The organism is Alistipes sp. i18-0019-D1, assembly GCF_042852885.1.
In the GTDB taxonomy this organism is placed as follows: Bacteria; Bacteroidota; Bacteroidia; order Bacteroidales; family Rikenellaceae; genus Alistipes.
On the sequence record NZ_AP031424.1, the window covers coordinates 2,415,824 to 2,640,300 of the forward strand.

The window sequence follows — 224,477 nt, forward strand, 5'->3', positions numbered from 1 at the left end:
CAGTGTGTTTCCTTTGGCGTGCACGACCCGGAGGTTGAGCCGCTCCCCGGTCTTCTTCAGGATCATGACGGTTGCGTTCTCCTCCTTGTAGCCGCCGCCGATCACCACCGGGAAATTGTTCTCCGAAGCCCCTTTTTCGATCAGTTCGTACCGGTGCAGGTGGCCGTTCAGCGAAACGTCGAATCCGGCCGCCGCCAGGTGGGGCTGCCACAGCTCCTTGCAGGGATTGAATTTCGCGACGGCGTTTCCGTAGATGGGAATGTGGTGGATCAGTACCTTCCGCGCCGCGGCGGTGAATTCGGGTCCCGCGAGTTCCGTTTGCAGGAATTGCGCCTGGTCCTTGCGGTATTGCGTGAAGTCGTTCATGCCGTAATACACTTCGGTGCCGTCGGGCTTGTCCTCGCCGCAGTCCAGCAGGACGAAGCGCGTGCCGCCCATCGTGAATGCCGTATAGGAGTGTTCGCCCGCCTTGGAGAGGTAGTCCCACAGCACGACGGAGCAGGCGCCCCGGATCTCGTGGTTGCCGCGCATGAACACCGACGGGATGCAGTCGCTGCCGTACGATTTGCAGTATTCCGTGAGGACCTCGACGATCTCCGACTCCTTTTCCGGATCGTCGAAGCAGTCGCCGTTGAAAATCACGAGGTCGTACGGCTCGTTTCCGACGAGGCTCATCAGATGTCCGAACAGTCCGGTTTTCTTGTGTACGTCGTTGAAGACCAGAACCGTGTAGTCCTGGTCGCGCTCGTCCCACGTCGTGAAGGACGCCAACGGCATCCGGACCGTGTCGCCGAACTCCTTTTTGTAGCTGCCGTAGAGGAGTATCTGCTGCGAGCAGGCCCGGTAGTAGTATTTCGTGCCGGGGCGGAGGTCTTCCAGCCTGATCTTGTTGATCGTCCGGTTGGCGACCATCATGCCCTCGCCGTAACACCTCACGGGCTGCAACCGGTCGGGTTCGGTTCCGACCTCGACCCAGCTGCGGCAGGGGACGTTGGTGATCCACATGACCGTCATGGCGTCGGCGGCGGGGTTTTGCAGGTAGGCCGGCGTGCGGAAGACCTCTCCGGCGGCGGCCGGAGGGGTCGGGGGCATTGCGGATTCTTTTTCGCCGCAGGAGCCGTAGACAAAGCCGGAGAGGCTGAAAAACAGAAATAGGGGGATTGCTTTCATGTGCTTCGTTATTTTTGGAGTTTGGGGCGCGCGGCCTCTTTGCTCCAGACGACCTTATAGGGCGATCCGGGGGCGATTTTCACCTCGCGCCTGTGCATGTTTTCGACGCTGACTGTCCGGCCCAGGACTTCGCCGATGAACTCATTGCCGGAGATCGTCACGTTCCGGCAGGCATCGACCGTGATCCCGGCCTTGCGCGGATGCCACGGGCGGAAGTCGTAGCTCCGCTCGATGGTGTTGCCGCTGAAAGTCAGCCCGTCGACCGAGGTGGCGAACAGGATCGGATAGTCGGCCGAACAGAAATGGTTGTCCTCGATGCGGATGTTGCGGTGGAAGGGGCGTGACGGGTCGGGTTCCGGAATCTCGGGCAGGATCGAAATGACCGCTTCGGTGAACTGGTATCCGGACGATAGACACGAGGCGTCGAACCGGTTGCCGCGGATCAGCACGTCCCGGACGGCGCCGCTCTCGTACCAGTAGTTCGCGTCTCCGGCGATCAGGATGGCCGAACCGCTGGAGGCGAAGAAGTTGTTCTCGACGACGACCTTTCCCGGTGTGGAGATCAGCAGCCCCCGCGCGCGGTTGCTCAAGAAGCGGCAGTTGCGGATCTCCACGTCGGGCGTCCAGGTCCGGTTTTCCAGCGCCATGCCCGCCCGGATCGCGCGGGAGAAGGGTTTCTCGGTTTCGAGGATGAATTCCCGCTCGTTGAGTTTCGTAAACGATTTCGTCGCATTCTCCTCCTCGGTGCACATGGTTTTGTTGTCGATGAATCCGACCTTGTCGCCCGGGACGGCCCACCGCAGGCCGACGCTCATGGACTCCATGAACCGGCACTTCACCTCGGTCGGCGAGAGCACCTCGGTAATGCGCACGCAGGTTCCGTGGATGTTGATCGGGTCGTCCATCAGGTACTGCCATTCGCAGTCGTTCACGCGGATACGGCCTTTGCAGCCCATGGCGTGAATGCCGTCATCATGGCCGCTGAAATAGCGCCCCTTGGCCTTGTTCGGCACGACGTCCACGTTGTCGAAATCGAGGTTTTCCGCATACTGGCAGAGGATTCCGAGTCCGGCCGTGTGGTGGATCGTGATGTCGCTCAGCGAGACGTTCCGGCTTTCGTTGATGAAGATGCCGGCGTGGTCCCGCTCGCCGTGCCGGAGCACCAGGATGTTGCCGACTTTCGGATAGCGTCTGAAACCGCCTTCCCGCCGGACCCTCACGACACCCGGAACCGGTTCCGTTGCCCGGTATTCGTTCCATTTGCTGCCCAGGGCGCGGTCGCCGTTCTGGATGACCCCGGTGTAGACGTCCAGCTCCATCATCCGCGTCACGGGGCTTTTCCAGCCTTCGCCGACGAAGACGAGCTTGCCGTTTTCGAGGATGTAGGGGTATTTGGCAGGGTCGATGCGCAGGTCGAAATAGTCGGTCCCGATTCCGGTGACCTCGCCCTGCCCCATCAGCGGGACGTCCCAGTCCACCGTGAAATTTTTCAGAACCGCATTGCTGCAATTATCGAGTGTGACGGGCTGGATGCGGTCGTGCATGATGAACTCCGACCCGCCGCCGTCGAGTGTGATCCCATCCATTCCCTCGAAAAACACCGCCAGGCGTTTGGGGTTGATGTCCGTGGTGTTCGACTCGTGGTAATCGCGTTCGACGGCATGCTGGGGCCAGAAATCGTAGCGGCCTTCGGGGAAGTAGAGCACGCTTCCGGGCTTTTCCCTGCACCGCTTTACGGCTTCGTTGACGAACGGCGTGGCGTTGATCCGCGAACCGGGCCGAAGCCCCAGCTGCGTGATCCGGATCGTGTCGCCGGCCGGCGGCGCGGCGTTCGCCGACAAGGCCAGAAGCAACGACAGGGATATTGTTCCGATGTACTTCATTGTATTCGGGTTTTGGTTTTCATAAAATCAGGACGAGGGGTGCGCCCCGGGGCGTTGCATCCCCGGCGGACGCACCTCTTGTCTGAAAATCGGGTTTTTACCAGCCCGGATTCTGTACCAGGTTCCTGTTGCTGGAAATATTTTCCGCGTCGATCGGATAAAGATAGTGTTTTTGTTCGAATATCTTGGACGTCTCGATGGACGGCATGATCGTCAGGTAACTGTCGTACGGCTGCACGTTGGTCGTCGTGAAGCCCGTGGGGAAGCAGTTCCAGCGCTTCGACGGCTCGGCGAAAGTCAGGTGGGCGATTTTCCACCGCCGGGCGTCGAAATAGCGGTGTCCCTCGAACATTAGTTCGATCGTCCGCTCTTGGCGGATGATCTCCCGGTAGTCTTTGCCGGGAATGCCCTTCCACGCATCGTCGATGCGCGGCACGCCGACGCGGTCGCGGATGTCGTTCATGTATTGCAGGGCCTGCCCGGCGAGCGTCCCGTGGTATTCGACGTATGCCTCGGCGTAGTTCAGGTAGAGTTCCGTCATCCGGACGAGCGGCCATGCCCAGTCGATGCGTCCGGCGGAGACCGAATTGTTCGGGAAATAGGAGTTCGGATGCACGGTCTTTTTCACCAGATAGCCGTTGATCGTCTGCATGTCCCGGTTCGGGTCGTTGCCCATCGTCAGCTTCGTCGCGGGGTGCTTTTCGCCCATGCGCAGGTAGAGGGTCCAGTTGCCCCGCAGTTCGTAGTCATGCGCCCGGTCGTAGGCGATGTCGGCGTAGAAGCGGGTCTCGCGCCCGAGGTGCATCTTGGCCGTCCACTCCCCGTATTCGTCCTGAACGGGATCGTAGCGGTGCGGATAGTCGAACTCCGGGTCCTTGTCGATCGGAAGCCCGTTTTTGGTCAGGAAGGTCTCGACCATCCGGAACGAGGGCGAAACGCCGCCGTAGGGGACGCTCACGGAGTTGTTCGTAAGCCCGCGGATGGCATACATCTGCTGGCTGTTCACCGGCGAGCGGGAATCGACCCAGATCATGTCCGGATTGTCCGATATTTCGCGGGGAAGCGTCGTGACCATGTTCCGGGCCGTCTGATAGGCGACCTCCTCCGGCGTGAGCGACGTTCCTTCGGACTTGAACCGGAACAGCTTGTATCCCTCCTGCTCCGCGGCGGCTATCGCTTCCGCGGTCGCGTCGAGGGCCGCCTTCCATTTCTCCTTGTCGTAGGTCTGGCTGATGAGCTGCTCCCCGTTCTTGTTCCTAAAATCGGCGTAGTACTCCGAATTGCCGTTGAAAAGCGGACTGGCGGCGTAGAGCAGCATCCGCGACTTGATGGCCAGGGCGGCGACGTAGTTGGCACGGCCCATGTCCAGCGCCGAGTAGGCCCGCGAGGCCTTCAGCTCGCCGGCCGCCTCGTCGAATTTCCTGGCGATCCAGCCTACGCATTCGTCGTAGGGACGCCGGGTCGGGTAGTAGACCTCCTCCGGAGCGTCGTTCGGGATGATCCCCTCGACGAGGCAGATGGGACCGTAGAGCCGCAGGAGCGAGTAGTGGAAATAGGCGACCAGGAATCTCGCCTCGGCTTTCCACCGCGCCTTTTCGCCGTCGCTGGCGTTGGGAACCCCGTCCACCATGTCGATGAAGGTGTAGCACTGGCGGATGCCTCCGTAGAGGTCGTAGGCGGCGCAGCGTGAGGGCTGTTTCTTGCTTTTGTGGTGCGACCAGTAGTTGTAGAGCGGCTCTGCGGCCGAGATCTGTCCCGTGTGGGCGGCTTTGGCCCAATGCCAGTCGGTGCCCCACTGGGACGTGAGGGCCACTTCGTCCCCGGCGCCCCACACCTGCGGCTCGCCGTTGAAGTCGTTCGAGGCGGGCAGGTAGCCGTAGCATCCGTACAGGAACTTCTCGGCGGAGGTCCGGTCCTCGAAAACCTCCTGGAGCGTACCTTTCTTTTCCGGTTCCAGGTCCAGGTAACTGCATCCGGCCAGCACGAGGCAAAGCGATAATAGGATATATTGCGGTTTCATAATTCTTCGGTCGTTAAAAGTTAAACTGCGCTCCGATGTTCACGATCTTCTGGAGCGGGTATCGGAGTCCGTTGCCCCGGTTGGCGCTGGACGACTCTGGCTTGTTGTCGTAACCGCCCAGTTCGGGATCCCAATGTTTGAAGGGCGAGAACGTCAGCAGGTTGGCCCCCGAAAGGTAGACCCGCATCCACTTGAACGAGTAGCCGATTTCGAGGTTTTTCAGGCGCAGGAACGCACCGTCGCGGAGCCAGTAGGAGGAGAGCACCTCCGTGTTGTCGCGGCCGTCGGTGTGCGAGAGGCGCGGATAGGCGGCCGCGGGGTTCGGGTTGCTCTCCGACCAGTAGTCCTTGGCGACGAACCCGAGCACGTTCTTGTGGTAGACGCCGAACGGGTGGATGTCGTTCATGTAGATCGACACCTTCGAGACGCCCTGGAAATAGACCGAGAAGTCCCACCGCTTGTATTTCGCCGAAAGCCCGAAGCCGTAGACGATCTGGGGAATGTACGGGTCGCCGATGTAGGTGCGGTCGTACTGGTCGATCTTCTTGTCGCCGTTCAGGTCCTTGTATTTGATGTCGCCCGGTCTGACGTTGGCCATCACGGCCGACTGGTCGGGGCTGCTGTCGATGTCGTCCTGATCCTTGAAAAGCCCCAGTGCGACGTAAGCCGGCCCGATCCGGTTCATCGGACCGCCGCGCTCGTACTGGTAATCCCATTCGTAGTCGGGTTCGTCGCGGAAGATCAGCGTGTTTTTCGCGTAGGTGAACGTTCCCTTGAAGGTCAGCAGGAAATCGGGATTGAAGACATGGTTATATTCGAGCGAGAGGTCCACGCCCTGGTTCCGCGTCTTGCCCATGTTGGCGAACGGCGTGGCGCTGCCCATGCCGACCGTCGCGGGAACTGTCTGGCGGGTCAGCAGGATGCGTTCGCGGTTTTCGCGGAAGAAGTCTGCGATCAGCAGGAACCGGTTGTCGAACAGACCGATTTCCAGTCCGATATTCTTTTTCAGCGAGGTCTCCCATGTGGCGTAGGGGTTGCCGTAGCGGGTTATCACTGCGCCCTTCATCGAACTGTTGAACGCCGGGCCGAACGAGTAGCTCTTGCCGTCCATGGTCAGGTGCGTGTAGCCCTGGAAGCGTTCGCTGGTGAGCGAGTTGCCCACCAGACCGTAGGAACCGCGCACTTTCAGCAGGCTGACGACTTTGGTCAGCGGCTCGAAGAATTTCTCGTTCGAGAGGATGTAACCCAGGGCGATCGACGGGAAGAATCCGAACTTTTTCCCCTCGACGAAGTTGTCGCTGCCGTTGTAGGCGAAATTGAATTCGGTGTAGTAGCGTCTGTCGAAATTGTAGGTCAGGCGGCCTGCGATACCCTGGTTTCTCTCTCCGAGTGCGGCGTTGTAGTTGTTGCTCGCGGGATTGTTGCGGAAGTAGCCCCGTTGCAGGTAGATGAACTGGGCGTTCACGTCGTGCTTGCCGAATTCACGCTGGTAGTTGAGCATGATGTTGGTGTTGGTGAGGCGGTCGCTGGAGTTCGAGTTCCGCGCCACGGCGGCGTTGCTGCCGTTGGTGTTGATCGAGCGCAGGTCGTAGGTGTAGCTGCCGTCGTCGTTCTTGACCAGCGTGTTGGGGTCGATCTCGAAGTAGAACGGCGAGATGTATTTGCCCGTCGAGGTGCTGTTGAAGACCTTGAGCGAGAATTGCCCCGTGATGGAAAGCCCCTTGGTGATGAAGTCCAGCTTCTGCTCGAAATCGAGCGTTCCCATCGAGGTGGTTCTGAACATCTCGTTGACGCCTTGCGCCAGCGAGGCGTACGGGTTGGCGTACATGTTGGACTGGGGACCGCCCGATTTGTTGCCGAAGGGGATGTAGTTCATCTCCCCGGTCTGCGGGAATTTCACGGGGAACTGCGACGGCGAGGCCCACATCACCCGGCCGAAGAGGTAATTCACGTCGTTGAGCGGCCCGGTGTAATCCTGCACCTGGATATTCAGTTTCACTCCCACCTTGGTGGTTTTGGTGAGCTGGCTGCTGACGTTCGACTGGAACGAATAGCGCAGGTTGTGGATGTTGTTCTTGAAGGGGTTCTCCGGAGCCTGCTTCAGCAGGCCCGATTCGTTGGTGATCGACGCGCTCATGAAGTAGGTCACCCGCTTGGCGATGCCGCCCGAGACGTTCAGGTTGACCGCCTGCGTGTAGGTCTGCCGCTTGAAAAGCTCCTTGTACCAGTTGACGTTGGGGTAGACGTAGGGGTCCAGCTTGTCGATCGTTCCCTGGATCGCCTCCTCCGAGAATTTCGGCTCGGCCCCGGGCGTGCGCGCTTCGATGGCCTCGTTGAACATCCGCATGTACTGTACGCCGTCGGCGAGTTCGGGAATCTGTGTGGGCATCGACATGCGCCCCTCGACGCGCAGGTTGATTTTCGGTTTACCGCCCTGCCCGGTTTTCGTCGTCACGATCATCACGCCGTTTGCGCCGCGCGATCCGTAGAGCGCCGTCGCCGTGGCATCCTTGAGGATCGAGAAATTCTCGATCACCTCGGGGGCGAGGGCGTTCAGGTCGTACGAGGAGCACTCCACGCCGTCGATCAGGATCAGCGGATTCTGCGCGGCCTCGGCAAAGGTGCTTACGCCGCGAATCCAGAAATTCGCTCCGTCGGCGCCCGGCTCTCCGGACTGCTGCACCGAGATCACGCCGGCGATGCGGCCTGCGAAACTGTTCGTGAGGTTGGCGGCGGGCATCTTCATGTCGGAGGTCTTGAACGACTGGATCGCGCCGATGACGCTCTCCTTCTTCTGCTGGCCGAACCCGACCACCACCACCTCTTCCATCACCCGGTTGTCCTCGTCGAGGACGATGTTGCAGATGCTCTCGGCCCCGGGCGTGATCTCCTGGTTCAGATAGCCGATGTAGCTGTAAACGAGCGACGCATGGAGCGGGATGTCGATCACGTACGTACCGTCGATGTTGGACGACACTCCGATCGTCGTCCCCTTCACGATCACGTTCACACCCGCCAGCGGGTTTCCCTTGGCGTCGGTGACCGTGCCGGTGATCCGCTTGGTACCGGGTTGCTGCCGGACGGATTCGTTCTTTTTCGCGGCGCTTTTTTCCGGCTTTACGATGAAGATTTGGCGGTCCTTGATTTCGTAGGAGTTGTCCGTCGATCGGAAAATCTGGTCGAGGACCGTTTCGACGCTCCCGTTTTTCACGTCGACCGAGACGCTGCGGTCGACGTCGACGATGTCGTCGGAATAAAAGAAAATGTATTCGGTTTTTTTCTCGATCTCTGCGAACACCTCCTTTACGGGTTTGTTTTTGGCGTTGATCGATAAAAGAGTGGCTTTCGGAGCGGCTGCGGCGGCATTTGCCGGCCACATTCCGAGCGTCAGAAACAGGAACGCCATCCGTACCACCCACAATTCCCGGCGAAATAATGATTTCTTACAGCATGACTTATTGTTATTATTCATACCTTTGTAGGGATTTAATGGTTAATTTTTAGCAGTTTAACGGTTAGATCGCAGACCGGGCGATAGTACCAGTATCGTCCGGTCGTTTTTTCGGAATTCGGTTTTATCTCATAGGCTCTTCGGTTTTTCGGGGTTTTAAGGTTGGGATTCAGTCGTTTTGAGTACGATGATATACATGTCGTCTCCCACGTGCTCGCAGACTACCGGCAGGCTCAGGCTCAATCCGAGCAACACTTCGTCGAGGTCGCTTTTCAGGTCCAGTTTGCCGGAGCAGGCGAACCCGCCCGTTTTCTCGCTGCAAACGATCGAGACACCGTAATAATCGGACAGAAGCCGGGCGACGTTTTCCAGCCTCTCCCTGTCGAAATAGTACAATCCCTCGATCCACGATGCGTATTTGCGGACGTCGACTTCTTCGACGCGCGTCTCTCCTCCCGCAGCTTCGTACATCTGCTTCGGTTCGAGGACCCTCTTGTTTCCTCCCGTCTTGTCCGCGACCCGTACGGACCCTTCCACCAGGACGATGCGTTCGAGTTCCCCTTTGTCGTATGCGCATACGTTGAAACGGGTTCCCATGACCTCGACGTTCAGTCCTTTGGTCCGCACGATGAACGGACGGTCGTCGTGCACGACGTCGAGGAAAATTTCGCCGTCGACGTAGATTTCCCGCTGCTTGCCGGTGAATTCCGCCGGATAGACGATCCGTGTATTGGCATTGACCCACACTTTGGTTCCGTCGGAGAGGGAGAGGCGCGACATTTTGCCTTTCGGGATGATGAGCTGGTTGTATTTGGCCGATTCTTCCTTGGGTATCTGCGACCGGCTGACCGTGATTTTCGAATCGTCGTAGCGGATTTCGGCCTCCTTGTCCGTGATGACCACGGTTTTGGCGTCCGACAGGATCAGTTTGGCCTCCCTGCTTTCAGTGGAGTCGGCTTTTGCGCAGGCGTATTCGCAGATTTCGACATGCCGCGTCACGTCGTCCGACGGCCACAGGGTGAACAGCATCAGGACCGACGCGGCGACGGCCGCCGGGTAGAGCATGTATTTCCGGCGGGGGCGCCGTTCCGGTTTGTTCAGGCCCGTTTCCGCGACGATGTTGTCCCATAGCAGGGAGATCTCCCGGTCGGTAATGAAAGGCAGGATTTCGTTCGAGGATTCGATATACCTCCGGGCGACGAGATATTCGCTGATATTGGGCGGATCGGACGCTACGAAGTCCTGCCAGAAAGCGGTGCTTTGGCGTACGGGACTTTTCACCGATGCAATGAAAAAATCGTCCGATAGGAAATCTTCGAGGGTAAAGAGTTTATAGTCTTTGTTGTCCATCCGGGCGCAGTTTTATACAGTAAACACCGCGGCTCGGATTTTATAATCACTTTTCCGGAAATTAATTCAAATAATTTGTGCGGATTCGCTTCAAAGCCCGTTGGATGGTGTTCAGGACAGCCTGGTAACTCATATTCATGACGTCGGAAATCTCGCTGATGCTGAGATTGTCGATATACCGATAATGCACGGCCCGCTTTTGCTGCGGCGTGAGGGCCGACATGATTTCGGCGACCCTGTTCTGCATGATCGCCTCCTCTTCCCGGATTTCGATTATGCGGGATGCGTCCTCACAGGCCTGCTCTTTCGCCTTTGCGTCGGTGTCGGAACCCCCCCCCTCCGAATCGGGCTTTGTCGCGTTTCAGGACGTTTATGAGGCTGTTGCGGAGCGCCGCGAACAGGTAGTATTTGATGTTGTCGGTAGGGCGCAGGTTGCTTCGGTTGGAGTATATCTTGACGAAAACATCCTGGATGCAGTCTTTTACCAGTTCCCGGTCGTCGGTGAACTGGGACCCGTACATAAACAGCACACGGACATATCTCTCGAAAATATACGCATAAGCCTCCCGGTCTCCGTCGAGAAACCGATTCCATAAAGACGCATCGTCCTTGTCTCTCTTTATGTCCATGTTTTACACGCCGCGAAGCTTTTTGGGATTGTATTCCGGGGGCTATTTTCCATTTTCAGCGCACAACCTGTTTACAATGTTCGCAAAAATTCCCGTAATAAACAAGCGATTCGGCATGAACATCTGAAATGTCCTCCGATTTTAATGCCGTTCGGACCGTCGTGGACTTGTTGTTTCCTTCGTTTGTACCATGATTCCGAGTCACAAATAGGCACTCGTACGGAGCACCTGAAGCCGTTGCCGATAATACCGGATCGTGGTTTGCGGCAATTATTTGCCGATGCAGAAAGTAGTAATGCTAATATATATAATTGTAAATCAGCTTTATATAATAGTAATATTGATGGTGTGGTGTAAATTTGGTGTGAAATTATACACGATTGATTGTCATCTTTAGAAGAAAGAGTTTTTCGCTTAACGAGCAAACGGCTGTATTGATTTCTGTTTTTCGTTTGTCGCTGTATTCTGCGATCCCATTAGTAACTTTTATTTCAGTTTCTCCATTCTGTTGGATTGGGGTTTCTGTAAGTAGCCGCTTTAATTTTAGGTGCTCAACTTTTATGATTTCATCAAGGTTTTCTCCTGTGTTAGAAATGGTGACAATGTTTAATTCGTTAAGTTCTTTAAATAAATAGTTCCGTGTTACACCAAATCGATGCATAATTGAATTAACCCTGATATATTTTATTGGATCATCACCAATAATCTCATGAATTGATGCTAAACTTTCTTCAATCTCGGCTATTTTCGAACTTATTATATCTTTTTCTATTCTGTCTGTTTGAATCTTTCGTTCTAGAACCGATGTTATATATAGGGCAAGCCCAATTGTTGTGAAAAGATTTAAGGCATCTATGATGCTCAATTCGGTACTAATTATGAAATAATTCCAATTAAATAGCTTTCCTATAGTTATACCAATGCATAGAAATAAAATAGCAACAACTCCATACGGAATTATATTCTTATAATTTCTCATAAGCCTCTTTCATATATTGGTTTATTTCATCTATATATTCTGGATTTTCGTTTGATATAAATTTTAAGGTTCGAATTACATCATTATATTGGATTTTGTCTTCTCTTATTAACCCTCCAAATGATTCTTCTAAAAAAGAAGTCCCTAATCCTGCTGTTCCGTCAAGAGTAATTTCTAATTGTGTATGATTTTCTATACATTCTTTAAGGCGAGGGGCTAAATATTTATCGCGAAAATCTTTACCAGGATATGGCCCTTCATGTTCATATCGTGCACCGGGCGTGGTGCTAAATTCCTTTGCAATGTTTAATGTTTTCATTGTGCTATTCGGAAAAATGTTCATTATTATAATTTAATTCCCATGAAAAGAAAGATCCATTTAACGCTTTGTTAAGCAATTTATATTTGTTATTATTTACATCTGCCATGGCATTGTTCGAAATAATAGTTAAATTGGATATTCTGTTCTGCTTTAGCGCATTTACTATTCCGGGAAGGCCTTTCCCTCGATAATAATCCCCGGTGGCTGTTTTGTGGATTTCTCCCTCTAATAGAAGTTTCAGTAGCTCTGCGTTGTTTCCGTATTTATATATATTTTTAACTTTTTCGATTATTCGATAGAATTTTGAACCACTATTCTTGTTTTCTAGACTTTTAAAAATTCCAACTCCAAAGTCAATAAAAGAAAATTTAGCTTTATTATTTTCTTTATCATAGTCTACTGAAAGCCACCAATGTTTTTCTCCTAAATTATCAAAAGAGGCATGATTGTTTGTATTTTGCATTAATTCTAGGAACACTCTTTGGACTCCAATGCACCTTTGAGGAGTTTCCCATATTAACTTGCTTAAATGTTTTATAATATCACTAGATAATACAGGATTGACATTTCTTTGTCCATGTGTGTATATTTTATTATTTTCATCCCCGATTACATATTCATCCTCGACAGTAAAATCTTTGAACAAATTTTTAATGAATCCAGATTCTTTCAATATTGAGCGAGCGTATCTATTTTTAGGATAATTGCCATTAAAATCAATGTTGCTAGATTTGAATTGTACCATTTTTGATAATAAGACGACAATTGCTCCATTACCTATATGATCTACTGATTCTAAATCAACAAAAACTTTTCTTTTTTTAGCATAACATTCTTCCAATCGGGCAATAAAATTTAATGTTTCTTCTGTGTTACTAATCATAGAGAAGTTCTTGGGGGCTTTAATCCTTACAAATGAGCGTATTGCCTCCCTAGTTTGTCTTTGTTGATATAATTCTTGCTTTTGTTCTTTTGTTAAACAGCATGCAATTTTTCGTCGTAATCTTCTTTTTTCTTTTGAAAAAAGATTTCGACGATATATTTTATATGCCTTGCGGGCTAGATGATTCTGATATATACGATTGCGGGAGGCGATTTAGTTGCCTGATTTACAGAGTATACGCAAAGAGACGACAACATCAAACCTACATGGATGACGGCAAAAAGGGCTTTTTGAGCCCTATTTTTGTATCTGGCCTATACTGATAAGCGTATCATTTAATAAGCCCCTCGTCAGGTCAGCAAGTTCCGTTAGGCCATAGAATACGTGGGACATTTCTGCCGGATTCTTCAACCCCGGCCTACACGGTCGGATTCTTTGCATATTGAGGGGAAAAACATTACTTTTGTTACCGGAGTTCCGTTGATTTATTCCCGGAGGCTCAAATATCGTTCGTATTAGAACGGTGCATGACATATGCAGTGCATAGGCACTGCGGATAGATATAGAGTAGATTTACTCTTTCTGCCAAACCAAAATTCTTGCGAACCGCTCGGTTCATTCCGACGGTGAATTCAAACATGGCAAAAAGTAAGTCGACTCGAAGGCGTGTTGTAGCTAAGCTATAACATCCTTTGGGCGCATAATAACTTTTCCAGATGTTTGAGGGTTCGCAAGCCCTTTGGTTAGGAGCAGTTGTTGTTGCGCCCTTTTCGTACCCGATATTCGCCCGATGTAACGGAGCTCTGAAAAACTTCAGAGAGCTGTTATGTTAAACTTGGTCGAACACCCCGGCAAATCCGTATTGTGCATAGGTCGCATTCCTCAGGACAGATACGAGAATATGGCCCTGACAGAATCTTATCGTGTACGGCTGCGCGCCATATACCGGGAACTCTCATCGGAAAGCTTCAACACCTATGTCCACCTGAATTGGGACTTTTTCGACATCGTTTCCGCCGGACTGCTGCAAACGATCAGAACAGAGCTTATAGCCGACTATCGTCTGCCGTATGTTTATCAGATGGGCGTTTTCGGGAATATGGGAACGTTTTACGAAACACCGCCATACACCCACTATCTTGACGATGTATTGTGCCCTCAAAACGACGACGCCCACCTTACGGCGGGCGCCTTGTTGAGCGATGTACTGGCCAATGTATCCCTGGTGCTATGCGATAATCCGGACGGTGATCCGTTCGTCCGGCGCGTCGTTTCGCACGCCCGGCGACGCAATAAGCGTGTGCTGGATATAGGCTCGGCGGAATAACGTCCGTTTCGGCCCGTTTTCTACCTGTACCTGCCCTCGACGGGCCGAATATGCACTTCCACCCGTCCGTCCTTGAGAATGCTCTCTACGGCCTTAAAAGCGGGATGTTTTTCAATGCCCAGAATCTTCATTGCCCGCAGCACCATGTGGTCGTTCAGAAGTTCCAGATAGTCGTGCTCGCGGAGCGTGACATATCGGGTCTTGTCGGATAGTTTCTTCGCCATGATTCGGGAGCGTTAAAGGTTATGGTCTCCTGCCGGTCGCCGGGACTTCAACCCGAAATCCGCAGGTATTTCACCCCAGCCGTCGTTGTCCCAATGCTCGACACGGATCGTATCGACCATGCGAGCCATGACTTGCAGGAATACCTCGGCCCGTAGCAGCGCCGCCGTCTTCCGCCTCGATGCCGTGCGTTTGCTCTTGAACCATGCCATAGCGGTCATGCTGTCGGTGTATATGATCCTGGGTGAGTAGTCTTGCTCGATGATGTATTTCACCGCAGCGACTACTCCCAGAAATTCACCGACATTGACTGTCTGGTTCCCTAAATCTTCGTGGAATATTTCGGCGCCGGTCTTCAGGTCTATACCTCTGAAGCGAGTACGCCCCTGTTTGATGGAATGGGCCGCATCCGTGGCGATCCCCTCTGTCGGCCGGCTCATCGTCGGATGATGTAACCGTCCTGTTCGATCCGATCGAGCAGGCGTTCTGCTTCGACCCGGAACTTCTCGATAACTTTCTCCGTATCGGCCAGATCCTGCCGCTCTCTCAATGCCTTTTCTACCCCGGGGACAGTGCGGCTCGACGGCGAGTTCCCGTCTTTGGGGTCGAAGTAGATGATTTTGTGCCCGAAAACAATCCTGATCTGATATACCGTCTTCGGAATGACGGTCATTTCGAATGTCGCTTCATATTTGGGCCGTGTGGCCGAGATAACGATGAATCCGTTTCCCTTGCGCATCGGCCTTAGCTCGACTTCGTAAACGACCCCCAGTTTGATCAGCCCCTGGAGGTCTTCTGCCAATACGCAGATCTTCTTGGGACAATCGTCTTTTTCACTTACTCCACGCAACCTCCATGTCGTGGAACTCCGGGTAACGAACCCGATAACCGCCTTGGTCTCTTTCGACTCCTCGAATTTGAGGCGAACCTTCTCAGTTTCCATAATGCTTTGACTCTTTCTGCAATCGATCTCATAGTTCACCAATTTATTAAATCTGTTGTTTGTCAATTAAAGGGAAGCAACCCAGTACAAATATACTTATATCGCGGGTAGAAAACAAGTTTTTATAAGATATTTTATATTTGTAACCATCTATTATAGATAGTGTTATGTCGCGTTTACCTATATTCTTTCGTCTTCGGAGAAATGGCTGAAATGTTCGTCTGTGTGAGAGAGTTGGAACATCCCCCGGCACAGGAAGTACCTATAAACCTTGCGGCGTGTCGAATCCGGACAGTAAATATCTTCAGTCCGTATGTAGAGCAGACCCTGTGCCGTCGCCCTGTCGATCGACCGTGCCGGATTTTTGATCAGAGGGTTGTCTCCAACATACATCTTCTCCTTTTCCAGACCGTAAACGAAGATGTTATGAATCTGAATGTCTGCCGGGTCGAATCTCTTTGCGAAGTCTGAAAAGTCGTAAATATCCAGATTGACCATATCCGGGAATCTCTGCGGCGTCAGTTCTTTGAGCTTTTCCAGCGAGTCTTCGAGGGCTGGCCGGAAGTAAATCTCGTCGAACCGCTCTTTGGTCACACTGTTGATGGTCGCATAGCTGACCCGAAACCCGTTGTTGGTGCTGTCAACGACGTGAATCTCCTTGACGATCCTGCGGTTTTTAATCGCCGAGCGATCCAGCGGGTCGATCTCGGGCGTGAATAGCTCCACCAGCGTCCATATCAGCAGGATAAGTCCCAGAAACAACCACTTGCTGATCCCCAGCAGGGCCAGAGTGCGGTATTGCCGCTGCATTTCCTTGTCGTCATTCATCTTGGTTCTCATTTGTGCCTCCGAGTCCTGTGAAGTCTGCCAACTCGGTAAGCAGTTTGGTCAGTTGTTTGAGTTTCGTAACGGCTATGCTTCGGCCCCACGGTTTTTGGTGTGCAAAAATGGTAAAGTTTATCTGTGCCATCTTGGGTCCGGGGTACGATAGACCGCCGAGCGGAATTTCTCCGAGACACAACAGAAAGTAGGCCCCGGTGCCGATCACTTCTACCGAATCCTTGACCGTGACGGCATATTCGGGCAGCGCATCGCTGAGTGCCTTTGCCAGCGGTGCGATGACTTCTCGGGCATAATTGGGGGTTGTGACCTTGTCAGCACGACCGGTACGGACATGTTCGTCGATCTCCCGGTAGGTCGCGTTAATCTTCTTTTGGTAGTTCCGGGTCAGCTTGGTAATCGGGTCCCAGACGTACTTTTGTCTTACAACGGGTTCTGCATTCATAGCGTTACGGTGTTATGGTTTTCTATTTGAACTGAAATGAGTCGTAGACACTCTCCAGCGTATTGGTCGCGACACCGATGTATCGTTCCGAGGTTTGAATGTCCCGATGATTGAAGGTCTTGTTCACGAGCATCAGCCCGAACTCCGACCGACCGTGGTCTTCGTAGATCTTCTTGCCGAGTGTCTTGCGCAGGGAGTGCGATGAGAAGTGCGTTACGGGCAGCAGATACTTCTGCCGAAAGTTGCGCAGGTGTTGGTTGATGTTCTGGGTGGTGTAGGCCCGTCCGGTTCTTTTGCTGAAGAAGACGAGCTGCTCCAGCGGCGGACGGCCCATGCGGTCGTAGTATTCGAGGTACTTGCGGCGCACCGAGTCGTTGATCTTCACGCGGCGGTTTTTGCCGGTCTTGATTTCGTCTACGAAATGCAGGTTTCCTGCGAGCAGATCTTCCCAGGTGAGGCGCTTGACGTCGCTGACGCGCAGGCCCATCGTGCAGGCGATGACGCAGAACAGGGCCCAGCGGTATTTGCCGTCGCGCTCCAGGTGCTCGATCAGCGCGTAGTAGTCGGAACTTTCGAGCGGCTCCGAGGTCGTGGATACTCCTTTTGCTGCCATGATGATTGTGATTTTGAGGGTAAAATGATTGCTTTTAATCTTTATCCAGGACACACAGACTAATATGCAGGTGTTTGACGTTATATAAATGGATATGTGATTACTGGTGCTATTTTTGTTATAGATGAATCTGTTAACTGTAATGCAATTCCAACTAATGCCGATGGCGGAGGATTTGGTTGTATTGGAGAAAATGCTTAACTTTGTACCGTTACAATTCCGGAAGGAGGTAATACCTATGAAAATGTTAAATAAAAAGAAAGCACAAAAAGAGAAGGTTTTGTTTGCTGTCAGTAAAATGATTGCAGATAAAAATGCTTGGTTGACATGTGTGCAACAGGGAAAGTCTCTTTCGTCTCTTAAAGGTCAGGATGTAGTGCTGTCTAAATTGCGATAGCCCTACACCCTATGTCGTCGCTTGAACAGGACGTTGCTCAATTTTTAGATATAAACAAAATCAACGCTCTTTCTCCTTATGTCGTCACATACGACAAGGACGAAAGAGCGTTTGTATTTGTTACGCATGACGGGCGTAATTGCTATGTTTCTTTCAGTCCGGACGAAGGAGCCTTGCCCGACATTGGAAATGTATATTACCTTCTTGTCGGTGTTCGTCCTAATAATCGCTTTGAGGAAGACCCCTCTATTCAACTTACAATAATAGCTATTATTACTGTTTTCTTCACAGACAGCAATCGCGTTTTGGCGTATTTTTGTGATGCTCACAATCAATTTATAGATCGGCATCCTACGCCGTATCCAATACAGACTTTGCGGCATCGCTTGTTCAATTTTTGGTATATACGAGCGAATGCAGATAATTTGTATGAAAAATTGGATGCTACAATCGAGCGGGATGGAACCCCTAATCATGTAGCGGTAATTTATCGGCGTGACTACTCTCACAGAAAAACCTTGTCAAAGACTTTCTCCAAGTTGGTAGATTATCTTACCTCGGATGCGGACAAAGAGTAAGGGGGGGGCAAATCATCGAAAGCCGGACAGTTTTATCACTGTCCGGCTTTTTTGTTGGATGCCTCGTCGATAGCTTGCTGGGCTTCTTCGATTGAGGAGATAGCTTGGTCAATCTGTTCGATGGCATCGTTCATTTTCTGCCCCCTGTCCGTATCCTGGAAGTTCTCGGGCAGATTGTCGTATGTTTCCTGCTCTTCGTCTTTAATATCGTTGAGCTGGTCGATCACCTCGTCCAGCGCATCGCGGGCTTCTGCGAGCAGTGCTCTGCGTTCGTTGTTCATGGTAAAAATGGGATTGATATGATAGATTTCAGAAAAAGCTGCAAAGAAAGTCCGACGCAGCCAGCCTAAATGACTGAACGGAGTCAAAAAAATTTCATTTCTTTTGGTCTTGCCGATATTATTGTTTTCTTTGTAAAGCATCTGGGCGAACTCCAAGTGCCGAGTTTATAACCGCCTTAATATCCCTGAAAGTATGAGCGACACTCTTTTTGACGATGCGGTAAAGGCTTACAGCCGATATTGCTCAAAACACGGGTTGATCTTTGACCAGCCCAGCGAATTGTACTCCGATTCCGATGAGAAGTATATTTACCTGTCCAATAGCCATGGACTGTTGGCTCAATACGACATCGACACCCGGCAAATCTCGATACCAGAGGACGAATAAAGAGTATTGATTTGGGTCTACGGATGCAAGGTGCGATCAATCGTATCCACGCAGTGACGCACGGTCGCCGCAGAGATGAGGCCGCCGAACATTTCGTACACTTCCCGGTCGCTCTTTTGTGCGATGACTTGTTTGAGGACATCGATAGCCACCGAAAAATAGAGGGCCGCCATCGGCCCCCATTTCAGAATTTCTTTGATACGTTTGTCTATTGTCATTTCTTTTGTCATGGATTTAATTATCAATAAAGGCGGGAACGTGAGTCCCGCCTTTATTCAGGTTTAGAATTCCCATCAACCGGGAAGGTTCCCGTTTGGGTCTATGCTAAAGAACTGCCCCGGTATTCCGCATGATTGAAGGATTCGGGCATTTTCCTCTCCGAAAGCAATAAGGACGCTGCCGCAGCCGGGCGAACCTCCCTGTGTGCCATCGGCCGTGTAAAACTTGATACGGCCACGCAGGAACAGGATCGCAGAAGCATTCGGAAAAATAACGTCGTGAAATAGTTTACTGTCACAGCGATTGAATAGTAGCGCAATGCCATTGCCGTGCTCGGCCAGTTTCCCGACGAAACGGTCGATCAGTGGCCGCGAGTAAGGCGGATTGAGCCATACCCGGCCGAACCATTCGCGGGATAAGCCGTCGTCGAGTTGCGTGTAGTTCGTTCGTGCGATTTTCCAGAGTGGTTTCACCGGAGAACAAGGGTCGAGATCGAACGATCCGAGAGGTTCAAAGATGCAGCGTGGCGTGTACCATTCGTCCGTGCTGTTCTTTGTTTTTTCAAAACTTGTGTTCATTACACTTGGGTTTAAGAGTTCTTAAACCCCGGACTATCCGGTGTAAAAGAGATAGTCCCTACAAGTGTATTCGGATCGCTGTCAGTGAATTAAATTTTACTTGGGTTCGACGATATCTACGATATGGCGCGTTGTCCGGCCGTCCCGCTCCCGTATTTCGACGGCATAGAGACGTCCTTTGACGGTGTGATTTTCGAGGTTTTGAGCCCGGCGCCAGTGAATCGTACTATACCGGTAATGCTCGATTTCACTTTTCTTATCGGTCGGCTGGAGGGTTACATGAAGGCCGCCCTTGCGGTGGCCGGTCTGCTGTCCCGCATCCAAAATGGCGTTGATGTACGCCTTGTCGGTAGCGGTCAAATGAAGACCGGCCACAAGAATGATTCTGCGCTTCATGGTTTATTCCTCCACTTCGATGAAACGGACGTAGCATTGTCCGAACGCGCAGTCGTTGTCGTTGATTTCGGCAGCCAGTTCGTCCGGCGTGAGCTTTTCCACCCCGTCTTCCGTTTCGTAAGCCTCCAGGATTTCTTGGTCGCTGACGTTGCGATCCATCAGATCGCAAGGCCATGAGAAAGCGTAAAGTTCTTTTTTCTCAGTCTGTTTCGTTTCGGGTGCGATAATCATAATCAGAAATCTTCGATTTGTTTGACATTGTAGGTTTCGGCCCAGATGTCGACGGCAGACCACAGCATGTCGGCGTCGACTTCGACCTTTTCGGCGATCTTGTCGATCAGGGCGCCGTCCTTTTCCGTTAGGTCGTAGCCGTGCTCTCGCATCTGGTCGACGGTCAGGGATTCGACCACGTAATACCGGCCGTTCTCCTCGATCTGGGCGTTCAGTTCATCGAGCAGTCTGCGCTGCTCGGGAGTGATTTCGGGCAGGGTTTTCTCCAGTTTTCGGAGGGTCTCCTGCATCAGCATACTCGTGTAGTTCATTGTCCTGTTATATTTGTTTGATCAACTCGCAAAACGCCTCGAAAATCTCTCCGGTGCGCAAGCTCTCGACAGGAACTTCACGAAGTTCCCCCGAGTCATAATCCAGCGAGGCATACAGCTTTCCGTCTTTTGCCGAGAATCCGTAAACGCAACAGGGATCATGATCTTCGTCGCATACCTGCACGGAATACCCCTCGACAGAGAACTCCTCCTCATCGAAACGGGAAACGATGTCCAGCATCAATTTTTCCGCCTCTCTTTCCAGTATGCGGTAATGCTCCTCCAGCTTATCGAGCTGCTGCCTGTCTTCTTCCGACATGGGACAGGTAATCTCCAAGTGCTCAGGCGACAGTTCGAAGGTCTCTTCTCCGTCGCCGATCTGCACGATATTTCGAGTATAGTCTACCGCGAGCACGTCGTATTCGCCGGATTTTTCCTGAACAGGATCGTCCCACCATACTTTTTGCCCTTTTTTGATTGTTGTTGTCATAATTCGATATTTTTTATTCGGTTTCGTCGGGAATTTCCTTTCCCGTATAGGGGTTGTACAGCGGCGTATTGCCGATCGCCTCGGCGTCGATGGCGAAGCTGCCCCGGCCGATGTCGTAAAAGAGTTCAAGCTTCAGGGGCGCCGAAACCACGACTTTCTCGGCCTCAGCTTGCGGCAGGCCAGAAATCATCAGGCATTTGACACGGCGGCGGAACAGTTCGGGATAGGTGTCAGGCGTGGTGATGACGTCGATGACCTCGCACACCTCATCCATAATGGCAAGGCGGTCGGGGTCGAGTGTATCGTCTTCATCGTAATTGTCGGGCACGTTATGACCGATCAGGGAGTGGCTCTGCACCTCCTCAGCGGGATACACCTCGTTGCCTTTGCCGAAGTACGGTTTGCCGGACGCTACGCAGGCATAGTAGATCACATTGCGGACCTTACGGCCGTCTTTGAGTATGATGGTATAGGCCATCCCTTCCTGTAGGACAGGGATGACGATCAGTTTGTGAGACATCAGATTTGGATTTAAGGTTTATTTTTGGCCTGTTGAGTTGCGATCCAGTCGGGATTCTGCACCGAACGCCAGTCGGGATCTCCGTGGCGGAAAGCGATAAGCTGGGCGGCGTAGTCGAAGGGTTCGCGGGCATTCTGCGCCCGGTAGTGGAACATCCATTTCTGTCCGCACCGGGGACACTCCCAGACGACCATGACGCCGGCCGTAGTCTCGGCGATCCCCAGCATGTGGGGCACGACGTTGTAATAAGGCGGTTCGAAACCGCATTCATTGCAGGTGAAGACGCCGCGGTTATAGCGGCCCTGCGGAGGAACCCGCAGGCTCAAAGGAATATTGATCATGACTATTATAAATTTCGGAAGTTTTCAGTCGAACTTCGGTCTTGCCCGCTTCACGACGCGCAAGTCATCGTAACCGATAGCTTTCAGCTCGGCGAGCAGATCGCGGTATTCAGGTTCCCGAGCCGGACGGGTCGCGGCGATCACGCCCGTATAGTCTGCCGCTCCGTGCTGGCCGACGTGCATGTAGGAGGTTGTGGCGGAATCATGCCGATCCCACGGGACATCAGGAAAGAGAGCGATTACGTCGCCCCCTTTCCATTTGCGGAATACGACCTTAGTCATTGCGTCCGCAGATTTCGGTATCGACGATCGTCAGGGAGCTGTTCTCTGACGCATGGAAACTGTAATCCATTTCACTGACAAGGTCGTTTATCTCCTCATCGGAGATGGTATTCGCCGTCGGGTTTTCGACATCGAGGCGGACCGTGATGTAAATCGCTTTCGTCGCCATGATTATAATACCCATTTGAGGAACAGTGCGATGTCATAGAGCTGTTCGTCCTGTATTTGAAATCCGGTTCTCTTATCACCGGTTTCAGTATCGACACCGTCTGCCATGATGTACGTTCGTAGTCCTTCCTCGATGTAGACATCCGTGAGGTCCACGCGGGGAAAGTCTTTGTGACCGTATAGCGACGCGGCAACCGGACGCTCTTCCGGATTTTGAGGTAAGAACGAAATGCGTCCACTGTTCCGGCGGAGCGTCTCTATAATCAGACTGCGGGCTTCACGCTGCCAAGCGTGAGCCTTGTCCACGAGTCGGGCCAACTGCATGGGAAAATCCTCCGGTTCGTCTTCCCTGCGAATGCCGTCGTCGGAGCCGATGTCGAATTTCATCAGGCCGGCAATGCGGTTGTACTCCTCGTCGTAATAGCGGTCGAATTCGTCCTGGAACTCGTCCTTATAATGCGTGCCGCTCTCCGGATCGTCGGGGTCGTCAGGCTCGACGAACGCCTCGAAAGGCCGGCCGTGTGCATTCATCAGCCGACCTGCGGCCAGATCGCTGGCGAGTTCCATAATCGACGAGTTGATGTCGTCTTTGTTGTCCTTGTAATATTGATGCAGGTTTGTCATGTCGTTTTTTAGTTGTCTGGTTTATAGCGTAATGCTATACTGTTCGGTTAATTGTCTTTTGAGTTTGCGGTCGCTGCCTGCGAGCTGCGCGATGAGCCGGCGGATGTGTTTGTTGGCTTTCTCCGTCACGTCGCGGGCCGAAGGTTCCGGGGCCATGAATTTCCGGCACTCCTCCGAGCAGAATTTCTGCCGTCCTTTGAGTATCCTGCCGCAGGCCGGACAGCGGCGCCGACCGTCGCGCTGGAGCACTTCGAGCATGTTGTCGCGGACGCCTCGCAGCCAGTCGATATTCGAGAAAGCGAAGTCGTAGCTGTAAATACGCTCTCTCTGGTAGAACTCGCCGGCTTCCACTTCCAGCGACAGCTCCTCGCCGTCCCAGAATACGCCGGTTACGCGGTCGTCATAGGGATTGCCGTCTTTGTCGTACCACACGACATTCGTCGGTTCCGTCAGTTCATCGGTGTCGCCCAGCGAGAGTTCGCTCAGGCCGTTGTGGATCAGGATCGCCGTGATGGAGGCGATCACATCGTGGATGTTGTTTTTCATTGCAAGGTCTCTTTTTGAATGATTTTACAATCGCTGGAGTTAAAAACCACATAGGTATTTACATTGTTTTCGTCGCAGTACAGAATTCCGTCGTACCCTTTGGCCGAAAGTTCTGCTTTATCGATTACGGTATCATCAGCCATCTGCAGCCACTTTTGTTCCGTCTGCACGACATAAGGGTTACGCAGTGTAATCCGGGTATGGATTACGGTGGCTGTTTCACCGGGAAACAGACCTCCGCGTCCCTCTGCACGGGCAAACTGCTCGGCTTTGGCATGGTCGTCGGTGAAATAAATCACACGGCGGCCATCTGTCGAGAACTCGACGTTCGGATCTGGCGTTCCATGATAGGCCAAAGAGATATCCTCGTAATACGGGACATGATGGCGGTTGGCGGCACATTCGAGTTCCTTCCACCACGTTTCGCTATACCGGTTGTTACCGAAATTGATCGGTCGGTTTGTCGGCAGACGCCAGCAGAGTTTGGTCTCTGCGTCTGTTTCATCGATGATGGCCTGCATCTGCTCATCGGTAACTTCTGCCGTGAAGAACGGACAGGGTAATTCCTCCAGTTCGCCGCGAGTGATCGAACTGTTTCCGCATACGAACTCTTTTTGATAGAACTCTTGCGGCATGTCGGGATACGGCCAATCGCTTTTATCAGGACATTCAGATAGTTCCGGCTCTCTTTCCAAAAAAAGAATCGACAGCCGGCACGCCAATACTGTTTCCCGATATTGCGGGTTGGCTATTACCCAGTCGGAAAAATACGCGATGCCTTGCGGAGCAGAAAGACTGTCGATCAATGTCAGATCTTCGGTCATACGGATATAGTCTTCGTGCAGGATGTCGCATAGATGGCTGCCGTCCGTGTCGCTGATAGCGTATATCTTTCCATCAAGAGCTGCGACCATATCCTCTTTGTTCCGGTAAATGAGCAGGTATTTGAACCCGATATTCTGTTCGTCCAGAATCTTCCGATACAGATGGCGGGGTGTTATCGGCACTGATGTTATTCGTTTTTCAGTCATGTTTTTTTATAAAGATTAGAAACCCGGGAATACAATCGGGTGTGGAATCTGCGATTATTTTTCTTCATCGTACGCCTGTTTAAGGGCATGGATCAGCTTGTAACAACCGTCGAATTGCGGATCGCGTTGGTCGACCCGTTCGCGAAAACGAATGCCTGTTTGATGGGAAAGAGCTGTCACACTGCGATTCAGGGTGCCGTGCGTACGACGCGGAATGGCGATTCTTTTCTGTCGGCACAGGGCGATGAAGTCCTCGGTGGAGATGAACTCACCGACGAAGAACTTCGCTTTTTCGTTCTGCAGGCGTTGGGCTTCGACTATCTTTCGCTTCTGCTCCCGTTGACGAGCTTGTTTTTCATCCTGTTGCCGGATTCGCTCCATACCCTCCTCGCGGCATTTGATTAGCGGAGCCGTATCCCGTCCCAACTCTTCGTAAATTCGGATAAACATAAGCGATATGCCATTGCCTTCCCGTACGATCGCTGCGACCATATCGTGAAAACACTTCAAGTACATCGAAGCCTGTCGGGCAATATCTTCTCCCTGTAAAAAACGGCGGTAATACGCCCCTTCCTGAAAATACACACCGTCGACATTCAGTACAATGGCAATCAGGTCGTCGTCCTCTCGACAGGGATCTTTTTTGAACAGATAGGTATATACGTTGTCACACACCTTTTCCAACTCGGCATAGTGTGTGACGACTTTATTCGTCGAACCGGAGCTGTATCTGAGAATCTTGGTTTTCATAGTAATCGTAATCAATAGTTCAGTTGAATGGTATTGTAGACGCCTTCGATCTCCTCCTGACGAATACCCAGATAGACCATCGTCACCTGCGGCGAGGAGTGCTTGAAAATCATCGACAGCAGAATCAGGGCTTCCATCGTACGCCCCATCAGGTCGTACACATAGCGCCCGAATGTTTTGCGGAACGTATGGCTGGAGATGCGCCGGATCGGAAGACGGTACTTCCAGCGGAACGTCTTCAGCATCTCGTTGATGTACTGCCGGGAATAGGATTTTCCCGTGCGGACATTGCAGACGACGGGTTGTCGCTTGTCCGGCGAGCCGAGCTGCTTGTAAAGGCCGGCGACCCGTTCCTGCACATTGCTGTTCATGGTGATCTGGCGGGTCTTGCCGGTTTTCTGCTCGATTTTACAGAGGACGTCGCGTTCCAGGACATCCCGCCACGTCATCGACAACACGTCGGAGATGCGGCAGGCCGTGCAGAAAGAGATGCAGCAATAGAGTTCCCAGAGGTAGTCGCCGTCCTCGTGCAGTCCGGAGAGCAGACGCACGAAGTCATTATACTCCAACGCCTCCGAAGTAGTGATTTGTCCTTTCTGTGACATAATAGCGGAAATTAAAAAGGCGAAGAACAGTTGCCCTTCGCCTTGAGGTTTGTATTATGCGCTCTTTCCTTCTTGTGCTTCGGGCGGAATATCTGTCGGTGTATCGTCGTGCATAAGCGCCGACAAGGCGGCCCACATCTCGCGCATCTTGATGTAGTCATCATAGCGTTCCTGGTCAATGAAATAGACGTACGGGGGAATGTCGGCCTTTTTATAAAGTACATATTCCTGCTCGTTGAGAAACCGTACGCTGGGCAGTCCCGTGCGGTAGTAGGCTTCGTTGACGATCCATGCCCCCCGGAAGTTATCCATGCGTAGCGTGTCGATGCACACGACTTCGCCCACACAACTGTTGATCAAAAAATTGCAGACACACATCAGGCAGCAGGTGTAGTCGATATCCCATGCGACCAGATAGTTGCGCGGATGCTGGGCTTTGGCCGCCAGAAGCATCCGCCCGCTGCCGGCGGCAGTGTCATAAATGCTCTTGCCGCTCGCATCTTCTCCCATAGCCAGACCTTGGCACAGATCGCAGACATGTGCCGGAGTGAAGAACTGCCCCTTCTGCTGCTGGCCGCGCTGGGAGGTCAGGGCCATGAACAGATCGCCGAAGGCATCGTACCAGCCGTGACGTTTGATCTGGGTGTCCATGATACCGATCCATGCGGAGAACATTTCGGCGAAGACCTTATTCTGTTCCTTCGTGTAGCGCCAGTCGGCGAGCGGCGGCGTGCCGGGGATGGAAAAACCGTGAATGATGTAGCGGAGAAAGTCCTGAAAGACATTCGTTACCTCCAGACCGTTGGCATAGGTAAAGTCGTTGATCAACTTCTCCAGTTCCCGCACTTCGCAGGGGGCTTCATATCCTTTTGCCATAATCGCTAATCTTTAGATTCGGCCAGTTGGCGTTTCACGTCCGCGATCTTCGCTTTGATCTGGTCGAGCTTGGCGAACGAAGGGGTGCATTTGGTGCGGCGCATACCGGCGCCCCAGCCGATGTTGTTGCTCACGCGCGTAAGCCGCTCGTTTTCCTTGCGGCGGCTCTCTTCGAGCCGTTCCAGCCTCTTTTCGAGGGTCTCTTTTTTGTACTTCATGAGTAATGGAATTAAAAAGGCGGGGAGCTTGCGCTCTCCGCCTTGGGTTAATACTTAAAATGTTACGATCCTCAAATGGAACCGTTTTACATGATACAATGTTTCTGGTACTGCAAACAGAACCGGCACAGAGGGTTCTCCCGTTCATCGCCGCTTTGATGAGAAGCCGCGAACGCTTCACACAATGTCGCCTCCTGTTTCGGGTTCTTACGGCCTTGCAGCAACGGGCGCAGTTGTTTATCCGGCAGGCTATCGACCAGTTCGTCGAACAGCTCGTCGTCCGTATGGTACAAGTCCGAGAACATCTCCAGCAGAGCGGCTCCGATCACATAGAACAGGTTGATGTGCATCTGCTCTTTGTAGGCGGTCTGGGAGCAGTCGTCCTCGCGGATAAAAAAGTCCGCCATCGCATCGTAATTGATCCAGTAGCGGATCTCCTTTTCGAAGACGCTGCCGCCTTTGTAAAGCGCGATACAGTCGCTGTTCTGCCGTTCGTCTTCGTCGAAGGCTTCGGCATCGAAGCGTATGTCGAGGCCGAGCGGATCGAGGAACGGTCGGGCCTGCGCTTGCAGCATAGCGTCGTGCCATGCGCTTAATTCCTGAATGATTGCGTTTTTATCCATTTTTACTATTAGTCGTCGTAGTTGAAAATCGGGACATACCGGCCCTCTGCGGTAAAGAGACAGAGGTTGCCGATGATGACCTTTCGGCAGAGTTCGCGGTCTCTTTCCCATTTGCGCTGGTTTTGCAGGCTGTAGAAAATAGACCGCCAGGTAACCGGATACGTGAATTTCCTTTGTTTTTGCCGTTTTTTATAGGTTGCCATATCCCGACAGTGAATCATCCACATCAGTCCCATTTCCTTTACGTCGCACCGCCGCTGCTGTATGCCGGCACGAATAATTTTCATGTTACCCTCAAGAAAAGAGTGCATGGCCCGTTCCTGTATCTCGGCAGGAAGGTCTTCCAACTCGTAGAAAAGGCCGTTGGGAAGCTGCATCATCGGCTCTCCCGTTTTTGACGTTGCTCGTATTTGCAGACCTGCTCGGCGATCATGTCGCAGAAGCGCTGGCCCTCACGAAGGTCGTTTCCGAAGTAGGCCAGCATCCGTCGCAGATCGTGGGCGTAGACATGCGCCCACTTCTCGTAGTAGTGGCGCCCCATGTTGCCGCCGAAGTGACGGATAAACAGCTCTTCGGTAAGAGCCTCGTCCGGTGCGAAATTGTAGTCCCATGTCAGCACGCGGCAGATCTTCTCGTAGTCGATCTCCACGATGCGCCAACTGCCGGAGAGAAGATACCCCTCGTTGGCAGTGTCCGGTTCGTCGTCCGGTATGTCTTCGAACGTGCCGCTTCGGGTGCCGCATTCGATCCGTTCCGAGAAATCGTCCGCAATGGATAACGGAACGAACTGATAGCGTTTGTCACATTCGTCCGGCAGGTTCAGTGTCACCTCGACCTTGTGGCCGAAGAAATGCGTCATCAGTCGTTGTGTTTTCATATCGTCAGTTTTTAAGGTTGCAAAGCGGAACCCATATTGCCTGCTCGCCGAAGTCCGCCCGGCCCTTCTCGTCGTTGATCGGCTCGCAGAGCGCGTCGGTCGATTCGTTCGGCTCGTCGGGGAACAGGTACGGCTGCGATTCGGGCCACCGCATAGGTTTGAAGTATGCGTTGGCCGGCGGATCTTGCTCGAAGTGCTGGATATAGTCGTACTCCAGCACATAGCGAGCGCCGTTGTCCTCGCTCCCGAAACTGGGATAGCCTATGTCGTTCTCTTCGAAATACGTCGCGTCGTCCGGAAACTCGACCAGCACGTATAGGTCTTCTTGCCAGGTCTGGTCGCAGCTTTCACAATACATCATGTCTTTCGTTCCATATAATAATACGGTACTATCGTGCCCGCAAGCCGGGCAGGCAGGATAACGCGGCAACCGAAGGTCATCCGCCGTACCTTCCAGATGGTCCCAATATTCCTCTTTGCAGTAATCCGTTTCCATCTGCAGGGCGAGCTTCCGCATCTGTTCGTCCGTAATACGGCGAAAGTCGAATCCCTTTCGCGCCAAGTCCTCTTGTTGTAGGAAAAGGATCGGGTAAACGTCTGCTTTGAGCCGATCTCGTAGCTCTTGTTCCTGTTCTGTCAGCGAGGATTTGGCTTCGAAATATCCCCGCAGGTCGTCTAATAGTTGCTGTAACATATCGTGTCGTTTTAAGAGGTTCGCTCCAGCCCGAACTCCTGACAGGCGGTGTGCAGGTCGTGACTGAATTGCTGGCTATTGCAGTAACTGTCGCCCATAAGGCCGGCCAACCGGAGCAGCCCTTCGTCCGAAAGGCCGTCCGTCGAATAGCCGTAGCGACGGAGCGTGGCGCGATCCAGGAAGGCGATGTCGCACTCCCGGTCGGGATCGTCTTCGTTGGGATGGGCGTTGAGTTTCTGCTGCGTGAAGTCGTAAATCTCGTCCAGATACTCTTTGTCGATCCAGTCCGTATCCTGATTTTGGCGGGTAAACTCGTCTGCCCAGGCGATGATCGTACGGGTGGTATCGCGGGAGTTGCCGGTCGGGCGAAATCCTCGCACCCCGGCTTCATAGGCGATGTCCACAAGGGCTTCGGCATAGTCGTGCAGGTCGTCCTCCCCAGTGATCGAGACCGGCAGTTTGCCGGTGAAATGGTCGATGGCCTCATGGTATAACCGAAAGAGAATACGGTCGCGCAGGTCTTGTGCTTCCTCACGGGTGATACCTTGTACCGGAGATTCGTGGCCGTCGATGAAAAGCTGGAGTTCCGCCTGGTGCATCACGTCGTCGCGCTCGTGATAATTGGGGACGTTCGCTTCGATGAAGTCCCAGAACCGGTCGGTGATATGTAAATCCGTTCGTTGTTCCATAATTGTTTGAAATATTACAGTTTCGTTTGACAGGTTATTGCATGTCGGGGCTATTTGTCGCCACTGCGTTTATCGTAGGTCAACGCCTTCCAGCAGTCGATCTTCTGCTCGTCGCTCAGGGCGTTCCAGTATGCGGTAACGGCTGCATCGTATGCCTCGGCGGAAGGATAGTCGCATTCGCACAGTCCCGTAATGACTTCCGGATCATCCGGTTCCAGTTCTTCGGCGAACCAGTAGTCGATATCTTCCATAAACTCACGGTGCGGCTTGATGACATGATGTTCTTCGCAGTTCTCGCACCAGCAGTCTTCCTCATCAGGTTCGCCTTCCCACGCATCACCCACATATTCGTTGTTTTTGTTGGTGCGTACCCATGCCTTGTGCTGAACATGAGTCGAACCGCAGTTGGTGCAGCGGTACGGCTCTTCAGGTGTGGTCTCCTTTTGTTCGAAGACCGGTTCGGTCCACTCTCCGCACTGGTGGCAATAACAGGTTTCAGATTCTTCGAGGGTGTTTCCGTCACAGTACATGGAGAAAGAGTTGCCGAGATTGGGGCTGACCAGTGCCCGGATATCGACCTCCGTAGAGCCGCACTCGGAGCATTTGACGACCGTGCGGGTCGGTTGTTCGGATTTCTGTTCGATTGTCATGTCGTCTATTATTTGCTTTCGTCCCAGACTGTGATTTTCTTATTTATGGAAAGCGTTTCCCAATATTCGAGGCAGGCCCCGCGGAAGAGCGTCTCGTCCGCATAATCTTCGGGGCGGTATCCCGAGAGGTAGGCCAACGCATGAGCCGGGGCCGTGTCGAACCAGCGGCGGATGTTTCGCAGCAGTTCGCTCTGGCGGATGAGGTAGACGTTGGCGCAGCAGTCGCTGCAATAGTGTTCGCTGCGGTTTTGGGCAGATGTCATGATCTTGTGCGTATTGGCATCGACCCAGATTTTCGCCTGCACGGCGAGCGAGCCGCACGCCTCGCAGCGCCACGGATCGTCGGCGACGAATCCGTGCTCCACCAGCCACTCGACGATGCGGAGCAGCCCTTCGGTCTGGATGTGTTCGATAGGTTCGTCGAAGTCTTCGCCCGCCTCGCCGTTGAGCGTGCAGCGAAGACGGCTCTGCTTGTCGAAGAAAAGCTCGTACACCGTAGCGGCCTTGTAACCGCCATATGTACCGAAAGAATCGTTATGCGTGACGACGGCGGGCGAAGAATCGTACTCTTTACCTTCGTTATCGAGCCGATAGTGTTCGCCCAGGTTCTGGTAGAAAGTACCGATGACCTTGTGTTCGGCCACGGCATTCATTATCGTGGCGACGGCCTCCTCCCGAATAGTGTCCAGTCGGCATTGGAAGCCCACAATCAGGATAGGCTGTTGTTTTGCTTTACTCATGATTTTGATTTGTGTTTTTCTGTTGATACGGTTATGCAGTATAGCTCCAGATGGAATAGACGTATCCGCTGCCGCCGCGGTATGCGATGGCCCGAGCGGCGGCCTCGAAGGCTTCCCAACTGCACGGCAGCGCATCGAAATGATCCTGAAAATCGGGCTGGTAAAAGCGTGTCAGCATCTCTTTCTCCTTGTCGTCTGCCTCGTCGTGGGTCAGCACATAGCGTTTCCCGTTCTGTACTGTGGATATAAAGCAGAGCCTGGTGCCGTCGCAGCGCAGGATGTCGGGGTCGCCCTCCAGATAGCTCAGGGCGTCGAAGTCGGGATCGTTCGGGTCGTCGCCGAAACTCCGGGCCCACTCGTACAGATCGTTGTAGTAGGTGAACCCTTCGCAGATGGGGGTTACGATCGTTTCCATATCCGGGTCAGTCGTCCAGTTCGAATTCGTCTTCGTAAACTTCGATCTCTTTGCCGCTCTCGCAGATGCGGACACGCCATTTATACCAACACTTTTCGATCAGCTCGATGCGGCGGTAGTCGAGATACGGTTCGTGCAGCGTGGCGATATCGCCCGCTTTAGGTTCTCTTTCATTCATGATAATGATGTTTAAGATTAATGTCTTGTCGCATTATGCCGCTATGCCGAGCTGGCGTGCGGCGTTGTACATCTCTTGGTAGCTGATGCGGTGGCAGCCGGCCGTGAGAATATCGTTCTGGTAGGAGTTGATGCTCCATCGGTTGTTGTTGGCGTCATGCACCATATCGTGGCGGAAGTTTGTCTCATTTTGGTGGAAGCGTTCCACAAGACGCCACAGACGGGCGGCCTCTTCGGCTTCCACACGAATGCCTTTCGATGTCTCGATGCGTCCGTTGCGTACCCTCAGCAACGTATTAAATTCCAGCCCGCAAGGCACGCTGAACCATGCATTGGATAATTCGCCTGAATACCAGAGCCCTTTCTTCTCCTCGAAGGTCATACAGGCCACGCGCTGACGTTCCTCGTTCTCCTTCTGCCATCTTTCCCGTTGCTCGGCTCTGCGGCGTTCCCGTATCTCTTCCCGGCGGCGATTGACCTCTTCCTGTTTCTCCTGGCGCTGCCTGAAGTGCTCCCACAGCAATTCATCGCCGCTGCGGTCGATAAAGAGCTGCGATACTTGTTGCTCGAATTCTCCGGAATCCGAAGCATGAAACAAATTGCGGGCGAGAAGATCGAGAAACAGCTCTTGATACTGCGACTTATCGGTTAAAGAGAAGTTGTAGTTCGATACCGACCCCTCGCCGGTCACATGCCAGTATTGCCTGCGGATTTTACCGTTGGCGCTGGCCAGTTTTTCCAGTACAGGCATCAGCCAACGACCCTTAGTGGATTTCTGCCGTTTGTCAAGGCCCCAGAACTCGACCCAGCAACCGATGTCCAACAAGTGGTCTTTTACTTCGTCCCGGTAATCCTGTGAACGCGATCTTCTCTGGGCATCGAGGCACTCGCCGATACGTTCCACTTGATCAACGATGTAATGGGCCGCCTCCAGATACTTGGACTCAGACAGCCGTCCATTAGAGAAGGATACCTCCCGCCAGGTATTGAAGATTTGCTCCCCGCAGGGAATCGCATTACGCACCATGTGCATGTGCTTGGCCGTTGTTGTGGAATAGGTGCGGGTTGTGACCAGATAGACGCTTTCGCCACGCTGGTTGGTCTCGATCGAGGCACAGCGGAAATGCCGCCCGTAGGAATAGATATCCTTGCCCTCGAAGTAGAAATTACTTCCGTTTCGGGCACTGTCCTGACTTTGATGTGCCCATAGGTGGGCGACCATCGGAGCGCTTATATAACTCATTCTGCTTGATTTTAATCTGTTAAAGAATAGACCGAAACAAAAAAGAGAAGGCTACGACCTTCTCTCTTTTTTCCGAATTATTTGTTTATAGCCTTGCGGCTACCTGTTGCAGGAATTTCCGGCTCAAGACCGTTTTATCGACCGTAATGCCCCTCCAGCCGTTGCGGGGTTTCTGTTCCAGCAGTTCACGAATAAAAACACCCCATTTGCGGATGGGATGTTTGTGCAGCACTTCGAGCAGCAGCTCCGCCTGCCGGGTCCAGTCGTGAAACTGCGGCGACCAGGGAGCGCCGGCCAGTTCCGAGAATGAAATGGTAAACATGTTTTTACCCAGCGGCTTGACGGCAGGGTTCTGACCGACACCATATACCACCTCGGCGATGGCCTGCTCGATGCGCTCCTTCTCCCGCCTGTACTCCTCTTCCAGACGGTCGAGTTCCCGTATTCTCTCTTCTAAAACACCCATCCCACAAACGGTCTTTTCACGCCGAGTTCCTCGCTGGCCTCATCGCTTCCGCATTCGCACTTTCCGACCGGTAGGCCCGAGCCGCACTTGCAGAGGTCGATGCCCCAATGGTTGACGCAGTGGTTGCAGTGATAGAATATCTGCGGGAGGCGTTCGCCCTCGAAACCGAGGTGGTCGAATACCTCACGGCTCATGCTGTTCGTGGCGCCGTTCTCGAACGAGACGGTCATGGCGCCGCACCGGCACTCCTGAATGTATTGTACCGATATCATAATCAGGCGGATTTAAGTTGGAATTCGATGCCCGCAGGCAGTTTGGCATAGTCTACCCGTTTGAGGAAGCGGTCGAACTCGGCTTGCGTGACTTTTTTATAACATGAGCCTTCCATCCAGTTGAATACGCCCGTGTTCCGGTGGTCGTAGTAGATGAAGTTGTCGAGCGGCATTCCGCAACGAAGCACATGGAGCTTGACGGCGAGTTCCTGTTCGATCTTCGCTTTGGCATTTGCCGCATGGGTTTTAAGATCGGCTATCTTCTTGCGTTTGGCAGCAAGGCGGGCTTCGTATTTGCGCTTGCGGATATTCACCGGCAGGTAATAACCTTCGGCAATCCGCGTACGGACCAACTCCCGCTGTTCGGCCGAGAGCGGCGTGAACTGATAGCGTTCGGACTTGTCTTCGAACGTCTCGCCGGTGAGCTGTTCGAGCTGGCGGATGGCGGCCCTTGCCTCCTCCTGCCAGCGGGCGGTAATGCCCATCTCTTCGAGCAGATAGGTCATGTAAAGTTCGTCCTCGGCCTCCCGCTTCAGGCGCATATACTCCTCGTGGCTGATGCGCAGGTACTCCCGCGTAACGGCCTCGCTGCTCTCACGCAGATGATAAAGCCCGTTGCCGGCGGCATATAAGGGCGCTCCTTTCGCGTCGCACAGGTGCAAGTCGATGAAGGGTTTGAACTCCGGGAAGAAATAGAGGATAACCTCATGGATACAGCCGCAGCAGTTACCGCCGTTCTTGTAATCGTGAAAATCACCCGTGATGGCGAAGTCGGCGTGGCCGTTACGGCAGTCGTCCGAAAGCCGGATATCGACCCGCAGGCTGTAATCGTCGGTGCTTTTGTATGCTTTATATTTGAGTGCGTATGCCATATCCTTAACTGTTAGATGGTTGATAATGCAAATTCGGGGAATGGCAGCTCCGGTCCGAAAATGCGGAGAACTTCTTCCTGTTCCTGTTTCTTGCTGTCGGCAACGAGACCGTCGATGGTATCCCGGCACTCCACCTTGAGTTGTTCAATGCCGTTGTCGCCGAAGAATCCCCAGCAACTGTCGAGTACCTCGTCGTCGTGATCTTCCGGCGTGATCCGGTAGCCGTAAATCTCACCGCGCAGATATTGATCGTAGGTGTCGATCTCCCCCTGAAGGTAACTCTCGATTTTTCGGCGGCGGGCTGCGGTGATTTTCTTCCAGCCATACTCCTTTTTGACCTTTTCGATGCTTACGGCGACCATGCCGAACAATCCGCTGTCCCATCGGCAGGCGAAAGGACCGGAAGAGATCGTAAGGCCGCTGTGGTCGTAGAGGTAGATTTTCAGGGCGATGTATTTTTTCTCGAACGAGTCCAGAAAATCACGGTATTCGTCGAAGACCTCCTCCCGTTCGAAATGCCGATAGAAATCCTCTTCGGGGCGATAGTTAGGATGCGAGGTGTAGAATGTACCGAGGTTATCCCACTTGCGGGGACTCTTGGGCTCGGCATCATAATAGATATTGATATGATGCCCTTTGTAGGTGATTTGCTTATAAAGTTCCATGCCGCTCACTTTTAGAATGAAAAGGCACTCTGCATCTCGCTCTCGTAGTTCTCGAAAGCCACAAGGTTCTCTTCGTCCGAGATCTCCTGATCCCAGAACAATTCGACGAAACGTTCGATGATGTCCCACATGGCGCGGGTATGTTTGCGGAGGTAGCTTACGGCCCTCTCGTGCCAGTTATTTTCGTACATGATCGTATGGGTTTAGATTGATGATTTTCGTTAAATGTCATCTCTGTAATCGTGTGGATACTGCTCGAAATGGTTCTCGCAGATGATTTGGTTGCGGTCGGCATCGGAGGTAAAATTCTCCCACGCATAACCGTAGTCCTTGAGCAGCGCTTCCTGCTCCTCGCGGCTGAAGTCCGCCGCATCGATCGTACCCGTGATCCACAGGCGGCGGTCGGTGACGAAAGCCATCACTTCCGTATCCTGACGGGCATCCTGCAACAGTTTGTCCGGATAGCCGCGATATTTGTCGTAGATACGTCTGGCCGGGGTGTCGGCGCCGGGGAACAGGTCGGTATGGTAATGGTTGGGCTCACAATACCAGAACTCCGTGTCCGAGAGGTGCAGGCAGAACTGCAACTGGTCGGGGTCGGTGCATTCTATGGCAGGATTGAGCAGATGGTTCATTTCGGTCGGTTTCGGTTGTTTGAAAAAATGATACGGCCGCCGACGGGGGCATGTCTGTACTCGTCCGATGGAAGGTCTTCCGGAGGGATCCTGAGGCGCGGCGTGTAGCCAGCGCCTCAGGATCCTGTCAAGGAAGACGCACTAAAGTATATCGGCCCGCCGCATCGTGTCTGTCGGACAGCGGGCGGTTTACTTCTTACTGCGCCACTCCTTCATCTTTTTGGCTACGTCGATGCCGTTGTCGTCGAGCATCTTCTTGAGCATGGCCAGCATGCGCCAGCCGTCGCCGTCGCAATACTCTTCCGCTTTGTCCGCGAGGTAAGCCAGCGACTTGTGTTTGTCCAGGCGTCTGCCTCTCTCGTCGACCAGCGTGCAGCCGTGGAAGCGGATCAGGTTCTGCATGGTGTAGAAAGCTCCGGTGCCCTTGTAGGCATCGACCCATGCCTTGCACTGGGGCGCGTCCTGCTTCATCTTCATGCGCAGGTCGTTGAACTTCTTCACGGCGTCGTAGAGCTGGGCGGCGTTTTTGGCGTACCTGATGCGCGGGGCAGCGACATTGAGCGGGTAGAACAACCTCTCATGCAAATCGTGTACGAAGATGTTCTCGCCTCCGACTCGTTTGTAGGGGACGCCTTCGCACTTCTTGACGGGCTGGTCGTCCACGTACCTGTTCAACAGCCCGATATAATCCTGTGCCATCTGTTCGACCACTTTCCTGTTGAACCAGCGGTTACGGTCGGCGAAGTTCTCGGGATCGCGTCCCGCCATCTTCATCTGGGCACGCAGCTCGTCGAGCAGCATCTTCCACTGATACTCGTAGCCCATGCGGTGGATCATCTCCGTCACTCCTACCGGTTCCCGGCACAGATAGTCTTTGTAGGCGAGCATGCGGAACATCTGGGCCATGACCCAGCGGCGGAACAGGCGGCGGTTGTATACGTCGCCCTGCGCCGTAATGAGGCGGAAAAGCGGATCGTCGTCGGCAAGGATCGACAACTTACCGCCTTTGTTCGATACGACGTACTCTCCGCCGCCCGAGCCCTGCATGGCGAACAGGTGGCTCACGTCCACGCCGGCACGGCTCAGCGCCTCGATACGCTCCTGCGCCGTCCCCGGCAGCTTCGTCGGTTTGGCCGGCGTATCGTCGGCCGTTGCGGAGACTTTCCCGCCTGCGATCGTGAGCTTGGTCCCGCACTGCGGGCACATGGCTTTCGTTTCTTTCGTTTTTCTCATCTCGTTTTGGTTTAATTGTTGAATGATTGGTTGTTATAATCAGGCTCTACCCACTGCCGGAGTATCACCAGGTCTCGGTCGTTGTTGCTTTGCCAGAACCAGCGGCCCATGGTTTCCGGGTTCCACACCAGGCCGAGGAGAATCTGGCAGAGGAGGTACAGCTCCAGCTCGATCTGCGCGCGGTCGCGGCGCTGGCCGTAGAGCATCGCCTCGTCGCTGAGCTCCCGCTCGGGCAGGGCCCGGAAGTAGCGCCTCGAACGGCTCTCGCTGCGCTCCGAGGGAACCGAGTGCTTGTAGATTCGGTAGAGCTCCTCCATGCGGGAGAGGAACTCCGTCCCGGTGCAGGGCTCCACCCCGAGGCTCCCCTCGTAGTTCCCGTTTTGAATAATCTGTTTGCCGTCTACTTTCAGGCTGCGCGAGGGGAAGTCGACCGTGAACTTCGCACCCTCCTCGACGGCCTGCACGGCATCTGGGTAGATAGTGTTCATTGCTGTTGTCTTTTAATTGGTTGCACTCGGACCGCCGGCGCATGGCTCTATGGGTTCGATAGGTACAGTGGAAACCAGGATACTGACGGCAAGGATACGCAGTCATCAGTATCCTGGTGGAGACTGTATCGTTGAATCCGGTCCCTCGTGCAGTGTTCGGGGCTGCGCTGCCCCCTGTGGAAAGCCTTGTCCGGAATGGCACATGACTGTATGGTTTCGATGTGTCGCAGCGGAGTTGGGCCGCGTTATCTGCTGGTAATCGTAGCGGTTAGCAACGATTACTTGTGATGACGCTGGCCCGGGATCGACGCTGCGCCGTTGAAACTCCGACCTCGGCTTTTCCTCTGTGTGCTCAGTTTTTTTTACGGTTCTCCGGATGCCGGCATGTAGCTCTAAAATCTCGATGTATGCCGGACTCGGAAGTCCGGGGCGCGACGTCTGTTCCCGATAGTGAATAAAGACGTTCGCAGCCCGGGACTTCTCGAAAGGCGGCATGTTGAAGAGCATCCTCTGAACCGTACCTCTTCGTGCTAAGATTGCGGTGTTCTCATTCAGGTCGGCACATAGCTTTATATCGGTTGATATGCAGCAGCATGGAAGACTGGGGCAGCTCCTCATCTCCAATAGGAGATTGAGGCGCAGCTCCAGTCGCTCGACGCTGCTGTATTGAAATCCTGATCTCGATTTTTTTCCGCATTGTGCTGAGTTTTTTTGCATGAGGCTCGGAATACCGGCACGTCGCTTTATCTGATCGATAGCATGCCGGGCCTGAAAGCCGGACGGGCGCCGGCGGTTGTACGGCAGGGCCCGCCGGCGCCGGAGGGCTGTATTGGCCTCGGCACATTGAATGTATCCCCTTGCTCTCACGCTTTCCGTGCTAAAAAGAAGTTCTCATAACAGCGGCACATAGACTATATATCCTCGATGTTGCCGGCGTCGAGCAAGCTCTTGGAGTCTGAAGGAAAGGTAGTTCCTTCAAGACTCTCAAGAGCTGGATTCGCACGCGGACCTGAATCGGTTGTTCCTCGAACTTCTCCGATGTACTTCGGTATTTTTTTTAGATGGATGTCGAACTGGCGGCACATCTCTGTATCATCGCGATATTTACAGGATAGGACCAGAAGCGGGATGGGTGTCACCGGTTGGTCGACCGGTGACGCCGGGATGGCCTCTGGTGCGTTCCTGTAATGTTGAATTTCCAGCCCCGCATCCATGCCGGCCGTGTGCGCGGCCGTACCTTACAAGGATGCCACCAGCGTATTGTACGCCGGGCGGCTTGTCACGAGCGCCTTCTGCATACATCCGATGGTCAGGTAGCCGTCGATCCGACCTCCGGCCTTTGTCCGGTTGGCCTTCACGTTGCGGCCCCGGCCCCGGACGATGCAGCCGTCGGGTTTGTCGCGGACGTAACCCAGACCGCCGACCTTGCGCCGGCCCGTACTGACGGCCCGCAGGCAGTCCATGACAAATTTGTTCAGCTCGTCGATGTCCTTGCGGACGTTGCACACGCCGAGGATCTGCGTGGCCCAACTGAACTCCCCGTCGCCCTTGTAGAGGTAGCGGTTCACGGCACCCACAGCCTTAGTTAGTGTTGTATCACGTCTTCGGACCGTGCGGCGCTCGACCTCCTTCTGGAACGTCTTGATGCGGCTCGAAGAGAGCGAGATCATGTTGCCCTTGATGCTGAACCCGAGAAATTTGAACCAGCGGTCGGCGGTCAGGTACTCCACCTTCTTGGGATTGAGCTTCATGGACATCGCGTCGAGCTTTTGTTGGAGTACGCACATGGCCTTTTCGTAGTCCTCGCCGATAAAGAGCATGTCGTCCGAGTAGCGGACATAAAAGCCCCTCATGCGGGAGAGCTCCTCGTCCAGGTCGTAGAGCAGCACGTTGGCCAGCCAGCTCGCCACGGCGCACCCTTGTTTGAGGGACTGGTAGCGGCTGCCCAAAACGTTGTGCTCGTCGAAGTAGAGGTCCGAGTGATAGTATTTGCGCAGTACGTCGACGAGGGCGGAATGGCCGTGCTTGGCTTCGACCTTGTCGAACGCCGCATCGACGAAGGCGATCGGCACGCTGTCGAAATACTTCGAGAGGTCGGATTTCCAGCCCAGATAACCACTGCCGGAGGCGTTTGTAATCCTGCTGCTGACTTCGGCGACGACACGGCCGCATCCGATGCCTGTCTGGTAGGACTTGCACGAGGGGTGGATCATCTCGGGCATCAGGTCGAACAGCAGGTCGTTGGCGATGCTCAGCACCACGCGGTCGATGGGCTCGTTGACGTAGACCGTGCGAAACTCTCCGTTATCTTTCGGTATCTGGGCCGTGTGCGGCGGCGTGATCTCGTACCGGCCCTTCATCATGGCGTCGGCCATATTCAGGCGGGTGTTTTCATCGGCCAGCCGGATGAGCTGGTCTTTGCGAATGTCCTTGCCGACGCCTTTCTCGATGGCTTTCGTCCAGCGGTCGAAGTCGAAGAACATTTGTAGAATCTTGTCTGCCATATCGTTATAGTTTTTCGAGAAGTTCCTGTAACGGGAATTCGTCTGTCCAGAATTCGTCGCTGGTATATTTGCCGTATGCCGTGTATTTGAGGTTGCCGTTGAAGTCTATCACCAGCCTGTGGCAATCCAGTCCGCTGTCGAGCGACGCCTCGTCCTCTTCGTTCAGCTCCGCGTCGTCGATCACGACAAATGCCCAGCACTTGTCGCCCAGCAGTTCATCGGCATCGGGCAGGCCGTTCTTTGCCGCCTCATAAAAATTGACGGCCTCGTCGCGGAAGCATAAGGAGCGGAAGTCGCTGTCCTTTGCGAGGGCGTTCGCTATTTCGAGTCTTTCCTGCTGTTGCTTTTTCCACTCCTCCGACAGGTAAATGATGGCCAAATCGCACGAATCGGATTCGCTGTCCGTCCTTGCCCTGACCAGAATATGCGCGGTAGGTTTGTCTGATAATTGCATGATTTTGAATGTTAATGATCGTTCAGAATGTGAATCCCACGTAGACGACCCGCTCCCCTCCGAGCAGCCGCTCGTGGTTCACGTCGTCGAAACGGTGGGTGCTGTACTTCCTGGCCTGGCGGGAATACTCGCCGCGAACCCACACCGGGGCCGTACAGCTGTCCTTGAGGCGGAAAGGCTCGCCCTTTGCGAGCGCGCGGATGGTTGTCGTCTGCATGGCTGGAGGCGGTCGGTTACATGAAAAAAATGTGTACGATGCTGTCCCTCTGGTCGCTCTCGGCGATCATTGCGTCGAGGGCTGCGACCATCCGCTCGTGATCGATGTCTGCCTCGTCGAGGATATCTTCGATGGCCTCTGCGTTTTCTTCGTAGAACTCGTGCTCGCCGGCGACAATGTCGCGCAGGTGTTCCAGCTCGGCGCGCTCGATCTCGTAATAATCGTCTGCATCGTTCTGCTGTACCGTTTCGATGTCGAGCAGGTCGATAAGGCGCGTGAAAGCGGTTATCTCGTTACCGCTCAGACCACTGTACTCCGGTTCGATTTCGTAGATGCGTGCTATATATAATTGTCTGCCCATGGTGTTCGTGTCATTAGCTTTTTTAGACTTGGTTAAGCTGTCTTAATAAGAAATAGTGATGGTTAAGTGGTCATGGTTGCAGCAGGCATGAAAAAAGCACGACTTTGCGGAGTCGTGCTTTGCGAGTTCGCGGATGGTTGTCGTCTGCATGATTCAGGGTTTTTTATATCCCCAGTAAAGGGGAATCAGGGAAAAGTCGAAAAGGGCGGTCATCAGGCGGGGTAGACTGCCTTCGAGCAGATGACGGCTATTGATGCCGCCCACGACTCCATGTTCCTGCTGCATCAACAGTTCGGTACAATTATCGACAAGGCCGTAGGCGGTGTATTTTCGGCCCTTGTCGTCGAGGGCCTCGAATTCGACTCCCTGCACATATCCCCACGAAAGGAGGGACTGCCGGAAGAGAGCCATGAAGTAGAAGTCGTCGGTTTTATCGCCGTTGTAGTCGGGAGCCAGCTCCGGGGATGAGAAGTGCGCAATGCGCAGATAGACGGTTTCCTTCCGGCTGCCGTCCTCGTAGACCATGACGGCTGTCCAGCGGACACACAGGCTGAGGGTATAGCCGCCGAACCCATGATTGGATACCGCCCACATTTCGGTTTTTCCAATCCAGAACCGTCCGTCCTCGGAGTTGTGACGGACGGTTTTGTCACTCCGGTAGTACATATTGCCGTTCTTCATCGGCTTTTTCCCGAAATCACGGAACGGCTCGATGCAATCGCTGAAGATGCCGAACAGGTATCGATGCAGCGCGTGCCGGTCGATTATGGCTTCCTTGACGGGGTCCTCCAGACACCATTGCGTACTGCCGCAGAAAGGACAGGGGGTGTCACTATCTTCTTTAGGCACATACCGGCGACACTGCGGGCAGAAATAGATCCGATACGAACCCATATCCTCCAATATCGACCGCAAGAGGGCCGGGGAATATTCTTTTTTCTCGCTCATAATATTGACTTTATTCCGTCCTATTAAGAAATAGGGCTTGGTGTATAATTCATGGTTGCAGCAGGCATGAAAAAAGCACGACTTTGCGGGTCGTGCTTTGCGGATGTGAAGGGAGCGGCTATTCCTCGATCAGGGTGTATTTCAGATGCGGCTTTCCATTCTGAAGGATCGTGAACGAATTGCCCTCGATTTGCATGTACTTGGCCTTGGGCCACCAGAGCCACGAGAGCCTGCCGTCCGGCTTGAGGAACGCTACGGCATTGGTCTGCACCTTGCCGATCTCCCTTACGCCGAGGTCTTCGTTGTTGTTGAAAATTCGGACGCACTGCCACTTCGAGCCGAGTGTCATCTTGCGTTTTACGTCTGCTAAAGTTTTCATATTCGATAAATTATTTGATTGGTGAATTGTTTAGGTATGTGTTTGCCAGAGGTTTTCCCGGTCGAATGTTACGGCACGGGAACGGTCTGGCGAGCCGTGATACAGTAGTCCGCCGTTCATAATCAGCCGCTCATCGGGGCCGTACAACCTGAAGGCGAAAGAATGAGGGGCAAAATCTGTGTGGAGATGCACCGTGCGGCCGCTATGCTCCCAGCGCTGGAGCTTTTCGAGGCACGCTTGCAGCGAGCGGTCGCCGAGTTCGGCTGCATACTCTCGCGCCTTTTGGAGTTTTTCTTCGCAATGGACGATCATGGCGCTATTCGTTTATGGTGTTGCGTGTCGAGAATACGAACTCGCTGCGGAGCGGGCGGCGGATGCGGGGCCGTCGGCGGGGCGCCATGTGGGGATAGGCCATGTAGAACTCTCGGTTGTACTGGGCGATCTTGGCGGCGGGGATGCCGGCGAACAGGGATACTGCGGTGGTGTCGGTACGGATCATGGTCGATGTGGTTTGTTATGGTTCATAAAAAAGCGCACCGGAGATACTCCGATGCGCCGTGTATGGCTATGGGGGTTACGGGTTGCGGCTTACAGATACTCCGCACGCAGCCCGGTGGCGGTGCGCGTCAGGGCGTTCATGGATTGGTTGGCGATGAATGTGCGCTCGAATCCCCGCTTTGACGGTTTGTGGTATCTGGGCATGGCCTGCATCTGCTCGAAGATTTCCGAGCGGTACGGGCGTGCGGTGTTCGGCTCCGGGCGCGTGTCGCGCTTTCTGGGTACGAAGAGCCGCTCCCAGAGTTTTTTCCAATTCTCCCATGTGAGGAGCTTTACCCAGCCGTTCTGCACGAAAAGAACCGTGCCCCGTTTCATTGCCTGGCCTACGACGCGGCCCAGCAGTCGGGACGGTTCGCGCAGGTACATGACCTCGGCGCGGGCCGGGGAGATGGCGACGAAATAGCGCGTTTGGGAGTAGTCGATCTCGGGCATGGCGATCCCGTAGAGCTGGCAATAGTTGCCGATGATTTTGTGCGGTGTCATGGTCTGTGGTGTTGGAGGTGAAAAATCGGCCCGGATACGGTTTTTCGTCCGGGCGTAATTCTCCCGTATTTTCGGCGGGAAAAATCTTTTTGCACGGGCGTTTTACCTTGTGCGCGTGCAGGTGCGAGTAAGGGCATAAAACAGACCGCACCCGGAAAGGGGCGCGGTCTGCATTGTCGGGATATGTCGGGCCGTTATGCGGCGGCGGTTGCCGGAGCCGTTGCGCCCGCTTGGGTGCGGCGTGCGGGTGCGGGTCGTGCGGGGGCGGTCTTTTCGGCGTCCTTGTCGATCGCTTCGGCCTTTTTGCGGATAAGGCTGAAATACTTGCATTGCGCCATGACCGCCTTTGCGTGCTGGTAGATCGCCGCTTTGCGGTTTTCGGGCTTGCAGAGTACGACGGAGTGCGTTTTTTGAACGCGGAGCGCGGTGCGGTTCAAAGGCACTTCCGATTCAACGAATCCCGCAATTTTACCCGCTGAATCGGTGCGGTAAATCTTATCCCCCGTAAGGAATTGATTAAAGAGTTTACGCTGCGTGATTTTGGTGTCTGCAAAATCCGTTTCGAGTTCCTTGCAGACGAAAAACTCCGCAACGACGTATTTTAACAGATTTTGAATGACGTGGATAGGCTCGGTTTTTTCAATCGGGCACACCTCGATAAATCGGGTCGTGGTCGTTACCTCGCCCGTTGTGGCGTTGGTGCTGGTGGTCTGTTTCAGCAATACAATCGTATTCGGCGAGCAGGCCAGATTTTCGATTGCGGTGTTTTTTGCCACGTTGATAGCTAACTGTTTCATTTTCGTAAAGTTTTAATTGTTAAACATTTGTTTTGCATATCGTTCGCCATAGGGCATAGTTGTCCCCTTGACGGTGTTACACGTTTTTTTGCGGTTAGCGGGAAAACAAATCCCCGCTAACCTGTATTTTGTCAAACATTGCAACGCAGGGACGCGGACGGGGTGCGTCAGACGCTACCCTAATGCGAGTATAACCCGCATAACGTTCGGTGTGCGTTCGCGGAATTACCCGCGACTAAGCAACTATTTTTCAAAGAGCGATTTTTTGCAAACCGTTTTTAGTTTTGAATAACTGATTTTGCGAAACGGTTTTTGTGAACGTGTTTTTGTGTTTGGTTTGTTTGTTGCGTTCGGTGATATGCTAAAACGGATTTTTTGAAATTCCAAATCTTTTTGAAAATTTTCCTTTGTGCCGGTGCTTTTTAAGTGAGGACGCACTCGCGCGTGAGGGAGAGGCTTGTAAATGACTGAATATCAATGAAAAATAAAAAAGTGAAAAATTTTTTATATATCCTTGTTTTTCGGTTTTATTGGATTCTTAACGCATTTCAATTTGCAACTATCAATATACACATCTGTAATATATTGACAATCATATACATACAGAGATTCGTCTATCATCATACCAGACAAGAAAAGGCATTGTTTTCCGAAAATGGCTTTCAAATTGGCAGGCAAACGACCGTACAAGGAGCAAAACTTTCACTTTTCTACAAAGTGAAAGTTTATAAATGACTGATATTTAGTGCATTAATAAAAATAAAAAGACGGGGGAGGGTGTGCCTCGGGGTGCGTATTCAACGTGTTTCCTCGGCCCGAGTTCTCAAGTTTCACTTTACTGGTGTCTTGATTTTTCCGGCAGTGGACCTCGAACTGAGTTCCTTTTTTTCTCGACTCTTTAGGTTTTGCACTCTCCGTGTTTTTTCGGAAGCACGCATTTCGATTCTCGGCCCTGTTCCCGGGGTCGCAATGTTGATAGTGACAGAAGGGTTTAAGTCGCGCGTTCGGTGTCTGTATCTGTCTGTTTTTCAGTGCTTCGAAGTGGGTTCTGAAGGGGTGGCCGCGGAGGTGGCGATGTTGATAATATTTCGCCCGAAAAACAGTTGTCCGTATCGGGGAGGTTTTTTGTCGTTTTCCGAAATGTGTTTTTCCCGAGGGTAAGAAAAACTTAAAACTCGGGCTAAAACTTCGATAAATCAGTTATATTTGCGTTCGTCCGACTCATTCAGAGCTTCGGGGATGATAGATGAAAAAGACAAAGGAGCATATCAAACGCTTTTTATCGACTGTGCGGCCGGCTTCGGAGAAGGACGAGTGCATGATCCGGGTATTCTTCAACAAACGTAAGATCAAACTTTCGGTTGTCCCCAGAGGCGCTGATGCGGAGCGGCTGGATACGATCACTTACGAGCAGCTGGAGTCGTGGTACAATGCCTCTCGCCCGACGGTTGGCGATGTGATCCGCTGCACGAAGCGTCATTGCATCTGCCTGGTGACTCAGGAGCGGTGGGATTCGTTCATCGTAGGGGCTACGCTCACGCCTGGAGGAGAGTTGGCCTTCGAGGAGCGCCGTTTCACGGACTCGGACTGGATCGCGCCTTCGGAGGGCGATATGGTGGCTTTGCAGGAGTCGCTCTCGAGTCACGGCTATGCTTGGAATCCCATGACGGGCCGTATCGAGGGGCGTACGATTCCGACGCTTCCCCGTTTCGTGCGCCTGATGGTCATCGGGCGGCAGGTCGGCGTGGGTGTTTTCCGCGAGGTGCTTCCGGACAATACTCTGGAGATGTTCTGCGTGAAGATGGGTGACGGCAAGATCCGCTATGAGCACAACCTGAATCTGGGCAATGCGAACGGCTTCAGTTTTTTCGATGCCTACGACGAGCATCGTGCCGCGGTGCAGGATGCGCTGGGCGAAGAGGGTTATATCTGGAATGCCAAGCGCCGCCGTATCGAGAAGAACCGGGCCCGCGCCAAGGTGGGAAAGAAGTATTTCTGGATCAACAGTTACCTTGCCATCAAGCAATCCATCGAGAAGGATTCGCAGAGTGACCGGCTCCATTTCCGCCGGGGCAATTACTTCCTGCAGCGGGAGGTGGCCGAAAGGGTCCGCAACCGGATGCTCGACCTCTGCAAGGAAGAGATGCTCGCGGACGACAACTGCTGACCGGGCTGCAAAAATCCCGCCAGGGGTCTTTTCCTTTCTTCTGCCGGATTCTCTCCCGCTTTTCGGCCTCCGCTTCGTCCATTTGTCCGAAAGGGCCTGAAATCGTCCGAAAATCGACGCGCCTCCTCCGGTCTCTTCCCCCGTTACCCCCTTGTAACGGTTCATGACCGTTCCAAGGCTTTTCCAAGGCTTTCGTAAGATCTTTACAATCCTTATCCATTTCCTATTCAAAGAAAAAACAATACGGGAAAAAACCGTCAGGTTTTTTCCACACATACGCCTCTTTTTGGATACTTTTTCTGGCAAGACAGAAAAAGTATCTCTCGAGATTATCCTTCTTTCAAACTTTTTCCAGACTATATAACTATTATTATATAGCTATATAATAGTAAATATATAATATATATAAATAATTATATATCAATAGATTATATATAGAATATATAAGAATATAAAGAAAAACGGAGTAACTTCCGGGGTTTTCCATGCCCTGCATCTTCTTTCGGAACTCTTACGGTCTTCTACTCAGATCTCTTCGTTTCTTTTTTCGTCCTTTTCAGGAACACGAAAGATCCTCTTCCGCTCTCTTTTGGAACTGTAGGGTTCTTCTGGATTCTCTACCGACCCTTTCAGGTCTCTTTCGTTCTTCTTCCGGTTCCGATCGGTTCGTTCCGGAGCACGGCCCTCGCTCCAGTCCAAAAAAATGGGGAGCTGCAGGCTGTGCAGCTCCCCGATGTTCCCTTCTTGTTTGCGGCCGGTCTCCCGTTCCCCGCGGCCGTCTCAGCGTCTGAGGGAACTTATCTCCTCGTCGGTCAGCTCGGGAATGCTTTTCCCCAGCTTGCGGCAGTAAAAATTGAAGAAGTCGATGAGTTTGTCGCTGTTTCGTGTCATGCTTACGATCCGCACCAGCTTGTCGAATACCGGCTCTACGAGCCGGTAATGCACCCGGTTCCGGTTGCTGTCCTCGGTACGTTGGATCAGCCCCAGGTCGCAGAGCGAGCGGGCGCACCTATCGAAGGTGTACTCGCGCAACCCCATCCGACGCATATACTCGCCGCGCGTGAAGTTCACGTTCCACCCGTAGGATCGCATGTGCTCGAACTCGCGCATGTGTTTGATGAACCGCTCCTGATCCGGGGAGAGCAGGTAGGAAAACCCCGGGAAGGACATTCCGCTGGGCGTGCGGCGGTACATGCCGCTATATTTCCTCTTTGTCTCCATCTCCCTTTTCTTTCGTGGTGATCGTGTCGTTGACGTAGAAGAAACACAGCCTCCCGTCGATCATGGGCTTGTAGGTTCGGTATCCCAGCTCGCGGGCATAGCGCCCGACGCTTACGCGGCTTACCGCGCGGTAGGTGTTCTCCTCCATGTGGCGGGCCATCTCCGTGAAGGTCATTTTCTCTTTTAGTTCCATACGCAAATGATTTTAAGTGAACTTAATACAGTCCAAGAAGTATAGAGTCGTATTAACTCGTATGGTTTTGCATCGGTTTCTTCCGGTCTTCGCGCAGGCTCTCCAGGCAGAACAGGGCGGTCTCCATGTTTTGCGGGTCGGCCCAGGCGGAGACGATCCTCAGGATGACCAGGTGCTTCATGTCCCGGTCGAGGATCTCCCCGGCGGCGTTGTGGATGCGTCCCTGTATGGGTGTGAGTCCGGCGTGACGCAGCAGGCACTCGCCGCGCTGGAACATTACGCAGCCCCCGTCGTTGTGGCGGAGCTGCACGATCGGCAGGTGGTGCTGCGCGGAGGCCTTCGTGCCGCGCTCGATGCCGACGACCAGGCTGCGGCACAACATATCGCCGTATCCGGTCCGGATCAGGCGGGCCATATCGTCAGGGGTGCCCAGGCACGGTACCTGGCGGCACAATTCGGGGGTGTGGGAGACTTCGGTGTCCCGGGTCATGCGCCCCAGGATCTCTTCCAGTTTGTCTTTCAGGTCCATATCTCGTTTTTTTGTCGTTGTTATCCGTGTATCTGCCCGCCGAAGAGGTAGCTGTTGCGTTGGCGCCACAGGTCGATGATGAACTTGCGGCCCTCCTTGGTCCAGGCTTCGATCTTATAGCGGTTCAGGTAGTTGGTTTTCCGGTTGAACCACTCGTAGAAATGCACCCCGCGCAGGTGGCGGTATGCGGCCGTGACGCTCCATTTGCCCAGCACCCGCTCCTGCAAGCCCTCTTCGAGCAGGAATATGTTCAGACGCATGGCGCTTACGCCCAGCTCGCAGGCGATCATCGTCGAGGAGAACCAGTCGCGGTCCTCGACGGTCAGCTTGTAGTGCTGGAGCTTGTGGCGGTTACGGCGTATGAACTCCTTCTGGCGGCATATTGCGTCGTGCTGGTCTTCGATCACCGAGAGCGCCTCCTGGTAGGATGCGGGTGCGGGGAGCGGCTCGTGCTCCGTGCAGAACTCCTCGGCGGGGTCCGGGGCGGGCGTCTTCTGCGGCGTGGGGGCCTCGTGCAGCTCGACGTGTCCGTCGCGGAGCAGGTGTACGAGCTTTTTGCTGCACCATGCGGCGAAAGCCGGGGAGAGCCACTGCGCGAACTGTGTCCAAAGGTGTATTTCGAGCCATGTGGCCCCTTGTGCCCCGCGTGTGGTCATCACCTGGCGTGCCAGGTCCTGCGAGATGCCGTCCGCGACGAGCGTCTCGCGCAACTGGGCCGTTTCAACCAGTTTGAGCCATACCGCAGGCCGCTTGTCGAAGGGCCGCGCCATCTCGGTGGCGTTGACCATGTAGCGTCCGTCCTGCATACGTACCGAGAAGCGGTTGCCGGCATATTCGAGTTCGAGGGGCTCGGGTGCGGGCGCCTCCCGGAAGGGGGACGGGTTCGCCGCCGGGCCCGCATTGCGGATGCGTTGGAGCGTCTCCAGGACCTCGCGGCTGCGGGTGCGCAGCAGTTTGCTTCCCGCGCTCATCCACTTGATGAATTCTACGGCCTCGCGGAAGTCGGCATACAGCTCCTTGGGACGTGCCGGGTCCAGTATGGAGAGCGAGGGGCAGCGCCGTTGCGCCGTGCCGTCCCTGACCAAAAGACTGCGGCGCATCAGCCCGCAGAGGTCGTTGATGCACACTCTGTCGACCTGTCCCTGGGCAGACCGCGTGAGCTTGAGTGTGCTCTGCAAAAAGGGAATCTCTTGGATGTCATTCATCTTTATCCTTGTTTTTGAGTTTTTTGCGTTTGTCTGCGCTGAGCTTGCGTCGGGACATCTCCTTGGAATCGTGGTAGCGGCGCACCTCGTCGCACATGCGGTCGTATTCTTCGATGCGCAGGTGTCCGAAGTCCTGATGCGGCACGATCTCGACCTTGTCCGTGTTGTAATGCCGGAAGTAGTAGCCATAGCAGGAGATATGGTACCCCAGGCAGCAAAGGGAGATCGACTGGGCGGGTATATCCATGGTCTGAGAGGCGATATTCAGCGATTTGTGCATGGTGATCAGCACGCGTTCCTTGTTGAACACGAGCACCATTTTAGCTTCCTGAAATATGCTGCTTCCACTCATTTGTGCGCTGTAGATTTTTGCGCAAATATATGTTTTTAGTTTTGGCTAAAAAATAAATTCAACTGTTTTTTTGCAGATACTTTATGCCTGCAATACACTAACATTAAATTGTTTACAAATAAAATATATTTTCACGCTTCGTTATTCGTCTATCAACTTTCGCAATCTGTTTTCGGGCTTGGGAAACTGCGATTGCCGAAAATTCGTCCATCCACACAGCATCTTGGGCCGTAATCCATTTCGGCGCTGTTTTCCTACCCTTTGGGAAAGCGAAAAAATGGCTGAAAAAAATTTCGACGGCGCCTTCTCCCACCAACTGCTCGAGTCGATATTCCGTACCAGCAAGAAGGTCATCCAGGAGTATGTCCGGGAGATAGACCGCAACAACCGCTACCGTTCGGTGCGCTCGAATGCCGCGGGCGGTGTGGTGCTGGACGACCGGGGGCCGTTGATCGACCTCTACGAAGCGTGCCTGCAGCAGGACGCCCATATCCGGGCCGTGCTGGAGACGCTCGTGAGCCAGATCCTCGGGGACCGCTACATGCTGGCCCGCCAGAACGAGAAGGGCAAGTATATCAAGGACGTGGAGCAGACGCGCAAGGTGCAGGGCTCGCAGTTCGACAAGATCATCAGGGGCATCGTCGAGGCGAAGCTCTACGGCTACACGCTGCTGGAGATCATGCCCGGCACGGATCCGCGCACGGGGCGCCTTCGTGAGGTGAATATCGTCGAGCGGCGCAACGTGCTTCCCGACCAGTGCCGCGTGGTCAGGCGCCAGGGCATGTGGTCGCCGGGCTGGGACCTTCGGGACAAGGCCTACCGCCGCAACTACATCCTGGTCAATACGGGCGACCTGGGGCTCTTCTCGGCCACCACGCCCCTGATTCTGGCCAAGAAGTTCACCGTAGCCAACTACGTGAATTTTTCGAGTACCTACGGGCAGCCGATCATCCACGGCAAGACCGTCTCGGAGAGCAATGCCGACCGCAAGCGCCTGGCCTCGGAGATCGTAAACGCCGCGCAGAACAAGGTCATCGTGACGGGCCTCGACGATGAGATCGACATCAAGACCTTCACGATGAGTAACTCCGAGAAGATCTATACGGGCCTTATCGAGTTCGTGAACCGGGAGGTCTCGAACATGATCCTCGGCTCGGAGTCCATGGCCGGGGCCACGCAGTCCTACGTGGGCTCGACGAAGGCCCACCAGGACATCTTCCGCGAGCGGATCGAGGTCTACCGGCGCTTCATCGAGAACGTGATGAACGAGGAGGTACTGCCGTGCCTGGTGGGGATGGGCTATATCGAAGCGGGGCTGGAGTTCAAATACAGCAACCGCATCGAGATGAACAACGAGGACCGCATCAAGCTCTACGGCCTTCTGACCGACAAGTACGAGATCTCGCCCGATGAGGTGGAGAAGGAGTTCGGCATCCACGTCGGCCGCCAGCTCAACACCTTCGCGGCGGCCGGCCCCTTCGCCGGGGGCGGTGCGTGCGACGGTCCCCGGCGGAGCACCCGCGACCGGCATATCATGTCCGACGAGGAGTATTACAAACGCTACGGCCGCTCGCGCGGGGTCTCGTCGGCGGCAAATTTTATCCGGGGAGCGCAGTGACGGCCGCCGCTGCGCTCCCGAAGCCTCCCGTGCCGGACGCCGGGCGGGACGAGGCCGAATATGCCGTGCTGTACGCCGCCTTCAGGCGCCTTGTGGAGCACTGGGCCGACAGCGCCGAGCGGCCCTCGGCCCTGGAGGAGCTCGTCGCGCTGCGTGCCGGCTCGCTCGTCGAGCGGGTGCTCTCGGGACTGGACCTCGACCTGGAGCGGGCGCTGGAGATCCTCGCACGCCGGGACGACTTCCCCTCGCAGCAGGAGCGTGAGCGGCGCGATATTCTGGTGGCCGGGCTGGAGAATATGATCGACTTCGCCGCAGCCGAGGAGTGGTCGATGTGCCGCGAGCTGCCCGAAGAGCTGCACGAGGAGGAGTACGAACTGTGCGACGGAATCTTCGACCGCTACAACGGCCGTCGGGCCGTGCAGGAAAACCTCGACGTGCAGTTCGCCGCGTCGATGGCCGCCTGGTGGATCACGCTCTCCCCGGAGCTCATGCTGACCTTCACCACACAGGGCGACGAGCGGGTGCGCCCGGGGCATGCGGCGCTCGAAGGGGTGAGCTATCCGAAACATGAGTTTCCCGCCGAGCTGATCCCGCCCATCGAGTACGGCTGCCGCTGCTACCTCACGCCTACGGGGGCCGCGGCGGTCGCCGGGGCCATGCCGTCGTCCGCCACCGAGATCGATCCCGTCTTCGGGGAGAGCCTCTGCCGCGGCGGGAGGATCTTCTCCGCCGCGCACCCTTACTTCCGGCATCCGCTGCCGCCGGCGTTGCAGCGCTATGTCGATACCGTCAAACAAAAATTTCACTTGCCATGAACCTCACTCCCGATCAATTCTACAAGCAGTGGCTCCGTCTGGGGCCGGCGGCCGCTACGGTAAGCCACTTCGAGCGCCAGGTCTTCGACTTCACGCACCTGGCGGGGCGCTTCTCGCAGGACCGCTTCAGGCAGTCCTTCCGCCAAGGAGGCTTTTATGGTTCCGGGCAGCCGTGGCCGGCTCGCACCTCGCGCTGGGGGCGGCGCCTCACGCACCCCGTCCTGCGGCATGCAGGAACGCTGGAGCAGAGCATCGACGGAAGCCTTTACAGCGACAACCGAACGGTCAAACCTGCCCCGGGCCGCAAGGCGGCATTCCGGCGCTCGCAGACCTACACGATCACGGCAGCGCCCGAGAGCAGGCCCTGCCAGGGCCTGCGAGGCGTACGCCGCTCGGGCCCCACGACCTACGCCGCCGTGCATAACGCACCCGGCGGCACCTACTGGAGCAACCAGTACCGCAAGAGCCGCGCCGTGCGCCGTCAGTTCATGGGTACGAATTCGAAGCTCGACGCCGAGATCGCACGCCACTATCCCTACATCTTCAACGGCCTTCCGGGCATTCCCAACGCCCCGACGCGATGATCAAGCAGAAGCCCTTAGTCCCGCGGCATGACGCGCCCGGGACGCAGCCCGCCGAGACGCAGCCCGAGCGGGTGGAGGCGAACGCCCTGACGGAGATGTACCTTGCGGTACGGCGGGCGCTGCTCACGATCCGCGGACGGGAGGACGACCCGCTGAGCCCGCCCTTTTTCAAGACCATCGCCATCGACAACGGGCAGTTCACGCGCATCGTCCTGGAGGAGAACCTGGAGGCCGAGGTGGCCTTTCCGGCCGTCTTCGTACACTACACCAACGTCCGCTACCTGGTGCAGCAGCAGCGCATCGGCGAGGGGCGCGCCACGCTGCGCATCCGCTTTATTCTCCATACGCTCAACAACTCCGACCGGGAGCGGGAGTGCGACCCCTTTCAGGTGTTCCAGCGCGTCAACAGGGCGATCCAGGACGCCAAAAACTACGAGCCTGCGCTCAACGAGCGGTGCAACCTGCTCTATTTCGACATGCCGACTTCAAGCAATATGCTTCAGGCATACTGGGTGGACTACGAGGTGTGGTTCCGCGAGACTTCGGCCTGGAAGTACCGCGACTGGGTGCCGCGCTATCTGGTGATGCCACCCTTCACGGACCATAGCGACGCTCCCGAACATGATGCCCAGGGGCACGGCGACCACCGCAGCCCCACGGACCGCGAGGCGATCACCGTTACGGCGCCATCCGGAGCGCCTCCGGCGGATGAATAGGACACACAAGCACGAACGGCAACCTTTGCGGGTTGCCGTTCGTCCGTTTCCGATGGTTCGATCAGAGCGTTATCGACTTCGAGGGGTCGAATCCCTCGTGCTCGCCGGCCCGGACGTATCCCAACTGGTTGGAGAGGCACTGCGTGCGGCCGATGCGGCAGTCGATGCTGCGGTGCGAGTGTCCGTAGATCCAGTATTCCGCAGGGCCGGCCTCGATGAATCCGTCCAAATCCGTGACGAAGGCCCCGTTCAGGGGGCTGCACTTGAACTCCGGGGCCAGGAGCCGGAAGCTGGGCAGGTGGTGCGTGACGACGACGATATGCGCCGCCCGGCTGCTCAGGATACGCTCGTGCAGGAAGTGGAAGCAGCGGTAATGCTCCTCGTTGAAGCGCACCCAATCCAGCGGTTTGTCGCCGCAGCGGATCTGCCTAAAGTCGTTCACGCCCATCTGAACCTGCATGGCCTCGATGATCCCGATGGCGGACCACAGGGGCGTGAGGATCAGCTCCGTGTCGTCTATCACGACGGATGCGTTGTAGTGGCAGACGACGTTCGGCCGGATCGTGAGCCGCCAGCCGTCGTGCATCGTATCCAGGTCGAAGCCGCCGTAGAACTCGTGGTTGCCCGGCAGTACCGCCACCTGACGGTAGTTATCCGCCGCCCAGTCCCAGAAGGGATGTTTCGTGTAGTCCTCACCCAGGTAGGCCACATCGCCGGCCAGTACGAGCACATCGCCCGCAACCTGCAGGGGGTGTTCCTTCAGGTAGCGGGAGTTGTCTGACATCTCCAGATGCAGGTCGCTGGCGTATTGGATGCGGAGCATACGTCGAACCGGATTTAATACAACAACCCGAACATCCAGAGCGGGATCTTGTTGCCGAAACCTATTTCGATGTCGTCGGCGGCAATATAGGCATCCGCAATCCCTTGGATTTGCCGGTCGGTCTTGTTTTGGCCGCCGACCTCGAAGCTGTATTTGCCGTCGATCATAAAATCCGTCTTGTCGGAATAGCTGACGCGGGAAGTCACTTGCATCATCGAGTGGAAGAAGGTTTCGCGCAAGTTGCCCACGTCGGCCTTGCGATCGGCGACAGCATAGGCGTAATTCGGGTTGCCCAGATAGATCTTCTCCGGCTTGACGAGCCGTTTGGTGCCCTGAGCCTCTTTATCGACCATCAGAATAGCCTGCGCCTTGCCCAGGGCTTCCAGATAATTCAACAGGCTGGGCCGCGTCGCACCGACCTGGGCGGCTAACTGCGATATGTTGGGCGTAAAGGGCACGCTGTCGGCAATCACAGAGAACAGCTTTTTAATTTTGGCGATCGTCGGGAACTCTATGTCCATGGTGGCGGGCAGGTCTACTTCCAAAACCGTATTGAGCGTTTCGGACAGGCGGGCGAAATATCCCTCTTTATCCTCCCGGTAATAGGGGAAGTAACCATACCTGAGATACTCCCGGAATACGGCTATCGGCCGGATCTTCCGGCTGATCTCCGACGCCAGGGCGATATGCTCCCTTAGCAGCTCTTCCAGCGTTATGGCCTTTATGTCGATGCCGTGCTCATACTGCAGGAATTCGCGTAGCGACATGCCGTAGAGCGTGTATTTTATCGCCCGGCGGCTCAGGTCGGCGCCGCTGCGGTATATATCCAGCATGGATGAGCCGGTAAAGACGACCTTCAGCTCCGGATAGGAGTCGTAGATGTTTTTGATCTCACGGGCCCACCCGGGATATTTATGTACCTCGTCGAGGAACAGAGTCTGCCCTCCGCTTTTATAGAATTCGTCGGCCAGCTCTAACAGCGAGTGGGTGCTGAACCACAAGTTGTCCAGCGAAGCGTATAGCGCCTTGCCGGAGGCGATGTCGTAATGTTGCCGGATATGTTGCAGCAGCATCGTGGTCTTGCCTGCACCGCGGGACCCGACGATGCCGATCAGGCGGTTGTTCCAGTCGATCTTGGCATACAGATAACGTACGAAATGCAGATCCGTACGCGAAATCAGATGATGAAAAATAGAAAGAAGTTGTTCCATGGCAATATATCTTTTGTGCAAAGATAAGTGTATTTTTCAAAATACAAAAATCATTTAATTTTGTATCTCAGAAAATACAAAATGACTATTGTAGGATTCGGCCCTGCAAAGAGGTGATCTTTATTGCTGCTGTTTGCGTTTCTTGCGCTTGCTTTGCTCGCGCTCGAAAATCTCCTGCGGGCTTACGGGAAGCGCCGGCAGCAACGCCTCCGTCTGCTCCAGCACTTCGAGTGCGCGCATAAGGGCCAGGAGGCTCTGCAGCGACAGCCCCGGATTCTCGCCCCGCTCGAAAGCGCCGATCGTAAACTCGCTGACCCCGGAGCGTTCGGCCAGCGCCTTGCGGGTAAACCCCGACCGTTTGCGGTAGTCGCGCAGGCGGGCCCCCAGTGCCGTGGCAAGTTCGTAATTACTCGATGCGTAGATGTCCTCTTTCATGCAGTATGGTTTTTGGCAAACATACAAAATATTGCATCTTTTGTACCGAACAGGCACAAAAAAGTAGATATTCTGTAAGTTTTTTGCTCCGTGGCCGCTGTTCGTATTTCGCGGTCGCCGTTCCTATTGCAGCCAGATACCCGATGTTTTCGGTTCGTAATCCACAATTATGGCATTTTTAAGGGATCGTAATCCCAAAATATCGGAAATATCGCCCGCAACTCCCCGGATTGTATTTTCAAGAATACAAAAACAGGCATGAATTGCACTTTCAAGAATGCAATCTGCGGGCCGGCATGTCGGGTATGTCATGTACACTTTGCAAAAACAGCCTCTTTTTGTAAGATATAGCTTACAACTGGGCCTCTGAAGCTCCGGTAAACCCTTCCTTTTCGGGGACCCTATCCTTGGGAAAACCCCTATGACAACGACTCCTTTCAAGCATATCGTGGGCGCGGTGCAGGCCGGGGAGCCCGCCTCGCTCCGTTTCTACGGCAAGATCACCGAAGCCTCCGCCGCGCGTTTCAACGAAGAGTTCGACTATGCGGAGAGCTGCTCCCCGTCGCTGATCCGCATTCTGATCAATTCCGAGGGCGGTTCGGTGCTGCACGGCATGAGCGTCTACGCCACGATCCGGAATTCGCGCGTTCCCACCGAGTGCGTCAACGAAGGCATGGCCGCCTCGATGGGTTCGGTACTCTGGGCCGCGGGTGCGCGTTCGCTGATGCGCGACTACGCGATTCTGATGATCCACAATCCCTTTCTTCCTACGGCAGGCAACGATACGGCCGCCGATATGGTCGCGGCCTTCACGCGCCAGATCAGGACCGTCTACCGCAAGCGCTTCGGGCTTCAGGAGGAGCACGTCGCCTCCATTATGGACGGCAAGGCGGGGCGCGAGGGCACCTACTTCGACGCCGAAGCGGCCGTTGCCGCGGGGATCATCCCGCAGGAGAATATTCTTCAGACCTCGGCACAGTTGCGCGAGCGGGTGCTCTCCGAGCTTTCGGCGCTGGAAGATGCGGCCGACATCCGGGAGATGATGTGCCGCGTCAGCGCCGAGGCTGCTGCGGCGGATACGGCTTTCAAACATTCTCCGGGGAGTCATTCTAACCTTAGTCAAATCATAACCGAACAACCCATGAGTAACGAAACGAAACCTTCGGCAGACTATTCGGCCGTAGCCGCCACCTTGGGGCTCAAGGAGGGCTTCCAGCCCAAGGACGTCATGGCCCGCCTCTCGGAGCTGCTTGCTGCGGAAGTCCGCCTGCGCGAACAGGAGAAAGCACTCAACGATGCTACGACCGTTCTGGCCGGCAAGGAGGCCACGATCCAGAACCTGCAGGCCAGTGTCACGGACCTCACGGCCTCGCTCAAGGTCTACCAGGACCGGGAGGCGCAGCAGAAGTCCGAACGTATCGAGGCGATGCTTGCAAAGGCGGCCGACAAGCTCCCTGCCGACGATCTTCCCAAGTGGCGACAGCTTGCCCAGGAGAACCCCGACCTGGTGGAGAGCACCCTGGAGAGCATTCCCGCCGTGGAGCAGATCTCCCGTCAGATCGCCTCCGACCCGGCAGGTGTTCAGGCGGCCGCCGCCGCGGCCAAGAGTGCCGAGGAGAAGATGGCCGAGAAGGTCTCGGCCGTCGTGGGCAAGGACTTCGCCTTCCGCACGCTCGGATAGCGGCCCCGGCACACCCCTCTATCAATTTGATGCGGGCCCGTCCCGCGATGCAGGCGTAAGTGGCTATTACGGTTGTGACAGATCAAGCTCAACGGACAACGAAAACTAATCTGCACAACGATAATGGCTGATACGGCAACATTCTTACAGAACGGCTACAACGGCGAGGTCCTCGAAGACCTGCTGACCTACACGGCCCAAGGCAACGACACCTACCGCGAAGGGCTGATCCACATCAAGAGCGGCATCCAGCATAAATACACGCTTCCCTCGATCCGTCTGGGCGAGGTCATCCAGGACAACGTCCCCACGCCGCAGAGCACGCACGGGGCGAAGGGCGCCGACGGCTTCAACGAGTACCAGTTCACGGAGCGCTACCTCGAACCGCAGGACTTCATGGTCTACCTGGAGTTCGACCCGCGCGACTTCGAGTCCTACTGGCGCTTCGCGCAGCCTACGGGCAACCTTGTCTTCCGCGAACTGGACCCCAAGCTGCAGGCCACGATGCTGCGCCTTCTGATGGACAAGAAGAACGAGTACATCGGCGGCGCGATCTGGACTGCGGCCAAGGGCGGTTCGGCCACGGCCGGCATCACGGCCCCTGCGGGCTGCACGGCCATCGGCGCGGGCAAGGAGAAATACTTCGACGGGGTCATCAAGCGCATTCTGGACAACGTGAACGCCACGGACGCCGAGACCGTCGCCGGCGGGCAGTGCATCCTCTCGGGCAACACGGAGCTGGCGGACGGCGCGGCCATCGAGGCGGCCCTGTACGCCATGTGGACCAAGTGCCCGAAGCAGATCCGCCGCAAGCCGCTCTCGTTCGTGATGAGCTGGGAGATGTGGGATCTCTACGACCGCTACCTCACGGACAAGACGGTCAAATACTCGGAGAACACGGAGGTGAACCGCTACCGCTTCAAGGGCAAGCGCATCATCCCGATCACGGGCGTTCCCGAGCACACGATCGTCCTGGGCAACTTCACCACGGGCATCGACTCGAACCTCTGGATGGGCGTGGACTACGCCAACGACACGGAGGTTCTGAAGGTCGACCGCCTGCAGTCCAACTCGGAGCTCTTCTTCTTCCAGATGCGCATGAAGATGGACGTGAACATCGTCAAGCCTGCCGAGATCGTCGTACACACCGCCTACAAGAAAGCCTAATCCCCATACCGGGGCAACCTGCCCGGGAGGCGGGGTGCAAGTCTCCGCCTCCTCTTTTTTTTCTCTCCAATCCCACACATTATGGCAAAGAAAGTAACAGACAACGATATGGCCGCACCCGCCGCGGCAGCGCCCATGTCGGCGCCCGTGGCTGGTGAGCCGGACGGAGTGCCGGAGACGGAAGAGACGACCCCGGAAGGCACTCCCACGCCTCCGACGTCCCCGGATACCGTCCCGGAGTATGCCGGACGCCTGCTGCAGGTCTTCCGCGGCTATGACAAGCTCTACATCGACCGCCTGGGCGGCACCTACACCGCCGACACGCCTCCGGTGTTCTGCACCGACGCCACGCTCTACACGAACCCTTACCACAAACCTTAAACACGATCGCCCGGATGGCACTTGGAAATGTATTCATCAGCGATGTCGACGGCAATATCCCGTACCAGGCCCCCTCGGATCAGGAGCGGGTCACCGGACTGCTCTTCGACATCTCGCAGCAGCCGAAGCTCTTCAGCGAGGGTTACGGCAAGGTCAACGAAAACAAGCTCAAGGCGGGCGATGTGGTCTACGTCACCAGCCGCAAGTCATCGATCAACGACTTCGGCATCATCGAGTGGACGGACGTCATAGACCCTGACCAGGAGGCGGTCGAGAACTTCATGTACGGGATCCCGGCCTACCACATCCGCGAGTTCTTCCGCATGTCGGGCGGCGTGGACAGCGCCGGCAGGCTCTACGTGATGTTCGCCGACTGCTCGAAGGACTGGGACGCCGTGGACGTGATGCAGCGCGCCGCCGGAGGCATGATCAACCAGTTGGGGGTGTGGACCGAGCAGCCGCTCTGGAGGCAGGGCAGCGAGGAGGAGCCTTACACCCTGAACCTGGTCAGAAGCCTTCAGGACAAGGCCGAGGCGATGGCCGCTCAGAACCAGCCCTTGTCGATCATTCTGTCGGCCAACCCCTCGACGACCGGGGCACAGACTACGGCAGGCCGGCAGATCGACCTTAGAAAGATCCCCACGGCCATCTGCGAGTCGAGCCGCGTGAGCGTCATCTTCGGACAGTCGGCCTCGGAGCAGGTACACCGCATGCAACTGCGCAATATGACTAACGCCCCCGTAGGGTTCCTCGGCGCCGTGATGGGCGCCGTCGCCCGGGCGGGTGTGCAGGAGTCCGTGGCGTGGGTCAAGCAGTTCAACCTCTTCGCCGACGACTTTCAGGACATCGAGCTGGGATTCGGGGACATCAACCTGGATGCCGACGACCAGCTTACGAGCGTCAACGTCTATGAGTCGCTCACTCCGACCTTGCTCGACGAGCTGGACGACAAGGGGTATATGTTTCCCATCAAGTACGCCGGGCGTGAGAACGGGATTTATATCTCGCGCGACCAGACCTGCTCGCACGGCGACTTCCGCACCATCGCCCGCAACCGTACGATCAACAAGAGCCGCCGCCAGGTGCGCAGTGCCTTGCTTCCGTATGTGAACTCCCCGCTGATGGTCAACCCCACGACGGGTTATCTGGCCACCTCCAAGATCACGGCCTTCAGCACCCTGATCGGGGATATCCTTGCCAAGATGCAGGCGGCGCAGGAGATCTCGGGCTATTCGGTGGTGATCGACCCGAACCAGAACGTGCTCCTGAACGACACGCTGCGCATCGGCTACACGATCGTCCCGGTGGGTGTGGCCACGCGCATCTACGTCGAAGAGGGCCTTTCACTAACCGTCAAATAATATCAAGGTATGCCGATAATAAACAACGTAGCATATTCCTGGTCGATGATCACCCTCTCCTCGACGGCGCTGGGCATCGACGAAGGCTCGACGACGCTCGAAGGGGTCTCGGGTATCAAGTGGAGCCGCAAGCGCAAGATCGAAAGCAACTACGGTCTGGGCGGCAAACCCGTGAGCCGCGGCTTCGGAAACATCGTCTACGAAGCCTCGATAACGATGGACTACAACACGCAGCAGACCCTGCGCTCGATTTACGGTTCGCTGTGCGACATCGGCGAGTTCGACCTGATCGTCTCGTTCGCCAACCCGCTGGCGTCGGACGACTGGACGACGACGACAATCACGTTGAAGGGCTGCATTTTCGATGAGGACGCCATGGAGTCGCAGCAGGACGACACGAACATCACGCACGAGTTCCAGTTGCACCCCTTCGACATTCAGATCGGCAATTCGACGCTCTGAACCATCCGTCTTATCTTTACACCGAACAGGGGCATGATGTAAGTCATGCCCCTGTCGTTTTATTGTGCCGGCCGACGATTCGGGGCCCGCAAATTGCCACACCTTCTTCCCATGACGTTTTGGGGTCCCCCGCGTCCGTGCGGTGGGGCCGAGCGCCGAAAAAGCCGGGAATTACCGAATAAAGTCTTTCCGTTTTGATTTAATTCGGCACCGAAAAAGAAAAAATGTTTTTAACGGAGGTGTATTATTATGGGAAACAGGAAAGAACTCGGAGAGAATACTCCGTCGATTTTACTGATGGCGGGCTTTACGGCCGTCATCGAGAACAAGCAACGCAAGGGCTGCGAGCGCACGGCGGCCAATTACCGCGCCGTCCTGCACAAGACGGCCGGCTATCTGGGCGATGATGCCGCGGCATTCCGGCTGCAGGACGTCACGGCACAGTGGGTCGGGGGCTTCGTGGAGTGGCTGCGCGCCCAGCATGCGGGCAAGCCGCAGACCGTGGATTTCTACCTGCGGACCCTGCGTGCGATGTGCAGCCATCTTCTGGTGCTGCGTCGTCTGCGCTGGAAGGGCGGGGCGAGCCCTTTTGCCGGCATACGGATCAAGGGTGTGCGTCATGCCAAACGGGCCCTCACCGAAGGCGAGGTGCGGCGCCTGGTGCACCCGTCGCTGCGGGCGCGTCTGCCGGCACACCTGCACTGCGCTCTGGACGTTCTTTTGTTCATCCTCTACGAGCGTGGCATGGTCTTCCAGGACGTTTACAACCTAAAGTGGGACATGGTCAGCTCCGACGGTCATATCTTCTATCTGCGCAGCAAGACGCACTGTCCGATCGACGTGGAGGTCACGCCCGAAGCGGCGCGGATCATGGAGCGCTACCGGCGCCGCGACACGGCGTGGGTGTTCCCGTTCCTGCACGAGGGCCGCTATGCGGGCCGTCGTGCGTTGAGCGAGGAGTCGGCCCTGCGGCGCATCAATGCCCAGGCCAAGCGTATCGGCGCCGAGGCTGACATTCCGATTCCGCTTACGACCTATGTGATGCGCCATACATGGGCGACGCTGATGCTCGAAGCGGGCAAGAGCGTGGAGCTGATCGGCCAGTGCCTGGGACATACGAGTATCCAGACCACGCAGATCTACCTGTCGAATATCTCCGTCAGCCGCGTGGACCGCGAGGTGGACGATATGGTGAACCGCATGCTGCGCCCGACGTCTGCGCGCCGTGCAAGAAACACGCGCGCCGCACCCCGTTCGAGAAACGCCGGACGCCGGGGCTCTCCTGCCTTGAAAAATGAGGGGGCTACGGAACACAAAACCAGAGCTGTTGCCCGCAAAAAAGAAACGGATTCGGGGATAAGAAGGCGACTCTCGGGAATAATCAGGAAAATTCCGTTTCTTGGTAAGAAAGAGAAAGTACAAAGAAACGGCTCACTCTAGGTCACCTAATTTGGTTGCAAAAGTAACATATTCAAGTTATTCTGCAAAAAAAAGAAACAAGAAATTTGCAACATTTTGCAGATAAAAATACGCCTCGGTAAAGAACGACAGTTGCAACGCGCTGTAATACAGGGTGTTTATTAATTCATCTTTTCTTTTTCTCTTTCTTACCAAGAAACAGAACCTCTCTCTAAGCTGCCGGTAAAACAGGAAAAGCTATATGAAGAGATTCTACTTAGTCGGAGTATTGACTGTCTTTTTGTTGGGTGTGGGCGCCAATCGGCTCTCGGCACAGGATCGGTTCGCTATCAAGACGAACCTGCTTTACGGGGGTCTTGCCCGGACTCCGAATCTCGGTGTTGAGATCGGCATTTCCCCGCGCTGGACGGTGGAGCTTTCGGGTGGTTACAACCCTTTCAACCTGAAAGGTTCGGATGAGGACAACCGCAAGCTGGTCCACTGGATTGCGATGCCGGAGTTCCGTTACTGGACGTGCCAGCGTTTCAACGGTCATTTTCTGGGCGTTCATGCCCTCTATTCCAATTACAATATCGGCAGCCATAACCTGCCTTTGCTCTTCGGGGACGGCTCGGGAGACTCTCGTTTCGAGGGCTGGGCCACGGGCGGCGGCGTGTCGTACGGCTACAGCGTGATTCTGGGCAAGCGGTGGAACCTGGAGTTCACCGTGGGCGTGGGTGTTATGTACCTGAACTACGACCGTTACGAGTGCCTTCGCTGCGGCAAGATCGAGCAGCGGGACGGCAGCCGCCTCTACTTCGGCCCCACGAAAGCGGGTATCACGCTCAGTTTCCTGATCTGGTAGCGTGGCGGACACCTAAATCATATACACACGAAAAAGATACGAGAGACAATCAAAAATCATTCGATATGAAAGGAAAGATTCTCATTCTTATGCTGACGGCTCTGCTCCCTGCGCTCCAGGGTGTCGCGGCCACTCCTTTGCACGAGGGCATTGCGGTGCGCGGGTTGCGCGCGTCGGTGGACGGCGACAGCCTCCGTATCCGCTTCCGCGCGGAGCTGGGACGCCATGTGACGGGCGGTCGCGACTATAAGCTGACGCTTCGTCCGGTGCTGGTGAGCGAGGCTTCGCAGCAGGCGCTTCGCCCGATCGAGGTTTACGGACGGCGTGTCGAGATTCTGGATGCCCGGAGTGCGCGTCCGCGCGTTGCGGACCTCACGGCGAGCGACCTGCGTCATCCGGCTCCGGGTGCGTTGCATGCCGAGGAGGGCTCGACGGTGGAGTACGCCGCCTCGCTTCCTTTGGAGAAGTGGATGGAGGGCTCCCAGTTGCGTCTGGAGCGTTTCCGCTCAGGGTGCTGCCGCACGGAGCGGCTCGGGATCGTCACGCTGGCCTCGGATGTCGTGGCGATACCCTCTGTAGACACGGCTCCGTTGTTGGCCCGCGCAGCCGATCTCGCGCGCACTTCGCAGCGGCTCTCTACGGGCGACAGCCTCGCGCGCGCCTACAGCTTCGTGGAGCCTCTCTCGGCGCTCGAAGCGCGGGAGGCAGCCTCCCAGGGCGGTCTGTTCGACCCGGATATGCCGCTGAAGATGGGCAAGGGCACGGAGTCGGCCCAGCAGGAGGAGCTGGAGAAGTTCATCGCCGCGAACGAGCAGGGGGCCCTGAAGATCTACTTCCCGCAGGGCAAGAGCGTTCTGGAGCGTTATTTCCGCGACAACAACGCCTCGCTTGTGAATCTGGCTTCGAGCATCAGCGCCATCATGGCCTCGAAGAGCTCGCGCGTGGCGCTGGTGGCGGTCGTGGGCAGCGCCTCTCCGGAGGGCACGCTGGCCTTCAACGACCGCCTGGCGTGGAACCGTGCGTTGAGCCTCAAGGAGTTCATCGGGGAGAACACGGCGCTCGCGCGGGATTCCATGCGTCTGTTCAACGGTTCGGAGGACTGGCGCGGCCTGCGCCGGCTGGTGGCCGCGAGCGACATGTACGAGAAGGAGGAGATCCTTCGCATTATCGACAACGTGCCCGTCAAGCAGGGACGTGAGCTGGAGCTGATGAAGCTCGGCAGCGGCCGCCCCTACCTCTATATGCTGGAGCATATGTTCCCCGAGCTGCGTAACGCGGCCTTCATCAAGGTCTACTACGAGAATGTACCCGACGCGGCCGCCGAGGCTTTGGCCGAGGGCGCCGCACAGGTTGCCGCGGGACACTACGCCGAGGCGCTGCGGACGCTCCGCGCGGCGGAGCCGGGCGCAAGGCGCGACCTGCTGCAGGGCATAAGCCTCTATTTCACGGGCCGCGAGGCGGATGCACTGCCGCTGCTGGAGCGTGCCGCCAAGGGCGGAGACCGGACTGCGGCGCAGTTCCTGGACGCGCTTCGGCGCACGGCCGAGCCCCGCACCTTCAAAGATGTGAACATCCCGGCCAAATAGCCCTTTGCGCCCGGGGCGGCGGGGGCTTCCGGCCCCGAACCGTCATACGGACGAACGGGGACAAATACGGATACAGGTTAAACAGAGACAGATAAACGGTATGCTGATAACATACGGACTTATCATCCGATGACACCTTTTTTAATTTCATTTTTCAATCATTTTTTACCAATTTTTAATTTTTTACATTTATGAAAACAAGATCGATTTTTGCAGGCGCTCTGGCGCTTATGGTGGCGCTGTCGTCCTGCAGCAAGGACGCCGAAGGACCCCAGGGCGGAGGCTCGGGCGGTTCGGATGTGGTGGAGGGTCTGAGCACCCTTGCAACGCTTCGCATCTCGCAGTACGGCCGTCCTGCGGGCAGCTATGCCGCCAATGACTATGTGAACAACCCGGATCAGCCTGTTACGGGAGAAACGGAGCTCAAGAGCGTGAAGGTGCTGGTCTTCTCGAACGATGTACTGGCTCAGATCGAGAATTTCGAGGCGGCTGATATCCAGGCCAAGGCCAAGACTTTCGTGACGACCACGGGCGCCAAGAAGTTCTACGCGCTGGCCAACTTCGACGCCGCCAAGCTTCCGGCGGACGACCAGCTTCTGGGCAAGAAGCTCGCCGACGTGCAGAAGACCGTGGTAGAGGTCGCTAACGTTGAAGAGCTCACTAAAAATGCAGAGTTCTGGATGACGAACGTCTATCCGGAAGGCGCCGTGGACGAGCCGCAGAAAATCATCGAGCAGGCTGACGAGACGGCAGTGGCGGGCGGCAAGAACAACGTCACGATCTACATCGGCCGTGCCTCTGTCAAGGTAACCCCGGCGCTGGGCACTACCCAGGCTACGGGCGGTGAGCTGGTGAACGCTAATTACCGCATGCGTCAGAACCCCAAGCGCTTCTACCTGTTCCCCGTATACGAGGCCGGTGTGACGGGCAAGATCGGCACGTACAACCAGCTCCTTACCCCGTACTACAACTCGACCGTGAACTTCGCTTACAATGGTGCTGATAACACGGATAGCTGGGCCTCCACCAACGGCGTTCAGGTCGCCAAGACGGTGGACTACTTCCACAACGGCGCTCCGGCCAATGTCGGCGATGAGCCTACGTTCGTAGCCTTCGGCACGCACTCCTACATTACGGAGAACGCCAACGCCGCCGAAATCCGTCATAAAGGCGCCTACATCTCTGTCAAAGGTACTTTCAACATCAAGATCGACGAGGCGGTGTTCGTCAACCCGGACGGCACCAAGAACGACGCTCACGGCTACACGCAGGGCGCTGACTTCTGGCGTGTCGCCAAGATCAACGCCGAGGGCCAGATCGAATACTACTGCGCCGGTGTCTACACCGAGGATATCGTAGCCCAGGCTCCTGCGAAGGTAATCGACCTGGGCTCAGACGGCTGGCACAAGGCGATCGCGTTCAAGCCCGCTAATGATCCTGTTGCTCCCGGTGTAGCCGAGAACGCCAAGGATTGGGACGCTACCGCTTACAAGGCCGTTTACTACAAGGATGCTACCAGCTACTACGGCCTGCACCTGGCCGACAACCGTCTGGTGGACGTTCCGAACAAGTACTCGGTAAAGCGTAACAACTCCTACAAGGTGAATATCACGAGCATCGCAGGTCCTGGCGACGCCAGCGAGGAGGATGTAACGAACAAACCCGGCGATATCGAGCAGGATGCCCACATGCAGGCCACGATCGAGGTTCTTCCGTGGCGTCTGGTAGAGCAGGAGGGCGGTATCTAAACCACTCAGGAAAGGAAGGGGCCCGGCCGTCCGTGAGGGACTACGGAGCGGAGGGCGGGCTTCTTCCCTTCTTTAACATCAAGACCATGCAGTTATAACGACAAAATTTATTCTATGAGACGTTTACTTTACTCCCTTCTTTTGGCGGCCGCGCTGCTTGGGACGGGCTGCACGAAGGAGGACCTGAGCGATTGCCCCACAGAGGTGCGACTCGATCTGAACTTCACCTACAACAAGGACGGAGTGGATAGGTTCGCGAGCGAAGTAAGCAGCGCCGAGTTCTTCCTCTACGGGCAGAACGGAGAGTTGTTGTGGAGCCGCACGCTCACCGCGGACGAGATTGCCGCGCAGAGCCTATCGCTGAGTGTCGGACCTGGCGCTGCTTCCTATACGGCAGTGCTGTGGGCGAACTACACGCAGGTACACTACGACTTGACGGGCCAGGAGCGTACGGAGGCGATGAACCTCGCGCTCAAGCACGCCGACGGCGTGGTGTCGCAGCGTCCCGGCCACCTGTTGCACGGGACCCTGAACTTCGAGACGGACGCGGAGCGCACTCCGGTGCACCGTCTGATGTCGCTGCGCAAGCTGACCAATACGGTGCATGTGATTTTAGAGGGCGCGATGTCGGGCACGAGGAACGCTTCGGGGACACCCTACAGCGTGCAGCTTTCCGGCAGCAACGGGGCATACAACTACGACGGCAGCAAGGCCGCCAGCCGGTCTCTGACCTATCTTCCCGAGTACACACATTATGTCGAAGGCCACCAGCAGGCGTTGGGCGCGGATTTCACGACCATGCACCTGTGCACGGGCGACGACATGCGGGTCACGGTTTTCAACGGCTCGCAGACCCTTTACGACGAACTGCTCGTCCCGCTGCTGATGCAGAGCGACGAGATCAACACGGACGAAGACCTGTGGCGTTACGACGAGTACACGCTGCTCTTCAACGCGAATATGGTCCTTACGGCCATCAAAGTACTGGACTGGACCATTATAGACACATCCGACGGCGGCATCTGATCCTTCGGGAGGGATGGCAATGAACGGATCACATAAAAAACGGCTATTATGACGACACGACATATACGACATACATTCCGTAACCTGCGCTACGCGGCGGCGGCCCTGCTGCTGTGCGGCGCTCTGGCGGGTTGCTCGAAGGAGATGGACATGGGCCCCGAGGCTCCGCCGGCGGAGCCTCCCGCCGTCACGGGCGGGGAGCTGAGCCTCTCGATCAGCGTGCCGGGCGTTGCGGCGCCCCAGAGCTACGCGCTGGGTGCTACGCAGGAGGGCGCCGTGCAGCGCGAGCTGCTGCACGTGCTCTTCTTCGCCTCGGACGGCGGTACGGCGGATGCGGACTTCCGCTATATCGACCGGCTGACGCCCGACGAGAAACAGTGGGGCGCCTCGCAGGCGGGCACCTCGGGCAACTACCGGCAGAACTTCCGCGTGGGGCTTCCCCTGAAGGCGGACGGCACGAACTACGCGAAGTACCGCGCGATGATCGTAAGCAACATCGACGAGGTGCAGATGGCGCTCTACGACGACCGGCTCGCGGGCAGCACGATCGACAATGCGCGTACGCTGATCCGCTTCGAGCATGCGGACGGCACGGTATGGAACACGGGCACGGGAGAGCCTGCCACGGGCTTCACGCCGCTGCCTCTGTGGGGCGAGTCGAGCCCCTTCACGGCCCAGGCGGCCAGCGTGAAGACGATTCCGCTGCTGCGGGCCGTTGCGCGCATCGATGTGGGTGTGAACCTCACGGGCAAGAATCTGGACCAAAACAATAAGTGGGACGGCACCTACGACCTGGACAACATCAACGGCCAGGACATGGATCTCCCGGGGCACACCTTCGAGATCCGGAGCGTGCGGCTCTACAATGCGGCACGCGGCGGACACCTCGCCCCGGCGGAGGGGAACTACGACAAGGACAAGCACAAGGCGACGGCGGCGACGGTGGACCAGGCGACGCCGATGCACACGACAGAACCTCACTATACGGCCGGCGGCACGGCCAAGAACATGCTGCGCCGGCAGATCTACCTCCCCGAGACGAAGAACAAGGGGGTGGATAACGACGACGACGCCTTCTACATCGTGGTGGGCGGCAGCTACAACGGCGGTGCGGAGAGTTTCTACCGCATCGACTTCTACGACCGCACGGGCGCAAACGGCGGTACGGCGGAGAACGAGCAGGGACAGGTGAAGCCCTCGGGACAGAACCGCTACGACATCCTGCGCAACCACGCCTACGTAATCAACATCCTGCGGGTGCGCGGCGAGGGCTATGCGACGGCGGAGCTGGCGGCGGCCTCGGAGCCGATCAACATGGAGATCGAGATCCGCAGCTGGGACCAGGGCGACAACATGGGCAACGTGGTTACCGACGGGCAGTACCGCCTGAGCGTGAGCGCCACGCAGATGCAATACCATCAGGACGGCACGGCGCAGGAGCTGAAGGTCTTCACGGACTACCTGCTGGCCGGCAACGCGGCGGCTTCGGGCTGGAAGATGAGCATCCCGAACGCTGCGGACAAGGCGGCGCTCATTTTCTACGACCAGACGGGTCAGGTGATCCCCGAGGCCGACTGGGCGAAGATGGAGGTCAGCGAGGGCATCGCCAACAAAACGGGAGTGCTGCGCGTGGGCCTCACGCGCTATACGGAAGATCTGGCCGGCGACCAGATGGAGCGCACGGTGACGCTTCGCTTCACGGCGGGGCGCATGACGCAGGACGTGGAGCTCATGCAGGACGTGCTCTCCACGGTATCCCTTTCTCTCTCCCCGGAGAAGATGTCCTTCACGCGCAATCCCAAGTCGGGGCAGTTCGTGACGGCCAAGCCCTCCCCGGCCGAGAACGTGACGCTCTACGTCTCGTGGGAGGACGCCGCGGGCAATACGGTAAAATACAACATTTCGAATACGAACGACCCCGCGAATGCGGGCATCACGCTCCCGGCGGGCTTTACGGACGATGCGGACGATAAGGACCGCAGGTTCTTCGAGCAGAGCGCCTCGGGCGGCAATATCTTCCAACTGCTGCCCAACAAGTGGGACGCGGAGCAGAACGGCGGTACGGATCCCGCGGCGCCGCGCATGTGGCGCTTCACGGTGACGGCCGAGTGGCCGGGCGGCTCTACAGCCTCCCGGGTGCTGGAGGTCGAGCAGAGCAACTGGCAGCTCACCTGGGAGCTGTGGGACCGGCAAGGCGGATCGCAGATCACCGCGCCCGTCTACCACAGGGTATCCTTCCCTGCCGAGGGCGGCACGCAGACCCCCTACGTCTACACGGGCGGGAACGTGCTGAAGTGGTACTTCGCCAGCCGTGAGATGACCGAGGGCAACTACTCGGGCGTGGAGTGGCTGGAGCAGTGGCGCGAGATGGGCAACAAGGACTATACGGGTAACGCAAGCCTCACGCTGACCGTACCCGCCAATCCGGAGATCGCGGACCGCGTGATGCGGCTCCAGGCGGCCTCGGACCAGGACGGCTTCGACCGCACGACGAGCTACGTGGAGATCCATCAGGCGGGCGGTGCGCTGGTGCTGGAGCCCGAGGGCGGCACGGGAACGAACGTCGCGAGCTTCTACCAGGATCCGAACGACCAGAAACGGTACGTGCTGGACTTCGGGCCCGTGCGTGCTGCGACCTTCAAGGCGGTCAACGTGCGTGCCAACACCGACTGGTGGTGGGAGTTGATCACCGGGGCGAGCGACGACCTGCCCGGGGCAGGCATAGCCTACACCACGCCGCTGCATATCGGCCAGGGACATCCCTACTACAAGGCTTACTTCTCCTCCGAGGACAAGAGCATAATCGCGGCGGGCATCGGCAATGCCACCACGGGCAACAGCGACAAGAACTCCACGACCAAGGTGTGGACTACGGCCTTCTCGTGGCGCAGCCTGCAGCTTCCGTGGCTCTCGACGACGGCCGTGAGCGACGAGGCCCTGACCAAGCTCAACCCCAAGCTGCCCCTGGCGGGCGACTACTATGTGGATCTGAAGCTACGCAATACGCACGACCAGTTGGATCCCACCGGCGATGCGGACCGCATCGATGCGGCGAGCCGCACGGTGCGCGTGCAGCGCACGATACCCTCGCTGTGGCACATCTCCCAATGGCCGCTCAACGGCTGGGACTACATGAACCTGGGCAACTTCCCCGCCTGGGCGACGGAAAACCTGGCGTTCAACACGAACACCGCGCTCAAGTGGGAGATCACGCGCGACGGCAAGGTGGTGGACCAGGGCGAATTCACGCCCCTGCAGGGCTACGAGAGCCACAGCATCGGCAGCATCCTTTCCAAGCAGGCCGTCGTTCCGGCAGCCAACTACGTGGACTTCACCAAGGACAAGGTCACCTGGGTCCTCACGGTGAGCGGCAGCCGGCAGACGGCGCAGGACAAGGAGGACGAGCCCTTCTCCCTGCAACGGACCTACTACACGGGCTATGAGATGAACATCCCCCTGACGACGAACCTCTCGCGCGGCAGCGTCATGAGCTACGAGGGCGGGGAGATCCTGCTGGACTTCTCGAACAGCACCTACCACGATGCACAGCAGGTCCGCATCGTCCGGCAGACGTACGATACGGACGGCAACCCCGTTGCGGGTTCGATCCAGTACGAGACCTACACGCTCGACGGCAGCAAGGGCCAGCGCTACATCAAGGTCACGGTGCCCTTCAACAGTTCCCAGAAGGATCTGTTCGCCTACTGGGCCGAGTACATACCTTACGGCCAGACCGAGTGGAGCCCTGTGTTCCACGACGGCACGATGGGCCCGGATACGAAGAAGTTCCTCTTCATCCAGGATGCGATGATGGGCTCCGCGCAGAAGGTCCTGGGCAAGACGCCCACCGCACTTCCGAACCTCGACCAGCTTAATGCCGGCGGAGGGGCGGTCGGCAGGTTGTATGAAGCGGTCGCGGGGGCCTCGGGCTTTTATTTCAAATTCAGCATATTGGACGGCTATCGTTCCAGGACCTGCAAGCTGACGGGCTACGGCTTCCGCGCGGCAATTCCCATAGACCGCTCGGTAGTCAACGGCCCCAACGACTGGCGGGCCGGCGCGTACGCGGATGAGTACAAGACGCTCTACGGCAAGGACGTTTCGGTCTGCGTAAACCTCATAGGCCGTTTTAACTATAACTGTACGACAGGAGTTACCGGCCAGCAGTGGTATCACCCTGAAACCATAACGAAGAACGTCCTGACGGACGATGGCGGGCGGAACGGCTGGCCAAGCCAATTCGGTTGTAATGGGACGCACGGCGTGACGAATGCATGGAAATACATTACCGGGACATCCGCCCGCTACGTGGATCAGAATGGCAGAGAGTCCGCAGCGATGACCGTGCTTTACGTGCGCGACCCCTCGACGATCAAGCCCGGGAAGGCCGCGACGGTGAACAGCGACTTTATGGGTACGAAGCAGTAACCGCACAAGCGCGTCCCTCCCTGCCGGGTGCGAAGAGCGCCCGGCGGGGAGGCGGGACGAGGGACTCAACATAGGGAAAAACGAGAAAAAATGACGATATGAAGAATCTAAAACAGAGAATGAGATCAACCCTGCTGAAGGTTCTGGCGGCGTGTACGGTGCTGTCCGGCGGCTGCACGAAGGATCTGACGCCGGAGTACGACGGCCCCGGCTCCGGGACAGGTGCCGGGGCGGGCGAGGCGATGCAGCTCACGCTGCGCGTCCCGGGCATTGCGGGCGGCGCGGCCAGCTATGCGGCCAGCGCGGAGCAGGAGTGCACGGTCGACGCCGATGAGCTCTTCGTGCTGCTCTACATGAAGGGCCCGGACGACAAATACATCTTCAAGCGCGTGGCTGTGCCCGAAAACCTGCAGCGCACCGACAACCCCGACCACGACCCCGACCGTCGCTACTACACGATGGACATACCCTTCGTGGAGGGCGAGACGGGCGTCCGCTTCATCGCCACGGTGGTGGCGGGCCTGAGCGGGGCGGAGCTCGAGGCGCTGGGCGGGGGTGCCGGATACCCGGACTTCACGGCCCTGAACGCACAGGTGCAGGATGAGCGGGAGATCGTGACGCTGGTGGAGCAGGAGCTCAGCTATACGGTTCCGGGCAAGACGCAGGGCAAGGCCGTGGCATGGCCCGCGGGCGGCATTACGGGGGCGTTCCAGCCCTTCCCGATGTGGGGCCGCACGGGGGACTTCCAGGTGCGCTCGGGCGCCGACATCGGCACGATCAAGCTCACGCGCGCCACGGCACGCATCGACGTGGGCGTGAACTTCCTCAAGAACGCCGACGGGAGCTACACGCTCTCGGCGATGCAGGCCGAGGGGCTCGGCGGCGACACCTACTTCGCCCTGGAGAACCTGCGCGTATACCGCACGCCCGGGCAGGGGCGCGTGGCCCCCGACAAGGATAACTGGGACGAGGTGAACCAGACGGCACTGAACGCTACGGCCTTCCCTGCGGTGGAGCAGGACCCCGTGCTCTACGGCTCGGAGATGCTCACCCTGCATCCCAACTTCCCCACCGGCGCCGAGGCCGCCACGCACAAGTGCTTCACGCGGACGGTCTACGTCCCCGAGGCCGAAAACCACGGGCTGGAGAGCGATGCGAGCGTGGCCCTGGTGGTGGGCGGCAAGTTCGGCAGCGCGACGGCCGCGCCGACCTACTACCGGGTGGACATCTATCAGCGGAGCGTCGACGCCGACGGCAACCCCCTCAAGCCTACGAAAGACACGCGTCTGGACATCCTGCGCAACCACGCTTACGTGGTGAACATCATCTCGGTCGCGGGCCCCGGCACCGACACCCCGGAGGAGGCGCTCAAGAGCGACCACACGAACATGACCGTCGAGGTGCTCTCGTGGAACCAGGACGATCAACTCGGTGACATCACCACCGACGGAGTCTACGTGCTCAACGTGGACAAGACCTACCAGGAATATTACGCCGACGGCTCGGCCGTGGAGTTCAACGTCGAGACCGACTACGACGGGGAGCTGGGCACGGGATGGACCATGGAGGCGGACGCCACGGCACAGGCTGCCGTGCGCTTCTACGACAACAAGGGCAAGGAGATCAAGTGGGGCGATCCCGAGTGGCCCTCGCAGGGCAAAAACGGCTCCACGCGCCTGCGTATCGGCATGACGGAGTTCTACCAGGCCGCGGGCGAGACCAACGTGAAGACGCGCGAGGCGGTGCTGACCTTCAAGGCCGGGCGCATGAAGGTGCGCGTGCGGCTGCGGCAGTCGAGCCTCGAGGTGGTGAAGATCACCTTCACGCCCGAGGAGCTCAACTACGGCAACACGCCCCAGCAACCCTCGCACGTAGCCATCGACGTCTCGACCAAGCGCGATTACACGATGACCGTACGCTGGCTGGGCCAGGACGGAACGACCACGCACGAGTGGGACATCATACCCGCCGACACGGACCCCTTCCCCGACCCGCGCTTCGCAAAGGAGAACTTCTTCGCCGTGGATCCCGAGGGGGGCTACCTCCTGATGCCCGAACCGCTCACGGACGGCGTGGCGCGTTCGTTCAAGTTCGACTTCGAGGTCACGGTACCCGCGCTGGACAACACCGTGGCCAAGGGCACGCTCTACGCCTACCAAAGCACCGCCGAGGTGAGCTGGTTCGTCGAGAACGGACTGGGACGCTACAAGAACCAGGTCTTCGCGCTCTACAACGGCGCCTGGGAGACGGGGCAGCAGCCCAAGGTGAGCGCCAACTCGACGCTGGTGTGGTGGTTTACACGCGGTGCGGGCATGGGTTCGAACCCGGAATGGATATACAACCTGGCAACGGTCATGGGCAAGAAGCAGACCGGAGGCTGGACGATGCCCACCTCGGTCCAGGTGCAGCCGAAGACCAACATCGGACGGCGCAGCTACCTGCTGCAGGCCAAGAGCGCCGAGGGCGGCTTCGACGAGAGCTCCTCGACCATGGAGATCGTGCAGTACGGACTCCCGCTGGTGCTGCGGCCCCAGACCTCGCCCGATGTGACCATCACCGGAGCGGAGGATCCCGACCGGCTCAAGGGTACGGAGTGGACGCGCGACTTCAAGGGCGAGCTCGCCCCGGCACAGGAGAATATCGACATGACCAGCAACACCGACTGGTACTGGAGCTGGAACAAGGGCACGGACGGATACACGGGCAAGGGCTCCGAGACATGGGACGACGTCTACGCGCAGATGTTCGGAAGCTGGACGTCGAAGACCGCGGAGCGGGTCAAGACCACCGACGGCCCGAAGGACGGCACCGTCGAGAAGACCTGGATGGGACACATGACCGAGCGGGCCACACCCCTGACACTCGGCACGCACGACCAGCTCGCGCCGCAGGGCAGGAACGTGCCCGTCGCGGGCGAGCGGACGCTCCGCATGGAGCTGCGTAACGCCAACCCGCAGCTGGAGGCCGAGGACGTGGAGCAGTACGCTTCGAGCCTCACCTTCAGGCGCGAGATGCCCGCCTACACCAACGAGCTCACATGGCCCTTCGACCCCGAGACCAACCTCGACCAGATGTACGACGAGGGCCGGTGGGCCCCTGCGCTGGTGTCGCTGTGGACCAACGCCACGGGCAAGCTGCAGGTAAAAACGCAGGACCTCGTCACGGCGGGAGCTACCGAGGACATCGCCGCCGAGTGGGACGTGGCCAGCACCAACGACCAGGGATACGCACGCCATACCAAGAAGATGACCGAGCTGCTCTCCCTGGACGAAAACAGCCAGATGGCGCCCAAGACCCGCGTGCGGCTCGCCTACACCGGAGAGCGGAGGCCCGAGACCAACGGGGGCAACGACCTGAACCAAACCGTGGAGATCGGGGCCGTAGACTACTACTACGGCATGCAGATACTTCCGCCGGCCCGCAACATGGCAACCGGACAGATCTGGCTCTCGCCAGCGAGCCACGACCTGAAGTTCGACTTCGCAGACAGCTACTTCCTCCGCCTGAAGGTGCGCCTGAAGGTCGAGAATTACTACAGCGACTACGAAATCATGCCGGAGGCGCAGCGAGAGACGACCTACTATCCCGACACGGACGGCTATACGATCGAATACGCTAAAGGCACGCTCTGGGAGCCGCCCACCGTCGTGGCCAACACTAACGCGAATACACTGAGGAAGATTACCGTCGAATACTTACAGGCAAATCCGGATGACGGGACCAGTACATGGGTTGCTATGGCGAATCCCGAAATATGGCAGGACGGGAGTGGCGTAAACATTGGCGGAGCCTTGCGCATCATCAATCGTCAGACAAGTACTTGGACTTTAAACCACAGATTTACCTCGAATAAACCAGATGACGTGAAAAAGGGAAACGGGTTTTTTGACAACCGGCAGAACTCGTGGATTTATGTGCATATAACTACTGACGCTGCCGCGTTTTCCGATCGATCGACAATCGACGCAGAAGTTACGAAAGGCACCGTGACGACGCGCCTTAACCCGGCTGTAGACTGGCAAGGGACAAAGGAAGGAGCCTGCATTTGGGGACATTTTACGATGCACAATGGAGTACAAACTCACGATATTCACTACTGCCAGAACCTCGGCGGCACTTGGCCGAATATGGTTTCAAACATTGGGTACGAATACGATGGGCCTCGAAGAAGCGGTAGAATGTTCAATGTCTATTGTGAAGGGTGCAAGGCACGTTATGCGCTTAACATCCCAATCCAACTTCGGGACCCGACTCAATACATTATACCTCGATACAAAGTTACCGCTGTCAATGTGAATCAATCACAGAGTACAAACAGCACACGAAGAATGCGTGAGGAGGGGGTAATCGCTGAGCTTAAAAAACAATAAAACGGATTAGATAAGGAGCCTCGAACCGCCCCTTTCGGGGGTCGAACGATCCGACCCTGCGTCCGCCGCCGCGAACCTTCCCGGCTCCGGCGGCGGTTCCGGGGCCCCGGAGGGGGCAAAACCGCCCTTCGGAGGCGTTCGGCAGCAGCCGGAAGAGCCTCAAGATGCTGACAGCTACAAAACTAACATAGTACGACCCATCAGAACGCCTACTGCCATGACACCCGCACCCCTTTCCCGGTACCAGATCCGTCCGCTTCCGTACTACAATACGGAGGCCGGAGCGGGCGAGCGCGCCCTGGCGCGGGCCCTGCGCGGGGAGTTCGTGCCCAAGGTGCGGCGGCTGCTTCCGGGCCATCACTTAGGCGGGTTGCACCACGATACGGCGGTGCGCTTCGTGCGGCGGCACAAGCGGGCGTACCCCTGTTTCGTGAAGGCCGACATCCGGCGCTTCTTCCCCGGCATCCGGCACAAGGACGCCGTGGTGGTGGGGCGAGGGCTTTATGGACACAGGAATATGATACACGCAGGATAGATGACCGGAGAGAAACACCATAGGAGGGGACGCGGAGCGTCCCGCTGGAGCCGTATTGCAAGTACGGTTTCGGGTCTTGCAGGCTGCCTCGTTTGGGGCGGCCTGCTGTTCCGGAGCGTATGGGTAGACTGGCCTTCGGAGCAGCGGCTCCCCGGGGCTCTGCTGCTGGGCCTTTTCCTCCTCTGCCTGCTTGTGGTGGGGCTCTGCGGGGTTCCGCTGCTGGGCGCACGCCGCAGCCCGCACTCTCGGGCGGCGGGTGCGGACCACACTCCCGGGTTCCCGGCCGCCTCGGAGCACGCTCCGATGCCCGATACGGACGGCCCGCCGACACCGTCCCCGCGCACTTCTTCGCGGGGCGTGGGCCGAGGCTCCGCGACGGCGCTGGGTCTCGCACTGCTGGGCGCGATGCTCGGGGGTTGCGAGCGCAAGGAGCTCTGCTACCCCGAGCCGAGCCGCCCGCTCGTGGTCTACCTTGCGCTGGACAACGACCTTTCGGGGGAGTGCGACGCGCGGCTGGCGGCCCTGTGTTCGGGCTGGCGTTCGGATATGGATGTGTGGGTCTATGCGGATACGCCCTCGGGGGCGTCGCTCTCGCACCTGGAGGGCACGGCTTCGGGCGTCGAGCTCCGCACGGTGGAGACGTACGGCGAGGAGAATTCGGCCTCGGGGGCTACGCTGGAGCGCGTTCTTCGGAGCGTGTGGCAACGCAGCCCTTCGGAGGGCTACGGGCTTCTGTTCTTCTCCCACGCTACGGGGTGGCTTCCCGAGGGGGCGTTGGCGCGTCCCCACGCCGAAGCCGCCTCCGTAGCTTCGGGAGCGGGCGGCGGCGCGACGCGCACGCTGGGGCGCGACGGGAGCGCCGAGATGTCTCTGGAAGCGTTCGCCGCGGCCATTCCGGAGGGTATGCCGCTGGATTATATCCTCTTCGAGGCGTGCCTCGTGGCGGGCGCGGAGGTCGCGCTGGAACTTTGCGGGCGCACGGATCTGCTGCTGGTCTCCTCGGCCGAGTTGCTGGTTCCGGGCTTCAGGCCCCTCTACGGGGAGTGCCTCGAGCTGCTGACCTCGCGCCGGCTCGGTACGGAGGAGCTTCTCACGACTTTCGGGCAGCGCTATATGCAATATGTCCGGCAGGAGTGCGCGGGCATCTACCGCTCGGCGACGCTGAGCGTCATCCGCACCTCGTCGCTGCCGGCCCTTGCCTCGGCGGTGCACCGGGCCACGGCGGGCCGCGCCGGGGAGACGGCTTCGGAGGAGCTGCTCTCGCAGCTCCAGCACTTCGACCGCCCGGGTCAGTACGGGGACCGCCCCGCCGCGGCGCGTTTCTTCGATCTGGAGGACTATGTGGAAAGGCTGCACGCCGCAAGCGGCGCTGATATGGCTTCGCTGGCGGCCTTCCATGCTGCACTGGAGGATGCGGTGGTGTGGTCAGACGCTACGGAGCAGTTCATGGGCGGTGCGGGGGCTCCCTACGGGGGCTTCGACATCGCCCGTCACGGGGGTCTTACGACCTACGTTCCGCGCGCGGAGTTCCCGTCCCTGAACGAGGCTTACCGGCAGACGGCCTGGTATCGTGCGATAACAACGAATGCTTTATGACAGGTAATGAAATCAATATCGCGGGGCTGAATGCAGCCCTCGCCGAGATGTCGGCGCTGGAGCGCTGGGCGACGGTCTCCGGGGCCCTGCTGGTCGCGGTGCTCGTGGCGCTCGTCACCGTCGTGCAGCTCCGCATCCGGCACCGGCGAGGAGAGATGCTCTCCTACGGCCGCTTTCTGGAGAATACCTACGGCACGGATTCGGTGCCGATGCTTCTCTACCGCTATTGGGAGCGTGAGGTGGAGCGGTACAACCGCTCCCGGCGGCGCTGGCCCTGGCGTCTTCTGTGGCGTGAGGCCCGGACGGATCGCTTCGTTCTCAAGGTCGCGGCGCCCCCGAAACCGGTGTCGGGGCCTCAGGCTCCGAAGCCCGTCGCCGTTGCCGCTGCCGATGCGAAGAGGCCCGAGACGCGGCCTTGCGATCCGCCGCCCGTTGCTGCTGTCTGTGACGCCGCGTCGGCCCCGCGGGCGCCGCAGCGCGCCGGGACCGAACCTGCCGGGACGAAGGAGCCGGCAGCAGCGCTTACGCCGGAAGAGACGAAGGACGAGGAGATGCGGGCTTTCCGGGGACGGCCCGCCCGCTCCGGAATTACTGAAAAGATAAGTTAAACTGTTTATGAAGGCAATGATTGAACGTTACACGCCGATTTCCCGGTTCCTGTACGAGGACGAGTACCTCTTCCACGACCTCGACCAGTCCGGGAGCGGCTTCGAATTCCTGTTCCTGATAGCGGGAATCATCATCGCCGCCGGCCTGCTGACGGCGGTTGTCTTGGGCTATAAAGCGTGGCGTCGCCGCCGGCTGTGCGACCCTCGCCGGGACCACTATCGCGACGACCGATGATACGGAGTGCGAAATACCTGCTTCGGATGTTTCCGGGCCTGAATGCGTATGGTTATGACGGGCGCTGATACGATGCTCTCTGCCGTGCCGCTGCTTGCTTCGCCGTTGCACCTTGCCGTGCTGTGCGGCGGGGGTGCTGTGGCCGTGCTGCTGGTGTTCTTCGCCCTCCGCCACCTCCGCATCGGATACCTTCGCCGCCGCATGGAGGATAACGGGCGCTTTCTGGAGAACGTCTACCCGCAGCGTGCCCTTCCGGAGCTGATTTACCGCTGCTGGGAGCATGACGTGGCGGCGTACAACCGCGCTCGGCGGCGCTGGCCCTGGCGTCTTCTGTGGCATGAAGCCCGGGCGGAACGCTTCACAGCCAAGCCCCCGCAGCCTCCGCGGGCGTCGTCGCTGCCGCAGGCTGCCAAGCCCGCCGCTTCCCGAGGCGTTCCGCGCGCCGGGCAGCGTCCGCGTGGCGCGCACCGCGGGGCGCGTCCTGCCGACAAGAATGGGGGATGCTAATCGAATATCTATGAAAAAACGAGTCTTACACACCGCTCTTCAGCCTGCGGCTGAAAACGGCCTTCCCGGCGGGGATGCTGTCCATGCCTGTTTTACCTATACGAGGTACGACGCCGGGCGGCGGGAGCGACGCTGCGACTCGCGCCACCACCTGCTGCTGTTTCTGGCGGGGCACGGCACGATTCGCTGCGATGCTTTCCCCGCGCGGACGTTTTGCGGGGGCGAGATGGTCCTGCTCCCGGCAGGCAGGCAGCCGCGCGGAGCTGACCATAAGCGCCGGTCTGCGGCTGCTCGACACGGCTTTCGGGACGCTGAGCATGGGCTGCGGGCAGCTCTTCCCGGCGGAGCCCGGGCCGCTGCTGACGAAGGGGGAGTGCGATTTCCGGTCTTTGGATATCCGGCCCCCGGTGGCCTTTTTCGCCGACACGCTGCGTGGTTACTGCCGGGACGGTTTCCGGAGCTCCGAGCAGCATGAGCTCAAGTGGCGGGAGCTGCAGCTCCTCATGCGGTGGTTCTACACGGACGAGGAGCTGATGGGGTTCTTCCGTCCGCTTCTCTGCCGAACGCCGGAGTCCGGGCCTGCCGGGACGAAAGACGAGGAGAGGCGGGAAGAGGTGCGGGCATCCGCCGCGCCTGCCCGTGCGGAGCCTTCTGCCGATAATACGACGGACTGATCCTCCGGGATGCTATGAAAAACCAAGTATAACGATTGTTAAAAACTAACCACTATGAAACGAAACACATTTATCGGCTGGACGCTCGCGGTTGCCGCGACGCTCGGCCTTTGGTCCTGCTCGGAGCAGGATAATTCCGGTCCCGACCCCGAGAGCGTCTCTGCGGCCGTGCAGGAGGCCTTCGAGGCCCGCTATCCGGGGGCTGCGAACGTCACATGGAGCCTGCGCGGGGAGTACGCCGTGGCCAGCTTCACGCCGGCCGCAGCGACCTACGCCCCGGCTTGGGGCGGCGGCAGCAATGCCTGGTTCGAGAACCGGAACGGGGCGTGGAACATGACCGAAACGGACATCGACTTCGCGTCGCTTCCCGCAGCCGTTCAGGAGGGCTTCAAGGCCAGCAAGTACGGCGACGGGGCCTTGTGGAGCCTCACGGGCGACGTGGACCGTCTCGAACGCCGCGACGTGATGCTCCCCACGGCGGAGGGCAGCGCCGTCGTGGTCTATGTGATCGAGGTGCGTAGCGCAGTTTCGGGGGGAGCTGTTACGACGGTGGAGCTCTACTTCTCCCCGGAGGGCATCCTCGTAGGCGAGGTTGCGGACGCCGAAGACGACGACTACGAGGGGCAGCTTCCGCAGCAGCCCGCCGCCGGCATCTCGGAGTGGCTCCAGAGCCATATCGTGGAGAAGGGCGGCCGCGTGCTCGAGATCGACGCCGAGGCCGGGGGTACGGAGGTGGAAGCCGTACTGGAGGGCCGCAAGCTGGAACTGTGGTTCGACAAGGCGCAGGCGTGGGTCTATACCCGGACCGACTACTACCGCAAGGACCTGACGGGTGCGATCCCTGCGGATATCTACGCCGCGCTGAAGAGCTCGGAGCACTACACCACCGACGAGGCCATCGACGAGATCGAGAAGGTGGAAACCAACGCCGCCAACGGCAGCAGGACGTGGTGGAAGTTCGAGCTGGAGACCCGCTGGGACGAGGTGGACGTGTATGTGGACCAGAGCGGCCTTCTTGCCGGGCGTCCCGAGCTCGACCCGGGACAGGGCGGCAGCGAGCCTTCTCCGGACGAGGTCGCGGCGTTCATCGCGCAGCAATACCCGGGTGCGCGCATCGTCGGGCGCGACTATGACGACGGGCTGCTCGAAGTGGAGATCCTGCACGAGAACATCCTCAAGGAGCTTCTCTTCAACGGCCGCCGGGAGTGGCTCCGCACCGAATGGGAGCTTCCCGCCTCGCAGCTTCCGGCAGCCGTAACGGCGGGCATCGCCGCCGGGGGCTACACTCTGGACGACGACGAGGCGGATTTCGTGCAGAGCCCTTCGCAGAGCTGCTACGAGGTGGAGGTGCGCAAAGACTATACCGAATATAAGCTGCGCATCGACCCGCAGGGCACGATCCTGGAGGCGGTGCGGGACTAAGGCTGCGAGACGGGGCATACGGGAGAGTCCATGCCCCGGCCCGTATCCTGTAACCCTAAAAATGCATACTATGAAAACGAGCATTCCGATACTTGCGGCCCTGCTTCTGCTGGGTCCCTCTGCGGCCCATGCCGGCCGAGACAAGGCCGTCTCCCTCGGGGAACTTCCCCGCCGTGCCCAGCAGTTTATCCGGGAGCATTTCCCCGCGGAAGAGGTCGCCTATGCCGCGCGGAAGGAGCGCGAGGCTTTCGATGCGAAATACGAGGTAGTCTTCGTCGGCGGCATGAAGGTCGAGTTCTACCGCAACGGCACATGGAAAGAGGTGGACTGCCGCGGGCGTTCCATTCCGAAGGGCGTCGTGCCCGTCCCGATCCTGAACAAGGTGCGCGAGCTGTACGGGGATGTGGCCGTGCAGGAGATCGACCACGACCGGCGGGACTTTGAAGTCAGGCTCGCAAACGGCCTGGAGCTCACGTTCGATCTGCGCTACAGGCTTCTGGAGATCGACGATTGACGGGAATAATCCATAGAAATCAAAACTTAAAACGCAACTACTATGAAGAGAATTCTTTTTACAGCCCTCGCGCTCCTTTGGGGTGCGGGTTCGGCCCTCGCCGACGGGCGGGAGCGCATCGTCACGGTGCAGCAGCTTCCCCAGGCGGCGCAGGAGTTCCTCAAACAACATTTCGACTCGCTGACGGTGGCCTACGTGGCGGAGGACGTCAAGCTCTTCGGCTCGGAGTACGAGGTGGTCTACACCGACCGCACGGAGGTGGACTTCAACAAGGACGGACACTGGGAGAGCGTGGAGCGCAAGTACGCTCCCGTACCTGCCGGGATCGTCCCCGACGAGATCGCGGCCTTCGTTGCGGGGAACGACCTTTCGGAGCAGTTCATCCGCAAGATCGACCGCGACCCCTACACCTGGGAGATCGAGCTTTCGGGCGGCCTGGAGATCAAGTTCGACAAACGGTTCAACGTGATCGGCTATGACGATTAAGCCCTCTGCATATCTGAGATGCCGGGCGGGAAAAGGATGGCTGCGCGGCCTCGGGGCGCTTGTCGCTGCCGCGGCGTTGCTTGCCGCCGCCTGGGTCGTGGAGTTCGAGTGCGCCGTATCGCCTCACAAGCTGCCTCTTGCGGCACAGGAGTTCCTTGCCGAGCACTACCCGCAACAGACTCCCGCCCTGGTGGAACGGGCCTACGACGACTTCCGGATCACCTACGAGGTGTTTTTCCATACCGGCGCGCATGTTCGCTTCAGTTGCCGCGGAGCGTTCAGGGCGCTCGACAGCCGGCAGCTGCCCATACCTGCGGCCATCGTTCCCGAAGCCGTCCGCGCCTATGCGGCGAAGCACTACCCGGGAGCCGCTGTGACCAAGCTCGAACACGAGAGGCGCGAGTGGGAGGTGCGGTTGAGCAACGGCATGGAGCTCTCGTTCGACGACCGGGAGTTCTTTCTGACCGGTTACGACGACTGAGCGGAAAAGGGAGTGTGTATTCGAACACCGGAAAGCAGCAACGATGGCGGACAAAGGATACCTGAAGGCGAATATCACCGCAGAGCGACTGCAGCAGCAAATCGCGGACTTGGAGGCGGCGCATATCGCCCATGAGAACATACTGATAGCCCAGACGCCTGCTCCGGCCGTGGAGTCCCTCGCAGCGGGCGACGTGCTCGTCGTCCGGTCGCTGGAGGACTGCGGCTGCGGCAGCATTCACGCTCTGGCGGCCCTGCTGGGGGATGTCGCCCGACGCGGGGCCTACCTCCGCTCGCTCTGCGACCCGGTGCTCGACACCCGTGAGCCGGCCCCCGACTGGAGCTGCGCCGCCGCGACCCTCTCCCGCCTGGAGAGTCTCTTCCGCTCGCAGCGCAGCCGCGAGGGTCTGGACACCGTCAAAAAGCGGGGTCTCAAGCTGGGGCGCCGCACCTTGGAGAAGTCGCGTTCGCAGCTCGGGCAGCTTCTCCGGGCGTACTATCAGAGCGATTCGAGTGTGCGCCGCATCTGCAAGGAGGCCTCGTGCTCGGAGAATCTGCTCTACCGCGTCCTGCGGCAGAACGGGCTGCCCCGGCGTATGCAGGTTGAAGAGGATCCGACGCTGAACCCCTTTTCCGGAGGGCGGGACACGCTCCGCATCCGCGTGGACAACGACTACATGCTGATCACAGCGAAGGCCGGGGATACCGATTCCCCGGCCGAAAGCACTGCCGCAGCCCGGAGGATGGGTGCGACACCTGAAATTTAACGATTACGGATTTTTTGACAATAAGGAATAAACGAACCATGACATCGACAAAAATGTTTTTCTCAAGGCTCCGCTCTCTGGCCCCGATGCTTCTGTGCGGCGCTTTTCTTCTCCTTTCTGCGGGCTGCGACGATGAGAAGCAGATCGGCTATGGCAAGCTGCCCGCTGCGGCCCAGGCTTTTATCGAGCACTATTTCCCCGAGTGCCAGGTGGTCTCCGCCGAACGGGAGAAGGACGACGGGGGCAAGGAGTACCAGGTGACGCTGTGCAACGGCACGCAGATCGAGTTCGACGCCCGGGGCGACTGGACCAGCGTGGACTGCAAGTTCTCGCTCCTGCCCGAGGGGATCATCCCCGAGCCCATCCGTGCGGATCTGGCGACCCGCTACCCGGAGGCCGCTGTCCACAAGATCGAGCGGCAGTTGGGCGGCTACGAACTCTCGCTCAGCAACGCGAAGCAGCTGATCTACGCCTCCGACGGCACCTTCGTCCGGGAGGAGATCGACCTGTAACAAACCACCGCCCTGTCCTGTCGCCCCGCACGGAGAGCCTTTACGGCAGCGTGCGGGGCGGCGTAGCGACTAATCGACACGCGATGACACGAGACGCAAGACCCTATATCGAGCTTGAGATGCCTCCTACCGCGGAACCCGCATCCGGGGAAGGCTCCTCCGCCGCGCATGAGCGATACCGCGCGGCCGTCGAGCTCTATGGTTCGAGCGACCTCTTTCTGAAGGAGATCAGCCGGCGTTGCGGCGTAAGTCTTTCGGGACTGAAGGGGCATATCTGCAAGTACCACCGCCATCTGATGCTGGCACGCTATAACATTTCGTGCAGCAAGGAGAAGGCGTCGGATATCAAGCTCGGCCAGCTTCGCGGGCAACTGCCCGCCACGCGCACCAAATACCGGGAGGCGATCGAGGCGTGCGACAGCATGGACTACATCGAATACAACGTCTCGCAGATCGCCCGGCGCTTCGGACTGGACGGCACGAACCTCGGCAAGCAACTTCGGGCCCATTACCCCGGTGTGATCGAACGGCGCGAGGAGGTACGGCAGCGGCTGGGACTGAGCGACAACCAGCAGCGCGGCACACGCCCATTCTGCAAGGAGCAGTATGCCGGGGCCGTGGAACTGCTGCGTGCGGACCGCTACATCACGGTGCGGGAGGCCGCCCGGCGCTGCGACGTCCCTCCGGCCGGGCTGGAGCAACACCTGCTGTTCTACCATAAAGATCTTGTGCGCAAACGCATCGGGATTCGGGAGAAGGCGGTGCGGCAGCAGCGTAAGGGCGAGATAACAGGTCGCGGAACCGCTCCTGCCCCCAGACCGGCGACGGTGGAGAAGTATGCCGAGGCGCTCCGTCTGTACCGCACGACGCCTCTGTCCGCGATGCAGATCGCCGCACGGACGAAGGTGTCGAAAAAGGGTTTTTACCAATACCTCCAGACGTGGCACAAGGATCTGATATGCCGGCGCAAAGGAATCCCTTACGAGGAGGGCGCCCCCGTGGACTGGTCGAAAGTGAGGAAATACAACCCCGCGACAAAAGCCAAATACGCCGGGGCCATCGAACGGCTGCGTGCGAGCGGGCTGCCTATGGCAGCCGTCGCCGCAGAGTTCGGGCTCTCCCCAGACGCTTTCCGGCAATATCTGAAAGAGCACGAGCCGGAGCTGCATGCCCGCGTGGGTATGACGCGCACCCCGGACGGAGGCCTGGCGTTGCGGCGCAGCGCGGAGAAATACGCCGAGGCGATACGCCTTTATGAGACCACGCCCGAATCCCTGTGGTACATCGCGCGGCGCCTGGGCTTCAAGTATAATGACCTTAGAAACTTCGTGCGCCGCAGCAGGCCCGATGCCATGGCCCGGCACGAGGCGCTCGTCGCGGCGGCGCACGGCAGTGACGAAAAATGAATTTGCTATTTATCAAACGATTTAATATTCCGTCTGTATGACGTTGTTATCTGTGGATCCGATTCTTTCGGCCGAAGACCATACATTACACTTCCTGTGGCTGATGTTTCTTTTTGCTGTGGCATGCTGTGCCGTCGTGGTGGCGGTTCATGTGTACCGGCACTGGCAGCGCCGGCGCTTGCAGAGCCCCCGCAAGGACTACTACCGGCGTTAAGCGTACGGATTCGGGCCTCGGGAACGCCTCGGGGCCTCGACTAATATCGATAGCTGTTATGAATAAATACATGTTGGCCCGTCTGGTCTCCAAAGAGTTGGGTAAGCCCATGTCGGAAGTTCTTCCTGTGGTGGGTACGCTGTTCGAACAGATGGCCGCGACGATTCTCGACGGCGAAAAAGTGACCATTGCCTCTCTGGGTACGTTCAGCCTGAAAGAGCGGCCCCAGCACAGACGTTATGATCCCTATCATAAAGTCCCCATTGTGGTTCCGGCGGGCAAGGCCGTGCGCTTCGCCGTTTCGCCCTCGCTGCAGCGGCAGGTGCACGAGCGCTACGATGCGGTCCTTCAGTCCGATGCGGAAGCTGTGGTTTGCGAGCTGTAAACATTCCTCCACGCCGGTTCTATCCTTCCATACAAAACATAACACACGATGCAAGTATGGAAGAGAAGAGTTTGACCTTGGACGCCCAGTCCGAGATCCGCGAGCGCGCCCGGGAGCTGAAGGCGGAGCGCAAGCTGCGCAAGGTTTACCCGATGGTGGTCTTCGGGGACGAGGAGTGCGGGGAGAAGGAGTATTACGTGGCCTATATGGGCGAGCCTACCCTCCCGCAGTTCAGCAAGTTCATGGCCGCCTCGAAAAAGGATGAAGTGACGGCCATGCGACAGCTTGCCCGCGACTGCTTTCTGGACGGGGACAAGGAGCTGGTGGATACGGATTCGCTGTTCCTGTTCGGTCTTATGGGGCAGCTCTCCGAGATCATCCAGACGCGGCAGACGACGCTGGTAAACTGATCGAGGGGGCCGTAGTGCGGGACGGGCAGCGGATCCGTCAGCGGATGGCCTACATCCGCCACTACTTCCCCGGTGTGGATCTGGAGCGCATGAGCGACGAGGAGTTCGCCTCGCTTTCGGAAGAGGCCCTTTGGTTGCACGACCAGTTCATGGTCCACAACTCCGCCCGTGCCTTCTTCGCGCCTCCGACCTCAGACTGACCCATGTATCGCTTCGCGCCCCTTTGCGGGGCGCGTTTTTTATGCCCTGTACCGATGTAATCACTCGGCGCTGCGGAGTTCTATTCTTACAGGAATAGAAGCGCTATGTCCGATCAGACTTACAACGTCAGGTACAATATCGAGGTGGAGTCCACCGAGGCCACGCGGCAGTTGGGGAACTTCACGGCCGCCGTGGAGTCGCTCTCGAAGTTCAAGGATATGTCGGGCGCCGTGGAGAACGTCAATCGGGCATTGCGGACCATCGACAAGGCTCTCCGCGCGGACAGCTCCGGTAAGGGCCGCCGGTACGAGTATAAGTTCAACCTCGACACGAAAAGCGGCGAGGCGAAGCTCGGCCGCATCCTTACCACCCTTACGACGATCGAAGCCAAGGCCAAGAGCATCCGGCTGGTCGTGAACCCGGGCAAGGCTTTCGACAGCCGTGCGGTGCAGAAAAACGCGCAGCAGATCATCGAGCATTCGCGTTCGATCTTCAGCAACCTCTCGGGCACGACGCAGACGACGCAGATGACGCTCACGCGCTCGATCGGCAAGATCAACTCGGCCCTCTCGCACCTGGAGCGCGCCCGGGAGCTCGACATCCGTACCGACGCCGCAAAGGGACGCCTCGCGGAGATCCTGAGCCTGCTGGGCCAGGTACGCACGGCGGCCGCCGCGGCCATGCCTCTGGGAAGAGCCGCCGCCGCGCCGCGCACGAAGAAGACCGCTGCTGCCGCTACGACGCCCGCCCGTACATTCCTGCTGCCTGCGTCGGTTCAGGAACGGCTTGCCGCCGTGCTGCCTCCTACGCCGCCCGCCGTGCCTGCCGCGGCGGACCCGGCGGCGCAGAAGAAGCTCGCCGCCGAGCAGGAGCGGGCCCGGCGTGCGGCGGCCAAGGCCTTGCAGCAGCAGAACGTGGAGGCCGTGCGCGGCGTCATCCGGCAGCGGAACCTCGCGGAGAATCTATCGGGCAGCCGCCAGCGTGCGGCGATCAACCGCCTGCAATACTCGCGGCCGCCATCGCTTCAGCGGGCCCTTCCGTTCGCCTACATGCTCAACGGCTATATGCTCTACAGCACGATGCGCTCGGAGCTTACCGAGGCCGTGGAGTATGCCAACATCATGGAATCCGCACGCTCGATCCTGCGCGTTGCGGACCGTGACCTTGCGACCTTCGAGCATCGCTTCGCGGCCATGGCCGCCAATGTCCGGCAGGTGGGCATCGACACGAAGTTCACGGCCGTGGAGGTGGGTGGCGCCGTGAAGTACCTGGCCATGGCGGGCCAGGGAATCCAGTCCATCAACGAGTCGATACGCCCGATCACGAACCTGGCGCTGATCGGCGACAACCCGCTGGATCAGGTCGCCGACCTTACGACCAACATCATGGCGGGCTACGACATCTCCCCGAAGAGTATGCCCGTGGTCGCGGACATCATCTCCTCGACGATCTCGCGCTCGAACGTCAACATCATCGAGACGGCCGAGGCGTTCAAGATGGCCGCGGGCTACCTGCGCATGGCGGGCATCGACTTCTCGGAGTCCTCGGCAGCCGTCGGCATGCTCGGGAATATGGGCGTCAAGGGCACGATGGCCGGCACGGCGTTGCGGGCCATGGCCACGCGCCTGGCCTACCAGCCCAAGGAGGCGCGCGATATCCTCGATCTGCTGGGAGTACGGTTCACACACGCGGTAGACGTCTACGGCAAGAAGCTGGAGAAGATCCGTCCTTTGGCCGACATCTTCGAGGAGTTGAACAGCAAGGGCGCCACGCTGGGCGACATGCACAAGATCTTCGGCCGTATCGGTGGCAATGCCGCGATGCTGTTCCTTGCGAACTACGAGCAGTTGCGGGAGCTCACGGCCCATAACCGCACCTCGCACGGCATCTCCTCGCAGTTGGGCCTCATCAAGCAGGAGACGACCAAGGGGTTGTGGTACCAGCTCACCTCGACCTTCTCGGAGATGTTCATGCGCGGGTACGAGATCATGGAGCCTCAGATCCAGCGTACGCTCAAGAAACTTACGGCCTCGATCAATACGGAGAAGTTCGCCCGGGGACTGGCCTCTGTCGCTTCGGCCCTGCTGGACCTGTTCGCGCTCTTCGGCAAGGTGGCCTCGTGGGTGGGTAATAATTTCCATTGGCTGGAGCCGGTGCTCTTCACGGGTTTCGCTGCCACGCGTCTGTTCCGCCTGGCGGGCGCCGTCACGAACCTTGCCGTAGCCTTCGGACTATTGGGCAAGCAGAAGGCTGCGGCGTCGGGTCTGGGACTGCTCGCCTCGATCACGGGGCTGGGCGGAAGCGGCGCTCTGGGCCGCATGACCTTCGGCGATAAGCGCAACCTGGTCACGGCCCTTCGTCAGGCGGGGGTTTCGGGCGGCCGCGGGTCGCTGGTCTCGGCCCTGGCGGGTGCGGGTGTGCAGCGCTCGATGACGGGTCTGGGGATGCGTCGTGCCGCCTCGGGGGTCTTCGCCTCGCAGGTGGTCACCGGCCGCGGCATCGTGGGTGCCGGCGCCGCGCTCGGGGCCCTGGGCACGGGAGCCGTCGCAGCGGCCGGAGCTATAGGCGTGCTGGCGGGGGCTTTGGGCTGGGCGGCCTACAAGGCGTGGAAAGTCAAGGAGGCGACGGATGCCGCCTTCGCCGAGCTGCAGCAGGAGCGCAAGTACAACTATCCTTCGGTCGAGGCGTTGTACGAATCCCTGAAGAAAACCTACGACACGGCCGTGAATGCCAAGGGCGCGGTGGATAAGCTCACCGAGGGCAAGAGCCTGCAGGAAACCACGGGTCTGAAGATCGGGGCCTGGACGGGCAACTGGTTTCGGGCCCTCTTCAACCACATGCCTTCGGGTGGCAGCGCCTATGGCGGCTACACCTATACTATCCCGGCATACACCTTCGATGACGCCTACCGCGACGACCTTACGCGGGCCATCGTCTACCAGGCGGATAAGGACGGGGCTACGCGTATCAAGAGTGTCTATGCCGAGCTGGGGAAGCTGACCTCGCAGGCCGAGATCCAAGCCTATATCGACGCGCTGCCCGCAGTGCAGGGTTATGACTTTTCGACAGTCGACAAGAGCCTGTACAGTCACTATGACGGGCAGTCGCGGACGTTCCGCAAAGGGCTGAAAAAGATCACCGATCTGCAGGCTGCCGCCACCTGGGAGTACCAGAACCGCATCAACGAGAAGTTCATCCCGGAAGCCCTTGTCGTGGCCCGGGAGTACAAGCGCATCCTGGAGAGCCGCGAGAACGCCCAGGGCGCCATCGCCGAGACGGGCTTCAGCTTCGGTGACTTCGAAACGCTCGGCTTCCGCTTCAACGACCGTTCGCAGGCTTGGGAGCAGACGCCCCTGGCCAAAGGTGCCTCCGAGGAGCAGAAGACCGAGCGCCTGAAGAACTTCCGCATCGCCCACGACCGTCTGGTCACGGTGATCTCCACCCTGCGCGACACGTTCCAGAGCGGAGAGATTGCCCAGAACATCTTCAAGCGGGCGGGCATCCCCGTACATCTCTACTCGAACGAGCCGATGAGCCTCGACCAGACGCCGTGGAAGGCTCCGGGCATCTCGGTCACGGGCCTCGACGACGGGGGCTCGGGCGGCAACTACAGCGGCACGGGCCGCCTTTCCTCGGCGGCGCCCAAACAGGTGAACGTCACGATCACTAATCTTCTGAGCATCGAGACCGTGGAGCTGCTGCGCAGCTCGGAGGGCAGCCTGCCCGAGATTCGGGAGCTCAAGGAGCAGATGGCCCAGGCGCTTATCGACGTCGTGCATGACTTCGACGCCAGTTGGCACGGTGCGTAACGCGACACACGAATTATGAGCAGACTGTTGAGTATCGGCATTTCGACCCTTCTTTCGGGCGGCATCCTGGGGCACGGCACCCTGGGCGGTTACATCTCGGATGCGGCGCGCCGGGCGCTGGGCATGGGCCTGGCGCACTTCAAGGCGGGCTCGGTGCACTACCTGGGTAAGGACGTGGACCTGTTGGGGCGCGGCATCGTGCAGACGGTGCATCAGGCGGCCTACGGGGCCCTGCGTTCCTACCCCCGCTACCTGAAATACTGGGAGCAGCAGGTGCGCGACAAGTACCTGCAGGAGCACTCCCAGACGAGCCTGGCCAATAAGACGGGCCAGTATTACCGGCTTATCGAGAACCAGCAGGCCGTGGCGCGGCAGAAGAACTACACGGACTCGATCGTGGGCAACGTCGTGGCGGACTACCTCTTCCTGTCGGCCGCCGTCACGGAGAAGACGGGCGGCGAGGCGGGGCCCCGCGTGGAGTTCGTGGACCTCGGGCCGCGGGTGCAGGTGTCGAGCAAGAACAACATCGTGCTGACGCCCGTGCAGGGGCGCGACTACACGCGCAAGGAGTTCATCTCGGGCGGCGACTACGAGATCTCGATCGAGGGCAGGATCACCAGCAAGTATCCGGACGTCTACCCGGAGGCCGAGGTCTCGAAGTTCCTGCGTCTGATGCAGCACAAGGGGGTTCTCGAGTGCGGCAATACGATCCTTCGGCAGTTCAGGATCACGCGCCTTATCGTGCTGAGCTACGCGCTGGGGGCCAGCGACTGCCGCAACGTACAGCCCTATACGCTGCAATGCGTTGCCGTGGAGCCTTCGGAGGCCATCGAGGTCAGGACCGCCGAGCAGGAGCGCGTGGACGAGGCGATCAAGCATACGAACAAGTGGATCAAGTGGGTGAAGATGGGCGCCGATGTGGTGGACCCCTCGTCGCTTCTTAAAATCAGCCGCCTGTGGATATAGACTCGCTGGACATACTCTCGTGCCGCATCACCGTCGGGGACCCCGACCCGGGAAACCCCATCGTAATCCGCAATGGTATCGAGCTTACGGAGGTGCAGCAGGTGCGCATCACCGAGTCCTACAAAAAGCTGATAGGCACGGCCCGCGTGACCTTCCCCAAGGGCACGGTCTACAAAAGCACGATCATCGGCCCTGCGACGCTCGAAGGCGTGGATGCGCGGCGCATCACCACGGAGGTCATGCAGGACGGCGTGCTGATCGAGAAACGCAGCGGGCAGGCGGCCCTCGACGATAAGACGTTCAAGGTCGGCCAGCGCATCAACATCAAGCTGGGCTATAACGGCGCGCTGAAGAACATGTTCGACGGGTACGTTACGGCCTACAACTCGGACAGCCGCTTCGAGCTCGAATGCGAGAATATGGCCTACAAGCTCAAGCTCAAGACGGCGCCCAAGTTCGAGACGCCGGTCGAGGGTACGAAGGTGAACGACGTGCTGGGCGAGAAGTACGGCCTGCTGAAAGACACGGGATTCGCGCTGCACAGCGACACGCGGCGTTTCGACATCGAGGTGGGCAAGATCAAGATCACGGACAACTTCACGGTGGCCGACGTGCTGAGCGCCTGGAGCCGCCACCGGGTCTACTGCTTTTTGAAGTACGACGCCCAGAGCAGCGACACGATGCCGGCCATCGCCGTGGGACGTCCGTACTCCTCGTCGCCGAGCCAGCCGCAGTTCCCCTCGGACGGCACGGGGCCCTTCGTGATCCGCTTCGACCGGCATGTGGCCGAGAACGACCTGAAGGTGCTGCGCACGGACCCGCGTTTTCTGGCCGTGCAGGCCAAGGCGCTGGGCACGGACGAGAAGTTCTTCGAGGTCACCGTGCGCCTGAACCCCGACTACGACCCGTCGGACCCCGCGAGCAAGGAGTTTCAGACGGTCAACGCCACGCAGATCTCCCGAAAGACCCACAAGCTGACGGGCAACACGACGGCCGCAGGGGCCGACACGCGCACGAAGGCGGATCTTTCGACCTACACGGTCGTTCCGTACACCTCGACCAACATGCGCATCACTTCGGACCAGCTTGTCGAGGAGGCCATCGAATACTTCCGCTCATACAACCTGAACGGCATCACGGGGCACCTTACGATCTTCGGCGACCACGCCCTCGCGCCGGCCTGCCAGGTGGAGCTGCGCGACGAGCGCAACCCCTCGAAGAACGGCGTCTATCTGGTCGAAGAGGTCACCACGACCTTCGGTACGAACGGGTACAGGCAGACCCTGACCCTGCCTTACAAAATCAAAGGGGCGAAGACGACTTATGGAGACGGAAAGCGGTAAGACGAAGCCGCCTCGACGCCGTTGCGTTATCTGAGAAACCGGCTCAGCCGCTCCCTGTACGATCGTTGGTACATCCGCTTGACCTTCTCGTCGAGGAACGAGCGTTCGATTAGAGCATACACCTCCGGCTGCTCCAGCGAGAACATATCGAGAATCGCGGTCATCTTTTTGGGCAGCACGCCGACCCGCCTGCCGAACGTCTCGAAATCGGCACGGCAAGGGTGCCCCGTTCGCGCATAGACATCGGAATATTCCGCCGCGGGAATCAACCCGCCTTGCAGGGCGAAATCCCCGTCCTCGACATGTATCGAGGTGTTCAGTAAATCGTAGGCCGGCGAGAGCAGATAATCCCCGCCGGGAGTCTGCTGCAAGGAAAAGTTCTTCAAATGCGCATCGCCGTTGGCAAACAGATAGTTGAAGACGACAAGCGTAAAGAAACGGCTCATCTGTACCTGCCACGCCGCGACATTACGGCGAATCAATGCGGCGGCATCCTCGTAGTTGCCCGTATATTTGAAGTCGGCGCCGTGCGTCGCGCTCGTCTTGTGCGCCAGCGACGAGAAGTCCTCCTGCTTGATCTTGTTGCCGTCGACATCGTAGTCGAAACGCCTGGTGATATAGGCGATCTCCCCGTTTTTGAAGAAAACCAGCCCGTTTTCCGCCGTCGGAATCTTATAGACCTGCCGGGCGATCTGCATCGTCAGGTGCTCGTTGGCCGGGATCTGGTCGCGGAAGCGCAGGTGCTTGTAAGCCGGTGCGGGCTTGATGATATAGCGCCCTTGTTCGCCGACGGGTGTAAGTGCGATCTTCCCGTCGGCAACGACCGCCGATAACTTCTCCTGCACGCCCGATACGGAGAGCTGGTTGATGCCCTCGGCCATATCCGCGCTGTCGGCATCGTAATCGAAATCGAGCTGCGGACTGACCTTACGACCGTCGAACAGGCACCGCGTACACGACGGGCAATACCTGTCGAAGCCCTCGGCCAGATGACCGGGACAAACTGTCCATGCTTTCATATCTTCTTTACCGTTATGGCGCCGATGGTGTCGGTATGCGCCGTTGCCAATAATAGCCCGAAGGCGTCGTTCTCGTCGATCTTGAGCGTGCGGCATTGGTAAGCCTTGTTCGCGCCCTCGGCGAGCATGTTGTAAAAGAACGGGAACAGCGTATCCGACACGAACTCGCGCCCGCTCTTCGGAAACGAGAGGGAGATGGCCGTCTGCCGCTCGTCCCCCAGAAACGCATCGTCGTACCGGAACCGGTATTGCCCCTGGTCGGTCTCGGTAAGCACCCCGGCCAATATGCCGTTGCTGTATATCTCCGCCTGCCTCATTTAGCGACCTCCCTTATTTGCAATCGTAGCTCCAGACCGAGCACCTCGGCGATCTTCGAGAGCGTAGAGACCGAAGGGTTCCCCTTGCCGGCCTCGATGCTCTTGATGATGCGCAGGCTCACTCCCGTATAATCGGCCAAATCCTGCTGGGTAAGCCCCAGCAGTGTCCGCCGTTCTTTGATGATTGAATAGTCCATAGGTGCAAAATATTGCCTTTCTCTGCAAATGTATTCCAAATTTTCTTCGTATGCAAAATAAAAGTGCAATAAATTGCCCGTCTTTGCGTCGATAAGAAATTCAAGCCGCTCCACGGATTAAGATGGACGGGGCTTAACACTTCGCCGCCGATTCTTCCTATTCCTTTAGTAAAAAGGACTATGGAGACGGAAAAAAGAACGCTTGACAACGGCAGCAGCCAGGTGGTGATCCGCGAGGCGATCCGGCGCATCGCGCTGGGACGCAGCATCGACCGTGTGGATATGTCGGCGGGCGGCACGGACGGCGTGGGCACGGCGCGCCTCATTCACGGCTATGTGGCCAAGGTGCATGACGACCCCTCGGACGGGGAGTTCGGGCAGTACGGGGGCACGATCGACGTGGGCGAATACCCCGACGAGACGGCCTCTACGGAGCCGATCCTGCACAAGGGGGTGTTGCTGGCCGGGACGCAGGACAACAGCGGCGGGGTCCTTATCGTCCCCACGCTCTTCTCGGACGTCACGATCGTCTCGGATGCCGCCACGCGCTCGATGTACGTGGTGAACTTCTCGCACGCCGACACTCTCCAGTTCCGCTCCCATGAAGAGGTGTCCATCGGCGTTACGCAGACCGAGGAGCTGGACACATCGAGCGACTCGTCCCCCGACTACGATGCCCTGGAGGCTACGGGTAACGAGGCCCATACGCATTACACGGCCGAGGGGATCGTCTCGACGGTCAGAAACGACAGCGGCAAGGAGACCGCCGCCACGCAGGATGCCGAGCATATCGGCCTGAAGGTGGATCAGGGGGAGTTCAGCCTCTCGACGGATAAGGCCCAGACGAAAGTCGGAGGCCAGGCCGTGACCGTCACCGGAGAGAAGATCACCGTGGGAGGCGAGGACGCCACGGAGCCTATGGTGCTGGGTCAGCAGCTCGCGCAGCTGATGATGGAGTTTTTGACCGAATGCACGAAGATCATGACCCCGACGCTCATGGGCACGATGCCTGCGGTCAACGCCCCGAACTTCGCGCCCCTGATCTCCAAGATCCAGAACTTCCTCTCCCAAACCTCCTTCACCAAATGAGCATCGAGAAAAACCCGGCCATCGACGCGCTTGCGCCGGACAGCCTGTGCTATAACATCTACCGGGCGCTGTACGCGCAGTTCTTCAACGCCCAGGACCGCAAGGACGCCGAGCATCCGTGGGGCGTGGAGGAGGGCGACGACACGTCCGTCCGCCTGCATAATACGGCCTACGGCTTCGCCCTGGCCATTGCGGGCGCCGTGGGCGGGGATGGCGGCGGTGAGGGCGGGATACTCATGGAGTACCTGCGGCTCTCGGGCGGCGATATGCAGGGCCTGCTGAGGGCCTGTTACGGCTTTGCGGCGGGTGTGCAGAACCGCACGCTCTTGGAGGCCTATGCCCGAGAGGACGGCGCGGGGGTGCGTTTTGCGGAGGAGGTCGACGTGCGGGGCGGCATCCTGCTCTGCGGCCGCAGGGCCCTGAGTTATGACGTGCAGCTCGACCGCCTGAACGTGCAGGCCCCGGCGCTCTACCTCGGGGATACGCCGGTGCTCGGCGAGAGTTCGATCCTCGTGGGCGATGCCGCGACGGGTGTGCGTATCGACCCCTCGGGCATTAGCGTCGGCGGCCGGGGCGTCTACCACGGCGGCAATGCCAACCGCAGCGATGCGGACTGGACGATGCGCGACGCCACGGTTGCGGGAGCCTTGTATGTTGCCGGAGCCGTAGAACTTTCGGGAACGCTCCGGGCCCTGCATGGCGTGGAGCTGGGCGTGGGCGGCGGGCGTATGTTGCTGCTGCGGGACGACGAGCTGGCAGCCGGGTGCCACCTCTCGTTCGACGAGGGGTACGGTATCTGCATGAACGGCCAGGCGGTATTGGTACACACTGCCGACGGGGTGCGGCTCTCGGGCGCCGGGGGCAACCTGCTGCTGGGCGGCGGGCATACGGGGCGTGTGCGCCTGCTCTCGGCCGTGATGGACGCCGACGACAGCTACACGCTCCTCTCCCCGCACGGGGAGGCCTGCTTCCCCGGGTCGCTCACCGTGCGTCACGACTTCGGGGATACGCTGCTTTCGAGCTATCGCACGGACGCCGATGACGAGGGCGTCACGCTCCACAAGCGGCTGCGCCTGGGCAGCGCGCAGGGCCCTTACCTCTGCCCCCGGGAGGGCGGCGTGGCCCTTTTCGGGACCTTCGAGCGTACGCTGCCCGATAGCGGCAAGGTGGAGCGCACGCTGCTGGGCACGACGCTGCGCTACCTCTTCTCGGCCGAAGATACGCTCTCGGACGACGCTCCGGCCGGCGTCCTGTCTGTTGAGAGCGACGCCGCGGCCTTTGTCTTCGAGGGCAGCCTCCGTACGCGGGAGTCCTTCGAAATTGCCGGCAGCGCCACCCGCCTCGCGTCGGATGCTCTATTCTTTTCCGACGACCGCTTCCTGCTGGGCACCTCGGACGGCATCAAGCACTTCGGCAACACCTACCTGCTGGGCGACGTGTCGAGCGAGCTGTTCACCTCGGGCTTTGCCGGGACGGGCTGGGCCGTTCGGACGAGCCGCGCCACGGGAAACGCAGCCGCGACCTTCGACGAGCTTACCGTGCGCAAGCGCATGAGGGTCTACGAGCTGGAGATCCGCAAGGCGGACGTCGTGGGCGGAGGGCTGTGGGTCAGCGACTGCTGCCGGGGCGATACGGTCGAAAGAGTACACTGATGGCAAAAGTAGATTATCCGACATACAAGATCCGCACGGCCCCGCACTCGGGCCATGTGCAGGGCCTCAGAACGGGTGACGTGGTGCGGCGCGAGTATTACGACGCCTCGCGGCAGGTCTACTCGCTGCTTGTGGTGCTCGAAACGGGTACGGAGCAGGTCGAAGGCGACCGGGTCGCCTACTTCGTCGGGGCTTTGGTCGAGGGCGACGAGCCCCGCTCGGGGGAGCTTCTGGACTTCGCCCGCGTAACGAACCTGTTCGATGCGCAGCGCGGCGGGGCCCTCTACCTTACGGCCTCGGACTCCGGGGCTCCCTATATGGACGTGCTCGACGGGCTGGCGGGCGACTTCTCGCTGCTGTGGCCCACGATGGGCGGCGGCGACCCCTATGAGGAGGATCGCAGCCGCTATGGCCGCCAGGGAGCGCAATACCTGGATGAGAGCTATACGGAGAGCGAGGGCGACGTGCATCGCATCTACCGCCTTACGCGCACCTCGTTCGAGGGCACGGACAGGTACGGCCTTCGGATGCTCCCGGAGGAGACTGTCCAGAACCCCGAGCGTATTCTCGTTTCATTTAAGGTGCGCGCCGGGACGCCCCTGGCGGATGTCCCGATCCGTTTCGGATATACCGACGGCTCACGGCTGGACTACGCCGACACGCTCGCCGCGGGCACGGAGTGGGAATACCGCCTGGCGGTATTCACGGCGGATTATCCCGGCACCTATCTGCGCTCGCTGGAGATCGATCTCACGGAGCGGCTTACGGCCGGGTCGTGGTTCGAGATCGCGGAGCTCAACCTGGTGCGCCTGGCGGATATCGCGGCTTTCGGGCGCGCCACCAAGGGGCGCATCGGGAAGATCCAAGGCGTCGCGGACTCCGTGTTCGGGACGCTGGACGGCTACGGGGCTTACTTTCAGAATCTGTACGCTGCGGGACGGGTGCATGTCGCGGGGACGCTGACGGCTGCCGACGAGCAGGGCTTCGGCAGCACTTTCTATGTAGGGCGAATCCATAAGAACTGCGTTCCCAATAGCCTGCACCCGACCTTCTTCACCAAATATACGGCCGTTGCGACGGGCGCTCCGACGGGCCTCGGCGGCTACTGCCGCATCCCCTCGGGCACGGCGCTGATGGAGGTGCAGAGTGAAGAGTGGGCCAAGGCGCACCAGGGCGAGCGGTACTGCTTCTCGTTCTGGGCCCGCAGCAGCACACCCCACGCCGTCACGCTGGGCCACGCGCACCAACCGGACGTCGTCGTAGCGCTTTCGAGGAAGTGGCAGCGCTTCTGCTACCCGTTTTGCGTGGAGCGCCTGCAGGGCGTACGTCTGACGCTTTCGTTCACGAAAGGCCAGGGCTTCGACTTCGCGGCCCCGCAGCTCGAAGCGGGCTCGCGTCCCACGCCTTACCAGCCTACGGACGGCGTGCTGCGCGAAACGGATGACTACGGGGCGTGGTTCGTGCGCGGCGGTATCGGGGGTACGATCCAGAACCCGCTGCTGCGGCTCGGGGACGACGGGTCGCTCTCTTCGCGCGGGGACGCTTTCGTCATCAACCCCGACGGCACGGGGCACTTCGCCTCGGGGCGTTTCCGCTGGACGAAGGATACGATCTCGCTTCGGGACGTCACGATCCGCTGGGAGGATCTGAGCGACGAGGCGCACCAGGCGCTGCAGCCCAAATCGGTCTCTGTCAGCGGCACGGATACGTTCCATTACGGCGATCCGTGGGTTGGGGAGTGCGACCCCTCCGAGATACTTCTTGTCGCTACGGAGCAGAACTTCGAGGCTCAGACCCGGCACTGGGAGTACCTCGCCTCGGACGGGACATGGCGCGATGCGGGCGTCCGTACGACGACCCTGCGGCTGCTGCCGACCTTCCACGGCTGGGAGGGACGGGAGGTGCTGACGCTGCGGTATAGCGCCGCCGTCTCGGGGCAGAGCTATACATGCATGTACACGGTCAGTAAACAATACGACGGCGAAAACGCCTATTCTGTATATATCGCGACCGACAGGGGCACCGTCCTGCATAACGGAGCGGGCGAAACCCTGTTATCGGCGCATGTCATGTCCGCGGGCCGGGATATTACCGGCTCGATCGCCGAGGGGCGGTTTCTGTGGATGCGCCAGAGCGACGACGTGCAGGGCGACGAGGTGTGGAACGCCACGGAACACCGCGGAAAGACCTTGCGGATAACCGGCGGCGACGTAGCCCGCAAAGCGGTATTTACATGTGAAGTAACCTTTTAAACAACAGCATATATGGCACTCAAAATAGCACGCGGCCAGGTCACCATCGTCGACCAGAACGATGCGGTCTCTCTGCAGGCGTTCATCGGCTCCTCCCAACCCCTCACGCAGGTCTTCAACCGCGACACCAGCGCTTATGCTCCTTCCTGGGCCGCGTCGCCTTATCTGGTGCTCTCGCCCTCGCTTTTCGTCAGCGGCAAGTCGTCCGTCGACCAGATCTCTTCCGTAGGCAATGCCGCGACGCTGACATCCGGTGTGAAGGCCGGCTCGGCGAAGTGGTACAAAAACGGCGTAGCCGTCACCTCGGGACAAGATAGCTGCACCGTGGGCGATGCACCGGCCAAATATGCCCTGACGATCAAGGCCAATCACATGAGCGTCGCCAGCCCGCAGGTCCGCTATGCTTTCGAAGCCGTCTACATCGACGCCAACGGACTGGAGATACCGTTCCGTGCGGAGATTCAGTTTACGCAGCATCTCTCGGCCGGAGCGACGATTACCGCCGTGGCGTATGCTCCCGACGGCGTTGTCTTCAAGAACGACGCCGTCGCCACCTTACGCGCCCACTGCGATCTGTGGCGCGGCGCTACCATCGACACTACGAACGTGACCTATGCGTGGGGTATCAAGGATTCCGCGGTCTTCACGGGGACAACGGTCACCGCCGCCGCGAATGCGGGAGCAACGACCATCGTCGTGGCGTCCGTGGCGAATATGGAGCCCGGGGGCAAGCTCAAGCTCGGGAGCGGCGAATACACGATTTCGGCCGTCAATGTCTCGACGAAGGTCGTCACGCTGACCTCGGCCCTGAGTGCTGCGGCGGCAACGGGTGCCGCCGTGACATGCCCCTACTATCACTCGATGCTCGGCGCAGGATGGGCACACCTTACTTCTGCGAATCCGCGCGGGGTGACAGCCGGGTGGACCACGAATGAGATTACTATCACGGCCGATGCCGTGCTGAACTTCGAGACCTTCAAATGCGCCATCAAGGATACGGACACCGCAGCAGGGAATGCCTCGGCGAACAAGGTGGTCTGCGACATCCTCTCTTTCTCGGACATGTCCGACCCCATCATGGTCGATCTGGTGAGTCAGAGGGGCTTTGTCATTAAAAACAACGGCAACGACGTCGATGTGAAGGCTCTTCTGTATCGTAGCGGCGAGGAGATCGACAGTGCCGGCACGGCCTACACGTACACCTGGAAACTGTGGAACACGGCAGGCACGTCCGTTCTCAAGACCTATACGGGCAAGTCGATCACGGTTGCGAAGGCCGACGTTACGGGCAAGGGCGTGCTTATGTGCGAGGTATCCAAATAGGAATTCCGCATCTGCCGCTAACCTTGTCATGGATGGCGGGCTATTCTTGTCCAAAGACGGTCATACATGCCACGAGAACTCATCGCCCGCGGACAGGCGACTATTTATACCCAGCAGGACAGCTATACGATCACCCAATCGCTCGCGGAATACATCTTCGAGGCGACAAACGATGGCGTCATACCCCGTGATGTGGTCTTCGCCTCTACGGTCTCTGTGACGCTCGGAGGGTCTGCGGTTTCGGATTTTGCGATCGGCGCCATCGTCAAACCTGCGGGCTTCGCATCGATCACGGTCGATCCTGCCCGCAAGACCATTACCTACCGCGTAAACAAAGGCACGGCGACCCTTGCCGACAGCGGTTCGATCGAGATTCCCGTCACGGTCGGGGCTGCCGGCTACCGTCTGTCCTTCGTGTGGTCGAAGGCCAGGGCCGGGGCACCGGGCAAGGATTCGGAAGTCCTCTTGCCGGACTGGGTGAACGAGTGGGACAGCGGCAAGACGCAGATCGACGGCTCCAGTGTCATCACCCCCAAACTTTTTGCAGGCGTCCGGAATGCCGACAATACGACAACCGGCGTCGCCATAGGTCATTATACGCTGCTGGCCCGCAACGACGCCGGGCAATACCAGCGCCAGACCGTCGACGGGGTCTACGCTTTCCATGAGGGGCGTCGGACCTTCGCGCTGGATACCACGGGCAGCGTGCAGCTCGGCCGCGGCGAGGAGTCGATCCGCTACGACGCCTCGACGGGCAAGATCCTTTTCGGGGCGCAGGTCGCCATGCAGTGGGCCGGCGCCACCTACATCGATGCGAACGGTCTCTTCACGGGCACGCTCTCGGCCGAGTCTGTGCGCGCCGCGACGATCGACGCCTCGCAGATCGCCTCCGGGGTCATCGACACGGCACGGCTCAACACGAAGGAGCTGCAGGCGCAGATCCTGACGGCCCAGAATATCGAGTCGCTGACGCTCGATGTGGTGCGCGGCACGATCGGCGGCTGGACCATCGATTCGGACGCGATATTCCGGGGTACGAAGAGCAACGCTCCGGACAGCTATACGGCGGGCCCGGGTGCCGTCACGCTCTCCTCGAACGGGCTGCGCGGCTATCGATGGAGGCTGGAGGCCTCGGGAGCCGGAGCTCTGGCCGGGGGTAACATCCTCTGGGACGCCTCGGGGAAAGTGACCTTCTCCGAGGGTGTGAGCCTGCAGTGGACGGCTCCGCTGGCCGCCCTTACGAAAACCCTTGAAGAGGAGGTCTCGCCCCGTCTGACACACATCTCCTCGGAGGGTATCTATACGGGCACGCTCTCGGCGCAGCAGGTCAACGCCGTGGCGCTCGATGCCGGGAGCATCCGAACCGGCACGCTCTCGGCGGACCGCCTGGCCGCGGGCAGCATCACGGCCGAGAAGCTCGATGCGGCGAGTATCCGCGCCGATATCGTCACGGCCGATTACATCAGCGGCCTGGGGTGCTCTTTCCATTACGGGAAAATCGGCGGCTGGAAGATCACGTTCACTTCATTGTATAATACGGGAATGACGATCAGCAGCTCGGACCGGAGCATAAGGATCTTCCCCAAAGACGGCCAGGTTGTCCATTATGTCAAGCTCTATCACAAGAGCGAGACGGACTTCGGGTTTCAGGCCACCGACGCCAGCGGCAAGACCGTGGCGCAGTTGGGCACCACCAACTGTATCGCCGGCTGGATGATCGAGCCCTCGCGGATCTACAAGAACAACGTCTCGCTGGGCGCCGACGGTTCGATCGCCAACACGACGAAGTGGAAACTCGGCAATGACGGCTCCGGTTCGCTCGCCGCTGGCAACATCATATGGGATACATACGGCAATGTAACTTTCGGGGCTTCGGTCTGCGTGAACTGGACCAGCGCGGCCAATGCGGCGCTGGCCTCGGCCAAGACGTATGCCGATACAAAGAAGAGCGAGGCGATCGGTGCGGCCTCGGCGGACGCCACGCAGAAGGCGGAGGCTGCCAAAGTCCTGGCCCGCGCCATGGCCTTCGGCAAGATGCTCTACCGCGTCCCGGAGTTCTTCCTCGACGGAAGTGTCCATTATAACGGCACGGCTAACTATCCGGCCGGCGCCACCCGCAGCATCGAGAAAGTCGCGGGCTGCCCCAACTCGACGGGCTATGCCCTCAAATATGCCGCTACGGGGTGGAACTCTGCTACTGACAAACGCATCGGAGGCTTTTCCTTCGGCACGCCGAGCCGTGCCAATGCCGTCTTCGTGGTGCGTATCATCGCGCAGATCCCCGTGGGCCGGGCTTTGCAGAACTACCACAACAGCTACGGCACCGGCGGCACGACCACCTGGCTGACCCCCAATGCCGGGACGGGCAAGTGGGAGGAGTATATCTGCAAGGTCGTCTGCGGCGCCACCGGAACATTCAGCACGCTCAACCACTTCGCGCTGACGGGCGGTGCGGCCCCGACCTCTGCGGCGCCGGCGGTGTGGCGTGCGGCCTACGCCACGGTCTTCGACGTCACGGCCTCGGAGAGGTACACGACGACGCTCGACGCCGAGGGCATCTACACCGGCACGCTTACCGCCTCTCAGGTCAATGCCGTCTCTATCGATGCCGGCAGTATCAGGGCGGGTACGCTCTCGGCGGACCGCATCGCTGCGGGCAGCATCCGGGCCGAGAAGCTCGACGCTGCGAGCATCAAGACCTCGATCATCAACACCTCCTATATCGAAGGTCTTACGCTGACCTTCCAGCGCGGTAAGATCGGCGGCTGGACGATCGGCGCGGACAGCATCACGGCAGGGTCGGTCGGTACGGTAGGCGCCATGCCTATCCAAATCCGCTCGGCAGCCAGTGGCTCGGGATATTGGTGCAGTGGGGCCTATAAACCTTACGGGATCACGATGACCTGGCATCAGTCGGGCAATGCCGGACACTTCGTCTTCGGGCAGATCGCCGCCTCGGGCAATAGCGTAAAGACGGGCTTCATCGGTCTTCAGATGATGTCGTGGGACTATCTTGAGTATTTCTGCCTGGCCGCCAACTACACCAAAAGCGGCGGTAAGGAGACCTATAACCGCATCGCGGGATGGGCCTTCGACCATGCGCGCATCTACAAGAACAACGTCTCGCTGGGCGCCGACGGCTCGATCACTGGCGGCTCGAAGTGGAAGTTGAACAATGACGGCTCGGGGTCGCTGGCCTCGGGCAACATCTCGTGGAACGCCGCGGGCGCCGTGACCTTCGGCTCCTCGGTTTCCTTGCAGTGGAAGAACGACATCGAGGCCTCCAAGAGCGCCAATTACGGATACCGCTACTACAAGAAGATCATAATCAACGGCGAGTCCTCAAAATACTATCCCGTGGTGTTCAAGGGCGGCGACCAAACCGTCAAGCGGGACATCATGATCCGGCGCGGTTTCAACGAGCAGGCGCCCTCGGACTGGGCTTCCAGCTCGACGCACATGGGCGGACTGAACCTTCTGATCAAGACGAACTTCGGCGGCTGGGGCGGCGCCGGGTACTCGTGGGATATCTACGACCTGGAGGAGGTCTACTGCCGCACCTTCGGCGGTGCCGCACACTGCGGGAACTACTGCATGTTCGCGGTGTTCCTGCGCGGGGGCGGCACGACGGGCGCCGCGTACCACCTCTACTCGGACCAGCCCATCGAGAGTTCGTCACAGAGCCCCTCGCCGATACCCCCGGCGCCGCAGATAGCCTATAATTCGGAGGTGATTTTCCAGAGCGGCAGCACGCAGGCCAAGGCTCCGGCGCCGCGCACGCTCACGGCCGCGGTCGAGGAGGAGATCCGCCGCCACCGCTTCATCGCGCTGGCCCAGGGCAACGACACCACGCTCAAGGATCATCCCCTGACCTATATCGGCGCCACGGGCATCTACACCGGGACGGTCAAGGCGTCGCAGGTGGTGGTCGACTCTACGCTCGTGGTGGGCGGCAGCGCCCATGCGGGGAGCATCTCGGTGCGGGATGCGGGCAATGCGGTCAAGGTCACGCTCGACCGCACGGGCATCACGGCCGTAGGCGGCAAGATCGGGGGCTGGAACCTTACCTCCTCGTCGCTCTATGCGGGCTCCGTGTACCTGAACTCTGCGGGCAACATCTACAACGGCAGCTACTGGCGTCTCTCGTCGGACGGCTCGGGGTTCCTGGCCAAGAACAACATCTCGTGGACGGCGGCCGGGGTGCTGACGATGAAGGGCGCGACGATCCAGGATGCGGTGATCAAGGGCACGCTGCGCAGCCCCTTCGTGATGGTGGACGGCTCGATATGGGTCGACGTGGGCTCGGGCTCCTCCTCGACCAACAAGCCCGAGGCGGACAAGTACGACAATATCTGCGTGCAGGCCGGCACGGACTCGGGCGGGTGGATCCTTCAGCAGCCCGAGCTTCCGTGGGACGTGAGCCAGTCGGGCCGCCGCCTCTGCCTTACGCACTACCGCTACGGCAGTACATATGTCTACGGCACGAGCACCTTCACAGCGCCCTCGGGCAAGTATTTCTACGAGAACGGACGGCTTGCCACCAAGCTCAACATGTCGCGCCAGGTGGTCGAGCTGATAGGCTTCGGGACCTCCTCGACCTTCTACGGGTGGATCGTGCTGAACCGCCGCGACCTGGGCACTACGTCCAAATACGGCGACTACCTGCAGTACCTGGCCATGGGGAGCGTGACGCTCAATTCGGGATACGGCATCACGCTCAAGCAGAAGACCTATGACGGCACCAAGGTGTCGGTCAGCAGAACGGGCACGGGTATCTTCCACGTCTACCTGCCCTGGAGCCTCGGCGTGGACAAGTACATGGTCATACTCTCGGGCAAGATGAGTCCGGTGTTCAATACTTCGATTTACGCTACGGTCCGATACCAATACGACAGCTACTTCGTCGTCCATACCCAGGACGACGCCTCGCAGAACGACGGCTCGTTCAACTTTCTCGTCGTCAGCACGGCCGATTTCGTGTAAAAAAAGCGCCTGGGCGGCAAACCATCCGCCCGCCCGGCCTCTAACCTTACAGTAAACCGCAAATCAGCTATGGAGATTACCAGTACCGTCATTACGCGCACGGCCCGTCACCAGACGGACAGCGTCCTGTTCGCCATCGAATATACGGTGGTCGACGAGCGGCTCGACCGCATTCACCTCAATCTGTTCGACCCCGTGCCGCAGCCGCTGGACGATGCCGCAGAGCCGGAGCAGGCAGCGACACCAACGCAGGGCGAATACATCGGCTCGATCTATTTCGAGGGCCGCAACCTTTCGTGCAACATTCCCTGGCGGGAGGATGCCGCCGAGCTATTCTCGACAGGCGTCGGGGTTATCGCCCGGATTCGCGAAGAGCTGCCCGCACCCGCCGAGGATGCGCAGGAGCCCGCAACGCAGGATAATTCACGCTAACGAATACGCAACATGGAACTGACAATCAAAGACCGGCTCTACCTGCCGGCACTGCTGCCGCCCAAGGGCAGCTTTCGGGAGTTCAACCTCAAGAAGGGCATCCTGGAGAAGGTCGCCATCTCCGAGGAGGAGCGCAGCGCCGTCAACCTGCGCCGCATCGAGGAGAGCGACCGCATCGAGTGGGACACGGACAAGGACACGCCTTTGCATGTGGAGTTCTCGCGCGAGGAGCTGGACTACCTCAAGGCCTCGTGCGAGAAGATCGCCGAAGAGACCCTGGTGGACGACATGTGGCTCACGGTCACCAAGGTCTACGACGCGATCCAGGCGGCGGAGTAACCCTCCGGGCCGCTGCGAAAACAAGAGGCGGGAGTGTCCATGTACTTCGGACACTCCCGCTTTTTGCGTCTATGCCGGGACGCTCGGCAGAGGTAAACCATCCCCTTTTCGGGGCTCTATCCTTTACCGAAGAAAGCATGGATAACCTATGGCCCGAGAGGACATACTCATAGACGCCCGGTACGGCGAGATGGAGACCGCGGACGATGTCACGGGCCGCGTCTACTGCGACTTCCGGCTGCTGGAGCGCGTCGACGGGACGGACAACGAACGCTATGCCTACGGGGAGCTCTCCGTGCCGCAGGCCGCGGCCGCCCGCTGGGGCGAGGGCTCCGCGCTGCATGTACGGATTCCCTATACGGCCTCGTACCGGGAGCTGCGCCTGCGCCTCTGCGTGACGGCTCCCGGCGGCGGCACGGAATACCTCGTCAATCCTGCGGATAACCGCCCCTGGTACACGGTGCAGCTCCCCGGGTCCGTGCCGGTCCGGCTCTCGGAGTTCGGGGCCCTGAATGCCGAGGGCAGCTACTGCCTGGTGCGGCGCGGTGGTGTGCTGGAGCTGTACAGCGGCGCCTCGACGGATCTGCGTATCGGCGCGGCGCTGCGCCAGAACGAGGTCTTCCTGCTCAAGGCGGCCCCGGGGACGCTCTACCAGTATCCGACCTCGGGCGTCGGGCTCATCGACTTCCTGCACGGCAACTTCGAGACGACGGGCCTTGCCACGCGCCTGCAGCGGGAGTTCGAGAGCGACCGCATGACGATCAATAGTGCATACATGGATTCCGAGACGGGCGAGCTGCTGCTCGACGTCACCGAAAAGACGAATTAAGGCATGGGACGATATACGGTAATCACGGGACAGAACCTCTACGACGTCGCCCTGGACATCTACGGCTCGATCGAAGGCATCACGGATTTGCTGCTCTCGAACCCCGCGCTGTCGATGATGAGCGAGCTGCGGGCCGGACAGGTGCTCGACTACTCGGACGGGGTGCTGATCGATGCCGAGACGGTGGCCTACCTCCGGCGCGAGGGCATCGTTCCCGCCAGCGGCGAGCGGCACGTCTACTTCAAGGAGGCGCACTTCCCGCGTCTCGGGGAGTTCCGCCTGCCGCCCGCCGCGACAGGCGGCGGATTCTCGCTCGCAGGAGAGGGCGCCGTGGAGATCGACTGGGGCGACAACACGCCCCTGCAGACCGTCGCACTCTCGACTGCCGGCGTCACATTGCATCATACCTTCGACAACGCCATTTCCACGCCTCGAATCCTTCGCATATATGGGGACGCACGGCTGCAGCGGCTGGACCTCACGGAATTGCACCCGTCCGCGGCTCATCTGCTGCGTCCCGTATATGTCGAATCCCTGACCCTGGGGCCGTGGCAGGCGCCGCTGGCGCTCCTGCCGCTGTGCGAGGGGCTCTGCGAGCTCGACCTGCGGGGCGCCGCGTGCCGCGACCTGAGTCCTCTGGTGCCGTGCCGGGGCCTTATGCGCCTGGACCTGTCCCACGCCGATATGCAGCGTCCCGCGCTGGACGGCTACCTCATCGCCTTAGTGCGGGAGCACTACGGACGCCGGGCGTGCCGCGTCACGCTCACCGGGCGTCCCTCGGGCGAGTACCGAGAACCCATGAGGGACGAGGATCGGAACTACATCCTTACGAGCGGCATGGAGGCCGTGTGGCTCCTGACGCACGAGCCTTCGTGGAACGAGGGCGGGCCGTGGCGCTTCGATATCTGCGGCGAGGAGTACATATACGAACCTTATCCGGACCCGGAACCCGAGACGGACTTCGAATCGTCCCGGCACTCCGGCGGCGCCGTAGACTGATATTCCGATACGATATGAGCAGAACCCTGAAACAGATATACGCGGAGGCCATCTCCGAGCGCAACCGGCGCCTGGAGCTCTCCGAGCACAGCAACGACTCGAAAATGTCCGTGATGAACGGCATCGCGTGGATGGTCGCGGCGATGATCTACACCTTCGAGTCGATCCTCGACGTCTTCGCCGTGGATGTTTCCGAGACGCTTTCGAGCCGCATCAACGGCACGCCGCGCTACTACGCCAACGCCCTGCTGGGTTACCAGCAGGGCGACGAGCTGGTCATCCGCGAGGACGGCCTGGCCTTCGGCTACGCCAGCGAGGACCCCTCGAAGCGGATCGTCACCCAGGTCTCCTACACCGAGAGTACGGACGACACAAATGTGGACAGCAAGCTGATCCTGAAGGTGGCCACGGGCAGCAAGGGCGCCCTGCGGCAGATCGGGGCCGCGGAGCTGGCACAGATCACGGCCTACGTGAACCGCATCAAGTTCGCCGGCACGCGCATCGAGGTCATCAGCCGCCCGGGGGATGTGCTGATCCCGCGCCTGACGGTCTACTGGGACGGCGCCGTTCCCGAGTCGGAGCTCTACGACGCCCTCGAAGAGCGGCTCAATGAATATGTGATGGGCATAGACTTCGACGCCGGGGTTTACGTGAGCCAGGTGTGGGAGGCGCTGCGCAGCGTGGAGCATGTGAGGGACGTTTGGGCCGACACCTCGGCCGAGCCCCGGCAAGGCGTCTTTCTGGCCTCGTACGACAACGACGGGCACCTGCAGCCGGCGCAGTACGTCGAGCGCATGATCCACACCTCGTCGGGCTACGTGCGCCAGAGCACGGGAGAGGGCGACGAGGCGGAGCTTCCGACGTTCCGCCAGGCCCTGAAACTTGTAATCGACAAGGATGCGCTACCGACTCTCGATAGATAGGCTCGTGAACCGGCTCGTGCCGCACTACCTCGCGGGCCGCCGCTTCGTGCTCTTCGTGCAGAGCCTCGCCTGGCCACTGCAGACGCTTAACGACCGCTTCTGCGCGTGGGCCCGCGAGCGGCGCATCGAGGCGGCGATGACCTCGCAGGTCTTCTACTTCGAGTGGTTCCTGAACCGCCGCTTCGGCGGCTACCTGCAGGACCCCGACCAGAGAATCACCCTCACCGAGGGGGCCTCCGTAGGCGCGGAGCTCTATTTCGAGGAGGCCCGCTACGGCCGTCCCTTCACCCTCTGGTTCGAGGGCGAGCGGATCGAGGGCGTCGCGGAGGAGGAAGAGCCCCGCCGCATGTACCTGGAGGCCGAGGAGAAGCAGGTCCTGCGCGCGAGCTTCATCGTCTGCGTCCCCGCCGTCACGACGTCGGAGCGGGAGATGGCCTACATGCTCACGCACCTGATCGAGAGATACCGCCTGGCGGGCAGGACCTACCTGATCCGCATCGACGGAAAAGAACAACCAAACACCACCACGCCGTGAAAGAATACATCGCACAAACGGGCGGACGCTACACCTACAACGACGACCTGCTGAACCTGCAGGAGCTGGCCCGGAGCATGAGCATGCTCTTCGAGGGATGCCCGAACTTCATCCTCTCGGGCTGCGAAGTTTCCGAGGGGCGCATCACGCCGGGCTACGTGTGGATCGGCGGCCGCATACGTCCCTTCGAGGGGGCCGCCGAGGTCTCCTTCCCGTACTACATCTACGAGAAGAACCGCTACGAGACGATCGCCTATGCCGGGGATGTGAACAAGCACGGGCGCTGCTGCTACCTCTGCTCCGGGGGCCGTGAAGTGCCCCGGAGCGAGGACGAGGTGACGGGCGCCCTGCCGGGCTATATCGAGATCCGCGAGGACTATGCCCCGCGTATGCCGGAGAAGTTCCTCGGCCGCTACGCCCTGCTGCTGGAGGGTCCCTTCGCGCGCCAGAGCGTGCGTGGGGACATCGCGCTCTCGGGGGGCCTCACGGCCGGCAAGGAGCTGCAGAGCCGCAGCGCCGTCTCGGTGGCGAACGCCGCGGGACGCTATGCCCTGCGCGCGCTCTTCAGCGCCGAGGGCAGCGCCTCGATAGGTTTGTACAGCGAGGGGACGCTGCTCGGAGAGCTGCTCTTCGCCACCGACGGCTCCTTCGCTCTGCAGCGTGCCGGGGTGTCGCTCCTGCATGCGGGAGCGGAGGGGCTCCAGGCGGATCATATCCGCACGGGGGAGCTGCGGGCCGGGAGCCTGACGCTGCGCGGCAGCGAGATCTTCAACCGTGGGGACGATACGGACGAGGGCGCGGTCGCCGTGAACCGCAGCGGGTATGACGGCGCGAAGAACCGCTTTCGCAGCTTCGCGGTCTACGACGGCCGCAGCGACGCGCCCCTCTTTGTGGTCGAAGGCAAGAGCGCCACGGTCACGGCCGCGGGCGAGCTGCGGGTACAGGGCTCCGGCTGCGGTCTTACGATACGCAATGCGGCCTGTGCCAAGGATGACAAGGCCCTGCAGGGGCTCGTGCAGTGGCAGGATAAGGACGGAGCCCGCATCGCCTGGGCCGGCTATGCCGATGCGGCGTCGCAGGACTTCACGCTGCACAACGATCTGGGTAACCTCACCCTCGGCGCACGGGGCTGGGTCGATGTGGCGGGCGAGCTGCGCATCGGCGGCCGCCCGACCTCGGAGCTGTACGTCTCGCCCGAAGCCTTCACGGAGGCCCTGGCGGGGAAAGTAGACAAGGTCGCGGGCAAGGGCCTCAGCACGGAGGATTTCACCACCGCGCTGCGCCGGAAGCTCGACGGCATCACCGAGGGCAGCCTGACGGACGGCGCCGCGGGGTTCGTGACCACGGACGACGTCGCGCAGGCCCTGGGCGGCAAGCTCAACTGCACGGACAACCTCGCGGACCTGGCGGACAAGGCCGCGGCACGGGCGACGCTCGGCCTCTACTCCGCCGCGGAGTGCGACGAACGCTTCCTGCATGCGGCGAGCTACCTCTCGGAGTTCACGGCCCTGACCTCCGCCGAGATCGAGGGCAAGAGCCCCGAGGAGATCATCGCCCTCAGGCAGGAGCGCCAGCAGCGCGCCCGAGAGAATATCGACGCCGAGAAGCGAGGCACCGGGGAGCTGAAACTCGCCAAGGAGGCCAACCTCGCAGACCTTCAGGATAAGGCCCGGGCCCGGCAGAATATCGACGTGTACTCCATCGAGCAGGTGGACAAGCTGCTGGCGGGCAAGCTCGGCAATGACGACGCTTATACGGGAGCGGTCTTTACCGCGGAGCACAGGACGAAGCTCGAAGCCATCCGAACGGGCGCATTCGCAGGAAAGAGCGAGGACGGGGCCTCCATACCGCAGAGCGAGGGCTATGTCATGACCTCGGCCGTGGTGCGGGAGCTCTCGAAATATGCGCCCCGGCTGCTGGAGGGATACAGCGCCGCGGACCGGGAGTCCGTGGCCGCGAACATAGGTCTTTACACCAAGGCCGAGGCCGACGGCCGCTTTGCGGCGTTGAGCCAGTCCCTGCAGGACTACGTGAATCACCTGGTTCGTCAGGGCAAAAGCACTGCCGAGGCCCGCCAGGCCCTGCGCGAGAAGCTCGACGCCGCGGGCACGGGCGACCTGACGGCTTTCGTGCGCCGGGACCGGAACCTCGCGGACCTTACGCTCAAGGACGACAACGCCCGGCGCCTGGCCTGTGAAGCCCTCGGCGCGGCCTATGGCCCGGAGTACCAGAAGAAGATCGACGACACGGGGTGGCTGCCGTGCGGCGGCGAGAATGCCGGGACGCTCTGGGCCCGGCAGATCGGCAATGTGGTTTGCGTGCAGGGAACAATCAACACGGCACGCACCACCTCGAACACCTGGGGTACCATCGCCACGATCCCCAACGCCATCGGCGTCCCGCGCTTCGGATGCCGCCAGACGATGGCCGACTTTAACGACGACCACAAATACAACCGGGGATGTTCGTTCGTCATCAAGGCCGGCTCGCGCGCGATACTCATGCACGAACGCGGCACATACAACGTCACCACCGAACTAAGTTTTTCCTATATGACCTAAGCCATGAAAAAGAGAGTCAACATCAGCCGCGATGTGGAGAGCCGCCACCGCATCGCCCAACGGAGGCGCCATGCGGGCGTCGTGCGGCCGCAACCCAAAACCGAGGAACATGAAACGCAGAGCGAAAAGCCGGTGCCGGAAAGTACGACGCCCGCAGCCGCCCCCAGGGACAAAAGATCTCGGGGGACGACCCCGGGGAAGCCTTAAACGCTTCCCCTTCCACGAAACCCCGCTGGGGTTCCTGCTGCGCTACGAGACCCCCGTCGTCTACGATGTCCTGATGATGGTATGCCCGGCGCGTCAGCGTGAGGAGCCCCCGCCCCAGATCGTGGAGGTCGTCTGCGCGGCCTCCGGCGAGGCGGCCTTCCGCAAGCCCAAGTTCCTTCGCTATATGGAGCTCTACCGCCGCGAGGGCGTCTGCTGCCGCCGCGGCAAGCGCATGACCCCCGAGCGGGAGCGCTACTACGAGGCCCTGCGGCGCACGCGCCTGGACAACTACATCTTCCGTCATTGGGAGGAGATCGAACGGCTCTGCGGTGCGGAGCCCGAGCCGGAGGAGGCATAAATCCGCGATTGGAAACACGCCCCTATGTGAACCTATGCCAGCAGGTTGAAATATTCGTTAGAAAACTAATTGTCAGATATTTGGATTTGCGGGAAAGGCCGTGTAATTTTGTGGGACGACTTTGGGATAAAAGTCGCCGATCAATTTGACGGTTCCCCCGTTCTCTTGGGGGATGTGATAGTTAAGCCGGGGGCAGCACGCACCGGTTTTTTTCACCGCATATCGAGTAAATCAGATGGTTCCCGGAGGTATCCGAACCCGGGGCAAGAACCCAGATCCTCGGCAATATTAACTATCATCACACAACCGTTATGCAGGACTATCCGGATCAGAGAAGCGCAGAGGCCGCTTCCGTAGAGGAGCTTTTTCTGGGGCTCCAGGAGTCATTCGCCGAGGCGCAGGCCCGCGCCATCGAGGAGAACAGATCCTTCACCAAAACCGAGTTCTTCCGTTTCGACAAGCTCGGAACCTACCGCCTTCGGGTGCTTCCCATCGCCCCCAGCCGTGAGGACGCCGTGGAGCGCCGCGGGTACGAGTACCCCGTGCGGCAGCTTCTGATGGAGCTTCAGCGCCCCTCAAACAGCGAGAAGACCTCCAGCATGTACGTCACCACGCCCCGCGCCACCGAGGCCGGCTACTCGCTCGACCTTATCGACACCTACCGGCGCCTGGCCGCCGAGGCGGCACGCGAAGCCGGGGACGAGAAGCTCGCGGAGAAGATCTCCGGGGGCAGCTACGGCGGCGGCCTGAAGTTCAGCTACGGGCACGCGATGTACGTCATCGACCTGAAGGAGCGCGCCAAGGGACTGCAGCTGCTTACCCTGAGCCACGCCCAGTTCAAGGAGCTCGACGAGCGCCGCTTCCGTCTCTGGGAGAAGAAGCTCCAGAAGAACCCCCAGCACCCGTGCCCCGTATCGTCGGTCTACAACGCCTATCCCGTCGAGGTCGAGAAGCGCAAGAACGGCGGCAAGACCGAATACTGCTTCTCGATCGACAACGAGTCCGACCACGAAGGGCTCTCGCGCGAGGAGCTGACGATGCTCATGAACAGCCCCCGCATCCCGGAGGTCGTCTACCGCTATACGCGCTACCACTTCGAGGCGACGCTCGAATTCCTGCGTCAGTGCGACGTGCGCTATGAGCTGCACGTCATGGAGAGTAGCGATATGGCCGAGGCCATCGAGACCTTCCGCGCGGAGATCCCGCAGGAGGACACCTCGTCGTTCAGCTTCGACCGCCGCACGAAAGACGTGCGCGACAACGCGCCGGGCGGTGCCCTGACCCTCGACGCCCTCTGCAGCCGCTTCGAGTCTCTCAAGGCCGCGGGGCTGGGCGACAAGACCGAGGAGGGACAGGAGCTGAGGGCCATGATCCGCAGCTTCATCGAGCAGGAGAAGCTCTCGGTGCGCGTCACGCGCTCGGTGAGCAACGACGACCTGCTGGACATGATCGAGGACGCACTCGGCGACAGGGCCGCCGAAGAGCCCGAAGAGCCCGCTGAGGCCGGGGATGCGGACAGCACGGAAGAGGCCCCGCGCCGCAGGCGTTAAATCCCGCATCGCAAGCATTGTTACATGACGAATCCGGGAGCGCTTTGCGCGCTCCCTTTTTTCAGCGCTGTATTTTACGATGAATAGCCGGAAAATAGCGTGTATGCTTCTGATGAACGACATACACATCTCCAAAGACAATATCGCGGAGTTCGACCGCAACTGGAACGAGGCCCTGGAGCTGTGCCGCAAGAGAGGCATCCGCGAGATCGCCCTGGGCGGCGACCTGTTCCTGAGCCGCGCCTCGCAGACGCTCGATGTGCTGCTGGCCGTGCATGACGCCCTGCTGCGCACGGCCGACGAGGGCATCCGCATCACCCTGGCCGAAGGCAACCACTGTAAAGTGGATCAGGAATCCCTGCGCGGCTACTGCCACGTCTTCGACCGTATGCCTGCCGTCACGGTCGTGGACGACTTTCTCACCCTCGACGATCCCGCCTGGGAGTTCGCCCTGCACATGATGAGCTACTTCCCCGAAGGGGGCAGCTTCACTTCGCGCCTGCAGGCCCTGCGCATGGGAGGGCTGGTCGAGGGTAAGCTCAACTACCTCTACATCCACGAGGGGGTGAACGGGGCCCTGGCGACCCCGGCCCCGGACGAGCTGCCGGCCCGCATCTTCGAGGGCTTCGACCGCGTCTTCGCGGGGCACTACCACAACCGGGCCGTGGTCGCGGGAACCCGCATCGAGTATATCGGCTCCTCGCGGCAGTTCAACTTCGGGGAGGACGAAGAGAAGGGCTACACGATCCTCTACACGGACGGTTCGCAGGAGTTCGTGCGCAACGAGGCGAACCTACGCTACCGCACCCTCGACACCACGGCCGAGAAGGTCGACGTCCACCTGCTGGACCGCATCGACGAGCTGCGCGCCGACCCCCGCTGCCGCCTGAAGGTCCGCGTGCGGGCCTCCGAGGCCCAGACCGTAGACCGGCAGCGCCTCATGGCGGCCGGGGCCAGCAAGGTCGAAGTGGTGGCCGAAGGCGCGACTCTCATCGAAGTGCCGGAAGAGGAGGTGCTCGACAAGTTCGACGGAGCACGCCTGCGCCGCGCCTACGAGGAGTTCTGCGCGGGCCGCAGCATTGACAACGTAGCCCTCGGCATCGCTTATCTCACCAAAATCGAAACGACACCATGTGGTATTTAGCGCATATCTCAGCTTCCAATATCTGCTCCTTCCGCGAGTTGGAGTACACGCCCGCGCAGGGCACCACGACGCTCATCTTCGGGCACAACGCCGACAACGAGTCGCAGCGCAGCAACGGCTCGGGCAAGTCCACGCTCATCGAGGCCATCACGCTCGGCCTGACGGGCTCCCCGCTGCGCAAGGTCCGCGCCGAGGAGGTCATCAACGACGCGGCCGAGGAGTGCCGCGTGGCCCTCACGCTCATAAACCGCACTACGGCCGAAGAGCTACTCGTGGAGCGCACGATACCGCGCCGGGGTACGGCCTCGGTGCGCTGCTTCCGCACGCTCGACGGGCGCCGCGAGGAGGTGGCCCAGCCCAGCGTCGAGGCCGCCAACCGCTACATCCTCGAACGGCTGGGCGTCACGCGCGAGGAGCTCTTCTTCGCCTTCATCCTCTCGCGCCACCGCTACGAGGACTTCCTCTCGGCATCGGACCGCGAGAAGAAGGAGATCATCAACCGCTTCAGCGGCGGCGACCGCGTGGACCAGGCTATCGCGCAGGTCGCGGCGGACCTCGCGCCGCTGCGGGACGAACTGCGGGCGGTGGATCTGGAGCTGGCCGGCATCGACGGACGCATCGGGATGCTCGCCGAGCAGATCGCCCGCGAAGAGGAGAGCCGCACGGAGAAGGAGCTCTCCCGGCGCGAGAAGGTCGCCGGGATACAGGCCGCGGTCGCCGCCAAGCGCAACGCGATCCGTGCATGCGGCGATAAGATCGCCCGGCACAGACAACACCTGGAGCGCATCGAGGAGGCGGAGGAGCGGCTGCAGCAGTTCGAGAACTCCGCAGAGCCGCTCGCCGCGAGCATGGCCCGGGTGCGGGAGCTGCTCGCGCCCCTGAGCGACGCAGAGTTAAGCGACTGGACGGGGATCGTGGCGGCCAAAAACCGCGAGATCGCCGAGATCCGCGCCGAGATCGACAAGTGGACGCAGATCATCGCATCCATCGGCCAGAAGCTTGCAGTGGCCCAGGCGGAGCTTATCGCCCGCAGCAAGGAGTACGACTACTTCCGGCAGGAGGCCTCGGACAAGGGCGCGGCGCTCGACGGGGAGATGCAGTCTCTCACGGAACGGCTCTCTGCCGCCAACACGCAGATCGAAGCCCTGCAACGCCGCAAGCGCGCGGTATCGACCGCCGTGGAGACGCTCCACGCCCGCCTGGCCGGGACGGTGGAGTGCCCCGCCTGCGCGCATCGTTTCCTGGTCTCGGACCGGGACTTCGACGTGGCGGCGGCAACCCGGGAGCTCGAAGGCCGCAAGGCGGAGTTCGCGCAGGTCGAAGAGGAGCTGCTCGACAGCGGGCTTGAAGCCGAGAAGGTCGAGCAGATGATAACGGCCGTGCGGGGAGAGATTCGCGACCTTCACGCCCTGCGCCACGACTGGGATGAGCGCATGGCAGGGACCCGACGCTCCGTCGAGGCCGCAGAGTACGAGATGGAGGGCGCCAGGTTCAACATCCAGCGCTGCCGGGATTACGTCGCGGCCCGCACCCGCGAGGTCGAGGAGATTCGACGCAACCTCTTCGACGAGGCCTTCGACCGTCTGGGCGCGGTGCGTAAGGCTGCCGAGCGCGCCATCGAGCAATGCCGCGCCGAGACGGCGGCGGCCGAGAGTTCGATCGACACCCTGCAGCAGACCCTCGCGGAGATAGAGCGGGCCACGGCCTCGGAGCTGATCGCATCGCTCAAAGCCTCGCTCAAGGGCTATCGAACCCAGTCCGCCGAGGTGGCGGCGCGCCGCACGGGGATCGACGGGCGCATCGCGGCCCTCGAAGCACAGCAGCAGTATTTCGTGCAGTTCCGCACCTACCTGGCCAACACGAAGATCGAGGCATTGGCAGGGATGATAAACCGGGTGCTCGACGACATAGGCTCCGACCTGCGCGTAAGCCTCTCGGGATATACGACCCTCAAGAGCGGCGCCGTGCGGGAGAAGATCTCCGTGTCGATCATCCGCGACGGGCTGGACGCCGGGACTTTCGGGAAGTTCTCCGAGGGCGAGCGGGCACGGGTGAACACCGCCTCGGTGATCGCCATGCAGCGCCTGGTGAACGGCAACTGCCCGCCGGGCGGAGGGCTGGACCTGCTGTGCATGGACGAGATCCTCGACGCGGTGGACGCCGACGGACTGGCTAACGTCTTCGCGGCGCTTGGCAAGCAGGCCCTCACAGCCCTTGTCGTGTCGCACGGACTCGTGCAGGAGGGCTATCCGCACCGCATAACCATCGTTAAGGAGCATGGAGAATCGCGCATCGAACGGCGGTAGCCTCCGCCGGGAGCAGCTGCTGGCCCTCGACATCGCAACACGCACGGGATACTACTGCCTGCACGGCTCCGGAGCATGGGACTTCCACGCCACGCGCTCGCGCCGCACCTACCTCTCGTTCTACACCACGCTGCGGGAGTTCATCCTGCGCTACGGCATACGGCGCATCGTGGCCGAGGACGTGAGCTTCAACGCCCACAACCGCGACCTGCGCAAGCTCTCCGAACTGCGGGGCATCATGCTCCTGGTCTCCGAAGAGCTGGAGCTGCTGCCCGTGGAGTTCGTGAACGTCTCGACGCTCAAGAAATGGGCCACGGGAGACGGCCGCGCAGACAAGAGCCGCATGATCGCCGCATGCCGCAACGACTACCGCTTCGAGCCCGCCTCGCACGACGAGGCCGACGCCTTCCTGCTCTTCCACTACTTCGTACGCAAATACCGCGTACGGTAAGATTCCTTAACCCGCACACCGGGCGGCACGCCGCGCCGGCATCGATTCCAAGTTGACGCTAACCATAAGCTGACAGATCCCACAAGATGAATTATCCACCGACAAGTCAGCAAGAGAGTGAAAGCGCAACCATCCCCGTCGTCCTATATCGACACCGAAGAGTCCGTCCGGGAGCGGACTCTTCTTTTCGAGCAACTGATCATGCCCAACCGCAACCTCGTATACAAGATGTCCATACGGTTTACCAACCGCTGGGAGCATGTCGAGGAGAACTACAACGAGTGTCTGGCCAACCTGTTCCGATACATCCATACCTACAACCCGGAGAAGTCCCTTCAGAATTGGATCTTCATCTGCTGTAAACGCCTGATCCACGACCTGGACCAGCGGCGTGCCGCCTTCCGCACCACGGACGACCTGCCCCCGGAGCGTATCGCCAGCCACTACGCCGAGGACGCGACGCAGCTCAGCGGCAACTGCATGGGGCTCGACAACTACACCGAGCTCTACAACGACGACATCCTGCGGGCGCTCACGCGGCTGAACCCCATCTACCGCGAGGCGCTGCTGCTGCAGCAGGCCGGCTATAAGCTCGAAGAGATCATGGAGATAACTTTCCGCAACGGCACGCTCAAGACCCCCAATATCGAGACGGTCAAGAGCCGGCTGTTCCTGGCCAAGCTGAAGATGCGACAAATGATCGACCGCGATGGAAACAGCCGTAAAAAGTAAGTGGGCCATACGGCTCTTCTCCCACCTGGTACGCCGGACCCTCGACGCGGGGTTCCGCTTTCCGGGCGGCGCCGCAGCGCGGCGGGCCGTCGAGGGGTGCATCGTGGCCCTCGAAGGGCGCATCGGGCCCTTGGACCGCGAGCGCGTCGCGGACTTCTGCATCTGCCAGGTATACACGCTCTCATCCGCAGGCTCCGGGCCGCTGCGCAGGCGCTGGCGGGCGGCACGCTCCTTCAGCGCGGCGGCCGTAGAGCGCTTTATGGCCGACGGGAAGGGGGCTCGACGAAGGGAGGAGCGCTGGCTCGCGGAGCATGGGCTCGCGCGCGGCGTGTTGGCAGATCTCGTTCGGGACCGCTCGCAGCACCCGCTCGCGAAGTTCATATACCCCCAGTACGAGGACCGCACCAAGGCCCGGCAGGCGGGGACGGAGGCCGGGCTCTACGTCTGCTCGCTCTCGACGCTGCTGTGGACGCCCTTCTCGCCCGTATGCTGCGCTTGTACGATGACCGAGGCATGCCGCCGGATGACGGGAAGCCGCTATCCCGAGCTGCTGCGCATCCGCGAAGAGGAGTATGCGAAAGGAGGCGTGCGATGAGTGCCGCGCGCAATGCCCTTACGGCCGAGTACCTCTACGAGCTCTACTCGACGGCGATACGCAACGACGCGGTGTGCGGCGTGCTGGTGACGCACATGCGGCGGGAGTACCTCCCGGACCGTACGTTCCAGCATGTTCAGGAGCTCTTCGCCAGCCACTACCGCACCTACAAGGCCCCGCCCTCGTATGCCGTGCTCGCGCAGACATTCGCCTCCGATTTCGACGCCCTGGAGCTGGTGAACACCTTCCGCGAGTACGACGGAGAGAACAACCCCGAGGTGGTGGTGGACCTGCTCGAAACATACATCAAGGGCGTGCGCCTGCAGGCCGTATATGCCGAGGTAGGAAAGCTCTACAACCAGAGCCGCCAGGCCGAGGCCGAGGAGAAGCTCAAGGAGTACGCCGAGTGGCTCGCGGGATTCACGCTCAAGAGCTCGGCGTTCGTGGATGTGGTGAAGACCTTCTCCGTGCGCTTCAGCCGCAACCGCCGCCGCGAAGAGGAGCTGCAGGCGTCCGGCCTGAAGCCCGTCACGCGCTTCTATATCGCGGACCTGGATACGCTCAATGCCGGGCGCAACCTGCGTGGGCAATTATCCTGTCTGCTGGCGTCGACGGGCGTGGGCAAGAGCCACATGGCAAAGCATATCGGCCTGCGGGCCGACATCGACGACGGACTGCATGTGCTGCACTTCCAGCTCGAAGGGTCGGAAGAGGAGGCGCTGAATGCCTACAGCGGAGGACTCATCGCCCGCAACGCCTTCTACTTCGAGCGGGGGCATATCTCCGAGCTGGAGATGCGCCGCTTCGAAAAGCAGATCGAGCAATATGCCGGGAGCATCACCGTGCGCTCGTTCCCGCGTTTCGCAGCCCGCATCTCGACCATCGACATCCGCAACGGCATCGCCGAGTACCGCAAGATCAACGCCCGAACGCCCGACATAGTCATCATCGACTCGATGGACCTTTTGACCGACGCCTCACGACGACAGTGGGGAGCCGAGCACGAACGCAGCAAGCGCATCGCCGTGGCGAACGACCTGAAGGACCTGGCATCGGACGAGAACGTGTGGATGGTGGCCACCTACCAGGCGACCATCGAGAACCGCGACTGGCTCAACGACGAGAACAACGTGCTCACCGAGTACAACTGTTCCGAGGCGAAGGGCCTGGCGCGGCCATGCACGCACCTCATATCGCTCAACCAGTCCGCGGCCGAGCGCGAGGCCAACCTCATGCGGCTCCATGTGGCCAAGAGCCGATTCTTCCGAAAGGGAGACACGTTCCGCATAGCCACAGACTACGACAACGAGACCTTCTACGATGCGGCACGGACGATGAGTATGAGAAGATAAACAAACGGGATGGAAATAACCTTCCATCCCGTTTGTCAATCCATAAGGAGCCTCTAATGCCATCCGCTACTTTCGACCGCCGCAATATATTCACGCCAGAAACGCACGAAGATACGGTCGATCAGGGCAATGACATAGAAACGGATGAAATAATTCTCATATTTGTACGAGGGGGAAGATAACATCTGTAGGGTCGGAAGATGAGGCTGCTGAGACAGGGTATTATGGGCACACCGATTGCGATGGCTATATAATTTGTCATACGCATCGTATAAGTTATTCGTCTTTTCTGCTGTCGTCAAATTATCACTATTCGTTAATAATGCAATTTGTTTTTTTTGCCGAGTGATAAACTGTTTATCTGTAATGCCGAGAAAAAACTCTCTATAGCCTTCAAAATCGCTCTGTGACCATTCTAAAATATTACTATGAGCAAAAATATCTTCCATGTCCGTATGTAGAGTGTTCCACAAGGCTGCTTTGTCGATAACGTTCAGGTCGATTGACGGCTTAAACTTATGTATCTGTTCCCAGAGATCATTCAAGATATTTTTTTTATCATCATATCGTGAACATTCTCCATAGGATTTGGACGTGGATTTAGAGTTTGACAATAATTTGTACCGGAATTCATAATCATCAGTAGCTAATTCCCATAGGATGCACTTCAGTTTCTGCTCCTGAAACCCCGTCATCTTCAAAAACGTGGATTGCATGACGTATTCGCTCAGCGGAAAAGTCTCGATACCACTTCCGCAGCTCCCACACGCAGTTACCGTATCCTGCAATATCTGTGTGATCGGAGATATGATGAAGTCGTGATGCGGTCTCATTGGCAATACCGTTGATAAATAGTTATCGACTCGGTTATGCGTGCCCTCAAATATTTCAGGGCGGCCGGAGCTTTGGCGTGGGCACTATCACCCTTAAAGCCTCTTACCATCCGTTCTAACTCCGCTTTCAGGTCTGCTTTCCGAGAGTCGTCTATTGTCTTCTTCTCAAACAGGATCACATACATCAGCCCGAATAGATAGACGTCCATATCTATGATCGACGTGTATTCTTTCGGTATCTCGACCGCAGCGATTGTTTCCCTGAGCCGAGCATATAGAGGTGCATAATCATCATGCGGGAATACATCTGTAAATCGGGCGAACAGATTATCTTCGGTATGGTTGACTACGGCGTATATGAACCGCTCATAATAAGACTCCATTACCAGTTTGAACCCGCGTGCTACACGATTGGCGTTCGTGTCCTTATGATACTGGAACAACAAAGAAAGATAACGCACGAAGTCCATGTAGGTTGTAGCCGATGCCTGTCTGAGCTGGATGGCATGTGCCATTTTGGGTTCGAAAAAATCATCATACCCACGAGAGAGGAAATACAACGATTTTCTACTCTCTTGCGGTAATAATGTTTTGCCCTGTTTGTTGATATTACGAAATGTGGTCGAATAATACTTTTGTTGTTCTGGAATAGTGATGTTCGGGACCAGATAGGTAAACCCCATCTTCCGGTTTTTGAAGAACTCGTCATCTACGTCCCACTGTTTTGCATCGTAGAGGGTCATATCTACATGGGCCAGTATCTCTTCTTTTGTGCGTCCTACGTCCGTCAGATTCTGAAGAGTCCATGCCATAAAATGATCGCTGCCTTCATCCGGTTCGGCCTCATCATCATTCTCATTAGCCAAGGTATTGAAAACTTCTTCGAACTTATCTCTTTTGGGGAAGAGTCCCAGATAGGCCAAAAATATGCTGGTCAATCGTTGCTGACCGTCCAGAATATAGTTTTTAATATCATCGGCATCTCCGAACGCTCCGATTGTTACCGGGGGTACGAAGTCTTCATTTTTGAGTGTAGTAATCAGGGCTTGTACGCGCCCTTCATCCCATACGAAAGTACGTTGATAGGGAGGCAATTTGATATTTTGCTTCATCAACAATTTCAGCCAGTGAGCTAACGTATACTCCCCGTAATAGATTTTTCGATTTATGGCCATATAGGTGCTTTTATCAGGATGTAACTGTTTATTTCGGAATTAAATATAGCCCTTTCCTCTGAAAAAACCATAAAAAAACAACTCTAAATTTTGTTCCCGGCCTACTCTTAAAGGCCATGAACAAGGAGCATACATACCTTACCGAAGAGATCGCCCGTGAGCTCGGAGCCCGGCGCGACGGCTCGGGCCGCAACCTCATCGCCCGTTGTCCGTACTGCGGCAAGGAGGGCAAGTACGGCGTCTACATAGGCCCCGCCACGTCCCGCAAGCAGCCCTTCATGGCGCACTGCTTCTCCTGCGGGGCGTCCACGCACTCCCTGGAGCGGACGCTCGAAGCCATCGGCCGTCCCGACCTGATGGTGACGCCCACCACGGACCCCGGCGCCAAGCTCGACTGCACCCTGCTGTTCCCGCTCGCCGCGCAGGAGGAGATAGACGACGAACTGGGCATCGTGCAGATGCCGGAATTCTGGCGCCGCACCTTCCTGCACCCGTACCTCAAGGGCCGCGGCTTCACCTTCGACGACTACGAGTTCTTTCCGGTGGGTACGACGCGGGGCGTGAACTTCCGCTACGACGACTACGTGATCTTCCCGGTCATCGACTCCGGGGATACGGTGGGATACGTCGCCCGCCACCTCTGGTCCAAGGGCGAGATCGACGCCTATAACCGCCGTGCGAAATTTACGGGCGACTATCCCATACGGCGCTTCAGGAACTCTACCGAAAACGACTTCGTCAAGCTGCTCTACAACTACGATGCGGTGGTGGAAGGCAGTACCGAGACGGTGATCCTCTGCGAAGGGATCTTCGATGTTGTGGCCCTCACGCGCAAGCTCGACCTCTACGAATCCTCCCGCGTGGCCGTGGTGGCGACCTTCGGCAAGAAGGTCTCGCAGGCCCAGATCTACAAGCTCCAGACTAAGGGCGTACGCAACGTCGTGGTAGGCTACGACGGCGACGCGGTGGACGCCACGAAGAAAACCGCCGGGGAGCTCAGCCGCTACTTCGAGGTACTCGTGGCCGATATTCCCGACCCGGAAAAGGATTGGGAAGACCTCTCGCCGCAGGAGATATACGACCTCTTCGCATACCGCCTGCACACGCCCGTGGAGTATAAAATCAACAAGATACAGCAACTATGAACGACCTTATCCGATGGCTCGACAGCCAAAACATAGACTACCGTGTCGTGGACAGCGAGGTGGTCGATATACCAGACTTCGGACGCCTGTTCCGCGCCGACCTGTCCGGTGTGAAAAGTATCTTCCGCCAGCGGGGCGACGAGCAGGTTTTCAACCTGATGGAAGACCCGCAGACGCTCATCGACGAGGGCATCTTCCACGTCGCCTTTCCCTTTGGCGACAACTGGTACTACTACGACCTGCGCGAAGAGTTTTCGATGAATATCTTAAAGCACATCGGCCGTCCCAAGCCCGACGGCTGCGACATCCCGTTCGTCAATCTGGGCGTACACACTCCCTACGAGCTGCTCAACGGCTCGGGTGACATCGCAAGCTGGGTCGCCAAAGCGAAATGGCTGGGCCAGACGGCCCTCGGCCTCTGCGATCGCAATACGATGGCCGGGACGCTGGCATTCCAGAAAGAGTGCGCCCGGGCCGGCCTGAAACACGTCTTCGGATACTCCCTGACGCTCGACCACGAGAAGGGCGAAGTCCCGCTGAAGGTCTACTGCCAGACGCAGCAGGGATTGCAGAACCTGCTGCGCATCCAGAAAGCCGTAATGGTGGACCGCGAGGACGGCAGGATCGACATCGAGGCCCTGGCGGCCTGCGGGCGCGGCAATGTCCTCGTGCTGGGTACGCTCGCAGCTTCGTGGATGACGGAGAACCGCCCGGTGATCGTGCGGCTGCACGAGGCGTTCGAGACCGTCTACTACCAGATCGACCCTACGGAGTTCAAGGCCGACCGCATCGACGTGCAGCGATTAGAGAGTATGCGGCGCTATTTCCATGCGTTCTGCCGAGGCGGTGCGTTCGAGGTGGAGCCGGTACTGATCCCGGACAGCTACTACATCGACCGGGACGACGCCCGCAGCAAGGTCGTCCTGAACAAGATCGCGACGGGGGCCGCGCACGAGCAGAGCGACGAGCAGTACCTGCGCTCGGCCGGAGAGCTGCTCGACAAGCTGCGGCCGCTGTTCGACCCCGGGCGCTGGGACGCAGACGAACTGTTCCTGCGGATGTGCCGCAATACGGTGCGGATCGCCGAGGGCGCCGAGGCCCGCTTCGAGACGGGCCGGATGTATATGCCGCGCTACGACATGACCTCCGAGGAGAAACTCCGCTACGGCGACCGGCGCCGCATGTTCCTCGCCCTGCTGGACGAGGGCCTGGAGCGGAAGATACCCCAAGAGGATCATGCCCGCTACCGGGAACGGCTGCGGGACGAAGTGTATATCATCGAATCCACCAACAACGTGGATTATTTTCTGATACAGTGGGATATCATGCAGGAGGCGCACCGCAGGGGCATCGTAACCGGTATCGGCCGCGGTTCGGCCGGAGGGTCGCTCGTGTCGTACCTGCTGGAGATCATCTCCATCGATCCGCTGGAGTACGACCTGCTCTTCTCGCGTTTTCTCGTCCCGGAGCGCTGCGGGCTCTACTGGCAAGAGGAGGTTACGAAATTCTGCGGCCGCATAGACCTTCCCCCGGGCAGCAAATATGTAGAGCTGCGGCTCGATGGGCATACGCTCCTTTTCGAGCGTGATGCGCGACTGCGTATCCTGCGCGGCGCCGAGGAGCTGACCGTCTATGCCGACGAGCTGCGCTGCGACGATGAGCTGATCCTCGACAATAAGGACCTGCTCTGGAATATGGACGAACACCGCTAACAGATCAATACTATGCTGAAAATACGACAAGTGAGCATCGAACGCACGGACCGGACGCTTTCGGTCCTCGACAGCGAAGTGGGGCGCGGTCTTAGGCAGGGCGGCCGCTTTACGCTCCCGGATATCGACTCGGACATACAATCCGACCGCCGCCAGGAGATCCGTGAATATCTGGAGCGGAGGTATAATACCGATGGACGGCAGCGGGTCTTCTCGGCCGGGACGTTCTCGACCCTGAAACTCAAGGCTGCGATCAAGGACGTGGCGCGCGTCCACCGCGTGCCGCACGGGCTTGTGAATTACATCACGGCGATTTTCGAGGACGACAACATGACCTGGACCGACCTGTTCCGCCTGGCGGCGCGTAACGCGAAAGTGCGGCGTTTCGTGAATGACTATCCCCAGGTGGTGGAAGATATACGGGGGATCATGGGCCAGCCGCGCGCAGCCTCGATCCACGCTTCGGCCGTCATCGTCACTCCGGCGGAAAAAGACGGGCGCCCGGCCGAATGTTTCGACTTTCTGCCGGTCCGCAAGATGGACGGCCTGCTGGTCTCGGAGCTGGACGGATACTCCGTGGAGGAGATCGGCCTGCTCAAAGAGGATATCCTGGCGACCAAGGAGCTCTCGAAGCTCGGGGCCGTTCTCGGCGATGTCAATCGCGAATACGGCAAGCGCTACACGCTGGAAGATATTGCGCGTCACGAGTTGCGCGATGAGAAAACCTACCGCCTGCTTGCCGACGGATATACCCAGAACGTCTTTCAGTTCTCCTCGCGCGGCATCACCAAATTCATCATGGATGTGCAGCCGGACAATATCGAGGACCTGATTATCATCAACGCCCTTTACCGTCCGGCAACGCTCGACGTAGGGGCTACGGAGGAGTACGTGCGTTATAAGCGCGGCGAGGTCGTTCCGGTCTATAACTTCGGGACGTATGAGGCGACGAAGAACACCTATGGCCTGATGACCTACCAGGAGCAGTTCATGTCCATCGCGCATACGCTCGGAGGCTTCGACCTGGGTAAGACGGACGTGCTGCGCAAGGCGATCGGCAAGAAGAATCCGGAGCTGATGGCCTCGCTCAAAGACGACTTCATCGCAGGCGCCGTCGCCAACGGATGCCCCGACGAGGAGGCCCGCGAGATCTGGCACAAGATCGAGACGGCCGGCGGCTACTCCTTCAACCGCTGCATCAGCGGCCGGGAGCGTATTTACCGCCCCAAATGCGGGCGCTGGCAGCCTACCATCGCCCAGATGTACCGCCTGATGAACAGTGTCCGATATGCCCGGGAAACAGGGCATGTATCGTTACGAAAAAAATATTTGATTTACGGCTACGGCGTAGCGTTCTCGTTGAATGAAAAGCGGCGCCTGGTAAAGAACCGCATCAGGGATATCCGCTTTGCGGGATACAAGGCCGTCTACCGTATTACGCTGGAAGACGGCAAAACATTGGACGTGACGGCCAACCACAGGCATCCGACCCAGCGCGGCATGCTGCGCACGGACCAACTCGTAGCCGGCAAAGACCGTATGTTCGTCAATGCCGGCCGCATCAAGATCGACAGTGATTTCCGCTTTACGGACAAAGGCCGGGGGAACGACCCCGAGTACCACGATCCGGGCCGCCGTAAATGGGGAGAGAAAGGGTTAGGCGCCGCTCCCGTTACTGTCGCATCCGTCGCGTATCTCGGAGAGGAGGAAGTTTACGATGTGGAGATGGAGGCCCCGTACCACACCTTCCTGACGGGCGGAGGCGTTGTGACCTGCAACAGCCACGCTGCGGCCTATGCCCTTACGGCCTATGTGGGCGCCTGGCTCAAGGCCAACTACGCCACGGCCTTCTATACCGTAGCCCTGCAGTGGGCCGACGATACGCAGATCGCGACGCTGATGTCCGAGATGGAGCAGTGCTCCACGGCCCGCATCGTGCCGCCCGAGATCAACCGCTCGGCCGTGCAGTTCTACACCGACTACCGCAGCGACAGCATCTACTGGTCGCTGAGCCGTATCCGCATGGTCGGGGTCAAGACTGCGGAGTACATCGTCCGGGAGCGGGAGCGCTTCGGGGACTTTACGAGCGTCGAGGAGTTCATCCGCCGTATCTTCCGCCACCGTTTCCGCAAGCTGCGGACGTGGGAGGACGAGGAGGCCATGGCCCCGGAAGGCCGCGTGCCGGTGAACGCCCGCCACGTCAAGCACCTGATCCTTGCCGGGTGCTTCGACGCCCTGGAGCGTATCGACGCCGTGGACGGACGCTACGGCATTCTGCAACGAGCCGCCGCAGAGCTCGGCTTCGCCCTCGACGAGCGGGAGTTCGACCCGCAGCACATCGGCAAGCACTACTTCTGGACACGCCTGCAGATCGCCGTGTCGGGCATCGGCTCGATCGACTACCGCCGCATCTTCGACAGCTCGCCGGTACGGCAGCAGGTCAAGGGCCGCGCCTCGTATATGAGTCTGCGCGAGGCTGCAGTATTGGAAAACGAAGGAAAAAGAATCGCCGTGTGCGCAACCGTAACGCAGGTCGAGGAGCTATCCTATAAGGACAAGACCACCGGGGATCGGGTGTCGTTTTGCAGGGTTGTCCTGCAGCAGAACACCGATACGATGGAGCTGGTCTGCTGGAACGACTTTTACAGCGCGCACCGCAGCCAGGTCGCCGCTCTCAAGGACCGCATCGTGATCGTCTCGGCGGTCATCAAGTACAGCGACTACGCCGGAGTCAACACGTTGAACACCTATAAAACATCCATACTATCGCAAACAGAATGAAACCCACGATTATTGCCATCGTCGGAGCGTCGGGCTCCGGCAAAACCACGCTGTCGAAGTACCTGCGGCAGCGTTTCGAGATACCGGTCATCGTCTCGACGACCACCCGGCCCCGGCGCGAGTCGGAGGCCGAAGGCGAGGATTACTTCTTCGTGAGCAGCACCAAGGCGTACCGCCGCGAGGACATGCTGACCTACACCCGCTTCGGCAAGTACGAATACTTCTCGCTGCGCCGCCAGCTCCCGGCGTCGGGCTACTGCACCTATGTGGTGGACGAGAACGGCGTGAAAGCCCTCAAACGCTCCGCAGGCGAACAGTATCATGTCTTCGCAGTCTATGTCGCCTGCCGCCGGGAAACGCTCCTGGCGCGCGGCATAGAGGCCGAGCGCATCGCCCGCGACAGCCACCGTCCGCAGGTGGACTATTCGCAGATCGACGTGGTGCTGGGCAACAACGGCTCCGAGGAGGAGTTCCAGGAGGCGGCCGAACAACTCATGCAGATTCTCGAACAATGGCGGCACCTGCAGTAACACCCAAGATCTATACGGCCATCGGTCTGGACTTCGAGACGGGAGGCCTCGACCCGGCGCGTTGCGCCTGCACCCAGATCGCCCTGCAGGCCCTGCGCCTCGACACGCTGGAGGTGTTCGACCGCTACGAGAGCTACATCGCCCCGTACTGCAAGCAGGAGCTGGGCGCCGCACGCCGCAAGGTGCTGCGCGCCAAGAACGTTCCGGCCAACAGCGCCGAGCGCATGGACTACGAACAGGTGGCGCTCGACTATTCGGGCATTACGATGGAGATGCTCACGGCGCAGGGCGTCGATTTGAAGGAGGTGGCGGCGTCGGTCATCGACTTTGCGCGGCGCGCGACGCTCTCCAAGGGCGTGCAGTGCAAACCCGTGCTTATAGGCCAGAACATCACTTTCGATGTCGGTTTTCTTACGCAGCTGATGAGCTATGCTGGCCTTACGGCCGACTTCGAGAAGGTCTTTGCCGGGAGCAAGGATTTTTACGGCAACTTCCAGCCCTTATACCTGGATACGATCCTGCTGGCAAGGCTCACGCTGGCAGGCGATCCTTCCGTAGTTTCATACAAGCTGGAGCTGGTTGCCGAGCGGCTCGGCGTCGAACTCGACGACGCCCACGACGCGGCGGCCGATACGGCCGCGACGCTCGACATCGTACGGGTATGCGCCGCACGCCTGCGCAACGGCGACGGTGCGCTCCCGGCCGCCGCGCCCCGGCAGAAAACAAGAGACCATTTTCAGATATAACGACGATACGCCATGGAACAGAACGATCATATAACGCTCGGCCGCAACGAGCAGGGCGAAGAGACCATCACCTTCCGCGTGGAGGACCTGACGACCTACGGCGTGCTGGGCAGCGACGGCGTGGAGTTCATGGCCGCGATCTCGGGCTACGGGCTCAACATCGCCTTCAACATGAAGCTCATCAACTCCCTGGCCGATGCCGAGGCGATGGCCGACGGCATGGCCGATGTCTTCTATGAAGCCCTGATGGCACAGCTGATCGCCCAAAAGCGGGACTTCGCAAAACCTCCCGAGCCGTAGCGCTCTATTCTTTGATGAAGGAAGGAAACCATGAAAAAGAACGAAATAGAGGTCGTACAGGCCGAAGAGGTCGAGGTGCTGGATGTGGAGCGCCCCCTGCCGCTGACAGAGGCGCAGGAGCGGTTCTGCCAGCTATACGTCTGCGGCGGAGTGCGCTATGCCGGGCAACTGGACAAATGCTACAAAGAGGTCTTCGGCGCAGACCGGAGCTCGGAGACCGCAGCCCGCAAGCTCACGCGCAATCCGGCCGTCATGGCCCGCATCCGCGAGCTCGGGGCCGAGATGATCTCCGAAACGGAGAGCATCGCCATCAAGATGCAGATCAGCCAGACGCTGCGCACCATCCTCCGGGAGACCTCGACGGATATCTACCGCGACCGCTACGGAAACCCGCTCTCCCCGGCGCCCATGCGTGCCGTAGCGGTGAATGCCGCCAAGGCGCTCATGGAGATGTATCCCGTGAAGAACGGCGGCGATGCGAAGTTCAAGATCGAAGGCAACGACAACAACATCGTCTTCAACGTCATCGTCCCGCGGATCGAGAACCCTGACGCCCATGACCGGGAAGAGTAAGCGCCCCGAAGGCAGCAAGACATCCCGGCGCAGTATCGAGCGGGCCGTGTACCTGATCCTGATAATCCTCCTGACACTATACGGGATATGGAACAGCGAAGCGGCCGTCAGCCTGCTGGGAGCACTCAAGGATGCCTTTTCACTATTGATAAACAATACGCCATGACAAACACCACCGGAAAATTCCAGAAATTCGTGGAAGACAACCTCAAGATTATCGTTACCGTACTTGCGTTCTTCGTGACGATGTATGTGCAGCACACAAACAACACGGCCCGCATCGCCGAGTTGCAGAGCAAGTGCGTGGATCTGGAAACCCGCATCGCCAACCAGTACGACCGCATCAACGCCATCAAGCTCGACAAGGCCGTATTCGAGGCCACCATGGCCCAATTCTCTTCCATCCAGTACGACCTGCGGGAGATGCGGGACGACATCAAGGAACTGCTTAAAAACTACCGATAAGATGAAGAAGACAACAGCGAGAGTAAGAATAGTGCCCACCGACGAACTAAGCACCCTGCACCTGGCAGGACTGTGCGGCCGGTGCGGCACGGTCACCGAACAGGTGTTCAGCACCGCCGAGAAGCTGATCGGCTACATGGTGCTGCTCGACAAATCCTTCCAGGGCGAATACCTCTGGTTTATCCCCGAAGATGCCGTAGAGGATGCGCAGGACAATTAACCGCCTGCTGCTTGCAGCCCTGGCAGTGCTCCTCATCGCTACGGGCCTGCTGTGGCGACGGGCCGCAAGGCTCGAACGCGAACGCGACCGCTACCGCAGCAACACCGAGACGCTGCTCTCGGATGTGCAGCGCCGCCAGATAGACTCCACGACGATGGCCCTCGACGTGCGGGCACTGCGCCTCACGGTGGCCGAGTACGAGGAGTACCGGGCACGCGACGCCGAACAGATACGCCGCCTCGGGACCCGGATCAGGGACCTCGAAGCGGCGGCGCGGCATCAGTTGGAGGTGCAGGCCCGGGTTACGGCGCCCGTGCGGGATTCGGTGATCGTACGCGACACGGTATTCGTACCCGTGAAGACCGTGGAGATGATAAACCCCCATATCGAATTTCGGGGCGTCATCGCGGACAGCGTACTCAAGGCCGACATCCGCCTGCCCGTTACGCTCCGTCAGGCCATATCCGTAGAGTACAAGCACAAGTTCCTATGGTGGCGGTGGAAGGTCAAGGGCATCCGGCAGGTCATAAGCAGCGACAACCCCTACGTCGAGGTCAAATACTCGGAGTACATCAAAATAGAACGGAAGAAATAATCAGGCGTTCCAAATCGGCTCTGTCTCCCAATCTGCTGGAAATCCCATGGCACCGGCATCAACAGTAGGAAATGCTGCTATCAAGTTTTTTATTTTTTGCGTAAATGTATTGTAGGGAGAAACGGTAAACAGCAGATATTTCACCATACATATCCGACAATAAACCCTTTTGAAATCGGTTTTATTGGCATCAATCCATGGATGTACAGGTGTTCCCAAATTGGCGGGAGTAATACCGCTTTCTCTATTCCATACACGACTGTGATGCCCACATAAATTACGCAACTGGGCTAATACTTGAATCCAGGAATCAAAAGCGGGAACTGTCAGTCCAAAGTAACCTGCAATCTGCTTTTTAAGCCTCATGCTAGCTAAATTGCGATATATGTTACATAAGACACCTAATGGCAATATCTCGGCAATCATCCATGCCGGTGGATAAGGATCAGTATATTTAGCTCGGAAATGCAGTATAAAATCTTCTTTTGTGCGATCCAGTTCCGTTTGGATCAATGACAATGATAGTCCGAAATGCGGTTGATTATAAAAGTAATAACTATCTGTCATCCAAAACACTGTCCCTGTTTCATGACTAACCGTATTAACTAATGTGCTACGAATTGCTATTTCGATTTTTTCAATTTCATTGAACAGAAGCAATCGTAATTTACGGTCAAAACGATACATATTCAATGCTTTCTCGAAAGTTGCGTCCGGTTTGAATATGTGATTGTTTTTCGGCTCTGTCAATAACGGTCTGAAATATGCACTTAATCTGAAATAACCGATATTTGTTAGATAATCAACAGCCTGTGCCTCATTCTCAATAATAAGTCCCCGGCGTTTAAGTACTGAAACCAAATCCACTGGCAGAGTACACTGTTTCGTATATCGATTCTTGGGCATAGTAATAAAAAAACGACCCGCCGATTTGAGCATTGTTAAGAGGCTTGGCGGGTTCTACTGGTGCAAATATACGAATAAAAATCAAACTTCCTACTACTGGTACTAATAATTATTCTCGGAGTTATGCTGCTAACGGTAAAAAGGCTGCAAATATTGCTCCTGAATTAGCAGTATTTAGAGCCGATGATGATGAAAGATCTATTGATAGAGAAAGTAGTCGACCGGCCACTCAATAGCTGAATCCATATCTCGAATAGATTGTCATTCTTCGTCTCCAGCAATTTCCTTTCCTAAACGCCACGTTACTGTCTGAAGTAATTCTTGGATGTTAGATTTGAATAACTCCATTGCAAATGTATCTTTAGGTGGTGCGGCAACAGGTCCGTATGCGAGTTTTTCTTCCTCTTCGTTAAATATCCTGATACACTTGTTGAATGCGTCAAGCAAGGTTGTTACAGAGTCGCGCAACGGAGATGATAACAAATATTGTCCATGTATGAGTGTTACTTCAAATTGACGCACCAACTCTCGGAACTGCTGCATGTCAATGAAATCTGCATCATCAAGATTCTGTGTGTCAATCATCCATATTTTTATGTCGGCTATACGAGAATTTAACCGTACAATTACCTCATTACGTTTGTTTACCATGTAATCAAACTTTGTTTTGAGCTTATCCAATTTATGTTTTTGACGGTCAACTTTCGTGTGCAAAAAATAAGTAGAGACAGCTCCGATTGCACCACCGGCAGACAAAATCCATTGTACCCCTTCTAAAAAATCACTCATGCCTATAAGAAATTAAATTCGATTCTTCTAATATAAGAAAAAATCTAATCACTTTACATTTTTGAGCCCTATTCTTCGGTAAACACCACTGAAGATGAAGATTACAGTCACACGCATTTTCAAGGGGCCGGACTATACCATCGGTCGCCTCCACATCGACGGGACCTATTTCTGCGATACGCTCGAAGATCCGGTGCGCCCGCTGCCGGCCTCGTGTCCCGATACCCCCAAAGGCGCGGTCTGCCGCTGCGGGAAGAAAGTCTATGCCCGCACGGCCATTCCTGCCGGGTGCTACAAGCTGACGATGGAGCACAGCCCGCGTTTTGGGCGGCGGTTGCCGTATCTTCACAATGTGCCTCATTTCCTGGGCATTCTCATCCATTCCGGAAATACGGCCGACGACTCGGCCGGCTGCCTGATCGTAGGCAGGAACAAGGTCAAAGGCAAGGTGCTCGATTCGCGCGTAACGCTGGATGCGCTTATCGCCAGAATCGAGGGAGCGGCCTCCGTAACTATCGAGATACGCTGATGGCCACACGAAAGCTCATACCGCCAGAAGGACTGCATATCGACTTCCAGCCTTCGCCCAAGCAATACGAGTTGTGGAAACTCCTGCAGCCGGAGTGTCATCTGTGCGGCGGCAAAATCGAGCAGCAGCTCGTGGGAGTCGACGCTTATGGAAATCCACGCTACAAACCGATTTGTTCCCACTGTCATAATTCGAATATCCCGCAGCTCATCCTGGGCGGCGGCGCCGCTGGTAAACTCAACCTCTGCCAGCCTATACGGTAACGTATAGAAAACAACCTCTTTAATTGCTGGGAACTCTGACCGTGTGGTGACGCAGACAATCAGCAGCCAAGACGCCTTCAGCGCGTAAGGTTCATCGACTATCCCGTAAGGGAGTACGGCCGAGCGGCCGGAAAAGGGAGGCTCCTACTCAAGCATAGGATGAAGATATAGTCAGGCCTGCATAGAAATATGCAGCAGCGATAAGCGGTTACCGATTAGCGACCGGTAGCGAACAGAAAAATCCGGGAGGAAAAAGTTATGTGATGTCCGTATGGATTCTGAGCACATGTATCCGCTTTGCGGATGTACGTGCCGCTATCGTGCGCAAGACCTTGAAGAGCCTCAAAGAGAGTACGTGGAGAACTTTGTTGAGGGTCTGCAAGGAGTGGGGGCTGGTTGAAGACGTCCATTATCAAATCAACAACCTCTCCGGCACTCTTCGCTTATGGAACGGCTCGATCATCATGATGCTGGAGGCCAACTCCATTCCCAGCGATCCGAATTTCGAGCGCTTCGGCTCCTGCGAGTTTACCTTGGTGGGCGCCGATGAGGTTTCCGAGTTGGAAGAACGTGCTTTGGAAGTTTTGTTCTCCCGTATCCGCTGGAAGGTGCACGAAACCTTGGGCGTTGCGAAGCTGCTGATGACCACGAACCCCACGACCAACTGGATTCGCGGCCGCTTCGTGCAGGACGACGACGGCAACAAGGTCGTCCCGCGCGAAGGGGAATACTACGTCCCGTTCTCGGTCTTCGATAATCCCGACATCGCCTTCCGCCAGACCTACGAAGCAGCCCTGAACAAGATCAGCGACCAGGCGACCAAGGAGCGTCTGCTTTACGGAAACTGGGATTATATCGAGTCGAATGCCATGTCGATCTACAACAAGTTCGACGGCGCCCGCCACCTGATAGTGGGGCTCAAGGAGCAGGTGTACGACCCCTCGAAACCCATCGTTACGACCTGGGACTTCAATATCTTCCCGCAGATGTCCGTGCTGCTCGCGCAGATCGACTACGAAAAGAAACGGGTCTACATCCTCGAAGAGATACTGGGCAAGCCGGAGTCCAAGGAGAACAACACGCCGGCCCTGAGCCGCAAGCTCCGGGGCAAGCTCTACCGGGATAAGCACGTCGGGGGCGTCGATGTTACGGGCGACCCCTCGGGCCTGCACCGCTCGACGACGAACGAGGAAGGGATCAACAACTACACGCTGATTCTCGACACGCTGGGCGGCGGCGTGCTGCGTCCCAAATTGAAGCTGCTCAAAAAGCAACCGCCGCAGGTCACGCGATGCGACTTCGTGAACGAAGTGTTCGAGGGCTACAATGGCTGGGAGATACGGATCGACATGCGCTGCCGCAAGCTCACCGAGGACCTGCTCTACCAACTGCGTAACGACGACGGCACCAAGGCCAAGAAGAAGGTCGTGGACAGCAAGACGGGCGTAAAGTTCGAGAAGTACGGACACCTCTCGGACTGCCTCGACTATTTGCTTTGCTACTACCTGCGCGACAACTGGTATCGCTTCAAGAATGGCGAGGACAGCAACGTGGGAGTGCTCTCGACCGCCGTGCTGCACGAGGGATTTTGTTACTGACGAATTTACCGGAAACCATGTATCGGAGATTTTTGAACGACAACGACTATCTGAGCGTCATCACGCCCGAAGCGCTTGCCCAGATCACGCGCGGCGATGTGGGGCGTATGGTGCAGGCCGAAGAGTCGGCCGAAATGAGCATCATCGAATACCTGAGCGAGAACTACGAGATCGAGCGGGAACTCTACAAGGGAAAGTATATTGCGGATTACGACCGCCGCATCTCGTTCCCTGTCGGAGCACATTTCTATTTCGAGGGGCAGATCCACGAAGTGATCCGCTCGATCAGCGGTTACAAGGCCCCGGCGGCCGTGGTGTACTGGGAGGAGTCCTCGGACCCGAACGTCTTTGTGGAAAACGTCCCGTTCTACTCCCAGTTCAAAACGTATCGTCCGGGCGATCAGGTGGCGTATAACGGCATCTGCTACCAGTGCATGGCCGAGAACGGCTACGACTTCGACAACATCCGTCTGCCGATGGCTACGGGATGGATCGAGTACGTTCCGCAACCGTGGGTGCCGCGCGAGTATGCCCTGTGGGATGTGGCGGAGTCCGGCGGGGCGTTTTATGCCGTGACGTCGCTCGAAGACTTCGATACGAACCTCACGCCGGCCGACTCGCCCAACTGGGGCGAGATCGCCGAGTACGACCCGCAGTACAACGCCTATGAACTCTCGGACCACGAATACGTGGTCTATGACGGGCGGGTGTGGTATCCCGAGATCGACGTCAATGCCGACGAGCCGCAGGTGGGAGTCAATATCCTCGTGCGCGATCCTCGCAACTACAACCTCAAGAAGCACATGGTGCGGCTGGCGGTCTACGAGCTGACCAAGCTCATCGCGCCGAACAACGTCAGCGCCACTCGGGTCAAGGACCACGAGGATTCGATGAAGTGGCTCTACGACGCCTCGAAGCTGCGCATCAATCCGCAGATACCGCGCAAGATCGCCGAGGACAAGAAAGAGGTCATGGACTGGCAACTGGCGACATTCCAGGCCGACTACGACCCGTGGAAGAATCCGTGGTTGACCTGATATGCAGCCAATAATGATGCAGAAAGACCCGATAAATTTTATCGGGTCTTTGTTTTATTATTATTTTTGTATTCAAATAGTTGTAATTGCATGAAGAAAAGTATCAAATGGATCGTGTCGGTCGGATTATCGGGAGCGCTGGTTCCTGTTTTACAGAAGGGATTTAACTTAATTCCTTGGGGTAAATTTGTCGAAGTAGATAATTGGAGATGGTTAGTTGAGCCCAAAGTTAGCATATTATCAATCATTATTTTTGTATCGGTACTTATTTTGGTGGTACGTGGTACTAAAAGATTCTATCGCGGAGGCCAAGAAAATTATTTGAAGAAACTCAATTCTCATATAGATGCCGAACATGGGATAAAGATCACATGGGATGTGGGAATTGGAACGATTTACAATAATGATCCGTTTGCTTATAACATCAAAATGTTCTGTATAAAGCATGGAGAAGTGCCACTCAGAATGATTCATGGATGTTGCCCGGACTCTTCGTGTCTGAATCATAGAGCTTCGCTGAACGAATACCTGATCAAAAATAAGATTGAGTCTATGCTATTACATGAGCGCGATAAATTGAAATAACTGGTATTCGAAGAACACCTTTCCTTTTTAGATATCATTTAACCATACAATAGTTTATGTCCATACAACCGTTATTCGATCTTACAGGTAAGGTAGTCATCGTTACCGGCGGCGGCAACGGCATCGGCCGTGCCTGCTGCGAAACGCTCGCAGAGGCAGGGGCCACCGTCGTGGTAAGCAACCGCACACCCGAAACCGGCGAGGCCGTGGCACAAGCCATCCGCGACAAGGGCGGCAAGGCTCTGGCTATCGCATGCGATGTGCTCGACGACCGGGCGCTGGAACATCTGGTCGAGCGCACCGTCGAGGAGTTCGGAGCGATCCATATTCTCGTGAACAATGCCGGCGGAGGCCGGGGCGGTCACGAGAATCCGTTCGAGCTCAGTGCCGAGGAGTTCGAGGCCATCTTCCGCTTGAACATCTTCAGTGCATGGAAACTCTGCAAACTCGTGGTGCCTCACATGGCCAAATCGGGTTACGGCAGCATCATCAACATCACCTCGATGGCCAGCATCAACAAGAGCCCGAACATGAGTGCCTACGCCTCCTCGAAAGCGGCGCTCAACCATATGACGGCCAACCTGGCATTCGACTTCGGCCCCATGAACGTGCGCATCAACTGTGTCGGTCCGGGAGCCACGCGTACCCGTGCGCTCTCGACGGTGCTGACGCCCGAGATCGAGAGCCGGATGCTGGCCCATACGCCGATTCACCGGCTCGGCGAGCCCTCCGACATCGCGGGCGCCGTGCTCTACTTCGCCGCTCCGGTCTCCGAATGGGTGAGCGGGCAGGTGCTCTTCGTCAACGGCGGCGGCGTGCAGACGCTCGATTGACGTACTGCACACAAAACTATAATTAAATCGTTCAGTAATTGCTTGATATAGGCTGATATGCTATTGGCCTATTTTAATTGTAACCGATTTAATTTTAGTTCTAATGATTTAAGTGTCAAATCTTTATTATTTTTGTCGAAACACATCAAGCATTTGCAACAATGACACAGAAACAACCGAACATGACCAGGGCCGATATGGTCGCCGAGATCGCCAAACGTACCGGTGTGAGCAAGGCCGACATCAAGATCATCGTCGAGACTTTCCTTCAGCTCATCAAAGAGTCCATTCAGGAGGGGATGTCGATCCAGCTGCGAGGTTTCGGCACATTCTTCCGCAAGAGAAAAGCGCCCAAGAAAGCCCGCAACATCAGCAAAGGCATAACGATAGAAATTCCGGAGCACGAAGTGCCTGCCTATAAACCTTGTAAGGAGTTTGCTGATAGTATCAAGAATTACTGATTTCGATGGCCATACTCGAAGAGCATATCGTCCTACGCAAACGCAGGAGTTCGGGAGAACCTAAACCGCACCGGATCAGACTGGAAAAATTGCAGCCGGATGACGAATTGATCGTCGAGATAGTGATCGACTCCAAAAACGATATTCGGAGTTGGTTTCACTTCAAGCCGGAAGACCTTGCAGGCCGGCGGAGCATTCTTTTCCGCGTGTCGGGGGAACAGGTTTATTGGTTGGCCGGATCGGCTCCGAAGCAGATATTGGGTACGACGGCCAAAAGGTTGCTGCCGAACCCAGAGCCCAAACGAAGAGGGCGGAAACCCAAAGAGAAGCCGGTAAAAGTCATCGATCCCGATTGGCGTAAACAAAAGCGTGGCCCGAAGGTTCGGCAGGTGCTGGTATTCGATGAGGAAATGCAGCTCAAAGGTATCATCCCCTCGCTGAAGGATACGGCGAGGTTGCTCAATCTGCGGCCGGAGGCAATCGACAAGCTGTGTAAGACCAAGCGTCAGTCGTACGAAACGGGATTATCGTTCCGGTATTTGTGGAAGAGGCTCGACTTCGACATTACCGACTTCAAGCTGACCGCCCAGCAATATGATGCGCTTTGCAAGCGAAAACCTGCGGACGACAACCCCTCTTCGGAAGAGTAAATAAAAAAAAGGCGTGAATAACATCACGCCTTTTTTATTGTATCTCAATGCTTATTTTGTAGCCGCCAATGAGACCTTGCGGAACTCTTTGAGCAGCTTCTCAAGCGCGAGACTCGATTTACGGGCTCTCGTGCCGGCTGCTTTGTTGTTTTTTTCGAGCTGCGACCGTGCGTCAACCTTGAACGCCTCCATCAGCCCTTCGATATCCGTAATTAACTTTTCCATTTTTATAGTGCTTTTTAGTTTTACAAAAAACCTGAAGGATGATGCAAATTTAGTAAAATTTGTTTAATTGCCGAATTCTTCGCAGAGTTCCGCGATAATGTCGCCTTCGTTCTGGTTCTTCCAGTAGAACTTGTAGATCGTGATTACGCTGTTGCCGGAGTGCTCGGCCACCACGCCCGGAGGGTACTTTTTATCGACCATCATAGTGATATAAGTACCGCGTGCCGAATACCAGGTAATCTCCTCATCATAACCGAGCAGGCCCACGATACGGCGCAGCGTGGCATTCACCAGGCCGCAGACATGGCTCATGCGTGTCTTTTTCTTGGGATGCGTGTCGTGTTTGGCCGAGAAAATCGGCAGCACGAAATCCGAGTAGCACTCACTTCGGTATTTCTGCGCGATAGCCTCCGCACGCGGCACGAAAGGAGGGCGCGCTTTTTTGGGTGTTTTGATACGTTCGTAGGTAATTTTCCGTTTCTTCAAGTCGATGCAGGGCCATGTGAGATAGGCCGCATCGATCGGCGCCATGCCACCGCAGTAGAAGCAGAAGAGGAACAGATCGAGGTGATAGCTTTCGGCCTTCGAGAGAAGACTGCGGTCCATCGACTCCATAGCTCGTAGCAGCCCCATGGAAATCGTACTCGGTGTCGTTTCCACCTCACGGAACTTCTCGTTCGTACAGATGAACACATCCAGATCGGCGCCCGGAACATTCTTTTTCGAGGCTTTCTTGACCACCTGATAGAGCGAGTGGAGCTTGCCCCTCAATCCACCACGCGACTTCGTCTTGGCCCCTTCAGATTCGATGAAAAAGACATAGTCCTTCATGAACTGCTCGGTGATGTCCGTAAACTGTAAATTCGAGAACGAGCGGCCGTATTTTTCTTTGACGAAGCGGGAGAGAAATTCGAGGATACGTTCGTTGGTATGGGCATAAGATTCGCAAGGAACTTCGTGTCCGTTCTTCATCTTCTTCGTCTCACGAATTTCCTGAATCCACTTCCGGTAAACCTGCTCGACGGTAGGGACGACCGTTTCCCGAAGCATAAGCTCCCGGGGCTTGTCGTAATAGTGCGAAAGCTCCTTGGGCGTCCATACGACCTTCTGCTCATCCCATGTATTGGCGACCTGACTGTACTTATTGACGGTGGACGATAGCAGCGCATTGTTCGCTGTCGCATTTTCTGTACGAGGTTTGAATCGCTGCTGGCTCTGGTCCCAGTTCTTATAAGGGCCGGTGACTGGTAAAACCTTGGGGACCCGGTTGAAGCCCGGACGATAGATGATCATGGTAATTTTGGCGAAGTCCGGACGGTTCTTATCCGGAGCGCCTTTGAGTGTGATGGTAAACATAACGCACTGTTTGTTAGATTATTAGTAATCCTTGATTGAAACCTACAACCAAGGTTACATAAGAATAGATTGTGCGTCAATGCGTAGGGCACGAAATAGTGAAGATTTTTCGATGTGCAAATCCTTGTAAAAATGTGACAGCCAATCAAGTGGTCTTAATACTACTTAATACCACTTAATATTCTCACGGTATTTCAAGGTTTTGCGTATCTATACTGATTATCACTAATTTATCGAACCTCTGTATATCAACTTTCCTAAACGGCTATCGTATATATATTTATATCCCGTCTCATTATTAGTAGACTTGTAGCTATACAAATATAACAAATAAAAAATAGTATTAGCATGGTTATGTTGAGATTTTGAAAGAGAAAAATGCAATATAGCATCATGTATTGGTTTTCAGTTTCTATCTTTTCTAGACAAAATGTTATTTCCTTATTATAATAATTGTTGGTTTATAAGTGATTGGTATTTTATTTTGCTATCTTTGCTCTCGCGAATACTACATAATTGATTGACCTTTTATGGGGTATACTGTAAGTATACCGCTAAAAATGTGTGCAGAGCCGTTGGGGAGCAATCCCGTGAACGGCACCTTGCAGTAACCTGTAAAAGGGGGATTGTGTAGTGTTCGCAGCTGCACATTTTTTGTTTTTATATGCGAACACTACACAAGGTTCGTACCTTGGTACGGACATGCCGCAAGGCCAGCCGCAGGCGGTTCCCGCCGTGCAATCTCTTTATTCGTTTCCATTTTCACCCGCCGGATTAGCAAATAATTGCTAATCAACTTGCTATTCTCTTTGTTGTGCCCTGCGCACGATAAGGACAGCCATACTATTGTCAAATCTGTAATACTTAACAACATGGAAACGAATCAAAACCCCGTGCAGGAACAGCCTACACAATCCATAACCCCCGAAAACACCCACGCCGAACAACGATCCGTACCCTCTGCGGAACAGCCGACCGGGCAGCTCGTCCCAGAACCAGAAGCGCAGCCGGAACAACCTACGAAAATGCTCTACGACCCCGCCGAAGCCGCCCGGATCGTCCACTGCCTGACGGACGGCTATTTCGATCCCGAATATATCCTGCTTTTCGGTAAATTGGTCGGCGGCACGCCGCATAGCGACGCAACGGCTTATGATCTGCTGATGGTCGTTCGTGAAACTCCGGAATACGATTGGATTCAGACCAAACGCATCCTGCGTTACAAAGTGCCCTACAGCTGCCGGAAGATTACCTACATCAATCTTTACATCATGACGTTGCGCTATGTCGAATCGAACTCGACGCCGTTCCTCTTCTTCGCCCATGCCGAGGGCGAATTGCTGTATTGCAGCGACAGCTATCATTTCCAGCGTCCGAAACATCCGATCGACTTCGCCAGGGCGTATGCGGACGCCAAATTTTATTTCGACACGTTCCGCACGCAGGGCAATGAACTGCTGGAACAGGCACAGGACGCTTTCAGTGAGAGCTGCAATATGCGTCTGGCCGCACAGTTCTCGGCGCAGGCGATGGTCTATTTCTACCATACGCTTTATTACGTCTATCACGGGCAGGAGTTCGACCTACATGATCCGGTGTTGATGCACGACCGGATGCGGACGCTCTCGACAAAACTGATGCTTGCATTCGACGACACCCATATCGAAAACATCTTCACGCTGCCGCGTCTGAAGAGTTTCCTGCAAAAGTCTCCCTATGGCATCCGGTTCGACATCGCGCCGCAAGAGTTGGAGATACATATGGAGCGCGTGCGCAAAGCAGGCGGGATTATCGAAAACCTGTGCGGCCTGCGGCTGGAACTTTATAAAGAATTGAGCGAACGGTCGTAAGCGGTCGATCATCTGAACGAAAAGGAGACTTGCGGGATTGCTGACAATCCCGTAAGTCCCTTTTCTGTTATCCTACTTTTTCTTTGTCTTTGTCTTCTCTTTTTCGGCCTTCGTCCGCTCTTGGTTTACGATTGCCGCGCCGCGTTCCTTAATCTCCTTTTCATACTGCCTGACCTCTTGCTTTATAATGCCGATATTCTCGCTCTCGCCTTGCTCAAATACCCGGTCGAGGCTATTCAATAGCGGGACTTCTCCGTGCCAGGCAGCTTGCATATATCGGTATTTCCAATCATTCTCCCGGTACTGGCGATTGTTCACGGTCTGCCAAATATTTCCCACAACAGATAGTCCGACAGTCAGAGCTAGTCATATACACGCCTTTACCAGCCGTTTGTTAATGTCGTAATTGTAGGGAATACGTTGCAACAGATGATCTAACGTGTTATCTATATGCGTCCAGTGACCGTCCAACATCTCCTTGTATTTCTCCGTTTCCCGGCTTACGAACAGTTGTACTGCCTTTTTGATCTTCTCATCGCTTAATGCAGTCTTCATTTCGGCGTTAATCAGTTTCATCGCTTCGGCAAGTATGGCCGTACTGATATTGATTTTTCCGAAAGCCCTGTTTATATCGGTCATGTCGGGTGGCTGTACGGCGATCACGGGTTGAAACTCGATCTGCCCGATGCGATTAGTTAGGTTCGCAACTTGCTCGGCGGTGTGAACTGATGTTTTCGCTATTTCTTCGATCTTCTGTGTCAATGACGCATTATCCCCGTCTTGTGATTTTGACACCTCGGATTTCAGAGCTTTGATAATTTCTTCTTTCAAATCCTCGTACATATCTAATGTAAGGATGTTGTTTTGTGTGTTATCCATATCGGTTAGTGTATTCTGAATTTTGGTTTGTTGGTTTTAATTGTGCGTAATTTTCGGCTGCGCTCCATCTGCTCGACCAGCATTGCTTCGGTCGCCTGCCGGATTAGTGCCGTAACGCGGGCTATGTGTTCCTTGTGGGATTCCCCGATTCGCCACTGCATCTGTTCCGGGGCGATTGAGCCGCAACACCCGCCCGGCGGTAAAGTCATACCGCCCGCCACACCGAAGCCGCCCAAATCGACGGATTCGCCCGAATTACCGCGACTGCCGAACAACCCGATGAACGCCGAACGGTAATGGCTAACCGCTGCCGATAAATTCCCGACCGCCTGCGCTGAATAACGGGGCCGTGCGACGGGAGTAACGATCCGCTGCGCCTGCGAGAAATGACAGTCTAACTTGGAAAAGCTGAAAGCCCGGTCGATCTTCGAGCCGGAAAAGGTGTAGCCGTTCATACCAAACAATACGCCCTGCCTGCGGTCGGTATTCCCGCAAAACTTGAAAGCGGTCGTAATGCCTTGCTCCTGCAACCGCTTTTCCAGATCATCCCACGACTTACAACCGGACAGACACCCCCGGATTGCATCGTAAATGGCGTACTTGGTCTTGTCCGACTCCCGCAGCCGTTCGCGCCGCACCTGCTCTTTGCCTTTCGGATAGTATAAACCATACTTGGCTGTAAGCTCCTTGCAAACCTTGCCGTTCCGGATTTTGATATTCTTATCCGAAATGGTCTGTCCGTTGTTTCCAACCCGGTTGTAGACGATATGGCAATGCGGATGCGCTTGGTCGGTGTGCCGGACGATTAGAAACTGCGTGTCCCGAATCCCCATACACTCCATATACTCCCGCGCGATCTGTGTCATAACCGGGTCGGTCAGTTTGTCGGCATCCTTTGCCGAGAATGAGAGCGATATATGCCCGACTGCGTTTTTGATCCGGGGATTCAATAGCGTTTGGTCTTTGAAATCCCGCACCATATCCGCCACGCCCGGCGGCTCGATACCGTCAAATTCCAATATCCGCGACTTCTCTTTTATCACATAGCCGACCGTCGCACCAAAGGACGATCCGGCAATAATCTTACCGATCATGGCGCAACTGTTTTAGAAAGTTCTCGATTTCGGTAATGATCCCCGCATGGGACGCAACGGCTGCCGCAAACCCGCCGATATGAGCTGTCCGGGTGAGCTGATTCAAGTTGCGGGCAATGCCTTTGAGTTGCGCCATGAAATCCAGATGCTCGCGCCGCATCCGTTCACGCACTCACCCGCGTCCGATCAGCTGCCGAATGATCTCGGACGGACGGCAGCCCGATGTGCGGGCTAACTTCTTTAGTTGGAAATAGTGTTCGCTGTCGAGCCTTGCGCTGACGATGTAACCTTGTCTGGCCGCAGGTTTCAATGAGGGGCGGCCGCCCTTGCTAAACTCACGTTTCATAGATTCTGTTTTAATGATTAGACCAACGGGATGACGCGCCGACCAGCGAGAGCAAGCCCCGTTTTCGTTTACGAAAACACAAACTTGCCACCCTACTTTATTGTTGCCTGATGGGGAGCGTGGGCCGTTGGAAAGATTCGCCGACCTTCGCCCGCAGAGATCCGCATAATCTCGTAGGGCGAGGTCGGCGATAGTTGCTGATCCCGTCTTTAGGTCTTGGAATTTACTACGTAATTGGCTGCGTCCTGCTCGATCTCTGCGGCAGGCTTGATTCGGTTCTGGAGCAGTCAGCGCTCCAACTCCGCCCGGTCGAAATAGATGTTTTTGCCGTTGGGTTTGTAATGCGGGATACGGCTCCCGCAGGTCAGCTTGTACATGTACGTCCGGGAAATCCCGGTGTAAGTGCAAGCCTCATCGAAAGTAAGGACATTCTTCTGCCCTGCGAGCAGCTGCTCGATGCGGTTCAGCCGCTGCTCCATACTGATTTCATTTTCCATAGATAGTGTTTTAGTTAGACAAGGAATAAATTATCAGCGGCAAATATAAGGGTGATCGAGGCGGATTGTTCTCATGTGCTCACTCTTGCTCACTCTTTTGCGTTTTCTCAGTATGTTGACTTGTTTATTAGTAGATATTTTACTCTTCGAATATATTCCTCGATAGTCCAGCCGTCGATTATATCCGAATTGGCGGCGCAATAATTCGCACTTGAGAGCGTGTTGCGGCAGATGGGCTTGCCCTTGAGCGATATGAAACACTTGGTCTGCTCCGCTACTGCCTGCCAGATCGGGGTTACCAATAACTCCTTGCTCATGGAGTTGAAAATGTAGCAGAGAGTGCGGGCGTTCCGGACGACCAACGGGGCTTTAAGCCTGCATGCGAACAGGGCGGCGAGCGTGTCGGCATCCACCTCCGGCTGAAAGACGCGCTGATCGTTGAACAACTCGGCCAATGCCTTTAGCTGCTTGGGGGTAAACCGACTGTTAAATCCTGCTGCCATTTTGTCCCGGTGTTTCTACAAAGATAGCATTATATTGCCAACTCCGGCCACAGTAAATTATAGTTCCGGGATTTTATTGACAGCCTCGCGTTTCTTCTCGTCGAGAATCCGCGCATAGACCTCGGTTGTTTTGAGTTCTTTATGTCCTAACAGCTTGGACACGGTGTAAATCTCTGTGCCAAGCGAAAGTTGCAGGACGGCGAACGTGTGCCGTCCGCAATGGAACGTGATTGTCTTGTTAATCCCCGCATCCATGCACCAACGCTGTAAAGCCATGTTGTGCCATGCAGAATATTTCAGACCGATAAAAACCCGCTCGTCGGGCTTGCCCCGTTCTCCGAGATATTTGACCGCCTGATCCGAAATATCGAGGTATTCAAAGCCTTTGGTTTTCTTCTGCCGGAACACGACGCGCGTCATGCCGTCGAGCTGCTGTACCTCACTCCATGTGAGTTTCTGAATATCGCTCCAACGTAACCCCGTCAGGCAGGAGAACAGAAACGCTTGTTTCATAATCGGGAATTTGCAGTCGGTTTTGACTAACCGTTGCAGTTCCTCTATTGTGAGGTATTCCCGGTGTACGTCCTCGGCTTTGGCCGTTTTAACATGGGTAGCGGGGCTGTTGGGAATAATACCGTCCTCGACGGCTTGGTTAAGGGTTGCCTTTAGTTTGAGGAAGTAGCTGTTTTGGCTGTTCGCTGACAATCGGGTGTTGCTTTTTGTCCGTGCCTTTTTCTCCAGATAGTTTTTGAATCCGGTTACGAACTCCTTATCGACCGTTTCAAAGGTCGTGTCCTCTCCGGCATAGGCGATCAGGTGTTTTAGGGCGCTGTCCCAGTTTCCCCAGTTTCCGGGCGATTCTTTACGCTGTTCGATCAGCCCGCGGATGTATTCGACGAGGTTCGTGCGGATTTTGAAATCGACCGTAAAGCCGTACTGCTTATTCTGAAACGCAAGCAGCCGCTTTGCTTTGACGGCCTCGGCCATTTGTAGATTGGTCTTGTTGTGATCCTTTTCTACGGCAGTCTTGGGGTGGGTGTATAGGAAATATTCGAGCGTCTCGAATTTGCGCTTGTGCTTGATCTTCCCGTTCTCGTCTTTGGTATAGCCGAGATAATACTCTAATGACAGACTTGTTTTGCCCGTGGTCGCGGATGCGCGTTTCCTGATCTTGATTTCCATAACGCAGTAGTTTAATAGGTACTGCGAATTTACACTTTATTTACACCAAAACAAATTATTCAGTGTAATTATGTTGTAAAAATTTACACCAAAATAGTAAAACAACCTCTATTAAGTCAATTAAAAGAATAGTATTAAATAGCTGTAATACTGTATTATAGTTTGTTTTTTGTTGGATGTTGTTTAGTGTCGTTACTTTCCGATGCAGAATTTCGAGAAGATGTTTTGCAGGACTTCGTCGGGGGCGATGGCGCCGCGGCCTGTGATGGCGCCGAGTTGGGTGATGACCTGGCGGATTTCTTCGCTCAAAAGGTCGGTCGGAAGGCCGTGGGCGAGACCGTCGAGGGCTTGGCCGAGCGCCTCGCCGGCCGCCGAAAGCGCCTCGTAATGGCGGCTGTTCGAGACGACCGGGTCGCCGTGGTAGAGCGCTTCGGTGTCGACGGACTCACGCAGGGCGTCGCACAGGGCGTCGATACCCTCGCCGTGTTTGGCCGAAATACCGACGGCACCTTCGGGAAGCCGCCAGGCTGCCGGGGCCTTGTCGGTCTTGTTGACGACGGTCAGGAGTTTCTGGTCGGGACGGAGCGGGAACCCGGGAGCGGGAACCGGACCCGTGAGCGTCGAGGCGTCGACCATATGAATGACGATCTGCGCCCGTCCGATGCTCGACATCGTGCGTTCGATGCCCATGCGTTCGAGCCGGTCGTCGGTCGAGCGGATGCCGGCCGTGTCGAGGAACCGGAAAAGCACCCCGCCGATGTTGGCGCACTCCTCGATCACGTCGCGCGTGGTTCCGGCGATCTCCGAGACCATGGCCCGCTCCTCGTTGAGCAGGCGGTTGAGCAGTGTCGACTTGCCGACGTTCGGTGCTCCGGCGATGGCTACGGCGACACCCTCCCGGATGGCGTTGCCCAATGCGAACGAACTGCGCAGGCGGTCGATCTCCGCGGCGATGCGCTCCATCGTCCCGCGTAGCGCCGTCCGGTCGGCGAACTCCACGTCCTCCTCCGAGAAGTCGAGTTCCAGTTCCAGCAGCGAGGTCAGGTTCAGCAGTTTTTCGCGCAGCGATTCGAGTTCCCCGGAGTATCCGCCGCGCATCTGCGTCGAGGCCAGCGCATGCGCCGCCCGCGACGACGAGGCGATCATGTCGGCCACGGCCTCGGCCTGCGAGAGGTCGAGTTTCCCGGCCAGGTAGGCGCGGATGGTGAATTCGCCCGGCTGGGCCATGCGTCCGCCTGCGGCGGTCAGCAGCCGGAGGATTTCCGGGACGATGTAGGAGGAGCCGTGGCACGAGATTTCGACAGAGTCTTCGCCCGTGTAGGAGTGCGGGGCGCGGAAAACGGTCGCCAGCACGTCGTCGATCACGCGGTCGCCGTCGGCTACCGTGCCGTAATGCACCGTGTAGCCCTCTGCCTCGGCGAGCGGCCGCCGGCCCCGGAATATCCGGTCGCAAACGGCGAAGGCTTCACCGCCGCTGATGCGGATGACGGCAATGGCCCCTCCGGCGGCGGTTGCAGGGGCGACGATGGTATCGTGATCGGTGTTCATTACCTGCCTTCGATGCGGAGCCGCTGCCCGATGCGGAGTTTGTGGGCGCTCTTGAGGCGGTTCCAGCGCATGATCTGCGCCGTGGTCACGCGGTAACGGCGGGCGATGGCCCCCAGCGTGTCGCCTTTTTTGACCACGTAGACCGACCCGCTGCGCTCCTGGCGTTTCTTGTCGATGTTGGCCGGGTTGATGTATTCCTTGAGGTACATCGAGTCTTTGGCGTGGATTTCAGGCTCGTGGGCGATGTATTGCATGACATACCGCTGCGGCAGGACCAGCGTGTAGGGCTTGGTCGTGGCCGGGATGATGTCGAGCTTGTACTGCGGATTGAGTTGGCGCAGGGTCTCGATCGGCAGGTCGATCGTCGAGGAGATCTGCTCCAGGTGCATCAGCTTGTCGATCCGGACGGTGTCCACCGAAAGGGGAATCGGGGCTTCGGTCGGCTCGATGCCGTGCAGACGGTGGTAGGCGTAGGCGTACGACGCGCCGATGAAGGCCGGTACGTAACCGCGCGTCTCGCGGGGCAGGTAGTCGTATATCTCCCAGAAATTCTTGCCTCCCGAACGGGCGATGGCCTTGTTGACGTTGCCCGGGCCGCAGTTGTAGGCGGCGATGGCCAGCGACCAGTCGTTGTAGATGGCGTAGAGGTCTTTCAGGTAGCGGCACGCGGCCTGCGTGGCGCGGTAGGGATCGCGGCGTTCGTCGACCAGCGAGTTGATTTCGAGTCCGTAGCTCTTGCCGGTCGTGGGCATGAACTGCCACAGCCCGACGGCGCCCATCGGCGACACGGCCGTGGGGGAGAGCGCCGATTCGATGATCGGCAGCGCGCGCAGCTCGACGGGAAGCCCCTCGCGGAGCAGCTCCTCCTCGATGATCGGGAAGTAGTACTGCGACATGCCGAGGATGCGGCTGATCGTGCCGTAGCGCGAGTTGGTGTAGCGGTTGATGTAGCCTTTTACGATGCTGTTGTAGGGAAACTGGATCGGCGATGCGAGGTCGAGCAGCCGCCGGGAGTAGACCGAGTCGGGCGTGCTGTCGGCCACCTCGGTAGAGTCCTCCAGGATGTACTGTTTGAAAAATTCGCTGTACGCATCCTGCCGCTGGCGTTCGCGCCATGCGGCCAGCAGCGAGTCGGTCTGTTCGGGGGAGAATCCCAGCGTCATGTCGTTGACGACGGGTTCTTCGGCCGGGGCGGATTCCGGCTCGGAAACGGGAACCGGTTCGGCCTCGGCCTCGGGAACGGGCGCCGGGGCGACGGTTTCGGTCTTGGCTTTCCTGTCGCGTTTCTTCTTGCGGGGGCTGCGGTCGAGGGCCGACGCCGAAGCGGCGACGGCAAGGAGCAGCGCTATGGTAAGGAGTTTCTTCATCGTCTAAAATTTCAGGCTCAAATTGAAGCCGAACACCGGGCGGTTGCCCCCGAGGGTGGGGACGTAGGTGTAGTCGACCAGCGGTTCGAGATTCATCGAGAGGTCGTCCGAAATGTCGTAGTCCTTGAGGTGGGCGTCGACATGCGCGTCGACGATCTGCAGGACGTACAGCGCACCCGAGAGGATGATGCAGAGGTCGCGGTTGCGCCGGTAGTTGTTGCGCAGGTTGCGGATGAACGAAGCCGAATAGCGTCCGTGGAACTCGTCGGTCGGTCCGTCGGGATATTTGTCGGGATTGCGGTCGTAGTCGCTCAGCAGGTTGTAGGCCTTCTTGAAACGCTGGTAGCCGCGGTTGTTCCAGTCGATGCAGTAGATCATCGAGGCGAATCCGCCGATGACGAAAGGCACTTTCCAGTAGCTTTTGTTGTAGATCTGTCCCGCTCCGGGGAAGATGCAGGCCAGCGTGGTGGCCTTCTTGACGCTCGACACGTCGTTGGTCGAGTAGCTCACGGCCGCGTCGCCGATGAAGTAGATGTACGAGGCGATCGTGACGCCCAGGTAAACCTGCCGCCGCGTGTTGCTGCGGATCATCTTGGACTGGAGGGCGTCCAGTTCGGGCGTGCGCGAGAGGTTCACGTCGGTATAGGACTCGAACTGGCGTTTGAGCGGCTTGTAGGTCTTGTTTTCGTGGATGTAAAGTCCCAGTCCGGTTCCCACCAGTCCGTAGAGGATCGGCAGTTTCCAGTACTGTTTGTTGTAAATCTGCCCGTAGCCGGGGACTACGGTCGAAATCCAGCACACCTTCGAGAGCGACATCGAGTCGCTCATGAACCAGCCTTTTTTGTAGACCTTGGGTTTGGTTGTGGTGTCCACGCCCCGCTGCGCGGCGTCGAAGCGCGCCAGGGCGAGCGAATCGAGGTAGTGCCGGTCGTCGGAGCGCAGGTCCGCGACGGCCGCCGAGTCGGCGGCGTATTCGACGGCGGCGATCGAGTCGATCTGCCGCACGAGACCCGCCAGACGCAGCGAATCGCGCCGGCCTTTGAGCGAATCCGGTTTTTCGAGCAGTCCGCCGCGGACGACCGTGCGCGCGCCGCGGTGGAGCTGTGCCCCGGCGGGCAGTCCCAGCATGAGGGCTGCGACGAGGAGCAGGAGTCTGAACCGGATTGTCACCATATACTAATTAGGAGCGTTTAGCGAAACGTTCGATGAACTGCTCGATGTCCCTGTCGTCCGTGAAGCCGATGACGATCTTGCCGCCGCCGTTTTTCGCGCGTTTGATCGAAATTTCCTGCGAAAAGAACTTTTCGAGCTGCTCGACCAGTTTCAGGTAGCTTTCGGGATACTCTTCGTCCTCCACATTCTGTGCCTCTTTGCCCGGAACTTCGGAGAGCGCGCGGACCAGCTCCTCGACCTGGCGGACCGAAAGGCCTTTCTTGATGCACTTTTTCAACACCCGCAGCTGCTGGTCGGCGGGCGCCCCGGCGATGGCTTTGGCGTGTCCCATCGAGATCAGCCCCTCCTTCAGGGCCAACTGCACCTCGTCGGGGAGTTTCAGCAGGCGCAGGTAGTTCGACACCGACGAACGCTTCTTGCCTACCTTCTCCGACAGGGCGTCCTGCGTGAGGTTGCACTCGTCGATCAGGCGCTGCATGCCCAGCGCGATTTCGATGGCGTTGAGGTCCTGCCGCTGGATGTTCTCCACGAGGGCCATGGCGTGCAGGTTCTCGTCGTCCACCTCGCGGATATAGGCCGGGAGGGTCTTCAGGTCGGCCCTCTGCGCGGCCCGCCAGCGGCGTTCGCCGCTGATGATGACGTATTTGCCGCCGTCGCCCTTCTTCACCGTCACGGGCTGGATGACGCCCAGCTGGCGGATCGAGTCGGCCAGTTCGTCCAGAGCCTCCTCGTCGAACTGCGTGCGCGGCTGCGTGGGGTTGGGTATGATGTCGGCGATTTCGATTTCGGCCATCTGGCTCATCGGTTTGAGCTTGGCATCCACGGGGTCGCTGCCGAAAATGGCGTCGAGTCCGCGTCCTAATCCCTTCTGTTTCATATCTGTATTCGTTTATTTGCTGCGTTTGCGGTTGCGTTTGAGGAACTCCCGGGCCAAGGCCAGGTAGTTTTCCGAGCCGACGGCCCCGGCATCGTAAAGCATCACGGGTTTTCCGTGCGAGGGCGCTTCTCCCAAACGGATATTGCGCTGGATTATTGTGTCGTAGGCCAGGGGGCCGAAGTGCTCGCGGACCTCGGTTACCACCTGGTTGTTCAGGCGGTTGCGCATGTACATCGTCAGCAGGAAGCCCTCGATGTCGAGGTCGGGGTTCAGTCCCGACTTGACCTTGCGGATGGTGTTGAGCAGTTTGGAAAGCCCTTCCAAGGCGAGGTATTCGCACTGCACGGGGATCAGCACCGTGTCGGCGGCCGTGAGGATGTTGACCGTGGTGTAGCCCAGCGACGGCGAGCAGTCGATGAAGATGTAGTCGAACTTCCCGCGCACCGAGTCGACGATGCGTTTCATCACGTGGTGGGCGTTCTCCATCTTCGGCAGTTCGGTGTCGGCGGCCACCAGGTCGATCGACGAGGGCAGCACCCAGAGGTTTTTCACGTCGGGACTTTGGAGGAGCACTTCGTCGGCCTGTTTCTGTCCGGCGATGCACTCGTAGATGCCTTCGAGGTTGATGTCGAAGCCCAGTCCCGAGGTGGCGTTCGCCTGCGGATCGGCGTCCAGCAGCAGCACCTTCTTGCCCAGCAGAGCCAGCGAAGCCGCTAAATTGATGGCCGTCGTGGTCTTGCCCACGCCGCCTTTCTGATTGGCCAATGCGATTACCTTTGCCATGTTTGAATTCGGTTTATAAGCAGGCAAATTTAGTGAAATTAAATGGAAATCCATAACCGTAGCGGAAAAATGCTTATCTTTACGGTCGGAATGAATTGATAGCTACACGATATTATGGAAGAAAAAAAAACGCCGGCTTCCGCGGCGGAGTCCGCAGCTCCGGAACGGCAGTCCGCAGTCCCGGCGGCGGAGCTGCGTCCGGGCCGCCGGAAATTCCCGACCGTGGGCGACCTGTTCGCCATGCTGGGCATCGCCTTCGGGGCGCAGATCGTCGTGGGGACCGCAGCGATGGTCTTCCTGCTTTTCGCCGGACACGGGCTTGATTTCAAATCGCTGGAACCGGCCGCGCTGGGCAAGGTGATGGCGGCGCTCTATTTCTGCTCGATGTCGATCACGCTTGCCGGCATCCTCTACTACCGGCGTGCGCGTGGCGGCAGCGGTCCGTGGGCGCGTTTCTCGGCCCGGGGGCTGAACCCCGCGCTGCTGCTGTGGGCTTTCGTGCTGATCTTCGCCGTCGGCGTGGTGCTCGAACCCCTGCTGCGGCTGATGCCCGAGCTGTCGCTCGAAGTGGGCCGCGGATTCTGGACCATCCTCTCGCTGGTGATCTTCGCCCCGATATTCGAGGAACTGATCTGCCGCGGCGTCGTGCTGGGGTCGCTGCGCGGCAAGTTCGGCGTGACCACCGCGTGGCTCGTTTCGTCGCTCTTCTTCGGCGTGCTGCACGGTCAGCCCGTGCAGGTGATCAACGCCACGGTCATCGGCCTGGTGCTCGGCTACGTTTACCTGGCGACCGATTCGCTGTGGTCAGTGATGATCCTCCATGCGCTGAACAACGCCGTGGCCTATCTGGCGCTGGCCACCGGGCACGGCAATGCGCTGCTGATCGACCTGGTGGGCAGCCGGACGCTTTACGTGCTGATTTACATCGCGGCGCTGGCGCTCTCCGCCGTGTCGGGCTATATGATGGTGCGCACGCTGCGGCGCATGAAGGAGGCGGAGAAAAATCCGTCCGCGGCGTAATAATCCGCCGGTGATGTGCGTTCTTTACAGGAAATCGGATGAGACCCAGGATTCAAGTCTCCCTTAACAAAGGGAGATTTAGAGGAATTTTAAATGTTGAATCCGGTGTTTTTAACGCCGTAACAGGAGTTCGACGAGTTCTACGGAGCGTTGTGACTCTTGAAAAATAGTATAAGCAAAAATTCGTCGAACTTACGTTAATTTTCTATCTTTGCCCTTCGGAATATGAATTTGCGAGCGAAAATAGCGGTCGCGGCGGGTGTGCTGCTGCTGGCGGGCTGCCGGGAGCTGCCGCGTTATTTCGCCGGCGACACGACCATCGCGCGGGCCGGCGGCAAGGACCTGCGGCTGGGCGACGTGCGGTCGGTGGTCCCGCAGGGGCTTTCGGGCGACGACAGCGCGGCCTTCATGAAGGTTTACATCGACCGCTGGGTGCTCAAGCAGCTCAAACTCCAGGAGGCGGAGACGCTCTTTTCCTCTTCGGCGGGCGACATCGACAAGATGGTGGAGGAGTACCGTCAGGCGCTGCTGATCCGCCAGTTGGACCAGCATTACGTCGACCGTTCGATCGATACGGTGTTCACCGCCGACGAGATCGCGGCCTACTACAACGCCCACAAGGCCGACTTCAAGCTCGACCGCACGATCGTCAAGGGGCGCATCGTCCGTTTCGGCGAGGGATACCGGCAGGCCGCGAAGCTCAAGACGCTGATGGGGGCCAGGTCGGAGGCGCAGCAGCAGGATTTCAGGGACATCTGTGAAAAGAACGACTTCACGGTGGACGATTTCCGCGACCAGTGGATCGACTTCCCGGAGTTTTTGAGCTACCTCCCGACGCTGCGTTCGCAAAGTTACGACTCGGTGCTGGCGACCAATGCCGTGCAGGAGATGCGCGACAGCCATGCGCGCTACTATTTCCAGATCGACGCCGTGCTGCGCGAGGGCGAGCCGATTCCGCTCGAACGGCTGCGCGGGACGATCCGCCGCATCCTGTTCAACCAGCGCAAGGGCGAGATCATCCGCTCGCACGAGGAGGAGCTTTGCACCCGGGCCGCGGAGATGGGCGAGGTGAGGATTTTCGCCGACGAGAAACCGAAGAAAGACGAATAAAATAAAACGATAAACGAAACCAAGATGTTGAAAAAAGCTATGATGGCCGCGGCGCTCGCCCTGTTGTTCGCAGGCGCCCTTGCGCAGAAACGACAGGTGATGCTCGACAAGGTGGTGGCCGTGGTGGGCGGATCGTCGATCCTCTACTCCGAGGTGGACGACTATGCGCGCCAGCTGACGGAACAGCGCCGCCAGGAGGGGTACACTTCCGACCGCGACCCGATGAACGAGGCGCTCGAAGCGCTGATGACCCAGAAGCTGCTCTACAACCAGGCGCAGATCGACTCTGTGAAGGTCAACGACGCCGACATCATGGCGCGTGTCGAGGAGCAGGTGCAGCAGATGGTCGAGGCCGAAGGGTCGATCACCCGGCTCGAAGCCAAGCACCACATGCCGATCTTCAACATCCGCGAAATCATGCGTCAGCGTTACGAGGAGCAGGCCTATGCCAACTCCATGCAGAACGAGGTGGTCGACAAGGTGTCGGTGATCCCGGGCGAGGTGGAGCGTTTCTACAAGTCGATCTCGAAGGACAGCCTGCCGCTCGTCGCCGATCAGTATGTCTATGCGCAGATCACCAAGTTCCCCAAGTCGATGACCGCCGCCAAGCAGCGCACGCGCGAACGGCTGATCGACATGCGCGAACGCGTGATCACGGGCAAGGCCAAGTTCGAAAATCTCGCCCGCATGTATTCGCAGGATCCCGGCACGATGATGCGGGGCGGCGAGATGGACCCTTCGACGATCGAACAGCTCGACCCAGCATTCGGCGCGGCGCTGGAGAAGATGCGCCCCGGCCAGATCTCCGAGGTGGTCGAGTCGCAGTTCGGCTTCCACATCATCCAGCTTCTGGACAAGCGCGGCCGGCTCTACCATTTCCGCCATATCCTGCTGCGCCCGGTCTATACGACCGAGGAGTTGAGCGGTTCGCTCAATACGCTCGACAGCCTGGTGAAGGTGATCCGCAAGGATTCGATCACTTTCGAGAAGGCCGCGCTGCTCCATTCGGACGACGCGCAGTCGAAGATGAACGGCGGTATCGTCTCGAACCACGACATCCTGGAGCGTTTCAACGCCTTCGACGCCAAACTGACCGTCACGAAATTCCTCAAGGAGGACTTCGGCCGTTTCAAGAGCCTCGACGACTACAACGCCCTGAACCGGCTCAAACCCGGTGAGATTTCGGAGGCCTACCTCACCGAAGACATGCTCGGCAACCAGATGGCCAAGATCGTCAAGCTGGTCGAGGTGATCCCCACGCATACGGCTTCGCTCAACGAGGACTACCTGCGGCTCGAAGAGATGGCCCTGCAGGACAAGCAGGAGCGGGTCTTCAAGGAGTGGCTTTCGAAGAAGATCGACGGCATGTACGTCTATATCTCGCCCGAATTCCGCAACGGGGAGTTCGAGAACAAACACTGGGTGAAATAGGCCGTGCGCAGGCTCTTGTCCATAGCCGTCGTGGTGTTGGCCGCCGCCGTGGTTGCGGCGCGCGGCGGCATGCAGGCTCCGGAGCCGGAGGGCGAGAAAAAGCTCATCGACCTCAAATCGGACCTGATGGGACCTATCGCCCCGGGCGATTCGGTGGTTTTCCTGGTGGGGAACTTCGCCGCACAGCACAACGGCGCCGTCATCACGTGCGACTCGGCCGTGCGCTACTCCGATATGCGCATCGAGTTCTTCGGCCACGTGCTGATCAACAAGAATACCACTTATATTTACGGCGACAGGGCCGAGTACGACGGCGAGCTGAACGAGGCGCGGGTCTACTCCGACATCGTCAAGGTCGTCGACGGCGACGCCACGCTCTACACCTATAAATTCCTGTTCAACACCAAGGAGAACGTCGGCGAATTCGCCGACGGCGGGGTGATGCTCAACCGCGAGAACCTGCTCGAATCGGTCCGCGGCTACTACTATGCCGATACGAAGGAGCTGATCGCCGTCGACCGCGTCGAAATGCGCAACGACGAATACGAACTCAAGGGCGATTCGGTGGTTTACAACATGGCTACCGACAATGCCTTTTTCTTCGAGCGTACCAACATCTGGAACAAGGACGGCGACTATCTCTATGCCGACCGCGGTTCCTACGACAAGGCCGACACGCTCTACATCGTGACGCGCAACGGCTATATTCTGACCGAAAAACAGGAGATCTGGAGCGACAGCCTCCATTACTACCGCGCCGAGGACCATGTGATCCTGCGGCGCGATCTGCAGCTGGACGACGCCGAACACAAGGTGATCGCCTTCGGGGACTACGGCGAGTACTGGAAGGAGCCGGGCAATGCGTTTCTCACGCGCCGTCCCGCGGTGGTGAGTTACGACCTTTCGCAGGGTGACTCGCTTTTCATGCGCGCCGACTCGATGTACCTCTTCACGATCAATGAAAACGCGCTGCGCCGTGCCGCTGCCGCGGCCAAAGCCGACTCGCTGGCGCGCCTGAAAGCCGATTCAGCCGTTCTCGGGACGCCGCACCACCCGGCCGGGGGAGTTTCCGGAGGCCATCCTGCTGTGGATTCGCTCGGAAGGCCCCGCGTTCCGGATGCCGGTTCCGGTTCGCCGGAAGACGCCGCAGGGCCGGATTCGCTGGCCCGGCAGGAGGTCCCCGATTCGTTGCAGGGCGTTTCCGTTCCCGATTCGCTGGCCGTTCCGGCCGTCAATCCGCTCGATACGCTGGTCGGCGATGCCCGGAAAGCCTACCTCAAGGAGCAGGCCGCCAAGCTGAAAGCGGCTCAAAAGGCCGCGGCCGCCAAGGCCAAGAAGGAAAAACTGGAGGAGATCGCCCGGAAACGCCAGGAGAAGACAACGGCCAAACTGCTGGCCCAGAAGGAGCGGGAGGAGCGGCGCCTCGCTGCGCGCAAACTCAAGGCCGAGTCGAAACTCCGCGCCCGCCAGGCCCGTGCCGCCCGCAAGGGCAAGGTGATTCCGGTCGATTCCACGGCCCTGCGCGAGATCGACTCGCTGATCGCCCGCAACGACCGGGAGATGGATTCGCTGCTGTTGCAGATGTCCGATTCGCTGGCCGCCGACTCGCTGGCGATGCAGATTCCGGCCGACTCGGTCGATTCGCTCACCGACTCCGCCGACTCGGTTTACCGCCTGATGAAGGGTTTCCGCAATGTGCGCATTTTCCGTTCCGATTTCCAGGCCGTATGCGACTCGATGACGGCCATCAGCACCGATTCGACGATTCATCTCTACATCGACCCCGTGCTGTGGAACCAGGGCAACCAGATCACCTCCGACGTGATGGATATATTCACCGAGAACCAGCAGATCACGCGCGCCGAGTTCATCGGCACTCCGATGATGGTCTCCCAGCTCGATACGGTCCATTACAACCAGGTGGCGGGCAAGCAGATGACGGCGTGGTTCCGCGACAATCAGATCTACCGCAACGACGTGAACGGCAATGCCCAGACGATCTACTACATGCAGGACGGCGAGCCGCCCGAGATCACGGGCATGGGCGTCATCGAGAGCGGCGACTGTTCGTTCTACATCGAGGACAAGCAGGTCGTGACGATCGTCTACCGCAAGGACCCCGACTGGAACATCTACCCGATGGACAAGATTCCCGCCGACCAGGAGCTTTACCTCAAGGGGTTCAAGTGGGAGGGTGCGCGGCGTCCGACGCAGGACGCGGTCTTCGACCGCAGGATCCGGCCCTCGCAGCGTGAGGAGAAGACGCATCTCGCACATCCGGATTTCCCGCTGCTGAAAGCCCTGGAGGAGCGTAAGAAGCAACTGATCGAGGAGCGCCGCTGGGCCGACCGGAACGATCAGGTCGATGCCGCCACCGTGGAGTGGATGCGGGCGCTGGGCTTCGAAGTGGGCCAGCCGCGGGAGTCGGGACCCAAACTCTGAAAAATTGGAAAAAGGTGAAAAGAGGCAAAAACTTTTCACCTTTTTTGTGCTATTTTTGCAGCCCGTTGGAAAATTAATGATTCCGGTCCGATGAAGAAAAGTTTGATCGCTCTGGCATTCGGAACGCTTGCGCTCGGAATGGCGGAGTTCGTGATGATGGGCATTCTGCCCGACATTGCCCGCAGCCTCGGGGTTACGATTCCGGAGGCCGGACACCTGATCTCCGCCTATGCGCTGGGCGTCTGCTTCGGCGCACCGCTCACGGTCCTCGTAGCCCGCACCCGCCCGCTGAAGCACATCCTGCTGGCCCTCGTGACGCTGATTATCGTCGGCAACGCCTGCGCGGCCCTCGCGCCGAACTACTGGACGCTGGTGGCCATGCGCTTCATCTCGGGACTTCCCCACGGGGCCTTTTTCGGCGTGGGGTCGATCGTCGCCGAGCGCGTCGCCGACAAGGGGAAACGCGCCGAAGCAGTGTCGATCATGGTCGTCGGAATGACCGTCGCCAATCTGTTCGGCGTGCCGCTGGGAACCTACATCAGCGGGGCCGTGACGTGGCGCGCCACGTTCGGTATCGTCGCCGTGTGGGGCGCCGTGGCGCTGCTGCTCGTGAAACTCTGGGTCCCCGCCCTTCCGGCTCTGCCCGACACGGGGCTTAAAGGGCAGTTCGGCTTTCTGAAAAAGTTCGCCCCGTGGCTGGTGCTCCTCTCGGTGATGCTCGGCAACGGCGGCATCTTCTGCTGGTACAGCTACGTCAGTCCGCTGATGGTCCACACCTCGGGGTTTCGCCCCGAGGACCTGACGCTGATCATCATGCTGGCCGGTTTCGGCATGTTCGCCGGCAACATCGTCGGAGGCCACTATGCCGACCGCTTCACGCCCGAGAAGGTCGTGCGCTTCACGCTCGGCGTGGCCGTTCTCGCACTCGTCGGTATCTTTTTCGGGGCGCATATTCCGTCCCTCTCGGTGACGCTGATGTGCCTCACGACGGCGTGCCTGTTCTGCGTGTCGTCGCCCCAGCAGCTGCTGATCCTCGAAAACTCGCGGGGCGGCGAGATGCTCGGCGCGGCTCTCGTGCAGGTGGCCTTCAACCTCGGCAATGCGCTGGGTGCCTTCTGCGGCGGCCTGCCGATCGACCATAAACTCGGTTACCGGTACACGGCCCTGCCGGGCGCGGCCTTCGTGCTGCTGGGCATGCTGGCCGTCATCGTCTACATCCGGAAATATCCCCGACATGAACTGCGATAACAGCGAAGAACTCTTTCCCGTGGTCGACACGGCGGGAAACGTCGTCGGCAAAGCCTCGCGCGGCGAGTGCCACGGCGGATCGATGCTCCTGCACCCGGTGGTGCATCTCCACGTCTTCAATTCGCGGGGTGAACTCTACCTGCAAAAACGCCCCGCATGGAAGGACATCCAGCCCGGACGCTGGGATACGGCCGTGGGCGGCCATGTGGACTACGGCGAAACCGTCGGCGAGGCCCTGCGGCGCGAGGTGCGCGAGGAGCTGGGCATCACGGATTTCGTGCCCGGGGCGGTCGCGGTCTATCCGTTCCGCTCGGAGTGCGAATACGAGCTGGTCCATGTCTTCCGCACGGTCTACGACGGGGTGGTCCGCCCGAGCGGAGAACTCGACGGCGGGCGTTTCTGGTCTCCGGACGAAATCCGCGAAAACCTCGGACGGGGCCTCTTCACGCCTAACTTCGAGGGCGAGGTCGGGTTGATTCTCGGGTAACCCCGTTGTCCGTACCGGCGTCGTTTCCGGGTTTTCGGCCGCCGCTGCGGTTGAGGCCCGAAAATTGATACGGGTACGTACATGCAGACACTTCTGAAACGTTGGACGCACGCCCTGCTCGAATGGCTGGGCCTGACTTCGGCCGCCAGCGATACGCTCGACCGCTGGGCGGCTTTCGTGCTTGTGGTGCTGGCCGCCGTGGTTTTCGACCTGCTGTTGCAGCTGGGAATCGTGCGCGGAGTGCGCCGGCTGGTGGAGCGCACCCGGGCCAAGTGGGACGATACGCTTTTCAGCGTTCCGGTTCTCCGGTGCATGTGCCATATTTTGAGTGCTATCCTGCTGGCCGTCGTGCTCCCGGTGGTCTTCGAGGAGAAATCCACCGGGCGCGTCATCGTCCTGCGGCTCATGCAGGCCTATATCGTCTTTTCGGTTTTCCGCTTCGTCAACGCGCTGCTCTATGCCGCCTTCCGCATCGCCGCAGCACGCCCTGCCTGGCAGAACAAACCCATCAAGGGCCTGCGGCAGACGGCGCAGGGCATCGCGCTGCTGATCTGCACGATCCTGATTATTTCGATCCTGCTCGACAAGTCGCCCGCCATTCTGCTGACGGGGCTGGGCGCCTCGGCAGCCGTGCTGATGCTGATTTTCCGCGACAGCATCCTCGGCTTCGTCTCGGGCATCCAGCTCGCGGCCAACGACATGCTCAAGGTCGGGGACTGGATTTCGGTCCCCAAGTACGGGGCCGACGGCAACGTCGAGGAGGTGTCGCTGACGACGGTCAAGATCCGCAACTGGGACAACACGCTCGTCATGCTGCCGCCCTATCTGCTGACGACCGATTCGTTCACCAACTGGCATGCCATGCAGCTTTCGGGCGGGCGGCGCGTGATGCGCTCGGTGGCGATCGACATGACGAGCGTGCGTTTCTGTACGCCCGAGATGCTGGACCACTACCGCACGATCGACCTGATCCGCGACTACGTCGATCAGACCGAACGCCGTGTCGAGGAGTACAACGCCGCGCACGGCATCGGCTCCGGAGAACGGCGGATCAACGGCCTGCATCAGACCAACCTCGGGGTTTTCCGGGCCTACCTGGTCCGCTACCTCCGGAGCGAGGTCCCGGTGAACAAGGATATGACGCTGATGGTGCGGCAGTTGCAGCCCACCGAAACGGGGCTTCCGATGCAGCTCTATTTCTTTACCGACACGGTCGTGTGGGTGGATTACGAAGGAATTCAGTCGGATGTCTTCGACCATGTGCTGGCCGTGATTCCCGAATTCGGGCTGCGGGTCTTCCAGAATCCGTCGGGTGAGGATGTCGCCTCGCTGCGCAATGCGTTTTCGCAGAACGCACAGATGCCGCCGCAAACGCCGCCGCCTTCCGCTCCACAAGCTGCACAGACGCCGTCGCAGACGCCGCCGTCCGTCCCGCAAAAGCCGCAGGCGGAACAGCCCGCTTCGGAAGAGGCTAAAGCACCAGCATCAGCATCACCTGAATGATGATCACGCGCAGGAACATGCACACGGGATAGACCGTGGCGTAGGATACGGAGGGGTTGTCGCCTTCGATCGTGTCGTTCACGTAGTTGAGCGCCATCGGGTTGGCCATGCTGCCGCACAGCAGTCCCGAGACCGATCCGAAGTCGACCTTCAGCACCCGCAGGGCGAACAGCCCCACCAGCACCACCGGCACGAACGTCAGTGCGAATCCGATGCCGAGCCACAAGGCTCCCTCGGGACGCATGACGGTTTCGAAGAAGTGTGTTCCGGCATCCAGCCCGAGGCATGCGAGGTACATCGAAAGGCCCAGCGCGCGCAGCATCAGGTTGGCGCTTTGGGTGGTGTAGGTGATCATGTGGAGCCGGGGCCCGAACGTGCCGATCAGGATGCCGACGATGATCGGGCCGCCCGCGAGGCCCAGTTTCACGGGAATCGAAATCCCGGGGATCGCCACGGGGATGCTCCCCAGCGTGAGGCCGAGGATCAGGCCGATGAACACCGCTGCGAGGTTGGGTTCGTTGAGGCTTTTGACGGCGTTGCCGAGGATTTTCTCGACGTTGCGGATCGCCTCCGCCTCGCCCACCACGGTCAGACGGTCGCCCAGCTGCAAACGCAGGTCGGGGGTGGCCAGCAGCTGCACGCCCGAGCGGTAGACGCGGCTGATGTTGATGCCGTAGGTATTCCGCAGGCGCAGCTGCGAGAGTTTCTTGCCGTTGATTTCGGGGCGCGTCACGAGGATGCGCTGCGAGATGAGCTGGCTGTCGACGGCGTTCCAGTCGATGTTTTCCGTGTTCCAGTCCTTGGTCTCCTGTTCGCCGAAGATCAGCCGCAGGGCGTCGGCTTCGCCGGGCGTGGTGATGACCAGGATCACGTCGTTCTCCTGCAGGGTCTTGTCCGAGGTGGGGATCGAAACCCGGCCGTCGCGCCACAGGCGCGAGATGACGAAATGGTGGTGGCTCTGCGTCGCGATTTCGTGGACGCTCTTGCCGAAGACCGCGGGATTGGTGAGGTGGTAGCTGGCGATGAAGACGTTCTTGCGGTGCTCGGCGTCGGGTCCCGGCATGTCGCAAGGGCGCACGAAGAGCTTGCGCAGGAAGACCACGGCCAGAATCACGCCCACGACGCCCAGCGGGTAGGCCACGGCGCAGCTCAGCGCAGCTCCGTTGGCGTCGATGCCCATTTGTTGCAGCGTCTGCTGCGCGGCGCCCAGCGCCGGGGTGTTGGTCGTCGCGCCGCACAGAATGCCCGACATGTCGGGCATCGAGACCCCGAAGGCGCAGCTCATCGCCATGGCCAGGGCCGTTCCGAGCAGCACGATGGCGATGGCGGGGGAGACGAGCCGCAGTCCGTCGGCGCGCATCGAACTGAAGAAACCCGGTCCCACCTGCAAACCGAGAGCGTAGACGAAGATCACCAGTCCGAAACTTTCGGCGTAGGTCAGCATCGCCGGGTCGAGCGAGAGGCCGAAATGCCCGGCCAGAATGCCCACGAAGAAGATGAAGGCCGTGCCGAGCGAGATCCCGAAGAAGTGGATCTTTCCCAGTCCGATACCGATCGTCGAGATGAGCGAAATCACCACGACGGCCTGCAAAGCCGAGTGCTCGACGAGCAATTCTTTAAGCCATTCCATCCTTTCAACTGTTGAAACCGTTGCAAAAGTAGGTCAAATTTTCCGGATTGCCGCTTTTTTGCAGAACGAAAAGTGGTTCGTATGCGTCCGGGCGTATTATTTTGCCTTTTCGGGGTATGACATTTTGGTCGAGCCTTATTACAAAAACGCCCCGCCTATTGCGGGCTGGGATAATTTGTTTACTTTTGTACTGCTGGGATAAACACAGATCATCAGTGACGCACGAAGGACTTTTCCGCCGGAGGAGGTCCGGGATTCAATCCGGCAGCCGCCTGGATTCTTCAGGGACCTGGTGTTCCGGGTAGCAGTGAGGGTGACCGTTTCAGGTCATCCTCTTTGTTTGAATTCGTATATTAAAATTCCCTTTTTTCAGAGTTGCAACGGTTTTCCGCGGTAGAAATCGAGAACCTTCGAACGGAAAACGAACTCGTATTTGGCCTGCACGGCTTCGGATTCGGCCTTTTCCATGCGTGTCTTGGCGTCGTTGAAGTCGAAGATCGTCGACCTGCCGGCTTCGGCTTTCTGCTCCTCGTAGGCGAACGCCACCTTCGCCGAGGCCGAGGCGGCCTCCGCCGAGTGGTATTTGGCATAGGCGGCGTCGGCGTTGTACCATGCCTGCTCGATCTGCTTGCGCAGGTCGCGTTCGGCTTCGGTGACGGCGAGCTGCTGGCTGCGCACGGCGATCTGCGCCTTGCTGATGTTGTTGCGCGCGGCCCGGCGGTTGAAGATCGGGATGTCGAGCGAGACGCCGACGTATTCGCGGCTGTTATGGCGCATCTGCGCCCAGAATTTGTCCTTGTCGGCGCTGTAAATTCCCGTGCCGTATCCGCCCGACAGCGACAGCGACGGATAGAGGTCCGCGCGGGCTACGGCGACCGAATGTTCCGAGCCTTCGAGCCGCAGCCGTTCCGCGCGGATGTGCGGCCGGTTCTCGGCGGCGTAGGCGTATACGTCTTCCACCGAGCCGAGGCGGTGGAGCGAAGCGAGGGTCATGCTGTCGAGCGCAGGCTCTACGATGTCGAATCCTGCGGCGCTCTCGCGGTTGAGGGCCTGGCTTAAATCGAGCAGGGCCAGCCGCAGGTCGTTGCGGGCCTGGGTGAGCGTCAGCCGGTCTTTGGCCTCGAGGGCATCGCTCTCGTAGACGGCCGATTCGGGCTGCTTGCCCGCGGCGGCCAGCGCACGGCTGCGCGCGGCCTGCTGCGTGCTCAACGCCAGCTGGCGTTCGGCCACGCCGACCAGTTCCTTGTTGTAGAGTACGTCGAGATAGAGTGTCATGATGTTGATCGACACGTCCTCGCGGGCTTTTTCCAGGTCCTGCACCGCGGCCGCGAGGTTCAGTTTCCCGGCCTTGATCTGGCGGTTGATGCGCATGCCCTGGAAAAGCGGCATGGAGGCCGAGACGTTGAGCGATCCCGAGGTCTGGTTCTTCTCCTTATAGGTGTTGTCGCTCGAAAGCACGCGGCCGAACGAGGCGTCGGCGCCGGCCGAAGCGTTCAGGCTGGGCAGGCGGCTGAACCGGGAAGTCGAGAGATCGATGCTGTTGCGTTCGATTTGCAGCGCCCGCTGCTGTACGCTGATGTTGTTGTGCAGAGCGTAGCCGATACAGTCGTCGAGCGACCATGCCGCACCCGGCGCCGGTTCGGTCGGTTCCGCAATCACGGGTGTATCCGGAAGCAGTACCGGTTCGGCGTTTTTCAGGGATGCGTTCTGCGCGCAGACCGCCGTTGCGGCGGCGCACAGGGCGGCGAGTAGGATGCCGGTTTTCATGCTGCGGTGTTTTTGCGGTTACTTTTTCTTCTTCTCCTCCTTGACGCCGCGGATCTTGTCTCCGGCGGCCACGCCTTCGGTGATCTCGATGTTCATGCCGTCCGAAAGGCCGATTTTCACCTCGTGCTTGTCGAAGGTCTGCTCCTCGGCCCCTTCGGCGCTGGTGAGCATGTGTACGTAGGTTTTGTCGCCCTCGAACTCCACGGTGCTCTCCGGGAGGGTGAGCACCCCTTCGCGGCTCTGGATCATCACGCTGGCGTTGGCGCTGTACCCGGCGCGTACGAAGACGTCGGCGGGAATTCTCACGGCGGCCTTGACCTCGAACAGGATCACGCCGTTGTCCTCCGTGGCCTTGGGCGACACGTACTCCAGCGTGGCGTCGAGTTCGACGTTCTGCAGGGCGCCGATGGTGAGTTTGACGGGCATGCCTTCGTGCAGTTTGCCCACGTCCGTCTCGTCGACGTTGCCCCGGAAGAGCATGTTCGACATGTCGGCCACGGTGGCGATCGTCGTGCCGTCGTTGAACGTGTTGGCCTGGATCACCGAGTTGCCGACCTTGATCGGCACGTCGAGGATCATGCCGTCGATCGTCGAGCGAATCTGCGTGTTGCTCAACTCCTTGAAGCGACTCGAAATGCCGTTCTTCACGATCTCCAGGTTCTCCCGGGCGTTTTGCAGCTCCTCTTCGGCCTTGTCGAGGGCCGTGCGGCCCTGCTCCGCCTCCTCGTCCGAGACGACGCCATTTTCGTGGAGGGCCTTCGTGCGGTCGTACTCGCGGCGGGTCTGCGCCAGCGAGATTTCGGCCACCGAGACGCGCGATTCGGCGCTCGACAGCTGGCCCATTTCGGGCACGACCTTCACCGTGGCGATCACCTCGCCCTTGCGGACGAGCTGCCCGGCCTCTTTGTAAACGTCGGAGATGATGCCCGAAATCTGGGGTTTGATCATCACCTCGTCGCGGGGTTCTACCTTGCCCGTGGCCACCACGAACTGTTTGAGCGTGTCCAGTTTCGGCTCCACGATCGTGTAGACGACCTTCACCGGACGGGTCTTTTGCCACAGAAACCAGAAGGTTCCCAGTAAGAGCGCTGCAAAGAGCACTCCGGCAAAAATCTTCAGAAACTTTTTCATAGCCGCAAATATGGTTTTTAATTTTCAGTTCTATTCTTCGCGTATGGCGTCCACCGCCTTGATCCGCAGGGCGCGGGTCGCGGGGATGACACCCGCCAGCAGGCTGCCCGCCACGAGGATCGCCAGCGCCGCGATGCCCGTGCCGAAGGAGATCATCCACGATATTTCGAATCCGTCCTGCGCCACGGTGACCGCCTGGTAGTAGATCGAGTCGACCACCGACAGCAGCCCCACGGCCGCCGTCAGCCCCAGTACGCCCGCAATGAAGGCCAGCACGAAGCTTTCGGAGAGGATCTGCGAGATGATGGCCCGCGGCGGGGCGCCCAGTGCGCGGCGGATGCCGATCTCCTGCGTGCGCTCCTTGACGAGCACCAGCATGATGTTGCTCACGCCGACGATGCCCGCCAGCAGCGTGCCGAGTCCCACGAACCACGTCAGCCACGCAATGCCGCGAAAAAGTCCCATCACCTTGTCGAACATCTCGGCCGTGGCCATCGTCCAGACGGCCTTCTCGTCGTCGGGCGAGATGATGTGGCGGGCGAACACGGCCTCGCGGCACGCCTTTTCGACCTCCTTGCTGGGTGTGTCGTCGCGGCCCGCCACGGCGAGCATGTGGATCCGGTTGCCGCCGCCGTACATCTGCTGCGCCAGAGATACGGGCACGACGGCCGTGTTTTCGACATCGCTGAACGACATGGCCGTACTCTGCTTGCGCAACACGCCGATCACCCGAAAATAGGCATTGTTCATCTTGATCACCTTGCCTGTCGGGTCCTGTTCGCCCGGGAACAGGTCTTTCGCGATCTGCGTGCCGATGACGCAGACCTTGCGTTTCTGCACCATGTCCACCTCGTTGATGAAACGGCCGTGGAGGATTTTCTGCGGGTTGATCTTCTGGTAGTCGGGCGTGTAGCCCATCAGCGAGTAGTCGCCTTTGTGTTCGCGGTAGCTGCAATGCACTTCGTCGCCCCAGAATACGGCCGAGGCGTACAACACTTCGGGCTGTTTCTTGACGGCCTCCACGTCTTCGTTGTCCATCCTCCACCAGCGGTTTTTGGGCATGCCCTTGTAGGGAATTCCCGTCTGTTCGGGCTGCATGAGCAGCGTGTTGGTCGACATGTCGCCCAGCTGTGCCCGGAACAGGCGTCCGAGACCCATGCCGGCGCCCAGCATCACCGTGAGCATGAAGATGCCCCAGAAGACCCCCAGCGCGGTCATGATGCTGCGCTTGCGGTTCCGGGCGATGGTCTGCCAGATTTCGTTCCAACGGTCTGTGTCGAAAAAGGACATGGGTCTTTGTAATTTATTAGGCTGCTCTATACTTTATTGTACCTTGTACCAAATCGTACCGACTGTCGGAAGCGGACGCCATCTCCCTCCCTGAAGGAGGGTCGGGGTGGGGTCATACTTGTAAATGACGCCGCAGGCGGCAACGGAAGCGGTTGAAAGCGATGGTGCATCGAAATATCTGTCGGTTTTATTTGTTATATCTCAATGCGTCGATCGTTTTCAGCTGCGCCGCGCGGTAGGCCGGGATGTAACCGGCGATCAGCCCTGCGGCGACCAACACCAGCGTGGCGCTCACCGCCACGCCCAGGTCGAGCGTCGGGTCGAGGAACACCGAGTTCATGCCGTGTTCCGTCTGCTCGACGGGGGTCTGGTTGAGCAGGTGGTTGACGGCCTCCATGACCGCCACGCCGAGCACCATGCCCATGTAGCCGAACGCCGCGGTGATCATCACCGATTCGGCGAGGATCAGGCGGATGATCGACGCGGGTTTGGCCCCGAGGGCCTTGCGGATGCCGAATTCGGCGGTGCGCTCGGTGACGGTCACCAGCATGATGTTGCTCACGCCGACGATGCCGGCCAGCAGCGTGCCCAGTCCGATGATCCACACGAAAAGGTTGATGCCGCCGAAAACCACCATCATGCTCTTGTACTGCTCCATGGTGTTCCGGATCCAGATGGCGCTCCTGTCGTCCGGGGCGAAATGGTGTTCGACGGAGAGGCGGCGAATCAGACGGTTTTCGAAATCTTCCATCTGTTCGTCGGTGTCGATGCCCCGCAGGGTCAGGATGGCATTGTTGACGATCGGGTCGTTGCCTTTGTAAATGAGTTGTCCGGTCGTGAGGGGGATATAGCACGAGGAGTTGTTGCGCTGGGCGTCGCCTTTTTCGACGCCCACCACCGTATAGATCGACTTGCCGACCTTGACCTGCTTGCCCAGCGGGTCGCCGCCTTTGAAGAGCAGGCGGCGCATCGGTTCGTCGATAACGATTGTCTTGCGGTAATTTTTCACGTCGTCCTCGTTGATGAAGCGGCCGGCCGAGAGTTTGATGCCCTCGATCTGCTGCACCTTCGGGAGCGATCCCCGCAGCCACACCTGGGTGAACTCCTTGCCGTAAGTGGCTTTGTGTCCCGATAGCCACGAATTTGCGGCGACCTCCTCGATTTCGGGGAACTCCCGCCGGAGAATCTCCAGGTCGCTGTTGCGCATGCGGATGCGGCGGCCCTTTTCGTAGCCCATCCAGGGTTTCGAGGTCCAGCCGCCGTAGAGGTCGATGGAGTTGGTGGCGTAGTCGTCGAAGTTGGCCGTCACGCCGTTTTTCAGCCCGTTGCCCGAGCCGAGCAGGATGACGAGCATGAAGATGCCCCACGCGACCGAGAAGCCCGTGAGGAAGGTGCGCAGCTTGTTGCGCCGCACCGAGGTCCAGATCTCCAGCAGCAGTTCCCTCATCGCTTCCCGAGGCCCGTTTGGTCGATGCTGCTGATGACGCCGTCTTTCAGGCGGATGATCTTGTCGGTCTGGTCGGCGATCGACTGTTCGTGCGTGACGCAGATGATCGTCATGCCCATGTCTTCGTTGACGCTGCGCAGCAGGTTCATCACCTCCTGCGAGGTGACGCTGTCCAGGGCGCCCGTAGGTTCGTCGGCGAGGATGATTTCGGGCCGGTTGATCAGCGCCCGGGCGATCGCCACACGCTGTTTCTGGCCGCCCGACATTTCGTTGGGCATGTGTGCGGCCCAGTCCCGCAGTCCGAGCATGTCGAGGTATTCCAGCGCCAAGGAGTTGCGTTTGCGCCGTGCGACGCCCTGGTAGTAGAGCGGCAGGGCGACGTTCTCGACGGCGTTCTTGTAGTTGATCAGGTTGAACGACTGGAAGATGTAGCCGATCATCCGGTTGCGTGCGGCGGCGGCCTGCGTTTCGTTGAGGTTCTTGATCAGGCGGCCTGCGAGGTAGTAGTTCCCGCTGTCGTAGTCGTCGAGGATGCCGAGGATGTTCAGCAGGGTTGATTTGCCCGATCCCGAGGCACCCATGATCGACACCAGTTCGCCTTTGCCGACTTCGAGGTCGATGCCCTTCAGTACGTGGAGGGGCGAACCGTTGTTGTAGGTTTTGTTGATGTTTTCGAGTTTTATCATACGTCCGCAGGCCGAGTGAGGTTTGCCGGGGTAACGGTTTGTTACGCGCTTCGGGACAAAGGTAATAAAGAAATCGTGAAAAACAATTTATTTTTATCGAAAATCAATAAAATGTTGCCCCCCCCCGATAAGGGTGCGCTTACAGATCGTCAGCGGCTCTGCCGGGTTATCTGATAAGTGCCGGTTTAGGCCCGAAGCCCTCCGGCCTGCCATCGCCTGCGAATCCCGTTTTTTAGGCGGGACCGAGAAGCAGGCGGCGGAGCGCCGCGACATCGGGAGCGAAACGGCCGGGGTGCGCGGCTTCCAGTTCGCCGGGCTGGGCGTATCCCCAGGCTGCGGCGATCGAGTCGAGTCCCGTTTCGGCGGCCCCTTCCACGTCGTAGCGGCGGTCGCCGATCATCACCGCTTCGCGGGGGGCGATCTGTAACTCTCCGAGGGCGTGGCGGATCACGTCGGCCTTGGTCGTGCGGCGGCCGTCGAGCGTGCTGCCGCTGATCAGCCGGAAGTAGGGTTCGAGGCCGAAATGTGCGGCGATCTGCCGGGCGAAGGGCGTCGGCTTCGAGGTGGCCATCACGTTCACGCAACCCGCGGCGGCCGTGTCGGCCAGCAGGCTTGGGATTCCGGGATAGACTTCGTTCTCGAAGATGCCCTTCGGGGCATAGTATTTCCGGTATTTGGCGACGGCCGTCTCGGCTTCCGTGTCGGTCATGCCGTACCGTTCTTTGAAGGAGTCCGCGAGCGGCGGTCCGATGAAAGGGGTTAATTCCCGGAGGTCCGCCACTTCGATGCCGAAGTGGCGCAGGGCGTACCGCACCGAGCGGGTGATACCCTGCATGGGGTCGGTCAGCGTGCCGTCGAGGTCGAAAAAGAGGTATTTCCTGTACATATTACTTATAAAAAGCCCGGCCTTTTCGGGGAACCGGACCGGGGTTTATGCTTTGAGCCGCAGGAACGAGTAGCCGAAGCGTTGCGCCGCGGCGCGTTCCAGTTCCTCGCGGACCGAGGGGTGCGCCACGGCGATCAGCGCCCGGGCGCGCTCGGCGAGGTTGCGGCCCCGCAGGTGCGCCACGCCGTATTCGGTGACGACGTGCTGGACCATGTGGCGTGTCGTCACGACGCCTGCGCCGGGCGACAACAGCGCCCTGATTTTCGATTCGCCCTTGGGGGTCGTGGACGGGATGGCGATGAAGGTCTTGCCGCCCTCGGACAGCGCCCCGCCGTACATGAAATCGTGCTGGCCGCCCACGCCCGAGATAATGCGCATCCCGACCGAGTCGGCGCACACCTGTCCCGTGAGGTCCACTTCGACAGCCGAATTGATGGCCATGACGCGCGGGTTTTGCCGGATGCGGAACGGATCGTTGGTCCATGCCACATCCTTCATCACCAGATCCTTGCGGTAGTCCATGAAGTCGTAGAGCCGGCGCGAGCCGAGGGCCAGCGAGGCCACCGTCACGCCGGGCATCACCGCCTTCTGCGAGTTGTCGATCACGCCGCTTTCCAGCAGCGGCAGTACGCCGTCGGTCATCGCCTCGGTGTGCAGCCCCAGATGCCGGTGGCCGCCGAGGGCGCCCAGCACGGCGTTCGGAATGCCGCCCACACCGATCTGCAACGTCGCCCCGTCGGGAATCAGTTCGGCGATATAGCTGCCGATCCGAAGCTCGGTCTCCGTGGGCACGGCCGTCGGGACCTCCACCAGCGGGGAGTCGACCTCTACGGCTGCGGCCAGGCGCGAGGAGTGGATCACGGCGTCGCCGTAGGAGTAGGGCATCGCCTTGTTGACCTGTGCGATGACGGTCTTGGCGCACTCCACGGCCGAAACCGCCAGGTCGGCCGAGACGCCGAACGAGCAGTAGCCTTCGGCGTCGGGCGGCGAAACGTTGATGAGCGCGACGTCGAGAGGCAGCGTGCCGTCGCGGAACAGCGCGGGGATTTCGCCCAGAAAGGCCGGAATGGTCTGCCCGTAGCCGTCGGCCAGCCACCGGCGGATATTGTTGGCCACGAACAGACTGTTGACGAGGAACGACTCGCGGTATTCGGGGCGGCAGTAGGGGGCGTCGAAGGCTCCCACGGCGAAGGCCGAATAGACCGTCACATGCTCCAATTCGCAGCCCTGTTCGGTCATGGCCGCCACGAGCACTTCGGGAATCGAGGTGCTGCCCTGGATGTAGACGCTGTCGTTGGATCGGATGAGTTTTACCGCCTCCGCGGCAGTCGTAAGGCGCATAGTGGTCTTATTTATGGTTTTCGGCAAATACCCGCAGCCGTTCTTCGAGCATTTCGAATTGTTCGGGGCGGTTCATCTGCGAGACGCAGACCCGGATGCCGTGCTGGCGGCTGCCGGTCGAGGTGAGCGAGATGGCGCAGACGCCGTAGAGCAGCAGTTCGCTCAACAGTTCGGCGCTGGTCATCGCGCCGTAGCCGACCGTGTAGAAGAATCCGTCGCTGACCTGCTCGCCGCGGTCCTTGTCGTAGACGATGCGGAATCCGTGGCGGAGGAACGTCTCCTTGGTAAGCCGGGCGCGCCGGGCGTACTCCGAGGCTTCGCCCACGAAGTCCAGTTCGCCGTCGGCCGCCGCGCGGAACATCGCCGCCAGGGCGTGCTGTGCCGAGTGGCTCGTGCCGGACGAGGCGGCGTAGAGAAAGACCAGCACGTAGGCGTCGCCCAGCCGTCCGATGTTGTAACGCCGGCGCAGGGCCGGGTATTCGCGGCGGAAAAGCGTGTCGGAGATCGCCGCCACGGCGATCCGCTGCCCGGCGTAGCTGAATATCTTCGATCCGGAGACCAGCAGGATGTAATTCTTTGTGTAACGCGCCACCGAAGTCTGGTAGGGGGCTTCGAAAGGCCGTCCCAGCGGTTTGCGGAAGTCCATGCAGAGATAGGCGAGGTCCTCGATGACGATGGCGTCGTACCGCGTGGCCAGCTCCCCGATCGTGCGCAGTTCGTCCTCCGTGAGGCAGATCCACGCCGGGTTGTTGGGGTTCGAGTAGACGATGGCCGCCACGTCGCCCGCGGCGAGGAAACTCTCGATCTTCGGTCCCAGTTTTTCGTCCCTGTAATCGTAGATGTCGAACGATTCCGAAGGGATGCCGAGGATGCGTACCTGACTGCGCTGCACGGGGAATCCGGGATCGATGAAAAGAATCTTCCTTTTGGCCGGGTCGAGCTGCGAGCAGAGCAGAAAGGTGGTGAAGCTGCCCTGCATCGATCCGACGGTCGGAATGCAGCCCTGCGGGGCGATGTCGACGTCGAGGAACGCCTTGAGGAACCGCGAGGCCTGCGTCTTGAGCTCCGGGATGCCGAACATGTTGGGATACTGCGACGCGACGCCCGCCTGCAGGGCCGCGCGTTCGGCCACGACGCCCGCCCGTTCGGGCGGCAGTCCCGGCACGCCCATTTCGAGGTGGAGGAACTCCACGCCCGTGTCGCGCTCCATCATGCGGGCGATGTCGCCCGACTGGCGGATCGTGGCCTGCGCGATGTCTGCGATGTCCATCCGCTCCAGCGCGGAGTGCAGGCAGGACCTGTCGAACGGTATTTTCATGGCTTTGCCTGTTTTTGGGCCGCTTCGCAGCCGGCACGGAACGCCGCGAGGTTCGTTTCGACGACCTGTCCGCCCTTGCGGGCGAAGATGGCGCGGATGCCTGCCTCCAGCTTCGCGGCGTCGATCCCGAGCAGCGGCGCGGCGGCTCCCAGCAGCGCCATGTTGGCCGAGCGGGGCGCCATGGCGGCTTTGGCGACGGCATCCGCGTCGAGGGCCACGACGTGCGGGAGTTGTTCCAGTTCGCGCCGCAGGGCCTCGCCGTCCGGATAGTTCGGGATGTTGACCAGCGGTGTGGTGTCGGTGATCACCCATCCGTCGTGGGCCAGCCACGGCAGGTAGCGCAGCGCCTCCATCGGCTCCATCGAGACGATGAGGTCGGCCGCGCCGCGCGGGATGAGGTCCGAACGGATGGCCGAAGTGCCGATGCGCAGGTTCGACTGCACGTCGCCGCCGCGCTGGCTCATGCCGTGGACCTCGGCCTGCTTGATATGGAGCCCGTCTTCGAGGGCGGCCCGTCCGATGACGGCGGCGATCGAGAGGATTCCCTGACCTCCTACGCCCGAGAGGATGATGTCGCGTTTCATATCACTACGTTTTTGGTTTTTTGTGCTGTGCCCGTTCCGTCGGCTGTTGCAGTCTCGCCGCCTCCGGCGCCGTTTGGAAATCTGACCCTCCCCCGAACTCCCGCCTCCGGCGCGGGCTTTATGTGGGGACCTGTCGGGTTTCAGCCGCCCGATGGGCCTGTCATCGTTCGCATTCCCGGCATGAATTGGCTATAAATTATTTCGTTGCGCTCTTTCTCTTGGCTGTCTGGATACACTCTCGGCGCGGGATGATCACCGAGACGCCCCGGTAGGCGATCTCCTCGCGGATCATCGCCTTCATCTCCTCGCGGTTCTTGGGCAGCGGCACGACCGTGCGGATGTGCGCCGGGTCGACGCCGATGCCGGCGCATATCTGTTCCAGACGGCCCGTTCCGGCCGAATCCTGTCCGCCGGTCATGCCCGTCGTGAGGTTGTCCGAGATGATGACGGTGATGTCCGCCCGTTCGTTCACGGCATCCAGCAGACCCGTCATGCCCGAGTGGGTGAAGGTCGAGTCGCCGATCACGGCCACCGAAGGGTGCTGTCCGGCGTCGGCCGCGCCCTTGGCCATGGTGATCGAGGCCCCCATGTCGACGCACGTGTCGATGGCGTGCAGCGGCGCCAGCCACCCCAGCGTGTAGCATCCGATGTCGCTGAACACCTTGCCTGCGGGGTATTCTTCGCGGATCACCTCCGTCAGCGCGGTGTACATGTCGCGGTGTCCGCATCCCTGGCAGAGCGCGGGCGGACGGGCGACGACGATCTCGCTCGCGGCGTGCGTCCGGCGGGGCGCCATGCCGAGGGCCGCGCGCACGCTGTCGGGCGTCAGCTCCCCGGTGCGGGGCAGTTCGCCGGTCAGGCGTCCGCGGATCGCCAGGGGATTGGGAAGCACGCCCCGGACGGCCTCCTCCACGACGGGCTGTCCCTCTTCGAGGATCAGTAGCGTGCCGCATTCGGCGGCGATGCGCCGCACGAGGTCGCGGGGCAGCGGGTACTGCGCGATCTTCAGCACCGGGTGCGGGCATCCGTCGGGGTAGTTCTCCATCAGGTAGTTGTGTGCGATGCCGCAGGCGACGATGCCCAGCCGTTTGTCCGGACCTTCCGTGCAGGCATTGAACGGGCTGGCGGCGGACTCCTCCTCCAGCCGGGCGTAATCCTCCAGCAGCGTCTTGTATCGCACGCGCGAGTTACCCGGCATCAGCACCCACTGGCGGGGCTGTTCGGGATGGCTCAACGGGTTTTCGGCGCGTGCCTCGCCCGTCTCGACAGCGGCCCGCGAATGGGCCATGCGGGTCGTCAGCCGCATCAGTACCGGAATCCGGTAACGTTCCGAGAGATCGAAGGCGGCCTTCGCCATTTCGTATGCCTCCTGCTGGTCCGCCGGTTCGAAGGTCGGCACGAGGGCGAATTTCCCGTAGAAACGCGAATCCTGCTCGTTCTGCGACGAGTGCATCGAGGGGTCGTCGGCCGCCACGACCACCAGTCCGCCGTTGGCCCCGGTCATCGCCGCGTTGACGAAGGCGTCGGCCGCCACGTTCAGCCCCACGTGCTTCATGCAGACCAGCGCGCGCTTGCCGGCGAACGACATGCCGAGCGCCTCCTCCATGGCCGTCTTCTCGTTCGACGACCAGGTGCGGTGTACACCCCGTTCTGCGGCGAGGGGATGTTGCTGGATGTATTCCGTGATTTCGGTCGAGGGTGTGCCCGGATAGGCATAGACGCCCGACAGTCCCGCGTGGAGGGCCCCCAGTGCGAGGGCTTCGTCTCCGAGTAAGAGTTCTCGTTTTGCCATGAGCTTACGGTCTGTTTCACTTTTTACAAATTTAGGAAAATTTAATTAAAATCCAATCTTTGGCGACGATTTATCACGCCTTCGGCCTGAATCGGGAATAAATATAGTTTTCAAGCCGATTTTTGGTTGAAAAATGTAAAATGCGGCCGGGCCGCCGAGCGGTCTGTCTCCGGCTCTTCCGCTTTTCCCGAAGGCGGGGACTTTGCGGAGTGGAATCTGCGGGGCGGTTACGAAATCGCCGGAATTATTTGGTTTGATTGGTTTTTTTGCGATCTTTGTGCTTCAAACGAATAACTCATGAACAACTCGCCGAACATCAAACAGGTGGAAACCGTCCTGAAATACATTAAGAACGAGCTTTATTCCGGCCGTTTGCAGCCGGGCGAACGCCTTCCGGCCGAGCGGCGGCTGGCCGACATGCTGGGCGTCGGCCGTGCCCATGTGCGTGCGGCGTTCCAGAAACTCGAATTTTACGGCATCGTTCAGACCTTTCCCCAGAGCGGTACGGTGGTCGCGCAGGAGAAGATGCAGGTGCTCGAACGCATGATCACCGACGCGCTGCAGATCGGACAGTACGACTTCGCGTCGCTGGTCTACGTGCGTGTGCTGCTCGAAATCGAGGCCATCAAGCTCTGTGCCCGCAACCGCACGGCGGAGGACCTGGAGAACATCGAACGGGCGCTGGAGGAGTGCGAGGCGAAATTCTATACCGAGGAGCGTGTTTCGAAGGACTTCGCCTACCACCAGGCGCTGGCCCGCGGGGCGCACAATCCGGTGATCGCGTCGATGCTGCTGGTCATCACGCCCGATGTGCTGCGTTATTACCAGCGTTACCGCGTCTGCACGGTTCCGCAGGAGGAGGTCTATTTCGAGCACCGCGAACTGCTGCGCTGCGTCCGAGAGAAGGACGAGGAGGGGGCCGTCGCGATGCAGCGCCGCCACCTCAAGTCGCTGAGCGAATTCGCCGCGGCCTTCAACGACGAGAACCATTTCCTCGAATAGCGGTCCCGCCGCCCCGAAATGACAAACGGCTGTCCCCGAAGAGACAGCCGTTTGCTGTGTTTGGTTGCGTCACGTTCTACCCGCAGAGCCAGTCGCGCAGGATTTCGGGTGTTTCCACCTCCCGGCAGCTGACCGAAGCGAGCAGTTCGCGTCCTTGTTGCGTGAGTGAGTAGTACATCTGGCGCCGGTCCTCGCTGCAGAGTTCCCGGGTCACCAGCCCTTTCTGTTCCACCGAGCGGAGCACTTTCGAGGTGTTCGAGGGCGTGAGGCCCAGCAGTTCGCCCAGCTCTCCCGGGCAGAGACGCTCGGTTTTCGAGAGACTGCACAGCGTCATGCCTTCGTTCAGGCAGATGCCGTAGCGTTTTTCGAACGCCGCTTCGAACTGGTGCACGGCGCGCTGCAGGTCGCGGATCCTACAAAGCTTATCCATGTTTCTTCACTTTATATACCGCCTGCATGCCGCAGTGTTTCACGCATTTGCCGCATTCGATGCATTTCCCGGGATCGATCAGCGGGAGGGCGTTTCCCTCCTGCGTGATCGCACCTGCGGGACATATCGGAATCAGCGGGCAGCGGTGGTCCTGCGGGCATAGCAGGGCGTCGACCGTCAACGCCATTATTTGCCCAGCATCACTTTGTCGATAGCCTCCTTGAGCGAAGCCTTGGGCAGAGCGCCCTGGGCCATCTGGGGTTTGCCTTCCATCGGGATGAACAGCAGTGTGGGGATCGAACGGATGCCGAACGCTGCGGCAAGCTCCTGCTCCTCTTCGGTGTTGATTTTGTAGATGTGGATCTGGTCCCCGTATTCGGCGGCCAGTTCTTCGAGTACCGGTGCGAGGGCCTTGCAGGGGCCGCACCACGAGGCGTAGAAGTCGATCAGGGCCGGTTTGTCACCGAGGTATTTCCATTCCTGGGGGGTCTTCTCGTAATCGGCGACCTTCTTCAGAAAGTCGGCTTTGGTCATTGCGGTCGTTTTCATATTCTTCGTGTTTTTGTTGTTTGTCTGTGCCTGGCTTCCGGCCGTGAATGCCAGAAGTGCGAGCGCCGTAAAAAGCAGTTTTCTCATGGTGTTTTAATTGTTCTCTATCAATAACGATGCAAAGATATAAAATATTTTCCGATAAAACAAATTTCCGATGGAAAATATTCTGATCTGATGATTCCCTGATTTGAAAACGGAGGGTTTCGCCCGAGGGGTATAGCTACCTTTTGGTGGCAAAAGGTAGCAAACGCAGTCTTCGACTGTTGGGTTTCTTTGTACTTTTTGGCCGCAAAAAGTACCAAAAACTCTCCGACAGATGGCTTTGCCTACTTCGTCCCGTCTAACGTTCGAAACGGGCGCCTATTCGCGGGGGCGCACGCGCCCCTGCCCCGTTTCTTACCACTTTTAGCCGGGATTTCGTTTCACGGCTCCGGCATCGAGTCGGATTCATTCGCCGCCACAGGCGGCGAATGAATCCGCTTGGCAAAAAAGGCGTCAAGAAAGAGGCGGACTAAAAGCGCGAGCGCAGGCGTAAGACGCCTGTTTTATGAACAACAGTATCTATTCTAAAAACCCGCTTCTTAAGCGGGCGGAGCCAGCGTTAGACCGCGTCTTTCAGGCTTTTTTGTCGGCGGGTCGGTTTTTGCGCCGCTTTTTGACGACCAAAAAGCGGCAAAGAACAGCAGGCGAAGCGGGCGAAATGTTTTGATGCCGAAGGAATGCGAACTCTCGCAGATTATTCCAGATAGACCATCACGTTGCCGCTGATCTGCTGCAACGAGATTTCGCACAGTTTGGTGTTGTACTGCGCCGTGAGAATACGTTCCTCGGCGTCCAGCAGGCTTTTCTGCGCCTCGCGCATCTCGATGCCCGGCAGGTCGCCCAGCAGGTAACGTTCCATGGCGATTTCGTAGTTCTCCTTGGCGGCGATGAGGTTCTCCTCTTCGAGCAGAATCACTTCGAGGTTGTTGCGGTAAGCCTGCCAGAAATTCGACAGGTCGGCGCGCAGCGACTGTTCCAGCCGTTGCTGTGTCAGCTGCGCGTTTTCGACGCCGATGCGGGCGTTGCGCTGTTCGCGGCGGCGGTTGCCGTCGAAGATCGTGAAGCCCACCTTCACACCGGCGTTCAGCCCGAGCGTTCCCCGCGAAAGGTTTGTTCCCGTGCCGTAGCGGTTGTAGGTGTATCCGTAGCCCGTCGTGAGGTTCACATAGGGATAGTTCCGGGCCTGAACGGTCTTCAGGTCCAGTTCGGCCAGCGAACTGTCGTGTTCGGCCATCAGCAGCGAGGCGTTCGCCGAGAGGGTTTTGGCCAGCAGGTCGTTCCAGTCGAGTGTGGCGTTGACCCGGATCACCGAGTCGGGAATGCTGAACTTCTCGTCGAGGTTCTCGTTGGCCAGCAGTTCGTTGATGCGGATGCGCGAGGCGGTCACCAGCTCGTGTTGGGACATGTATTTCGAACTGTCGGCGTTGAAGTCGACGCGGGCCTGCAACAGGTCGAGGCGCGAGAAGTTGCCCACCTGGACGCGCGCTTCGGTGATGCGCAGCCGTTCGCGCGAGAGCGAGACCGCATAGCGGAAGTTCTCCAGGCGCAGCGTCTGCTGGATGTAGTTATAATATTCGGCCGTGAGGCTGGCCATGAAGTCCTCGATGGTGATGCGCGTCTTCAGCGCGCCCATCTGCTGCATCTCCTTCAGCCGCTTGTAATTGGTGCGTATGCGCAGCCCGTCGAACAGCGTCCAGTTCACCGCCAGCCCGACGTTGGCCGTCTGGTCGTAGACGCCGGTCTCGGTCGAAGCGTCCCCGTTGCGCGGGGTGGCGGTGCGGTCGTTGTCCAGCGTGCCTGTGTATCCGGCCGAGAGGTCGACCGTGGGGAGCATCCCGGCGTTTCCCGCCGTGGCGTTATTGTCGCTGATGCGCTCGTCGTTGCGCACGATGCGTACGTCGTAGTTCTGTTCAAGTCCTATCTCCAGACATTTGCGCAGGGTCAGCGGAGCGGACGCCTCCCGGGTCGACGGCGCCTCCTGCGCTCCGGCGGCGCTGCCGATTCCCAGCAGCAGGGCCGCTAAAAATGCTCTTTTCATGCGTCGTTGTTTTTCGATTTCTTGATTCGGTTCGTCGAGACGTAGCTGTAAATGGCCGGAACGATGTAGAGCGTCAGCAGCGTCGAGACCACCATGCCGCCCACCACGGCGATACCCATGGCGATACGTCCGTTGGCGCCTTCGCCCGTGGCGACGGTCAGCGGCAGCAGGCCCAGGATGGTCGAGGCCGAGGTCATCAGGATCGGGCGCAGGCGTTGCAGCGAGGCCTCCTCGATGGCTCGCATCTTGTCCAGCCCGGCCTCCTGCTTCTGGTTGGCGAACTCGACGATCAGGATGCCGTTCTTGGCCACCAGTCCGATCAGCATGATGATGCCGATCTGGCTGAAGATGTTCATCGTCTGGTCCGCGCCCCACATGAAGACCAGCGCGCCGGCGATGGCCAGCGGTACGGTGAGCATGATCACCAGCGGATCCTTGAAACTCTCGAACTGCGCGGCGAGGATCAGGTAGATCAGCACGATGGCCAGGATGAAGGCGAACATCAGGCTCGACGAACTTTCGCGGAACTCCTTCGAGTCGCCGGCCAGCGCCGTGCGGAAGTCGTCGCCGAGCGTCTCGTCGGCGATACGGTCCATTTCGTCGAGTCCCTGGCCGATGGTCTTGCCCTTGGCCAGTCCGGCCGACACGGTGGCCGACAGGAAGCGGTTGTAGTGGTAGAGCTGCGGCGGCGCGACGTTCTCCGCGAGCGAAATGAGGTTGTCCATCTGGATCATCTCGCCCTTGTCGCTGCGCACGTAGATCGAACGCAGGTCGGCGGGCTTGTTGCGCTGCTGGCGGTTGATCTCGGCCAGGATTTCGTATTGCTTGCCGTTCATGTAGAAGTAGCCGAGGCGCTGGCCGCTCAGCCCGTACTGGAGCGTCTGGGCGATGTTGCGTGTCGAGACGCCCAGCAGGTTGGCCTTGTCGCGGTTGACCTCGATGCGCACCTCGGGCTTGCTGAACTTCAGGTCCACGTCGGCCATCTGGAACACGGGGCTTTCGTAAACCTTGCGCATGAATTCGGGCAGCACCTCCTGCAGCCGTTCTAGGCTGGTGGCCTGGAGCACGTACTGCACGGGCATGCGCCCGCGGCGTCCGCCGAAGGTGCTCTGCTGCTGTACGAAGGCGCGGGCCTTGGTCTTCGAGCGCACGGCGGCCGAGATCTGCTCGGCGATCTCCATCTGCGAGCGTTCGCGGGTCGCGATGTCCGTCAGGGCGATGCGGACGTTGCCCGAGCCGCTCGACACGCGCGCCGTCACCGACGAGGCTTCCGGCACGAGCGAGTCGACCAGGCGGTTGATGTCTTCGGTGTAGTCGCGGATGTATTCGTAGGTGGCGCCTTCCGAGCCGCGCGTGTTGATCGAAATCTGCGAACGGTCCTCCAGCGGGGCCATCTCGGCCGGAATGGCGCTCCACAGCCAGCCGATCAGCGCCATCATCAGCAGGACAAGCGGCAGGGCCAGCCAGCGGCGGCGCAGGAACGAGGCCAGCGTGCGGCTGTAAAAGTCGTTGAGCCAGATGAAGAACGGCTCGGTCTTGCTGTAAAACCAGCTTTTCTTCTCCTGCCGCACGAGCAGCTTGGTCGCCAGCATCGGGGTGATCGTGAGCGCCGCGAAGGTCGAGATGACCACCGCGCCCGAGATCACCATGCTGAATTCGCGGAACAGACGTCCCGTCATGCCCTCCATGAAGACGATCGGGAAGAAGACGGCGATCAGCGTGACCGAGGTCGAAATGACCGCGAAGAAGATCTCCTTGGCTCCTTCGATGCCGGCGTCGAAGGGCGTCATGCCCCGTTCGATGCGGATGTAGATGTTTTCGGTCATCACGATGGCGTCGTCGACGACCAGTCCCACCGAGAGCACCACGGCCAGCATCGACAGCACGTTGATCGAGAATCCCGCGGCGTACATGACGAAGAAGGTGCCGATCAGCGACACGGGGATCACGATGCAGGGGATCAGCGTCACGCGCCAGTTGCGCAGGAAGAGGAAGATGATGATGATGACCAGTATGAAAGCCTCGTAAACGGTGGTCCTCACCTCGTCGATCGAGGCGCGGATGAAGCGCGTGTTGTCGAATCCGTAGGAGGTGACCACGTCGTCCGGGAGGTCCTTTTTCATGCTCTCCATGCGTGCGTACACGGCATCGGCGATCTCGATGTGGTTGGCGCCCGGCTGGGGGACGACGACGACGCCCACCATCGGGATGCCGTTCATTTTCATGTAGCTGCGCGTGTCCTGCGGACCCAGTTCGGCGCGTCCCACGTCGCTCATGCGGATGATGCGGTCGGCGTCCTCGCGCACCACCAGGTCGTTGAATTCCCGCGTGGTGTGCATCAGTCCCATCGTGCGGATCGTCAATTCCGTGGTGTTGCCCTCGATGCTGCCCGAGGGCAGTTCGACGTTCTCGCGGTCGAGGGCGTTCTTGATGTCGGTCGGGGTGATGCCGTAGCCGGCCATCTTCGCCGGATCGAGCCACAGGCGCATCGAGTAGCGCTTTTCGCCCCAGATCTGCACGCCGCTCACGTCGCTGATGGTCTGCAACTGCTCCTTGACCGTCAGGTCGGCGATTTCGCTCAATTCGAGCAGCGAGCGCTTGTCGCTCTGGATCGTCACCATCAGAATCGGCGAGGCGTCGGCGTCGGCCTTCGTCACGGTCGGGGGATCGCAGTCGCGGGGCAGGTAGCGCTGGGCGCGTGAAACCTTGTCGCGAACGTCGTTGGCCGCGGTTTCGAGATCTACCGAGAGTTCGAACTCGACGGTGATGCGGCTCTGGCCCTGACTGCTGACGCTCGACAGCGAGCGGATGCCCGGGATGCCGTTGATGTTCTGTTCGAGCGGCTCGGTGATCTGGTTTTCGATCACGTCGGCGTTGGCGCCCGGGTAGGAGCATGTGACCGAAATGATCGGGTTGTCGACGCTCGGGAATTCGCGCACGCCGAGATAGCTGTATCCGATGAAGCCGAATAGCAGAATGATGATCGTCAGCACCGATGCCAGGACAGGCCTCCGGATGCTCAGTTCGGAAATGTTCATGCGGCGGAGGGTTTATTCGACGGTGTCGAGTTTCACGGGGAGTCCTTCGCGCAACTGGAGCGTACCGGAGGTGATGAGCGTGTCGCCGACGTTGAGTCCCTCGATGATCTGGATGCTCGAATCGGTCCGCAGGCCGGTCTTCACCTCTGCGGCGTGCGCCTTGCCTCCCTTGTAGAGGAATACCTTGTCGACGCCCATTTCCGGCACGAGGGCCTCGGTCGGGATGGCGATGGCGTCGGGAATTTCGTGCATGCGGATCTGCACCGTCGCAAAGCGCCCCGGCAACAGTTTGCCCCGCGTGTTGGGGTATTGCGCCCTGACGGCCAGCGTGCGGGTGGCGATGTCGACCTTCGATTCGGTGGCGTAAACCGCGGCTTCGAACCGCTCCTGCCGCCCCTCGATGGTGAACGAGAGGCGCGTGCCGGCCTTGATCTGGTTGGCATAGCGTTCGGGGACGAAAAAGTCGATCTTCAGGGGTGAAATCTTCGTGAGCTTGGCCACCACGACGCTCGGCGAGGCATAGGCGCCTTCGCTGACGTTGCGCAGGCCGATCACACCGTCGAACGGCGCCCGCAGCTCCGTGAGCGCGATGTTCGACTTCACGATGTCGATGTCGGCGTTGAGCATCGCCAGTTCCGTGCGGGCTTGTTCGTAGGCCTCCTGGCTCACGGCGTCCTTTTTGAGCAGGGCGCTCTGGCGGTAAACGCGGTCCTCGGCCAGTTTGAGCTGCGCCTCGTAACGCGAGAGCTGGGCCAGCAGCGGGAGGTCGTTGACCTTGGCCAGCAGTTCGCCCTTGCGGACGACGGTTCCCTCCTGGAAGTTGATCGCCACGATTTTGCCCGAGGTTTCGAACGAGAGGTCCACCTCCTCGTCCGGCAGCAGGTTGCCCACCGTGGTGATGCCGTCGGTGAGCCGCTGCGGACGGATGATGCGCCCGTTGACGTTGAGCGTGCTCTGTCTGCGGGGCGCGATTGGCGCGTCCGCTTCCTGCGACGTGGCGGAACCCTTGTCGCCCAGCAGGTTATAGAGGCCCAATGCCAGGCAGAATACCACGAGAACAATGGCGGTGATGATCCATTTCTTTTTCTTATTCATTGCGAGAGTCAGGTTTTGCGTTGGGAATCGTATGCAAAGATACGAAAAAGGCGGATGGATGCAAAACTGAATTGCGCCCGGTTCGGGGGAACTTTCCGACGAATAAAAGTGTCGTTTTGACACCGAAAATGCGAGAAAAGCGTGTTGACTGTCGGCTTTCGACAGCGAAACGGGCTGGTCTTTGAAGTATGAAATTACAAAGCTTTGTCCGATTATCCGGTTTCGGACGGGTGAAACGGAAAAAATCGGGGGTGAAATAACGTCGGCTTCGGATTTCGCCGCATTTTCCGATCTCCCCGATGGCCGTGTTCATCGGGGTTTTTCGGTTTACACATTGGTTTAAACAAATCCCCGATTTCGCTGTAAAAACCGACGGAAAACAGGCTGGAAACTGTCAAAGGAAAAGGTGGATGCCTTCTCCGACAACCACCCTAAACGTAAGAAAGAGAGTCTTTTGGACTCTCCTTCTTCAGTGACACCGACAGGACTCAAACCTGTAACCTTCTGATCCGTAGTCAGATGCTCTATTCAATTAAGCTACGGTGCCGAATTGCAGGTGCAAATGTAGGGCAACGTTGATTAACAGGTAGTTACGGATGTGAATTTTGTCGATGAATTTCTCTTTTGCGTGCTGTTACTCGGCGCGGTTTAAACATTGGTTTAAACATTTCGGGTAATTCGTTTATCCCAAAGTTGGGTTAATAAATTAAGTGAATTAATTGATTATTTGATAAATAGAAAAAGTGACAAACTATGTTGAAAGGGCAATTATATAGCCCCTCGTTTTTAGTCTGTCACTTGTCATTGTCAAAGGAAAACGCCGCATTTTCTCGGCCTTCTCTCCTTAATCTTTATAGATACGATGCAATTCAACTACATTATCATTTCCAAAGTAATAATGATTGATAGTTAGTAATATCAATTATGCCTGAAGATTTTAACTTATTAATTCTATGCTGATATGTAAGTTCTATATATTTAACTCCCTGCTCTATGGTTTCAATGCTACGATCATTTTGAATTAATCTCAACATTAATTTCGTGAAATCATCCACATATAGATGACAGTTGCTTACTAAATTTTCAAGTCGATATATAGTGTTATTATCATGAACTATTAAATTTCGTGTTCTATATAATCGTCTTAAATGCCACATTAATTTTTGTGAGTGATTATTGAATAATGTAAGCAAGCATTGCGGAGAGTGCATTGATTCGTGTAATTGATAAATCCTAAATCGTAATAATGGAAAATTGTTTAAATCACTATATAATGCTATTCTGTTTTGTTCCAATTCATCCAGAACGATGAATGCTAAAAATTTATTAAACAATTTATCTCCATATTTATTATTAAGGCTATATATATGTTTATTAACCAATCCTCGATTCCATATTAGAAAATAAACTAATGTTTCTTTTACTAATTTATAGCAATAGCCTAATGTCGAAGATTGGCTTATTATCGTACTAATTTGTTCTATTTTCGATTTGTCTTCATGTTGTTTTAAAGGAACTATAACCTCTAGTGCTGTCCACAAATTTAAAATCTGATTTTCTAAATTTCGATTTTGAATGCAAGAACTATGTAAATCAAAAACTCTGAATATTTTAACTGTTGTTTGTGGACTAGGTGTTAATCCTCCAAATAATTTAGTTAGTTTATTAGCCGCAGTAGTTATGCCTATTTTATTAGTTGTATTTATCATAGGCTGTTCTTGAGATGAAAGCAGTGTTATATCAGATAGATCGTCTTGATTAACAACAAGTTTTTCATCTAAAACGTTAGGACTATTTTTGTGATAATAAAAACCAAATAAATCTCGTATATTATCAATAATATCTGTTGTTGATTGGAATGCTGTATAGGGGTCACAGTGCTTTACTTCACATCGGATGAAAATTCTTTTTGCATTTTTCTTGTTTTTATATGCTGCTGCACGAGCGTTTACGAGAAGTTCATTTGGAATATTGGTTATTGAGATAGATGAGAGTTGAATAGCTGCGATAGCTTTTTCTAAAAGAGCATCTGCAATGCAATAAACATGGAATAATTTCTCTTTAAAATCAATTTTTGAAAAAAAAGCATCCAAAATATCTTTGGATTTTATCTCGTTTTTTGCCTTAAAGAAAAAATTTACAACATAAAGGTACAGCCAAGAGCGAGAATAATCCATATATTGTAAAATGCATATCCAATTTTCACATAGCGCATTAATATCCTTTTTTTTATTATCTTTTATAGCCTCTGTCAATAAATGTCTACAGACGGATTCGTATTTACGATTTACGAGCTTTTTTGCTAATAAAGATAATATATCTTTTAACTCATCGTAGTTTGTAGATTTCGGGTCGAAATTAATAGGGTAATATAATTCCCGTTCAATATCTAATAATTTATTTGCTACCCTATCTTGCTTTAGACTCCAGTTTAACTCCTCAATAATATATTTTATATGAGAATTATTTATTTTTTCGTTCTCAATATCGCTAATTGTTTTTTGAGCCTCAATTATTAATAATGGAGTATTTAATAGGCGTCCTTTGAAAGAATCCAATGTATAATGACATAGTATTTCTTCGATTCTTTGAGCAAAAAATAATAATCCTTCAGTTTCTTCTGATATAGTCCATTTTGAGAGATTGTAATAAACCATAGTGTAGCCTTTAAGGTTATTGAGTCGGTATTTTTTATATCAAATTTAATAATTTTTCTAGTAATGACCAAGCTGTACTAAATAATTCTCACAAAATCCCGCTAACGGGAATTTCATTACCTCGTCCCGTCCGTCGGGTGTGGTGTATTGGAATAGGACTGTATCGGCTTTTACATGGTAGTCGAATAAACTCACCTGTTCTTCTGTTCCCTCTATCCCTACCTCATTGCGTGCCATTATGCCGACTATCCCGTCCATGTCTTTCAGTTCGCACTTTCATCCGAATATATAGCGTCGATTTTTTGTAAGTGTTATTTCGATGGGCTTTGTTATGTTTGCCATATTAGGGGCAAACAAGTAGATAAATGTTTCGGGATATATTCCGTCTTCGGGTTTCTCGACAAGCAGGGCTATTGCGTCTGTCGGGCTTCATTTGACCGTCTTTTGGATTATCTGTCTATCTTCCCACATTTCGGTCTTTCATTCTGTTTTCGGTTGTTTGTATCTGTTCATATTGCGCAAAATGTTATGTTGTTTTATCTTTATAAAGATAAGATTATTAGCGGAATAAACAAAATAAGAAAGTGACAAACTCTGCAAAATGGTCTTATAGATTAACCTTTTCACAAAGCCTGTCACTCCCTATTTATTATTGCTTATGAATCAGATCTTTTTGAATGTTAATGTTGCTTCATAAACGTCATTTTCATCATCAGGATTTACCTCATGCTCGAATAAAACAAGACGGGATTTAGCCAATTCCTTGATTTGGAAAATATAAGTCATTGGTTCGGTTGTGTTCTTTTCATTCATTGTCAACACGTTTCCGTTGATGGAGTAGTTGTAGTTGTACTCCTCATTGCTTCCGTCATGCCATTTAAGAATAGCCGTGCCATTTTCATTAAAAGTGTAAGTGTAATAGTCACTTTCGGTAGGCCATATTTCATCTGAATAGCTATCGTTCTCGTGGATTTCGATAATTTGCCATGTCCCAATGATATTATTGGGATTCATTTTGTCATCATCATCGGAGCAAGCCGAGAAAGAAACTGCCGCAAACATAGCGGCCACAATAAGAAATAACTTTTTCATAATTGAATAAGTTTAGGTTGTCGCCCCAGCACCAACGCGACGATTAATGTTTGATTTTTAAGAAACAGAAAGCGTGGTGCTGAAAACTCATTTTAGTAATCGGGTTCTGGAAAACCTTGGGATAAAATAAGCAACAGCCCCACGCAATAAAGCACCGCACGGGATTGTGCAAATGCAATATTGACGCGAGAAGATGTCGGCTTACTCTCTCCCTTTGAATTTTCCAGATTCGATTACGAGAATAAACTTACACTTTCCGTGTTTGTCGTATGTCCCACAAATGTAGGAAACAAAAACGGATTATGCAATTATCGGCATCTTGAGGGCTGTTGCAGTTTGTAGTTTTAGAATTAAAATTTGGGGTTAATCCTCCCCGCAGATTTCTTGTATTACGCCGTCCATGTAAATCGCCTGCCCGCTCGTCAGCCGTCCCCACCAACGACACCCTAATTCGTCGATGATGATTTCGCCCTGCTCTTTCAGTCGTTCTGCCAGCCACGGAGTGACAAGCCACCATTCCAACACCTCGTCCCCGTTAAAGGGATAAATGTATTCCTCGTCGATTTTCCCCGCTTGGATCAGCTCCCCGATAACCGTGCTTTGTCCCCATAGGATATGGATGTCCGTAATTCGTTTGGCTTTCTCTTGTGTTCCGTACATAGCGATTGAGTTTTTGTTTATCGCTTATCAGTAGTAATCCAACTCTATATAATATCAATAATTCTATTCTGTTATATGGTTTCGGGTATGAATAGGGGCGGCTTGTATTAGGTGGAATCTTATTAAATGGGATGGATGAAAATTCAGTTTTCCATCCGAAAATGGGGAGGGGTGAAAAATAGGGATTGTCCGCTCGGTCGGGGTATCTCGGCCTTGTTTATCTGCGAGTGACAACCTTTTCCGAAAAGGATATTTTATAGACCCTTTCACAAAGTTTGTCACCTTTTGGTTGCGGGGCAGTTTCGGCATAAATCGCACGATATGGGGAGTGGATGATAAATAGATTTACCTAAAACTACCCTATAAAAGAAAGAATCGCTATCTTTGCCGAAAAGCAAGTGTACCATGTCCTATAAACCGCCTTACACCATTACGCCGAAGATCACGAATTTGGTTGCACAGATCAGCGAGGCAATCGGCAGCTACTATGCGCATGAAAATCTGCGCCTGCATCGGGTCAATCGGATCAAGACGATTCACGGGACGCTGGCTATCGAGGGCAACACGCTTTCGACGGAGCAGGTCACGGCGGTATTGGAGGGAAAACCCGTCGTTGCTCCTATTAACGAGGTGCAGGAGGTGCGCAACGCCCTTAAAGCGTATGAATTGCTCGACACGCTCGACCCTTGTAAAGTCGATGATCTGTTAAAGGCTCACGCCACGATGGAAGCGGGGTTGATCGACGAAATCGGTTGTTTCCGCAAAGGCGGTGTGGGTGTGGTGTCGGGGAAAACGGTTATCCATTATGCGCCCGATGCCGAACGTGTGCCGTTTCTCGTAAACGATCTGTTCGAGTGGCTGCGCACCACGGATGAACACCCGTTGATCGCAAGTTGCGTCTTTCATTATGAGTTCGAATTTATCCATCCGTTCGCGGACGGCAACGGTCGCACGGGACGATTGTGGCAGACCTTGATTTTGAGCAGGTGGCGGCCTATCTTCAAAAACCTGCCGATCGAAAACATTGTATATAAGTATCAAAAGGAGTATTATAAGGCGATTGCCGTAAGTGGCGGTAAGGCGGGTTGCACGCCTTTCGTCGAGTTTGTTTTGGGGGTAATCGCCGAAACGCTCACTACCCAAGAAACTACCCGAAAGACTACCCAAGAAATTATTTTGGAAGCCATCGCCCGCAATCCCAGCATTACACGGGCGGAGCTGGCCGAGGTTGTCGGAATCTCGCCCGACGGCGTGAAATATCATTTGCAGAAACTCACCAAGTCGGGCAGGCTCAAACGGGTGGGGGCTACACGCCGCGGGGAGTGGGTGATCGGGTGACAGGAATCCCGAAAAAGGTACTTTTACAGACCCTTTTCAAAAGTTTGTCACCGACCTGTTTTCACCCGTTACGGGCTATATGTTCCGCTTTCCCAATTCGATGAACCGTTGTTTGTTGGTGCGCACCTCCCTGTACTCGAAATAGATTCCGATCATCTTTGCCGTCACTTTTTTGCGGTAGGGGATGCCGAACCGCATAATCAGATCGTTCATAAAACGATTGACGGCGCACACGGGTAGCCTGTCGCCCGTTTTCAACTGGGAGTACACCTCCCCGCAAACTTTTTCCGAGGTCAGCAGTTGCAGGCTTTCGTTTTCTTGTATCTGTTTGCCGATTGCGTTCATGTTGTAGTTGCACCGTTCGATCTCTGCCGCTCCGAGGGCATAGTAGGCATCCACCATCATCGGCACTTGGTTCTGAATCTCCTCGCGCAGAAAGTAGTATTCATTCCACGTTCGGTTTTGTTCCAGTATCTCCAACTGCCGCACGATTTCGCGGAACAGGTCTTTCATTTTCAGTCGGGGATTTATGCGTTGCAGTCGGTCGCAGTCCGACAACGGATAGATATATTCGACGCAATTCGTGTGAAATGCTTTCGCGTACTCCTCCCGCACCAGTTCGGCATCGGTGTAGTACCGCTTGATCCGCTCGTCGTCGTAGGCGTTATCCCACATGAACCAGTTGCGCGTTCCGTCGGCGTTCATGAACCGTTTGTAGTCCATTCCCTCCAAAGCCTGCGCACGGGTATCGCAACCCGCCCCCGATGCTTCGATTTGCAGGACTTGTTTGTAGACCGCTTCGCACTCCTCCAATCTCGTGGCGATCTCTTCCCGCGATTTGCAGGGCATCTCCTTGTTGGTGCTGAAAATATGCGCGGCATCCTCCACGCCGTTGCGAAAGCGTCCGACGATCTGTACGGCTTCGGTCGTGGGGTCGATGACGGTGTGCGCCGCAAACGAAAGGTCGGTTACGATCAGCACGCAGGCTGTTGTCGGCAGTTCGATGTCTACCGCCGAAAAGAAACGGCTCGTGAAAAAGTTGATTTCGTCCAGTTCTCCGAGTGAGGAGTAAGCCCGCGAAAAATCCCGCTTGCGGAGTTTCTTCACACTCTCGTAACTGCAAAAGACCTTGCACCGTTTCTCGATCTTATAGGTGCAGATCATGCGGTGGATCGTATCGGTCGAATTCAGAAAGATGCAGAGCGGATGCCCTTTGCCTTTTACCTGTCCCATAAGGGTACGCACCCAGCCGACGGTATCGTTCGTGTGTATGAGCCACATTTTCGGTTTGTGGTCGTAGGTCGGGCGGAGTATCTTCATCGTAAAGCCCTGCTGCTCGAAACGCGGGTCGGACGGGATGATCGGCGTCGCAGAAACCATCGCCTTTTGTTTGCATCGGAAAAAATCATCCATCGGGAGCGTGATCGAGCCGCGATAGCCTGCATCCTGTATCGTGCGCTCGCATTCGTCGAACAGCATGAACCATTCACCGTACATATCCGTATGCGTCTGCACCATCGCCGAGCGGACTTTGGGGAAACTTTCGGGCGTGGTCATGATTTTCAGATAGCCGTCGTTGTAGTTCGTGTTCAGAAAGTCGATGATGTCTTCTGTCGTTACGCCCTCGAACACGCCGAGTATCTGCGGGTGCTTTTTCATCTTGCCCTCGATAACGGGAACATTCGGCTCGATGATGACGGAGTGGCGGGGCGCATTGATTTCGGCATAGGTCGCACCGCATCCCGTGACGGTCTTGTTGATGATCGAATTGGTGGGTATTTCGGGCATCACGGCGTCGAACCGCTGGCCTGCATCTATTTTGATATATTCAATCTTCATTTAATTGTTTGATTTGGAGTTAAAAAAACTTGGGGAGCGAGCGGCGAAACCCGCTCCCCTCGTTCCGCAGTTTAGTTCAGCAGGTCGCAGATGTCCTCCATCGCTTCGGCAGGCATTACGACTTTGCCGTTGGGAAAGTGGTACTTTTTGGCGAGGTAGCCGATGCCCTCCTCGCTTTCGTTGTATTCCTCGGAGGTGATCGGGGTCAGTTTCTCCACCTCGGCGGCCACCTCTGCCAGCCACTCGGACTGACAGCAGATTTCACGGTCGGGTTCGAACTCCGTCACTTCGGGTAACTCCTTACCCATCAGGAACGCCAGCAGGTAGTTCCAGATTTGGGCGTTGAGCAACAGTTTGCCGTCCAACTCGGTGTAACCCTTGCGGATTCCGAACCAAACATATCCGCATCCAGCCACGTCTACACGGGTGGTCACGATCAGGGTGGTAGCCCCTGCCGCAATCGCTTTCGCCAGCGTGCGGAACATTTTGGCGTTCCCTGCGGGCTTGATTTTGATAATGCGGAGGTTCATTTTCTCCTCCTGCTCCTCGGCGGCTTTGATTTCCGCCATCTTTGCCTCGTGTGCGATTGCCGAGGCCATCATCTCCTCTGCGCGGTTTCCAGCTACCTGCTGCGATGCCGCTGCTACATTAATTTTTTCCATTTTATTAGTATTATTAAAATTAGTATTCGTGTTAGCGATAGTGTTTACAAGCGTTTTCATAATCGTTATTTTTTATTAAGGTTTGTTGCCGCCTCTTTCGGGCTGTCGGCTACTCCCTGCAACTTTGGTCGGCCGTACGCTCCGACCTTGTTTGCTACTGCAAAGAAACGGAGGATTTCGAGCTTCTCCGAGCCTTTCGAGGTAGAGGTTACAGGCTATATTCAGCCCTATTATTTACCTCTGTTTTTTAGTTGGTTACGTTTTGCGGTTCATCGGTCGTTTTTTTAGTTCAACCTCCACTTTCGGGCTTTCGGTTTCTCCCTGCGGATTCATTGGCCGTACGCTCCGATTTCCTCCGCTTGCAGTATGTAAAACACTTGAACACGCCCTTTCGCTAATCGGTTCGGGGTAGAGAATATCGGCTTGTTTTCGGCCTGTTCTTTACCCCAGTTTTTCAATCCGTTACAAAGAGCCGTTTTCAGTCGTTTTTTCGCTCGGTGCATTGCCTTGTCGCTTATTGATTGCACTGGCAAAGATCAGCTATTTTTTCGCGTTCTCCGAGCCTTTCGAGGTAAACGATATCGGCTGTTTTCATGCCTATTATTTACCTGTTCGTCAGCTTCATATCGGATTCTTTTACTCTGTTACGATAACGCGAAAAACGCTCTTGGGTTTCGGCGGAGCAGGTAAAGAAAAAGGGTGCATTTCTGCACCCATTCTCTATCTGAAATATGTCGGTTATTCAGAATAAATCCTTATAGACGATGTTGTCCGTTACGATGTGTATTCGCCCGAACTCGACAGACGGGAATTTCGGTATCTTTTCCCCGCCGTATTTCTGTACGTTCTTCTTTATATAGCCTATGTCGGCGCGTATGTTTTTGGGGTTGAAAGAACCGTCATAGCCTTTATAGGAGGGATAGCACCCGACGAAGCGGGTGTAATCGTAGATCAGCCTGCAAAGTTCGTTCGGCGTGTCGGGATTCTCGGTCATCGCATTTTCTTCATGGAGCATCCGATAAATCCCGTATGCGACAATCGGATAGCGCGTATTCATCGGTTTGGCTCCTGCTGACGGTTTGCGTCGTTCCAATTCCTGCCGTGCATCTTCGGCGGTCTGAATGTCGGGAAAATAATCGGCGAGTTCCTTTCGGATCAGACGGAACAGCCAGTTATTCGTATTGGGAATCGTCTGCGGCTTCTGCTTGCGGCTGTTGGTGCGCAGGGTCACGGGCATTTCCTGTTCTCCGACACGTTCGTACAGGTTCCGATGCCGTTGTTCGGTTTCTTCCATAAAAAGCATCAGTTTCGCCCACTCGCCCTTATAGGTGTTCCAATCTTCCCAATATCCGCGCTCGCTTAATTCTTCCTCGTTGAATTTGCGGTCGGTGATGATGTAAGCCACGAATAAGAGGGCTTCACGCAGTCGGTCGGTCAAAAGGAGTGTTTTTCCGAACAGTTCCATATAAGCATCATAATCGAAACGGTTGGTCGGCAACCGTATTTCGTGATCCTCTTGGATCGCTTTGGCGGCGGAGATGCCCGTACTCGATTCTATTTCATTGGTAAAGTAACCCAGCGTAATGCCGAAATAATTTTCCAGCAACGGGGCGATTTCCCGTAAGGAGCGGGTATCGGTAGCCAAACAGCCTTTCGAGCCTGTAAGTTCGTTCATAAGCGGTAATTGTTTCAACGAATTTACAAAAATCCGCTTTCTGTCGCAACTGACCACCGCAGAAAAAAGAAAAGGGACTACCCGATTAAATCGGATAATCCCTTAAAAAGTAGTGACAAACTCGGTTTCGGGGGCTATAAGATAGACCTTTTTTCAAACCTTGTCACCTCATAATAAGTTTTGCATAGCCGCATCTATCTGCGAGTTCTCGAAGCTATCCAAGTAAATCTGTGTGATTTTCTCTGAACTATGCCCCAGCGATTCCGAAATGATGGATGTCGAAACTCCCGACCTTTTCAGCACGGTGGCGAACGAGTGCCGCGCAACGTATGTCGTGAGCGTGATAGGCAGGTGCAGATGCTCACCGATTAGTTTCAGATAGCGATTTATCCGCTTGTTCGTCCGTTGCACCCGTCCGTACTGTTGTTGCGCCGTAACGTGAACAGAACGCCTTAAAACAGGGAAAATGTAATCCTGCGGATGTGCGTTCGGCTGGCGGTACTTGTCGAGGATGTCGAGTGCGGCAGGTTGGAGTTGGAACGACAGGAGTTTACCCGTTTTCTGACGGTTGAAAACCAGCCGCCCGTCCACGATGTTGGCATAGCGGATGTGCAGAATATCTGTCAGATTGATGCCGCACGACAGGTAGCTGAACAGGAACAAGTCTTTTGCCAGTTGCAGGAACGGTTTGGGGTACTTGGTCAGCGTCCGCACCTCGCAATCCATAATGCGCCTTATATCCTCTTTCGTCAGCGACCGTTTGGCCGTGGCTTCTTTGAATCGGCTTACTTTGAACGTGTCGAAAGGGTAGTCCGTTTTCTTAATGAGGCCGTCGGTGATTGCGCTGTTGTAAAGCACCCGCAACGAACGGAAACGGATGCCGACGGAGTTGTCGGAATAATGCCGTTCCACCCGCAGCCATTGTTCGTACCGTTTCAGCCATTCGGCGTCGATGTCTATAAAATAAAAGTCCAGCGAACGGCTGAATTTCGTCAGCGAGGTGCGCAATTCCTGAAAGGTCTTTGCATTACCGACCCTGTTTGCGGCCAGCAGGCGGTCGATGTAGCCGTTCAGATATTCGCCGACGGTTTGGCGCACGACCTTGCGGGATGCCTTTTCGAGAAGCGTGTTCAGCGTATATTCCTTATCGCTGGTTTTAAAGTCCAAAATCTGCTCCTGCAACTCTTTCGTCTTGGTTTCGATAAGGGTGTTTATGCGCTCTTTATCGGGGCAATTCCGCTTGGGACGGCTTTTGTCAAAGTCCCAAAATTTGGCATCGAGGGAAATGTGCAGGCTGATGTACTTGATTCGGCGGTTTTTCGTGAGCCGTAACATAAGGGGGTGAGTGCCGTCAGATAGGGTTTTAGAGGTGTACAGAACGGTTGTGAGGGTGGTGTTCATAACCAATTTCGGTTTAAACATTGGTTTAAACAAATCCCCGATTTCGCTGTAAAAACCGCTCGAAACAAGACACGAAAAAACCACCTACATTGCTGTAAGTGGCTGATTTTGAGAGTGACACCGACAGGACTCAAACCTGTAACCTTCTGATCCGTAGTCAGATGCTCTATTCAATTAAGCTACGGTGCCGAATTGCGAATGCAAATGTAGGGCAAAAATCCGAAACACGCAAATAATTGCTTGAAAAAATTAGTAAAAATGATGATCCGGCCGACGGGCGCTACCTCATCGGCCGGATTATCAGTCGTTTAAAACACCGTTATTTCATCAGTTCCTCCAGCCGGGCCTGCAACTGTTTGCCGGGGAGGTTGCGGGCGGCGATCGTGCCGTCGGGCGAGATCAGGAAATTCGACGGAATGAAACGGATGCCGTACATTGCTGCGGCAGGGCTTTGCTTGCCTTCGCCGGGGGACAGCACGTTCGTCCACGGCAGGCTGTTTTCGGCAAGGAACTGCCGCCAGCGTGCCGCGTCGAGGTCGATCGACACCGCGTAGATCGCAAATCCCCGTCCGCTGAATGCGGCATAGGCCTCTTTCAGATGGGGGATTTCGCGGCAGCAGGGACCGCACCACGTGGCCCAGAAGTCGAGCAGCACCCAGCGGCCGGACCCCGCAAGCGACGAAAGGGCGACGATCTCTCCGTCGGCGTTTTTCAGTGCGAGGTCCATGTAGGGCCGGCCGACGGACGAACGTTCGACGGCTTCGATCTCCCGCCGTATGCTCTCCAGCACGGGGTGGTTCTGCAATTCGGCGGGGAACTGTGCGAGCCGTTCACGGGCCTTCGCCGGGTCCGCATCGGTGCGGCGGGAGTAAAGGAACGCGCCCAGCAGGTTGTCGCGGTTGGCTTCCAGCGCGTCGCCGGGAATCTGCCGGTAAATCCGTCCCAGCGAGTCGAGTTTTTGTCTGCGTTCGGGTGTGTCCGGTTCGTTTTCCAGCGCTTGCAGGACGTTGCCGAGCGATACCTGTGCGGCATTCATGGCGTTGAACGCATCGTTGAGCGGCGTTCCGGTGAACTGGAAGCCTCGTACGTCGCCCGTGGGCTCGATCCGGATGTCGGCCGCTTCGAGCAGGATCGGCGCTCCGATGCGGCGGTCGTTGTGCATCAGGTTGGCGATCATCGGTCCGGCGACGTGTCCGCGGATGCGGAACGAACTGTCGCGGCGTACGACCGTCGTGGCGAGCACCGAGTCGTTTTCGTAGGGCGAACGAAGGCGGAGCGTATCGCCCGGAGCAAGTCCGGCTTTGCCCGAAAGGGTGTAATTGGGGCCTCCGCAGCTGCACAGTGCGGCAGCGGCAAGGAGCGCAAGGAAAATTTGGTTCATCGGGGTAAATTTATTGGAAAACCTCTGCGAGTTTTTCTTCAAGGTGCTCGTGACGCAGGTTTTTCGCTACGATTTTGCCTTCGGGCGAGATCAGGAAATTCGAAGGGATGGAGCTGATGTTGTAGATTGCGGTGGGATCGAGTCCTGCGTCTTTCCGGATCGTGTTGACCCAGTTCATGCCTTCGTCCCCGATGACCTGCTTCCATTTCGCGGGATCGGAATCGAGCGATATGCCGTAGATTTCGAATCCTTTGTCGTGGTAGGCTGCATAGGCTCTCTTCAGGTAGGGGACTTCCAGCATGCAGGGCCTGCACCACGTGGCCCAGAAGTCGAGCAACACCCAGCGGCCGGGACCTACGAGCGATGAAAGCTGCACCGTTTCGTTGTCGGCGTTTTTCATCGCGAGGTCCGTGTACGGCTGTCCGATTGCGGTCTGTGCGGGCGTTACGGCTTGTGTCTGTGTCCGTTTCAGCATCGGATGCGCCTGCATTTCGGGTGTAAACTGCGCCAGGCGGGCTTTGATTTTCCCGGGATCGTTCTTGATCTGCTCGAATTCGTACGAGTTGAAGACCCATACTCCGAAAATATTGTCGAGATTGGCGTTTATGGTTCGGGTGTAGAGTTCGTTCATTTCGGCCAGAATGTCCTGGAGAGTTTGTCCCGGGGATCCTTTGCGGAGTTTCTCTCCGAAAGCGGCCATTGCATCGTTGAATGCTTTGTACTTATCGTTGAGCGGCGTTCCGGAGACGATGTATCCACGGTTCGGGGCGTATGTTTCGATCCGGATTTTTCCCGGTTCGAGGAAAATGGTAGCGGCGCTGGTCTTGTACCGGTCGGTCAGGGAAACCATCTCCGGTGTGGTGACGCTCCCTTTCAGCGAAATGGTCGTGTCGGCGCCGACGACGCCCGCGGCGAGCACCGTGTTGTCGGAAGCATACAGATAGACCGAATCGCCCGGAGGCAGTTCGTAGTGACCTGTGATGGTGTAGTTTGCGCCTCCGCAGCTGCACAGTGCGGCAGCGGCGAACGATGCGATCAGCAATTTTTTCATGTCGGCAGGTGGTTTTAGATTGGTTTTATTTGATCTCCCGGTCGGGATTCTTTTTTAGGTATTGCTCCCAGCTCTGCGAACCGCCTTTCGAAGCGGCCTTCTTGCCGCCCCCGAGACCCTTGACGCGTTCGCCGCCCAGCGCGGCGTTGAGCGGGCTGGCCGAGGTGAAGTAGTGGCACAGGGCGACGGCCATGCCGTCCGTGGCGTCGAGCCGTTTGGGAGGTTGGTCGATGGTGAGCATGCGGCAGACAATGGAGGCCACCTGCTCCTTGGCGGCCGATCCGCGGCCCGTAATCGACTGCTTGATGCGCGTGGGGGCGTATTCGAAAACGTCGATGCCCCGGCTCAGCGCCGCGGCCATGGCCACACCCTGCGCCCGTCCCAGTTTGAGCATCGACTGCACGTTCTCGCCGAAGAACGGCGATTCGAGCGCCACCTCGCGCGGGGCGTACTCGTCGACCAGCGCCCCCACGCGTTCGAAGATGTAGCGCAGTTTGGCGTAGGGGTCCGGGAGGCGGTGCAGGTCGATGTCGCCCAGCACTACCGAGCGCACCGTGCGCCCCTCCACCTCCAGCACGCCGTAACCCATGTAGTTCGTGCCGGGGTCGATGCCCATGATTCTGTATTTCTCGGCGGATTTCATCTGTATTTTATGGAAAAAGCCCCTCCTTCCGGCTGTACGGAACGGAGGGGCCGGAATGTCGGTAGGGAATTACTGGGCCAGCAGCTCCGAGATCTTCTCGTAGAGCGCCTCGCCGCGCAGGTTCTTGGCGACGATCGTGCCTTGGCTGTCGATCAGGAAGTTCGACGGGATGCCCTGGATGGCGTAATCCTTGGCGGCCTGGTTGTCGAAGCCTTTCACCTCGCTGACGTGCAGCCAGTCCATGCCGTTCTGTTCGACGGCGCCGAGCCAGTCGCCGCGGTCCTCGTCGAACGATACGCCGAAGATTTCGAAGCCTTTCTTGTGAAAATCCCCGTAGGTCTTCTTCAGGTGGGGAACTTCGCCCATGCAGGGGCCGCACCACGAAGCCCAGAAATCCAGCAGGACGTATTTGTTCGCCGGGTTCTTGACCACCGATCCGAGCGATACCTGCTCGCCGCCGGCATTGGGCTGTGCGATGTCGATGAACGGCTGGCCGATGTCGGTTTTCATCTTCTGTTCGGCGTTCTCCTTGAGTTTCACCAGCGCGTCGGTCTGCTGCATGGCGGCCGGGAATTTGGCGATCTCGTCGAGCAGCCCCTGTCCCGAAAGCTCGTAGCCGAGCTGCTGGGCCAGCAGCATCACGCCGAAGAGGTTGTCGCGGTTCTGGTCCAGGACCGTGCGTGTCAGCTGTTCGTACTCCTGCTCGATGGCCTCGCGGCGCTCGGAGGTGGTTTCCGGATTGCGGAACTCCTGCACGAGGGTGTTTCCGGCCGTGGCATAGGCGTCGCTGGCGTCGTTGGCCGGCGTGCCCGTCACCTTCTTGCGGTAGGGGTTCTGTGCGTCGTCGGCCACGTTGATCGTGCCCGGTTCGAGGATCAGCATGGCGCCGAACGTCGCTCCGTCGTCGCGGGCGTCGCGCAGAATGGCCACCTGCGGGTTCTCGGCCACGCCCTCGAAGCGGAACGCACCGTCGGCCACGGCCGCCGAATCGAGGATGTTGTCCTTCTCGTCGAAAAGGTAAACCATGCTGTTGGCCCCTTCGACCTTGCCGTCGATGGCGTACTTGTTTTTGTTGGCGCAGCTGCACAACACGGCGGCCGCCGCTGCGAGGATCAGGATTTTTTTCATCGAATTATTTTTTTGTGAGTTCTGCAAGTTGTTTTTCCAGTGCGCGAACCTGCTGCGCCAGTTCGGGCAGGCGTTTGAATACGGCAGCCGAACGGTGGTACTGCATGCCCGGGAGGGCGGGGTATCCGAAGCGGATTTCGTCGTCGGGAACGTCCTTGTCGAGTCCGCTCTTCGAGCCGACCTTCACGCGGTCGCCGATCACGACGTGGTCGGCGATGCCCACCTGCCCCGCGAGGAAGCAGTTGCGGCCGACCTTCGAAGTCCCCGCAATGCCGGTCTGGGCCGACGATACGGTGTTCTCGCCGATCTGCACGTTGTGGCCGATCTGGATCAGGTTGTCGAGTTTCACGCCCCGGCGGATGACGGTCGAATCGGTCTTGGCGCGGTCGATGCAGGTGTTGGCGCCGATCTCCACGTCGTCCTCGATCACCACGTTGCCCAGCTGGGGGATCTTGTCGAATCCGCCCGCGGCGTTGGGCATGAACCCGAATCCGTCGGCGCCGATCACCGCTCCCGCATGGAGGATGCAGTTCGCACCCACGATGCAGCCTTCGTAAATCTTGACTCCGGGGTAGAGCGTGGTGTTGTCACCGATCCTCACGCCGCGGCCCACGTAGACCTGGGGGTAGATCTGGCAGCCCTCGCCGATGGCGGCGTCCTCCTCGACGACCGCGAAGTCGCCGATGTAGCACTCCCGTCCGACCTGTGCCCGGTCCGAGACCGATGCGCGGTCGCTGATCCCCTTGCGGCGGGGTTTGGCCGCGTTGTACATTTCGAGCAGCTTCAGGACGCAGGCGCCCGCGTCGTCCACCCGGACGAGTGTCGCGGTCACCGGCTGCGAAGGCTCGAACGTCCGGTCGACCAGCACGATCGACGCGCCCGTGGTGTAGAGGAAAGGTTCGTATTTGGGATTCGTGAGGTAGGCCAGCGATCCGGCCCTGCCCTCCTCGATCGAGGAGACGGTGTGCACCTTGGCGTCCTTGTTGCCGACGATGTCGCCGCCCAGGAACCCGGCGATCATTTCGGCTGTAAATTCCATCATAAATAAAGCGTATCGTTAGGTTATTCTATGTTGTGTCTGTTTTCGGTGTTGCCGGTTCCCGATATGCCGTTTGCGGCATGAAGTCCCCTCCGAGGAGGGGATTTAGGGGAGGGTCAGGCATGCAAGCGTCGCCGGCGGCGACAACGGCCGTTGGCAGCGTGAGACGGAACCTGATCGTATCTTGTAACCGTTCATAAATAGTCCTCTATATCTATTCCTATGGGCATGAACTCTTCCACGGTGCGTCCGAACGAAAGCACCTCGCGCACGGTCGACGACGAGATGTCGGCCACGGGCGAGGGGGTGAACAGCATGACGGTCGTGATGTCGGGGTAGATGCGGTGGTTGGTGGCCTCCATCGTGCGTTCGTACTCGAAGTCGGTGGTGTTCCTCACGCCGCGGATGATGGCGCAGGCTCCTGCCGCTTCGGCGAATTCGCCCGTCAGCCCGGTGTAGATGCACGCTTCGACGCGCTCATTGCCGCGGTAGATGTCGTCGATGAGCCGCTTGCGGTTTTCGACGGTCAGCAGTCCCTGCTTGGAGGTGTTGTTGCCGATGCCGATCACCACGCGGTCGAACAGGTTCAGCGCCTCGTCGACCAGTGCCGCATGGCCGCGTGTGAAGGGGTCGAACGACCCGGGGAAGATTGCAGTGCGTTCCATATCGGACAAAGGTAGAAAAAAAACGGAAAAGCAGCACGTTTTCCCGTTTTTATTCGTCGCGGCAGCGGCGGGTCACTCTTTGTGGAGCAGGCCGCGCAGGCGTCGCAGCGCCTTGCTCATCTGCGCTTCGACGGTCTTGACGGAAATTTGCATTTCGGCGGCTATTTCGGCGTTCGAGAGTTGTTCGCTGCGGCTTTTGAGGAAGACGTCGCGGCAGCGGCCGGGCAGCTGCGAGACGGCCTCGTCCACGAGCTGCATGATCTCGTCGGTTTCGATCTGCAACGGCTCGGGGCTGGCGAAAACCTCCCCCAGCTCTTCGAACGGGATGTAGGAAAAACGGTCGTCGCGCAGGCGGTTGAGCGCCCGGTTGCGCACGGCGCGGAACAGATAGGCGCGTACCGAGACGGCGATCCGCAGCTCTGCGGCGTGCTGCCAGACATGGGTGTAGACATCGAGTACGACCTCTTCGGCCGAAGCGCGGTCGCGGAGCCAGAACTCGGCGAAGCGGCACAGCGGCGCATAGTGGCGGTCGAACAGCTCCCGGAAGGCGGCAATTTCCCCCCCCCGTCCGATTCTCAACCATAGGTGAAAGTCGTATTCGTTATCTGACATGGTGTGTCGTAAGGCTGTGTAAAGGTACTAAAAATCGGGATTCCCCGAAAAGCCGTTACGGAAAAACAGGCCGCAGGGTGGGGGTGCGGCCCGCTTTTCCGCGGCTTTGTTTACTCGATGCCCTCGAAGAAGAATTCCGAGAATTTTAGTTTTGCGTTTCCGTAAAGTCCCGGCAGGAGCCTTTTGGCCCGTTTTTCGAAATCGTCGTAATCCTTGCGGTCGTACGCCCAGGCGATTTCTGCGATGGCGGCCATCCTGGGGAGCGTCATGCGCTGCACATGGTCGAAATCGGCGATATATTCGGTCCATACGTTTCCCTGAATGCCGAGGATATTACTGTACTCGGCGGGTTTCAGGCGGTCGTAGGGATCGAGCCGGTATACCTGCCTCATGGAGAGGTACCGTGTGGGTCCTATCGGCTCGTACTTCTCGGGATCGGAAGTCTGCGAGTAGTCGAGGTAGCAGTTCCATTTGGGTGTCATGATGACCCGGTTTCCTTTCCTCGCGGCGTCCGTTCCCCGGAACTGATCCGTCCAGGCCATGATTACCGCTGACTTCGATATTCCGCCCTGCATGATCTCGTCCCATCCGACCAACTCGCGTCCGTGCTCGTGGAGCCACTTCTCGACGCGGTGCATGAAATAACTCTGAAGTTCGTTTTCGTTTGCCAGTCCCTCTTCCCGGATGCGCTTCTGGCAGGCGGGGCACTCCTTCCAGCGCTCTTTGGGACATTCGTCGCCCCCGACGTGAATGAACTTCGAGGGGAACAGGTCGAGCACCTCTGCGAGCACGTTTTCCACGAATTCGAAGGTCTCCTCCTTACCGGCGCAGAGCACGTCTTTGGAAATCCCCCAGTGGGTCCATACCTCGTAGTCCCTGCCCCGGCATCCCAGCTGGGGATAGGACGCCAGCGCCCCGAGCATATGCCCGGGCATGTCGATTTCGGGAATGACCTCGATGTAGCGCTCCGCGGCGTAGGCCACGATGGCGCGTATGTCGTCCTGGGTGTAAAAACCGCCGTAGGGTTTTCCATCGTATCGGTTGCGGCTTTCGTCGGTCTTGTCGTATCGGCCGATGACGGTCTCCCTGCGTACAGACCCGATCTCGGTCAGCAGGGGGTATCGTTTGATCTCGATGCGCCAACCCTGATCTTCGGAGAGATGCCAGTGAAATACGTTGAGCTTGTGCATGGCGAGGATATCGATGAAACGTTTCACCTCGTCTACGGTCCAGAAATGACGCCCGGAGTCGAGCATTCCGCCGCGGTGTGCGAAGCAGGGTTTGTCGCGGACGACGACCGCGGGTAATGTTCCGTCGGGAGCGACGAGTTGGCGGAATGTCTGCAAGGCGTAGAATACGGCTTGCGGGGAACCTCCGAGAATTTCGACGGTGCTGGGCGTCACGGCAAGGGTGTATTCCTCGGCGGTGAGGGACGGGGATGTCCGGAGACGGATTTCGCCCTTTGCGGCCACGGGTATTTCGCGCCCGATGACGGGTTCGATGTCCGTTGCGAAGATTTCGGCGGGACGTCGGAGTTCTCCTTCGGCGGCGATGGCGGTCTGGGCCGTGATTCGAAACTCACCCCTGGTTTCGGTGATTTCCGCGGGGCGCGGGATGATGTCGATGCTCCGGGCGGAGACGGCTGCCGCGAGAAGTGTGGCGAAGGTTAATAAAATGCTCTCTCTCATTGTATTGTGGAAGGGTAGTGGTTGAAAAAACCGCCTGCGGGAATATTCCCGCAGGCGGGCGGTAAGGGATCAGTCGAGGTCCAGCTCTTCGAGGTTGCCCCAGACTTCGAATTCGGCGAACGTGCCGCCTTTGTAGGTCATCGGAATCGGCCTTACGCTCGACCCGCTGTTCCACGACATGTGGAGCGTGAAGCGGATGTAGCGCGCCCGCTGGATTTCACCCAGGTAGACCGAGTTGTGGAGCGAGTGGGACATGAATGTGCCGTCGGGACTCGTTCCGGTGAACCGCTCGCCGTACGTCCAGTCCGCGTCGTTCTCCATGCCGTCGCCCGTGATGGTCCTGGCCGTTTCGATCGTGATGTCGCCCGGGGGATTGTTCAGTACGCCGCCGCTCTTGGTGCGGGCCGTGATGCGGACGCCGCGGACGGTCACCTCCTTGCCCATGTCGAAGACGAAATAGAGCGGGACGTAGACCACCGGACCGACGGATGCCTTGAAATTGTAGGTCCAATAGGAAGCCGGGTTGCCGTCGAGCACGTCCTTTGCCCAACCGGTCTTGGGATTGCCTTCGCCCGGAGTGTATTCCGTGGTGCAGTGGACCACTTTCCAGCCTTCGCGGTCGAGCAGCTGGGCGGGCGGCAGCACGCGCTTGTTGAAGAGGATGTAGCAGACGTTGCCCTCGTCGGAGGTTTGCGCTGCGTCGTCGCCCTTGATCCGGTCGATGGTGATCGGCAGCAGGTACTGTTCGCCGTCGGGCATCTTTTCGCTGCTCAGCGTCACCTGCGCCGTCGACGAAACCTCGTTGTAGCGGGGCAGGATCACCTCTTTTTTCGAAAATTCGTAGGCTTCGGCCGGCACGAGTTCGTACGATGTGCCGTGGGCCTTGTTGTAGGCTTCGACCAGCGTGCGGTCGACTTTGAAGGTCACGGTGAGGTTCTCGGCGCTGACCGACCGGGCGACGGCCCGGATGTCGATCGTCTGGGTTTTGGGTTCGAGCAGCGAGATTCGGAGCGGCTCGGCCCCGGCGTTCTGGATCGCCAGCACCGCGGGTCCGTTCAGCCCCGTTCCCGGATCGTCGTCCTTGCAGCCTCCCGACGCAATCAACAGCGCGGCGGCCGCAGCGAGACGGATGGAAGCATATCGTTTCATGGTCGTGTTCGTTTTGGGTTTTACTTGTTTTTGGCCGGGAGTTTGATGTCGAGCATCACCGGCAGGTGGTCCGAGGCTTTCGTCACGTCGCCCGACTTGAACCAGCGCAGTATCTGCGAGCCTGCGACTTCGCACTTCGGCGTGCCCTTGAGCTGCATGATATAGTCGATACATTTGGTCGGGTTGTCCGAGGGGAAGGTTCCGAATCCGGTGATGGTCAGGATCTCCCAGTCTTTCTGGAGCAGTTTGCCGGTCTCCGACGAGGGCGTGGCGTTCATGTCGCCGCCCAGGAAGACGGGCTTCCCGGAGTCGCCGTAACGCTCCTTCATCGTTTTGGTGATCAGCTCCACCTGCCCCAGCTGGGCCTCGGAAGAGACATGGTCGAGGTGCGAGGTGCAGATCACGTAATCCTCCATCTCCATGACGGCCAGCACGCGCGGCTCGGCGCCCACGCCCTTGGGCAGGGCCACCGAAAACTTCTTCACGGCCTTTTCGCGTGTCGTCACGCCTTCGCCGTATTCGCCTCCGTCGTAGGGCATGGCCGCACCGTATTGGAAGTCCCAGTTACCCATCAGCCCTGCGAAATGCTTGAGCTGGTAGACGTGGCGCGTGCGGTTGGTGTTGTTGTCGAGTTCGTTCATGCAGATTGCGTCGGCGTCGATCTCCTTCATCATGTCGGCGATGAGCTGGTAGTCGTCCTTGATGTATTTGTTGAAAACGCCGACGTTGTAGGTCACCAGGCGTGTCACGCCCTCGCTCTTGGAGTTGTCGACCGAAACGTGGGGCGGAATTTCGGTGTCGTAGAACGGTTCGTCCTCCATGCAGGCTGCGGCATTGCAGGCCAGGCCGAGCGTCAGCAGGGTCATCAGGTATTTTTTCATGAGTTCCAACATTTTTCGGTTTGTTTTGCGGTTAAAAATTCAGTCCGTCGTTCCATCCGGGGTTCTGGGTCAGGGCGCCGCCCGTCAGCGAGCGGTCGTCGGTCGGAATCGGGTAGTAGTAGTCGCGCGCCTCGTTCCAGATGCCGGGGTTGTTCTTGTGCGGCGAGATGTAGCCGTGGTCGCCGTCGGAGAAGAGGATGTCCTGGTCGATCACCAGCGTCAGTTTGGCCGAGGTCGAAGGCGTCTCGCCCTTGGCGGCGAAATAGACGTCGGGCGTTCCGTCGCCGTCGATGTCGTACTCGCCCTTGGCGGGGATGTAGAGGCCCAGCAGAGGTTGTTCGAAGGTCTTGCCTTCCTTCCAGCGCATGATGTCGTAATAGCGGAATCCCTCCATCGCCAGCTCGATGGTGCGTTCGCGGCGGATTTCGAGGATCACCCCCTTGTTCGCGCCCGTGACGTTGGGGTAGCCGGTCTTCGCGGCCGACAGATAGGGGTCGGGGTCGGCGTTGGCGTCGTCGAGGATCAGGTTGGACATGCCCACACGGTCGCGCAGCCGCTTGATCGAGAGGTTGATGTCCTCCTGCGTGAGGGTTCCCAGCTCGGCCTTGGCCTCGGCGAAATTGAGGTAGACCTCTGCCGAGCGGAAGATCGGCAGGTCGTTGAACGACTTGTTGTATTCATCCTGCGCGGTTCCGGTGACGAACTTCACGACGTGGTAGCCGGTGATCGAGTTCGCCAGGTCCGGCGCCAGTTTGGCCGTGGCTCCGATCCGCGTGTAACCCGGCGTGCGGATGGTCTGGGCCAGACGCGGGTCGCGGTTCGAACACTGCTGCTTGAATTCCATGGTTTCCCAGCCGGCCTTGTCCGTGAATCGCGAACCGTCGGCCATCAGGTAGCTGTCGACGATCTTGCGCGTCATGCCCGGTTTGCCGTACGAGGCGCTGATGGTGTAGAAATTGACGTTATGGAAAACGCCCAACGCCTTATTGTAGTCGCGGGCGAGGATGACCTCGACGCTCTGCGCGTTTTCCGAAGCGAACAGGTCGCGGTAGCTGGTCGCCGGTCCGGTCGCGGTGTAGAGCGAATAGCCGCTGTTGGTGATGAACTCCTCGGCTGCTGCGGCGGCCTGTTCGAGATACCATTTCCAGTCGTGTTCGTAGCCGTCGATGCCGTGGTATTTGCGGAACGTGCCTTCGAAGAGGCAGAAGCGCGACTTGAGCGCCAGTGCCGTCCATTTCGTCACGCGGTAGAGATCGCGTTCGGTCGGCAGGTAGCGGATGGCGAAGTCGATGTCCTCGATCATGCGCTGCATGACGTATTCGCGCGAGTCGCGGGGACGCTTCAGCTCGGGGTCGGCCGAACCGAGGGGCTTCGCGTACCAGGGCACGTCGCCGAAGCGCTTCACCTTTTCGAAATAGAAGTAGGCGCGGAAGAACCGGGCCACGGCGTCGTAGCGGTTGCGGATGTCGGTGTCCTTGCAGTTGCCCGAGTATTCGAGCAGGGTGTTGAACTTGCGCAGGTCGGTCCACGTCCAGCCGCTGCCCGAGGCGGGAATCGTGCGGCCGTCGCGCATTTCGGCGGCGATCTCGTTCTTCACGATGTTGTCGTAGCCCTCGTTGTAAAGGCCGTCGCCGGGGAAGATCGTGTAGAAGGTGTTGCTGAAGGCCTGCAACTCGTTTTCGTTCGAGAAGAAGGTCTCGGGCGACATCTGCGCCAGCGGGTATTTGTCGAGCCAGTCTTCGCACGACGAAAGCGTCAGGGCGCAGCCCACGGTCAGTATCGATAGAATCTTTTTCATAACACTTCTCATTTAAGCGGTTAGAAGGTGACGTCCACGCCGAACATGTAGGTCCGCTGCCAGGGGTAGAGACGCAGGTTGCCGTTCGTGGCGGCCATTTCGGGGTCGATGTAATCCGAACGGATGCCCGACCAGGTAAAGAGGTTTTCGCCCGTGAAGTAGATGCGCAGGCTTTCGATCAGCGCCTTGCGGGTCCACTGTTTGGGCAGCGTGTAGCCCACCGTGAGGTTTTTCAGACGGCAATAACCGATGTTTTGCAGATAGCGGTCGTTGACGGCCGTCAGCTCGCGGTTGGTTCCCTGCAGGGCCGTGTAGCCGCGCGGACGGGGATAGTAGGCGTTCGGATTGTCCTCCGACCAGATCTGCGTGTGGAAGTTCTTGGGGAGGTAGGTGGCGTAGGGACGTGCGTAGGGACCCCAGAAGGCCAGTGCGTTGGCGGCCGGATACCAGTCCTGGCGGCCGATTCCCTGGAAGAAGATCGAGAAGTCGATGCCGGCCCATTGCAGTGCCAGCGTGGCGCCGTAGTGGTAGCGCGGCTGGCTGTTGCCGATGATCTCGCGGTCGCCCGGATCGTCGACGGTGTTCTTGCCGAGGGTGATCTCGTTGTTGCCGTCCAGGTCGCGGAACTTCAGGTCGCCGGCGCGCAGCCCCTTTTCGGCGCCTGCCGAGGCGTTGATGATCTCGTTCACGGTCTTCTGGTCGACGGGGTAGTTGCGGGCTTCCTCGTCCGAGGCGAACAGCCCGTCGATGCGGTACCCCCAGATTTCGCCCCAGCGCATGCCCTCGTAGTATTTTTTGGCGAAGGAGCGGTCGGGGTTGTCGAACTTGGTGATGTTCGAAACGTAGTCGTTGAAGGTCAGCGTCACGCTGTACGAGAACGGACGGCGCAGCAGCTGGAACTCGTCGCGCCAGTTGAGCGAGAGTTCGTAGCCCTTGGTGCGCAGGTCGGCGCTGTTCATTTTCGGCGAGTCGGCGCCGTAGGTGGCCGGCAGGGCGATGCCTGCGGTGAGCATGTCCTTCGTGTCGCGGATGTAGAAGTCGGCGGAGAAGGCCAGGCGGTTGTTCAGGAAACTCATGTCCACGCCGAGGTTCTTGTGGATGCTCCGCTCCCACGAGAGGTCGGAAGCCACCGGGGCCGAGATGGTCGCCGTGGTGGGCTTGTCGCCGCCGAACAGGTAGCTTTGGCTCCCGATCGAGATTTTGCGGATGTAGTCGTAATAGCCGACGTTCTGGTTGCCCAGCTGGCCGTACGAGAAGCGCAGCTTGAGGTTGTTGAACTGGTCGCGGATGCCGTCGAAGAAGGCCTCTTCCGAGACGCGCCATCCCAGCGAGAACGAGGGGAAGAAGCCCCAGCGCTGCCCGCGCTTGAAGCGCGATGTGCCGTCGTAGCGGCCGCTCGCCTCAACAAGGTATTTGCCCTTGTAGTCGTAGTTCAGGCGGCCGAAGAAGCCCATCAGGGCGTATTCGTTCTGACCGCCGCCCACCTCCATGCGTTTGTCGCCGTCGGCGCCCTGGCCCACGAGGTTCAGGTCGTTGAGCGTTTCCGAAAGCAGGTTGTACCCCGTCGCCGCCACGTCCTTGAGGAATTTGGTCTCCCAGTTGAAGCCGACCATCGCCTTGAAGTTGTGGTCCTGGGCGAAGGTGCGTTCGAACGTGCCGTAGAGGTTGGCCTGGTAGTAGGTGTGGGTCATGCTCTTTTCATAGAGCTTGTCCTCCATCTTTCCGGACGTGAGCGTGCTTATTTCGCCCGGATACTGCGAGTACTCGGTGTTGACCTGACGGTTGGTGTAGCGCGTGGTGTTGAACATGTAGGTGAAGTTTCCCTTGATCTCCAGTCCCTTGACGGGGGTCCAGGTCAGCTCCGTAGTGGTCGACATGTTGTCCGTATGGTCGTCGTTGACGTGGCCGTCCTTGTTGAGGATCGTGGGCAGGCCGTCCATGATCTGGTAGTTCGAGAACGACGTGTTGTAGACGCTCGTGCCGTCGGGGTTGACGGGGACGAACGAAGCCAGCCCGTGCACGGTGCTCCACGAGAAGGCCGTGTTGACATCGCTCGGGCCGGGGTAGAAGTACTTGTAGTTGTAGTAGCTGGTGTTGTTGCTCACCTTCAGCCACTTGTTGATGTCGAAGGTGACCTTCGACCGGAATGTGATCTTTTGCAGCTTGTCGGGGTTTTGGCGGAAAAGTCCCTCCTCGCTGTAATAGCTGCCCGAGAGCAGGTAGTCCACGCGGCCGTTGCCTCCCGAGAGCGAGATGCTGTGGCTCGTGTTCGGGTGCTCGTCCTTGAACAGGTAGTGATACCAGTCGGTGTTGCCGTAGTAGACGTAGGTGTCGCGTCCGTCGCGCTGGTCGATCTTGACCCACGGGCGGTCGGGGTGTTCCGTGCGGTCGTTGCGGCGCGCCCAGAGTTCCATCATGTCCTGTTCGGTGTAGCGCGTGTAGTTGTTTCCGGCGTAGGAGCGCCAGAAGAGGTCGTTGAGGTAGACCGAGTAGTAGCCGCGGGTCTCGTAGTCGGTCGAGGTGGTGGGTTCGTTCCATCCCCAGCGGCCGCTGTACGAAACGCGGGTCTTGCCCGAGGAGTCGCCGCTCTTGGTCGTCACGAGCACCACGCCGAATGCCGCACGGGCGCCGTAGATGGCCGCCGCCGAAGCGTCCTTGACCACCGAGATCGAGGCCACGTCGTTGGGGTTGATTTTCATCAGGTCGCCTTCGGCTCCGTCGACCAGCACCAGCGGCGAGCCGCCGTTGATCGAGGTGATGCCGCGGATGTTGAGGGTGGCCGGGTTGCCCGGACGTCCCGACGAGGTCGAGACCGTGAGGCCCGGAACGGAGCCTTGCAGCATGTGGGCCACCGAGGGTGCCGAGCGGTTCTGCAACTGTTTTTCGTCCACCGTGGCGATGGCGCCCGTGAGGTTCACCTTTTTCTGGGTTCCGTAGCCCACGACCACCACGTCCTCCATCTTCACGGCGTCCTCCGTGAGGAACACCTTCACGTTGTTCTGCGTGGCGGGGACGGCGACTTTCTTGCCTATGTAGCCCAGGTAGGTGAAGCTGAGCGTTATGTCGGCGTCGGGGACCGTGAGCGTGAAGCCGCCGTTGGCTTCGGTCACCGCTCCGCGGGTGTTGTCGCCCACGAGCGTGACGGCGACGCCTGCCAGCGGCGTTTCGGACGAGTCGTTGACGACGCCTGTGACCGTGCGCTGCCGGGCCGGGGTCTTGCGGGCCGGGATCAGGGCGATCTGGCGTTCGGTGATGGTGAAGTTCAGCCCCGTCGGGGCGAGCATCTCCTTCAAGGCGTCTGAAATCGGCATTCGTTTCGCCTTGAGGCTCACGCGCCGGGAGAGGTCGGTCTGCTTGGCGTCGTAGAAGAACGTGTAGCGGGTGTTCTTCTCGATGCGGGATATGGCCTCCGAGAGCGGGATGTCCGTGAACTCCATGTCGAGCGTCGGTTCCTGCTGCGTCTGGCCGGATACAACCGTCGTACTGCCTGCGACCAGCAGCAAGAGGATTGCAAATAGTCTGAAGTGCATCATGGTTGAAGTTTTAAGTTTGTGGAAAGTTTGCGGCGGCGTTGGTCGGATGCCGCTGCGGGAAGTTCGGGTCGGGGTCGGTTTATCGCTTCATAGGCAATCGGGTTTTTAAGGGTCGGGATGCGGGATTTATTCGAGCTCGGAAATCGTGACGGTGTTGTCTTCGGCGAACGTGTAGGCGATGGGGTTGATGCGGCTCATGATGCGCAGGATCTCTTCGAGCGGTTCGTTGGTGATGGTGAACGTGTAGGCGTAGTTGCGTGCGAGGGCCGGGGTGATGTGGATTTCGGTGTCGTACCAGCGGGCCATGTAGCGGCAGATTTCGCCCAGCGGCTGCCGATCGAACGCGAGTTTCCCCGCGGCCCAGCAGGACTCCATCGCCACGTTGCCGCGTCCGATGACGACTTTGCGGGTGTCGGGATCGTAGCAGGCGATCTCCCCGGGGCGCAGCAGCCTGCGGCTTCCGCTTCCGGTGTCGAGCGACACCGAACCTTCGACCAGCGAGACCGACACGCTGCGGTCGGCTGCGGTGCGAACATTGAATTTCGTGCCGTGGACGCTGATCTTCAGCCCTTCGACCTCGACGATGAAGGGGCGTTCGGCGTCCCTGGCCACCTCGAAGAACCCTTCGCCGCGGAGTTTCACACGGCGTTCCCCGGCGGCGAAACGGGTGTCGTAGGCGAGCGCCGATCCGCCGTGGAGCCAGACCGTCGAACCGTCGGACAGCCGGGCCTGCGACTTGCCTTCGAAGGCGCAGAGCCGCTGCTCGGCCGGGACTGCGGCCGAATGGAAAAGGTCGGTGCGGGCCGCGAAAAGGGTTACGGCGACCGCTGCTGCGACGGCTATGGCCGTTTGCAGCAGGTGGTTCCGGCGACGCTTCGGGAGCTGGTCCGCATGCGGGATTTCGTAGGTCCCGATCCGTTGCTGCAACTGCCGCCACAGCCGGTCGCGGTCCGGCTCGTAAGCCGCGGCCCGCTGCTGTATTTCGCGCCATACGCGGGTCAGGTTGTTGTAGAAGCGGCGGTTTTCCGCTTCGGCGGCCCATCGGTCGAATTCGCGCTGTTCGGCCTCGCCGAGCGTGCCTTTGAGGGCGCCGACCAGAAGGTCCCAGGTATGGTTGTCCGGATTCATGGTTTGCTGTCGTTTCCATTGTGACACGAAAAATCCGGCCGACCCCTACGGGACAGCCGGATTTTTGCGGAAAATTTTTCAGCGTTCGATTTTCACGTACTCCGCATAGACGATCCGTGTGTGGGGATTGGTCGAGACGATCTCCTGCCGGAGGGCCTTCGTGCCCCAGCGGATGAAGAGGAAACGGCGCGGGATGCGGTGGACCGCCTGGCGCAGGGTGTCGACGCTGCGGATGCGGCAGGCGGCCGAGTCGCGGCCGATGCGTCCTTCGACCGAAATCCACGGGTCGCGCCAGCGGAACATCCGGACGGTGTCGCGCACGGGGAGCGTGTCGTGTATCCGGACGACGACGGTGTCGTGCAGCGGGGTGCGGATTTCGGCGTCGGTGACGGCGACGGCCTTGGCGGCGGCTTCGAGCCTGCGGAGCCGGATGCCGAGGCGCCGGATCTGCTCGGCGTCGGCCGCGCGCAGCGTTTCGAACTCCCCGCACCGCAGCCGGAGGGCCTGCACCGAGGCCGCCTCCGCGCCCAGCCGTTTGCGGTAACGGGTGACGTCGGCCGCCAGGGCCGTCTGGTTTTCGACCAGCCGCCGGTTCTCGGCGCGGTAATGGCGGCAGGTGAAAAACAGCAGTGCGGTTGCAAGAACCGCATACGTAAAGAGGTATTTTTTCACGATTTTCGGGTGTTGGTTCCCCGAAAGATAAGACGGTTGCGTCCGGTCCGGTTTCTATTTTTTCGGAAAAAGACCCTCCATCGCTTCGGCGATGCGTTCGGCGACGAAGGTCATCAGCGGCAGCCCGTCGCAGCGCGAAAGCGAGGTGACGCCCCGGTGGTCGGCGAAGAAAAGTTCGTCGAGCGAGGGCAGGTCGGCGCGTCCGAAGGCCTCTTCGCGCAGTTCCAGCCCTGCGGCCCGAACGGCCAGCATGGCCAGGCGGCGCTCGACGCTTGCGGGGCCGGGGGCTGTCAGGACGGTGCGGCCGGCGATGGCCAGCAGCGGCGCGTCGTCGGCCGAGCGGAGAATTCCCGCGCTGTCGCAGCGCACGGCGACTTCCGCCCCGCGTCGTTCGGCCAGCCTGCGTGCCAGCTGCGCTGCGGCCTCGCGCGCGGAGGTCGGAGCCTCGGAGAGCGTCAGATCGTATCCGACGGTCACGGCTTCGGGCTGAAGGCTCCGGAAGGCGTAGCCGTCGTAGAGCGACACCCCTGCCGGGAGCAGACGTTCCGTGCCGTCGGGGTCCAGTTCGATGCGCACGAAGCCCGACACGCCCGCCGGATAGCGTTCCGCGGCGGAGAGCGTCTCGATACGCTTCGCGAGCCGCTCTGCGGCGGGGGCGTAGGGGCGTCCGAACAGTTCGCGCGACGCGGCGTCGAGCACGGCGATGTGTCCGGCGACGTTGCGCGCGCGGCCCCGGGCCAGATGCACGGTCTGGTATAGGTAGAGACCGGTCAAAGCAGAAAGATTTTCAGCAGCAGTTCGCGCAGCAGTTCGCCGTCCGACGCGCCGCCCGCACCCAGTCCCTTGCTCTTGGCGTCGTATTCGCGCAGCAGCCCGAGGATGTTGAACACCTTGCGGTTGTCCCATCCGGCGGCGTTCTGCTTGATCTCGCCGATGACGAACGTGTTGTTCTTGCGCAGGATGCGCATCAGTTCCGTGTCCGGCGGAAAGGGCCGTCCTTTGTGGCGTGCGAGCCAGCGCAGGTAGTTGACCACGAACAGCTCCTTGAACTGCCCGAACAGCGCCATGACGGTCAAGAGCAACGGGTTGTCCTTGGGGTTGCGGGCGAAGTGCTCGGCGATCATCAGCGCGCGGGCCATATCCCGCGTGACGACCGCCTTGCAGAGTTCGAAGTTGTTGAAATCCTTCGAAATGCCGATGTTGGCCTCGATGTCGGCGTCGGTGATGTGCTGCGTGCCCTCGGGCAGCGAGACGGTGAGTTTCCGGATTTCGTTGGAGATCTTTGCGATGTCGGTTCCCAAATGGTCGGTCAGCATCGAAAGCGCCTTGGGGTCGATCGTGAATCCTTTCTGCCGGATGAACTGCTGTAACCACGCCGCGATCTCGTAGTCGCGCGGGCGCACCGATTCCAGCACCGTGCCGTTCGCCGCACAGCCCTTGTAGAAGGCCGAGCGTTTGTCGGCGTTCTTCTCCTTGTGGCAGATCACGAGAATGGTCGTCGGCGAGGGCTTCTGCGTGTAGAGCGCGAGCTTGTCCAGCCCCTTGAGCTGCTGCGCCTCCTTGAGGATCACCACCTGGTATTGTCCCATCATCGGCATCTGGCGGCAGAGGTTGATCACCTGCCCCGCCTCGGAGTCGCGCCCGTAGACGGTGATCTGGTTGAAGGCCCGGGCGGCCTCGTCGAGGATCGTCGCGGCCAGCTGGTCCGAGAGTGCGTCGATGAAGTAGCTCTCCTCGCCCATCAGCAGGTAGATGCCGGAAAACCGGCGGGCCGCGACCTCTGCCGCGATCCGCTCGTACTGGGCGACGGAATCCTTGAATTTCAGAGCGCTCTTTGCCATTTTAAACGATTTCTTTGGTGATGCGCAACACGTTTTCCGTGCCGGGCGTAAGGCGGTAGCGGTCGTCGATGCGGCGTCCGACGAGCCAGACGATCTCGTCGCCCGACAGCAGCACGAACTGCCGCTGCTTCTCGGCCACGGAGACCTTGGCGTCGACGAGGAAGTCCGACACCTTTTTGCGGCCCGTCATGCCGAACGGCACGAACCAGTCGCCGTCGCGCCAGCGGCGCAGCGTGAGCGGGAATTGCAGGCGGTCGGCGTCTATCTGCGCGATATTCTCGGGAACGCCGAAATTCTTGATCGTGTCGATGTCGCAGTATTCGTAGTAGAGGACCGAGTTGCCGCAGTAGCTGCGCGGTGCGCCTTTGCGCACCGTCGTCAGACACGCGTCGTCGGGGGCTATCGGCGCTATGACGATCTTTCCGCGGTCGATCGAGGCCACCCTTTCGCGGGCGTAGAACCGCCGTCCCGTGGCGTCCTGTTCGAGCGAGTGGCACAGCGCGTCGATCACGTCGCCCTTGAATCCGTAGCCCGAACTCAACAGTTCGTAGATCACGAATCCCTGCGGAAAGGCCGGATCGAGGCGGTCGAGATGGATCGTGTCGATCCCCGTGTCCGAGGTGACGGCCTCCGAGCGGATGCGTTCGATGCCGTGGTTGATGAACAGCTGGGCGTCGGTCAGGCGCGCGAGGTTGCGGCTCATCAGGCTCGTGAACTTGGGGTTGATTTCGCGGATGCGGGGGATCAGCCCCAGCCGGATCTTGTTGCGCAGGTATTTGGTCGACCGGTTCGACGAATCCTCCCGGAAGGGAATGCGGTTCTGGACGGCGTATTCGAGAATTTCCTTGCGCGACGCGAACAGCAGCGGACGGATCACCTTTCCGACCTGTGTCGAGATTCCCGTCAGCCCCCGCAGCCCGGTCCCGCGCAGCAGGTTGATGAAAAAGGTTTCGATCGAGTCGTCGGCATGGTGGGCGATGGCGATGGCCGTGTAGCCGTGCTCGCGGCTCAAGGCGTCGAACCATGCGTAGCGCAGCCGCCGGGCCGCCATCTCCATCGACTCGCCCGTGCGCTCCATTTCGGCCCTGGTCTCGAAGCGCCTGTTGTAGAACGCCGTGCCGTGCTTTTTGGCCTCGTCTTCCACCAGCACTTCGTCCTCGTCGCTCTCTGCGCCGCGCAGCTGGAAGTTGCAGTGAGCCACGCCCACCCGGTAGCCGCAGCGGGTGAACAGCGAGAGCATGACCATCGAGTCCACGCCGCCCGAGACGGTGAGCAGGATTTTGTCGTCGTGCGTGGCGAGGTCGTTCTCGTCGATGTAGCGTTGAAAAGAGTCCAAAAGATTCATAATATGTTCACTTCAGTATCTATTTCGATGCCGAATTTTTCGCGGACCTTCGCCTGCACCGTGCGGGCGAAGGCGATCACCTCGCCGCCCGTGGCGCCGCCGTGGTTCACCAGCACCAGCGCCTGCCGCTCGTGAACTCCCACGCTTCCCTCGCGGTAACCTTTCATCCCGGCCCGGTCGATCAGCCACCCGGCGGCCAGCTTTACGCGGCCTTCGGGGGCCGCATAGTGCGGCATGTCGGGATATTCGGCAAGGAGCCGTTCCGCGACGGGGGCTTCGACCACGGGATTCTTGAAGAAGCTGCCCGCGTTGCCCAGCACGGCCGGATCGGGAAGTTTCGCGCGGCGGATCGAGCAGATCGCCTCGCGGATGTTGCGCAGCGTGGCGCCTCCGCGGGCTTCGACCTCGCGCTCCACGTCGCCGTAGCCCAGTTTCGGACGCGGCGTATGCGAGAGGCGTATTTCGATGGCTGTGATGATCACGCGCCCTTTCAGGTCGTGCTTGAAGACGCTTTCGCGGTAGCCGAATCCGCAGTGCGCGGCGTCGAGCGTCAGCAGGTTGCCCGTTTCGACGCAGTACATCTCGACCCGGCGGATCGCATCCTTCGCTTCGCAGCCGTAGGCCCCGATGTTCTGCACCGGGGCGGATCCCGCCTTGCCGGGGATCAGCGAGAGGTTTTCGATGCCCCACAGACCGCGTTCGACGGCCCATTCCACCAGGTCGTCCCATTCGACGCCCGCCTCGACGCGCAGGCGAACTTCGTCGCCGTCGTCGCTCAAAAGGGCGATCTGCCGGGCCACGGGGGTCAGCAGCACGCCGTCGTAATCTTCGGTGAAAAGGATGTTGTTGCCCCCGGCGAGCACCGTCCACCGCCCGGGAATCCCCGCGGCGAAAAACGTGCGCAGATCCTCGGCCGTTTCGAATTCTACGAGGCGTGCGGCCCTCTGGTCGACGCCGAAACTGTTGCGCCCGCGCAGGCTGATTTGGTGAAATTCTCGAATCATGGTATGCAAAGTTAGAAATTATTTAGTAACTTTGAAATCGCGGTAGGCTATTGTTGCCTTTGTTGCGGGATCCGGATGCTGTTTCCCGCAGCCTGTGGTTGCGTTTACAAGCCTGCCCCCTCCCTCGGGCGGGGCTTGCGGCGCAGAGACATGTGCCGTTTCTGCTGTTGCAGTTCGGTGTGACGGATTGTTTGTCCGTGACAGCTGTTGCAACAGTTGCCGTGCAGCCGATTGCAAATTAAAAACAAAATAGACGAAACCTATGTTTACACAGGAAGATTTGAAACAGATTGCCGATCATGGCCTGACACCCGAACTGGCGGAGACCCAGCTGGAGAATTTCCGCCGCGGATTCCCTTTCCTGAATGTCGTGCGGGCCGCATCGCCGGGCGACGGCGTGCTGGTTGTCGGCGAGGCGGAGGCCGATGCAGCCGTGGAACGCTATGAAAAAGAGGCTGCCGGACTGGGTGTGGTGAAGTTCGTGCCCGCTTCGGGAGCCGCCACGCGCATGTTCAAGGAACTGTTCGAGTTCGTCAACGACGGCAAACGCGGCAAGGGCATCGACACACTGCTGGAAAATATCGGGAAGTTCGCCTTCTGGCCCGAGCTTCGCGCCGTGCTGCCCGCCGGGGCCGACGACCGTGCCATCGTGAATGCCATCGTCAACGACGGGCTGAACTACGGCCGCAAGCCCAAGGGGCTGGTCACCTTCCACGCCTATCCTGAAGGGGCGCGCAAGGCCGTCGAGGAACACCTGGTCGAAGGTGCGGCCTACGCCGCGGCGGGAGGTGTCGCGCGCATCCATTTCACCGTCTCGCCCGAGCACGTCGCGGGCTTCGAGGAGCTGCTCGCGGAGAAGGTTCCCCTTTACGAAAGACGGTTCGGCATCCGTTACGACATCTCGTTCTCGGTGCAGAAGCCTTCGACCGACACCCTTGCCGTGAATCCCGACAACACGCCTTTCCGGCAGGCCGACGGCACGCTGCTGTTCCGTCCCGCGGGCCACGGGGCGCTGATCGAGAACCTGAACGAAATCGACGCCGACATCGTCTTCATCAAGAATATCGACAACGTGACGACCGATGCCCGCCGCGGGGATACGGTCCATTATAAAAAGGTGCTTGCGGGGATTCTGCTCGACCTGCAGGAACGCGCCTTCGAGTGCCTCAAGGCGCTCGAAGTGGGCGGTGCGGAGCTGGAGCCGATCTCCGGATTTATCGAGAAGCGGCTCTGCGTGAAACTCCCCGCCGATTACGATTCGGCGCTGCTGCGCGCCGTGTTGGACCGTCCGATCCGCGTCTGCGGTATGGTCCGCAACGAGGGCGAGCCGGGCGGCGGCCCGTTCTGGGTCGGGAACCCCGACGGCACGGAGTCGCTTCAGATCGCCGAGTCGAGCCAGATCGCGCCCGACGATCTGCCGCTGATGCAGTCGGCCACGCATTTCAACCCCGTGGACCTCGTCTGCGGCGTGCGCGATTCGAAGGGCCGCAAGTTCGATTTGCGCCGGTACACCGATCCCGCGACGGGATTCATCTCGTCGAAATCCTCCGGCGGCCGCGATCTGCGTGCGCAGGAGCTTCCGGGGCTTTGGAACGGTGCGATGGCGAAGTGGAACACGGTTTTCGTCGACGTTCCCGTCACGACCTTCTCTCCGGTAAAAGTCGTGCAGGATCTGTTGAGACCCCAACACCAATAAGTTAAAGTTTTGCGGGCGCCTTTCGCCCGTCTTGTCCGGGCCGGGCGAGAGATACGAACGTATTTCCCGTCCGGCCCGGATCGTGTTGCGGCGAAGCTGGACTGTCCTTATTGCAGGTGCAGGACCAGCCTGTCGAGCCCGAAGAAACACTCCGTGAACCCGGGAGCCGGAGCGACGGCCTCTATCGTCAGCGTGTTTCCGCCCTTGCGGACCTGCCCGTCACCGAGCGCAACCTCTTTGGTGATCAGTTCCGGGGCATGGAGGTTCAGCGACGGCGTCAGTTCCCGTCCGTTCAGGCAGATGCGGAACGTACCGTAATCTTTGGCCAGCGAGCAGACGCCTTCGAGCCGGGCTTCGGTCTCCACGGCCGATTCGAACCCCAGCGTGAGTGTGGAACCCGCCGGAGCATTGTGCCAGAAGAGCTGCGTGTTCCGGCTCCACAGTCCGTTGGTGCGGTACTGGCCGTAGGCCTCGCCGCCGGTGCAGCTGCGGATTTCGAGGTCCTCGCCTTCGATGCCTGCCGTCAGCACGGGAGGGATCAGCTGACTGCGCCGCATAACGACGGGCCGGCGTACTCCGGCCGTGTCGGGAGCGATGCTGCATACGCCGCCCGGGCGCATGTACCACATCGTCGCGGGGGCGTAGTTCATGCGCGCCTCCTGCCAGTGCCACAGTTCCATGTCGAACCGCAGCGAGCGTGTGAACGGAATGGCGTCGAGCATCCGGCAGCGGCTGTTGACCGTGTATCCGACGCCGAGGTTTCCGTCGCCTGCGGGCATGGCGATGAACGGGTGGCCTGTGAAGACCTCGGGCCGGCACCAGGCATAGCCGTAGTAATCCTCCGTCCCTGTCCCGAAATGCGAAGGGAAGGCTTCGCCGTCGACATGGATTTTCTCGTCGCCCTCGCCCCACCAGCCGTTCACGGTGTTGTAGAGCGTCAGACAGTCGCCCACGTAACGGCCTTCGCCCGCAAGGGAGGTGTAGACGATGTCCTGTGGCGTCGATTTCCCGTTCGCACCCGTATTTATATCGGTGTACTGATGCCACGCGGCTCCGAAATGGAGGCTTCGGCCGTCCCATTTCCAGGGGGCATGGACGATTTCGCCGTGCAGCGCCACCTCCTGCGAGCCGAAGTTATGGAACGCGACTGTGCACTCCTTTTGGAACGGCATGACCCAATAGGCCTTCATCGCGCCCCGTTCGTCGGTCTGGGTGAAGAATGTCTCGTTGCGCATCGGTTTGTAGCCGATGCCGAAAAAGTCCCCGACGGGAATCCATACGGTCTGTTCGCCGTCGAACCGGATGCTCATGACCGTGGACCGGAGCGCCTGGGGCAGGTCCTGTGCCGCGAGTCGAAGCGCGATTTCCCGGACGGCGCGCGGCCCGCGGATGGGGAACTCGGCCGTTTTGCCGGGAGCAAGGAGGGTTTTGACCGGAACGCTCCCCTGCTTTCCGCCGTGCGCGGACTTTGGTGCGCTCAACGCTTTCCGGGTATTTTCGGCGGCTGTGCGCAGGGTCTCGTCGGGCGATCCGGCGTAAGAGACGACCTCGACCGGATCGGTGTAGGTCCGGCACTCGATGTTGTAGTAGACGTTTTCCGTTCCCTTGCGTTTTTCGGGTTCCGGCCCGGCGTAGACATTGGGACTTTCGTAGGTGATTTTGCAATGTTCCGCATAGGGGATCGGATAATAGAGATTGTGGCCCCGGCGGTCGTGGCGCATCAGCGTTGAGACCGAGGCGGCCAGCGGCTCCCCGGCGACTTCCGTGCCGCTCAGGATCTCGAATGCCGTGGCTTCGAGCACGGGTTCCGCCGCCCGGTCGATGTAGATGCGGAGCGTGCCGCGGCCACAATCCTGTCCGGCGAATGTCATCCAGAACCGGACGACGGCGCCCGGTCCGTCGGCGTCCATCAGCACGTGTTCCGTACGTCCGCCGTTAAGTTCCGTGCGTACGAACATGCTCCAGTCGTCGTTCCCGAACCACCCGGGCCGGTCGGGCGAGACGGCCTTGCGGTCGTAACTGCTGAATTGCCGCGTCTTATAGGCCGGATAGGGCAGGCGGGCCAGCGCGTCGCGGTCGGTCATTTCGCGCAGAAGCGTCGCTTCGGAAACCATCGGTGGCTTTGGCGCGGCGACGGAGAAAAACGATATGCCCGTGAAGAGGAATATCGCAGTCAGGATTCGTGTTTTTCGGTTCATGTTTTTCTGTTTTCAGATTATGCTGTGCTGTGCTGTTTGTTATCGGCAAAGATATTGTTTTTTTATTATCCGCCGAAGGAAGTCCGAATTTTTTATTTAATGGTGCTGATTGTCAGCCGATTGTGTTCCTTCGTTTTATTCCGGTCCGCCTTTTTTCGGTGGTTTCGGCCGGATTCGGGTTGGAAAAATGTGCCGGAAAAATTTGGCAATCTGTGGATTATTCTTTTTCTTTGCAATGCGGCAGGACAGTTCAGCACAGCTTCTTGCTTTCAGTTGTTTTTTGTTATCGATATAATATGGAATTGATATTTACGTCACAGATGTCCAAAGTCAAGCAGCTGGCAGATGCCTTGAGTCACGAAATCTCGATCGGGGAGTACGCTCCGGGCGATCCGCTTCCTTCGATCAACGGTTTGAGCCGGCAGTACGGGGTTTCGCGCGATACGGTTTTCAAGGCTTTCAACGAGCTTAAAACGCAGGGAGTCGTCGATTCGGCCCCGACCAAGGGCTATTATGTCTGCAACGCCGTGCATCGGATTTTGTTGTTGCTCGACACTTACAGCCCGTTCAAATACCAGCTGCACGATGCCATCACGCGCAACCTTGCGGCCAACTATAAGATCGACCTCTATTTCCACCAGCGCAGTCAGGAGCTTTTCAACAAGACCATCCGCGACAGCGTGGGCCGCTACAACCTCTACCTGGTGATGAACTACCAGAATGACGTTTATTCGGAAATCCTCGATCTGCTCGATCCCTCGAAAGTCCTGCTGCTCGACTTCGGTAAATTCGAGAAGGAGCGTTTCGCCTATGTCTGCCAGGGTTTCGACCAAACGCTTTACGACTGTATGGTAACCGGCCTGGAACGGTTCCGGCGTTACCGGAAGATCGTCTTCGTGTTTCCCGAGAATTCCGAACACCCGAAAAGCTGCATTCCCTATTTCAAGCGTTTTTGCGAAGACCACGGCTTCCCGTACAGCATCGTGAACGAGATCGGCCCGGCGGCCCTGGAAAAGGGGACAGCCTATCTGATCGTGAAGCACAGCCATCTGATCGACTTTATCAAACTGACCCGCATGCGCGGTTGGGCGCTCGGGGAGGATGTCGGGGTCGTGGCCTACAACGACGAACCTGTTTTCGAGATTCTGGATAACGGCATTTCGGTCATTTCCACGGACTTCGACCTGATGGGTGCCGTTGCCGCGCGCTTTATCCTCACCATGGAGCGTCCGCAGATCTACATTCCCACGCGTCTGATTTTACGGGGTTCCCTGTAATTTTTTTTTGACCTATTTTCAGCACAGCACAGACCAGCCTAATAAATTCCGATTGAAATTACAACCTAAATTTAAAGCATATGAATCTGAAATCCCAGAAACCCCGTATCGGAATCCGTCCCGTGATCGACGGCCGCCGGGGCGGAATCCGTGAATCGTTGGAGCAGACCACGATGGACATGGCGCAGCGCGTGGCCGAACTTTACGCCGGGCAGCTGCGCTATTCGGACGGCACGCCCGTCGAATGCGTCGTCGCCGACCGCTGTATCGGCGGTGTGAAGGAGGCTGCCATGGCCGCCGAGAAATTCAGCGTGAACAACGTCTGCGCCGTCGTCTCGGTGACGCCCTGCTGGTGCTACGGGGCGGAGACGATCGACATGGATCCGCTGATGCCCAAAGCGATCTGGGGGTTCAACGGTACTGAACGCCCGGGAGCCGTCTACCTCGCTTCGGCACTGGCCGGGCATAACCAGAAGGGGCTGCCCGCGTTCGGCATCTATGGCCGCGACGTGCAGGATATGGGCGACCGCTCCATTCCGGAGGATGTCCGCGAAAAGCTGCTGCGTTTCGGGCGCGCCGCTGTCGCCGTGGGGCAGATGCGCGGAAAATCCTATCTTTCGATCGGTTCGGTTTCGATGGGCATCGCCGGATCGATTCCCGATCCCGCCTTTTTCCAGGAGTACCTGGGTATGCGCAGCGAATATGTCGATGCGAGCGAGATCGAACGCCGCGTTCGGCTGGGTATCTATGATCCCGAGGAGTTCCGCCGCGCGATGGCGTGGACGGAGAAATACTGTAAAAAGA

General features: G+C 58.2%; 228 protein-coding genes and 2 tRNA genes (2 of these 230 running past the window's edge). 93 read left to right on the forward strand and 137 right to left on the reverse strand.

Annotated elements, in window-relative coordinates; genetic code table 11:
* From ACGHP5_RS10065 to ACGHP5_RS10110, 10 genes are all read right to left on the reverse strand, one after another.
* Positions 1 to 1,170, reverse strand: the 5' portion of a protein-coding gene (locus ACGHP5_RS10065) for a metallophosphoesterase (RefSeq protein WP_390566454.1). 18 nt of this gene lie to the left of the window's left edge; only the first 1,170 of its 1,188 coding nucleotides appear in the window; it begins with the start codon at positions 1,168 to 1,170; its stop codon lies beyond the left edge, outside the window.
* An 8-nt stretch (positions 1,171 to 1,178) separates the two neighbouring features.
* Positions 1,179 to 3,053 carry a right-handed parallel beta-helix repeat-containing protein gene (locus ACGHP5_RS10070; protein WP_337772096.1) on the reverse strand — a complete coding sequence of 625 codons (1,875 nt, stop codon included), beginning with the start codon at positions 3,051 to 3,053 and terminating at the stop codon, positions 1,179 to 1,181.
* Between the two features lie 97 nt (positions 3,054 to 3,150).
* Positions 3,151 to 5,073, reverse strand: coding sequence for a RagB/SusD family nutrient uptake outer membrane protein (locus ACGHP5_RS10075; RefSeq protein WP_290533128.1), 1,923 nt, complete (start codon positions 5,071 to 5,073; stop codon positions 3,151 to 3,153).
* Positions 5,074 to 5,086: 13 nt separating this feature from the next.
* Positions 5,087 to 8,479 carry a TonB-dependent receptor gene (locus tag ACGHP5_RS10080; RefSeq protein ID WP_390566457.1) on the reverse strand — a complete coding sequence of 1,131 codons (3,393 nt, stop codon included), beginning with the start codon at positions 8,477 to 8,479 and terminating at the stop codon, positions 5,087 to 5,089.
* Between the two features lie 201 nt (positions 8,480 to 8,680).
* Positions 8,681 to 9,874, reverse strand: a complete 1,194-nt coding sequence (locus ACGHP5_RS10085) for a FecR family protein (protein WP_390566459.1) — start codon at positions 9,872 to 9,874, stop codon at positions 8,681 to 8,683.
* A gap of 61 nt (positions 9,875 to 9,935) precedes the next feature.
* The gene (locus ACGHP5_RS10090; protein ID WP_390568421.1) at positions 9,936 to 10,151 is read right to left on the reverse strand and encodes an RNA polymerase sigma factor; all 216 of its coding nucleotides are present in this window, start codon (positions 10,149 to 10,151) and stop codon (positions 9,936 to 9,938) included.
* Between the two features lie 13 nt (positions 10,152 to 10,164).
* Positions 10,165 to 10,503 (reverse strand): RNA polymerase sigma factor, encoded by a 339-nt coding sequence (locus ACGHP5_RS10095; RefSeq protein ID WP_390566461.1) that lies wholly within the window; start codon positions 10,501 to 10,503, stop codon positions 10,165 to 10,167.
* Positions 10,504 to 10,873: 370 nt separating this feature from the next.
* On the reverse strand, positions 10,874 to 11,482 hold the full coding sequence (locus ACGHP5_RS10100; protein WP_390566463.1) for a hypothetical protein: 609 nt from the start codon (positions 11,480 to 11,482) through the stop codon (positions 10,874 to 10,876).
* Positions 11,469 to 11,801: an STAS-like domain-containing protein gene (locus ACGHP5_RS10105; RefSeq protein WP_390566465.1), complete on the reverse strand. Its 333-nt coding sequence runs from the start codon at positions 11,799 to 11,801 to the stop codon at positions 11,469 to 11,471. The genes ACGHP5_RS10100 and ACGHP5_RS10105 overlap by 14 nt, the downstream gene beginning before the upstream one ends.
* 4 nt (positions 11,802 to 11,805) lie before the next feature.
* Positions 11,806 to 12,687, reverse strand: a complete 882-nt coding sequence (locus tag ACGHP5_RS10110; protein ID WP_390566466.1) for a hypothetical protein — start codon at positions 12,685 to 12,687, stop codon at positions 11,806 to 11,808.
* An 826-nt stretch (positions 12,688 to 13,513) separates the two neighbouring features.
* Here ACGHP5_RS10110 and ACGHP5_RS10115 point away from each other — a divergent pair.
* Complete coding sequence (locus tag ACGHP5_RS10115) at positions 13,514 to 14,014, forward strand: hypothetical protein (protein WP_390566468.1); 501 nt, start codon at positions 13,514 to 13,516, stop codon at positions 14,012 to 14,014.
* A gap of 20 nt (positions 14,015 to 14,034) precedes the next feature.
* Here the strand turns inward: ACGHP5_RS10115 and ACGHP5_RS10120 are convergent, their stop codons facing one another.
* The 6 genes from ACGHP5_RS10120 to ACGHP5_RS10145 all read right to left on the reverse strand — a co-directional run bounded on the left by ACGHP5_RS10120 (position 14,035) and on the right by ACGHP5_RS10145 (position 17,077).
* Entirely contained in the window at positions 14,035 to 14,238 is a 204-nt protein-coding gene (locus tag ACGHP5_RS10120) for a hypothetical protein (RefSeq protein WP_390566470.1), read from the reverse strand.
* Between the two features lie 12 nt (positions 14,239 to 14,250).
* A complete protein-coding gene (locus ACGHP5_RS10125; protein ID WP_390566472.1) occupies positions 14,251 to 14,676 on the reverse strand; it encodes a ribonuclease H in 426 nt (141 codons plus the stop codon).
* Positions 14,673 to 15,179, reverse strand: a complete 507-nt coding sequence (locus tag ACGHP5_RS10130) for a hypothetical protein (RefSeq protein ID WP_390566474.1) — start codon at positions 15,177 to 15,179, stop codon at positions 14,673 to 14,675. The genes ACGHP5_RS10125 and ACGHP5_RS10130 overlap by 4 nt, the downstream gene beginning before the upstream one ends.
* A 180-nt stretch (positions 15,180 to 15,359) precedes the next feature.
* Positions 15,360 to 16,007: a hypothetical protein gene (locus tag ACGHP5_RS10135; RefSeq protein WP_390566475.1), complete on the reverse strand. Its 648-nt coding sequence runs from the start codon at positions 16,005 to 16,007 to the stop codon at positions 15,360 to 15,362.
* Entirely contained in the window at positions 16,000 to 16,464 is a 465-nt protein-coding gene (locus ACGHP5_RS10140; RefSeq protein ID WP_390566477.1) for a hypothetical protein, read from the reverse strand. The genes ACGHP5_RS10135 and ACGHP5_RS10140 overlap by 8 nt, the downstream gene beginning before the upstream one ends.
* A 22-nt stretch (positions 16,465 to 16,486) precedes the next feature.
* Complete coding sequence (locus ACGHP5_RS10145; RefSeq protein ID WP_390566479.1) at positions 16,487 to 17,077, reverse strand: tyrosine-type recombinase/integrase; 591 nt, start codon at positions 17,075 to 17,077, stop codon at positions 16,487 to 16,489.
* Positions 17,078 to 17,201: 124 nt separating this feature from the next.
* On the opposite strand from ACGHP5_RS10145, the gene ACGHP5_RS10150 reads away from it, so the two are divergent.
* Positions 17,202 to 17,474 (forward strand): hypothetical protein, encoded by a 273-nt coding sequence (locus ACGHP5_RS10150; protein WP_390566481.1) that lies wholly within the window; start codon positions 17,202 to 17,204, stop codon positions 17,472 to 17,474.
* A gap of 11 nt (positions 17,475 to 17,485) precedes the next feature.
* Positions 17,486 to 18,052 carry a DUF6169 family protein gene (locus ACGHP5_RS10155; protein WP_390566482.1) on the forward strand — a complete coding sequence of 189 codons (567 nt, stop codon included), beginning with the start codon at positions 17,486 to 17,488 and terminating at the stop codon, positions 18,050 to 18,052.
* Positions 18,053 to 18,087: 35 nt separating this feature from the next.
* Here the strand turns inward: ACGHP5_RS10155 and ACGHP5_RS10160 are convergent, their stop codons facing one another.
* On the reverse strand, positions 18,088 to 18,489 hold the full coding sequence (locus tag ACGHP5_RS10160; RefSeq protein WP_390566484.1) for a hypothetical protein: 402 nt from the start codon (positions 18,487 to 18,489) through the stop codon (positions 18,088 to 18,090).
* A gap of 37 nt (positions 18,490 to 18,526) precedes the next feature.
* On the opposite strand from ACGHP5_RS10160, the gene ACGHP5_RS10165 reads away from it, so the two are divergent.
* Positions 18,527 to 18,721, forward strand: a complete 195-nt coding sequence (locus ACGHP5_RS10165) for a hypothetical protein (protein WP_390566486.1) — start codon at positions 18,527 to 18,529, stop codon at positions 18,719 to 18,721.
* Between the two features lie 17 nt (positions 18,722 to 18,738).
* Here ACGHP5_RS10165 and ACGHP5_RS10170 read toward each other — a convergent pair whose 3' ends face one another.
* From ACGHP5_RS10170 to ACGHP5_RS10390, 45 genes are all read right to left on the reverse strand, one after another.
* Entirely contained in the window at positions 18,739 to 18,951 is a 213-nt protein-coding gene (locus ACGHP5_RS10170) for a hypothetical protein (RefSeq protein WP_390566488.1), read from the reverse strand.
* 63 nt (positions 18,952 to 19,014) lie between these two features.
* On the reverse strand, positions 19,015 to 19,518 hold the full coding sequence (locus ACGHP5_RS10175) for a DNA N-6-adenine-methyltransferase (RefSeq protein ID WP_390566490.1): 504 nt from the start codon (positions 19,516 to 19,518) through the stop codon (positions 19,015 to 19,017).
* A gap of 96 nt (positions 19,519 to 19,614) precedes the next feature.
* Entirely contained in the window at positions 19,615 to 19,914 is a 300-nt protein-coding gene (locus ACGHP5_RS10180) for a hypothetical protein (RefSeq protein ID WP_390566492.1), read from the reverse strand.
* Positions 19,915 to 19,917: 3 nt separating this feature from the next.
* Entirely contained in the window at positions 19,918 to 20,145 is a 228-nt protein-coding gene (locus ACGHP5_RS10185; RefSeq protein WP_390566494.1) for a hypothetical protein, read from the reverse strand.
* A gap of 2 nt (positions 20,146 to 20,147) precedes the next feature.
* Positions 20,148 to 20,456, reverse strand: coding sequence for a hypothetical protein (locus ACGHP5_RS10190; protein WP_390566495.1), 309 nt, complete (start codon positions 20,454 to 20,456; stop codon positions 20,148 to 20,150).
* A gap of 7 nt (positions 20,457 to 20,463) precedes the next feature.
* Positions 20,464 to 20,946 carry a hypothetical protein gene (locus tag ACGHP5_RS10195; protein WP_390566497.1) on the reverse strand — a complete coding sequence of 161 codons (483 nt, stop codon included), beginning with the start codon at positions 20,944 to 20,946 and terminating at the stop codon, positions 20,464 to 20,466.
* Between the two features lie 13 nt (positions 20,947 to 20,959).
* Positions 20,960 to 21,466 carry a hypothetical protein gene (locus ACGHP5_RS10200; RefSeq protein WP_390566499.1) on the reverse strand — a complete coding sequence of 169 codons (507 nt, stop codon included), beginning with the start codon at positions 21,464 to 21,466 and terminating at the stop codon, positions 20,960 to 20,962.
* An 11-nt stretch (positions 21,467 to 21,477) separates the two neighbouring features.
* A complete protein-coding gene (locus ACGHP5_RS10205) occupies positions 21,478 to 21,807 on the reverse strand; it encodes a hypothetical protein (protein WP_390566501.1) in 330 nt (109 codons plus the stop codon).
* A gap of 24 nt (positions 21,808 to 21,831) precedes the next feature.
* Complete coding sequence (locus ACGHP5_RS10210) at positions 21,832 to 22,089, reverse strand: hypothetical protein (RefSeq protein WP_390566502.1); 258 nt, start codon at positions 22,087 to 22,089, stop codon at positions 21,832 to 21,834.
* Positions 22,082 to 22,258 carry a hypothetical protein gene (locus ACGHP5_RS10215; RefSeq protein WP_390566504.1) on the reverse strand — a complete coding sequence of 59 codons (177 nt, stop codon included), beginning with the start codon at positions 22,256 to 22,258 and terminating at the stop codon, positions 22,082 to 22,084. The genes ACGHP5_RS10210 and ACGHP5_RS10215 overlap by 8 nt, the downstream gene beginning before the upstream one ends.
* Positions 22,259 to 22,260: 2 nt before the next feature.
* Positions 22,261 to 22,881, reverse strand: coding sequence for a hypothetical protein (locus ACGHP5_RS10220; protein WP_390566506.1), 621 nt, complete (start codon positions 22,879 to 22,881; stop codon positions 22,261 to 22,263).
* 21 nt (positions 22,882 to 22,902) lie between these two features.
* Positions 22,903 to 23,427, reverse strand: a complete 525-nt coding sequence (locus ACGHP5_RS10225) for a hypothetical protein (protein WP_390566508.1) — start codon at positions 23,425 to 23,427, stop codon at positions 22,903 to 22,905.
* A complete protein-coding gene (locus ACGHP5_RS10230) occupies positions 23,424 to 24,458 on the reverse strand; it encodes a hypothetical protein (RefSeq protein ID WP_390566510.1) in 1,035 nt (344 codons plus the stop codon). Before ACGHP5_RS10230 ends, ACGHP5_RS10225 begins: the two co-directional genes overlap by 4 nt.
* 54 nt (positions 24,459 to 24,512) lie before the next feature.
* Positions 24,513 to 25,208, reverse strand: a complete 696-nt coding sequence (locus ACGHP5_RS10235; RefSeq protein ID WP_390566511.1) for a hypothetical protein — start codon at positions 25,206 to 25,208, stop codon at positions 24,513 to 24,515.
* A gap of 11 nt (positions 25,209 to 25,219) precedes the next feature.
* Positions 25,220 to 25,813: a tyrosine-type recombinase/integrase gene (locus tag ACGHP5_RS10240; RefSeq protein ID WP_390566513.1), complete on the reverse strand. Its 594-nt coding sequence runs from the start codon at positions 25,811 to 25,813 to the stop codon at positions 25,220 to 25,222.
* A 54-nt stretch (positions 25,814 to 25,867) separates the two neighbouring features.
* Positions 25,868 to 26,689, reverse strand: coding sequence for an N-6 DNA methylase (locus tag ACGHP5_RS10245; protein WP_390566515.1), 822 nt, complete (start codon positions 26,687 to 26,689; stop codon positions 25,868 to 25,870).
* Positions 26,690 to 26,694: 5 nt separating this feature from the next.
* A complete protein-coding gene (locus ACGHP5_RS10250; RefSeq protein WP_390566517.1) occupies positions 26,695 to 26,907 on the reverse strand; it encodes a hypothetical protein in 213 nt (70 codons plus the stop codon).
* 86 nt (positions 26,908 to 26,993) lie between these two features.
* The gene (locus ACGHP5_RS10255; protein WP_390566519.1) at positions 26,994 to 27,530 is read right to left on the reverse strand and encodes a hypothetical protein; all 537 of its coding nucleotides are present in this window, start codon (positions 27,528 to 27,530) and stop codon (positions 26,994 to 26,996) included.
* 8 nt (positions 27,531 to 27,538) lie between these two features.
* On the reverse strand, positions 27,539 to 27,910 hold the full coding sequence (locus tag ACGHP5_RS10260) for a hypothetical protein (protein ID WP_390566521.1): 372 nt from the start codon (positions 27,908 to 27,910) through the stop codon (positions 27,539 to 27,541).
* Positions 27,907 to 28,407, reverse strand: coding sequence for a hypothetical protein (locus ACGHP5_RS10265; protein WP_390566523.1), 501 nt, complete (start codon positions 28,405 to 28,407; stop codon positions 27,907 to 27,909). Before ACGHP5_RS10265 ends, ACGHP5_RS10260 begins: the two co-directional genes overlap by 4 nt.
* Before the next feature lie 4 nt (positions 28,408 to 28,411).
* A complete protein-coding gene (locus ACGHP5_RS10270; RefSeq protein ID WP_390566525.1) occupies positions 28,412 to 29,101 on the reverse strand; it encodes a hypothetical protein in 690 nt (229 codons plus the stop codon).
* An 11-nt stretch (positions 29,102 to 29,112) separates the two neighbouring features.
* Positions 29,113 to 29,790 carry a hypothetical protein gene (locus tag ACGHP5_RS10275; RefSeq protein ID WP_390566526.1) on the reverse strand — a complete coding sequence of 226 codons (678 nt, stop codon included), beginning with the start codon at positions 29,788 to 29,790 and terminating at the stop codon, positions 29,113 to 29,115.
* Positions 29,791 to 29,840: 50 nt separating this feature from the next.
* Positions 29,841 to 30,440, reverse strand: a complete 600-nt coding sequence (locus tag ACGHP5_RS10280) for a hypothetical protein (RefSeq protein WP_390566528.1) — start codon at positions 30,438 to 30,440, stop codon at positions 29,841 to 29,843.
* An 8-nt stretch (positions 30,441 to 30,448) separates the two neighbouring features.
* On the reverse strand, positions 30,449 to 31,180 hold the full coding sequence (locus tag ACGHP5_RS10285; RefSeq protein WP_390566530.1) for a hypothetical protein: 732 nt from the start codon (positions 31,178 to 31,180) through the stop codon (positions 30,449 to 30,451).
* 31 nt (positions 31,181 to 31,211) lie between these two features.
* Entirely contained in the window at positions 31,212 to 31,595 is a 384-nt protein-coding gene (locus tag ACGHP5_RS10290) for a hypothetical protein (RefSeq protein ID WP_390566532.1), read from the reverse strand.
* A 7-nt stretch (positions 31,596 to 31,602) separates the two neighbouring features.
* Positions 31,603 to 31,773 carry a hypothetical protein gene (locus ACGHP5_RS10295; RefSeq protein WP_390566534.1) on the reverse strand — a complete coding sequence of 57 codons (171 nt, stop codon included), beginning with the start codon at positions 31,771 to 31,773 and terminating at the stop codon, positions 31,603 to 31,605.
* Between the two features lie 33 nt (positions 31,774 to 31,806).
* Positions 31,807 to 33,015 (reverse strand): hypothetical protein, encoded by a 1,209-nt coding sequence (locus ACGHP5_RS10300; protein WP_390566536.1) that lies wholly within the window; start codon positions 33,013 to 33,015, stop codon positions 31,807 to 31,809.
* An 85-nt stretch (positions 33,016 to 33,100) separates the two neighbouring features.
* Positions 33,101 to 33,481 (reverse strand): hypothetical protein, encoded by a 381-nt coding sequence (locus tag ACGHP5_RS10305; protein WP_390566538.1) that lies wholly within the window; start codon positions 33,479 to 33,481, stop codon positions 33,101 to 33,103.
* On the reverse strand, positions 33,469 to 33,753 hold the full coding sequence (locus ACGHP5_RS10310) for a hypothetical protein (RefSeq protein ID WP_390566540.1): 285 nt from the start codon (positions 33,751 to 33,753) through the stop codon (positions 33,469 to 33,471). Before ACGHP5_RS10310 ends, ACGHP5_RS10305 begins: the two co-directional genes overlap by 13 nt.
* 2 nt (positions 33,754 to 33,755) lie before the next feature.
* Complete coding sequence (locus ACGHP5_RS10315; RefSeq protein WP_390566542.1) at positions 33,756 to 34,625, reverse strand: hypothetical protein; 870 nt, start codon at positions 34,623 to 34,625, stop codon at positions 33,756 to 33,758.
* Between the two features lie 11 nt (positions 34,626 to 34,636).
* Positions 34,637 to 35,290, reverse strand: coding sequence for a hypothetical protein (locus ACGHP5_RS10320; RefSeq protein WP_390566544.1), 654 nt, complete (start codon positions 35,288 to 35,290; stop codon positions 34,637 to 34,639).
* A gap of 11 nt (positions 35,291 to 35,301) precedes the next feature.
* Positions 35,302 to 35,481: a hypothetical protein gene (locus tag ACGHP5_RS10325; RefSeq protein WP_390566546.1), complete on the reverse strand. Its 180-nt coding sequence runs from the start codon at positions 35,479 to 35,481 to the stop codon at positions 35,302 to 35,304.
* Between the two features lie 30 nt (positions 35,482 to 35,511).
* A complete protein-coding gene (locus tag ACGHP5_RS10330; RefSeq protein ID WP_390566548.1) occupies positions 35,512 to 35,925 on the reverse strand; it encodes a hypothetical protein in 414 nt (137 codons plus the stop codon).
* A 189-nt stretch (positions 35,926 to 36,114) separates the two neighbouring features.
* Positions 36,115 to 37,158 carry a ubiquitin carboxyl-hydrolase gene (locus tag ACGHP5_RS10335; RefSeq protein ID WP_390566549.1) on the reverse strand — a complete coding sequence of 348 codons (1,044 nt, stop codon included), beginning with the start codon at positions 37,156 to 37,158 and terminating at the stop codon, positions 36,115 to 36,117.
* Between the two features lie 11 nt (positions 37,159 to 37,169).
* Entirely contained in the window at positions 37,170 to 37,646 is a 477-nt protein-coding gene (locus ACGHP5_RS10340; protein ID WP_390566551.1) for a hypothetical protein, read from the reverse strand.
* A gap of 1,238 nt (positions 37,647 to 38,884) precedes the next feature.
* Positions 38,885 to 40,150 (reverse strand): reverse transcriptase domain-containing protein, encoded by a 1,266-nt coding sequence (locus ACGHP5_RS10345; RefSeq protein ID WP_390566553.1) that lies wholly within the window; start codon positions 40,148 to 40,150, stop codon positions 38,885 to 38,887.
* 4 nt (positions 40,151 to 40,154) lie between these two features.
* Positions 40,155 to 40,604: a hypothetical protein gene (locus tag ACGHP5_RS10350; RefSeq protein WP_390566555.1), complete on the reverse strand. Its 450-nt coding sequence runs from the start codon at positions 40,602 to 40,604 to the stop codon at positions 40,155 to 40,157.
* Between the two features lie 22 nt (positions 40,605 to 40,626).
* On the reverse strand, positions 40,627 to 40,821 hold the full coding sequence (locus tag ACGHP5_RS10355; RefSeq protein ID WP_390566557.1) for a hypothetical protein: 195 nt from the start codon (positions 40,819 to 40,821) through the stop codon (positions 40,627 to 40,629).
* 16 nt (positions 40,822 to 40,837) lie between these two features.
* The gene (locus ACGHP5_RS10360; protein WP_390566559.1) at positions 40,838 to 41,182 is read right to left on the reverse strand and encodes a hypothetical protein; all 345 of its coding nucleotides are present in this window, start codon (positions 41,180 to 41,182) and stop codon (positions 40,838 to 40,840) included.
* Between the two features lie 153 nt (positions 41,183 to 41,335).
* Complete coding sequence (locus tag ACGHP5_RS10365; RefSeq protein WP_390566561.1) at positions 41,336 to 42,130, reverse strand: zinc-ribbon domain-containing protein; 795 nt, start codon at positions 42,128 to 42,130, stop codon at positions 41,336 to 41,338.
* Between the two features lie 118 nt (positions 42,131 to 42,248).
* Complete coding sequence (locus ACGHP5_RS10370; protein ID WP_390566562.1) at positions 42,249 to 42,509, reverse strand: hypothetical protein; 261 nt, start codon at positions 42,507 to 42,509, stop codon at positions 42,249 to 42,251.
* Between the two features lie 30 nt (positions 42,510 to 42,539).
* A complete protein-coding gene (locus tag ACGHP5_RS10375) occupies positions 42,540 to 42,821 on the reverse strand; it encodes a DUF4120 family protein (protein WP_390566564.1) in 282 nt (93 codons plus the stop codon).
* A gap of 4 nt (positions 42,822 to 42,825) precedes the next feature.
* On the reverse strand, positions 42,826 to 43,008 hold the full coding sequence (locus tag ACGHP5_RS10380; RefSeq protein ID WP_390566567.1) for a hypothetical protein: 183 nt from the start codon (positions 43,006 to 43,008) through the stop codon (positions 42,826 to 42,828).
* An 89-nt stretch (positions 43,009 to 43,097) separates the two neighbouring features.
* Positions 43,098 to 43,550, reverse strand: coding sequence for a hypothetical protein (locus tag ACGHP5_RS10385; RefSeq protein WP_390566569.1), 453 nt, complete (start codon positions 43,548 to 43,550; stop codon positions 43,098 to 43,100).
* Positions 43,551 to 43,744: 194 nt separating this feature from the next.
* The gene (locus ACGHP5_RS10390; RefSeq protein WP_390566571.1) at positions 43,745 to 44,347 is read right to left on the reverse strand and encodes a hypothetical protein; all 603 of its coding nucleotides are present in this window, start codon (positions 44,345 to 44,347) and stop codon (positions 43,745 to 43,747) included.
* Positions 44,348 to 45,593: 1,246 nt separating this feature from the next.
* On the opposite strand from ACGHP5_RS10390, the gene ACGHP5_RS10395 reads away from it, so the two are divergent.
* Positions 45,594 to 46,514: a hypothetical protein gene (locus ACGHP5_RS10395; protein WP_390566573.1), complete on the forward strand. Its 921-nt coding sequence runs from the start codon at positions 45,594 to 45,596 to the stop codon at positions 46,512 to 46,514.
* A 780-nt stretch (positions 46,515 to 47,294) separates the two neighbouring features.
* On the opposite strand, the gene ACGHP5_RS10400 is transcribed toward ACGHP5_RS10395, so the two are convergent.
* Genes ACGHP5_RS10400 through ACGHP5_RS10420 form a run of 5 tightly spaced genes read right to left on the reverse strand, consistent with a single transcriptional unit; the run spans position 47,295 to position 50,014 of the window.
* Complete coding sequence (locus ACGHP5_RS10400; RefSeq protein ID WP_390566575.1) at positions 47,295 to 47,735, reverse strand: hypothetical protein; 441 nt, start codon at positions 47,733 to 47,735, stop codon at positions 47,295 to 47,297.
* Positions 47,713 to 47,928: a hypothetical protein gene (locus tag ACGHP5_RS10405; RefSeq protein ID WP_390566576.1), complete on the reverse strand. Its 216-nt coding sequence runs from the start codon at positions 47,926 to 47,928 to the stop codon at positions 47,713 to 47,715. Before ACGHP5_RS10405 ends, ACGHP5_RS10400 begins: the two co-directional genes overlap by 23 nt.
* A 52-nt stretch (positions 47,929 to 47,980) precedes the next feature.
* Entirely contained in the window at positions 47,981 to 48,457 is a 477-nt protein-coding gene (locus ACGHP5_RS10410; protein ID WP_390566578.1) for a hypothetical protein, read from the reverse strand.
* A 20-nt stretch (positions 48,458 to 48,477) separates the two neighbouring features.
* Complete coding sequence (locus tag ACGHP5_RS10415; RefSeq protein ID WP_390566580.1) at positions 48,478 to 49,662, reverse strand: KilA-N domain-containing protein; 1,185 nt, start codon at positions 49,660 to 49,662, stop codon at positions 48,478 to 48,480.
* Positions 49,655 to 50,014: a hypothetical protein gene (locus tag ACGHP5_RS10420; protein WP_390566582.1), complete on the reverse strand. Its 360-nt coding sequence runs from the start codon at positions 50,012 to 50,014 to the stop codon at positions 49,655 to 49,657. Before ACGHP5_RS10420 ends, ACGHP5_RS10415 begins: the two co-directional genes overlap by 8 nt.
* 277 nt (positions 50,015 to 50,291) lie before the next feature.
* Here ACGHP5_RS10420 and ACGHP5_RS10425 point away from each other — a divergent pair, with 277 nt between their 5' ends.
* From ACGHP5_RS10425 to ACGHP5_RS10440, 4 genes are read left to right on the forward strand one after another with little or no spacing between them, the layout of a single operon-like run.
* Positions 50,292 to 51,632 (forward strand): DUF935 family protein, encoded by a 1,341-nt coding sequence (locus ACGHP5_RS10425; protein ID WP_390566584.1) that lies wholly within the window; start codon positions 50,292 to 50,294, stop codon positions 51,630 to 51,632.
* Complete coding sequence (locus ACGHP5_RS10430; protein ID WP_390566586.1) at positions 51,629 to 52,447, forward strand: hypothetical protein; 819 nt, start codon at positions 51,629 to 51,631, stop codon at positions 52,445 to 52,447. Before ACGHP5_RS10425 ends, ACGHP5_RS10430 begins: the two co-directional genes overlap by 4 nt.
* Complete coding sequence (locus ACGHP5_RS10435; RefSeq protein ID WP_390566588.1) at positions 52,444 to 53,031, forward strand: hypothetical protein; 588 nt, start codon at positions 52,444 to 52,446, stop codon at positions 53,029 to 53,031. Before ACGHP5_RS10430 ends, ACGHP5_RS10435 begins: the two co-directional genes overlap by 4 nt.
* Positions 53,028 to 53,747, forward strand: a complete 720-nt coding sequence (locus ACGHP5_RS10440) for a hypothetical protein (RefSeq protein ID WP_390566590.1) — start codon at positions 53,028 to 53,030, stop codon at positions 53,745 to 53,747. The genes ACGHP5_RS10435 and ACGHP5_RS10440 overlap by 4 nt, the downstream gene beginning before the upstream one ends.
* Before the next feature lie 61 nt (positions 53,748 to 53,808).
* Here the strand turns inward: ACGHP5_RS10440 and ACGHP5_RS10445 are convergent, their stop codons facing one another.
* From ACGHP5_RS10445 to ACGHP5_RS10455, 3 genes are all read right to left on the reverse strand, one after another.
* Positions 53,809 to 54,570 carry a metallophosphoesterase gene (locus tag ACGHP5_RS10445; RefSeq protein ID WP_390566591.1) on the reverse strand — a complete coding sequence of 254 codons (762 nt, stop codon included), beginning with the start codon at positions 54,568 to 54,570 and terminating at the stop codon, positions 53,809 to 53,811.
* Positions 54,571 to 54,584: 14 nt separating this feature from the next.
* Positions 54,585 to 55,781 carry an ATP-binding protein gene (locus tag ACGHP5_RS10450; protein ID WP_390566593.1) on the reverse strand — a complete coding sequence of 399 codons (1,197 nt, stop codon included), beginning with the start codon at positions 55,779 to 55,781 and terminating at the stop codon, positions 54,585 to 54,587.
* A gap of 120 nt (positions 55,782 to 55,901) precedes the next feature.
* The gene (locus tag ACGHP5_RS10455) at positions 55,902 to 56,216 is read right to left on the reverse strand and encodes a helix-turn-helix domain-containing protein (protein WP_390566595.1); all 315 of its coding nucleotides are present in this window, start codon (positions 56,214 to 56,216) and stop codon (positions 55,902 to 55,904) included.
* Positions 56,217 to 56,637: 421 nt separating this feature from the next.
* Here ACGHP5_RS10455 and ACGHP5_RS10460 point away from each other — a divergent pair, with 421 nt between their 5' ends.
* From ACGHP5_RS10460 to ACGHP5_RS10610, 31 genes are all read left to right on the forward strand, one after another.
* Entirely contained in the window at positions 56,638 to 57,897 is a 1,260-nt protein-coding gene (locus tag ACGHP5_RS10460; protein WP_390566597.1) for an ATP-dependent Clp protease proteolytic subunit, read from the forward strand.
* 123 nt (positions 57,898 to 58,020) lie between these two features.
* Positions 58,021 to 59,064 carry a hypothetical protein gene (locus ACGHP5_RS10465; RefSeq protein ID WP_390566599.1) on the forward strand — a complete coding sequence of 348 codons (1,044 nt, stop codon included), beginning with the start codon at positions 58,021 to 58,023 and terminating at the stop codon, positions 59,062 to 59,064.
* Positions 59,065 to 59,145: 81 nt separating this feature from the next.
* On the forward strand, positions 59,146 to 59,445 hold the full coding sequence (locus ACGHP5_RS10470; protein WP_390566601.1) for a hypothetical protein: 300 nt from the start codon (positions 59,146 to 59,148) through the stop codon (positions 59,443 to 59,445).
* Positions 59,446 to 59,459: 14 nt separating this feature from the next.
* On the forward strand, positions 59,460 to 60,806 hold the full coding sequence (locus tag ACGHP5_RS10475; protein WP_390566602.1) for a DUF2586 family protein: 1,347 nt from the start codon (positions 59,460 to 59,462) through the stop codon (positions 60,804 to 60,806).
* Between the two features lie 9 nt (positions 60,807 to 60,815).
* A complete protein-coding gene (locus ACGHP5_RS10480) occupies positions 60,816 to 61,268 on the forward strand; it encodes a hypothetical protein (protein WP_390566604.1) in 453 nt (150 codons plus the stop codon).
* A 249-nt stretch (positions 61,269 to 61,517) separates the two neighbouring features.
* Positions 61,518 to 62,708, forward strand: a complete 1,191-nt coding sequence (locus tag ACGHP5_RS10485) for a tyrosine-type recombinase/integrase (protein WP_390566606.1) — start codon at positions 61,518 to 61,520, stop codon at positions 62,706 to 62,708.
* Between the two features lie 220 nt (positions 62,709 to 62,928).
* Entirely contained in the window at positions 62,929 to 63,531 is a 603-nt protein-coding gene (locus ACGHP5_RS10490) for a DUF3575 domain-containing protein (RefSeq protein ID WP_390566608.1), read from the forward strand.
* 65 nt (positions 63,532 to 63,596) lie between these two features.
* Positions 63,597 to 65,117: a hypothetical protein gene (locus ACGHP5_RS10495; protein ID WP_390566610.1), complete on the forward strand. Its 1,521-nt coding sequence runs from the start codon at positions 63,597 to 63,599 to the stop codon at positions 65,115 to 65,117.
* Positions 65,118 to 65,308: 191 nt separating this feature from the next.
* Positions 65,309 to 66,865 (forward strand): Mfa1 family fimbria major subunit, encoded by a 1,557-nt coding sequence (locus ACGHP5_RS10500; RefSeq protein WP_390566612.1) that lies wholly within the window; start codon positions 65,309 to 65,311, stop codon positions 66,863 to 66,865.
* Positions 66,866 to 66,979: 114 nt separating this feature from the next.
* Positions 66,980 to 67,891: a FimB/Mfa2 family fimbrial subunit gene (locus ACGHP5_RS10505; protein ID WP_390566614.1), complete on the forward strand. Its 912-nt coding sequence runs from the start codon at positions 66,980 to 66,982 to the stop codon at positions 67,889 to 67,891.
* A 48-nt stretch (positions 67,892 to 67,939) separates the two neighbouring features.
* The gene (locus ACGHP5_RS10510) at positions 67,940 to 72,319 is read left to right on the forward strand and encodes a hypothetical protein (RefSeq protein ID WP_390566616.1); all 4,380 of its coding nucleotides are present in this window, start codon (positions 67,940 to 67,942) and stop codon (positions 72,317 to 72,319) included.
* Positions 72,320 to 72,438: 119 nt separating this feature from the next.
* Positions 72,439 to 76,689 (forward strand): hypothetical protein, encoded by a 4,251-nt coding sequence (locus ACGHP5_RS10515; RefSeq protein WP_390566618.1) that lies wholly within the window; start codon positions 72,439 to 72,441, stop codon positions 76,687 to 76,689.
* A gap of 535 nt (positions 76,690 to 77,224) precedes the next feature.
* Positions 77,225 to 78,820: a clostripain-related cysteine peptidase gene (locus tag ACGHP5_RS10520; RefSeq protein ID WP_390566620.1), complete on the forward strand. Its 1,596-nt coding sequence runs from the start codon at positions 77,225 to 77,227 to the stop codon at positions 78,818 to 78,820.
* Entirely contained in the window at positions 78,817 to 79,428 is a 612-nt protein-coding gene (locus ACGHP5_RS10525) for a hypothetical protein (protein WP_390566622.1), read from the forward strand. The genes ACGHP5_RS10520 and ACGHP5_RS10525 overlap by 4 nt, the downstream gene beginning before the upstream one ends.
* A 16-nt stretch (positions 79,429 to 79,444) precedes the next feature.
* Complete coding sequence (locus ACGHP5_RS10530) at positions 79,445 to 79,663, forward strand: hypothetical protein (RefSeq protein ID WP_390566624.1); 219 nt, start codon at positions 79,445 to 79,447, stop codon at positions 79,661 to 79,663.
* Between the two features lie 42 nt (positions 79,664 to 79,705).
* Positions 79,706 to 80,170 carry a hypothetical protein gene (locus ACGHP5_RS10535; RefSeq protein ID WP_390566625.1) on the forward strand — a complete coding sequence of 155 codons (465 nt, stop codon included), beginning with the start codon at positions 79,706 to 79,708 and terminating at the stop codon, positions 80,168 to 80,170.
* 83 nt (positions 80,171 to 80,253) lie between these two features.
* The gene (locus ACGHP5_RS10540) at positions 80,254 to 80,844 is read left to right on the forward strand and encodes a hypothetical protein (RefSeq protein WP_390566627.1); all 591 of its coding nucleotides are present in this window, start codon (positions 80,254 to 80,256) and stop codon (positions 80,842 to 80,844) included.
* Positions 80,845 to 80,898: 54 nt separating this feature from the next.
* Positions 80,899 to 82,266 carry a PepSY-like domain-containing protein gene (locus ACGHP5_RS10545; RefSeq protein WP_390566628.1) on the forward strand — a complete coding sequence of 456 codons (1,368 nt, stop codon included), beginning with the start codon at positions 80,899 to 80,901 and terminating at the stop codon, positions 82,264 to 82,266.
* Between the two features lie 70 nt (positions 82,267 to 82,336).
* Positions 82,337 to 82,780, forward strand: coding sequence for a PepSY-like domain-containing protein (locus tag ACGHP5_RS10550; protein ID WP_390566630.1), 444 nt, complete (start codon positions 82,337 to 82,339; stop codon positions 82,778 to 82,780).
* 42 nt (positions 82,781 to 82,822) lie between these two features.
* The gene (locus tag ACGHP5_RS10555; RefSeq protein WP_390566631.1) at positions 82,823 to 83,266 is read left to right on the forward strand and encodes a PepSY-like domain-containing protein; all 444 of its coding nucleotides are present in this window, start codon (positions 82,823 to 82,825) and stop codon (positions 83,264 to 83,266) included.
* On the forward strand, positions 83,256 to 83,747 hold the full coding sequence (locus ACGHP5_RS10560; protein ID WP_390566633.1) for a PepSY-like domain-containing protein: 492 nt from the start codon (positions 83,256 to 83,258) through the stop codon (positions 83,745 to 83,747). The genes ACGHP5_RS10555 and ACGHP5_RS10560 overlap by 11 nt, the downstream gene beginning before the upstream one ends.
* A 43-nt stretch (positions 83,748 to 83,790) precedes the next feature.
* Positions 83,791 to 84,513: a hypothetical protein gene (locus ACGHP5_RS10565; RefSeq protein WP_390566635.1), complete on the forward strand. Its 723-nt coding sequence runs from the start codon at positions 83,791 to 83,793 to the stop codon at positions 84,511 to 84,513.
* 38 nt (positions 84,514 to 84,551) lie between these two features.
* The gene (locus tag ACGHP5_RS10570; RefSeq protein ID WP_390566637.1) at positions 84,552 to 85,025 is read left to right on the forward strand and encodes a PepSY-like domain-containing protein; all 474 of its coding nucleotides are present in this window, start codon (positions 84,552 to 84,554) and stop codon (positions 85,023 to 85,025) included.
* 83 nt (positions 85,026 to 85,108) lie between these two features.
* Entirely contained in the window at positions 85,109 to 86,431 is a 1,323-nt protein-coding gene (locus ACGHP5_RS10575; RefSeq protein ID WP_390566639.1) for a hypothetical protein, read from the forward strand.
* Positions 86,432 to 86,468: 37 nt separating this feature from the next.
* The gene (locus ACGHP5_RS10580; RefSeq protein ID WP_390566641.1) at positions 86,469 to 86,645 is read left to right on the forward strand and encodes a hypothetical protein; all 177 of its coding nucleotides are present in this window, start codon (positions 86,469 to 86,471) and stop codon (positions 86,643 to 86,645) included.
* A gap of 58 nt (positions 86,646 to 86,703) precedes the next feature.
* Positions 86,704 to 87,030, forward strand: coding sequence for an HU family DNA-binding protein (locus tag ACGHP5_RS10585; RefSeq protein ID WP_390566643.1), 327 nt, complete (start codon positions 86,704 to 86,706; stop codon positions 87,028 to 87,030).
* A 56-nt stretch (positions 87,031 to 87,086) separates the two neighbouring features.
* Entirely contained in the window at positions 87,087 to 87,440 is a 354-nt protein-coding gene (locus ACGHP5_RS10590) for a hypothetical protein (protein ID WP_390566645.1), read from the forward strand.
* Positions 87,441 to 87,484: 44 nt separating this feature from the next.
* A complete protein-coding gene (locus ACGHP5_RS10595; RefSeq protein WP_390566647.1) occupies positions 87,485 to 87,640 on the forward strand; it encodes a hypothetical protein in 156 nt (51 codons plus the stop codon).
* 105 nt (positions 87,641 to 87,745) lie between these two features.
* Positions 87,746 to 91,450 (forward strand): phage tail tape measure protein, encoded by a 3,705-nt coding sequence (locus tag ACGHP5_RS10600; protein ID WP_390566649.1) that lies wholly within the window; start codon positions 87,746 to 87,748, stop codon positions 91,448 to 91,450.
* 15 nt (positions 91,451 to 91,465) lie between these two features.
* The gene (locus tag ACGHP5_RS10605; RefSeq protein WP_390566650.1) at positions 91,466 to 92,416 is read left to right on the forward strand and encodes a DUF6046 domain-containing protein; all 951 of its coding nucleotides are present in this window, start codon (positions 91,466 to 91,468) and stop codon (positions 92,414 to 92,416) included.
* Positions 92,407 to 93,759 carry a hypothetical protein gene (locus ACGHP5_RS10610; RefSeq protein ID WP_390566652.1) on the forward strand — a complete coding sequence of 451 codons (1,353 nt, stop codon included), beginning with the start codon at positions 92,407 to 92,409 and terminating at the stop codon, positions 93,757 to 93,759. The genes ACGHP5_RS10605 and ACGHP5_RS10610 overlap by 10 nt, the downstream gene beginning before the upstream one ends.
* 26 nt (positions 93,760 to 93,785) lie before the next feature.
* Here ACGHP5_RS10610 and ACGHP5_RS10615 read toward each other — a convergent pair whose 3' ends face one another.
* Genes ACGHP5_RS10615 through ACGHP5_RS10625 form a run of 3 tightly spaced genes read right to left on the reverse strand, consistent with a single transcriptional unit; the run spans position 93,786 to position 95,292 of the window.
* The gene (locus ACGHP5_RS10615; protein WP_390566654.1) at positions 93,786 to 94,778 is read right to left on the reverse strand and encodes a type II toxin-antitoxin system HipA family toxin; all 993 of its coding nucleotides are present in this window, start codon (positions 94,776 to 94,778) and stop codon (positions 93,786 to 93,788) included.
* The gene (locus tag ACGHP5_RS10620) at positions 94,775 to 95,095 is read right to left on the reverse strand and encodes a HipA N-terminal domain-containing protein (RefSeq protein ID WP_390566656.1); all 321 of its coding nucleotides are present in this window, start codon (positions 95,093 to 95,095) and stop codon (positions 94,775 to 94,777) included. The genes ACGHP5_RS10615 and ACGHP5_RS10620 overlap by 4 nt, the downstream gene beginning before the upstream one ends.
* Positions 95,092 to 95,292 carry a helix-turn-helix transcriptional regulator gene (locus ACGHP5_RS10625; protein WP_390566657.1) on the reverse strand — a complete coding sequence of 67 codons (201 nt, stop codon included), beginning with the start codon at positions 95,290 to 95,292 and terminating at the stop codon, positions 95,092 to 95,094. Before ACGHP5_RS10625 ends, ACGHP5_RS10620 begins: the two co-directional genes overlap by 4 nt.
* Positions 95,293 to 95,472: 180 nt before the next feature.
* Between ACGHP5_RS10625 and ACGHP5_RS10630 the strand changes: the two genes are divergently transcribed.
* From ACGHP5_RS10630 to ACGHP5_RS10725, 20 genes are all read left to right on the forward strand, one after another.
* Positions 95,473 to 96,381 carry a hypothetical protein gene (locus ACGHP5_RS10630; RefSeq protein ID WP_390566659.1) on the forward strand — a complete coding sequence of 303 codons (909 nt, stop codon included), beginning with the start codon at positions 95,473 to 95,475 and terminating at the stop codon, positions 96,379 to 96,381.
* The gene (locus ACGHP5_RS10635) at positions 96,378 to 98,033 is read left to right on the forward strand and encodes a hypothetical protein (protein ID WP_390566661.1); all 1,656 of its coding nucleotides are present in this window, start codon (positions 96,378 to 96,380) and stop codon (positions 98,031 to 98,033) included. The genes ACGHP5_RS10630 and ACGHP5_RS10635 overlap by 4 nt, the downstream gene beginning before the upstream one ends.
* Positions 98,033 to 100,285, forward strand: a complete 2,253-nt coding sequence (locus ACGHP5_RS10640; protein ID WP_390566663.1) for a hypothetical protein — start codon at positions 98,033 to 98,035, stop codon at positions 100,283 to 100,285. The genes ACGHP5_RS10635 and ACGHP5_RS10640 overlap by 1 nt, the downstream gene beginning before the upstream one ends.
* A 12-nt stretch (positions 100,286 to 100,297) precedes the next feature.
* Positions 100,298 to 101,608 (forward strand): hypothetical protein, encoded by a 1,311-nt coding sequence (locus ACGHP5_RS10645; RefSeq protein ID WP_390566665.1) that lies wholly within the window; start codon positions 100,298 to 100,300, stop codon positions 101,606 to 101,608.
* A 66-nt stretch (positions 101,609 to 101,674) separates the two neighbouring features.
* On the forward strand, positions 101,675 to 106,591 hold the full coding sequence (locus ACGHP5_RS10650; protein WP_390566667.1) for a hypothetical protein: 4,917 nt from the start codon (positions 101,675 to 101,677) through the stop codon (positions 106,589 to 106,591).
* Between the two features lie 69 nt (positions 106,592 to 106,660).
* Positions 106,661 to 107,023 carry a hypothetical protein gene (locus ACGHP5_RS10655; RefSeq protein WP_390566669.1) on the forward strand — a complete coding sequence of 121 codons (363 nt, stop codon included), beginning with the start codon at positions 106,661 to 106,663 and terminating at the stop codon, positions 107,021 to 107,023.
* A 12-nt stretch (positions 107,024 to 107,035) separates the two neighbouring features.
* Positions 107,036 to 107,362, forward strand: coding sequence for an RNA-binding protein (locus tag ACGHP5_RS10660; protein WP_390566671.1), 327 nt, complete (start codon positions 107,036 to 107,038; stop codon positions 107,360 to 107,362).
* Between the two features lie 148 nt (positions 107,363 to 107,510).
* A complete protein-coding gene (locus ACGHP5_RS10665) occupies positions 107,511 to 108,191 on the forward strand; it encodes a hypothetical protein (protein ID WP_390566673.1) in 681 nt (226 codons plus the stop codon).
* Between the two features lie 3 nt (positions 108,192 to 108,194).
* A complete protein-coding gene (locus ACGHP5_RS10670; protein WP_390566675.1) occupies positions 108,195 to 109,190 on the forward strand; it encodes a hypothetical protein in 996 nt (331 codons plus the stop codon).
* Positions 109,191 to 109,204: 14 nt separating this feature from the next.
* Positions 109,205 to 110,113 (forward strand): hypothetical protein, encoded by a 909-nt coding sequence (locus ACGHP5_RS10675; RefSeq protein WP_390566677.1) that lies wholly within the window; start codon positions 109,205 to 109,207, stop codon positions 110,111 to 110,113.
* Complete coding sequence (locus ACGHP5_RS10680) at positions 110,088 to 110,648, forward strand: hypothetical protein (RefSeq protein WP_390566679.1); 561 nt, start codon at positions 110,088 to 110,090, stop codon at positions 110,646 to 110,648. Before ACGHP5_RS10675 ends, ACGHP5_RS10680 begins: the two co-directional genes overlap by 26 nt.
* A complete protein-coding gene (locus ACGHP5_RS10685) occupies positions 110,645 to 113,209 on the forward strand; it encodes a hypothetical protein (protein WP_390566681.1) in 2,565 nt (854 codons plus the stop codon). Before ACGHP5_RS10680 ends, ACGHP5_RS10685 begins: the two co-directional genes overlap by 4 nt.
* Before the next feature lie 109 nt (positions 113,210 to 113,318).
* Positions 113,319 to 113,774, forward strand: coding sequence for a hypothetical protein (locus tag ACGHP5_RS10690; RefSeq protein WP_390566683.1), 456 nt, complete (start codon positions 113,319 to 113,321; stop codon positions 113,772 to 113,774).
* A 311-nt stretch (positions 113,775 to 114,085) separates the two neighbouring features.
* Positions 114,086 to 115,324, forward strand: a complete 1,239-nt coding sequence (locus tag ACGHP5_RS10695; protein ID WP_390566685.1) for a hypothetical protein — start codon at positions 114,086 to 114,088, stop codon at positions 115,322 to 115,324.
* Between the two features lie 103 nt (positions 115,325 to 115,427).
* Positions 115,428 to 116,468, forward strand: coding sequence for an exonuclease SbcCD subunit D (locus tag ACGHP5_RS10700; RefSeq protein ID WP_390566686.1), 1,041 nt, complete (start codon positions 115,428 to 115,430; stop codon positions 116,466 to 116,468).
* Positions 116,456 to 118,774 carry an AAA family ATPase gene (locus ACGHP5_RS10705; RefSeq protein WP_390566688.1) on the forward strand — a complete coding sequence of 773 codons (2,319 nt, stop codon included), beginning with the start codon at positions 116,456 to 116,458 and terminating at the stop codon, positions 118,772 to 118,774. Before ACGHP5_RS10700 ends, ACGHP5_RS10705 begins: the two co-directional genes overlap by 13 nt.
* Positions 118,746 to 119,225, forward strand: a complete 480-nt coding sequence (locus ACGHP5_RS10710; protein WP_390566690.1) for a crossover junction endodeoxyribonuclease RuvC — start codon at positions 118,746 to 118,748, stop codon at positions 119,223 to 119,225. Before ACGHP5_RS10705 ends, ACGHP5_RS10710 begins: the two co-directional genes overlap by 29 nt.
* Before the next feature lie 117 nt (positions 119,226 to 119,342).
* Positions 119,343 to 119,957 carry an RNA polymerase sigma factor gene (locus tag ACGHP5_RS10715; RefSeq protein ID WP_390566692.1) on the forward strand — a complete coding sequence of 205 codons (615 nt, stop codon included), beginning with the start codon at positions 119,343 to 119,345 and terminating at the stop codon, positions 119,955 to 119,957.
* Between the two features lie 331 nt (positions 119,958 to 120,288).
* Entirely contained in the window at positions 120,289 to 120,552 is a 264-nt protein-coding gene (locus ACGHP5_RS10720; RefSeq protein ID WP_390566694.1) for a hypothetical protein, read from the forward strand.
* Positions 120,549 to 121,904, forward strand: coding sequence for a DnaB-like helicase C-terminal domain-containing protein (locus ACGHP5_RS10725; RefSeq protein ID WP_390566696.1), 1,356 nt, complete (start codon positions 120,549 to 120,551; stop codon positions 121,902 to 121,904). The genes ACGHP5_RS10720 and ACGHP5_RS10725 overlap by 4 nt, the downstream gene beginning before the upstream one ends.
* Positions 121,905 to 121,957: 53 nt before the next feature.
* On the opposite strand, the gene ACGHP5_RS10730 is transcribed toward ACGHP5_RS10725, so the two are convergent.
* Entirely contained in the window at positions 121,958 to 122,737 is a 780-nt protein-coding gene (locus ACGHP5_RS10730) for a hypothetical protein (RefSeq protein WP_390566698.1), read from the reverse strand.
* Positions 122,734 to 123,912, reverse strand: coding sequence for a DUF262 domain-containing protein (locus ACGHP5_RS10735; RefSeq protein ID WP_390566700.1), 1,179 nt, complete (start codon positions 123,910 to 123,912; stop codon positions 122,734 to 122,736). The genes ACGHP5_RS10730 and ACGHP5_RS10735 overlap by 4 nt, the downstream gene beginning before the upstream one ends.
* 116 nt (positions 123,913 to 124,028) lie before the next feature.
* Here ACGHP5_RS10735 and ACGHP5_RS10740 point away from each other — a divergent pair, with 116 nt between their 5' ends.
* Genes ACGHP5_RS10740 through ACGHP5_RS10790 form a run of 11 tightly spaced genes read left to right on the forward strand, consistent with a single transcriptional unit; the run spans position 124,029 to position 132,979 of the window.
* Complete coding sequence (locus tag ACGHP5_RS10740) at positions 124,029 to 125,057, forward strand: toprim domain-containing protein (protein WP_390566702.1); 1,029 nt, start codon at positions 124,029 to 124,031, stop codon at positions 125,055 to 125,057.
* Positions 125,054 to 126,769, forward strand: a complete 1,716-nt coding sequence (locus tag ACGHP5_RS10745) for a PHP domain-containing protein (RefSeq protein ID WP_390566704.1) — start codon at positions 125,054 to 125,056, stop codon at positions 126,767 to 126,769. Before ACGHP5_RS10740 ends, ACGHP5_RS10745 begins: the two co-directional genes overlap by 4 nt.
* Before the next feature lie 12 nt (positions 126,770 to 126,781).
* Entirely contained in the window at positions 126,782 to 129,550 is a 2,769-nt protein-coding gene (locus ACGHP5_RS10750; RefSeq protein ID WP_390566706.1) for a DNA polymerase III subunit alpha, read from the forward strand.
* Positions 129,547 to 130,080, forward strand: a complete 534-nt coding sequence (locus tag ACGHP5_RS10755; RefSeq protein ID WP_390566708.1) for a hypothetical protein — start codon at positions 129,547 to 129,549, stop codon at positions 130,078 to 130,080. The genes ACGHP5_RS10750 and ACGHP5_RS10755 overlap by 4 nt, the downstream gene beginning before the upstream one ends.
* A complete protein-coding gene (locus ACGHP5_RS10760; protein WP_390566710.1) occupies positions 130,062 to 130,826 on the forward strand; it encodes a PolC-type DNA polymerase III in 765 nt (254 codons plus the stop codon). Before ACGHP5_RS10755 ends, ACGHP5_RS10760 begins: the two co-directional genes overlap by 19 nt.
* Positions 130,827 to 130,838: 12 nt before the next feature.
* On the forward strand, positions 130,839 to 131,126 hold the full coding sequence (locus ACGHP5_RS10765) for a hypothetical protein (RefSeq protein WP_390566712.1): 288 nt from the start codon (positions 130,839 to 130,841) through the stop codon (positions 131,124 to 131,126).
* A gap of 30 nt (positions 131,127 to 131,156) precedes the next feature.
* A complete protein-coding gene (locus tag ACGHP5_RS10770; RefSeq protein ID WP_390566714.1) occupies positions 131,157 to 131,699 on the forward strand; it encodes a hypothetical protein in 543 nt (180 codons plus the stop codon).
* Positions 131,683 to 131,865 (forward strand): hypothetical protein, encoded by a 183-nt coding sequence (locus ACGHP5_RS10775; RefSeq protein WP_390566716.1) that lies wholly within the window; start codon positions 131,683 to 131,685, stop codon positions 131,863 to 131,865. The genes ACGHP5_RS10770 and ACGHP5_RS10775 overlap by 17 nt, the downstream gene beginning before the upstream one ends.
* Positions 131,862 to 132,164 (forward strand): hypothetical protein, encoded by a 303-nt coding sequence (locus ACGHP5_RS10780; RefSeq protein WP_390566718.1) that lies wholly within the window; start codon positions 131,862 to 131,864, stop codon positions 132,162 to 132,164. Before ACGHP5_RS10775 ends, ACGHP5_RS10780 begins: the two co-directional genes overlap by 4 nt.
* Position 132,165: 1 nt before the next feature.
* Positions 132,166 to 132,384 carry a hypothetical protein gene (locus ACGHP5_RS10785; protein WP_390566719.1) on the forward strand — a complete coding sequence of 73 codons (219 nt, stop codon included), beginning with the start codon at positions 132,166 to 132,168 and terminating at the stop codon, positions 132,382 to 132,384.
* Positions 132,368 to 132,979: a DUF6549 family protein gene (locus tag ACGHP5_RS10790; protein WP_390566722.1), complete on the forward strand. Its 612-nt coding sequence runs from the start codon at positions 132,368 to 132,370 to the stop codon at positions 132,977 to 132,979. Before ACGHP5_RS10785 ends, ACGHP5_RS10790 begins: the two co-directional genes overlap by 17 nt.
* Here ACGHP5_RS10790 and ACGHP5_RS10795 read toward each other — a convergent pair whose 3' ends face one another.
* Positions 132,980 to 133,846 carry an Abi family protein gene (locus tag ACGHP5_RS10795; RefSeq protein ID WP_390566724.1) on the reverse strand — a complete coding sequence of 289 codons (867 nt, stop codon included), beginning with the start codon at positions 133,844 to 133,846 and terminating at the stop codon, positions 132,980 to 132,982.
* Between the two features lie 300 nt (positions 133,847 to 134,146).
* Positions 134,147 to 134,674, reverse strand: coding sequence for a hypothetical protein (locus ACGHP5_RS10800; protein WP_390566726.1), 528 nt, complete (start codon positions 134,672 to 134,674; stop codon positions 134,147 to 134,149).
* Between the two features lie 94 nt (positions 134,675 to 134,768).
* On the opposite strand from ACGHP5_RS10800, the gene ACGHP5_RS10805 reads away from it, so the two are divergent.
* The 8 genes from ACGHP5_RS10805 to ACGHP5_RS10840 all read left to right on the forward strand — a co-directional run bounded on the left by ACGHP5_RS10805 (position 134,769) and on the right by ACGHP5_RS10840 (position 140,630).
* Positions 134,769 to 135,203, forward strand: coding sequence for a DUF5675 family protein (locus tag ACGHP5_RS10805; protein WP_390566728.1), 435 nt, complete (start codon positions 134,769 to 134,771; stop codon positions 135,201 to 135,203).
* The gene (locus ACGHP5_RS10810) at positions 135,203 to 135,466 is read left to right on the forward strand and encodes a hypothetical protein (protein ID WP_390566730.1); all 264 of its coding nucleotides are present in this window, start codon (positions 135,203 to 135,205) and stop codon (positions 135,464 to 135,466) included. The genes ACGHP5_RS10805 and ACGHP5_RS10810 overlap by 1 nt, the downstream gene beginning before the upstream one ends.
* Before the next feature lie 200 nt (positions 135,467 to 135,666).
* The gene (locus ACGHP5_RS10815; RefSeq protein ID WP_390568423.1) at positions 135,667 to 137,064 is read left to right on the forward strand and encodes a phage terminase large subunit; all 1,398 of its coding nucleotides are present in this window, start codon (positions 135,667 to 135,669) and stop codon (positions 137,062 to 137,064) included.
* 17 nt (positions 137,065 to 137,081) lie between these two features.
* Positions 137,082 to 138,101, forward strand: coding sequence for a hypothetical protein (locus ACGHP5_RS10820; RefSeq protein WP_390566732.1), 1,020 nt, complete (start codon positions 137,082 to 137,084; stop codon positions 138,099 to 138,101).
* 90 nt (positions 138,102 to 138,191) lie between these two features.
* Positions 138,192 to 138,686, forward strand: coding sequence for a hypothetical protein (locus tag ACGHP5_RS10825; RefSeq protein WP_390566734.1), 495 nt, complete (start codon positions 138,192 to 138,194; stop codon positions 138,684 to 138,686).
* Between the two features lie 56 nt (positions 138,687 to 138,742).
* Positions 138,743 to 139,519 (forward strand): glucose 1-dehydrogenase, encoded by a 777-nt coding sequence (locus tag ACGHP5_RS10830; RefSeq protein WP_390566736.1) that lies wholly within the window; start codon positions 138,743 to 138,745, stop codon positions 139,517 to 139,519.
* Between the two features lie 128 nt (positions 139,520 to 139,647).
* The gene (locus ACGHP5_RS10835) at positions 139,648 to 139,980 is read left to right on the forward strand and encodes an HU family DNA-binding protein (protein WP_390568425.1); all 333 of its coding nucleotides are present in this window, start codon (positions 139,648 to 139,650) and stop codon (positions 139,978 to 139,980) included.
* Between the two features lie 5 nt (positions 139,981 to 139,985).
* Positions 139,986 to 140,630 carry a hypothetical protein gene (locus ACGHP5_RS10840; protein WP_390566738.1) on the forward strand — a complete coding sequence of 215 codons (645 nt, stop codon included), beginning with the start codon at positions 139,986 to 139,988 and terminating at the stop codon, positions 140,628 to 140,630.
* A gap of 51 nt (positions 140,631 to 140,681) precedes the next feature.
* On the opposite strand, the gene ACGHP5_RS10845 is transcribed toward ACGHP5_RS10840, so the two are convergent.
* Both ACGHP5_RS10845 and ACGHP5_RS10850 read right to left on the reverse strand, forming a co-directional pair.
* On the reverse strand, positions 140,682 to 140,855 hold the full coding sequence (locus ACGHP5_RS10845) for a histone H1 (protein ID WP_390566740.1): 174 nt from the start codon (positions 140,853 to 140,855) through the stop codon (positions 140,682 to 140,684).
* 63 nt (positions 140,856 to 140,918) lie between these two features.
* A complete protein-coding gene (locus tag ACGHP5_RS10850; RefSeq protein WP_390566742.1) occupies positions 140,919 to 142,211 on the reverse strand; it encodes a tyrosine-type recombinase/integrase in 1,293 nt (430 codons plus the stop codon).
* A gap of 872 nt (positions 142,212 to 143,083) precedes the next feature.
* Here ACGHP5_RS10850 and ACGHP5_RS10855 point away from each other — a divergent pair.
* A complete protein-coding gene (locus tag ACGHP5_RS10855; RefSeq protein WP_390566744.1) occupies positions 143,084 to 144,061 on the forward strand; it encodes a nucleotidyltransferase domain-containing protein in 978 nt (325 codons plus the stop codon).
* A gap of 72 nt (positions 144,062 to 144,133) precedes the next feature.
* Here ACGHP5_RS10855 and ACGHP5_RS10860 read toward each other — a convergent pair whose 3' ends face one another.
* From ACGHP5_RS10860 to ACGHP5_RS10920, 13 genes are all read right to left on the reverse strand, one after another.
* Entirely contained in the window at positions 144,134 to 144,379 is a 246-nt protein-coding gene (locus tag ACGHP5_RS10860; protein WP_390566746.1) for a hypothetical protein, read from the reverse strand.
* A gap of 48 nt (positions 144,380 to 144,427) precedes the next feature.
* On the reverse strand, positions 144,428 to 144,940 hold the full coding sequence (locus ACGHP5_RS10865; protein WP_390566748.1) for a hypothetical protein: 513 nt from the start codon (positions 144,938 to 144,940) through the stop codon (positions 144,428 to 144,430).
* A gap of 5 nt (positions 144,941 to 144,945) precedes the next feature.
* Complete coding sequence (locus tag ACGHP5_RS10870) at positions 144,946 to 146,034, reverse strand: relaxase/mobilization nuclease domain-containing protein (RefSeq protein ID WP_390566749.1); 1,089 nt, start codon at positions 146,032 to 146,034, stop codon at positions 144,946 to 144,948.
* Entirely contained in the window at positions 146,024 to 146,170 is a 147-nt protein-coding gene (gene mobC, locus ACGHP5_RS10875) for a plasmid mobilization relaxosome protein MobC (RefSeq protein ID WP_390566751.1), read from the reverse strand. The genes ACGHP5_RS10870 and mobC overlap by 11 nt, the downstream gene beginning before the upstream one ends.
* Before the next feature lie 36 nt (positions 146,171 to 146,206).
* Positions 146,207 to 146,380, reverse strand: a complete 174-nt coding sequence (locus ACGHP5_RS10880) for a hypothetical protein (RefSeq protein WP_390566753.1) — start codon at positions 146,378 to 146,380, stop codon at positions 146,207 to 146,209.
* A 287-nt stretch (positions 146,381 to 146,667) separates the two neighbouring features.
* Positions 146,668 to 146,877, reverse strand: a complete 210-nt coding sequence (locus tag ACGHP5_RS10885; RefSeq protein ID WP_278977373.1) for a helix-turn-helix domain-containing protein — start codon at positions 146,875 to 146,877, stop codon at positions 146,668 to 146,670.
* Positions 146,878 to 146,984: 107 nt separating this feature from the next.
* The gene (locus tag ACGHP5_RS10890) at positions 146,985 to 147,380 is read right to left on the reverse strand and encodes a hypothetical protein (RefSeq protein WP_390566755.1); all 396 of its coding nucleotides are present in this window, start codon (positions 147,378 to 147,380) and stop codon (positions 146,985 to 146,987) included.
* 57 nt (positions 147,381 to 147,437) lie between these two features.
* Positions 147,438 to 148,562 (reverse strand): tyrosine-type recombinase/integrase, encoded by a 1,125-nt coding sequence (locus tag ACGHP5_RS10895; RefSeq protein WP_390566757.1) that lies wholly within the window; start codon positions 148,560 to 148,562, stop codon positions 147,438 to 147,440.
* Between the two features lie 192 nt (positions 148,563 to 148,754).
* Complete coding sequence (mnmE, locus tag ACGHP5_RS10900) at positions 148,755 to 150,110, reverse strand: tRNA uridine-5-carboxymethylaminomethyl(34) synthesis GTPase MnmE (RefSeq protein WP_337757105.1); 1,356 nt, start codon at positions 150,108 to 150,110, stop codon at positions 148,755 to 148,757.
* The gene (locus tag ACGHP5_RS10905; protein WP_337757107.1) at positions 150,110 to 151,477 is read right to left on the reverse strand and encodes a transglycosylase SLT domain-containing protein; all 1,368 of its coding nucleotides are present in this window, start codon (positions 151,475 to 151,477) and stop codon (positions 150,110 to 150,112) included. Before ACGHP5_RS10905 ends, mnmE begins: the two co-directional genes overlap by 1 nt.
* A 3-nt stretch (positions 151,478 to 151,480) precedes the next feature.
* Positions 151,481 to 152,650: a DUF5683 domain-containing protein gene (locus ACGHP5_RS10910; protein ID WP_337656961.1), complete on the reverse strand. Its 1,170-nt coding sequence runs from the start codon at positions 152,648 to 152,650 to the stop codon at positions 151,481 to 151,483.
* A gap of 7 nt (positions 152,651 to 152,657) precedes the next feature.
* Positions 152,658 to 153,527, reverse strand: coding sequence for a ParB/RepB/Spo0J family partition protein (locus ACGHP5_RS10915; protein ID WP_290533105.1), 870 nt, complete (start codon positions 153,525 to 153,527; stop codon positions 152,658 to 152,660).
* A gap of 12 nt (positions 153,528 to 153,539) precedes the next feature.
* Positions 153,540 to 154,310 (reverse strand): ParA family protein, encoded by a 771-nt coding sequence (locus ACGHP5_RS10920; protein WP_290533104.1) that lies wholly within the window; start codon positions 154,308 to 154,310, stop codon positions 153,540 to 153,542.
* 114 nt (positions 154,311 to 154,424) lie between these two features.
* Between ACGHP5_RS10920 and ACGHP5_RS10925 the strand changes: the two genes are divergently transcribed.
* From ACGHP5_RS10925 to ACGHP5_RS10955, 7 genes are all read left to right on the forward strand, one after another.
* A complete protein-coding gene (locus tag ACGHP5_RS10925) occupies positions 154,425 to 155,330 on the forward strand; it encodes a CPBP family intramembrane glutamic endopeptidase (protein ID WP_290533103.1) in 906 nt (301 codons plus the stop codon).
* Positions 155,331 to 155,555: 225 nt separating this feature from the next.
* Positions 155,556 to 156,440, forward strand: coding sequence for a hypothetical protein (locus ACGHP5_RS10930; RefSeq protein ID WP_295902807.1), 885 nt, complete (start codon positions 155,556 to 155,558; stop codon positions 156,438 to 156,440).
* Between the two features lie 24 nt (positions 156,441 to 156,464).
* The gene (locus ACGHP5_RS10935; RefSeq protein WP_290533101.1) at positions 156,465 to 157,871 is read left to right on the forward strand and encodes a peptidylprolyl isomerase; all 1,407 of its coding nucleotides are present in this window, start codon (positions 156,465 to 156,467) and stop codon (positions 157,869 to 157,871) included.
* Positions 157,872 to 157,874: 3 nt separating this feature from the next.
* Positions 157,875 to 160,313 carry an OstA-like protein gene (locus tag ACGHP5_RS10940; protein WP_337757379.1) on the forward strand — a complete coding sequence of 813 codons (2,439 nt, stop codon included), beginning with the start codon at positions 157,875 to 157,877 and terminating at the stop codon, positions 160,311 to 160,313.
* A gap of 90 nt (positions 160,314 to 160,403) precedes the next feature.
* A complete protein-coding gene (gene araJ / locus ACGHP5_RS10945) occupies positions 160,404 to 161,561 on the forward strand; it encodes an MFS transporter AraJ (RefSeq protein ID WP_337757381.1) in 1,158 nt (385 codons plus the stop codon).
* Complete coding sequence (locus ACGHP5_RS10950; protein WP_337656955.1) at positions 161,548 to 162,048, forward strand: NUDIX domain-containing protein; 501 nt, start codon at positions 161,548 to 161,550, stop codon at positions 162,046 to 162,048. Before araJ ends, ACGHP5_RS10950 begins: the two co-directional genes overlap by 14 nt.
* 81 nt (positions 162,049 to 162,129) lie before the next feature.
* Positions 162,130 to 163,551: a mechanosensitive ion channel family protein gene (locus ACGHP5_RS10955; protein ID WP_290533097.1), complete on the forward strand. Its 1,422-nt coding sequence runs from the start codon at positions 162,130 to 162,132 to the stop codon at positions 163,549 to 163,551.
* Here the strand turns inward: ACGHP5_RS10955 and ACGHP5_RS10960 are convergent.
* From ACGHP5_RS10960 to ACGHP5_RS11010, 11 genes are all read right to left on the reverse strand, one after another.
* The gene (locus tag ACGHP5_RS10960) at positions 163,520 to 165,181 is read right to left on the reverse strand and encodes a putative transporter (protein ID WP_390566763.1); all 1,662 of its coding nucleotides are present in this window, start codon (positions 165,179 to 165,181) and stop codon (positions 163,520 to 163,522) included. The two genes, ACGHP5_RS10955 and ACGHP5_RS10960, sit on opposite strands and share 32 nt — an antisense overlap.
* 369 nt (positions 165,182 to 165,550) lie before the next feature.
* Positions 165,551 to 166,948 carry a TolC family protein gene (locus tag ACGHP5_RS10965; RefSeq protein WP_337773350.1) on the reverse strand — a complete coding sequence of 466 codons (1,398 nt, stop codon included), beginning with the start codon at positions 166,946 to 166,948 and terminating at the stop codon, positions 165,551 to 165,553.
* 18 nt (positions 166,949 to 166,966) lie between these two features.
* Positions 166,967 to 168,079, reverse strand: a complete 1,113-nt coding sequence (locus ACGHP5_RS10970) for an efflux RND transporter periplasmic adaptor subunit (protein ID WP_290533094.1) — start codon at positions 168,077 to 168,079, stop codon at positions 166,967 to 166,969.
* A gap of 30 nt (positions 168,080 to 168,109) precedes the next feature.
* Positions 168,110 to 169,369 (reverse strand): ABC transporter permease, encoded by a 1,260-nt coding sequence (locus ACGHP5_RS10975; RefSeq protein WP_290533093.1) that lies wholly within the window; start codon positions 169,367 to 169,369, stop codon positions 168,110 to 168,112.
* Between the two features lie 187 nt (positions 169,370 to 169,556).
* Complete coding sequence (locus ACGHP5_RS10980) at positions 169,557 to 170,816, reverse strand: ABC transporter permease (protein ID WP_290533092.1); 1,260 nt, start codon at positions 170,814 to 170,816, stop codon at positions 169,557 to 169,559.
* A complete protein-coding gene (locus tag ACGHP5_RS10985; protein ID WP_290533091.1) occupies positions 170,813 to 171,502 on the reverse strand; it encodes an ABC transporter ATP-binding protein in 690 nt (229 codons plus the stop codon). The genes ACGHP5_RS10980 and ACGHP5_RS10985 overlap by 4 nt, the downstream gene beginning before the upstream one ends.
* 232 nt (positions 171,503 to 171,734) lie before the next feature.
* Positions 171,735 to 172,388 carry an HAD hydrolase-like protein gene (locus ACGHP5_RS10990; RefSeq protein ID WP_390566766.1) on the reverse strand — a complete coding sequence of 218 codons (654 nt, stop codon included), beginning with the start codon at positions 172,386 to 172,388 and terminating at the stop codon, positions 171,735 to 171,737.
* Between the two features lie 45 nt (positions 172,389 to 172,433).
* The gene (locus ACGHP5_RS10995) at positions 172,434 to 173,729 is read right to left on the reverse strand and encodes an acetyl-CoA hydrolase/transferase family protein (protein ID WP_390566768.1); all 1,296 of its coding nucleotides are present in this window, start codon (positions 173,727 to 173,729) and stop codon (positions 172,434 to 172,436) included.
* Between the two features lie 7 nt (positions 173,730 to 173,736).
* Positions 173,737 to 175,047, reverse strand: coding sequence for a pyridoxal phosphate-dependent aminotransferase (locus tag ACGHP5_RS11000; protein ID WP_337771618.1), 1,311 nt, complete (start codon positions 175,045 to 175,047; stop codon positions 173,737 to 173,739).
* Positions 175,044 to 175,631 carry an indolepyruvate oxidoreductase subunit beta gene (locus ACGHP5_RS11005; protein WP_290533087.1) on the reverse strand — a complete coding sequence of 196 codons (588 nt, stop codon included), beginning with the start codon at positions 175,629 to 175,631 and terminating at the stop codon, positions 175,044 to 175,046. Before ACGHP5_RS11005 ends, ACGHP5_RS11000 begins: the two co-directional genes overlap by 4 nt.
* Positions 175,632 to 175,827: 196 nt before the next feature.
* Positions 175,828 to 177,423: a thiamine pyrophosphate-dependent enzyme gene (locus ACGHP5_RS11010; RefSeq protein ID WP_390566770.1), complete on the reverse strand. Its 1,596-nt coding sequence runs from the start codon at positions 177,421 to 177,423 to the stop codon at positions 175,828 to 175,830.
* Positions 177,424 to 177,720: 297 nt separating this feature from the next.
* On the opposite strand from ACGHP5_RS11010, the gene ACGHP5_RS11015 reads away from it, so the two are divergent.
* Positions 177,721 to 178,425, forward strand: coding sequence for a FadR/GntR family transcriptional regulator (locus ACGHP5_RS11015; protein WP_295902767.1), 705 nt, complete (start codon positions 177,721 to 177,723; stop codon positions 178,423 to 178,425).
* Between the two features lie 76 nt (positions 178,426 to 178,501).
* Here ACGHP5_RS11015 and ACGHP5_RS11020 read toward each other — a convergent pair whose 3' ends face one another.
* Genes ACGHP5_RS11020 through trxA form a run of 3 tightly spaced genes read right to left on the reverse strand, consistent with a single transcriptional unit; the run spans position 178,502 to position 179,491 of the window.
* A complete protein-coding gene (locus ACGHP5_RS11020; RefSeq protein WP_290533084.1) occupies positions 178,502 to 178,855 on the reverse strand; it encodes a MarR family winged helix-turn-helix transcriptional regulator in 354 nt (117 codons plus the stop codon).
* On the reverse strand, positions 178,848 to 179,042 hold the full coding sequence (locus ACGHP5_RS11025) for a 4Fe-4S binding protein (protein WP_290533083.1): 195 nt from the start codon (positions 179,040 to 179,042) through the stop codon (positions 178,848 to 178,850). Before ACGHP5_RS11025 ends, ACGHP5_RS11020 begins: the two co-directional genes overlap by 8 nt.
* Complete coding sequence (gene trxA, locus ACGHP5_RS11030) at positions 179,042 to 179,491, reverse strand: thioredoxin (protein WP_390566773.1); 450 nt, start codon at positions 179,489 to 179,491, stop codon at positions 179,042 to 179,044. Before trxA ends, ACGHP5_RS11025 begins: the two co-directional genes overlap by 1 nt.
* Before the next feature lie 463 nt (positions 179,492 to 179,954).
* Here trxA and ACGHP5_RS11035 point away from each other — a divergent pair, with 463 nt between their 5' ends.
* Positions 179,955 to 180,116: a hypothetical protein gene (locus tag ACGHP5_RS11035; protein WP_290533081.1), complete on the forward strand. Its 162-nt coding sequence runs from the start codon at positions 179,955 to 179,957 to the stop codon at positions 180,114 to 180,116.
* A gap of 27 nt (positions 180,117 to 180,143) precedes the next feature.
* Here ACGHP5_RS11035 and ACGHP5_RS11040 read toward each other — a convergent pair whose 3' ends face one another.
* The 7 genes from ACGHP5_RS11040 to ACGHP5_RS11070 all read right to left on the reverse strand — a co-directional run bounded on the left by ACGHP5_RS11040 (position 180,144) and on the right by ACGHP5_RS11070 (position 190,029).
* Positions 180,144 to 181,487 (reverse strand): TolC family protein, encoded by a 1,344-nt coding sequence (locus tag ACGHP5_RS11040; RefSeq protein ID WP_390566775.1) that lies wholly within the window; start codon positions 181,485 to 181,487, stop codon positions 180,144 to 180,146.
* Positions 181,484 to 184,525, reverse strand: coding sequence for an efflux RND transporter permease subunit (locus tag ACGHP5_RS11045; RefSeq protein WP_295904505.1), 3,042 nt, complete (start codon positions 184,523 to 184,525; stop codon positions 181,484 to 181,486). Before ACGHP5_RS11045 ends, ACGHP5_RS11040 begins: the two co-directional genes overlap by 4 nt.
* A 12-nt stretch (positions 184,526 to 184,537) precedes the next feature.
* Complete coding sequence (locus ACGHP5_RS11050; RefSeq protein ID WP_290533078.1) at positions 184,538 to 185,620, reverse strand: efflux RND transporter periplasmic adaptor subunit; 1,083 nt, start codon at positions 185,618 to 185,620, stop codon at positions 184,538 to 184,540.
* A 473-nt stretch (positions 185,621 to 186,093) separates the two neighbouring features.
* Positions 186,094 to 186,167: transfer RNA gene (locus ACGHP5_RS11055), tRNA-Arg, on the reverse strand.
* 334 nt (positions 186,168 to 186,501) lie between these two features.
* Positions 186,502 to 188,277 (reverse strand): hypothetical protein, encoded by a 1,776-nt coding sequence (locus ACGHP5_RS11060; protein ID WP_390566778.1) that lies wholly within the window; start codon positions 188,275 to 188,277, stop codon positions 186,502 to 186,504.
* A 663-nt stretch (positions 188,278 to 188,940) separates the two neighbouring features.
* Complete coding sequence (locus ACGHP5_RS11065) at positions 188,941 to 189,369, reverse strand: lipocalin family protein (RefSeq protein WP_390566780.1); 429 nt, start codon at positions 189,367 to 189,369, stop codon at positions 188,941 to 188,943.
* A 363-nt stretch (positions 189,370 to 189,732) separates the two neighbouring features.
* Positions 189,733 to 190,029 (reverse strand): hypothetical protein, encoded by a 297-nt coding sequence (locus tag ACGHP5_RS11070; protein ID WP_390566782.1) that lies wholly within the window; start codon positions 190,027 to 190,029, stop codon positions 189,733 to 189,735.
* A 405-nt stretch (positions 190,030 to 190,434) separates the two neighbouring features.
* Here ACGHP5_RS11070 and ACGHP5_RS11075 point away from each other — a divergent pair, with 405 nt between their 5' ends.
* Positions 190,435 to 191,367: a Fic family protein gene (locus ACGHP5_RS11075; protein WP_390566784.1), complete on the forward strand. Its 933-nt coding sequence runs from the start codon at positions 190,435 to 190,437 to the stop codon at positions 191,365 to 191,367.
* A 75-nt stretch (positions 191,368 to 191,442) separates the two neighbouring features.
* Here ACGHP5_RS11075 and ACGHP5_RS11080 read toward each other — a convergent pair whose 3' ends face one another.
* From ACGHP5_RS11080 to murB, 23 genes are all read right to left on the reverse strand, one after another.
* Positions 191,443 to 193,206, reverse strand: a complete 1,764-nt coding sequence (locus ACGHP5_RS11080; protein ID WP_390566786.1) for a hypothetical protein — start codon at positions 193,204 to 193,206, stop codon at positions 191,443 to 191,445.
* A 71-nt stretch (positions 193,207 to 193,277) separates the two neighbouring features.
* A complete protein-coding gene (locus tag ACGHP5_RS11085) occupies positions 193,278 to 193,868 on the reverse strand; it encodes a hypothetical protein (RefSeq protein ID WP_390566788.1) in 591 nt (196 codons plus the stop codon).
* Between the two features lie 742 nt (positions 193,869 to 194,610).
* A complete protein-coding gene (locus ACGHP5_RS11090; protein ID WP_390566790.1) occupies positions 194,611 to 195,561 on the reverse strand; it encodes a hypothetical protein in 951 nt (316 codons plus the stop codon).
* 150 nt (positions 195,562 to 195,711) lie between these two features.
* A complete protein-coding gene (locus ACGHP5_RS11095; protein ID WP_390566791.1) occupies positions 195,712 to 196,944 on the reverse strand; it encodes a phage integrase SAM-like domain-containing protein in 1,233 nt (410 codons plus the stop codon).
* Between the two features lie 115 nt (positions 196,945 to 197,059).
* Positions 197,060 to 197,133 (reverse strand) — tRNA-Arg (locus ACGHP5_RS11100).
* A gap of 130 nt (positions 197,134 to 197,263) precedes the next feature.
* On the reverse strand, positions 197,264 to 198,325 hold the full coding sequence (locus ACGHP5_RS11105; protein ID WP_337756495.1) for a TlpA disulfide reductase family protein: 1,062 nt from the start codon (positions 198,323 to 198,325) through the stop codon (positions 197,264 to 197,266).
* A 10-nt stretch (positions 198,326 to 198,335) separates the two neighbouring features.
* On the reverse strand, positions 198,336 to 199,376 hold the full coding sequence (locus tag ACGHP5_RS11110) for a TlpA disulfide reductase family protein (RefSeq protein ID WP_337756494.1): 1,041 nt from the start codon (positions 199,374 to 199,376) through the stop codon (positions 198,336 to 198,338).
* A gap of 25 nt (positions 199,377 to 199,401) precedes the next feature.
* Positions 199,402 to 199,992, reverse strand: coding sequence for a crossover junction endodeoxyribonuclease RuvC (gene ruvC, locus ACGHP5_RS11115; protein WP_337756496.1), 591 nt, complete (start codon positions 199,990 to 199,992; stop codon positions 199,402 to 199,404).
* Positions 199,993 to 200,088: 96 nt separating this feature from the next.
* Positions 200,089 to 201,147 (reverse strand): TlpA disulfide reductase family protein, encoded by a 1,059-nt coding sequence (locus tag ACGHP5_RS11120; RefSeq protein WP_337756493.1) that lies wholly within the window; start codon positions 201,145 to 201,147, stop codon positions 200,089 to 200,091.
* Between the two features lie 4 nt (positions 201,148 to 201,151).
* Positions 201,152 to 202,189, reverse strand: coding sequence for a UDP-3-O-(3-hydroxymyristoyl)glucosamine N-acyltransferase (lpxD, locus tag ACGHP5_RS11125; RefSeq protein ID WP_290533341.1), 1,038 nt, complete (start codon positions 202,187 to 202,189; stop codon positions 201,152 to 201,154).
* Positions 202,190 to 202,380: 191 nt separating this feature from the next.
* Positions 202,381 to 202,851, reverse strand: a complete 471-nt coding sequence (gene coaD / locus ACGHP5_RS11130; RefSeq protein WP_290533342.1) for a pantetheine-phosphate adenylyltransferase — start codon at positions 202,849 to 202,851, stop codon at positions 202,381 to 202,383.
* Positions 202,852 to 202,923: 72 nt separating this feature from the next.
* Positions 202,924 to 203,463, reverse strand: coding sequence for an RNA polymerase sigma-70 factor (locus ACGHP5_RS11135; protein WP_390566794.1), 540 nt, complete (start codon positions 203,461 to 203,463; stop codon positions 202,924 to 202,926).
* A 110-nt stretch (positions 203,464 to 203,573) separates the two neighbouring features.
* On the reverse strand, positions 203,574 to 205,151 hold the full coding sequence (locus ACGHP5_RS11140) for a beta-N-acetylhexosaminidase (RefSeq protein WP_390566796.1): 1,578 nt from the start codon (positions 205,149 to 205,151) through the stop codon (positions 203,574 to 203,576).
* Between the two features lie 69 nt (positions 205,152 to 205,220).
* A complete protein-coding gene (locus tag ACGHP5_RS11145; RefSeq protein ID WP_390566798.1) occupies positions 205,221 to 206,300 on the reverse strand; it encodes a BT_3987 domain-containing protein in 1,080 nt (359 codons plus the stop codon).
* Positions 206,301 to 206,320: 20 nt separating this feature from the next.
* Entirely contained in the window at positions 206,321 to 207,181 is an 861-nt protein-coding gene (locus ACGHP5_RS11150) for an endonuclease/exonuclease/phosphatase family protein (protein ID WP_337773441.1), read from the reverse strand.
* A gap of 31 nt (positions 207,182 to 207,212) precedes the next feature.
* Complete coding sequence (locus tag ACGHP5_RS11155) at positions 207,213 to 208,979, reverse strand: RagB/SusD family nutrient uptake outer membrane protein (RefSeq protein ID WP_390566800.1); 1,767 nt, start codon at positions 208,977 to 208,979, stop codon at positions 207,213 to 207,215.
* A gap of 20 nt (positions 208,980 to 208,999) precedes the next feature.
* Complete coding sequence (locus ACGHP5_RS11160; RefSeq protein ID WP_390566802.1) at positions 209,000 to 212,512, reverse strand: TonB-dependent receptor; 3,513 nt, start codon at positions 212,510 to 212,512, stop codon at positions 209,000 to 209,002.
* A 126-nt stretch (positions 212,513 to 212,638) separates the two neighbouring features.
* Entirely contained in the window at positions 212,639 to 213,640 is a 1,002-nt protein-coding gene (locus ACGHP5_RS11165; RefSeq protein ID WP_390566804.1) for a FecR family protein, read from the reverse strand.
* A gap of 78 nt (positions 213,641 to 213,718) precedes the next feature.
* Positions 213,719 to 214,312 carry a DUF6549 family protein gene (locus ACGHP5_RS11170; protein ID WP_390566806.1) on the reverse strand — a complete coding sequence of 198 codons (594 nt, stop codon included), beginning with the start codon at positions 214,310 to 214,312 and terminating at the stop codon, positions 213,719 to 213,721.
* Between the two features lie 54 nt (positions 214,313 to 214,366).
* Complete coding sequence (locus ACGHP5_RS11175) at positions 214,367 to 215,086, reverse strand: aminotransferase class IV (RefSeq protein WP_149887584.1); 720 nt, start codon at positions 215,084 to 215,086, stop codon at positions 214,367 to 214,369.
* A complete protein-coding gene (holA, locus tag ACGHP5_RS11180) occupies positions 215,083 to 216,153 on the reverse strand; it encodes a DNA polymerase III subunit delta (RefSeq protein ID WP_390566808.1) in 1,071 nt (356 codons plus the stop codon). Before holA ends, ACGHP5_RS11175 begins: the two co-directional genes overlap by 4 nt.
* A gap of 1 nt (position 216,154) precedes the next feature.
* Positions 216,155 to 217,498 carry a tRNA lysidine(34) synthetase TilS gene (gene tilS / locus ACGHP5_RS11185; RefSeq protein WP_390566810.1) on the reverse strand — a complete coding sequence of 448 codons (1,344 nt, stop codon included), beginning with the start codon at positions 217,496 to 217,498 and terminating at the stop codon, positions 216,155 to 216,157.
* On the reverse strand, positions 217,495 to 218,502 hold the full coding sequence (gene murB / locus ACGHP5_RS11190) for a UDP-N-acetylmuramate dehydrogenase (protein ID WP_015547541.1): 1,008 nt from the start codon (positions 218,500 to 218,502) through the stop codon (positions 217,495 to 217,497). Before murB ends, tilS begins: the two co-directional genes overlap by 4 nt.
* 262 nt (positions 218,503 to 218,764) lie before the next feature.
* Here murB and ACGHP5_RS11195 point away from each other — a divergent pair, with 262 nt between their 5' ends.
* Positions 218,765 to 220,198, forward strand: a complete 1,434-nt coding sequence (locus ACGHP5_RS11195; RefSeq protein WP_337773447.1) for a DUF4301 family protein — start codon at positions 218,765 to 218,767, stop codon at positions 220,196 to 220,198.
* A gap of 107 nt (positions 220,199 to 220,305) precedes the next feature.
* Here the strand turns inward: ACGHP5_RS11195 and ACGHP5_RS11200 are convergent, their stop codons facing one another.
* Positions 220,306 to 222,396 carry a glycoside hydrolase family 172 protein gene (locus tag ACGHP5_RS11200; protein WP_390566813.1) on the reverse strand — a complete coding sequence of 697 codons (2,091 nt, stop codon included), beginning with the start codon at positions 222,394 to 222,396 and terminating at the stop codon, positions 220,306 to 220,308.
* Positions 222,397 to 222,692: 296 nt separating this feature from the next.
* On the opposite strand from ACGHP5_RS11200, the gene ACGHP5_RS11205 reads away from it, so the two are divergent.
* Positions 222,693 to 223,673, forward strand: coding sequence for a GntR family transcriptional regulator (locus tag ACGHP5_RS11205; protein WP_290533356.1), 981 nt, complete (start codon positions 222,693 to 222,695; stop codon positions 223,671 to 223,673).
* An 80-nt stretch (positions 223,674 to 223,753) separates the two neighbouring features.
* Positions 223,754 to 224,477, forward strand: the beginning of a protein-coding gene (locus ACGHP5_RS11210) for an L-fucose isomerase (RefSeq protein WP_290533357.1). Its footprint extends 1,055 nt past the window's final position; the window shows 724 of its 1,779 coding nt (coding positions 1-724); it begins with the start codon at positions 223,754 to 223,756; the stop codon falls past the right edge of the window.

Excerpts from the sequence above, each read along its gene's own strand:
- ACGHP5_RS10070 (WP_337772096.1), bottom strand. The coding sequence starts at position 3,053 with ATGAAGTACATCGGAACAATATCCCTGTCGTTGCTTCTGGCCTTGTCG.
- ACGHP5_RS10075 (WP_290533128.1), bottom strand. The coding sequence starts at position 5,073 with ATGAAACCGCAATATATCCTATTATCGCTTTGCCTCGTGCTGGCCGGA.
- ACGHP5_RS10080 (WP_390566457.1), bottom strand. The coding sequence starts at position 8,479 with ATGGCGTTCCTGTTTCTGACGCTCGGAATGTGGCCGGCAAATGCCGCC.
- ACGHP5_RS10085 (WP_390566459.1), bottom strand. The coding sequence starts at position 9,874 with ATGGACAACAAAGACTATAAACTCTTTACCCTCGAAGATTTCCTATCG.
- ACGHP5_RS10095 (WP_390566461.1), bottom strand. The coding sequence starts at position 10,503 with ATGGACATAAAGAGAGACAAGGACGATGCGTCTTTATGGAATCGGTTT.
- ACGHP5_RS10100 (WP_390566463.1), bottom strand. The coding sequence starts at position 11,482 with ATGAGAAATTATAAGAATATAATTCCGTATGGAGTTGTTGCTATTTTA.
- ACGHP5_RS10105 (WP_390566465.1), bottom strand. The coding sequence starts at position 11,801 with ATGAAAACATTAAACATTGCAAAGGAATTTAGCACCACGCCCGGTGCA.
- ACGHP5_RS10110 (WP_390566466.1), bottom strand. The coding sequence starts at position 12,687 with ATGATTAGTAACACAGAAGAAACATTAAATTTTATTGCCCGATTGGAA.
- ACGHP5_RS10115 (WP_390566468.1), top strand. The coding sequence starts at position 13,514 with ATGTTAAACTTGGTCGAACACCCCGGCAAATCCGTATTGTGCATAGGT.
- ACGHP5_RS10120 (WP_390566470.1), bottom strand. The coding sequence starts at position 14,238 with ATGGCGAAGAAACTATCCGACAAGACCCGATATGTCACGCTCCGCGAG.
- ACGHP5_RS10125 (WP_390566472.1), bottom strand. The coding sequence starts at position 14,676 with ATGAGCCGGCCGACAGAGGGGATCGCCACGGATGCGGCCCATTCCATC.
- ACGHP5_RS10130 (WP_390566474.1), bottom strand. The coding sequence starts at position 15,179 with ATGGAAACTGAGAAGGTTCGCCTCAAATTCGAGGAGTCGAAAGAGACC.
- ACGHP5_RS10135 (WP_390566475.1), bottom strand. The coding sequence starts at position 16,007 with ATGAATGACGACAAGGAAATGCAGCGGCAATACCGCACTCTGGCCCTG.
- ACGHP5_RS10140 (WP_390566477.1), bottom strand. The coding sequence starts at position 16,464 with ATGAATGCAGAACCCGTTGTAAGACAAAAGTACGTCTGGGACCCGATT.
- ACGHP5_RS10145 (WP_390566479.1), bottom strand. The coding sequence starts at position 17,077 with ATGGCAGCAAAAGGAGTATCCACGACCTCGGAGCCGCTCGAAAGTTCC.
- ACGHP5_RS10150 (WP_390566481.1), top strand. The coding sequence starts at position 17,202 with ATGAATCTGTTAACTGTAATGCAATTCCAACTAATGCCGATGGCGGAG.
- ACGHP5_RS10155 (WP_390566482.1), top strand. The coding sequence starts at position 17,486 with ATGTCGTCGCTTGAACAGGACGTTGCTCAATTTTTAGATATAAACAAA.
- ACGHP5_RS10165 (WP_390566486.1), top strand. The coding sequence starts at position 18,527 with ATGAGCGACACTCTTTTTGACGATGCGGTAAAGGCTTACAGCCGATAT.
- ACGHP5_RS10170 (WP_390566488.1), bottom strand. The coding sequence starts at position 18,951 with ATGACAAAAGAAATGACAATAGACAAACGTATCAAAGAAATTCTGAAA.
- ACGHP5_RS10175 (WP_390566490.1), bottom strand. The coding sequence starts at position 19,518 with ATGAACACAAGTTTTGAAAAAACAAAGAACAGCACGGACGAATGGTAC.
- ACGHP5_RS10180 (WP_390566492.1), bottom strand. The coding sequence starts at position 19,914 with ATGAAGCGCAGAATCATTCTTGTGGCCGGTCTTCATTTGACCGCTACC.
- ACGHP5_RS10185 (WP_390566494.1), bottom strand. The coding sequence starts at position 20,145 with ATGATTATCGCACCCGAAACGAAACAGACTGAGAAAAAAGAACTTTAC.
- ACGHP5_RS10190 (WP_390566495.1), bottom strand. The coding sequence starts at position 20,456 with ATGAACTACACGAGTATGCTGATGCAGGAGACCCTCCGAAAACTGGAG.
- ACGHP5_RS10195 (WP_390566497.1), bottom strand. The coding sequence starts at position 20,946 with ATGACAACAACAATCAAAAAAGGGCAAAAAGTATGGTGGGACGATCCT.
- ACGHP5_RS10200 (WP_390566499.1), bottom strand. The coding sequence starts at position 21,466 with ATGTCTCACAAACTGATCGTCATCCCTGTCCTACAGGAAGGGATGGCC.
- ACGHP5_RS10205 (WP_390566501.1), bottom strand. The coding sequence starts at position 21,807 with ATGATCAATATTCCTTTGAGCCTGCGGGTTCCTCCGCAGGGCCGCTAT.
- ACGHP5_RS10210 (WP_390566502.1), bottom strand. The coding sequence starts at position 22,089 with ATGACTAAGGTCGTATTCCGCAAATGGAAAGGGGGCGACGTAATCGCT.
- ACGHP5_RS10215 (WP_390566504.1), bottom strand. The coding sequence starts at position 22,258 with ATGGCGACGAAAGCGATTTACATCACGGTCCGCCTCGATGTCGAAAAC.
- ACGHP5_RS10220 (WP_390566506.1), bottom strand. The coding sequence starts at position 22,881 with ATGACAAACCTGCATCAATATTACAAGGACAACAAAGACGACATCAAC.
- ACGHP5_RS10225 (WP_390566508.1), bottom strand. The coding sequence starts at position 23,427 with ATGAAAAACAACATCCACGATGTGATCGCCTCCATCACGGCGATCCTG.
- ACGHP5_RS10230 (WP_390566510.1), bottom strand. The coding sequence starts at position 24,458 with ATGACTGAAAAACGAATAACATCAGTGCCGATAACACCCCGCCATCTG.
- ACGHP5_RS10235 (WP_390566511.1), bottom strand. The coding sequence starts at position 25,208 with ATGAAAACCAAGATTCTCAGATACAGCTCCGGTTCGACGAATAAAGTC.
- ACGHP5_RS10240 (WP_390566513.1), bottom strand. The coding sequence starts at position 25,813 with ATGTCACAGAAAGGACAAATCACTACTTCGGAGGCGTTGGAGTATAAT.
- ACGHP5_RS10245 (WP_390566515.1), bottom strand. The coding sequence starts at position 26,689 with ATGGCAAAAGGATATGAAGCCCCCTGCGAAGTGCGGGAACTGGAGAAG.
- ACGHP5_RS10250 (WP_390566517.1), bottom strand. The coding sequence starts at position 26,907 with ATGAAGTACAAAAAAGAGACCCTCGAAAAGAGGCTGGAACGGCTCGAA.
- ACGHP5_RS10255 (WP_390566519.1), bottom strand. The coding sequence starts at position 27,530 with ATGGATAAAAACGCAATCATTCAGGAATTAAGCGCATGGCACGACGCT.
- ACGHP5_RS10260 (WP_390566521.1), bottom strand. The coding sequence starts at position 27,910 with ATGATGCAGCTTCCCAACGGCCTTTTCTACGAGTTGGAAGACCTTCCT.
- ACGHP5_RS10265 (WP_390566523.1), bottom strand. The coding sequence starts at position 28,407 with ATGAAAACACAACGACTGATGACGCATTTCTTCGGCCACAAGGTCGAG.
- ACGHP5_RS10270 (WP_390566525.1), bottom strand. The coding sequence starts at position 29,101 with ATGTTACAGCAACTATTAGACGACCTGCGGGGATATTTCGAAGCCAAA.
- ACGHP5_RS10275 (WP_390566526.1), bottom strand. The coding sequence starts at position 29,790 with ATGGAACAACGAACGGATTTACATATCACCGACCGGTTCTGGGACTTC.
- ACGHP5_RS10280 (WP_390566528.1), bottom strand. The coding sequence starts at position 30,440 with ATGACAATCGAACAGAAATCCGAACAACCGACCCGCACGGTCGTCAAA.
- ACGHP5_RS10285 (WP_390566530.1), bottom strand. The coding sequence starts at position 31,180 with ATGAGTAAAGCAAAACAACAGCCTATCCTGATTGTGGGCTTCCAATGC.
- ACGHP5_RS10290 (WP_390566532.1), bottom strand. The coding sequence starts at position 31,595 with ATGGAAACGATCGTAACCCCCATCTGCGAAGGGTTCACCTACTACAAC.
- ACGHP5_RS10295 (WP_390566534.1), bottom strand. The coding sequence starts at position 31,773 with ATGAATGAAAGAGAACCTAAAGCGGGCGATATCGCCACGCTGCACGAA.
- ACGHP5_RS10300 (WP_390566536.1), bottom strand. The coding sequence starts at position 33,015 with ATGAGTTATATAAGCGCTCCGATGGTCGCCCACCTATGGGCACATCAA.
- ACGHP5_RS10305 (WP_390566538.1), bottom strand. The coding sequence starts at position 33,481 with ATGGGTGTTTTAGAAGAGAGAATACGGGAACTCGACCGTCTGGAAGAG.
- ACGHP5_RS10310 (WP_390566540.1), bottom strand. The coding sequence starts at position 33,753 with ATGATATCGGTACAATACATTCAGGAGTGCCGGTGCGGCGCCATGACC.
- ACGHP5_RS10315 (WP_390566542.1), bottom strand. The coding sequence starts at position 34,625 with ATGGCATACGCACTCAAATATAAAGCATACAAAAGCACCGACGATTAC.
- ACGHP5_RS10320 (WP_390566544.1), bottom strand. The coding sequence starts at position 35,290 with ATGGAACTTTATAAGCAAATCACCTACAAAGGGCATCATATCAATATC.
- ACGHP5_RS10325 (WP_390566546.1), bottom strand. The coding sequence starts at position 35,481 with ATGTACGAAAATAACTGGCACGAGAGGGCCGTAAGCTACCTCCGCAAA.
- ACGHP5_RS10330 (WP_390566548.1), bottom strand. The coding sequence starts at position 35,925 with ATGAACCATCTGCTCAATCCTGCCATAGAATGCACCGACCCCGACCAG.
- ACGHP5_RS10335 (WP_390566549.1), bottom strand. The coding sequence starts at position 37,158 with ATGAGAAAAACGAAAGAAACGAAAGCCATGTGCCCGCAGTGCGGGACC.
- ACGHP5_RS10340 (WP_390566551.1), bottom strand. The coding sequence starts at position 37,646 with ATGAACACTATCTACCCAGATGCCGTGCAGGCCGTCGAGGAGGGTGCG.
- ACGHP5_RS10345 (WP_390566553.1), bottom strand. The coding sequence starts at position 40,150 with ATGGCAGACAAGATTCTACAAATGTTCTTCGACTTCGACCGCTGGACG.
- ACGHP5_RS10350 (WP_390566555.1), bottom strand. The coding sequence starts at position 40,604 with ATGCAATTATCAGACAAACCTACCGCGCATATTCTGGTCAGGGCAAGG.
- ACGHP5_RS10355 (WP_390566557.1), bottom strand. The coding sequence starts at position 40,821 with ATGCAGACGACAACCATCCGCGCGCTCGCAAAGGGCGAGCCTTTCCGC.
- ACGHP5_RS10360 (WP_390566559.1), bottom strand. The coding sequence starts at position 41,182 with ATGGGCAGACAATTATATATAGCACGCATCTACGAAATCGAACCGGAG.
- ACGHP5_RS10365 (WP_390566561.1), bottom strand. The coding sequence starts at position 42,130 with ATGAGCGAGAAAAAAGAATATTCCCCGGCCCTCTTGCGGTCGATATTG.
- ACGHP5_RS10370 (WP_390566562.1), bottom strand. The coding sequence starts at position 42,509 with ATGAAAACTTTAGCAGACGTAAAACGCAAGATGACACTCGGCTCGAAG.
- ACGHP5_RS10375 (WP_390566564.1), bottom strand. The coding sequence starts at position 42,821 with ATGATCGTCCATTGCGAAGAAAAACTCCAAAAGGCGCGAGAGTATGCA.
- ACGHP5_RS10380 (WP_390566567.1), bottom strand. The coding sequence starts at position 43,008 with ATGATCCGTACCGACACCACCGCAGTATCCCTGTTCGCCGGCATCCCC.
- ACGHP5_RS10385 (WP_390566569.1), bottom strand. The coding sequence starts at position 43,550 with ATGACACCGCACAAAATCATCGGCAACTATTGCCAGCTCTACGGGATC.
- ACGHP5_RS10390 (WP_390566571.1), bottom strand. The coding sequence starts at position 44,347 with ATGAAACAGTTAGCTATCAACGTGGCAAAAAACACCGCAATCGAAAAT.
- ACGHP5_RS10395 (WP_390566573.1), top strand. The coding sequence starts at position 45,594 with ATGAAAAAGACAAAGGAGCATATCAAACGCTTTTTATCGACTGTGCGG.
- ACGHP5_RS10400 (WP_390566575.1), bottom strand. The coding sequence starts at position 47,735 with ATGGAGACAAAGAGGAAATATAGCGGCATGTACCGCCGCACGCCCAGC.
- ACGHP5_RS10405 (WP_390566576.1), bottom strand. The coding sequence starts at position 47,928 with ATGGAACTAAAAGAGAAAATGACCTTCACGGAGATGGCCCGCCACATG.
- ACGHP5_RS10410 (WP_390566578.1), bottom strand. The coding sequence starts at position 48,457 with ATGGACCTGAAAGACAAACTGGAAGAGATCCTGGGGCGCATGACCCGG.
- ACGHP5_RS10415 (WP_390566580.1), bottom strand. The coding sequence starts at position 49,662 with ATGAATGACATCCAAGAGATTCCCTTTTTGCAGAGCACACTCAAGCTC.
- ACGHP5_RS10420 (WP_390566582.1), bottom strand. The coding sequence starts at position 50,014 with ATGAGTGGAAGCAGCATATTTCAGGAAGCTAAAATGGTGCTCGTGTTC.
- ACGHP5_RS10425 (WP_390566584.1), top strand. The coding sequence starts at position 50,292 with ATGGCTGAAAAAAATTTCGACGGCGCCTTCTCCCACCAACTGCTCGAG.
- ACGHP5_RS10435 (WP_390566588.1), top strand. The coding sequence starts at position 52,444 with ATGAACCTCACTCCCGATCAATTCTACAAGCAGTGGCTCCGTCTGGGG.
- ACGHP5_RS10440 (WP_390566590.1), top strand. The coding sequence starts at position 53,028 with ATGATCAAGCAGAAGCCCTTAGTCCCGCGGCATGACGCGCCCGGGACG.
- ACGHP5_RS10445 (WP_390566591.1), bottom strand. The coding sequence starts at position 54,570 with ATGCTCCGCATCCAATACGCCAGCGACCTGCATCTGGAGATGTCAGAC.
- ACGHP5_RS10450 (WP_390566593.1), bottom strand. The coding sequence starts at position 55,781 with ATGGAACAACTTCTTTCTATTTTTCATCATCTGATTTCGCGTACGGAT.
- ACGHP5_RS10455 (WP_390566595.1), bottom strand. The coding sequence starts at position 56,216 with ATGAAAGAGGACATCTACGCATCGAGTAATTACGAACTTGCCACGGCA.
- ACGHP5_RS10460 (WP_390566597.1), top strand. The coding sequence starts at position 56,638 with ATGACAACGACTCCTTTCAAGCATATCGTGGGCGCGGTGCAGGCCGGG.
- ACGHP5_RS10465 (WP_390566599.1), top strand. The coding sequence starts at position 58,021 with ATGGCTGATACGGCAACATTCTTACAGAACGGCTACAACGGCGAGGTC.
- ACGHP5_RS10470 (WP_390566601.1), top strand. The coding sequence starts at position 59,146 with ATGGCAAAGAAAGTAACAGACAACGATATGGCCGCACCCGCCGCGGCA.
- ACGHP5_RS10475 (WP_390566602.1), top strand. The coding sequence starts at position 59,460 with ATGGCACTTGGAAATGTATTCATCAGCGATGTCGACGGCAATATCCCG.
- ACGHP5_RS10480 (WP_390566604.1), top strand. The coding sequence starts at position 60,816 with ATGCCGATAATAAACAACGTAGCATATTCCTGGTCGATGATCACCCTC.
- ACGHP5_RS10485 (WP_390566606.1), top strand. The coding sequence starts at position 61,518 with ATGGGAAACAGGAAAGAACTCGGAGAGAATACTCCGTCGATTTTACTG.
- ACGHP5_RS10490 (WP_390566608.1), top strand. The coding sequence starts at position 62,929 with ATGAAGAGATTCTACTTAGTCGGAGTATTGACTGTCTTTTTGTTGGGT.
- ACGHP5_RS10495 (WP_390566610.1), top strand. The coding sequence starts at position 63,597 with ATGAAAGGAAAGATTCTCATTCTTATGCTGACGGCTCTGCTCCCTGCG.
- ACGHP5_RS10500 (WP_390566612.1), top strand. The coding sequence starts at position 65,309 with ATGAAAACAAGATCGATTTTTGCAGGCGCTCTGGCGCTTATGGTGGCG.
- ACGHP5_RS10505 (WP_390566614.1), top strand. The coding sequence starts at position 66,980 with ATGAGACGTTTACTTTACTCCCTTCTTTTGGCGGCCGCGCTGCTTGGG.
- ACGHP5_RS10510 (WP_390566616.1), top strand. The coding sequence starts at position 67,940 with ATGACGACACGACATATACGACATACATTCCGTAACCTGCGCTACGCG.
- ACGHP5_RS10515 (WP_390566618.1), top strand. The coding sequence starts at position 72,439 with ATGAGATCAACCCTGCTGAAGGTTCTGGCGGCGTGTACGGTGCTGTCC.
- ACGHP5_RS10520 (WP_390566620.1), top strand. The coding sequence starts at position 77,225 with ATGACCGGAGAGAAACACCATAGGAGGGGACGCGGAGCGTCCCGCTGG.
- ACGHP5_RS10525 (WP_390566622.1), top strand. The coding sequence starts at position 78,817 with ATGACAGGTAATGAAATCAATATCGCGGGGCTGAATGCAGCCCTCGCC.
- ACGHP5_RS10530 (WP_390566624.1), top strand. The coding sequence starts at position 79,445 with ATGATTGAACGTTACACGCCGATTTCCCGGTTCCTGTACGAGGACGAG.
- ACGHP5_RS10535 (WP_390566625.1), top strand. The coding sequence starts at position 79,706 with ATGCGTATGGTTATGACGGGCGCTGATACGATGCTCTCTGCCGTGCCG.
- ACGHP5_RS10540 (WP_390566627.1), top strand. The coding sequence starts at position 80,254 with ATGCCTGTTTTACCTATACGAGGTACGACGCCGGGCGGCGGGAGCGAC.
- ACGHP5_RS10545 (WP_390566628.1), top strand. The coding sequence starts at position 80,899 with ATGAAACGAAACACATTTATCGGCTGGACGCTCGCGGTTGCCGCGACG.
- ACGHP5_RS10550 (WP_390566630.1), top strand. The coding sequence starts at position 82,337 with ATGAAAACGAGCATTCCGATACTTGCGGCCCTGCTTCTGCTGGGTCCC.
- ACGHP5_RS10555 (WP_390566631.1), top strand. The coding sequence starts at position 82,823 with ATGAAGAGAATTCTTTTTACAGCCCTCGCGCTCCTTTGGGGTGCGGGT.
- ACGHP5_RS10560 (WP_390566633.1), top strand. The coding sequence starts at position 83,256 with ATGACGATTAAGCCCTCTGCATATCTGAGATGCCGGGCGGGAAAAGGA.
- ACGHP5_RS10565 (WP_390566635.1), top strand. The coding sequence starts at position 83,791 with ATGGCGGACAAAGGATACCTGAAGGCGAATATCACCGCAGAGCGACTG.
- ACGHP5_RS10570 (WP_390566637.1), top strand. The coding sequence starts at position 84,552 with ATGACATCGACAAAAATGTTTTTCTCAAGGCTCCGCTCTCTGGCCCCG.
- ACGHP5_RS10575 (WP_390566639.1), top strand. The coding sequence starts at position 85,109 with ATGACACGAGACGCAAGACCCTATATCGAGCTTGAGATGCCTCCTACC.
- ACGHP5_RS10580 (WP_390566641.1), top strand. The coding sequence starts at position 86,469 with ATGACGTTGTTATCTGTGGATCCGATTCTTTCGGCCGAAGACCATACA.
- ACGHP5_RS10585 (WP_390566643.1), top strand. The coding sequence starts at position 86,704 with ATGAATAAATACATGTTGGCCCGTCTGGTCTCCAAAGAGTTGGGTAAG.
- ACGHP5_RS10590 (WP_390566645.1), top strand. The coding sequence starts at position 87,087 with ATGGAAGAGAAGAGTTTGACCTTGGACGCCCAGTCCGAGATCCGCGAG.
- ACGHP5_RS10595 (WP_390566647.1), top strand. The coding sequence starts at position 87,485 with ATGGCCTACATCCGCCACTACTTCCCCGGTGTGGATCTGGAGCGCATG.
- ACGHP5_RS10600 (WP_390566649.1), top strand. The coding sequence starts at position 87,746 with ATGTCCGATCAGACTTACAACGTCAGGTACAATATCGAGGTGGAGTCC.
- ACGHP5_RS10605 (WP_390566650.1), top strand. The coding sequence starts at position 91,466 with ATGAGCAGACTGTTGAGTATCGGCATTTCGACCCTTCTTTCGGGCGGC.
- ACGHP5_RS10615 (WP_390566654.1), bottom strand. The coding sequence starts at position 94,778 with ATGAAAGCATGGACAGTTTGTCCCGGTCATCTGGCCGAGGGCTTCGAC.
- ACGHP5_RS10620 (WP_390566656.1), bottom strand. The coding sequence starts at position 95,095 with ATGAGGCAGGCGGAGATATACAGCAACGGCATATTGGCCGGGGTGCTT.
- ACGHP5_RS10625 (WP_390566657.1), bottom strand. The coding sequence starts at position 95,292 with ATGGACTATTCAATCATCAAAGAACGGCGGACACTGCTGGGGCTTACC.
- ACGHP5_RS10630 (WP_390566659.1), top strand. The coding sequence starts at position 95,473 with ATGGAGACGGAAAAAAGAACGCTTGACAACGGCAGCAGCCAGGTGGTG.
- ACGHP5_RS10635 (WP_390566661.1), top strand. The coding sequence starts at position 96,378 with ATGAGCATCGAGAAAAACCCGGCCATCGACGCGCTTGCGCCGGACAGC.
- ACGHP5_RS10640 (WP_390566663.1), top strand. The coding sequence starts at position 98,033 with ATGGCAAAAGTAGATTATCCGACATACAAGATCCGCACGGCCCCGCAC.
- ACGHP5_RS10645 (WP_390566665.1), top strand. The coding sequence starts at position 100,298 with ATGGCACTCAAAATAGCACGCGGCCAGGTCACCATCGTCGACCAGAAC.
- ACGHP5_RS10650 (WP_390566667.1), top strand. The coding sequence starts at position 101,675 with ATGCCACGAGAACTCATCGCCCGCGGACAGGCGACTATTTATACCCAG.
- ACGHP5_RS10655 (WP_390566669.1), top strand. The coding sequence starts at position 106,661 with ATGGAGATTACCAGTACCGTCATTACGCGCACGGCCCGTCACCAGACG.
- ACGHP5_RS10660 (WP_390566671.1), top strand. The coding sequence starts at position 107,036 with ATGGAACTGACAATCAAAGACCGGCTCTACCTGCCGGCACTGCTGCCG.
- ACGHP5_RS10665 (WP_390566673.1), top strand. The coding sequence starts at position 107,511 with ATGGCCCGAGAGGACATACTCATAGACGCCCGGTACGGCGAGATGGAG.
- ACGHP5_RS10670 (WP_390566675.1), top strand. The coding sequence starts at position 108,195 with ATGGGACGATATACGGTAATCACGGGACAGAACCTCTACGACGTCGCC.
- ACGHP5_RS10675 (WP_390566677.1), top strand. The coding sequence starts at position 109,205 with ATGAGCAGAACCCTGAAACAGATATACGCGGAGGCCATCTCCGAGCGC.
- ACGHP5_RS10680 (WP_390566679.1), top strand. The coding sequence starts at position 110,088 with ATGCGCTACCGACTCTCGATAGATAGGCTCGTGAACCGGCTCGTGCCG.
- ACGHP5_RS10690 (WP_390566683.1), top strand. The coding sequence starts at position 113,319 with ATGAAACGCAGAGCGAAAAGCCGGTGCCGGAAAGTACGACGCCCGCAG.
- ACGHP5_RS10695 (WP_390566685.1), top strand. The coding sequence starts at position 114,086 with ATGCAGGACTATCCGGATCAGAGAAGCGCAGAGGCCGCTTCCGTAGAG.
- ACGHP5_RS10700 (WP_390566686.1), top strand. The coding sequence starts at position 115,428 with ATGCTTCTGATGAACGACATACACATCTCCAAAGACAATATCGCGGAG.
- ACGHP5_RS10705 (WP_390566688.1), top strand. The coding sequence starts at position 116,456 with ATGTGGTATTTAGCGCATATCTCAGCTTCCAATATCTGCTCCTTCCGC.
- ACGHP5_RS10710 (WP_390566690.1), top strand. The coding sequence starts at position 118,746 with ATGGAGAATCGCGCATCGAACGGCGGTAGCCTCCGCCGGGAGCAGCTG.
- ACGHP5_RS10725 (WP_390566696.1), top strand. The coding sequence starts at position 120,549 with ATGAGTGCCGCGCGCAATGCCCTTACGGCCGAGTACCTCTACGAGCTC.
- ACGHP5_RS10730 (WP_390566698.1), bottom strand. The coding sequence starts at position 122,737 with ATGAGACCGCATCACGACTTCATCATATCTCCGATCACACAGATATTG.
- ACGHP5_RS10735 (WP_390566700.1), bottom strand. The coding sequence starts at position 123,912 with ATGGCCATAAATCGAAAAATCTATTACGGGGAGTATACGTTAGCTCAC.
- ACGHP5_RS10740 (WP_390566702.1), top strand. The coding sequence starts at position 124,029 with ATGAACAAGGAGCATACATACCTTACCGAAGAGATCGCCCGTGAGCTC.
- ACGHP5_RS10745 (WP_390566704.1), top strand. The coding sequence starts at position 125,054 with ATGAACGACCTTATCCGATGGCTCGACAGCCAAAACATAGACTACCGT.
- ACGHP5_RS10750 (WP_390566706.1), top strand. The coding sequence starts at position 126,782 with ATGCTGAAAATACGACAAGTGAGCATCGAACGCACGGACCGGACGCTT.
- ACGHP5_RS10755 (WP_390566708.1), top strand. The coding sequence starts at position 129,547 with ATGAAACCCACGATTATTGCCATCGTCGGAGCGTCGGGCTCCGGCAAA.
- ACGHP5_RS10760 (WP_390566710.1), top strand. The coding sequence starts at position 130,062 with ATGGCGGCACCTGCAGTAACACCCAAGATCTATACGGCCATCGGTCTG.
- ACGHP5_RS10765 (WP_390566712.1), top strand. The coding sequence starts at position 130,839 with ATGGAACAGAACGATCATATAACGCTCGGCCGCAACGAGCAGGGCGAA.
- ACGHP5_RS10770 (WP_390566714.1), top strand. The coding sequence starts at position 131,157 with ATGAAAAAGAACGAAATAGAGGTCGTACAGGCCGAAGAGGTCGAGGTG.
- ACGHP5_RS10775 (WP_390566716.1), top strand. The coding sequence starts at position 131,683 with ATGACCGGGAAGAGTAAGCGCCCCGAAGGCAGCAAGACATCCCGGCGC.
- ACGHP5_RS10780 (WP_390566718.1), top strand. The coding sequence starts at position 131,862 with ATGACAAACACCACCGGAAAATTCCAGAAATTCGTGGAAGACAACCTC.
- ACGHP5_RS10785 (WP_390566719.1), top strand. The coding sequence starts at position 132,166 with ATGAAGAAGACAACAGCGAGAGTAAGAATAGTGCCCACCGACGAACTA.
- ACGHP5_RS10790 (WP_390566722.1), top strand. The coding sequence starts at position 132,368 with ATGCGCAGGACAATTAACCGCCTGCTGCTTGCAGCCCTGGCAGTGCTC.
- ACGHP5_RS10800 (WP_390566726.1), bottom strand. The coding sequence starts at position 134,674 with ATGAGTGATTTTTTAGAAGGGGTACAATGGATTTTGTCTGCCGGTGGT.
- ACGHP5_RS10805 (WP_390566728.1), top strand. The coding sequence starts at position 134,769 with ATGAAGATTACAGTCACACGCATTTTCAAGGGGCCGGACTATACCATC.
- ACGHP5_RS10810 (WP_390566730.1), top strand. The coding sequence starts at position 135,203 with ATGGCCACACGAAAGCTCATACCGCCAGAAGGACTGCATATCGACTTC.
- ACGHP5_RS10820 (WP_390566732.1), top strand. The coding sequence starts at position 137,082 with ATGTATCGGAGATTTTTGAACGACAACGACTATCTGAGCGTCATCACG.
- ACGHP5_RS10825 (WP_390566734.1), top strand. The coding sequence starts at position 138,192 with ATGAAGAAAAGTATCAAATGGATCGTGTCGGTCGGATTATCGGGAGCG.
- ACGHP5_RS10830 (WP_390566736.1), top strand. The coding sequence starts at position 138,743 with ATGTCCATACAACCGTTATTCGATCTTACAGGTAAGGTAGTCATCGTT.
- ACGHP5_RS10840 (WP_390566738.1), top strand. The coding sequence starts at position 139,986 with ATGGCCATACTCGAAGAGCATATCGTCCTACGCAAACGCAGGAGTTCG.
- ACGHP5_RS10845 (WP_390566740.1), bottom strand. The coding sequence starts at position 140,855 with ATGGAAAAGTTAATTACGGATATCGAAGGGCTGATGGAGGCGTTCAAG.
- ACGHP5_RS10850 (WP_390566742.1), bottom strand. The coding sequence starts at position 142,211 with ATGTTTACCATCACACTCAAAGGCGCTCCGGATAAGAACCGTCCGGAC.
- ACGHP5_RS10855 (WP_390566744.1), top strand. The coding sequence starts at position 143,084 with ATGGAAACGAATCAAAACCCCGTGCAGGAACAGCCTACACAATCCATA.
- ACGHP5_RS10865 (WP_390566748.1), bottom strand. The coding sequence starts at position 144,940 with ATGGATAACACACAAAACAACATCCTTACATTAGATATGTACGAGGAT.
- ACGHP5_RS10870 (WP_390566749.1), bottom strand. The coding sequence starts at position 146,034 with ATGATCGGTAAGATTATTGCCGGATCGTCCTTTGGTGCGACGGTCGGC.
- mobC (WP_390566751.1), bottom strand. The coding sequence starts at position 146,170 with ATGGCGCAACTCAAAGGCATTGCCCGCAACTTGAATCAGCTCACCCGG.
- ACGHP5_RS10880 (WP_390566753.1), bottom strand. The coding sequence starts at position 146,380 with ATGAAACGTGAGTTTAGCAAGGGCGGCCGCCCCTCATTGAAACCTGCG.
- ACGHP5_RS10885 (WP_278977373.1), bottom strand. The coding sequence starts at position 146,877 with ATGGAAAATGAAATCAGTATGGAGCAGCGGCTGAACCGCATCGAGCAG.
- ACGHP5_RS10890 (WP_390566755.1), bottom strand. The coding sequence starts at position 147,380 with ATGGCAGCAGGATTTAACAGTCGGTTTACCCCCAAGCAGCTAAAGGCA.
- ACGHP5_RS10895 (WP_390566757.1), bottom strand. The coding sequence starts at position 148,562 with ATGGAAATCAAGATCAGGAAACGCGCATCCGCGACCACGGGCAAAACA.
- mnmE (WP_337757105.1), bottom strand. The coding sequence starts at position 150,110 with ATGAACACCGATCACGATACCATCGTCGCCCCTGCAACCGCCGCCGGA.
- ACGHP5_RS10905 (WP_337757107.1), bottom strand. The coding sequence starts at position 151,477 with ATGAAGAAACTCCTTACCATAGCGCTGCTCCTTGCCGTCGCCGCTTCG.
- ACGHP5_RS10910 (WP_337656961.1), bottom strand. The coding sequence starts at position 152,650 with ATGGTGACAATCCGGTTCAGACTCCTGCTCCTCGTCGCAGCCCTCATG.
- ACGHP5_RS10915 (WP_290533105.1), bottom strand. The coding sequence starts at position 153,527 with ATGAAACAGAAGGGATTAGGACGCGGACTCGACGCCATTTTCGGCAGC.
- ACGHP5_RS10920 (WP_290533104.1), bottom strand. The coding sequence starts at position 154,310 with ATGGCAAAGGTAATCGCATTGGCCAATCAGAAAGGCGGCGTGGGCAAG.
- ACGHP5_RS10925 (WP_290533103.1), top strand. The coding sequence starts at position 154,425 with ATGGAAGAAAAAAAAACGCCGGCTTCCGCGGCGGAGTCCGCAGCTCCG.
- ACGHP5_RS10930 (WP_295902807.1), top strand. The coding sequence starts at position 155,556 with ATGAATTTGCGAGCGAAAATAGCGGTCGCGGCGGGTGTGCTGCTGCTG.
- ACGHP5_RS10935 (WP_290533101.1), top strand. The coding sequence starts at position 156,465 with ATGTTGAAAAAAGCTATGATGGCCGCGGCGCTCGCCCTGTTGTTCGCA.
- araJ (WP_337757381.1), top strand. The coding sequence starts at position 160,404 with ATGAAGAAAAGTTTGATCGCTCTGGCATTCGGAACGCTTGCGCTCGGA.
- ACGHP5_RS10950 (WP_337656955.1), top strand. The coding sequence starts at position 161,548 with ATGAACTGCGATAACAGCGAAGAACTCTTTCCCGTGGTCGACACGGCG.
- ACGHP5_RS10955 (WP_290533097.1), top strand. The coding sequence starts at position 162,130 with ATGCAGACACTTCTGAAACGTTGGACGCACGCCCTGCTCGAATGGCTG.
- ACGHP5_RS10960 (WP_390566763.1), bottom strand. The coding sequence starts at position 165,181 with ATGGAATGGCTTAAAGAATTGCTCGTCGAGCACTCGGCTTTGCAGGCC.
- ACGHP5_RS10965 (WP_337773350.1), bottom strand. The coding sequence starts at position 166,948 with ATGAAAACCGGCATCCTACTCGCCGCCCTGTGCGCCGCCGCAACGGCG.
- ACGHP5_RS10970 (WP_290533094.1), bottom strand. The coding sequence starts at position 168,079 with ATGAAAAAGTTTCTGAAGATTTTTGCCGGAGTGCTCTTTGCAGCGCTC.
- ACGHP5_RS10975 (WP_290533093.1), bottom strand. The coding sequence starts at position 169,369 with ATGTCCTTTTTCGACACAGACCGTTGGAACGAAATCTGGCAGACCATC.
- ACGHP5_RS10980 (WP_290533092.1), bottom strand. The coding sequence starts at position 170,816 with ATGAGGGAACTGCTGCTGGAGATCTGGACCTCGGTGCGGCGCAACAAG.
- ACGHP5_RS10985 (WP_290533091.1), bottom strand. The coding sequence starts at position 171,502 with ATGATAAAACTCGAAAACATCAACAAAACCTACAACAACGGTTCGCCC.
- ACGHP5_RS10990 (WP_390566766.1), bottom strand. The coding sequence starts at position 172,388 with ATGTACAGGAAATACCTCTTTTTCGACCTCGACGGCACGCTGACCGAC.
- ACGHP5_RS10995 (WP_390566768.1), bottom strand. The coding sequence starts at position 173,729 with ATGCGCCTTACGACTGCCGCGGAGGCGGTAAAACTCATCCGATCCAAC.
- ACGHP5_RS11000 (WP_337771618.1), bottom strand. The coding sequence starts at position 175,047 with ATGAAAATACCGTTCGACAGGTCCTGCCTGCACTCCGCGCTGGAGCGG.
- ACGHP5_RS11005 (WP_290533087.1), bottom strand. The coding sequence starts at position 175,631 with ATGAAACGCGACATCATCCTCTCGGGCGTAGGAGGTCAGGGAATCCTC.
- ACGHP5_RS11010 (WP_390566770.1), bottom strand. The coding sequence starts at position 177,423 with ATGGCAAAACGAGAACTCTTACTCGGAGACGAAGCCCTCGCACTGGGG.
- ACGHP5_RS11015 (WP_295902767.1), top strand. The coding sequence starts at position 177,721 with ATGAACAACTCGCCGAACATCAAACAGGTGGAAACCGTCCTGAAATAC.
- ACGHP5_RS11020 (WP_290533084.1), bottom strand. The coding sequence starts at position 178,855 with ATGGATAAGCTTTGTAGGATCCGCGACCTGCAGCGCGCCGTGCACCAG.
- ACGHP5_RS11025 (WP_290533083.1), bottom strand. The coding sequence starts at position 179,042 with ATGGCGTTGACGGTCGACGCCCTGCTATGCCCGCAGGACCACCGCTGC.
- trxA (WP_390566773.1), bottom strand. The coding sequence starts at position 179,491 with ATGAGAAAACTGCTTTTTACGGCGCTCGCACTTCTGGCATTCACGGCC.
- ACGHP5_RS11035 (WP_290533081.1), top strand. The coding sequence starts at position 179,955 with ATGAACAACAGTATCTATTCTAAAAACCCGCTTCTTAAGCGGGCGGAG.
- ACGHP5_RS11040 (WP_390566775.1), bottom strand. The coding sequence starts at position 181,487 with ATGAAAAGAGCATTTTTAGCGGCCCTGCTGCTGGGAATCGGCAGCGCC.
- ACGHP5_RS11045 (WP_295904505.1), bottom strand. The coding sequence starts at position 184,525 with ATGAACATTTCCGAACTGAGCATCCGGAGGCCTGTCCTGGCATCGGTG.
- ACGHP5_RS11050 (WP_290533078.1), bottom strand. The coding sequence starts at position 185,620 with ATGAATAAGAAAAAGAAATGGATCATCACCGCCATTGTTCTCGTGGTA.
- ACGHP5_RS11060 (WP_390566778.1), bottom strand. The coding sequence starts at position 188,277 with ATGGTTTATTACAATCTCTCAAAATGGACTATATCAGAAGAAACTGAA.
- ACGHP5_RS11065 (WP_390566780.1), bottom strand. The coding sequence starts at position 189,369 with ATGAAAAAGTTATTTCTTATTGTGGCCGCTATGTTTGCGGCAGTTTCT.
- ACGHP5_RS11070 (WP_390566782.1), bottom strand. The coding sequence starts at position 190,029 with ATGTACGGAACACAAGAGAAAGCCAAACGAATTACGGACATCCATATC.
- ACGHP5_RS11075 (WP_390566784.1), top strand. The coding sequence starts at position 190,435 with ATGTCCTATAAACCGCCTTACACCATTACGCCGAAGATCACGAATTTG.
- ACGHP5_RS11080 (WP_390566786.1), bottom strand. The coding sequence starts at position 193,206 with ATGAAGATTGAATATATCAAAATAGATGCAGGCCAGCGGTTCGACGCC.
- ACGHP5_RS11085 (WP_390566788.1), bottom strand. The coding sequence starts at position 193,868 with ATGGAAAAAATTAATGTAGCAGCGGCATCGCAGCAGGTAGCTGGAAAC.
- ACGHP5_RS11095 (WP_390566791.1), bottom strand. The coding sequence starts at position 196,944 with ATGAACACCACCCTCACAACCGTTCTGTACACCTCTAAAACCCTATCT.
- ACGHP5_RS11105 (WP_337756495.1), bottom strand. The coding sequence starts at position 198,325 with ATGAACCAAATTTTCCTTGCGCTCCTTGCCGCTGCCGCACTGTGCAGC.
- ACGHP5_RS11110 (WP_337756494.1), bottom strand. The coding sequence starts at position 199,376 with ATGAAAAAATTGCTGATCGCATCGTTCGCCGCTGCCGCACTGTGCAGC.
- ruvC (WP_337756496.1), bottom strand. The coding sequence starts at position 199,992 with ATGGGCATCGACCCCGGCACGAACTACATGGGTTACGGCGTGCTGGAG.
- ACGHP5_RS11120 (WP_337756493.1), bottom strand. The coding sequence starts at position 201,147 with ATGAAAAAAATCCTGATCCTCGCAGCGGCGGCCGCCGTGTTGTGCAGC.
- lpxD (WP_290533341.1), bottom strand. The coding sequence starts at position 202,189 with ATGATGGAATTTACAGCCGAAATGATCGCCGGGTTCCTGGGCGGCGAC.
- coaD (WP_290533342.1), bottom strand. The coding sequence starts at position 202,851 with ATGGAACGCACTGCAATCTTCCCCGGGTCGTTCGACCCCTTCACACGC.
- ACGHP5_RS11135 (WP_390566794.1), bottom strand. The coding sequence starts at position 203,463 with ATGTCAGATAACGAATACGACTTTCACCTATGGTTGAGAATCGGACGG.
- ACGHP5_RS11140 (WP_390566796.1), bottom strand. The coding sequence starts at position 205,151 with ATGAGAGAGAGCATTTTATTAACCTTCGCCACACTTCTCGCGGCAGCC.
- ACGHP5_RS11145 (WP_390566798.1), bottom strand. The coding sequence starts at position 206,300 with ATGAAACGATATGCTTCCATCCGTCTCGCTGCGGCCGCCGCGCTGTTG.
- ACGHP5_RS11150 (WP_337773441.1), bottom strand. The coding sequence starts at position 207,181 with ATGAAAAAATACCTGATGACCCTGCTGACGCTCGGCCTGGCCTGCAAT.
- ACGHP5_RS11155 (WP_390566800.1), bottom strand. The coding sequence starts at position 208,979 with ATGAAAAAGATTCTATCGATACTGACCGTGGGCTGCGCCCTGACGCTT.
- ACGHP5_RS11160 (WP_390566802.1), bottom strand. The coding sequence starts at position 212,512 with ATGATGCACTTCAGACTATTTGCAATCCTCTTGCTGCTGGTCGCAGGC.
- ACGHP5_RS11165 (WP_390566804.1), bottom strand. The coding sequence starts at position 213,640 with ATGAATCCGGACAACCATACCTGGGACCTTCTGGTCGGCGCCCTCAAA.
- holA (WP_390566808.1), bottom strand. The coding sequence starts at position 216,153 with ATGGCAAAGAGCGCTCTGAAATTCAAGGATTCCGTCGCCCAGTACGAG.
- tilS (WP_390566810.1), bottom strand. The coding sequence starts at position 217,498 with ATGAATCTTTTGGACTCTTTTCAACGCTACATCGACGAGAACGACCTC.
- murB (WP_015547541.1), bottom strand. The coding sequence starts at position 218,502 with ATGATTCGAGAATTTCACCAAATCAGCCTGCGCGGGCGCAACAGTTTC.
- ACGHP5_RS11195 (WP_337773447.1), top strand. The coding sequence starts at position 218,765 with ATGTTTACACAGGAAGATTTGAAACAGATTGCCGATCATGGCCTGACA.
- ACGHP5_RS11200 (WP_390566813.1), bottom strand. The coding sequence starts at position 222,396 with ATGAACCGAAAAACACGAATCCTGACTGCGATATTCCTCTTCACGGGC.
- ACGHP5_RS11205 (WP_290533356.1), top strand. The coding sequence starts at position 222,693 with ATGGAATTGATATTTACGTCACAGATGTCCAAAGTCAAGCAGCTGGCA.